Origin of the sequence: Methylophilus sp. QUAN (assembly GCF_015354445.1) — a bacterium.
Taxonomy (GTDB): domain Bacteria; phylum Pseudomonadota; class Gammaproteobacteria; order Burkholderiales; family Methylophilaceae; genus Methylophilus.
Genome location: NZ_JADKYT010000001.1, coordinates 403,700 through 630,171 on the forward strand (window position 1 = coordinate 403,700; position 226,472 = coordinate 630,171).

Here is a 226,472-nt window from a genome sequence, read left to right on the forward strand (position 1 = left end):
GATGTTGGTGGCCGATATTGATAAAGGTGGCGTGTTTGCGCACCTGGTTGGAACGCTGGCCTTGTTATCTGAAAGCGAACAAGCGAGGGTAGTCGGTTTTGTGATTAATAAATTCCGTGGTGATATTGCCTTGCTGCAGCCAGGCTTGGATTGGCTGGAAGCGCGCACCGGCAAACCCGTGATCGGGGTGTTGCCCTATCTGCATGACTTGCACCTGGAGGCAGAAGATGCCGTGGCCAGGACGAGGAGCAAAAAGACCGGTGCACAGTTAACGGTCGTCGTGCCCGTGTTGCCGCATATTGCCAACCATACCGACTTTGACGCACTACGCCTGCATCCGCAAGTAGACTTGCAGTTTGTGCGCTTGAGTGAGCCTGTGCCCGCGGCTGATTTAATTATTTTGCCCGGTAGCAAGAATGTGCGTGGCGATTTGGCGGCTTTGCGCGAGTATGGCTGGAAGCCTGCGATTGCGCGGCATTTGCGTTACGGCGGCAAAGTGCTGGGGATTTGTGGCGGCTTCCAGATGCTCGGCCAGCAGTTGCATGACCCGTTGGCGCTAGAGGGCGAGGCGGGCAGTAGTGCTGGCTTTGGCTGGCTGGAGATGGAGACGACGCTAGAAGCACACAAACAGCTCAAACAAGTCTCAGGCAAGCTGGCTTTTGCCGATGCAGAGTTGCAGGGTTATGAAATTCATATGGGCGTGAGTACCGGCGCTGCGTTGGCGCGCCCGGTGCATGTGATCGCGGGGCAGGCAGAGGGTGCATTGTCCGCCGATGGTCAGGTCGCAGGCAGCTATATTCATGGTTTGTTTGACCACCCGCAAGCCTGTGCCGCCTGGTTGCAATGGGCGGGGTTGTCTACCCAGGTGGATTACGACTACACGCAATTGCGCGAACAGAGCCTGGAACAATTGGCCGACAGTGTGAGCCAGCATCTGAACTGGTCCGTACTCGCTCCTTATCTGCCAGCAGGGTTTAAGCCAGTTTAGCCTGCCACCACTTTAATTGTCTGCTCAAAGGCTTGCACCACTTGCCCGGCGCGGATTTTGGCGGTTTTTCTGCGCTCAATGGCGCCATCGACCTTAATCAGTCCTTCGGCCACCATAGACTTGCCCTGGCCGCCACTGTCGGCCACGCCTTCCAGTTTGAGCAGGTCACACAGCGCGATAAATTCGCCTCTCAGTTCAAAAGTCGTCGTTGCCATGGTTAGTCCTGTGCTTATCTGAAAACGTCATTTTAAGGCTTGTTTGCGGTTTCTGGCGGTAAATTCACCTCCAGTGTCAGTGAGGCATTCTGGCTTTCCCACAAATTTTCATTCAACTGGTGATGCACGGTGACAAATAGAAAATTCAACCCGGCTTTTTGCGGATGAAAGCTAAACTCGCCTTGCTGGTTGGCATGAAGGTTGGAAGTTCTGACATTGTCGAGGTCGTATAAATCTTCAACTCTATGTTTAATAAAATGCTCGTTATCCGTCACCACAATAATGCGTGCATCCGGTACCGGCTTGCCATTTTCCAGCACGCGGAAACTGAGTTCACCGCCCAGCAGCAGGCCATTGGGTGACGCCAGTGGAATAATCTCCAGGCCTTGGTTAAAGGGCTTGGCTGTGTATTTTTGCTGGCCTTTAAAAATATAGGTGTCAGCATAGCTGTAGTAATTCATGGTGGTCGGCTTGCCGGTCACGCGTTTCATATCAGCGGCAAAATACAGTTTTTTATCAGCCGTCTCTACCGCTTTATATACCGGGCCCACGCGTAGTCCGGTGCTGATGCGATAAGTGCCTTCTTCTTTTAATTCTGGCTCGAGATACACCGCTGCTTTGGTCTTGGCGATAGGTTTGATCGCCGAGGTCGTGCCGTTAGGCGCCGTGATCGTAAAGTTGGGGGAATCCATGGCAAAGTCGGCCTGGAATGGAAACTCGGTAAACGCCGATTCAATGGTCAGGCGGTGATGCGTGACATTGAACTGGTTGGGCTTTAAAAACGGCACATGCGCCTCGGCAGCCAGGGAGGCAACGAAGGCGATGATGGCTAAGGAAAGTTTTTTCATGGTATTTCTTTCTTGTTATTTAAGCTTTAACGGCAAGCCTGCTGCAATAAAACTGACTGCATTGGCAATTGCGGCCACATGCTGGTTCAAGCGACCTTGTTCATCCTGAAATTGGCGATTTATTTCGCCCAGCGGCACGATGCCCATGCCGACTTCATTGCTGACCAAAAACACTGTGGCTTGCAATTGTGGCAACGCGTCCAGCAAGGCCTGCTTTTCGGCCTGCCAATCCAGCCGCTCTGGTTTGTCGCAGTCGGGGCAGATGCATTGTGCTAACCACAAGGTGAGGCAATCAACGATTAAACAACTGTCGGGCGCATCGTTATCCAGCAATGTTTGCCCGAGGTTAAACGGCGCTTCTACCAGCGCCCAATGGGGTGGGCGACGTTCTTTGTGGTGCGACACCCGCTTGGCAAACTCATCGTCATACACTTGCGCGGTGGCGATATAAGTCACTGGACACTCAAGTGCAGAAGCCAGCCGCTCTGCATAAGCACTTTTGCCGCTACGCGCACCGCCTAAAATCAGGTGACTAGTCATAAAACACTCCCGTGCTGCTGTTGCCAGCGTTGAATAATGAGTTGCAATTGCGGTAGGCCTTCCGTAAACAATGCGGGGCCGGGCTGCAAAATATCGACGGATTTGATTTCGTAAATGTGCCCATCACGAATCGCTGGCATCGCTTGCCAACCTGCACGTGCAGCCACTTTTGTTGGCTGAAATTTTTTACCGCACCAGGAGCCGATGATGATGTCAGGCTGCGCGGCTAATACCTGCTCGGCGGTGACTTGGCGGTCACGTGCGCTGTGAAACTGGCTTAAGTGCGGGAAGCAATCGACGCCACCTGCGGCTTCAATGAGCTCGGCTGCCCAGCGGATGCTGCACATCATGGGCTCGTCCCATTCTTCAAAATAGACCTTGGGTTTGCGTGACCAAGCTGCGGCTTGCTGGCGCGCGGCAGTCAGTTGTGCCTGGTAAGTTCCTACCAGTTTCTCAGCTTTGTCGCTGGCCCCGACCAAGTCGCCAACGGTGAGTATCATTTGCAAGGTTTCGTCCAGGCTGCGCTGGTTAAACACATGCACCTGGCAACCGGCTTTAATCAGTGACGCGGCAATGTCGGCCTGCAAGTTAGAAAAACACAGCACCAGGTCTGGTTGCAGGGCCAGAATTTTTTCGATATTGGCGCTGGTAAATGCACTGATTTTAGGTTTTTCTTTGCGTGCAATCACCGGGCGCGTGGTGAAGCCAGAAATGCCGACAAGGCGGTCTTGCTCACCCAGGAGGTACAACACTTCCACCGTTTCCGTGGTCAGGCAGACGATGCGTTGCGGCCAGCGCTTCATGGCTGCGCCTCGTGATTGTGCCAGCCGTTTTCCATCAACATGTCTGAGAGTGGTTTTTCGGTAGCCCAGCCTTGTTCAACCAGCATGGGTGATTTGTAAAAAGTATTCACGTAACCCAGGCATAAAATCGCCACCGGTTTGGCATCCTCTGGCATGCCTAATAATTGCGCCAGGGCTTGCGGGTCAAACAGGCTGACCCAGCCCATGCCTATGCCTTCTGCGCGCGCAGCTAGCCACAGGTTTTGAATCGCACAACTGACTGAAGCCAAGTCCATTTCGGGCAGTGTGCGACGGCCAAATACATATTTCTCGCGCTGGTCACACAAGGTGGCGACCAGTAATTCGCCACAGTCCAAAATGCCTTCAACCTTGAGTCGCATAAATTCGGCCATGCGCGCGGTATTTTCAACTTCGCCTATCGCCTGTGCCGTGCGTTTACGTTCTTCATCCACCAGCGCATGTATATGTTTGCGTAAGCTAGCGTCGCTGATACGGATAAAGCGCCATGGCTGCATCAGGCCAACGCTGGGGGCATGGTGTGCGGCTTGCAATAGTGTTTGCAATAATTCAGGCGCAATCGGCGTCGGCAAAAAATGCCGCATGTCGCGCCGCTCGGCAATGACTTTGTAGATCGCCGCTTTGTCAGTCTCTGAATAGGCAAAACTCATGGCAGGAAAAAATGTGCGGCCAGCGCCGGGTTCGACGGGAAGTAAAAATGCAGAAAACTAGCGGTGATATTCTGGTGGCGATAGACCGCTTCACCCGCGCCATATTTGCCTTTGCCTTGGGCAATCACCGGCATATCAGTGTCAAAGCGGCCATAGTGAAAGGTGTGTGCACCTATGCTGGCCGCGTCGTCGTCCGTCGTTGCAAACGTGGCGTGTTGCGTGCCCAGGCCTTGTAGCTTGGGTTGAATCTCACTGTTGCCTGGCAGCAGCCCGAACACAGGCTGGCCATTCAGTGTGTCACCCAGCGCCAGCATGCCGCCGCATTCGGCCAGGATAGGTTTGCCCGCTTGGGCGGCGGCGTGTAGCCCGTCGCGCATGCTGTGGTTATGTTGCAATTGGTCCAAATGCAGTTCGGGATAGCCGCCAGGTAGCCAATAAGCATCTGCGGCAGGTAACTGCGCATCGTGCACAGGTGAGAAAAACGCAATATTGGCACCCAGTGTTTGCAGTAAATCCAAATTCGCTTGATAAGTAAAACAGAACGCAGCATCTTTCGCCACGGCAATGGTTTTGTCTTGCAGCAATGGCGTCGTAGCAAGTGACTCCGGTGCTTGAAAGCTAACGGTGGGCGGCAAAGGAATCTCTGGCCCAAGTAATTGCGCAGCGGTTTCTATGCGCTGCTCAATATCGTCAATCTCTTGTGCCAGGTGCAGACCGAGGTGGCGCTCTGGCAAACTCAGTTGTGGGTCATGCTTCATGGCGCCCAGCCAGGGGATATCGGCTGGCAAGGCGGCTTGGATCATCTTGGCGTGGCCATCGCTGCCCACCTGATTGGCAAATACGCCTGCCCGTTTCAAGCTTGGCCTAAACGCGTACAAGCCAAAGGCAATCGCGGTAAAAGTTTGTGCCATGGCTTTGGCGTTAATCACCAAGCCGACGGCAATGCCAAAACGCTCGGCAATGTCGGCACAAGAAGGCGTGCCATCATACAGACCCATCACGCCTTCGAGCAGAATAACGTCATTTTGCTGGGCGGCTTGATAGAGCAAGCGCTGCGCATCGGCTTCACCACACATGCCGAGGTCGAGGTTATAGACTGGCTTGCCAGTGGCGACTTGCAGAATCATGCCGTCAATAAAGTCCGGGCCGCATTTAAAGGCTTGCACACGCAGGCCGCGCTTGCGGTAAGCGCGAGCCAACGCGGCTGTGGTCATGGTTTTGCCTTGGCCGGAAGCAGGCGCAGCCATGAGCATGGCGTGACAGCTGGCTGCTTGCATTAGAGGTCTATCCCAGCCTGGGCTTTGATGCCTGCGCGCCAAGCGTGTTTGACGTCCATCAGTTCAGACACAGTATCGGCCGCATTTCTCAATGCCTCAGAAGCACCGCGGCCAGTAATCACCACGTGCTGCATGGGCGGGCGCTTGGCGATGGCGTCCAGCACCATTTGCTCATCCAGGTAACCGTATTTGAAGGTGTAAGTGAGCTCGTCCAGCACCACGAGATTGATCGCAGGGTCTTGCAGCATCTGCACCACAATTTGCCAGCCACGCATGGCCGTTTCGGTGTCACGCTGGCGATCTTGTGTGTTCCAGGTAAAGCCTTCGCCCAGCACATGCCAGGTCACTGACGGATGCTGGCGGAAAAAGGCTTCTTCGCCGGTATCTGAACGGCCTTTGATAAATTGGGCAACGCCGACACGCATGCCGTGGCCGAGGGAGCGGGCCACCATGCCAAAGGCGGAAGAGCTTTTGCCTTTGCCGTTGCCGGTGAGAATGAGGAGCAGGCCTTTTTCCTGATTGGCCTGCTCGATTTTTTCGTCAATGACCGCTTTTTTGCGGATCATGCGCGCCTTATGGCGGCTGTCACGGTCATTGGTTTCCATGATGCAGTTATAGCTTAAGCGTTTTCGCGCACGGAACGCTTGGCCAGGCCAAACACCACATGTGCAATCAGTGCTACCACCACCCAGAATGCAATCGCTTCGAGCTGTTTTGGGAAGTATTTCACTAAACGTGGCACGAATTCGGCAAAGGTCGGGTCAGGATAACGGCCACCAAAGAAGTAGAAGCCACCACTGGAGAACAACTCAGCAATCGCAGAAGCGGCAACCACTACGCCCGTCAATTTAAACAGGCTGCTGAATGCCCAGGTGGTGTTGTCTGCCAGCCAGCGGCCAGCCAACCACATGGTGCCATAGGCTGGTAACAAAAAGCCATAGGCAGGCGTCACGCAAAAGTTGCTCACGCCACCCCAGGTCACTGCTGCCATATCCAGGCCAGCGCACAAAGCCAGCAGGGCAACAAACATGATTGTCGAGCGCAGGTAGTAACCGGCAATCAAAAACGCAGCGTAAGAAGCGCTAGGCAAAAAATCGATAGAAGCGAAATGATGACCGCGTGTGACGATGACCATCAGCGCAATAACAAGCGCAACTGCCAGAGATTGAGTTGAAATTTTACTTGGCATGCCAACGACTCCAAAAAATAAGATTAATCACAAGGGGTGAATTTTAGCCCAATTCCTTTAGGCTTGGGCAAAATCCACCCTGGCAGGGTTACTTCATGTCGTAATTCAGGCTCACGAACACATTTGTGCCCATAGTGTTGTAGTCCACCGTAGAGGATGCAGCGGCTAACACGTAGTTTTTATCTAGAATGTTATTTGCGCGTGCTTGTAACTTCCATTGCGGATTGATTCGGTAAGCCAGCGTGCTATTTAATAATGCATAACCACTCAGGTTGAGTCTGATGCTTTTATCATAATCGTCACGTTGTGATGATGCGGTTAATTCTGTTGACCAGTCCCAAGGGCCATCTGAATATTGCAGAATCAGGTTGCCGTAACGTTGCGCGCGACGGGCTAATAGTCTGTCTGTTGCATCTACGCGAGGTGACTGTATTGTTAAGTTTCCACTTAATTGCCAGTAATCATTAATCGAGAGTTTGCTCTCCAGTGTGGCTCCTTGAATTTCCACTTTGCCAGCGTTTGCTGCACAGGTAGCGGTTCCGTTTGGGCAACCTGCTCTGAAGGTTTGGATAAAGTTACGAATATGGTTATCAAATACCGTCAATTTGGCCTGGAATGTTTGACTTTGGTAACGGGCACTTGCCTCAATATTGTCAGCTTTTTCTGAAGGTAAGTCGGCATTACCAAAGCTAGCAGCATAAAGCTGATTAAATGTTGGTGCCCTGAATGATGAGCCGTATTGTGCTGTCAATCGCCATGCTGAAGAGAGGTCATAACCGTAACCGATCCCTCCCGTTGTGAAATTGCCAAACTGGCTATTATGGTCCTCACGTAATGAAAGCTGAGCACTATGTGCCTCATAATTGGCTGTATACCCTAATACGAACGCATCATTATTGCGGCTTCTATCTAAGGTCTGCTTGCCATTAGATTTTGTTACGACATCTTGCTCCAGCCTGTCATACGCAAAGGTCAGTGTGCCATGGGATAAACTGTAATCATGCTGCCAAGAGAGTTGACGTTGTTCCGTATCAATATTGCTATTAGAGGTTGGGTTGCTAACGTTAAATAAACTGTCACGGCCAACGCTGTACTCCAATTTACTGTTCCAATGTTCAGTGAGCGCATTTCTGAGTGCAATCCCATATCCTTGTTGATGGCGCTCAGACTTACTGAATGCACTGCCGCCGTCATATTGGTTTTGACCACTGCTTTCTAAATAGTGTATGCCCAATGAATGGCCTGGTGAAAACTCAAGGTCTGCATAAGACGAGCTACTAAAGTTGTTATAGCCATCCCTATCTTGGTCGGCCAATTTTGGCGGGTGTTTGAGTGCAGAAATACCACGCGTGTCATAGTTGCTGATTTGTGCGCCAAATTTTAGAGCTTGATAGCTCGTGTCAAAGCCAGCATTACCACTGTATGAATCATAGCTGCCTGCACCGGCACTACCGTAAATATGGGTTTTATTGCCTTTGCCTCGCTTGGTGAAAATTTGAATAACGCCACCGATAGCATCTGAGCCATAGAGACTAGACGCAGGACTGCGTAAAATCTCGATGCGCTCAATGAGTGCAAGCGGAATGTTTTCAAAAGCAGTGGTACCTGTGGTGGCGGAATTAATACGCACGCCATCCACTAAGACAATCAGCTGATTGTCATTGGTGCCGCGCAGGGCGATGTTACTACTCGTGCCCATGCCACCATTGGTGTAGCTTTGCACACCAGGTTGAAGCCTCAATAAGTCTGCAAGAGAGCCACCCTGCAGCCTCTTGATTTCTTCGCTATCGATCACGGTGATATCGCCAGTGACTGTTTTGGTGGATTGTGCAGTTCTACTCGAAGTGACGACTACTTCGTCCAATGCTGGGGTGATGTTGTCTGTTGCGTAGGTGTTAATAGGCAGTGCCGTGACTAACCCTAATAATGCTATTTTTTTCATTAAATTCTTTCGAGCAAGTACGGGCGCTTCAGCTGTAGCTGTGGCGCGCTAATTTAGTTTTTTCTGGCCAACTTATTTGCCTGGAGTGTAGCGTATGCTCACAAACAGGTTGCTCCCCGGTGTGTTGTATGGCACGGAGTAGCTTGTTGTGCCAAAGTTTCCATCAATAGCTGTTGAGCCGTAAGCAAGTGCATAATCTTTGTTTAGAACGTTGTTGATGCGCGCTTGAAGATTCCACTCACGGTTGACTTTGTAGTCAGCTGTTAGGTTGAGTAAACCATAGCCTGCGAGCCGAACTTGGTTATCAGGGTCGTTGTAACGTGCGGACGAGGCAATCAACTCTGCTGCAAGATGCCAATTTTCCCAATCTCGGCTTAGATTGATACTGGCATGCCTGTTGGCCCGGCGAACCAGCAGGTTGTCATTGCCAGTGTTTCTGGGAGATTGAATATCTGCGCTTCCTTTTAACACCCATTCATCCAGCCTGCGGCTGGCCCCGATAGAAATCCCTTCAATTTCAGCATTGACGTTAATTGGAAGAAAAGATGAGTCCAATGTGATGAAGTTATGGATATTGTTGTGATATAGCGTGAGGTTGGCTGTTTGCAATGTGTCTTGATATCTCAAGCTTGCCTCAATGTTTTCAGACTTTTCGGCTTGCAGGTTGGGATTGTTGGATGGGTAAACCACTCCACCGTATACATAAGCAAAGTATAAGTCGTTAAATGTTGGTGCACGGAATGCTTTGCCGTAGCTACCAGTTACACGCCAGTTAGGGGTGATTTTGTAGCCATAGCCTATTCCACCGGTATTGTTTGTGCCAAATTGACTGCTATGGTCGGTCCTAAGTGTTGTTTGCACGCTGTGTGGCCCAACATCAGCCAAGTATCCAACCAAGAATCCGTCGGTATTGCGTGTTGTTTTCTCAAATGGCGTGTCGGAAATGATTTTTTGCTCTAATCTGTCATACATTAATGTCATGCTTCCAACTGGCAGGCTGATATCGTTTTGCCAGGAAAATTGGGTTTGCTTGGTTTTGTATTTGACGCTTGAGTTGGCATCTAATTTGTTGTACTGGTCATCAATTCCTTCTCCAATACGTGCAGTAGACTTCCAGTACTTAGTAAACTGGTTTTTGCTAAACAGGCCATAACTTAATTGTGATAAATTGACATAATTCTTATATGTATTGATGCCACTATCATAGTTACTGTGACCTTCACTGTTAAAAATCTGTAAGCCGACTTCATGTCCTTCAGTCAGTTGCTGGGAAATAGAACCACTTACCGACAGGTTGCGATAACTATCTCGGTCTTTATCAATGTTGTAATGCGTTTTCAGTGCTGAAAAGCCATCGCTATCAGAGCTCGATGCAGTCAGTGAGAATTTCGTGTCTTGATAGGCCCCATTTACGCCAGCATCTGCTGTCAGGGTGTGGTAGCTGCCATAGCCAAGCCCTGCATAAAATTGAGGTTTTCCCTCACCCTTTTTTGTGAAAATCTGAATAACACCGCCAATAGCATCTTGTCCATATAAGCTGGTGGCTGGACCGCGTAAAATTTCGATGCGATCAATTTGCGCTAAAGGAATGTTTTCAAAAGTAGTGGTGCCAGCAGTTGCTGAACTGACACGCAAGCCATCAATCAGAACGACGACTTGGCCAGGGTTTGTGCCACGCAAAAAAACACTACTGGTTTTACCTGCACCACCATTAGAGCTGATTTCGATACCTTGTTGCGCTTGTAATAACTCTATGAATGTAGATTGGCCAGCTCGCAAGATTTCTTCCCGATTAATCACGGTGATATCGGCAATCACAGACTCCAGCTGTTGAGGTGTACGTGTTGCGGTTACGACGACTTCGTCTAGCGTTAGATTGTCTGCAGCGTAAGCAAGCTCGCTGAAAGAAAGGCCAATAAGGCCTTTAAGAATGACTTTTTTCATTATCTTGTCCCTGTATCACATGCGTCCCCGCATGTGGTTTGTCTATCAATACTTGGGGGTAGGGATAATGAATGAAGGCTTTGCGTGTTGAACAGCAAAGCCTATACATCATCAGACACCGTCACCCCGCGGTATTGCAATGGTTGGTTGCGAGGCCGGTCTCCGGGCTTGCAAGTTTTGATCTATCGCCTTCCCGAGCTTGCGCTCAGTGGCATTTGGATAGACCCGCACTTGCTTACCGTTGCGGGGGCAGCACAGGAGTTGCGAATATTGTTCGCGCACCTGTTTCCCAGTTTCACCTTGCCTGTAGAAATACAGCGAAGGCACCTGACAACTGGTCGCTATTTTAGTCTAAAGCCTGCTTTTTTGCCAGCAAGCCTACTTTCGACAGCAATGCTCAAATTATCAATTTACTTTGAAAAAACGCGCTTAGCTATTGACCACACTCATTTTTTTAAAAGATAATGGGCTGATGGATGCCGATTTGAAAAGTCTTGAAGAGCGTGTGACGAAGCTGATTGCTTTGTGCGGCCAGCTGCGTGACGAAAATGTGGAGTTGCGTCAGGAGGTCACACGGCTGCATCAGGAGTCTCAATCGTTGAAGCTGAATATGACGCAAGCCAGTGTTCAGTTAGAACGGTTATTGTCGGCATTGCCTGAGGAAGGTCATTAATCATGGCAAGTAATCCGATTGATATCGAAATCATGGGCCGCGCGCTCAGCGTGACCTGTACCGATGAAGAGCGCGACAGTTTATTGCAGGCAGTTGGTTATTTGGATGGTAAAATGCGCGAAATTCGTGACGCTGGTAAAATGGTCAGCGTTGAGCGGATTGCGATTATGGCGGCGCTTAACATTACGCACGAATTGCTGAACACGCGCAGCGGCGGTGTGGATGTGGGCGATGTGAAAAAACGCATTTCAACCATGCAGCAGCAGATTGATGATGTATTATCCGGCCAGCATAAACTGTTGTAATCCGCTTCAATTCACAAAATTTTCATCGTCATTTTTACTAATTGGCGTATCATAAAAACGGTGTGCTAAGGCGTTGCCTGAGTCTAAAATTCCTTGAACTAGTCTTTGTTATAGGTTTCGGCTCATCAGGTGCTGTGCGATCGCACTAAGTTGGGTGGTCTTTTAAGGCTCCCTTGGCGTGTGAACCTAATGTACCTTAGGCTGTTACCACCTGAACTTTTTGGTTCAGGATCTCGGCTCAGGTAACCCCTTAGCACACCTTCTTCGCTTTTATTGCACACATCTCCCACATCCAAGTGATTTTCTTGTAGAGCGTTGCTGCGTTCATATTTCTATTGCAATCTTCGTTTGATTGGTCAAAAATCTAGTTGCTTGATGTAAATTAACAATTAAATTCAGGGAGGAAGTCATGCGCAAGCTATTGTTCTGGTTTTTTGCATTGGTGTTGTTTTCCCCGCAGGTGTTTGCCTATAGCGGCATTACTGCGATTGGCGATAGTCTTTTTGATGGCGGCAATGAAGATACGGCGGTGGTCAGTTATTACAAGCTGTTTGGTGCTGGGCTGACGGATGCGCCTTATAGCAATTACCGTTTTACCAATGGCCCGACAGCGGTTGAATATCTGGCTACCGGGCTTGGGCTGAATTCACCGGCCAGTTTCCAGAATTTTGCGGTTGGTGGCGCCACCACTGCGGATATGCTGACGTTTATGACGAGTTACCTGAATACCGTGCCGTCGATTGATGCTGGACATTTATATGTGCTGGATGGCGGCGGAAACGGTATTGAGACATTCTCAGCACAAGACTCTGCACAAAATATGATTGATATGGTGGCGTTATTGCATAGCAAGGGCGCCACTGACTTTTTGGTGTTAGGTTTACCGGCGCTGGTTGATGCGCCACGTTTTAGTGCTGCTGCGCCAGGCGTGGTCCAGTTTTTAGAGGATTACACGCGAGACTATAACGACTACCTGGTTGCGGGGTTAGCAGGGTTGGGGCTGCCAACGACTGCGAACCTGACTTACTTTGATACCAAAACCGAATTGGAAAACGGCATAGCCTTGGCCGTGAGCAATGGATTCACCAATTTAACAGATGCTTGTTATGACGGTGCAACGGTTTGCGCTAATCCTGATCAATATCTTTTTTGGGATGATTTGCATATGACGACCAAGGTGCATGAATATCTTGGCCAGCGTCTGTTTGCTGCGATTTCACCTGTACCAGAGCCTACACAGGCAGGGTTGCTCTTCGCTGGCCTGCTGTTGGTCTTTGCGCGACGCAGTCTGCGTCCGGCCATATAACTGGTTCGCTGCAACAGCGAGTTTGGCTGATCTGCTTATCGTAATGCGTGATACATCAGATCGGCCAGGCTGACCACTTCCAGGCAACTTTCATCACAAGACTCTAGAATCACCGGCGGCGCATAGCCAGCTTCACTGGCATCTAGCCAACGCCTTGCACATAAGCACCAGCGATCGCCTGCTTTGAGACCAGGAAATCCATATTCAGGCATGGGTGTGGATAAATCATTGCCTTGTGCCTGTGAGAATGCCAGGAATTCATCTGTCATTTCTGCACACACGGTATGCCTGCCGAGGTCTTCGGGGTGAAATCCGCAACAACCATCACGCACAAAGCCGGTGATCGGGCGCATGCTGCAGGGGATGAGTAGGGTGCCAAGAACGTTTTTTGCCATGATTGTCAGCTGTACTGTAACTTGGTTTATGATACTGGCATTTGTTGGACATAAGAAGGTTTTCAGGCATGGCGCGTTACTGGTTGATGAAATCCGAGCCCTCGGACGTTTCGATTGATGATTTGGCAGGGTTCCCGAACCAGACGGTCGATTGGTATGGTGTACGTAATTATCAGGCGCGTAACTTTATGCGTGACCAGATGAAATTGGGCGATGGCGTGCTGTTTTACCACTCCAACTGTGATACGCCTGGCATTGTCGGCATTTGTGAGGTCAGCCAACTGGCTTACCCGGACAGGTTCCAGTTTGTCGAAGGCCATAAATATTTTGATCCAAAATCCACACCGGAAAATCCGCGCTGGGTGAATGTGGATGTCAAGCTGGTGCGCAAAACCCGCTTGCTGAGCTTGAAGGAAATGCGGGAAGCGCCAGAGCTGGCTAATATGCGTACGCTGCAAAAAGGGAACCGCTTGTCGATTACACCTGTCGACCCCAAAGAGTGGGCATATATTTCGGCATTGCTGGCTAAGTGATGGTTAACCTGATCAGGACAATACCCTAAATTCCAGACGCATTATTCACATAGAGCCGCTTATGAACAGACAGCGAAAAAATGCCGTTTTGTATATTCTGGTCGCCGGGTTCCTGATTGCGTTTGTCGGCGTATTGCTGTTTGTGTGGATTTATTTCTCCAGCATGCGTGAGATGCACCAAACCACACGCAAGCTCTATGAGCAGCCTTTTGCCGTGGCCAATGCGGCACTCGCATTAGAGGCAGACCTCTACCAGATTCGCGGTAGTTTGCTGTATGCCACCCTGATTGAGGCTGATCGCACGCAACTGGCCGCAACGGTGGATTTTATTGCAGCACACGAGCAACTGGCACAGCAGAAAATCGCCATCATTGCCCGCAGTTATTCTGGCGACCAGCAGCAAGTGACGCAGCTCAAGCAAAAGCTGGCGTTGTTGCACCAGGTGCGCGACCAGATTCTGCACGCACTGGAAACAGCACATTATGCCGATGCCAACCGCTTGATAGAGGCGCAGTGGACTGAGCGTTTTAGCGAGGTCGCCAGCCTCAACGAGGCGCTGCTTAAGCATGCCAACCAACGTGCTACCCAATATGTGAATGAAAGCCAGCAGCGCCTGGAAAAACACACGCGACATGGTTTGACTTACGCCGCCTTATTGCTCAGCCTGTTTTTGGTCGTGGGTGTTTTTGTGGCCTGGCGTATCTATCAGTTGCATATCGAAGCTGACAAATTCGCATTTACCGACTTTTTAACCGGCATTGCCAATCGTCGGCATTTTATTCACGAGCTGGAGTCTGAAATCAGGCGTAGTCAGCGTTATGGATCTGCATTTGCGTTTGCCATGGTCGATATTGACCACTTCAAGAAAATCAACGATCAGTACGGACATCACGCCGGTGACCTCATTCTGCAGAACTTCTGTTTGCGCTGTGTCAGTGCCCTGCGCACCAGTGATATGGTGGGCCGTCTGGGTGGTGAAGAGTTCGGTATTTTGATGCCGATGACGGATCTGCATGAAGCCGCGCGCGTGATTGAGCGTTTGCGCTCTGAAATAGATCACAGTGTCATGAGTGATCATGGCGAGCAAATTCACTACACGGCGTCATTCGGGCTGGTGTCTACCTCGCAACTGAGTGAACAGCAGGGCTTGGCGCATTTGATGAAAATGGCCGATGCCGCCTTGTATGCGGCAAAGCAGCAAGGGCGCAACCGGGTCTTTATCGCCAATCATTAATCCTACGCCATGCTTTAGATTGAATTATCTTGGTGCATGAATACATGAGGTTTCTGCTTCATGCTTATTGATTGTGCATCCACTTTATTAACGCACCTTAATGGTGCGTTTTGTCTTTTTTGCTTCTTTAGAAATAAGGATGTTTCCTCTTTTTGTTTGTTGTTTTACCTTGTTCTGCAAGAACATCGGTAATCTTATCTGTTTTAGGTGTTTTTCATATAACTGTTTGATTGTTAATGAATTAATTTAAATTATCCAGGAGGTTTCTCGTCAGGTTGTGCCTATTTTTTTGTGCATGTGGGCGGTGTTTTCAGGGTTGGAATGCATCTTGCTGAAATGACAGTGCAGGCTTTCCAACGACACACTGCAGATTGCGGAAAACGGCCGATACGCTGTAATAGATTGGAGCACAACATGACAAAGTTATTGATTGGGTTACTGATAGGGTGCTTGAGTGCACCATTAATGGCAGAACCAGCCGATGCACTGGTTCAGGATTTAAACAGTCGTGTGTTGCGTGTCCAGGTCGGTTTGAAAAATGGTCAATACGGCCTGGGTTCCGGAGTGGTGGTGGCTGAAAACCAAGTCGTGACTAACTGCCATGTGGTCGCTAACGCCAGCAGCATCAGTGTGATGAGTGGCGGCGCGGCTTACCATGCGGTCGGCGTGAAGCCGGACTGGGAACATGATGTGTGTATGCTGCAAATGGAAGATTTGCCACTGTCCCCCGTGACCATGAAATCCAGTCGCGAGCTCAAATACGAACAACCCGTCTTCACCATCGGCTACCCCAGCTTTGTGGCTGCGCCTGTCAGCACCAGTGGTGTGGTCAAAGGCTTGTTTACCATGGATGACTCAGTTATTGTGCGGGCAACCAGCACCTTTAGGCAGGGCGCCAGTGGTGGTGGCCTGTTTGATGACAGCGGTGCACTGGTTGGCTTGATTACCCTAAAGAGCCCTGGCAAAGATGCTTATTATTACTACATGTCAGTGGATTGGGTGAAAGCCTTGATCAGTAAACCAGCAGGTCCGATTGTGGTAAAAAGTGAATTGCCTTTCTGGGGTAAACCAGCCGCTGAATGGCCATATTTCATGAAGGTGGTGTTTCCCTACCTGCATAAAGACTGGAATGGCCTGAAAGTGATTGCCGAGCAATGGACGACAAAGGAGCCAAGCAATACTGAAGCCTGGTTTTACCTGGCAGCGGCAGAGTATGAAACACATGATTTCACGATTGCCGAACAGCATCTGCACCGTGTAGTGAGCATGAACGATCAACATAGCCAAGCGTTTTATTACCTGGGCATGATTGCTGAAGCCAGTGGCAAACATGGTGAAGCGATGGCTAGCGTGGATGCGTTAAAACAACTGGATGCAGAGACTGCTGAAGCGCTGACAGTCGCAATGAAGAGCTTGCCTTAGCAAGTAAGCAGCAAAAGAATAGTAGGTTAAATAGAAAAAAGCGCCCAACCGGGCGCTTTTTCTATTTAAATCGAGTGTGCAATCGCTTATGCCACTGCCATGTCCAGTTCTTCCACATGGTAGTAATGTTCATCATCCCACAGGGTGAAATCTTGTGCGGTGTAAATCGCTTCCTGAAAATGATGAAAGGTTGCGATGCAATGATTCTCTTCGTCCATCACTTGATACATTGTCATACGAGCCACCTTTCCTGATGTTGGTTGTCTGTGTATTGCCGTGATGACATCATGGCACAGGTGTATGACACTGATTTTGCAGAGCAGCAGGGTGTAATCGTTTCAGTTTGAGGGATGGTGTTTTGCAGTCTGTAGACGGTGTATTTACGTGGGATTTAGGTCGCTGTTTCACGCTTGGCCGCCGCTGCTTTTTTGTAAAATGCCCGGGTTGGCGTATAATCCGCAACTTCTGAGGAACGCTGCGAGAGTCATCCGACTCCCAGGCTCAGAGCATTTGCTGCAAAGCATCTCAACGGCGTTCACTTTTCACTGTGCGAGCACGGAAAAAAGGTGAACAAACGTTTCCACCGGTTCTTAGAACTTTTCCTGCTCAGTTTTCATCTTTTTAAGGATTTGAAACATGAATACTGTAGCTGATATCAAAGATTACATCGTGGCCGACATGGGCCTGGCCGATTGGGGTCGCAAGGAGATTGCGATTGCCGAAACTGAAATGCCAGGCTTGATGGCGATTCGCGAAGAGTATGCGGCGCAACAACCACTGAAGGGCGCACGTATTACCGGCTCTTTGCATATGACTATCCAGACCGCAGTGTTGATTGAAACACTGAAAGACCTGGGTGCTGATGTGCGCTGGGCGTCCTGTAATATTTTCTCTACACAAGACCACGCTGCGGCGGCGATTGCGGCGACTGGCACTGCCGTGTTTGCTGTCAAGGGCGAAACACTGGAAGAGTACTGGGATTACACCCACCGCATTTTTGAGTGGGCTGACGGTGGTTATTCCAACATGATTCTGGACGATGGTGGCGATGCCACTTTGTTGCTGCATTTGGGTAGCCGTGCCGAGAAAGATTTGTCCGTGGTGGCGAATCCAACCTCAGAAGAAGAGATTTGCCTGTTTAATGCGATTAAAGCCAAGCTGAAAACAGACCCAAACTGGTATTCAGTGCGTTTGGCGGCGATCAAGGGCGTAACCGAAGAAACCACCACCGGTGTGCATAGGCTGTACCAGATGCATAAAGAAGGCAAACTGGCGTTCCCGGCGATTAACGTCAACGATTCTGTGACCAAGTCCAAGTTTGACAACCTGTATGGTTGCCGTGAGTCTTTGGTTGACGGTATCAAGCGCGCAACTGACGTGATGATTGCCGGTAAAATTGCTGTAGTAGCCGGTTACGGTGACGTGGGTAAAGGGTCGGCACAAGCCATGCGTGCCTTGTCTGCACAGGTATGGGTGACTGAAATTGACCCGATTTGCGCGCTGCAAGCCGCGATGGAAGGCTACCGGGTAGTGACCATGGATTACGCCGCAGAACATGCGGATATTTTCGTTACCGCGACCGGTAACTACCATGTGATTACGCATGACCATATGGCCAAAATGAAAGACCAGGCCATCGTCTGTAACATTGGCCACTTCGACAACGAAATCGACGTTGCCGGTATTGAAAAATACCAGTGGGAAGAGATCAAGCCACAAGTGGATCACGTGATTTTCCCGGATGGCAAACGTATCATCCTGCTGGCTAAAGGCCGCCTGGTCAACCTGGGCTGCGGCACTGGCCATCCGAGCTATGTGATGAGCTCCAGCTTTGCTAACCAGACCATTGCGCAAATTGAGTTGTTTACGCAAACCGACAAATATCCAGTGGGCGTCTACACCTTGCCCAAGCACCTGGATGAAAAAGTGGCCATTTTGCAGTTGAAAAAACTCAACGCCCAATTAACCACGCTGACAGACGCGCAAGCGGCCTACATCGGCGTGAGCAAAAACGGCCCATACAAGCCCGACCATTATCGTTACTAAGCTGTTTGCATAAGCCCCAAATCTGCGTCAGATGTGCTGGCGCGGGTTTGGGTGTACACTCTGCCCATGTGAGTCATGGGGAATCAGCATGTTTAAACTGTTGGTCGTGTGGGTGTTAAATGCCTTGGCACTGATGGCTGTGGCTTATCTGGTGCCAGGCATTCATGTGGCAAATTTTACGGCGGCCTTGCTGGCGGCAGTGGTGATTGGGTTTGCCAATGTGCTGGTGAAACCGATATTGGTAATTTTAACGTTGCCGATCACCTTGCTGACACTGGGGTTGTTTTTACTGGTGATTAATGGCTTGCTATTCTGGTTTGTCGGCCACCTGTTGCAAGGTTTCTCGGTTAATAGTGTGCTGACCGGTGTGATTGGTGCGCTGGTGTATAGCGTGATTGCATGGATATTGAGCGCGATTGTGCTAAATGAAAAAGACTAAGCCCAGATTGCGAACATTGGTCGCGCAACATAAATAAAAGATGAAACAAGTGAATCCTAAAACCTCTTACAGTTTTGAATTCTTCCCGCCTAAAACCGCGGAAGGCATGGCAAATCTGCGTAACGTGCGTGATGAGTTGGCCGCGTTTTCACCAGAGTTTTTCTCGGTGACGTTTGGTGCAGGTGGCTCTACGCGTGACCGCACCATGGAAAGTGTGCTTGAAATCCAGGCCGCAGGCCATGGCGCCGCGCCGCATATTTCCTGTATTTCTTCGAGTAAAGAAGAAATCCGTGAGTTGTTGCAAACGTATCAAAGCAAAGGCATCAAGCGTTTGGTGACCTTACGTGGCGACATCCCTTCGGGTGAGGTGAGCGCAGGTGATTTTAAATACGCCAATGAGCTGGTGAGCTTTATCCGCGCCGAAACGGGTGACTGGTTTCACCTCGAAGTGGCTGCTTATCCTGAGTTTCATCCCGAAGCAGGTTCTGCGCAAAAAGACCTAGACAACTTCAAACGTAAAATCGATGCGGGGGCGGATTCTGCCATCACGCAGTATTTTTACAATGTGGATGCGTATTTCCGCTTTGTTGAGGCCGCGCAAAAGCTGGGTGTGACCGCGCCGATTATTCCCGGCATCATGCCTATCTATAATTACACGCAGTTGGCACGATTCTCTAATGTGTGCGGTGCCGAGATTCCGCGCTGGCTGCGCTTGCGTTTAGAGGCTTATGGCGATGATCTCCCGTCCTTGCGTGCGTTTGGTGCCGAGGTGGTGACAGATATTTGTGCCAGGCTGATTGCTGCGGGCGTGGATAAAATGCATTTTTATACGCTAAACCAGGCCGGCATTATTGGCCAGATTATTCGGCAGCTATAACGCGATCAAACAAAAAAGCGCGACCTGTATAGGCCGCGCTTTTTTTACGCTGAAAACTTACTGCAGTGAAAGTCCTTGTGGGTTAAACAAGGCGTCTTCGACAAACAGGTAGTCCTGCTTGCGCGTTTCATCCCACAGTACCATCATGGTGATCCAGCGGATATCCTCCATGCTCAGTGTTTCCTGCGGTAGCACCATGGCGCGATCCACAATCAAGTCACGCTCATAGGCGGTGATGATGTCGCTGCGTTGCAACAGGGTGAGAAAGTTCAAGCTCTCGTCATTGATTTTGCTACGCTCCATCTCGCAAAAAATGCGGATGGCTGCCGGGTCGTGCAGATATTGCGGTTGTTGTACCGAGCGGCGCAGGTCTTTGACCCAGTCTACCGCATGTAAAATGTCCTGATGATTAAATCCTGCCTGGGATAACTCGTAAGCCATGATGGTTTCGTCGGTTTCTTTCAACTCGAGCGCATCATGTTTATCCCAGTAATTTTGATAAATAAATATCAATACTTCCAACATGTATATAGTCTCCTCAAACACGCTGTTGCATAGACAGCGCTGTTGGGGTGGGTCTGAGTCTCTCTTCAGGCGAGTCGTTGGAACTGACCGCTGGCGAGATGGCTGACCACACCTTCTAATTCAAGTAGTGTTAGCATGGTGGAAACTTGTTCGGGCGTCAAGCCTGAGCGGGCTGAGATCTGTTCTGCAAACAGGGGGTCGAATCCCATGCAAACCAAGACAGGGATTGCTTCGGCGGGTAAATTAGTCCAATCGGGTGATGGCCCGTTCGGGCTAATCGCCAACGCCTGGTTTGACAGGCGGATGTGCCGTAATTCACTCAAAATGTCGTCGGTCGATTCGACCAGTTTTGCGCCTTGCTTGATCAGGGCGTGGCAACCTTTGGCCACTGGCGAGTGAATCGAGCCTGGAATGGCAAACACTTCGCGTCCTTGCTCGATAGCTTGTTTGGCGGTGATCAACGAGCCGCTGTCAATATTGGCCTCTACCACCAGGCAACCTTCAGATAATCCGCTGATAATGCGGTTACGCCGTGGGAAGTTATGCGTGAGCGATGGCGTACCCAGCGGGTATTCAGAGAGAATCAGTCCGTATTGCGCAATCTGGTGCGCCAATGCCTTGTGCCTGGCCGGGTACACAATATCCAGCCCGGTGCCGACCACGGCAATGGTAGCACCATCTGCTTTTAATGCGCCTCGGTGCGCGGCGCCATCAATGCCGAGCGCCAGGCCACTCACCACCGCAAACCCGGCGCGGCATAGGCTTTCGGCAAAATTTTCGGCCGTCGCTTCACCTTGCGGTGTGGCATGACGGCTACCAACAATGGCGAGGCCTGGTCTTTTAAGGGTTTGCAGGTTGCCTTTGGCGTACAACACTGGCGGCGGCTGGTCTGTGTCCAGCAGTCGTTGCGGATAGTAAGGGTCGCCTAGAGTGATCAAGTGGTTATCGGTTTGATCCAGCCAGGCCAGCGTGTGTGCAATGTGCGGGTCATCCATGGCGCGCTGGATACCGTCAGCGACCTCTTTGCTGACCAGGTCGCGCAAGGCTGAGTAAGGTGCAGCCAGAATGGCTTCAGGCGTTTTGAAACTAAGCAGTAACTGGCAGTAAGTGACACTGCCCAGCCCGTCGACCAGGCTGAGCGCAATCCATGGGGCGTTTTGTTCAGTGGTGACGTTGACCATTTAGTGTGTGGGTTATGGTGTGCGCACCACATCTTCTGTGTGTATCGGTTGCGATGCTTGCATCACCAACGCGTAAGAGAGCTTGGCAAAGGTCTTGAATACCATGACCAGGCCAACCGGTTCGTCTGGAAGCTCGATGGTGACCGGGTGTTTAGGATCGGATTCAGGGTCAATCATGCTTGCCCCTTTGCGCAGTACGGATAATACGTGACCACGCTCCAGGCCTTGTTCTTCGCCACGGTTGAGTACTACCACGCGGCCATAGCCGGTTTCGTTAATGCCCTCACTCACGCGCGCAATCTGGCCCTGGATTTGTGCCTCTGGTGCATGTGGAATATATGACGGGCTGAGCTCATCTTCCAGCGCAATCAGCTTGTCTTTCACCGCAATTTCTTCTTTGGCTTGCGTCACCGTCAAGGTGGCTGGTTGGCCCGGGCGCAACAACCTGGCTTCTCCCAGATAATGTGCTTCATTGCCCAGGATTTCGCCATTCTCAGGATTTTTAACTGGCTCGCCTTCGCGGTAAATCGCCCAGGCACTTCTGGTCGATTCCGGCAGGTTCTGTACATAAATATGTGTGCCCGGGCTGAGTATTTCGCGTTCTTCCTGAGCTGCAATAATTCTAGGGGCTGCTTTCAGGTCTTCCGGCGAGATCAGCATGGGTTTGGTCAGGAACGGCAGAATCGTGTTCGGTTGTATCGCTGGAATCGCATCGCCTTTAATCGGCGTCACAATCACGCCGGGTTCTAGCGTCACCGATTCACGCACCAGTTTCAATACCGGTTTGCCACTGCTGGTGTCGAGTACAATCACATCGCCGGGGTAAATCCAGTGTGGGTTTTTAATGCGCTCGCGGTTGAGTTGCCAGATTTGTGGCCATTGCCAGGGGTTCTTGAGAAATTTGGCCGAAATGTCCCACAAGGTGTCGCCTTTGACCACCACATGGCGGTCAGGATGTTGCGGGCGCAAAGGAATTTCTTCGGCATGTACCAACAAGCTGCTACAAGCCAGTGCAAGCGAGGTTATAATTTGAACAATTTTGGTCATGTGGCGTCTCTGTAATATGCAGTGCAAAAGAGGGGCAGCATCAATGGTGCGCACCATCTGCGCAATATCGACCAATCTAGCATGGGTTTAAAGTTCTTATCAAGGTGAAAAAGCGGGCGTTTTGCCCTGTTTTTCCCACAAACTATTTGAATGGAAAGATTTGTAGAGCATGGCACTACTTCCAATTTTGCAATATCCTGACCCGCGCTTGCATACGGTGGCCAAGCCGGTGCAAGTGTTTGACGACGCATTGCAGCAGCTGGTGAGTGATATGGCCGAGACCATGTACGATGCGCCTGGCATTGGGTTGGCCGCGACGCAAATAGATCGCCACATTCAGTTGATTGTGATAGACCTGAGCAAAGAAAAAGATGATTTGCTGGTGCTTATTAACCCGAAAATCATTGCGCAGTCTGGTAGCCAGGACTACGAAGAAGGGTGTTTATCTGTGCCCGGCATTTATGAAAATGTCACCCGTGCCGAATTTATCACCGTTGAAGCGCAGGATGCGACCGGTAAAACATTCAGGCTGGATGCGGATGGTTTACTCAGTGTTTGTATCCAGCATGAGATGGATCACCTCAAGGGCAAGGTGTTTGTTGAATACCTGTCAACGCTCAAACGCAACCGCATTCGCAGCAAGATGGTCAAACACGCGCGCGAAATCGAACGCAATAGTTACTAAGCACGGGGAATCAGCATGCGAATTATTTATGCCGGAACCCCGGAGTTTGCCGTGCCTGCTTTGCAGGGTTTGATCGATGCCGGTCATGAGATTGTGATGGTATTAACACAACCAGACCGGCCCGCTGGCCGTGGCATGCAGTTGAAAGCCAGCCCGGTGAAACAGCTGGCCTTGCAACATGGTTTGCGTGTGTTTCAACCCGAGAGCCTGAAACCTGCCGAAGTGCAGGCCGAGGTCGCGGCGGTGAATGCCGATGTCATGATCGTCGCTGCCTATGGCCTGATTATTCCAACCGCTGTGTTGAATATCCCCACGCGTGGCTGTTACAACATCCATGGCTCATTGTTGCCGCGCTGGCGCGGTGCGGCACCGATTCATAGAGCGATTCTGGCAGGGGATGCCGAGACGGGTGTCACCATTATGGAAGTGGTGCCCAAGCTGGATGCCGGTAATATGATCAGCAAATGGGCCGTCGCTATTACCGAGGCGGACACGACCCAAAGCCTGCATGATGCCATCAGCCGCGAAGGTGCCCGCTTGATGGTGGAGGCCATGCACATACTGCAAAGCACCGGTGAGCTAACGTCTGAAGTGCAGGATGAATCGCTGGTGACGTATGCGCACAAGCTGGAGAAATCCGAATCCGCCATAGACTGGACAGTCTCTGCGCAACAATTATCACGCCAGGTACGTGCATTTAATCCTTTTCCGGTGGCAACTGCCAAGTTTAAAGATCAGGTGTGCAAAGTATGGTTTGCGCAGTCTGCGACTGGCAAAGGACAGCCCGGTGCTGTGGTGGAAACACAGCCTTTGCGCGTGGCTTGCGGTGACGGTGTGCTGGAAATCCACGAGCTGCAAATGCCGGGTGGCAAGCGCCAGACTGCGCAGCAGTTTGTGCAGGGGCAGCATGTGCAGGTGGGTGACCAGTTTGCTTAGTGTGCGCATCTATTCAACGGGCAGCAACTATTGAAAAATCGCTGTCATCACCGCATATTAGGATGGCAGTGTTGAATGTATTCAAGGAGTAAGTATGTTAGGTAACTGGACCAAAACCTTTGTGCTGATGGCGGCGATTACGGCCCTGTTTGTGGCAGTCGGCGGGGCATTGGGTGGCCAGGGTGGTATGTTGATGGCCTTGTTGCTGGCAGGCGGCATGAACTTTTATGCCTATTGGTTCAGTGACCAGGCCGTGCTGAAGATGTATGGTGCGGTTGAGATTAATGCCGACAATAATTTTGGCAACGGCCAGTTCCGCAACTATTACAACATGGTCAAAGAGTTGGCTGAGCGCGCCGAGTTGCCGATGCCGCGCGTGTTTGTGATGAACGAAAGCCAGCCGAATGCGTTTGCCACCGGCCGTAACCCAGAACATGCTGCGGTAGCCGCGACGACCGGCATCATGCAGATTTTGAGTGAGCGCGAGTTGCGTGGTGTGATGGCGCATGAACTGGCGCACGTAAAAAACCGCGATACCCTGATTTCGACTATTTCAGCCACCGTGGCTGGTGCGATTTCATCGATTGCACAATTTGGCCTGATGTTTGGTGGTGGCCATCGTGATGGTGAAGACAGACCTAACCCCATGATTGGTATCCTGATCATGGTGCTGGCGCCTTTGGCGGCTTCGCTGATCCAGATGGCGATTTCACGTTCACGTGAATATGAGGCCGATCGTATGGGCGCTGACATTAGTCGCGATCCAAAAGCCCTGGCTGCGGCTTTGGAGAAAATCCATAATTACGCGCACCAGATTCCTAACATGACAGCTGAGCAGCATCCTGAAACCGGGCAGATGATGATTATCAACCCATTATCTGGCGCAGACCTCAAGGGCTTATTTAGCACTCACCCGCAAACGGAAGAACGTATTCGCCGCTTGCTGGCGTTAGCCAATCAATATTAACCAGTGTGATGATTAAAAAAGGCTTTCTGAGGAAAGCCTTTTTTATTGTGCGCGTTTTTCACTGCCTAATTGAGACGCATCAAGTAGAATAGCTTTTTTTGCCCAGAGATTATCGTTGCAAGTTGCCCAGCTCATTGCCGCACATGCGGTGGCCGAAGTATTGGCCGGACATAACCTGACTGTTTCCATGCCCAAGGCCTTGCGCAAGGTCAAAGCAGCCACGCCGCAACAACAGGCCGCTGCGCAGGATTACAGCTACCTGACGTTACGTTTTTATGCGGAAGCCGCGGCTTACCTGCAAGCGTTGACGCCCAAGCCGGTCACGGATGAACGTGTGCATGCTTTATTGCTGGTGGCATTGTCACAGCTGTTGCATAGCACAGATGATGACTTCACTGTGGTCAACCAGGCGGTAGAAGCGGCCGGTAAAACCGGGCAACGTTGGGCCAAAGGCCTGGTCAACGCCGTGCTGCGCAACTTTTTGCGTCAGCGCACGGATTTGCAATCTCAGGTCGCCCAGCGCGAAGAAGTGCAATTTAACTATCCACAATGGTGGATAGATACCCTTAAGCAGCAATACCCGCAGGATTGGCAGGCGATTCTTCAAGTAGGTAATAGCCATCCGCCCATGACCTTGCGTGTAAATGTGCGCAAGACAGATGCGGCGACTTATCTGCAGTTGTTGCAGTCTGTGGGCATCGCCGCTAGCCATTTGGGCGGTACGGCCATTCAGTTACAGCAGCCCTTGCCAGTGAGCAAGCTGCCTTATTTTGAAGAGGGCTGGGTCAGTGTGCAGGATGCCGGTGCGCAATGGGCCGCGCCTTTACTGGATTTGCAGCCTGGCATGCGTGTGCTGGATGCCTGCAGTGCACCAGGTGGCAAGACTTGCCACGTGCTGGAAACCAGTGATGTGGAATTACTGTCGCTGGATGTAGAGGCCGAACGTTTGCGGCGTGTACACGAAAACCTGCAGAGATTGGGGCTGCAAGCCAAGGTGATCACAGGGGATGCTGCCCAGTCAGACTGGTTTGATGACCAGCTATTTGACCGTATCCTGGCAGATGTGCCTTGTAGTGCCTCGGGCATTGTGCGCCGCCATGTGGATATGAAGTGGTTGCGTAGACCTCAGGATCTGGCAACATTTGCCCGTACACAGCAGGAAATTTTATCGAATTTGTGGCAAATGCTGGCAAAAGGCGGTAAATTGCTCTACGTGACATGCTCGATATTCCAACAAGAAAACGAAATGCAAATTCAGCAATTTTTAACCACGCACGCGGATGCGACAAGGTTGCCGGTCGCTTTTGATGTGTCGATATTACCTTGTCAGCATCAGATAGGCGGGCAGTTGCTGCCTGCGGCTGAGCATGACGGATTGTTTTATGCACTTTTGCAAAAACATTAATCGCTGGTTATGGATAGGGCTGCTGTTGAGCCTGACTAGCTGGATGGTATTTGCTGGCGGCAATCACGCGCATATCCGCAGTGCGGAGTTGGTGCTGCGGGATGAAATATGGACACTGGATGCTGACATTGATATCCAGTTCGGCCGCGCGTTGGAAGAGGCACTGAGTAAGGGGGTCGCGCTGACTTTTTTATATGAATTTCAAATTATTAAACCGCTCAAATACTGGTTTGATGATGAGGTGGTGACTGAGCGCCGCGCCGTGACCCTCAATTACCATGCACTCACCAAGCAATACCTGCTCAATTATCCGCAACAACAAAAAGTGTTCGATAGCCTGGGTGAAGCCAGGCGCGAATTGGGCTCTATTCACGATTGGCGGCTGGTGCCGCATGCCACGCTTGAAAAAAACCAGCCTTACCAGGCCGCGCTCAAAATGCACCTGGATACCAGCAAACTGCCCAAAGCCCTGCAACTAGATGCTCTCGGGGAAAGTGACTGGGAACTGGTCACGCCTACCTTTAGCTGGTGGGTGAAGGAAACCCAGCGCTAGCCTTATGCGTTATGTCCTGATTTTGTCTATTGCGCTGGCAGCAGCCCTGCTTTACCTGCTGTCGCTCGCCAGCGCCAATACTGCCATCAGTGGTGATTACTATCTGGTATTGCTCTATATCAATGCTGGCCTGGCCTTGCTCTTGTTGGGTGTGATTGCTTACCAGTTGCGCCATCTCTACCGCACCACCAAAGCCAAACAGGTTGGCAGTAAACTCAATTTCAGGTTACTGGTCACGTTTGCGCTGATGGCGCTCATCCCCGGCATGATTGTTTACCTGGTATCGGTGAATTTCCTCTCGCGCTCGATTGAGTCCTGGTTTAACGTCAAGGTGGAGTCTGCGCTGGATGGCGGCTTGAATTTGGGCCAGCGGGCACTGGATATTATGCTGGGGGATGTGAAGGAGAAGGCGCAAAGCATGGCGGTGTCGCTGTCTCTGCAGCCTGCGCGTTCTCATTACAGCCAGATCAACGATTTACGCGAAAAAGCAGGCATTCAGGATGCGGCCTTGCTCAGTGCGCAAGGTGCTATTTTAGCCGTGAGTAGTTCTGACCCCAGCAGCTTTTTGCCTGAATTGCCGTCGGTGCCGCAGTTGCGCCAGGCCAGGAGTGGTGTTTACGGAAAGATCGAGCCGATTCCAGGCAAGGGCCTATATATGCGTGTGCTCACCCCTGTGGAGCCTCTGGGCATTACGGGTGAACTACGTATTTTGCAATTGATGCAGCCGGTGCCCAAAGCGCTGTCGAATACGGCTGAGTCGGTACAGGACGTCTATCGCGAGTATCAAACGCTGTCTTATAGCCGTCAGTCATTGAAAGACATTTTCATGCTGACGCTGACCATGATTCTGTTGTTGTCGATGTTAGGCGCATTGACCATTGCGTTTGCGCTGAGCCGCCGCATGGCACAACCCCTCACCGTGCTGGCAGAAGGCACGCGCCTGATTGCCAGTGGTGATTATTCGCAGCAACTACCTTCGTTTGGTAAAGATGAACTCAGTGTGCTGGTGAAGTCATTTAACAGTATGACGCGCCAGTTGCAGGAGGCGAAAAATGCCTCTGAGCAAAGCCGTCAGCATGTGGAGTCTGCGCGTGCTTACCTGGAAGCGATTCTGTCGCATTTAAGCTCGGGCGTGATGACCATTAATGAGCGTGCAGAGTTGCGTGTATATAACCTGGCGGCCACCAATATTCTGGGGATTTCGCTAGTCGGCTTTAAAAACAAGATTTTTACCGAGGTGGCTGCTGAAAACAGGTATCTCAGCCCGTTCACCGAGCTGGTGATGCAGCACTACGAAGATACCTTGCAGTTTGACCATCATGAGCGGCACCTGACCAGCCAAATTGAAATTGAGGGCGTGCATGGTACGCAGATACTGATGTTACGGGTGACGCGCTTGCCGGAAGGTGCAGGGCACGGCCTGGTGGTGGTGTTTGATGATGTGACCGCCATGGCGCAAGCGCAGCGTGATGCAGCCTGGGCGGAAGTGGCCAGGCGTTTGGCGCACGAGATTAAAAACCCGTTGACGCCGATACAGCTTTCGGCCGAACGCTTGCAACTTAAGTTGCAGGACAAACTGGATAGCAAAGATGCCGAGATGTTATTCAAGTCGACGGATACCATTGTGAACCAGGTGCAGGCCATGAAGAACATGGTCAACGAGTTTAGTGAATACGCCAGAACCCCGGCCGTGCAGTTGGTAAAGCTGGATTTAAATGCTTTAATTCGTGATGTCAGCCGCCTGTATAACGCCTCGGCAGTCAAGCTGGTATTAACGCTGCATGAGCAATTGCCAGAGATACATGCCGATGCAACCATGATGCGGCAAATTTTGCATAACTTGCTGCAAAATGCCCAGGATGCCCTGACACAAGTGAGTGAGCCGCACATTGTTATCTTGACCGATTATGATGGCGAGCGTATAAAATTAACCGTGACCGATAACGGCAGTGGTTTTCCGACCGATGTGATGGCCAGGGTGTTCGAGCCCTATGTCACCACCAAGTCTCACGGGACAGGGTTAGGATTAGCCATTGTGAAAAAAATGATAGAAGAGCAGCGTGGACAGATTCGCATAGACAATCTGCCACAAGGGGGCGCCAGCGTCACCATCAGCTTGCCGGTAGATAAACAACAACAGCGTCGGCGCGTTGAGCGCATCGTGTAAGGAAGTACCATGGCTTCACGTAATATTTTGGTGGTCGATGACGAAATAGGCATCAGGGAGTTGTTGAGCGACATCTTGCGGGATGAAGGGCATGTCGTGCGCTTGGCGGAGAACGCACAGGTTGCGAGGGACGAACGTCTCAAGCTACGCCCGGATCTGGTCTTGCTGGACATCTGGATGCCGGATTGCGACGGGATCAGCCTGCTTAAGGAGTGGGCCAATGCCGGATTGCTGACCATGCCGGTCATTATGATGTCCGGCCATGGCACGATTGATACGGCTGTAGAGGCGACACGCCTCGGCGCATTCGATTTTCTCGAGAAGCCCATCGCGTTGCAAAAGTTGCTCAAAACCGTGGGTGCGGCGATTAAACACACTGAGCACCTCGCGCATACTGAAATCAACCTCTCCAGCTTTGGCAAAAGCGCGGTGATCCAGGAGCTCAAACAGCGTCTGGAGCAATTGGCACGCCATAAAAATACCTTGTTCCTGATTGGCAAAAAAGGCGGCAGCGTGCCTTTATGCGCCAAATTCCTACGTCCGCACAATACGCCCTGGGTGGCACTCACCGAGTATGAAAAGTTAGTCACAGCGCCTATGGAAATCCTGGAGCAGGCACGTGAGGGCGTGGTGTTTGTGGATGAAGTCACCAAGCTGGGCAAGACAGAGCAAAAAGGCCTGAGCCTCTTGATTAATAAATCGGAGAAATATGGCGTGCGCGTGATTTGTGCCAGTGAGCATGGGTTGCCCCAACTGATTGAAAAAGCCATGCTGGAGCAGTCTTTATTGCAAACGCTGGCTGGTGCTGCGGTGAAAGTGCCGTGCCTGGATGAGCACAAGGAAGATATTCCTGATCTGGTGAGTGCCATGGCGACCTTGATGGTGGAGGCCAGCAAGATCGACTATAAGTCGTTTGATGTGGCGGCGCTGAATGCCTTGCGCAATGCCGACTGGCCGGGGGATCTGGATGAGCTCGAGTCTGTGGTGCAAAACCTGCTGATGACCAGTCTGGCCGATGTGATTACGCAAGCGGATGTGCAGCGCGTGTTGGCCAACTTTCAGGGCCAGGCCACCGAGTCAGCTGAGCAGCATATGCCGCTCAACCTCGACCAGCCCTTGCGTGAAGCGCGCGATGAGTTTGAGCGTTTTTACTTTCAGTACCACATGCGTCTGGTGAAAAATAATATGAGCCGTTTGTCTGAGATTTCTGGCCTGGAGCGCACGCACTTGTACCGTAAGCTCAAGCAACTGGGTATCAAGATCAAAGGTTAACTTGAGATTGCTGTCAATAAAAAAGCCGGGATTGTCCCGGCTTTTTTATTGGTGATGATTGCTTATTTTTTGCGGTTATCTAGGCTGCAAGCCGTGTCAGGGTAAATGCTCAGTAGCCACATGCCACCGGCGATGCCCATGTAAGCGAAGAACGCGTCCAGTGAAGCCTGGGCCAGGATCACGGCCATAAAGGCTGCCAGTACGCCCAGTACACGGGCTGACAAGCGGGTTTTAAAGCCGATGATCAATAGCAGGCCAAACACAAATTGAACCAGGATCAGCAACGGGGCAAACACCGCTGGCAGCCCAAACTGGCCCAGGGTCATCTGATATTGCAGGTAACCATCAGGCGTATTCAAAATCGCCATCAGTTTTAAAATTACGACCCCAAAAAACACCAGCCCCAGCAAAATCCTGGCCGCTGCGGTTTGAAAACGACACATAGCTTTTCCTCAAATCCTGTTTTTAATAAAGGACGTATGATGCCTGCGGCTAACTACAATTGCAATACAGGTACAATGGCGATATTTGATCCGGAGGGGCGATGGCCGTGCAACGTATTCAGCTCAGTATCCATCACCTGGATAGGCATCATCCCTTATGGGCGGAGTGCCGCATGATCCGGCAGCGTGTATTCATAGAAGAGCAACACGTGCCGGTGGATCTGGAATGGGATGCGGCAGATGAAACAGCCATTCATCTGCTGGCATGCCGGGATGATCAATCCCTGGCATGCGCCAGAGTGTTGCCTGACGGGCATATTGGCCGCATGGCGGTGCTCGCAGAGTGGCGCGGGCGCGGGGTTGGAGAGGCATTGTTGTTGCAGGCCATACAAGTTTGCCAGCAGTTGGATGTCAGTCATGCGCGGCTGTCGGCGCAAATGCATGCAGTTGGTTTTTATCAGCAAGTGGGCTTTGAGGTATGCAGTGAGCCTTACAGTGATGCCGATATATTACATATAGATATGCAACTTGAACTGGTATAATTGCGGTTTCCGTTTTTCTCCAACTTGCAGACATAAAAGGAATTCTCATGTCAAAAATCGTATTTAAAGCCGGTGAAGCAACCGTGTTTTCTGAAGGTAAAGATGTTACCGCCGCGATGCCGGAAATCTTGATCGGTTCTGTAGATGGCCCAGTGGGCGCTGCATTTGCCAACATGATGGCGCAGACCAAAGGCCACACAGCTATGTTTGCCGTACGTGATATCAACCAGATGGTACGCCCAGCGACCATGATGGTGCCAAAAGTGACATTGAAAGATTCACTGAACATTGAATTGTTCGGTGGCGTGGTGCAAGCAGGTGTGGCTGATGGCATTACCGATGCCGTGATCGAGGGTATCATTCCTAAAGAGCTGGTGAACGATCTGTGTATCGTGGCATTGCTGTGGGTTGACCCGGGCTGTGCTAAAGAAGCGAACCTGGACAAGGCTGACCTGTACAAAAACAACTACGAAGCGATCAAGCTGGCATTGAAACGTGCCTTGAACGACGAGCCTAGCATTGATGAACTGATTGCTAACCGTCACAAAATCAGACACTGTATGTGGGAAGATAGCTGGGATCAGAAGTAATCCTGCTGTTTCTGCCTAACCCCGCAATTGCGGGGTTTTTGTTATGTGGACTTAAAACATGAAGCATTTAATTAAACGCTATCTGGCGGTTGTGTATGAAGCGCTATTGCTGCTGGCGTTGGCGCTGGCACTGACTGCTGCGTACATCATGATCATCGGCGATGCCAGTCATGGCTGGAAAAGACTGGGTTTACAGGCCTTGTTGTGGCTGGTGATAGGGGCTTATTTTGTGCGTTGCTGGGTGGTGACCGGGCAAACCCTGGCCAGTCAGACCTGGCAGTTAAAGGTGGTTGGCCAGCATGGGCAGTTGCTCGACCGGCAGCAAGCGATGATGCGTTATGTGTTGGCCAGCATGCTGCTATTGCCTGCCGGGTTGACCTTGTGGTGGGCATTGCTGGATCGCGAGCAACAGTTCTTGCATGACCGCCTGTTAGGCTCGCGCATCATTGCCTTGCCGCCGGTGTAGGCGTTTAGATTAGCGTCGCTCGACGTAGTAAAGCATGCCAAGTCCAGCCGCTAAAAAGAGTAGCGTCGGACTGATGGCGCTGACCAGTGGAGACCAGTCGTTGAGTACGCCCAGATGCACAAACACGCGGTTCATGATCTGGTAGACCACGCCCAGGAAAATCCCGGCAAAGATTTTGGCACTGATGCCCCCTGCACGTTGTTGTAAAAAGCCAAACGGCAGTGCCAGCATCACCATCACCAGGCAGGCCAATGGATAGACCAGTTTGGACCACAGCGCGACCTGGTAACGGGTGCTTCTCTGGCCATTCTGGTGCAGATACTGGATAAAGCTGTACAGATTCCAGGCGGACATTTTTTCCGGCAACACCAGCAGTACATTGAGTAGCTCTGGCCGGATTAGCGACTCCCATTTGGTCTGCTTGAAGAATTGCGAGGTGACGGAGTTGTTCTGCGCTGATTTGCTGGTGTGCATTTTGGTTTGTGTCACATTGGACAATATCCAGTGGTCATCTTCAAAATAACCTTTGTCGGCATGGCTGATATTGCGCAAGCGGAATTGTGCGTCAAAATCATAAATACGAATATCCACCAGGCTGCTATCCGGCATGACGGTAGCGACATTGACAAAACTACTGCCATCCTTGATCCACAAGCCTGACTGGAAGTCCTGTGCGACCACTGAGTCTGTGGCCTGGATGCGGATGCGTTGCGCCATTTTTTCACTGATAGGCGCAATGATTTCACCGATCAAAAACGTCACCAGTGCGAATACCAAACCAATACTTAACAGCATTTTTGCGATGGTTTGCAGTGAAATGCCGCTGGTGCGCATCACAATCAACTCAGAGCTTGAGGCCATGGCGCCCAAGGTGTAAACAATACCTAAGAGTACAGCCACGGGCGCAACTTCATAAATGTGTCCGGGAATACTCAGGCCAACATAAATCAGCATGCTGTTGATGCCGTAGTGTCCGCGTCCCAGGCTGTCCAGCTCTTGCAGCAGGTCAAAGAAAGAAAACATGGCGAGCAAGCCCAGCAACACCAGCATGATGTTGAAGCTGATTTCTTTCCAGAAATAGCGGTTGAGGATAGTCAGCGTCATGTTTTTACACGCTTTGCCCGGCGTTTAAACCAGTCAGGAATGAGTGGTTTGAGATGCTTGCGGCGGTAGTATAGATACCAGCCAAGCAATGCGAAGCTAAAGTGCACAGGCCACAATCCGATCAGGACGGAGATTTTCCCCTGGGTGATCCAAGCTTGGAAGATGCTCAACATATTGTTGTAGATGATGAATATCAGGATGGCAAACATGATATTCAGTGAGCGTCCGGCGCGTGGGTCGACAAAACTCAGTGGAATGGCAAGCAATACCATAATGATGGTCGAAATGGGCATCGCCAGCCGCCAGTGCAGTTCTGCATGGTCAGCCGCGGTTGCGCCGCTAATCAGCGATTGGGTGGACCTGGTTTGCGCTGTGCTGGATGACGGTGCGGTTTCCTTGGTTTCTACACGGATGTCGTAGCGCTCGAATTCGGTGGTCATTACCTCTAGCGTATTGGGCGTGATTTCATAACGTCTGCCGTGCTCCATACGCAAAAAATTATCCCCATTGGGGGCTTTATAGCGACTGCCACTATTGGCCGTGATAATGCCGGTCTTGCCATTTTGCTTGGATTGCACAAAGATGTTTTTGACCTCATAGCCCAGTTTATCGAAGCTCTCGATAAAATAGATGCGCTCGCCATTGTTGGACTCTTTGAAGCTGCCTGGACTGATCGAAGATAACTCGTCCCGCTTTTTGAGCTGTGCACGATAACTGTCTGCTTTATCGTTGGCCCAGGGGACAATCCCCAAGCTGAACACGCTGATGATCAGTACCAGAGGGGCAATAAAACGCAAAATTGGTAGTACCCATTGGCGCAAACTCAGCCCTGCGTTCATCCAGATGACCATTTCAGAGTCACGGTGCCAGCGGGTCAGGGTCAGCAGTGCGGCCAGGAAAATGGCAAGGGACAGCATCATGGGCATGAACTGGACCAGACTGAAGGTCAGGATAGTGCCGATGGCGTCGTTAGGGAGAATCCCTCTGGAAACTTGGCGCACGATGTTACCGGCGCGTTGCGCCACGACAATACCCAGGATAATCAGGAAAATGGCAGACGCTGAGGACATCAGCTCTGCAGACAATGCACGTTTGAATATTTTCAATTTAAATGCACCGCTTTGAAATCAGCATAAAACACTAGATAATACAACCATCACTCAGGCAAATTGCATGGAATCACAAAGGATAAAGATGGAATTTAGCATAAAAAACGCTGCCCCGGAAAAATTGCGTACGGATTGTTTACTGGTCGGCATTTATGAAGGCCGGAAACTGACGGATTTAGCTAAATCGCTGGATACGGTGAGCGAAAAAGCCATTTCGGCCGCGCTGAAATCTGGCGATATGGAAGGTAAAACTGGAAGCACCCTGGTATTGCGCCAACTGGCTGGTGTGGTGACGCCGAGAGTGATGCTGGTCGGCTTGGGTAAGGCGGACGATGCAAGCCTGAAAAGCTTGCGTAACAGCTTCCGCGCTGCGGTGAAAGCACTGCCGGCTGGCGTGGAGAATGTGGCGACAGATTTTGCTAGCCTGAGTATCAAAAAAACAACGGTGCAGCAAAAAGCGGCTGCCTTGGCTGAAGTGGCGCTGGACGCTACTTATAAAGTGAATGCGGTGAAAGAGAAATCTGTTGAACCGCATCCGCTCAAGCAAGTGATAGTGCTGGCGGAAAAAACCGATCAGGCGGCTGCGACTGAGGGCGTTAGCCAGGGTAGCAGTGTAGGGCAGGGCGTGGCCTTGGCCAAAGACTTGGGCAATTTGCCGCCGAACATTTGCACACCTAGCTATCTGGGCAAGCAAGCTGAGAAATTGGCCAAAGAATACGGCTTCAAGGTCGAGGTGCTGGAGCAGGCCGCGATTGAGAAGCTCAATATGGGCTCTTTTTTAGGCGTGACGCGTGGCAGCGAAGAGCCTCCACGCTTTATTGTATTGCAGCATCTGCATGGCAAAAAATCCCAAAAACCTGTGGTGTTGGTGGGCAAGGGCATTACGTTTGATACCGGTGGCATTTCGCTCAAACCGGGCGCCGACATGGATGAAATGAAATATGACATGTGCGGTGCTGCCTCAGTATTAGGCGTATTCAAGGCATTGGGTGAGCTGAAGTTGCCGCTGAATGTGGTGGGCTTGATCCCAACCTGTGAAAACATGCCGAGTGGCCGCGCGACTAAACCAGGTGATGTGTTGACCAGTATGTCTGGCCAAACCATTGAAGTGTTGAATACTGATGCAGAAGGCCGTTTGATTTTGTGTGATGCGCTGACTTACGCAGAGCGTTTTGAGCCAGCGGCAGTGATTGATATTGCCACGTTGACCGGTGCTTGCGTCATTGCGTTAGGGCATCATGTCAGTGGCCTGTTTGCCAATAATGATACTTTGGCCAAGGCCTTGCTGGCGGCTGGCGAGCAAGCCAATGACCGTGCCTGGCAAATGCCGTTGTGGGACGATTATCAGGGCCAACTGGACAGCAACTTTGCCGATATTGCCAACATTGGTGGCCGTGCCGCAGGCAGTATTACCGCGGCTTGTTTCTTATCACGCTTTGCCAAAAAGTATGACTGGGCGCATCTGGATATCGCGGGCACGGCCTGGAAATCTGGCAAGGAAAAAGGCGGCACGGGCCGTCCGGTACCATTGCTGGTGACGTATTTGCTGGACCAGGCAGCCAAATAACGCGTCATGACTAAAATCCGTTTTTACACTGATGTCACTGATCCACCTGCGTTGATACAACATCTGGTGAGCCAGGCGTTATCACGGCAGCGCAGTGTGACCATTTATGTGCCTGACCGAGAGCAGGCACAAAGGCTGGGTGATCAGTTATGGCAGCAAACGGCCGACAGTTTCTGGCCAAATGCATTGGCTGATGCCGAGTACGCCGCATTGACGCCGGTGCAACTGGCCTGGCAGCCCGAGCAGATTCGCCAGGATGATTTGCTGTTTAACTGCCAGGCGGCCCTGCCTAAGTTTTTCAGCCGTTTTCGCCATGTGTTTGAGTTGATAGGCACCGAAGAGGCTGACAAAATGGCCGGGCGGCAGCGGTGGGCATTTTATCGTGACCGTGGTTACGAGATTCAGCACATGAATAAGCAAACGCAATAACAAGCCTTGCAAAGGGGATGGTGTGGATATTTCAGAAATTCCGGTATTAACCAAAGTTGTTCAGAAGTCAGCGGCGCCTGCGATTGAGATGGATGAGTTGGTGGCGCAGCTTAAACAGGCTTTGTTACCGGAAATCATGCAATTGGTGGCTGCACAACTGGCCGAGCATAGTCCAGGCACCCTTGCGGCCGGACAGCAGTCTCTTGCCGACTACGCCAATACATTGCAACAAGAAGTGCTGGCGAAGGCACAGTCGCAGGTCGGTGATAGCATTCAGGCGATAGAACAAGCCTTCCGCGAGGCCATGGGCAATGTCAGCAAGCAGCAATTGCAAGTGTTTGAAGAACAGATCGGCCGCTTGAACGAAACGCAGCAATCGCAATTGCAGGCCAATGAGCAATCATTTCAGGCCGCATTGGAAAACAATATCCAGCAACAATTACAGGCGGTTGAAGAGAAGTTGTCGCAGTTGGGTGACACCCAGCAGCAATTGCTGGCAGCCACCGAGCAAACCGTGCGCGACACGGTGGATAAAACCGGCCATCAATGGTTGGGTGAGACCTTGTCACCGCTGATAGATGCGCAACAGGCGCAAATGGAAAGCCGTTTGCAATCTTTGCGTGAGCAGCTTGAGCAGGGCCTGGTCGATCATTTGCAACAATTGCAAGAAACCAATAAACGAACCTTGTCTGATAGCCAGGCATCAGCGGCTACCACGCTGGTGGCAGACTACAAGCAATCACTGCAAGAGGCATTTGCCGAGTTAAACGCTGCACAAATGGCGGAGTTTAAGCAGAGCATGCAAGCTGAGCTTGCGGCATCAGCGCCTGCCTTGGAGGAAAAAGTGGCAGCAGTGGTCGCCGTGCAATTGCAGGAAATGGAGGCCGAAATGAACAAGCGCCTCAAGTCACGCATTCTGGAAGTGTTGCAGGGCATCAAGTTTGTGATGCCTACGGTTTAATTTACGCGTTTGCCAGTGTCAGCATAACTGGCGTGTGGTCGCTGGGGCGCTCCAGTTTGCGTGGTGCCTTGTCTATCACGCAGCTATCGCACAGCGGCTTTAAGGCATCACTGACCAGAATGTGGTCTATGCGCATGCCCATGTTGCGGCGGAACGCGGCCATGCGGTAATCCCACCAGCTAAACTGCCCGGCCTCGTCGTTAAACAGGCGAAAGCTATCGTGTAAACCCAGTGCCAATAATCGCTCAAAGGCTTCCCGTTCGGGCTGGCTTACCAGCACTTGCCCTTCCCAGGCAGCCGGGTCATGGCAATCTCTATCATCCGGCGCAATATTGTAATCCCCTAACAGTGCGAGTTTTTCGTGTTGTTTCAACTCGTCCGTCACCCAGTTCTGCAGGGCCGCCAGCCAATTGAGTTTGTATTGATATTTATCTGAATCCAGCGCCTGGCCATTGACCACATAGGCGCAAATTACACGTACGCCCTGTATCGTAGCTGCAATAATACGCTTTTGTTCATCGGCAAAATTTGGCAGGTCAACATGGACATCTTTCAGTGGATGCGGGCTGATAATCGCCACGCCATTATAGGTTTTCTGGCCATTATGCACCGCATTAAACCCGGCTTCTTGCAAGGCAGCATAGGGAAACTTGCTGTCCTCCTGCTTGGTTTCCTGTAGGCATAACACATCCGGCTGGTTGGAAGCCAGCCAGTCCAGCACATGTGGCAAGCGCACAGTCAGGGAGTTGACGTTCCAGGTAGCCAGTTTCAACAAAGTTCTCCACAAAAGAATCAGCAAAATGCGCTTGCAATGCGCCAGGGATGCACGCGCATTTTACACGACTCTTTTATCGCTGCCTGCCACGTAGGTGTCGACACGCGCTGCCATATCAGACAAATGGCGTATTTTTCAATCGCACGCTCCCCGTTACAGTGAGGTTTGCATGGTTTGATATCAGGAGCAAAAGATGAAAAATAGTCAGGGAACCCTTGCGGGTTTCTCTACAACGGAGTGGTGGTTAGTGTTGGCGATTGTGCTGGTAGCAATAGGTCTGCGGCCGGGGATTGTTTCCATGGGGCCTGCGTTGCCTGCCATCATCGACACCTTTCAATTGAGTCACGCCATGGCCTCGATGATGACGGCGATTCCTGATGTATTAATGGGGGCATTGGCGTTGCCTACGCCGTGGCTGGTACGCCGATTTGGCGTCAATAACGTGCTGATGTTTGCGTTGAGTGTGCTGAGTCTTTCGATGTTAGTACGCGCTTACTCTGCCGGAAGTGGTTTGCTCATGACCAGCACTGTCGGCGTAGGGGCTGGTATTGCTGTTGCCGGCGCCATGTTTGCAGGCATCGTTAAAGCCAGTTTTGCCAATCGAGCGGCATTCATCATGGGCATTTATGCTACCGCCTTGTCATTGGGCAGCACTTTGTCGGCCGGGCTGACGGGCTGGATATTGCAAGCTGCGGGCTGGCGGGTCGCGACCGGCTTGTGGGGAGTGCTGGGTGTGATTGCCATGGTGGCCTGGTGGCAAGTCATACGCAAATCAGTCACTACTCGCGCAGTCAATGTGACTTCGACACAGGCAGCTCCCTCGCGCCTGCCTTTACGCACCCCCGTGGCCTGGATGATTGCCTTGTTCTTTGCCTGCGTTAACTTCCTGTTTTATGCCATTCTCACCTGGACGGCGGCGATGTATCAGGAAAGTGGCATGCCTGCTGCCGAGGCCGGCGCCGTCCTGGCCAGTTTTACGTTTTGCTTTATGTTGGCCAGCCCGGTGGTTGGCATGTATAGCCGACACCCTGATCGACGTGGTTGGCTCGCGGGATGTGCCTTGGTTTCTACTATTGGCCTGGCAGGCATGGCGACACCTGGTGCCTGGCCGTGGCTTTGGGTGCCGCTGACGGCGTTTGGTCTCGGCGGGGCATTTACGTTGGCCATGACCTTGCCGCTGGACAATACGCATACGCCGGATGCGGCCAATCGCTGGAATGCATTCGTATTAACGGTTGGCTATCTGATTGCTGCGTGTGGCCCTTTTATTGTTGGTCGTATGCGCGATGTGAGTGGTCACTTTGAAAGTGGTTTTCAGTTGTTATGCCTGGTGTCTTGCCTGATGTTTTTGCTTGCATTTACCCTGAAGCCTGGCCAGGCTTCAGGGTAGTGATGAATCACTGATGATGCTTTCAGCACGCGTGATGGATGGGGGCTAAAGAGCATAGTCGTCAATTCGATTGATACAGCTATAAATTGTTGTCTGTTTGCTTAATGTGATGAGTCTGCTGTGCGGTATAAACACAGTTGGATGAGATTGGCCGTGATCAGCCAATCCAATGTTTTTTCACGTTGTTCGGATACTCATGAAGCGCGGATTGATTCTTACATTATGCAAATGGCTGTTGGCATGCGTGTGCCTGGCGATTGCGACTGTGGCCGCTGCGTCCGAGCATATCAAGTTACAACTCAAGTGGCATCACCAGTTTCAGTTCGCCGGTTATTATGCGGCCCAGCAACAGGGCTATTACCGTGATGAAGGGCTGGACGTCGAGATCATCGAAGGCAGCAAGGATAGGCCGCCTTTACAGCAGGTGTTGTCAGGCCAGGCAGACTACTCGATTGGGGATTCAGAGATCCTGGTCTCCCGCGTTGCTGGTAAACCTGTGGTCGCGCTGGCCGCCGTTTTTCAGCACTCTCCTTATGTCATGCTCAGTTTGAATGAAAGTGGCATATACCAGCCTGAAGATCTGATCGGCAAACGCATCATGATGTCTGGCGATCAAGGCGGCCTGCAGTTTAAAGCCATGTTGCTCAAACGCAATATAGATATCAGGCAGATGACCATTTTGCCGCATAGCTGGCGTTTGCAGGACTTGATTGATGGCAAGGTGGATGCGATCTCGGCCTACGCCATGGATGAACCTGTGCAATTACAGCAAATGGGATACTCGCCTGCCATCATTAGTAACCAGGGCTATGGCGTGGATTTTTATGGTGATATTTTATTCACGACCGAGCGAGAATTGGCCATGCACCCGGAGCGCGTGGAAGCTTTTCTGCGAGCGACTAAAAAAGGGTGGGCATACGCATTCAATCATAAAGAGACGCTGGTCGAGCAGATTGCCGCTATGCCTGGGGTATCCAAACGTGGGATCACCAAGCAAACGCTGATGCAGGAAGCCCGTTTGATGGTGCCCTATGTGTTGTCAGAAGTGGTCCCCTGGGGGCATATGAATGAAGACCGTTGGGATAGTATTGCCAGCACGTTTGCTGAGCTCGGGCTGATTCCGGCGCAATACAGCCTGAAAGGGTTTGTGTATCAGGGCGATGTGCTGGTGAAACGGCCCTATATGCTGTGGTTCACGCGAGGTGTGGCTATTCTGTTGCTGGTATTAGGGGTGACTTTTCTGTGGAACTTGCAGATCAGGCGGCAAGTGGTCCATCGCACCCAGGCATTACAAAACGAAATTGACCGTCGTACACAAGCGGAGTACTTGCTCAAGGTGGCAGGCAGCGTGGCGAAAATCGGCGGTTGGGTGATAGATCTTAAAACCAACCTTATACATTGGTCAGACGAAGTGGCCATTTTGCATGATATGCCGCCGGGTTACTCGCCGACGGTAGAAGAAGGCTTAAGTATGTTTGTGCCTGAGTATCAGGCATTGATGTGTAGCGCGATTCGACAATGTATTGATGAAGGCATGCCTTATGACCTGGAGATGGAAAAGATCACGGCCAATGGTCGCCGTTTCTGGGTGCGCGCCATGGGGCGGCCAGTGCGCGATAGCGAAGGCAATATCGTTAAACTGCAAGGATCATTGCAGGATATTACCGCACACAAACAGCTCGCGGCGATCAAACAGGGGCAAGATAGAATTCAGGCCATGATGTTGGCCGATGTAGCGTTGCCAGACATTTTGCACGCTGCCGTGTTACTTATCGAACAGCATTTCCCGGATGTCAGTTGTGCCATGTTGCTGCTGGATAAAGAAGGTCAGCATTTGCGCCGTGCCGCTTCTGCCAAGTTACCTGCGGCCTATGCAAAAGCCATTGATGGCCTCGAGTTGGGCACTTGTGGCATTGCCGCGCTGACAGAAGGCCGCGTGATTGCTGAAGATATCAGTACGCATCCCTTATGGCAGACATGCAGTGAGCTGGCCATCACCCATGGATTGCGCGCCTGCTGGACCATGCCGATTTTATCGCGCAGCCGTCGTGTACTGGGGGTGCTGGCCATGTATCGCCAGCAACGGCATAGCCCGCACGTGGCAGAACTGGATTTTATCGACAGCTACGCCCAGATCCTCGGGCTGGCGATTGAGCGTGAACAGTCAGATGAGCAACTGCATTTGTTGCGAAATGGGGTGTCCAGGCTCAATGATATTGTGATGATTACCGAATCGCCGCTGCACGCGCCCATGCAGCAAAAGATCGTGTTTCTGAACGACGCATTTACCCGTATTACTGGCCGATCAGTCGACTTACTAGGGGGTATTTCCCCATTTGAGTTATTTCAGGAGGCGACACCAGGGCGTGAACTGGAGCGCATCAAAGAAGCCTTCCAGCACATGCGCCCAGTCAAAACCGAGGTGGTGACTGTGAATGAGGACGGCGTAGGCATTTCACTTGAAATGGATGCACTGCCGTTGCTGGATAAAGGGGGCTTGGTCACCCATTGGGTGGCGGTGCTCAGGGATATTACCGAACGCAAACAGGCTGATGCGCAAATTCGCCAACTGGCTTATTACGACACCATGACCGGCTTGCCTAACCGCATGTTGTTGCAGGAAAAGCTGGCATCCCATGTGCGCAAAGCCATGCGCAAGGAAACGGGCGGCGCCTTGCTGTTTATTGATATCGATAACTTTAAAACACTCAATGATACGCATGGTCACGATGTGGGAGATGCCTTGCTGGTTGAAGTGGCCAAGCGCATCAAACAGTCAGTGCGACGCTTTGATACTGTCAGCCGCCTGGGCGGCGATGAGTTTGTCGTCGTGCTCGACAGCTTGCATCATGATGCCGCACAGGCCGAAAAGCAGGCCAGACGCGTGTGCGAAAAGATTCTGGCTGCGTTTAAAAAGCCATTTAACCTCAAGCATTACCAACACTACACCACGCCCAGTATCGGCGTTGTGCTGTTTGATCCGGAACACATGAGCCAGGCAGACGAGCTGCTGCGCCGTGCCGACATGGCGATGTATAAAGCCAAAGAAGCCGGACGCAATGGTTATCAGTTCTTTGATACGCAAATGGAAACCGAGCTGCGCCAACGCGCGGCGCTGGAAGCTGATTTGCACATTGCGCTTGAAAAACAGGAGTTCATCCTGCATTTTCAGCCGCAATACGACCAGCAACACCATATCGTGGGTGCTGAAGCACTTGTGCGCTGGCAGCATCCTGACCATGGCGTGATTATGCCGGGGCAATTTATCAGCCTGGCAGAAAATACCGGCCAGATTGTGGCGTTGGGCCGCTGGGTATTGCAAGAAGCATGCGGCATGTTGCAGCGTTGGGCGGATCACCCGGCGCTACGTCACCTGGTGCTGTCGGTCAACGTTAGTCCCAAGCAATACTTGCAGCCAGAGTTTGTGGCAGAAGTGCAGCAAATGCTTGCCGAAACAGGTGTAGACCCAGGCAATCTCAAGCTGGAGCTGACAGAAAGCATGCTGGTCGATAATGTGGAGGACATCATTGCCAAGATGGCTGCCCTCAAGCAAACCGGTGTCTGCTTCTCGCTGGACGATTTTGGCACTGGGTATTCTTCGTTGTCTTACCTGAAACGCTTGCCGTTTGACCAGTTGAAAATCGACCAGTCTTTTGTGCGCGATATGCTCAACGGCCACGACCATGAAAGCATCGTTAATGCGATCATTTCGCTAGCGCAAAGCCTCAAATTGGAGATACTGGCCGAAGGCGTCGAAACTGAAGCGCAGCTCAATGTTCTGCAGGACCTAGGTTGCGAAATTTTCCAAGGCTATTACTTTACGAGGCCTTTGCCCTTAGAGATGTTTGAAGCCTGGGTTGCACAGTCGCAACAGCCTGCCAGGAGCAACGCTGCCTTACAGGCCATATAAGAGCCATGTCTGTGCAGCGTGGAGGTGATTCAGCTCGGTTGGTATAACACAAACACACCTTGAAAAGTGGACGTTACTCTGGCTTCGCACAGAATGTGCGCATTCACGACCAGCTTGGCCCGCCCACGCTGGCGGTAACTGTCCAGGAATAATGGCCAGTCCTCCACCGATTGCAAGGTCGCCACACACTCAAAATCGCTATGCACTGGTAGCAAGAACTTGATTTCCTGCTGCTTGATCACCAGGCTGCCCTTCAGTCCGGCTTGCTGTATTTTGTGTTGCAGCAATGACCAGGCGGTCGTAATCGAAATGGCGGCAATGCTGCCACCAAATACAATATCCAGATGATTTTTATTAAGTGCATAAGAGCCACGCACGTGCAGTTCGGTGTCTGCAATCTGCGTGATCTGGATACCCAGATTCCTGGTTTGCGGGATCAGTTCAAACAGCTTTTGTTCAAAGGTGGTTTCAAGAGTGGTCATTGCTTGTCCTTATGGCGGCGGCTTAAAAGTAAAAAGCCTCAAGCAAGGCTTGAGGCTTTTAGAGGCTAGCCATTGTTGATTGCTCAACAATCGTCGACATTAAGCCGCGAAATTCTTCGCCGCGAATTCCCAGTTCACCAGGTGATTCAGGAATGTTTCGACAAATTTTGGACGCGCATTGCGGTGGTCGATGTAGTAAGCGTGTTCCCATACGTCGATAGTCAGCAAGGCAGTGTCGCCAGTCGTCAGCGGGGTGCCTGCGGCGCCCATGTTGACGATATCAACAGAGCCGTCCGCTTTTTTCACCAGCCATGTCCAGCCTGAACCGAAGTTACCCACGGCTGAAGCCTGAAAAGCCTTTTTGAACTCTTCGTATGAACCCCATTTGGCGTTAATGGCTGCTGCCAATGCACCGCTTGGCTCGCCGCCACCGTTTGGAGACAGGCAGTTCCAGAAGAACGTGTGGTTCCAAACCTGGGCTGAGTTATTGTAGATGCCAGCAGAAGATTTTTTGATGATGTCTTCCAGCGCCGCATTTTCAAACTCGGTCCCTTTGATCAGGTTGTTGAGGTTGGTCACATACGCTTGGTGATGCTTGCTGTAGTGGTAGTCAAATGTTTCTTCTGACATGTGTGGGGCCAATGCATTTTTTGCAAATGGCAAAGCTGGTAAGGCGTGTTCCATGGAGTTTCCTTTTTTGGTTTGTTGAAATGGTTGCCTGCTTTTGTAAGCTAAGACGTTGCGACATTAGAGTCACGAGACTGGCAAAGGTTTACCAATTTAGTAGGGTTATTTTGCCATATTTTGCGGTCTAGCAAAACCTTGACTGCGCCATCATTGTGCAGAAGGGGGTTATTTCTTGCGTGCACGCGGATGGGCAGCGTCGTAAATTTTACTCAAATGTTGAAAGTCTAGATGGGTGTAAACCTGGGTGGTGCTGATATTGGCATGTCCCAGCATTTCTTGCACGGCACGTAAATCACCGCTACTTTGCAAGACATGACTGGCAAAGCTGTGGCGCAACATGTGCGGGTGCACATGATTATGCAGCCCTTGTTTTGTGACCCAATGGTTGATACGGGTTTGCACGGTGCGGGCATGGATGCGGCGGCCTTGCTGGCTAACAAAGACGGCCACTTCTGCTGGACGTTTAGTGAGCCACAGCGGCCTTATGGCCAGCCAGTCTTTGAGCGCAGAGATGGCTTTGCTGCCCAAGGGCACCATGCGGGTTTTGTTGCCTTTACCAATCACTGTGATCAGGCCTTCTTGCAGGTCCAGTCTGTCCAGATTCAGGCCAACCAGCTCGCTCAGGCGCAGGCCTGAGGAGTAAAACAGCTCCAGCATGGCACGGTCGCGTTGCGTAATCGCTGCATCCCCTTCAATCTCGACCAGTTTGATCGTTTGTTCAATCGACAGTGCGTGTGGCAAAGATTTTGGTGCTTTAGGTGCGCGCAAACCAATCACGGGATTGGCCGGAAAATTTTTATGTAACACCAGGTAGCGGTAAAAACCACGCCAACTGGACAAAATACGTGCGATGCTGCGGCCATGCATGCCCTGGCTGTTGAGACTGGCTATTTGGCGACGAATGTCTTGCGGGGTGAGTGACTGCAGTTTGTCTGCATGTTGTTGTAACAAGCGCTCAATATCGCGCTGGTAGTTATTGCGCGTGTGCTCGCTGAGCCCGCGTTCAAAGTGCAGGAAGTCGAGGTAGTCATCCAGCAGTTCATGCATGATGACCGCCTCTAAGAATAGGCCCTACGCTGACAATTGCCGCAAGAATATCCCTCTTGGCGGAAACCTCAGCGGGGGCTTTCATATGATGTATCTGGCCAGAGACGCGCTGACCAACTCTCCGATACGGTTGAGGAACAGGGTGCCCATGCCCGCGTAGAAGCGGCTACGTTGTTCACTGGGGATCGCCATCAGGCCAAAAGTGACCTCCTGGTAGCGCATAGGGATCACTGCCAGTGACGCAGGGGTATCCGTAAACCAGCCGGCGATATCCATGGTGGGCAAGGTGCCGCAATAAGGCTGGCTCAGGTCCTTGGCCCAGTTTTTGAGTGAGTCTTCTGCGTCTATGAACAGGTGGTCAGCGGCATGACTGTCGTTGACCCAGAGCTTGAGTTGCGCATTAGGCAGCTGGAAGTGTGTCGCCAGAAACTCCACCAGGTGGGTATGAAGTGCGGCGACATCCTTGGCAAATAACAGCCCAAGTGTCAGCTCGTGCACCTTGTTTGCCGTGGCTTCGTTTTCTTCGGCGGTTAAAATCAGCTCGGTAAAGCGTGATTCGAGTACGCGTATTTTGTCGCGCTGGGCAATCTGCTGGCGTTCTGCCAGTGAGATGGTGCCTTTGCCATGTGGGCTGGGTAAGAAGAGCTCTGCCAGCAAGTGTGCATGACTTTCGAAGAAGTCCGGATGCGCCTTGAGGTAGTGCTTGATATCGCTTTCGTTAATGCTGTCTTCCATGATACTGCTGTTCTTGTCTCTCTAAATCTCTATTTCGCCGTCAAAGACAATCTCTGCCGGTCCTGTCATCATGACCGGTGCGTGATCGCCCGCCCATTGAATGGTTAAAATGCCGCCACGGGTGTGCACTTTGACCGGGCTTTGCAATGCGCCCAGTTGTATGCCACTGACTGCCGCGGCACATGCCCCTGTGCCACAGGCCAAGGTTTCACCACTGCCACGTTCATACACGCGCAGGTTGATTTCATGCTCGTTAAGTACCTGCATAAAACCCGCATTCACCCGTTGCGGGAAGCGTGGGTGAGATTCGATTTGTGGCCCCAGGCTAGCGACTTCGGCCGTGTGTACGTTGTCTACCAGCATGACGGCATGCGGGTTACCCATGGATACCGCACTCACGGTCACGGTTTCGTGGTTGAGCGGGAGTTCGTAAGAGGTGGCTTGTGCCTCGGCCTCAAATGGAATCTGCTTGGGGACAAAGCGCGGTGCGCCCATGTTGACCGTCACTTGCCCATCATCCTGCAGCATTAGCGTAATGACGCCGCTGGCAGTTTCAACTTTAATCTCATGTTTCTGTGTCAGGCCTTTTTCAACCACAAAGCGCACAAAGCAACGCGCGCCGTTGCCGCATTGCTCGACCTCACCACCGTCGGCATTAAAAATGCGGTAGCGAAAATCCACGCCAGCGGTTTCCGTTGATTCGACCATCAGCAACTGGTCGCAACCGACGCCGAAAAAACGGTTGGCAATGTGCTGAATTTGGCTATGAGAAAGCTGTACAGGCGTTTTGGTGGCATCAATCACGACAAAGTCATTGCCCGCGCCCTGCATTTTGGTAAATCGTAATTTCATAGCTCAAGATGATACTCCATCGTGCCGTTGAAGGCATCCATAGAACGAAGATTTATTCCTTGGTATAAATAATCTCAGGTAGAATCTTTGTTCCCAATTTTGGGTGCTGGCTTCAGCCTTTAGTCAGTACCATTTATTAACTTTATTACTTTTCAAGGCGTCAAACATGAGTGAATATCTTTTTACTTCGGAATCCGTGTCCGAAGGCCATCCCGACAAATTAGCTGACCAGGTATCTGATAGCATTCTGGATGCGATTTTAGCCCAAGACCCAACTGCGCGTGTCGCCGCAGAAACCCTGGCCAATACCGGCCTGGTTGTACTGGCCGGTGAAATTACGACCACTGCCAATGTCGACTACATCAAGGTCGCACGTGATGCGATCAAACGCATCGGCTATGACAATACCGAATACGGCATTGACTACAAGGGTTGTGCCGTCTTGGTCGCTTACGATAAACAATCGCCAGACATTGCCCAGGGTGTGGATAACGCCAACGATGATCCGCTGGATCAGGGCGCGGGTGACCAGGGTATCATGTTTGGTTATGCAGTGAATGAAACCCCACAACTGATGCCATTGCCGATCTGGCTCAGCCACCGTGTGATGGAGCGCCAGTCCCAGTTGCGTAAAGATGGCCGTCTGCCATGGTTGCGCCCGGATGCTAAATCACAAGTGACCATTCAGTATGTGGACGGCAAACCATTCAAGATTGATACCGTACTGGTGTCCACACAGCATGCGCCAGACATGAGCCTGGACGCGATTCGTGAAGCAGTGATCGAAGAAATCATCAAGCCAACCTTGCCTGCCGAGTTGATTAAGGGCGAGATTAAATATCTGGTGAACCCGACCGGCCGCTTTGTCATCGGTGGTCCGCAAGGCGATTGTGGTCTGACTGGCCGCAAGATTATTGTGGATACCTATGGTGGCGCCGCGCCACACGGTGGTGGTGCATTCTCGGGTAAAGATCCTTCCAAAGTTGACCGTTCCGCTGCCTATGCAGGCCGTTATGTGGCGAAAAATATTGTTGCGGCCGGTTTGGCTGACAAGTGTCTGGTGCAGGTCAGCTACGCGATTGGTGTGGCACAGCCAACGTCTATCATGGTTGAAACCTATGGCACAGGCAAGATTTCGGATGAGCGCCTGACGCAACTGGTACGCGAGCATTTTGATCTGCGCCCAAAAGGCATCGTGAAGATGCTGGACCTGTTGCGTCCTATCTATAGCAAAACAGCGGCTTATGGCCACTTTGGCCGTGATGAGCCAGAGTTTAGCTGGGAGGCGACAGATAAAGCAGCCGCGTTGCGCGCCGCCGCAGGCTTGTAAAGCTGGCTGACATGCATGCTAAAACATGCATGTAAATGTAATTTTAAAGAGGGCTTTTAGCCCTCTTTTTTTTTAATTTTTTTCCGATATTCAGTTATAAGATGTAAGCATTATGTGGGGCTGTCAGGGCGATATGTTAAAAACTATAACAGTCAAAGAGGTGCGGATGGGGATGTACATTCATGAGCTGAAAGGCCCGTGGATGGACCATCCATTTTGGCGTACCAAATTTGTGCTGAATGATCCTGTTGATCTGCAAAAGTTAAGAGCAAGCCATTTGCAGCAGGTGGTGATTGATATCAGTCAGGGATTGGATGTGCTGCCCGAGCCGGATGTTGTTGATCGCCAGCTCACGGATAAAGAAATGGCGATGCTGGAACTGGATGGGCCCGTTGTGGAAGAGAGTGCCAGCGCCGAAAAGTTGAAATCGACCACACTGGAAGCTGAACGTGAGCAGGCCGCCAAGATTATTGCTTCTTCGCGCCGCGCGATTGAGTCCATGTTTAAAGATTTACGCATGGGCAAGGCGATTGAAGCTGAGGCAGTGATGCCGCTCGTGGAAGAAATATCGGCTTCGGTTACGCGCAATGTGCATGCGCTGATTAGTCTGGTGCGTTTGAAAACAGTCGATGATTACACCTATATGCACTCGGTGGCTGTCTGTGCCCTGATGACTGCGCTTGCTAAAGAGCTTAAATTATCTGAAACGGAAGTAAAACAGGCCGGGTTGGCAGGTTTGATGCATGATATGGGCAAGGCGGGGATCCCGTTACAGATACTGAATAAACCTGGTTCACTGACCGATAACGAGTTTGATGTGATCCGCCAGCACCCTCAGTTGGGCCATGACATGCTGATCAAGGCCAATATATCTGACTCAGTGACCTTGGACGTGTGTTTGCATCACCATGAAAAAGTGGATGGGTCTGGTTATCCTGAACATTTAAGTGGCGAGCAAATGACCGTTTTTGCCAAGATGGGGGCGATCTGTGATGTTTATGACGCTGTGACTTCGACCCGCGCGTATAAACCGGCCTGGGAGCCTGGCATGGCTCTTAAACGCATGGCAAGCTGGAGTGGTCACTTTGACACTGAAGTGTTTAAGGCTTTTGTCAAAAGCCTGGGGATTTATCCGATCGGGACGGTAGTGATGCTCAAATCTGGTCGCCTGGCAGTGGTGGTCAAGCAAACGCCTGATAGTTTGCTCAAGCCAGTGGTCAAAGCATTCTTCTCAACAAAGTCGAAAATACATATCCCGGTGGAAGAGCTGGACTTATCAAAAGGCATGGATGAAATTATTGGTAATGATTCTGCCGCTACCTGGGGCGTGGGTAATATTGATCATCTGTGGTCCAATCATTGAGAGCCAGTCCATGATTTAGGGCGTAAAAAAAAGGAGCTGGTGGCTCCTTTTTTAGTCTGTGTCATTTACTCTTCTGCTGACTTTTTAGTCCGCTTGCTCGTTGCCGCCTTAGTCGTGCTTGCTTTCTTGGTGGTGGCCTTTTTCACGGTTGTTTTTGTGGTCGCCGCTTTAGGTGCGGCAGCTTTCTTCGCCGCGGTTTTTTTAGCTGCTGGCTTCTTGCTGCTGGTTTTGCCACCGTCTTTGGCTGCTTTTTCTGCCAGTAATTCCAGGGCTTGTTCTACGTTGAGTTCTTCTGGTGCCACGCTCTTAGGCAAGGTAGCACGGATGCCGTTATGTTGCACATAAGGGCCAAAGCGGCCAGAAAATACTTCAATACGACCTTCGCCCGATGGATGTTCGCCCAAGTCGGCCAACGGGGTCGGCCCATTGGCAGCAGCCAGTAGTTTCACGGCACCTTCAAGGTCTATGCTAAATACACTCTCGGTTTTGGGGATGGACTTGAACTTGCCATCATGATTCACATAAGGACCAAAGCGACCAATGTTGGCGACAATTTTCTTGCCGGTTTCCGGGTGTTGGCCCAAGTCACGTGGCAAACTCAGCAGCATGTGCGCCGTGTCGATATTAATCTGGCTCAGCGGAATTTCTTTAGGGATGCTGACGCGTTTGGGTTTTTTCTTGTCGCCTTCGACTGGCTGCCCCACCTGTAAATAAGGACCATACGGGCCATTCATCAGGTAAATGTCTTTTTGTGTGTCGACGTCCTGCCCAATCACCACTGGCTCGCTGGCCATATTGGCTTCGCCATCCAGGTTGCGTTTGTAATCACATTTTGGCGTGGCGTTATAGCCAGTACAGCCAATAAAGCTGCCGTAGCGACTGAGTTGTTTTTGCAACTGGCGGCCGCATTTCGGGCACATTTCATCAATGAGCTCGTTGCCTGGGCGTTCTACGTCGGCCTTCACCTGAATCTGCTGGTTAAAGCCCTGCCAGAACTTGTCCATGACCGGCACCCAGTCCAGATTGCCTTCGGCAATCTCGTCCAGCTCGTTTTCCAGCTTGGCAGTAAAGTCATAATCTACGTACTGCGTGAAGTGCTCGGTGAGGAATTTATTGACCACGCGGCCGACATCAGTGGGCGTAAAGCGCTTTTTATCCAGCACTACATATTCGCGGTCTTGCAGCGTTGAGATAATGCTGGCGTAAGTCGAAGGGCGGCCAATGCCGTATTCTTCGAGTGCTTTGACCAGGCTGGCTTCTGAATAACGCGGTGGCGGCTCGGTAAAATGTTGTTCGCCGAAAATTCTCTCAACCGTCAACACCTCGCCGGTTTCCAGATGCGGCAACTTGGCTTCGGCGTCTTCGTCCTCTTTGTCGTCGTCCTTGCCTTCCATGTAGACGGCAATAAAACCAGGGAATACCAGGGTTTGACCGGTGGCACGGAAGAGGTTGGCATCTGTGCCGACCGCTAAATCCACACTGACAGCATCATATTTGGCCTGTGTCATTTGGCAGGCCAGGGTGCGCTTCCAGATCATTTCATACAGTTTGAACTGCTCGTCGTTCAGGTACTGGCGCACGCTGGCAGGGGTACGTGTAATATCGGTCGGGCGAATCGCCTCGTGCGCCTCTTGCGCATTTTTGGCTTTGGTTTTGTACATGATGGGCGACTTGGGCAGGTAGTCTGCATCAAAGTGCTTTTTCACGTAATCGCGGATCTGCATCACGGCCTCAGCCGCCAGGCTGAACGAGTCGGTACGCATATAGGTAATCAAACCGACCGTGCCGCTGCCGACGTCCATGCCTTCGTATAATTGCTGCGCTACGCGCATGGCGCGGCTGGTGGTAAAGCCTAGTTTTCGCACGGCTTCCTGTTGTAGCGTAGAGGTAGTGAATGGCGCTGCCGGGCTGCGGCTACGTTGTTTTTTCTCAACGCGGGTCACCGTCGTTTTGCCTGCGGAGGCAAGCAATAACTTGCCGACAATGTCGGCTTGCTGGTCATGGTTGGTGACCGTGAACTGTTCTACTTTCTGGCCGTTGAGCTGCACCAGTCTGGCATCAAAACCATGGGCATGCTTGAGCGCACCCATGTGGATGCTCCAGTATTCCTGGCTGGTAAAGGCTTCAATTTCCAGCTCGCGCTCTACAATCAGGCGCAGCGCCGGGCTTTGTACGCGGCCTGCTGACAAGCCGCGACGGATTTTTTTCCACAACAGGGGTGACAGATTAAAGCCGACCAGGTAGTCGAGTGCACGGCGGGCTTGCTGTGCATTGACCAGGTCCATGGAAATATCACGTGGGTGGTCAATCGCGTGTTTTACCGCGGTTTGTGTAATCTCGTTGAACTCTACGCGTTTAATCAGCTTGTTTTTGACCAGTTTTTTTTCTGCCAGGATCTCGGCAATATGCCACGAGATAGCCTCGCCTTCGCGGTCCGGGTCGGTTGCCAGGTAAATGCTGTCAGCACTCTTCACGGCTTTGGCAATGGCATCTACATGCTTGCTGTTGCGGTCTATGATGTCGTACTTCATGGCGAACTGCTGCGTCGGGTCGACGGCGCCATTTTTAGGGATCAGGTCGCGCACATGCCCGTAAGAAGCCAGGACCTCAAAATCACCACCCAAATATTTTTTGAGGGTTTTGGCCTTGGAGGGTGATTCAACGATCAGCAGTTTTGACATTGAGCGGTCTGTGTAAGAGTTGGCTAGATAATAGCAAGCGTTTTAACAACTAGACAATATATCGGTGCGGAAAGTCATGAATTAAAGCCTTTCCGCCCCAAAACGTTGTGTTATTCCTCAGTGCTGACTGCAACCGGGAACGGTTTGCGCGCAAATTCAATGCGTTTGTCATCTTGAGAGGCAATCGATAATGCCATGTCGTTGCCAGCAGAAAACTTTTCGTGGTCAAACATCGGGTCTTCGTCTTCTTCCTTGGCCTGGCTCAGGTGCTTGAAGTCATACAGGTCAAAGTCAGCCAGGTGTGAAGGTTCTACATTGCCAATGGCACGGAAAATATTATTGATACGCCCCGGTTGCTCGCGCTCCCAGTTGTTGAGCATATCCTTGATTTTCTGGCGTTGCAGGTTTTCCTGGCTACCGCACAAATCACACGGAATAATTGGGAACTGCATGCCGCGCGCATAGGCCGCAATGTCTTTTTCAGCACAATAGGCCAGTGGGCGAATGACCATGAATTCACCACGGTTGGTGGCCAGTTTTGGCGGCATGGCCTTCATCTTGGCGCCGTAAAACATATTGAGGAACAAGGTTTGCACGATGTCGTCGCGGTGGTGACCCAAGGCAATCTTATTAGCGCCAAGTTGCTGCGCAGTGGTGTAGATGATGCCACGGCGCAGGCGTGAGCACAGGCTGCAGGTGGTTTTACCTTCGGGGATTTTTTCTTTAACGATGGAGTACGTGTCCGCTTCTACAATACGGTATTCCACGCCCAGTTTTTCCAGGTAGGCAGGCAAAATATCTGCCGGAAAACCTGGTTGTTTCTGGTCCAGGTTCATCGCAATCAATTTGAAGTTGATAGGCGCGCGTTCTTGCAAGGCCAGCAAAATCATCAACATGGCGTGGCTATCCTTGCCACCGCTCATGCACACGAGCACGGTGTCGCCGTCCTCAATCATGTTGTAATCGCCAATGGCTTTTCCAGTCGCGCTAATCAGTTGATTGCGCAGTTTGAGGAAGTTTTGGCTGACGTCGTCTGGATAATGTTTGGTCTTCATGGCGCGCATTATAGCGGAAAGCGATGTAAAGTCACGCTAAGTCTTTGATTATTCGAATTGATTTATTCGGCCAGTGCAACATCAGCATCACAGGCCGTATCCGCTGCAATCCAGCGTTTGAAGATGCGGCTGGCAATGTCGTTCATGCCCGCTGGCAACCACCTGAGAAAACGGGCAGGTTCACTGACCATGCCACATAAATAACGTTGGGCTGGATCACTCCAGATCAGCGCCCGGCATGGCGTCTGGTGTGGCCAGAGTAATGCCAGGCTAACCGGGCAAGGCTCGGCGGCACAACACACGCCACAACCGTTACATGTTTCACCCAATGCGGGCTTTGCTGGCGCTTGTGCGTGGATGGTGATGACTTGGGTATTTGTCCCCATGACGCTATAAACTTAAATTGCGTCCGCCATCTACCGCCAGTACATGGCCGGTAATAAACGGCGCATCATCAATCAGGAATTTGACCGCCTTGGCAATGTCGGATGGTTCGCCGGTGCGTTTGAGCAAGGTTTGATTGACCACTTGCTGGCGGTAATCTTCATCAAACTCCTGGTTGTCATCCGGCCATAGCACCGGGCCTGGGGCGACTGCATTCACCCTCACATCGGGCGCCAGTTCCTGTGCCAGCGATTTGGTCAGGCTGACCAGTCCCGCCTTGGCGGCACTGTACACAATGTAGTGTTTCTTGGGACGCTCAATATGCATATCAGTAATATTGACAATGCAGCCCTGGCTGGCGCGCAAGGCATCCGCAGCCGCCTGGCTTAGAAATAAGGGCGCTTTCAGGTTGCTGCCCATGAGCTCTTCCCATTGCGCTGCATCAATCTGGCCGAGCTGGGTAGGGTAATAGCTGGAAGCATTATTGACCAGTGCATCCAGCCGGCCGAAGTGCTGCAGTGCCGTGTCTACCAGTGGCGGTAATGCAGCCAGATCGAGCAGGTTAGCCTGCGCCACCACCACGCTGCCAGGGCGCACCTGGTTGAGTTCAGCTTGCAGCGCAAGCGCTTCTTTGGCGCTGGTGTGGTAATGCAGCAAGATATTCGCACCCTGGCGATGCAGCTCGCGGGTGATGGCGGCGCCAACACGTTTGGCACCACCGGTAATCAGCACAACTTTGGTAACGGAATGGAAATTCACGGTGGTCTCTTTATTCTGGACTGGTCACATTATAATGGCTGAATGACTGCTCAACCGAATTCTTCTCGCTTACCGGCATTGGATGCCGCGGCGCAACAGCACAGCGACACATTACTCGCACATATTCAACAGCAGGTGCAGCAACAGGGTGGCTGGATCTCGTTTGCCGACTACATGCAAATGGCGTTGTACACGCCCCACCTTGGCTATTACAGCGGCGAGGCCAATAAGTTCGGTCGTGGTGGCGATTTTGTCACTGCGCCCGAGATTTCACCTTTATTTTCACAAGCCTTGGCCAACCAAGTGGCGCAGGTGCTACAGACGACTGCGGGTCATGTGCTAGAGCTAGGGGCCGGTACGGGTAAATTAGCAGCAGGCTTATTGCTGCGGCTGGCAGAACTAGAGCAGATACCGCAGCACTATTATATTCTTGAGGTAAGTGCTAACTTGCGTCATCGGCAGCAAGAGTACTTGCAAGGTATATTGCCAGTAGCCTTATATTCTCGCCTACAGTGGCTGGATACGTTGCCAGAAACCTTGACGGGTGTTGTGGTCGGTAATGAAGTGCTGGATGCCATTCCGGTGCATGTCGTTGAATGGCGAGCAGGGCAGTGGCTGGAGCGTGGTATTGGGTTTGATCAGCAATTAGTGTGGCAAACACAACTACTGCAAGACCTGTCACTGGTGGCGGCAATTGATACACTTCCACTGCCAGATGGTTACGTCACTGAGGTGTGTCCTGCTGCACAAGGCCTAATCGCTAGTCTTGCCACGATGTTAACGCGCGGCTTGATATTGATGCCTGACTATGGTTTTGCTGCAAGTGAGTACTACCATCCGCAGCGCGCGCAGGGGACATTGATGTGTCATTACCAGCATTACGCACATGATGATCCATTAATCTATCCCGGCCTGCAGGATATCACTGCCCATGTTGATTTCACTGCGATGGCCGAAACCGCATTGGCTAATGGACTGGACTGTGCGGGGTATACCAACCAGGCGCAATTCTTAATCAATTGCGGTATTTTGCAATTGTTGCAACAGGTGCCGCCAGAAGAGAGTGCGCGCTATTTGCCTATGGTGGCGGCAGTGCAAAAATTGCTATCTCCGGCGGAGATGGGGGAGTTGTTTAAAGTCTTGGCACTGAGTAAGGGCCTGGCATTGCCGTTGATGGGGTTTTTGCAGGGGGATAAGCGGCATCAGTTGTAAGTGGTTACGTTTTTGGGTTTTGTTGGGAAGGTTATTCTTTGGTTTTTTGTTTTGGTGGCGGGATTGGGTAGGTTTCTTTTCGCCTTTTTGGCGAGTTACTTTTCTTTGCTTGCCCAAAGAACAAGTAACCAAAAGAAAGTGCACCCCAGCTTCCGCTTGTTTCCTGTGCTACTCGGTTTGCCGGGCGTCCATCGAAACTCGCCCTGGCAAGCCACACAAAACGTGGCTTGTTGCGGAGCTCAAACAGCCGATGGCCGAAATCTCCCGCCAACCCTGCGTTGCTCGGCGCGGCAGATGGGGACCCCGAACACCTGCGAGCGCCATCGTTTAGAAGGTTTAATAAAAGAATCTGGTTTTTGAACCGTCCGCATTTCTGCGATGTGAGTTTGGCGAGATAAATCCCATTCCATCACGCTGAGTAGCGGAGACAAAACAAGGGAGAAGGGAGCGACTGTTTGAGCACCGCGGCAGCTTGCGTAGTGTGCACGCTGCTAGGGCGAGTTTCGTGACCGCTTGTTTTGTCGAGCAACGCAAGGGAGCCGCAGGCCGTGATGGCTGGGTGTCTTCCTCTTTGGTTACTTTCTGGGGGACAAGCACCAGAAAGTGACTCGCCGAGAGGCGAAAAGGGTATTTCAAATTAATACGCTATGTACGGTAAATAAAAGCACTTAAAGTATAATGCGCCCCATGACAGAAATAGACCAAACCCCAGACTCTTCCGAAGCGCCTTACCAGCGCCGCATCCGCAGTTTTGTCTTACGCCAGGGGCGTTTGACTAAAGGCCAGGAGCGAGCCTTGCAAACAGCCTGGCCGACATTCGGCATTGAATATACCGATCAAGCACTGGATGTGAGTCAGGCGTTTGGCCGCACTGATAGCAAAAAAATTCTCGAAATCGGTTTTGGCATGGGCGATGCTACGGCAAAGATTGCACAAACCTTGCCCGACTGTGATTTCCTGGCAGTCGAGGTACATACGCCGGGCGTTGGTAGTTTGCTTAAATTGATGCAGGAAGGTGATATTCAGAATATCCGTATCATTCAGCATGACGCCGTCGAAGTGTTGCAGAATATGCTGGCGGACGCGTCACTCGATGGTGTGCATATTTTCTTCCCGGACCCTTGGCATAAGAAGCGTCACCACAAGCGTCGCCTGATTCAGGCTGAGTTTGTCCAGCTGCTTTGCGCTAAATTGAAGGCGGGCGCTTACATTCATGTAGCCACTGACTGGCAGGAGTATGCCGAGTGGGTGCTGGAAGTGTTGCAAGGTGAGTCACAATTGCAAAATACCGCGTCGGATTATGCTGAGAAACCGTCTTACCGGCCGTTAACCAAGTTTGAGAATCGTGGCTTGAAGCTTGGGCACGGGGTTTGGGATCTGGTGTTTAAACGCGTGTAATGCCTTGCATGCAAAATAAAAAAAAGCAGACTGATGTCTGCTTTTTTTATTCGCTGGTGGCTGGTTCGCCCTGTGTGTCGGGGTCGTTGCCGAAGAACCATTCTCCGAGGACTTTTTCTGCTTCGTCTACGCCTAGTTTTTTCAGGCTGGAGAACAATTGCACGGTAATTTTCTCGCCCCAGCCTGTGTGTAGTTCTTTGCGCACTTTGCCGAGCAGGATGGTGGATTCGCTGCGCGACAGTTTGTCGCTCTTGGTCAGTAATACGTGCACCGGTTTGCCTGACGGGCAAAACCAGTCCAGCATTTGTCTGTCCAGCGGGGTGAGCGGGTGGCGGCTATCCATCACCAGTACCAGTCCGGCCAGGCTTTGGCGCTCGCTAAGGTAGCGCGACAATACATTTTGCCAATGCATGCGCATGGCTTCAGGGACTTTGGCGTAGCCATAACCAGGTAAGTCGACCAGGTGTTTGTCGTCCCCCAGCGTGAAAAAGTTAATGAGCTGCGTACGGCCTGGCTGCTTGCTGACAAAGGCCAATCGGTTATGGTTGGCCAAAGTGTTTAAAGCACTGGATTTGCCCGCGTTGGAACGCCCGGCAAAAGCGACCTCGATGCCACTGGCGGGCGGAAGGTCACGGAGATGGTGTGCCGACAGGTGGAAGCGGGCATTTTGAAAAACTGGCATGATCGAATTGAGTTGCCTCAAGGTTTTATGGACTATTCAACTGCGCATGCTATCACGAACAGGGTTTGTTTGATAAAATGACGCCCAATAAAAATGTTGGGGCATTATTATCATGTTGAATAGTTTGAAAGCAGGCTTGTTTGTATTGCTGGCCATGGGCGTACAGCCTGTATTTGCTGAAGAAGCCGCCTCTGCCGAAGCAGCGCCAGCAGTGAATGGGCCAGAAAAGATTGTCCAGAACGTGTGTGCAGCCTGTCATGGTGCAGACGGTAACAGTGTGATTACGACCAACCCGAAACTGGCTGGTCAGCATCCTGAGTATTTGCTCAAGCAGTTGAGCAACTTTAAAGATGGCACACGTGCTAACCCAGTGATGGCTGGGATGGCTGGCGCGTTAAGCCAGGAAGACATGGAAGGCGTGGCAAAATACTTCTCCAGCCAGAGCATCAAGCTGGCCAAGGCTAAAAGCAATGGCAAGGGTTCTTTAGGTGAGAAGATTTATCGTGGCGGTATTGCAGCGACCCAAGTGCCAGCCTGTGCGGCTTGTCATGGTGCGACAGGTGCCGGTTTGCCTAAACAGTTCCCACGTTTGGCTGGTCAGCACACAGATTACACTGTGCAACAGTTGAGAACGTTCCGTACTGGTGAGCGCGCCAATGCACCGATGATGATGACCATCGCGGCAAAAATGAGCGATGCCGAGATGCAAGCGGTGGCAGATTACATTCAAGGTCTGCGCTAGTGTTTGCTGATTGAAAAAAGGTGGCTGCGGCCACCTTTTTTACTGTAGGGCTATTTTTACTGTAGGGCTATGCAACCTTTTACGGTGGATGTCGTCCACAACTGCGCGTCTTGCGTTGTATGGCAATCATCTCGTGCGCAACCTTAACTAGTCAATTTTAAAGAGATTGTTTTGAAAGCTCCCATTTCCTTATCGCAGCGTGTGTATGAGCTATTGAGCTCCATGCGCTTTGCTGTGAGCCTGTTGACACTGTTGGGTGTGGCTTCGATTATTGGTACTGTGCTCAAACAAAATGAGCCTTATACCAATTACATCGTCAAGTTTGGCCAGTTCTGGTTTGAGCTGTTTGAAATGCTGGGCTTGCTGGATGTTTACCACGCGGCCTGGTTTTTACTCATCCTGCTGTTTCTGGTGGTGTCGACAACCTTGTGCGTGATTCGTAATGCGCCGCTCATGGTTAAAGAGTGGCAGGTATATAAAGAGCACGCCACTGAAAAATCGCTGCGTTTGTTTGGTCATCAGGTCAGTTTGGCGACAACTCAGCCAGCTGCGGCATTACAAACGCAATTAAGCGACTTTTTAAGCACGGAACGTTATACCTTTAAAACCCGCCAGCAAGACAATGGCGATGTGTTAATCGCCGCCAAGCTGGGCACGCACCAGCGCCTGGGCTATATCTTTACCCATGTGGCAATTGTCGTGATCTGTTTTGGCGGTTTGCTGGACGGTAACCTGCCATTCAAAGTGCAGGAGTTGCTCGGTTGGAAAAAAATCGAGACGCGTGATATTTCTTCACGCAAGGTGCCCGCAGAAAGCCGCCTGGGTGTCGATAACCTGTCGTTCCGTGCCAATATGACCTTGCCTGAAGGCGAGCGCGATAATGTGGCGTTTGTGCGTGTGCGTGATGGTTATCTGGTGCAGGATTTGCCATTTACAGTGGCGCTCAAGGATTTTCGCATTGAGCATTACGCGACCGGCATGCCAAAGTCGTTTGAGAGCGATATCGTCATCACCGATCCTGAGTTGGCTAAGCCGATCGAAGCGACGATACGCGTCAACCATCCTTATACCTATAAAGGCATTGCCATTTACCAGTCCGACTTTCAGGATGGTGGCTCAGAACTCAAATTCAAATTATGGGACTTGGCCGCCAGCAACCAGGATGGCTTTGATGTCGATGGCGTCGTCTCGCAGAAAGGCTCACTGGGCGACGGTGCACAAAAGATGACAGTGGAATTTAACGAGTTCCGCCAGTTTAATATTTTGAATTTGTCTGCCGACGGCAAAGGCAAACCGCATAATGTAGGCCCCAACACCACTTTGAAGCTGCGTAACGCCAGCGGTCAGGCACGCGAGTACATGAGCTATATGCAGCCACTGCAACTGGATGGTCGTTCTTACTTTGTCTCTGGTATGCGCGAAACCGTGCAGGATGAGTTCAAATATTTGCGGATTCCGGCGGATGATGCGCTGGAAATCAACGGCTTTATGCATTTGCGCCAAACCTTGCGTAATGAGCAGGCGATCCGTGATATTGCCAGCCAGGTGGCCAAGCAAATGCCGGGCGATAATGCGCCTTTAAAAGCACAGTTTGAGCAAAGCCTGCAACATTTGCTGGTGACATTCAAACAGGGCGGGTACAGTGAGTTATCGCGTATTATTGAAAGTGCTGTTCCGAAAGACCAGCGTGAGCAGGCTGCGCAAACGTATTTGAAGCTGTTGAACCGCGCCGCGCTGCAAGGCTACCAGATGAGCCGTGCCCAGCGCCAGTTGCCACCGGCACCTGAAACCCAGGAAACGGCAATGTTTATTCAGGATAGCCTGAATGCTATGAATGACTTGTTCTTTTATGGCACGCCGTATTATTTCCAGCTCAAGAATTACACGTTGAAACAGGCCAGTGGCTTCCAGTTGACACGTTCACCTGGCCAGAACTGGGTATATTTTGGCTCAGTGATGTTGGTGCTGGGTATTTTTGCCATGTTCTATATCAAGGAACGTCGCCTGTGGTTATTGATCAAACCTGCACAGCAAGAAGTATTGCTGGCAATGTCGTCTAACCGTAAAAATATGGATCTGGATCAGGACTTTGCGCGTGTGCAGCAGCAATTGACAGCGTTGCTGCAAGCGACGGCCTGACGGAATGAAGAGGGGAATGCGATGAGTACATTATCAGTGAAGCCAACATCGTTTTGGCAATCATTAAGCAAGTTTGACTGGATTTACGCCGTGCTGTTGCTGGCGGGCGGGATTTTCTCTTACCAGCGTTATGCAGGCTTTATGGATATCTATGAAGTCAGCTTTCTGTTTGGTGCGGTCGCCTTGTTCAGTTACCTGGGCTGGCGCTGGTCAGCGATTGCACGGCTGGTGCTCGGTGTGGCCGTATTGAGTTTAATCGGCGTCTATAGCTACCACGGTGACCTGGCGAATGGTGGTCAGCGCTTTCTACTGAAATTTTTACTGGCTAGCCAATCCGCGGTCATGTGGATGAATGTGCTGTTTGTGCTGGCCATGCTGACCTATTGGCTGGCGCTGTTCCAGAAATCGGCGTTTACGGCAAAAGTGGCGTCTGCACTGACATGGGCTGCGACTCTGTTCGGTTTTGTTGGTCTCATGGTGCGCTGGTATGAGTCTTACCTGATTGCGCCGGACGTCGGTCATATCCCGATCAGCAACCTGTATGAAGTCTTTATCCTGTTTTGCCTGATCACGTCTTTGCTGTATTTACATTACGAAAAACTGTTCAATACACGCCAGTTAGGCGGCTTTGTGCTGGTGGTGATTAATGCCGCGGTGGGTTTTATCCTCTGGTATACCTTTGACCGTCATGCCAATGAGATTCAACCGTTGGTGCCTGCTTTGCAAAGCTACTGGATGAAGATACACGTGCCAGCTAACTTTATTGGTTACGGCGCATTCTCACTGGCGGCCATGGTGGCCGGTGCTTACCTGCTGGCAAAGCATGGTGTGCTGGCTAGCCGCCTGCCTGCACCGCACGTGCTAGATGATTTGATGTACAAGGCGATTGCGGTTGGTTTTGCATTCTTTACTATTGCCACCATTCTGGGCGCGATGTGGGCAGCCGAAGCCTGGGGTGGTTACTGGTCATGGGATCCTAAAGAAACCTGGGCGCTGATTGTGTGGTTGAACTACGCCGCCTGGTTGCATTTGCGCTTAATGAAGGGCCTGCGAGGCACTGTGTTGGCCTGGTGGGCGCTGGTTGGTTTGTTGGTCACGACCTTTGCCTTCCTTGGTGTGAATATGTTTCTCAGTGGCCTGCACTCCTACGGCACGCTCTAACCTTTGATTGACGCTTAATGACGGGCGGATGCAGATGCATCTGCCCGTTTTATTTTGTTTTTCCTGAATTCTTCTATCGAACAATATTAACAATTATTAATTAATGTTAATATTGTCTGGGTCGGCATCGTATGAATGCTGATGCCGGCAAGGTAATACTTCTTACAATGATTCGGTAACAGGAGGATTCAAAATGAAAAAGCAATTAGGATTTAGCTTGATTGAATTGGCCATCGTGCTGGTGATTGCAGGGTTGTTACTCGCGGGCGTCATGCGAGGGCAGGAATTGATTGCCAATGCCAAGGTGAAAAGTCTGGCCAGTGATTTCAGAAACATACCCACTTATTTTTATGGCTATCAGGATCGGTTTCGCGTGTTACCTGGTGACGACCATGCAGCAGCTACACATGTCGCAGGCACCAATGCCAGCACCAATGGTCAAGTGCAGAATGGCTTGATACAAGGTGGCTGGAACTCGACGACCGATACGGACGAGTCATTTTTGTTGTGGCAGCACTTGCGGCTGGCGGGATTGGCAACTGGTACGACTGATATTACTAACCCGATGCAATATGTGCCGCACAATAGCGAGGGCGGTCAGCTGGGTGTAACTAGTGTTGCGGCGCTGGCGGCCGTCACTGCGGGCACCTTTAATACCGCACATGCCATGTGTTCAGATGCTATTCTGGGGCGCTACGCGCTGCAACTTGATACCATGCTGGATGATGGCGCAGGCAATACCGGCGTCATGCGCATACTGGTGAATGGGACGCCGGGTAGTGGGGAGGCGGCTCCTGCGGCGGCGACTCCTTACTTAGTCTGCATGAGTTTTTAGTGTAGAATACAACATAAATTTGTAACAAAAGGCCTGGATTTTCAGGCTTTTTGTTTTATGTCGGATACATTCAACGTTTGAGACACATTCTGTTTTAGAATGGTAGCCGTTTTAGATCACCCACTTCCTATGGCAAACGCAATTGTAGAAATTCAAGACCTGTCTTTCGGGTATAAAGGCCGCTTGTTGCATAAAGGCATCAATATGACCTTTCCTAAAGGCAAGGTAGTGGCCATTATGGGCGGCAGCGGCAGTGGCAAGACCACCTTGCTGCGCCTGATTGGCGGCCAGCTCAAGCCCACCAAAGGCCAGGTCCAGGTGGGTGGCGAAGTGGTGCATCAGCAGGACCGTGAAGGCATTTACCGCTTGCGCCGCAAAATGGGCATGTTGTTTCAACACGGTGCCTTGTTCACGGATTTGTCCGTGTTTGAAAATGTGGCTTTCCCGATGCGAGAGCATACCAATTTACCTGAAAGCATGATTCGCGACCTGGTGTTGCTCAAGTTGAACGCCGTTGGTTTGCGTGGCGCACACGCCTTGATGCCGACCGAGCTTTCTGGTGGTATGGCGAGACGTGTCGCCCTGGCACGCGCGATTGCGCTGGATCCCAGCATTATCATGTATGACGAGCCGTTCGCCGGTTTAGACCCGATTTCAATGGCGGTGATTTGTGATTTGATCCGCAGCCTGAATGACGCGTTGGGTGCTACTTCAATTATCGTGACGCACGATGTGGAAGAGACCTTCCAGTTTGCTGATTATGTTTATTTCGTTGCAGATGGTGTCGTGGCTGCTGAGGGCACGCCAGACGATTTGCGCAATTCCGAATTACCGTTTGTGCACCAGTTTGTGCATGGTGAAAAAGATGGCCCGGTGCCATTCCATTATGCGGCGCCTGAATATCACGCCAGTTTGTTAAGAGGTGCGCGTTAATGGTATTGCATAAATTGAAGCGCCTGTTCAGTAAGCTGGGCGCAGGCTGTATCAATAAAGTCTGGCGACTGGGTGCCGGTGGTCGTTTGTTCTGGCTGACCCTGATTTCATCTGGTGAAAGCTTCCGTCGCTTTAGATTAACCATCCGTGAAGTGTATTTCACTGGCGTACTGTCGCTGATTATTATTCTGGTTTCTGCTTTCTTCGTCGGCATGGTGCTGGCGTTGCAGGGCTATCATACTTTGCAGAAATACGGATCGTCGGAAGCCATTGGTGTGCTGGTGGCGCTGGCACTAGTCCGCGAGCTTGGCCCAGTCGTGACCGCACTGCTGTTCGCAGGACGCGCCGGGACGGCGATTACCGCAGAAATCGGCTTGATGAAGGCGACCGAGCAGTTGTCTGCCATGGAGATGATGGCTGTGAGCCCGATTGCGCGCGTGATTGCGCCACGCTTTTGGGCGGGTGTGATTGCTATGCCTGTGCTGGCGACCTTATTTTCCATGGTGGGTATTCTGGGTGGTTACCTGGTGGCTGTGCCTTTAATCGGGGTCGATGCTGGCGCGTTCTGGTCGCAAATGCAGGCCAACGTTGATTGGGAATTTGATATTTTGAATGGTGTATTCAAAAGTGTAGTGTTTGGCGTGGCCTGTACCATGATTGCCTTGTTTGAAGGCTATGACGCGCCGCCAACAGCGGAAGGCGTGAGCCGTGCCACGACCAGGACAGTCGTGACTTCATCACTGGCCGTATTGGGGCTGGATTTTATATTAACGTCGTTCATGATCGCGGTTTAGCATCAGGGCGTACGGGTTACTCGCGGGGAATAAACAATGGAAAGAACAACAATTGATTTGTGGGTGGGCATTTTTGTTGCGCTCGGATTTGCAGCCTTACTTGGCCTGGCTATGAAAGTGGGTAATCTGACCACCAGCAGTATCGGCCAAACGTATCTGGTGACTGCGAACTTTGAGAATATTGGTGGCCTGAAACCACGTGCGCCAGTGAAAAGTGCTGGCGTGGTCGTGGGTCGCGTGAGTGAAATTGTGTTTGATCCGAAAACTTATGAGGCCGTCGTGAGTCTGAACATCGACACGCGCTACAACTTCCCTAAAGATACGTTTGCCAATATCTACACGGCTGGTCTGTTAGGTGAGCAATATATCGGCCTGGAAGCAGGTGGTGACGAGGTTAACCTCAAAAACGGCGACAAGATTTCACAAACTCAGGATGCGGTGGTGCTGGAAAAACTGATTAGCCAGTTCCTGTATAGCAAGGCGACTGAAAGTGATGATAAACCTGGTAAAACAGCAGCTACATCAACCGAATCTGGGGTTGATGCGTTAGATGCCAGTCCATTGGACAAAATTGGTAAGTAATTCAATCAATTGATAAAGGGAACACAATGAAAAAGTGGTGGATGGCAGTTGCCATGTGGCTGTTAAGCGGTGTGGCAATGGCTGGCATGACGCCGGATCAACTGGTGAAAAAAACTGCGGATGATGTGATTGAAGTCATTAAGAATGACAAAGACATCCAGGCCGGTAACCAGCAAAAGATTTTTGCCCTGGCAGAAGAAAAAATCCTGCCTAACTTTGACTTTGAAAAAGTGTCGCGTTTAGTGTTGGGTAAAAACTGGACCAATGCGACACCAGAGCAGAAAACCGCTTTCCAGGCTGAGTTCAAGACCTTGTTGTTGCGTACATACGCCACCGCATTGTCCAAATATAAAAATCAGACCATCGAGTACAAGCCTTTCCGTATGGAAGCGGGTGCTGAGTCTGCAACGGTGAAAACGGCCATCCAGCAACCTGGCGGCGATCCGATCAGTGTGGATTACAGCTTGGGCAAAAAAGCAGATGACTGGAAAGTGTTTGATATCGTGATTGAGGGTGTGAGTCTGGTCACCAATTACCGTAGCCAGTTTGCGCAGGAAATCCGCCAGAATGGTCTGGATAGCCTGACCAAGAAACTGGCCGATAAAAACAAGGCGGCTACCGGTAAGTAATTACCCGGACGGCACTCAGGCATTTTTGGAGAATTTTGTGGCGCAAATTACGCAACAGGAAAACACTTTGCAGTTCAGTGGTAACTTGCTGATTACCAATATCAGCGAAACCGTGAACCAGTTGCAAACCTTGCGTCTTGAATCTCCGTTAACCCTGGATTTTTCCAAGGTGAATGAGGTAGATACTGTTGCTGTGAGTTTGATTCTCGAAATCCAGCGGCAGTTGCATCATCAGCATACCGAAGCCAGTGCAGTATCGGTGATTGGGGTGCCGGATAATCTGCGAAGTCTGATGCAACTTTACGGTGTCGACGGATTCTTGTTGAATTAGTTGAAAATCAAGTCTAACAGCCCCAGCTCTGACGAGGTGGGGTTTCGTTTTTTGTGGGATAGCGAAAGGTCATACGTGGCTGCAGCCATTGAAATTTCAGGCATTACCAAACGCTTTGGCGAGTTCGAAGCGTTGCGAGGGGTCGATTTGCGTATTGAGCAAGGCGAATTTTTTGCCTTGCTGGGCCCGAATGGCGCGGGCAAGTCGACCTTGATTAACCTGCTGGCGGGTTTGTTGCAACCCACCAGCGGCAACATACGTATCATGGGTCATGATGTGCAGACTGACTATCAGCGTGCGCGTAGCGCCTTGGGTGTGGTGCCGCAAGAACTGGTGTTTGACCCGTTTTTTAATGTACGTGAGATGTTGCGTTTCCAGGCCGGCTATTTTGGCCGTGGTCCTGAAAATGACGCCTGGGTCGATGAAGTGATTGAAGGACTGGGCCTGACGGATAAAGCGCATACCAATATGCGTAAACTGTCTGGTGGCATGAAGCGCCGGGCGTTGATAGCTCAAGCTTTGGCGCATAAGCCGCCGGTGATTGTGCTCGATGAGCCGACGGCCGGCGTGGATGTTGAGTTACGACAAATGCTGTGGGCATTTATCCAGAAGCTCAATCAGCAAGGGCACACCATTATTTTGACCACGCATTATCTGGAAGAGGCTGAAACTCTCTGTGAGCGTGTAGCCATGATGAAGCAGGGCCGGATCGTCGCGCTGGATACCACGCGTGCTTTGCTCAAGAGCCATGCCGCCAAGCAGCTTTCCTTGCGTCTGGCGGGTGCGTTGCCAACGCAGTTGCAATCTTTGCTCAAGCAGCAGAATGGAGACGAAGTCGTGTTGGCATTATCCGAGTTGTCGCAGGTGGAAATGGTCTTAAGCGTCTTGCGTGAAGCCAATGTGGCCATCCAGGATATGCAATTGCAGGAGGCGGATTTGGAAGATGTCTTTTTGAATCTGGTCGGCAACCAGAAAGGGGCGCAAGCGTGAAATGGCTGAATCCTTTCTTCTGGCTGGATGATAAAGTCAGTCCGCGCTGGCGCGGGGTCTATACGCTGTTCAAGAAAGAGCTGCTGCGCTTTTGGCGTGTGGCGTTTCAGACCATTGCGTCACCTATCCTGACCGCCTTGTTATACCTGCTGATTTTTTCGCACGTGCTGGAGTCGCACGTCAAAGTCTACGATCAGGTCAGTTATACCGCTTTTCTGGTGCCTGGCCTGATGATGATGTCTTTGCTGCAAAATGCCTTTGCCAATAGCTCATCCAGCCTGATCCAGTCCAAGGTGATGGGTAATATTGTCTTTTTACTGCTGACGCCGATTAATACGCTGGAGTTCTTTGCTGCGTTTCTGGCCGCATCCATGATTCGTGGTTTGCTGGTTGGTTTGAGCATTTACCTGGTGGCCTTGTGTTTTGTCAGTGTGCCCACCGTGTATCCCGGCTGGATTATCGCGTTTGCCTTACTGGGCAGCGCGTTGCTGGGGACGTTTGGCATCATTGCTGGTATCTGGGCGGATAAGTTTGACCAGATGGCGGCTTTCCAGAACTTTGTCATCATGCCGCTGACCTTTTTGTCCGGCGTGTTTTACTCGATTCACTCCTTGCCGCCGTTCTGGCAAGCTGTGTCGCAATTGAATCCGTTTTTCTACATGATAGACGGCTTCCGTTACGGCTTCTTTGGCCATGGTGATGTCTCGCCCTGGCTCAGCCTCGCAGTTGTTGGCAGCTTCTTGCTGGCATTGGCGTGGCTATGCCTAAAGATGTTAAAATCCGGTTATAAATTACGCAGTTAGCGGATAAGTGCAGGAAACAGCTTCCTGCCTCGTCCCTCTGTATTTTGTTGAATAAGTGAGGTTTTGTGTTAACAGCAGCGCAACTTGAAGCATACATCCGCAGCGGACTGGAATGCGATTACCTGAAAGTGAATGGCGATGATGGCACCCATTTTGATGCGGTGATTGTCAGCCCGGCCTTTGAAGGTAAACGCATGGTCCAGCAGCATCAATTGGTCTACGCAGCATTGGGTGACCGCATGCGTGCCGAGATTCACGCGTTGTCTATGCAAACCTATACCCCAACGCAATGGCAGCAACAGCAAGCCTAGCGTTTTAATGAATATTTTTGGAGTCAGTCAACATGGATGCACAAGCACAAATTAAAGACACGGTTAGCAATAACAAAGTGGTGTTGTATATGAAAGGTAGCCCGAAATTCCCACAATGTGGTTTTTCCAGCGTGGCTGCGCAAATTCTGAGCGCCTGTGGCGCCGAGTATGTGGCGATTGACGTGTTGCAAGACATGGATATCCGCGAAGGTATCAAGCAGTACGCTAACTGGCCAACGATTCCGCAACTGTATGTGGGTGGCGAGTTTATCGGTGGGGCTGACATTATGCGCAGCATGTATCAAAGCGGTGAATTGCAAGAACTGTTGGCGAAAGCATAATTTTGGACAAACTGATTATTGAAGGTGGCGTGCCACTGCATGGCGAAGTCGTCGTGTCTGGCGCAAAAAATGCCGCGTTGCCGATTTTATGTGCCGGGTTGCTGGCCGAAACGCCCTTTACCTTAACCGGTGTGCCTGAGTTGCGTGACGTCGCGTCTACGCTCAAGCTGCTGGATACTATGGGGGTGAAGGTGAGCAAAGACGGCGACCAGGTCACGCTGGATGCTAGCGACGTCGCTTCATTTGAAGCAACCTATGAAATGGTGAAAACCATGCGCGCCTCCATTCTGGTGTTGGGCCCGTTGCTCGCCCGTTTTGGCACGGCGCGTGTTTCTCTGCCGGGCGGCTGTGCCATCGGCTCGCGCCCGGTGGATTTGCACATTAAGGGTCTGCAAGCCATGGGCGCTGCCATGCATATCACGCATGGCTATATTCAGGCCAGTACTTTGCACCTGCCAAACCGCCGTTTGCAAGGTGCTAAATACTACATGGATATGGTCACTGTCACCGGTACTGAGAACCTGATGATGGCGGCTGCGCTGGCGCAGGGCACCACGGTGTTGGAGAATGCGGCCAAGGAGCCAGAAGTCGTTGACCTGGCAGAGTGTCTGAATAAAATGGGCGCCAAAATCACTGGTGCGGGTACTGATACCATTACCATTGAGGGCGTGGAGCGCCTGACTGGCGCACAACATCATATAGTGTGTGATCGGATTGAAGCGGGCACCTATATGGTGGCGGCGGCCATGACCGGTGGCGAAGTTACCTTGAAAAATGCCCGTGCTGACTTGCTGGAAGCAGTGATTGAAAAGCTGCGCGAGGCCGGAGCGACCATCAGCCATGATAGCAATAGTATTACCGTCAAAAGCACAGGCAAGTTGAAAGCCGTTAATGTGCGTACCGCACCGCATCCGGCTTTTCCTACCGATATGCAGGCGCAGTTTATGGCCATGAATACGGTGGCTGAAGGCGTGTGTACGGTAATCGAAACCATTTTTGAAAACCGCTTTATGCATGTGCAAGAGTTGCAGCGCATGGGCGCCAATATTGATGTACAGGGCAATACTGCCATGGTGCAAGGCGTGTCTGCGCTGGAAGGTGCCAATGTCATGGCGACCGACTTACGTGCCTCGGCTGGCTTGGTATTGGCTGGCTTGGTGGCAGATGGCGAAACGGTGATTGACCGTATTTATCATCTGGACCGTGGTTACGAAAAGCTGGAAGAAAAACTGAATCAACTGGGCGCCAAAGTGCGCAGATCGAACTAATCATGATTACTATTGCACTCAGCAAAGGGCGCATTTTTGAGGAAACGACGCCGTTGTTGGCGGCGGCTGGCATACATGCGTTGGAGGATCCAGAATCTTCCCGCAAGCTGATTTTGCCAACCAATCGCGCAGATGTGCGTCTGATTATTGTACGTGCAACCGATGTACCCACTTATGTGCAATATGGCGCGGCAGATTTGGGCATTGCGGGTAAGGATGTGCTGGATGAGCATGGCGGTGAAGGCTTGTACCAGCCGCTGGACCTCAATATTGCCAAGTGCAAAATGATGGTGGCTGTGCGTGAAGACTTTGACTATGAGGCTAGCATCCGCCAGGGCGCACGCCTGAAAGTGGTCACCAAGTATGTGAAAACCGCGCGCGAACATTTTGCCGCCAAAGGCATGCATGTGGACTTGATCAAGCTGTATGGTTCGATGGAGCTGGGGCCGCTAGTTGGTTTGGCAGATGCCATTGTCGACTTGGTCAGCACGGGTGGCACCTTGCGTGCCAACAAACTCAAAGCGGTTGAAGATGTAGGCGCGATTAGCTCGCGCCTGGTGGTCAATCAGGCTTCTTACAAAGTAAATCGCCCGCTGTTGCAACCGATTATTGACAGTTTTGCTAGTGCTATTCAAAAAGATTAGCCGCTATTCGAAAAGACTCATTGATAGAAAATATGCAGATTAAACGTTTAAATACACGTGATGCCGGTTTTGATGCTGAATTGAAAGCGCTGTTAGCTTTTGAAACCGCGCAGGATGACAATATCGACCAGGTGGTTGCCAATATCCTCAAGGATGTGAAGGCCCGTGGCGATGCGGCGGTACTCGAATACACCAATCGTTTTGATAAAACCAACGCCACCAGTCTGGCGGTGTTAGAAATCCCGCAAGCGGAATTGCATGCGGCCTTAAATGGCTTGCCAGCCGCGCAGCGTGAGGCCTTGCAGGCTGCGGCTGACCGTGTGCGTAGTTATCACGAGAAGCAAGTGATGCAATCCTGGCAATACACAGAAGCCGACGGTACCTTACTGGGCCAGCAAGTAACGGCCTTGGACCGTGTCGGTCTGTATGTGCCAGGTGGCAAAGCCGCCTACCCATCCTCGGTGCTGATGAATGCGATCCCGGCCAAAGTGGCTGGCGTGCAGGAATTGGTGATGGTGGTGCCGACGCCTAATGGTGAGAAGAACCCATTGGTATTGGCCGCTGCTGCTGTGTGTGGTGTGGACCGCGTATTTTGCATTGGTGGCGCGCAAGCAGTGGGCGCCTTGGCTTACGGCACCGAAACCGTGCCGCAGGTAGATAAAATTGTCGGCCCAGGCAATGCGTATGTAGCCGCAGCCAAGCGCCGGGTGTTTGGCGTGGTTGGCATTGATATGGTGGCTGGCCCGTCAGAAATTCTGGTCATCAGTGATGGCCAGAGCAATCCAGACTGGACAGCAATGGACTTGTTCAGCCAGGCCGAGCACGATGAGCTGGCGCAAGCGATCTTATTGTCACCGAGTGCTGAGTTTCTTGACCAGGTGCAGGCGAGTATTGAACGCCAGGTTGGCGAAATGCCACGTCAGGACATTATCCGTACTTCATTGCAAAACCGTGGCGCCTTGATTCAGGTAAAGGATTTGGCTGAAGCGGCTGAGATTTGTAACTTCATCGCTCCTGAGCACCTGGAGTTATCGATGGATGATGCCTTGGCATTCAGCAAACACATCAAACACGCCGGGGCGATTTTTATGGGTCGAGATACCTGTGAGGCGCTGGGTGATTATTGTGCCGGGCCTAACCACGTATTACCGACCTCGCGTACTGCGCGTTTCAGTTCGCCGCTGGGTGTGTATGACTTCCAGAAGCGTTCCAGCCTGATTATGGTGTCATCTGCCGGGGCGCAAACGCTGGGCAAGATCGCCGCCACCCTGGCGTATGGCGAAGGCCTGCAGGCACACGCCCGCAGCGCTGAATACCGTTTGAAATAACTGGCTGAATTTAAGAGTGATGTCATGAGTCAATATTGGAGTAAGCTGGTACACAGCCTGACCCCTTATGTGCCGGGTGAGCAGCCGAAGCTGCAAAACCTGGTCAAGCTGAATACCAATGAGAACCCTTATGGGCCTAGCCCGAAAGTGATTGCCGCGTTGCAGGCAGAAGCAGCTGACAGCTTGCGTTTGTACCCGGATCCGGACTCCAGCCGCCTGAAAGCAGCAATTGCCGAATATCATGGTTTGCAAACCAATCAAGTGTTTGTCGGTAATGGCTCGGACGAAGTGCTGGCACATGTTTTTCAGGCCTTGCTCAAGCACGATCAGCCACTGCTTTACCCAGATATTACTTATAGTTTTTACCCGGTTTATTGCGGTCTTTACGGCATTGCGTTTGAAACGGTGCCATTGAACGCGCAATTTGAGATTGCGATTGATGATTATTTGCGTCCCAATGGCGGTATTATTTTCCCGAATCCTAATGCGCCGACAGGCATTCCGGTGGCGTTGAGTGAAATAGAGCGTTTATTAAAAGCCAACACGCAATCCGTCGTGGTGATTGATGAAGCCTATGTTGACTTCGGTACGGAGTCGGCAGTGTCGTTGGTCAATCAATATCCCAATGTGCTGGTCACGCATACTTATTCAAAATCGCGTTCGTTGGCCGGTTTGCGCGTGGGCTATGCTGTCGGTGATGCAGCGTTGATTGAAGCCCTGATTCGTGTGAAAGACAGTTTTAACTCTTACCCGATTGACCGCTTTGCAGAAGCAGGCGCCATAGCCGCCCTACAAGACGAAGCCTATTTTCAGCAAACCCGTCAGCAAGTGATTGCATCGCGTGATCAGTTGGTACTGGATTTGCAAGGTCTGGGCTTTGAAGTGCTGCCCTCTGGCGCCAACTTTATTTTTGCGCGCCATCCGAAATATGCGGGCGAGCAATTGGCCGCCAGTTTACGTGCACAGGCGGTGATTGTGCGTCACTTCAAAAAACCGGCGCGTATTGCCGACTTTTTGCGCATTACGATAGGCAATCCTGCTCAAAATCAGGCCTTGATGCAGGCATTGCGTACCTTTCTGTCGGCTTGATGTCGCTAAAATCAAAGTATTTGCCGTAATTTGCCCGCTAATGTGCTGCAAATGATTACATTGTGGCGTAAAAAAAATCGTCGCAATATTGTCATTTTTTTGAAAATGCGGTTATGATGCACGCTATTGTACATAATGTGCAGTGAGGGTTGCGTTTGCATAATTGCTGCGCATTGATTCATTGGATTTAAAATAGAGCAAACTCGGAGGAAGAAAAATGGCACAAACCCAGATGGCATTGGACTCATTAGATTTCGACGCAACGATCGCCTTGGCAGCTAAAGTAGCGCCATACGTTGATATTTTGGAAATCGGTACACCTTGCATCAAGCATAACGGTATCGAATTGTTGAAAGCATTGCGTTCAAAATTCCCTAACAACAAGATTCTGGTTGACCTGAAAACCATGGATGCTGGCTTCTACGAAGCTGAGCCATTCTACAAAGCAGGTGCTGATATTTGTACCGTTTTGGGTACTGCAGATATCGGTACGATCAAAGGCGTGATCGACGCTGCCAACAAGTATGGCAAAGAAGCGCAAATCGACCTGATCAACGTTAAAGACAAAAAAGCCCGTACGCTGGAAGTGGTTAAACTGGGTGCACACATTATTGGTGTACACACTGGTTTGGACCAACAAGCGGCTGGTCAAACTCCATTTGCTGACCTGGGTCTGGTATCCGGTCTGAAAACAGGCGCTAAAGTGTCTGTGGCTGGTGGCGTTAAAGCTGCAACAACTAAACAAGTAGTGGACGCTGGTGCTGATATCGTTGTAGCTGGTGCTGCAATCTACGGTGCTGCTGATCCTGCTGCTGCTGCAACTGAAATCACTAAAATTGCTCACGGTGCTGGCACTGCGACTAAAGGTGGTAACAAATTGCTGCCATGGATCATTGCTGCTGTTGCTGCAGTATTGGTATTCTCCCTGTTGGGCAAAAAATCTGAAGAAGCTGCGCCTGCCGCTGAAGCACCAGCTGCTGAAGAAGTTGCTCCAGCCGACGCAGCACCTGCTGCTGAAGCGCCAGCTGCCGAAGAGGCTGCTCCAGCTGAAGCTGCACCTGCAGAAGCTGCACCAGCAACTGAAGAAGCTAAATAATCGACTGCTATCCTTACAGATCGCTTTCTGATTTAAAAAAAGCAGCCCATGCGGGCTGCTTTTTTGTTTTTGATAACAGCTTTTTGCCAGTGTGGCAGGACTTGCTGTAAAATGAACGCAATATTTGCAAACTCTCTGTGATCACCTTTCCTCTCTTATATGTCACGTCAAGCTGAAGTCACGCGTAATACGCTAGAAACACAAATTACTGTCTCGATTAACCTCGATGGCACCGGTCAATCCGAGTTGCACAGTGGTTTGGGCTTTTTGGACCATATGCTGGATCAAGTTGCCCGTCATGGTATGGTTGATTTGAAAGTGCACGCCAAAGGTGATTTGCATATTGATGGCCACCACACGGTAGAAGATATCGGCATTACGCTGGGCCAGGCCTTTGCCAAAGCGCTGGGCGATAAAAAAGGCTTGACCCGCTATGGCCACAGCTATGTGCCACTGGATGAGGCTTTGAGCCGTGTCGCACTAGACTTGTCTGGCCGTCCAGGGCTGGCGTTTGATTGCACCTTTACGCGTGCCATGATCGGTGAGTTTGATGTCGATCTGTTCCATGAATTTTTCCAGGGCTTTGTCAATCATGCCCTGGTGACGCTGCATATCGATAACCTCAAAGGTCATAATGCCCATCACCAGGCTGAGACCATATTCAAAGCTTTTGGTCGTGCGCTGCGTATGGCCGCGACCCCTGATCCACGTATGGCTGGATTAATGCCATCAACCAAGGGTGCGTTATAACGCCTGATTGCTTATCATGAGTCGCTTGCAAGTTGCCATTGTTGATTATGGCATGGGTAATTTAAGATCGGTGGCCAACGCTTTTAAAGCGGTGGCCCCTTCCATTTCTGTCGCCGTCACCAGCGATCCTGAGCAGATTGCACAGGCTGAGCGCGTGGTGTTTCCTGGTCAGGGCGCGATGCCAGATTGTATCCGTGAGCTCGATGCGCGTCACTTACGTCAGGCCGTCGTTGATGCCACACAGCAAAAGCCATTTCTGGGTATTTGCATCGGTTTGCAAATGCTGTTTGAGCATTCTGAAGAAGGGGATGTACCTGGCCTGGGTGTCTACCAAGGTGAGGTAAAGCGCTTTCCTGCAGACAAAATGCATGATGAGCAGGGCGCCAAGCTGAAAGTGCCGCATATGGGCTGGAGCCAGGTGCATCAAACGCAGGCACACGCACTGTGGTCAGAGATTCCGGATCTGGCACGTTTCTATTATGTGCACAGTTATTATGTCGCGCCAGAAGAAGCTGCGTTAACTGCTGCGACAACGGCTTATCCGTTTGATTATACGGGAGCGATTGCCCGCGATAACGTATTTGCTGTGCAGTTTCACCCGGAAAAGAGCGCTAATGCAGGCTTGCAACTTTTGCGTAATTTTGTAAACTGGAAACCCTAAACGGATTTTCAGTCGTTTTAGTCACTACTCGTTATTTATCTATTGAAAACAACATGTTAATTATTCCAGCAATTGATTTAAAAGATGGCCACTGCGTCCGTTTGAAGCAGGGCCTGATGGAAGAGTCCACAGTATTTTCCGAAGACCCGGGCGCCATGGCCAGACATTGGGTAGATAAAGGCGGTAAACGTTTGCACCTGGTGGATTTGAACGGCGCGTTTGCCGGAAAACCTGTCAACGAAGATGCCATCAAGTCGATTGTCGCGGCAGTAGGTGGCGATATTCCTATCCAGTTGGGTGGTGGTATTCGTGACCTCGACACCATTGAGCGTTACTTGGATGATGGCATCAGCTACGTCATTATCGGCACAGCCGCGGTGAAGAACCCAGGTTTCTTGCACGAAGCCTGCTACGCTTTCCCTGGCCAGATCATGGTCGGGCTGGATGCCAAAGATGGCAAAGTGGCCGTCGATGGCTGGTCGAAACTGACAGGGCATGACGTGATTGACCTGGCGAAGAAGTTTGAAGACTACGGTGTCGAAAGCATTGTTTATACGGATATTGGCCGTGATGGCATGTTGACTGGTGTCAACATTGAAGCCACTGTTGCCTTGGCGCAGGCATTGACCATTCCTGTGATTGCCAGCGGCGGCGTGACTAACCTGGATGATGTGCGCAAACTATGTGCGGTGCAGGATGAAGGCATTATCGGCAGCATTACCGGCCGCGCCATTTATGAAGGCACGCTGGATTTTGCGGCGGCACAACAGCTGGCTGATGAGCTGAGCGGTCGATAATGGGCTGTGCCAAACGCATTATTCCTTGCCTGGATGTTACCGATGGCCGCGTGGTCAAAGGGGTGAACTTCCTTGAATTGCGCGATGCCGGGGATCCGGTTGAAATCGCGCAGCGCTACAATGATCAAGGGGCAGATGAGCTGACTTTCCTTGATATTACCGCCAGTTCTGATAACCGCGACCTGATCTTGCATATTATCGAGCGTGTTGCCGAGCAGATATTTATCCCGCTGACGGTTGGTGGTGGCGTGCGTAAGGTGGAAGATGTTCGCAGGTTGTTGAATGCGGGTGCGGATAAAGTCAGCATCAATACCACGGCAGTGCTTAATCCGCAGGTGGTTGAAGATGCGGCCAGTCGCTTTGGTTCGCAATGTATTGTGGTGGCGATTGATGCCAAAAAAGTCGATAACCAGCCGTTTGAGTGGGAAGTGTTTACCCACGGTGGCCGTAACCCCACTGGCCTCGATGCCGTGAAATGGGCGCAGAAGATGGTGAGTTTGGGCGCTGGCGAGTTGCTGGTGACCAGCATGGATCGTGATGGTACCAAAATTGGTTTCAATAACCCGCTGAATAAAGCCATTAGCGAAGCAGTGGATGTGCCGCTGATTGCCTCGGGCGGCGTCGGTAATTTGCAGCACCTGGTAGATGGCGTGACCTTGGGTGGCGCTGATGCCGTGTTGGCAGCGAGTATTTTTCACTATGGTGAATTCACGGTGCAACAGGCCAAAGACTATATGCGTGAACACGGGCTGGAAGTAAGATGAGCTGGCTAGATCAAGTCGCCTGGACTGCGGATGGCCTGGTGCCTGTGATTGCGCAGGAAAAAGACACCGGCAAAATTTTGATGTTTGCCTGGATGAACCGTGAGGCGTTACAACTGACGCGCGATACCGGGCATGCCGTGTATTTCTCACGTTCCCGCAACAAGTTATGGCACAAGGGCGAAGAGTCTGGCCATACACAAATCGTGCATGATATCCGCCTCGATTGCGACGACGACGTTGTTTTAATTACCGTCGAACAACTAGGTGGCATTGCCTGTCATACCGGTCGACACAATTGCTTTTTTCAGCAGTTGCAAGACGATGCCTGGGTCACGGTAGAGCCGGTCATCAAAGATCCGAAAGCGATTTACCATGAGTGATGTATTAAATCGACTGTCCGAGTTGATGGAGCAGCGTAAAGCGGCCGATCCGTCTTCTTCTTATGTGGCCAAACTCTATGCCAAAGGCATGGACAGCATCCTGAAAAAAATTGGTGAAGAAGCCACTGAAACCGTGATTGCAGCTAAAGGCGGCAAAGCGGATGAGATTATTTATGAAACGGCCGATTTGTGGTTTCATACCTTGGTGATGTTGAGTCACGCCGGGCTGAGTGCGCAGGATGTGCTGGACGAACTGGCGAGGCGTGAAGGCTTGTCAGGCATTGCCGAGAAAGCGAGTAGAACAGAATGAGTGCGGATTGTATTTTTTGCAAAATCGCTGCTGGCACTATTCCGTCTAAAATGCTGTACGAGGACGAAGATGTCATCGTGTTTCATGATATTCGTCCTTTGGCAAAAACACATTTTCTGATTGTGCCTAAAGCACACATCGAAACACTCAAAGACTGTACCGTAGCGCATCAGTCGCTGTTGGGGAAGATGATGTTGTTAGCGGCCAAGTTGGCTGCTGAACAAGGTCTGGTTGGCTATAAAACCATGATGAATGTGGGTCGCGAAGGCGGGCAGGAAGTGTTTCATATTCATCTACACGTGTTTGGCGGCGGTGCGGTTGCTTAGTATCGCCAGACAAGATAAAGGAGATTATCATGGGTTCATTTAGTTTGTGGCATTGGCTGATTGTGTTGCTGATTGTGGTGCTGGTATTTGGTACCAAGAAATTGCGCAATATTGGCGGCGATGTTGGCGGTGCAGTGAATGAATTTAAAAAAGCGGTCAATGAAGGCAAGGCCGAGTCCAAGCCTGAAGAGTTGTCTGACAAAAACAAATAAGTGCTGACGCATTGTGTTTGATATTTCATTCTCAGAATTGCTAGTCATTGCTCTGGTTGCCCTGGTGGTGATCGGGCCGGAAAAATTACCAAAAGTCGCCCGCACTGCGGGCGCTTTTTTTGGTCGCTTGCAACGTTTTGTCACGCAGGTGAAAGACGAAGTGAATCGCGAAACGCGTTTTGCCGAACTGCAAACGCTGCAACAGGAAGTGCAGTCCGGCTTGCGGCAGGGCTATGGTGAAATTGAGCAAAGTATTTTGCCTGGCCCAGTGCCGGAGGCTATGCCTGCGATCATCGAAGCTGAAGTTGTTGCGGTAAAAAAGCCACGTAAACCACGTGTGCGCAAGGCAGCCCTGCCCGTGACGGAGAGCACTGCGCAAACCGATGAGTCCCCTTTGGTGAGTACTGATCCGCAAGCGCAATTGTTTGCGGTGCCTGTCGATGAGAACAAGAAAGTACGCCGTGCGCGCAAGACTGTTAAAAAAGACGATGACGTCGTGCGTGCGGCGGAACAAAAGCCGCTTGCTTAAGCCTTTCCGGATTGCATGATCATGACCCCCACCGAGAGCTTCATTTCACACCTGATCGAATTGCGTAACCGCTTGCTGCGTGCCATTGTGGGGTGGTTGCTGGTGTTTGTGGCCTTGTTTCCGTTTGCCGATAAACTGTATAGCTTGCTGGCGGCGCCGTTGCTAAGCAAGCTGCCGCAAGGGGCGCAAATGATTGCGACGGCGGTGACCACGCCGTTTTTCGTGCCGATGAAAGTCACCATGTTAACGGCATTCCTGATTGCGCTACCCTGGATGATTTATCAATGCTGGGCATTCGTCTCCCCGGGCTTGTATACGCATGAAAAACGCCTGATTAGGCCCTTGCTGGCCGCTGCCATCGTGCTGTTTTTTGTCGGCATGGCATTTGCCTATTTTGTAGTGTTCCCTGTGGTGTTCAGCTTCCTTGTCGGGAGTGCTCCGCAAGGCGTGACCGTGATGACGGATATTGCCGAGTACCTCGATTTCGTCATCGGCCTGTTCGTGGCATTTGGCTTTGCGTTTGAAGTGCCGGTCGCTGTGGTGTTGATGGCGCTCATGGGATGGGTCACACTGGCGCAGCTCAAAGAATCACGTTCTTATGTGATTGTGGGCGCTTTTGTACTGGGGGCAATTTTTACGCCACCGGATATTGTTTCCCAGTGTATGCTCGCCATTCCGCTATGGCTGCTCTATGAAATTGGCTTGCTGGTGGTGCGCTGGCTACCGACAGCGCCAGCCAGCGATTCTGCTACAAGCTAATTATTGCGGGATTTTGTTGGGTAGTGGGCGCTTACCTACTACGAGTGCGATATTCACTTTTTTACCGGCGCGTATGATAGACAAAGTGGCTTTTTCACGTGGCTTGAGCATGGCAATGATGTTCAGCATGGATTGACTGTCTGCCACCGGCTTGTCATCAATGCCTACCAAAATATCCCCAGGGCGCAAACCGGCATGATCAGCCGGGCTATCCAGCAATACACCGGCAATCAACGACCCGTTGGCTGATTTCAGGTTAAATGACTCTGCCAGTTCTGGCGTGATGTCTTGTGCTTCAATGCCAATCCAGCCGCGGGTGACGGTGCCGCTGGAGCTGATTTGTTCCATCACCTGTTTGGCAATACTGACTGGAATGGCAAAGCCTATGCCCATGCTGCCGCCGTTGCGAGAGTAAATCGCACTGTTAATGCCGATCAGGTTGCCGTTGACGTCAATGAGCGCACCACCAGAGTTGCCAGGGTTGATTGAGGCATCGGTCTGGATAAAGTTTTCAAAGGTATTGATGCCCAAATGGTTACGGCCCAGGGCGCTGATAATCCCCTGGGTCACAGTCTGGCCAACGCCGAACGGGTTGCCAATGGCTAGCACCACGTCGCCGACTTTCATCTGGTCGCTATTGCTAAACGTAATCGCTGGCAGGTCTTTACGGTCAATCTTAAGCACCGCCAGGTCGGTGTCCGGGTCTGTGCCTACGACAGTCGCAGAAGACTTGCTGCCATCGCTGAGCGCCACTTCAATCTGGTCGGCAGAGCTGATTACATGGTTGTTGGTTAAAATCAGGCCGTCAGCACTGACAATCACGCCGCTCCCCAGGCTGTTTTCTGGTTGCTCATCTTCTTCCTCCATTTCATCGCCAAAAAAATGACGGAACAGCGGGTCATTTTTGAGGGCATGGTGCGGGTCCTGGCTAATGCGTGCAGTGGTGAATATATTGACCACTGAAGGCATGGCTTTGCTGACCGCCGTGCGGTAGCCGTTTTTTGCAATGGCGGCCGTGGTGTTGGTCGCGGCTTGTTTGCTGGCTGGCTGACTGGCGGGTTGTGTTAGCACGCCAGGGTAGAATAGTTTCAACACAAACAAAATGCCCAGGCAAACGGTGACGGCTTGTGAGAAGATAGACCAGAGATGTCGCATAATTGCAAAAGTAAGTGAATGTCTTAACAATGCCTAGTATATATGAGAGTCAGAGATGGAATTAAATCTTCTTGTCACAGAGCTGGCCAATTTTTTACAAGTTGGCAAATTTCAAGATTATTGCCCAAATGGGTTGCAGGTAGAAGGGCGGCCACAGGTGCGGCGTATTGTCAGTGGCGTCACGGCTAGCCAGGCGTTGATTGAGGCAGCAATCGCCGCAGATGCCGATGCGATTCTGGTGCACCATGGCTACTTCTGGCGTGGAGAGGCGGCCGAAGTGACCGGGCTCAAGCGCAATCGCCTCAAGCGTTTGCTGACGCATGATCTGAGCCTGCTGGCTTATCACTTGCCGCTGGATGCGCATGCTGAAGTCGGCAATAACGTGCAGCTGGGGCACGTGTTCGAGTGGCCGATCACGCGTTATCTCGATGATAAAAATATGCTGCCCATGGCTGAGTTTTCGCAAGCAATGACGCTCGCGCAACTTGGCGAGCGTGTGAGTGCCAGCCTGGGTCGGCAGGCGCAGTTGCTGGGTGATCCGCAAAAACAGGTGCGAACGGTGGCCTGGTGCACCGGCGCTGCGCAATCCTATATTCAGCAGGCTGTGAATGCCGGGGTGGATGTGTTTATCAGTGGCGAGGTTTCAGAGCAGACCTGGCATACCGTGTGTGAAACCGAGACCGCTTATATCAGCGCTGGCCATCACGCGACTGAGCGCTACGGTGTACAGGCATTGGGTCAGTGGATCGCCGAAAAATATGGCATAGAACACATTTACGTTGAGCTGGATAACCCGGTTTAATTGATTAATATCAATGACTTATTGAATTAAATTTGGCTTGTTTCTGCGAAAAATGTATAATCGCGACTCAAGTTTTGATCACACTGTTACCTCAAAAGGGTAGATTAAGGAAGCCAATGTCAGAAAACAAAATTGACAACAACTGTTTGTCGTTTTGCCAGCCATCTGAGGTGGATTTGCAAAAACGCGATTTCTTGGTAAAAGCCACTGCTGCTACAGGCGCTGTGGGTGTTGCCGCGGTCGCGGTGCCGTTTGTCGGCAGCATGCTGCCGAGTGAGCGCGCCAAAGCGGCCGGTGCACCCGTCGAAGTGGATATCAGCAAGCTGAAACCGGGTGAAAAAATGACGGCCGAATGGCGCGGTCAGCCGGTATGGATTGTGCGTCGTACCCCAGAGATGCTGGCCAAGCTGGTCAAGCATGACGATCAGTTGTCTGATCCTAATCTGGAAGTGCCGCAACAGCCTGAATACTGCAAAAACAAAGATCGTTCGATTAAACCTGAGTTCGCTGTGATGTTGGGTACATGCACGCATTTGGGTTGCTCACCAAACGACAACTTTGTTGCAACAGCAGAGTGGGATGGCGGTTTTGTCTGTCCATGCCACGGCTCTAAATTCGATTTGTCTGGTCGTGTGTTCAAGGGTTCCCCTGCACCAAAAAATCTGCTGATCCCACCACACCAATACCTGACAGACACAACGCTGCTGATTGGCGAAGATAAAAAGGCGGAGGCGTAAATATCATGGCAACTAATAAAAAAACAATTGCCGCTGGTGTGTTGGACTGGGTTGATGCCAGATTTCCACTGACCAGTACTATCAAGGGACACCTGACCGAATATTACGCGCCAAAAAACTTCAATTTCTGGTATTTCTTTGGTTCATTGGCTTTATTGGTGCTGGTGCTGCAAATCGTCACCGGTATCTTTTTAACCATGAACTACAAGCCAGATGCTGAATTGGCATTTGCTTCTGTTGAATACATCATGCGCGATGTGTTTGGCGGCAATATTATTCGTTACATGCACTCTACCGGCGCCTCCATGTTCTTTGTGGTGGTTTACCTGCACATGTTCCGTGGCATCATTTACGGCTCCTACAGAACGCCACGTGAACTGATCTGGCTGTTTGGCGTGGGTATTTTCCTGGTGTTGATGGGTGAGGCCTTTTTCGGCTACCTGCTGCCATGGGGCCAAATGTCCTACTGGGGTGCGCAAGTGATTGTGAACCTGTTCTCTACCGTGCCATTTATCGGTCCTGACTTGTCCGAGTGGTTGCGTGGTGATTACCTGGTTTCCGATGCAACATTGAACCGTTTCTTTGCTTTCCATGTGATTGCGTTGCCGCTGGTCTTGTTGGGCCTGGTGGCCGTGCACATCGTGGCCTTGCATGAAGTGGGTTCCAATAACCCTGACGGCGTTGAAATTAAAGCGACGAAGGATAAAGCCACCGGTATTCCATTGGACGGCATTCCTTTCCATCCTTATTACTCAGTGAAAGACCTGGTGGGTGTGGTGGCGTTCCTGATGGTGTTCTTTGCCATTGTGTTCTTTATGCCTGAAATGGGTGGTTACTTCCTGGAAGCCAACAACTTTGTGCCGGCTGATCCGCTGAAAACACCTGCGCACATTGCACCGGTCTGGTATTTCACGCCTTACTACTCCATTTTGCGTGCTGTACCGCCTATCGGTATTTCACAATTCCCTGGTGTGGTGGCGATGGGCTTGTCTGTGGTTGCCTTTGCATTCCTGCCTTGGCTGGACAAGAGCCCGGTGAAATCTATCCGTTATCGTGGCAAGCTATATAAGCGCTGGTTAGCTGCGTTTGTCGTGAGCTTCGTGATCCTGGGTTATCTGGGCACGGTTCCAGGTGATATTTGGGGTCAATTCGGACCATGGTTGGGTCGTGCAGACCGTGCAACAGTGCTTGCCCGTATTTGTAGCGTGGTGTACTTCGCATTCTTTGCCTTGATGCCTTGGTACACTAAAAAAGATCAAACCAAGCCTGTGCCAGAAAGGGTGACATACTAATGATGAAGAAAATGTTTTTGCAGGCTTTTACTAGCCTGACACTGCTGGTTTCTGGCGTGGCATTGGCCAATGAAGTGCACATTGACGTGAAAGCGCCAATCAGCATGAGTGATAAGGCCTCTTTGCAACGTGGTGCCAAAAACTTTGTGAACTATTGCTTAAACTGCCATAGCGCGAACTACATGCGTTATAACCGTTTGCAGGACATCGGTCTGACCGACAAACAGATTAAAGAGAATTTGCTGTTTGCCGGTGAAAAGGTTGGTGAAACCATGCGCGTCAGCATGAATCCTAAAGATGCCAAGAAATGGTTTGGTGCTGCACCGCCTGACTTGAGCGTTGAAGTGCGTGCGCGTGGTGCCGACTGGGTGTATGCCTACCTGCGTAGTTTCTACAAGGATGACACACGTCCAACCGGCTGGAATAACCAGGTGTTTGACAAAGTGGCGATGCCACATGTGTTGTATGAGTTGCAAGGTGTACAGGTGCTGGATCATGAAACACACACGCTGAAGCTGGAAAGGGCGGGTAAATTGAGTCCTCAAGAGTATGACCAGTTTGCGGGTGATCTGACCAACTTCCTGGCCTTTATGGCTGAGCCAGCCAAACAATCCCGCTACTGGATTGGCGTCGTGGTGTTGCTGTTCCTGTCTGTACTGTTCGTCTTGGTGAAGAAAATCAAAACCGAATACTGGAAAGATATTCGCTAACTGCAAACCAAGTCCGACACCAAGGCGTGAGGCCTTGGTGTCTTTTTTTATAGGGAAAATAAATTATGATGAGATTGTATTCGGGTACTGTCGATCCTTACAGTCACCGTTGCCGTATCGTATTGTTCGAAAAGGGCATGGACTTTGAAGTCATTGATGTTGATCTGACCAATAAGACCGAAGATTTGGCCATTTTGAATCCATATGGTGAAGTACCGGTGTTGGTTGAGCGCGACCTCGTGTTGTCGGAAGCCAATATCATCAATGAGTATATTGATGAGCGTTTTCCACATCCGCAGTTAATGCCAGCGGATCCTGTGATGCGTGCGCGTGCGCGACTGTTCCTCTACAACTTTGAAAAAGACTTGTTCAGTCATATCAAGGATATTGAGTCCAGCGATGAAGAAACGGCAGACAAGGCGCGTAAAGTGGTGCGCGATAATCTGACGCAACTGGTGCCAATTTTCGGTAAGCAAAGCTACCTGATGGGTGATGAGTATTCCATGCTTGACGTAGCCATCACGCCATTGCTGTGGCGCTTGGGTCACTATGGCATTGAATTGCCTAACCAGGCATCACCATTGCTGAAATACGCAGAGCGTCTGTTCTCGCGTCCAATGTACGCTGAAGCCATGACGCCTTCTGAAAAGGCCATGCGTAAATAACATCAGTCAGTCCCCAGGCAGCGCGAATACCCTTCGCGCTGTTTTTTTAAGGAAAGTCGTATGAGCACTTTGATCCCTACCAACGCTTACCTGATACGCGCCATTCATGAGTGGTGTGTTGATAACGGATTGACGCCACATTTACTGGTGAAGGTTGATGCGCATACGCGGGTGCCTATGGCTTATGTGAAAAATGGCGAAATCGTACTGAACATGAATTACACCGCAGTCAAAGACTTGCATATTGATAATGATGCGGTGGTGTTTTCTGCCCGTTTCAGTGGCGTCGCGCAGCATATTTATGTGCCGATTAACCGTGTCGGCGGTGTGTTCGCCCGCGAGAATGGCCAGGGTATGTTCTTTGAGGTGGTCGATGGCCAGGCGCCTGAGCCGGGAACCCGCACGGTCGCTGATGCGGACCCCGTGCCGGAGGCTCCCGTTGCTAAAAAGTCCCACCTTAAAGTAGTGAAGTAATAACGGGTGGCTTGTCATGCTTTGTGGCGTGATTGGCCTGTGGGGATTGGCTTAATGGCCTTTTTTCAGCAAAAAATAAAAAATTCTTAAAAAGCACTAGATTACTTCTCAAAAAAAGTGATATAGTTGCGCCTTCCTGAAATGCCGGGTTAGCTCAGTTGGTAGAGCAGCGCACTTGTAATGCGAAGGTCATCAGTTCGATTCCGATACCCGGCACCAAATTTATGTTTGCTGACATTGACGTCGGCGGCATTAACCGCGATAATCGCGGTCGATTTTTTGGAGAGGTGGCCGAGTGGTTAAAGGCGACGGACTGTAAATCCGTTCTCTCTGAGTACGCTGGTTCGAATCCAGCCCTCTCCACCAAAAAATGATTGCCTGTAGGTATTGCTGTAAAGCGGGTCGGTGAGAACCCTCCTTGGGTGTTCTGCATAGTGCGGGTGTAGCTCAGTTGGTAGAGCACTTGCCTTCCAAGCAAGATGTCGCGAGTTCGAACCTCGTCGCCCGCTCCAACAATAACAATAGGCAAAACGCCCATGTGGCTCAGTGGTAGAGCACTCCCTTGGTAAGGGAGAGGTCGCGGGTCCGATTCCCGCCATGGGCACCAGATTTGCTCTGTAAATCTACGGGGCTTGGTAAGTAGTCGCGTGCAAGGGTGCTGTCATCCGCGTCGCATAATTTGTGAAAACAATTATTGGCTTTATTTAGTACTAATAAAGGAAAAACATCATGGCAAAAGGCAAATTTGAACGTACCAAGCCACACGTGAACGTTGGTACGATTGGTCACGTTGACCACGGTAAGACGACATTGACAGCGGCGATCACCACTGTATTGACGAAGAAATTTGGCGGCGAAGCAAAAGCTTACGACCAAATTGACGCGGCACCAGAAGAAAAAGCACGTGGTATTACCATTAACACAGCACACGTTGAGTACGAGACTGCAACACGTCACTACGCACACGTTGACTGTCCAGGTCACGCTGACTACGTTAAGAACATGATTACCGGTGCTGCCCAGATGGACGGCGCGATCCTGGTATGTTCAGCTGCTGACGGCCCGATGCCACAAACACGTGAGCACATCCTGTTGGCCCGCCAGGTTGGTGTTCCATACATCGTGGTGTTCCTGAACAAAGCAGACATGGTTGACGATGCTGAGTTGTTGGAACTGGTTGAGATGGAAGTGCGTGACTTGCTGAGCAAGTATGACTTCCCAGGTGATGACACCCCAATCGTTAAAGGTTCAGCAAAATTGGCACTGGAAGGTGACCAATCAGAAATCGGCGAACCAGCGATTTTCGCCTTGGCTGACGCATTGGACAGCTACATCCCAACACCAGAGCGCGCAATCGACGGCGCATTCCTGATGCCAGTGGAAGACGTATTCTCTATCTCTGGTCGTGGTACTGTAGTAACAGGCCGTATCGAGCGTGGTATCGTTAAAGTCGGCGACGAAATCGAAATCGTAGGTATCAAGCCAACATTGAAAACCACCTGTACTGGTGTTGAAATGTTCCGTAAACTGCTGGACCAGGGTCAAGCAGGCGACAACGTAGGCGTATTGCTGCGTGGTACTAAGCGTGAAGAAGTTGAGCGTGGTCAAGTATTGTCCAAATCAGGTTCTATCAAGCCACACACCAAGTTCACAGCAGAGATCTACGTGTTGGGTAAAGATGAAGGTGGTCGTCATACACCATTCTTCAACGGCTACCGTCCACAGTTCTACTTCCGTACAACTGACGTGACTGGTGCAGTTGAATTGCCAGCAGGTACCGAAATGGTTATGCCAGGTGACAACGTATCTATCTCAGTTGCACTGATTGCTCCGATCGCGATGGAAGAAGGCTTGCGCTTCGCTATCCGTGAAGGTGGTCGTACCGTTGGTGCTGGCGTCGTTGCCAAAATCATCGAGTAATAGTTGATGTATGTGAAAGCTGCGCTACAACCCGTGCAGCTTTCGCTTTAAAGAGTACAGGCCAATAGCTCAATTGGTAGAGTATCGGTCTCCAAAACCGAGGGTTGGGGGTTCGAGACCCTCTTGGCCTGCCAAACACCCAGAATAATCTGAGGTGTTAATCATAAAGTTAAGTATATGATCGATAAAATCAAACTGGCTTTATCCCTGTTGTTACTAGCTTTAGGGATCGCCGGTTTTTATCTTTTTGAAGATAAAGCAATGGTTATTAGGATACTTGCCGTATTGGCAGGTATTGTCGCGTCTGTAGCAGTGGCGTGGACTGCGCCACAAGGCAAGCAGGCGCTAGGCTTTTTTAATGAGTCTGTTGCTGAAGCCAAGCGTGTTGTCTGGCCAACGCGTCAGGAAACGTTGCAAACCACATTGGCGGTTGTTGTGCTGGTTGTGATCATGGCAGCATTCCTGGCATTGGTCGATATCAGCTTCGCCTACATGGTGCAATGGATTATGGGTAAAGGAGCTTAATGTCTATGCGTTGGTATGCAGTTCAAGCTTTCTCCGGCATGGAAAAATCCGTGAAAGCCGGTTTGGAAGAGCGCATCATCAGATCTAACTTGCAAGATCAGTTCGGTGACATTCTGGTGCCCGTTGAAGAAGTGGTTGAGTTGAAGAATGGTCAAAAGACTATTTCTGAGCGTCGCCTGTATCCTGGCTATGTGCTGGTACAGATGGAAATGACTGACGAGAGCTGGCACCTGGTAAGAAGCACGCCAAGAGTGACTTCGTTTATCGGTGGCACAGCGCAACGTCCAACCCCGATCAAAGACAAAGAAGTAGAAATCATTTTGCGTCGCATGGATGACAGCAAGTCAAATCCAACGCAGAAGATGACGTTTGAAAAGGGCGAGAGCGTACGCGTGATCGATGGCCCATTCAAAGATTTCTCTGGTAGCGTTGAAGAAGTGAACTACGACAAAAACAAACTGCGTGTTTCCGTGGTGATTTTTGGTCGCGCGACACCAGTTGAACTGGATTTTGCACAGGTAGAAAAAGAAGTCTAGTTGTGCATTGTTCGACTGCCGTGAACGGTGGTCGATATTTTTAACGGGGAGCCTGCCTCAGGCGTTATTACCCATTTTAGGAGTCAAACATGGCAAAGAAAGTCATTGGCTACATCAAGCTGCAGATCCCTGCAGGTAAAGCCAACCCAAGCCCACCAGTCGGTCCAGCACTGGGTCAACGTGGTCTGAACATCATGGAATTCTGTAAAGCGTTTAACGCTGCAACCCAAGGCGTAGAGCCAGGCTTGCCAATTCCAGTGGTGATCACTGCATTTGCAGACAAGAGCTTCACGTTTGTGATGAAAACCCCTCCAGCGACCGTGCTGATCAAAAAAGCGGCCAAGCTGGAAAAAGGGTCTGCACGTCCTCATACAGACAAAGTTGGCAAGATCACTCGTGCGCAAGCTGAAGAGATCGCCAAAACAAAACAGCCTGACCTGACGGCTGCTGACCTGGATGCCGCTGTACGTACCATCGCTGGTAGCGCACGCAGCATGGGTATCGAAGTGGAGGGTGTATAACATGGCTAAAAGAATTGATGCATTGCGTGCGAAAATCGACCGCAACAAATTATATCCAGTGGCTGAAGCCCTGAACCTGGTTAAAGAAGGCGCGACTGCCAAATTTAACGAATCTGTTGATGCTGTGATTAACCTGGGTATCGACCCACGTAAATCTGACCAGCTGGTGCGTGGCGCGATCGTATTGCCTAACGGTACTGGTAAAACAACGCGCGTGGCTGTGTTTGCACAAGGCGCGCAAGCTGAAGCGGCTAAAGCAGCTGGTGCTGATATCGTTGGTTTCGAAGACCTGGCTGAGCAAGTTAAAGGCGGCATGCTGGACTTTGACGTTGCGATTGCAACGCCTGATGCGATGCGTATCGTTGGTGCATTGGGTCAAGTATTGGGTCCACGTGGTTTGATGCCAAACCCAAAAGTGGGCACCGTGACCCCAGATGCAGCGACTGCTGTTAAAAACGCTAAAGCCGGTCAAGTACAATACCGTACTGACAAAGGTGGTATCGTGCATTGCACGATCGGCCGTGCTTCTTTCACAACTGAGCAATTGCAAGGTAACTTGTCTGCATTGGTTGATGCATTGAACAAAGCCAAGCCAACCAGCTCTAAAGGTGTCTACCTGAAGAAATTGTCCGTTTCCAGCACCATGGGTCCTGGCGTACGTGTCGATCAAGCATCAGTAGTAGCGTAATTTAAAGTCCCGGACGTCGCCGTCCGGGCAAAGAACTTTGGGCTTGAGTGCCAGCGATGAGCAAGCACTCAAGAGCATCAAAGACCGTTGGTGGTTAACTTAATAAATCGTTGAATGTAAATGGGTGAGCAATCCTCTGTTTGCAGCAATGTGAAACCAACGCAGATGGCGATCCCCAACACAGGATATTTCCATGCCCTGCACAAGGACGCCGTGAGTGGCCAGGTTATTTGACCTGGCTTTCATTAACGGAAGGAGAACAGACCTTGAGTCTTAATCTTACAGAGAAAAAAGAAGTCGTTGCCGAGGTGGCCGCTCAAGTGGCTAATGCACAAGCAATCGTACTTGCTGAGTATCGTGGTATTGGCGTAGCCAATATGACGAAACTGCGTGCCGATGCACGTAATGCAGGTGTGTATCTGCGTGTGTTGAAAAACACCCTGGTTCGTCGTGCAGTAGAAGGTACGCCTTTTGCAGCATTGGCTGACGACATGGTTGGGCCATTGGTATACGGCATTTCTGCCGATCCAGTTGCAGCTGCCAAAGTATTGAACAACTTCGCGAAAGAAAACGAACTGTTCGTACTGAAAGCAGGCGCAATGCCTAATGAGCGTCTTGATGTTGCTGGCGTACAAGCGTTGGCATCTACATTGAGCCGTGATGAGTTGCTGTCCAAACTGGCTGGCATGCTCAACGAAATCCCAACCAAGTTTGCTCGTGCCGTTGCAGCAGTACGCGACGAACAAGAAAAGCAAGCGGCTTAATTTTTAATCAAACTATTTTAGGAAATTTATATCATGGCAATTTCTAATGCTGACATCTTAGATGCAATCGGTGGCATGACCGTATTGGAACTGACTGCATTCATCAAAGAAATCGAAGAGAAGTTCGGTGTTTCTGCTGCTGCTGTTGCAGTCGCTGCTGGCGGCGCTGCTGCTGGTGCTGCTCCAGCTGCTGCTGAGCAAACTGAGTTCAACGTTGTGTTGAACGGCGCTGGCGACAACAAAGTAAGCGTGATTAAAGCTGTTCGTGAACTGACTGGCCTGGGCTTGAAAGAAGCTAAAGACCTGGTTGACGGCGCACCAAAAGCAGTTAAAGAAGGCGTAAGCAAAGCTGACGCTGAAGCAGCTGTGAAGAAATTGATCGAAGCGGGCGCTACTGCTGAGATGAAATAACTCACAATTGTGAATCTGGCTGGGCTGACGGGAGACCGTCGGCCTTCGCCATTTCTGGCGCATGCAGATTTTTAACGCGCTGACTGGCCAGAAAAAATGTTGTAAATCCGGTGTTATGGCCACATATAGTGAAAACTAAGTGGTTGATTTTTAATCGAAGTTAGATGTCAAAACATTGCAGTGGATGAAAAGTGTTTTGTCTTCTACCCTCAAAAATTTCAGGAGACGCTATGAGCTATTCCTTTACCGAAAAGAAACGCATCCGCAAAAGCTTTGCTAAGCGCGACAGTGTTCAAGAGGTACCTTACCTGCTAGCCATGCAGTTGGAATCCTACAAATCATTCCTGCAGGAAAACGTTCCACTCGACCAACGTAAAAACGAAGGTCTGGAATCGACTTTCCGTTCTATTTTCCCGATTGTTAGCCATTCTGAGAATGCACGTCTGGATTATGTGAGCTATCAATTGGGCGCAGAGCCATTTGATGTCAAAGAGTGTCAACAACGTGGTCTGACTTATGCCGTGCCTTTGCGCGTCAAAGTACGTTTGACCATCATGGACCGCGAAGCGTCCAAACCTACCGTGAAAGAAGTGAAAGAACAAGAAGTGTACATGGGCGAATTGCCGCTCATGACTGAAAACGGCTCTTTCGTGATTAACGGTACCGAGCGTGTGATTGTGTCGCAATTGCACCGCAGCCCAGGCGTGTTCTTTGAGCATGACCGTGGTAAAACCCACAGCTCCGGCAAGTTGCTGTTCTCAGCACGTATTATTCCTTACCGTGGTTCCTGGCTGGATTTTGAATTCGATCCAAAAGATTACCTGTACTTCCGTGTTGACCGTCGTCGTAAGATGCCAGTCACGATCTTGCTGAAGGCATTGGGTTATAACCCAGAACAAATTCTGGAAACTTTCCACGATACAGACACTTTCCATATTGGCCCTAAAGGCGTGGAATTTACACTGGTCGCTGACCGTCTGCGTGGCGAAGTGGCCAAGTTTGATATCACTGACAAAGAAGGTAATGTGCTGGTCGCCAAAGACAAGCGTATTACTGTGAAACACATCCGCGATATCGAAAAAGCGGGCGTGACCACCATGGCTGTGCCGACCGACTTCATGATGGGTCGTGCAGTTGCGAAAAATATCATTGATACCGATACCGGTGAATTGATTGCCAATGCCAACGATGAAATTACACCTTCATTGCTGGAAAAACTGGTTGCTGCCAAGATTGCTGAAATCGACACGATTTACACCAACGATCTGGATCACGGTAACTTCATTTCGCAAACATTGCGCAGTGATGAAATTCCTGACCAATACAGTGCACGTGTGGCGATTTACCGCATGATGCGCCCAGGCGAGCCACCAACCGAAGAAGCGGTAGAGGCTTTGTTTAAGGGCTTGTTCTTCACAGAAGATCGTTACGACCTGTCTGTGGTTGGCCGCATGAAGTTCAACCGTCGTGCTTACCCAAGCAAGCTGGAAGATCGTACCGCCGCCTGGATGCGCCGTTTCTATGAAAACGTCGGCCCACAAGGCGATACCGGCAGCAATGTGCTGTCTAACGAAGACATCCTGGCCGTGATTGGCGTGTTGATCGAGTTGCGCAATGGCCGTGGCGAAATCGACGATATCGATCACCTGGGTAACCGTCGTATCCGTTCTGTCGGTGAATTGGCAGAGAACCAGTTCCGTGCCGGTTTGGTGCGTGTTGAGCGTGCTGTGAAAGAACGTTTGTCTCAGGCTGAATCTGAGAACCTGATGCCGCACGACTTGATCAACGCAAAACCAGTGTCCAGCGCGATCCGTGAATTTTTTGGCTCCAGCCAGTTGTCACAGTTTATGGACCAAACCAACCCATTGTCAGAGATTACGCACAAGCGTCGTATCTCCGCTCTGGGCCCAGGCGGTCTGACCCGTGAACGTGCCGGCTTTGAGGTGCGTGACGTACATACGACCCACTACGGTCGTGTCTGTCCAATTGAAACACCGGAAGGTCCAAACATTGGTTTGATCAACTCATTGGCGCTGTATGCACGCACCAATGAATACGGTTTCCTGGAAACTCCTTACCGTTTGGTTGAAGAGAACAAGGTATCCGGCAAGATTGATTACCTGTCTGCGATTGAAGAGAGCCAGTATGTGATTGCACAGGCCAACACCGAAGTGTCTAAAGAAGGTGGCTTCAAAGAAGACCTGGTGTCAGCGCGTTTCCACAACGAATTCACCATGACGCAACCTGGTCGCGTACAGTACATGGACGTGGCCCCAGGCCAGATCGTGTCTGTGGCGGCTTCGCTGATTCCATTCCTGGAACACGATGACGCGAACCGTGCATTGATGGGTGCCAACATGCAACGTCAAGCGGTGCCTTGTCTGCGTGCTGAAAAAGCCGTGGTCGGTACAGGTATTGAGCGTACGGTAGCGGTTGACTCCGGTACTGTCGTTACTGCCCGCCGTGGTGGTGTGGTTGACTATGTGGACTCTGGCCGTATCGTGGTCCGTGTGCATGATGCTGAAGCATTGGCAGGCGAAGTGGGTGTGGACATCTACAACCTGACCAAATACACACGTTCTAACCAGAACACCAACATCAACCAGCGTCCGCTGGTCAAAGTTGGAGACATTATTTCCCGCGGCGACGTGGTGGCTGATGGCGCGTCAACTGACATGGGTGAGTTGGCGCTGGGCCAGAACATGCTGGTGGGCTTTATGCCATGGAACGGTTATAACTACGAAGACTCGATCTTGATCTCCGAGCGCGTGGTGGCAGATGACCGTTACACGTCTATCCATATTGAAGAACTGTCAGTGGTTGCCCGTGACACCAAGCTGGGGCCTGAAGAGATTACCCGTGATATTTCCAACCTGTCCGAGCGTATGCTGGGCCGTTTGGATGATTCCGGTATTATCTACATCGGTGCTGAAGTAGAAGCTGGCGACGTGTTGGTCGGTAAAGTGACACCAAAAGGTGAAACCACTTTAACGCCAGAAGAAAAATTGCTGCGTGCAATTTTCGGTGAAAAAGCGTCTGACGTAAAAGACACTTCACTGCGCGTACCATCAGGCATGACCGGTACAGTCATCGACGTACAAGTCTTCACCCGTGAAGGCATTGACCGCGATGCGCGTGCACAGCAGATTATTGACGACCAATTGTCTCACTACAAAAAAGATCTGGGCGACCAGATGCGTATTGTAGAAGACGATACCTTTGGCCGTATCAGCCGTTTGCTGGCTGGTAAAGTGGCGACCGGTGGTCCGAACAAACTGAAAAAAGGTGACACGCTGAACCAGGAATACCTGGAAAGCGTTGGCCGTTATGACTGGTTTGACATTCGTTTGAGCGATGAAGAAGCGGCACGCCAACTGGAGCAACTGAAGGACAGCTTGAGCCAGGCACGTGTTGAGTTTGACAACAAGTTCGAAGAGAAGAAACGCAAACTGACGCAAGGTGACGAATTGCCACCAGGCGTGCAGAAGATGGTGAAAGTATATCTGGCGGTGAAACGCCGTATTCAACCTGGTGACAAGATGGCAGGTCGTCACGGTAACAAGGGTGTGATCTCCAAGATTTGCCCGGTTGAAGATATGCCGCACATGGCTGACGGTACACCGTTAGACATCGTGTTGAACCCACTGGGCGTGCCTTCACGTATGAACATCGGTCAGATTCTGGAAACGCACTTGGGTTGGGCAGCTAAAGGCTTGGGCAAACGCCTGGGCGACATGTTGCAAGCCGAAGCCAAAGTGGCCGAGATCCGTGGCTTCCTGGACAAGATCTACAACAGCAGCACTGGCAAGAAAGAAGACATTGCCGGCCTGACTGACGTCGAAGTGATTGACCTGGCAACCAACCTGAAACACGGTGTGCCATTTGCAACGCCAGTGTTTGACGGTGCTGCCGAGTCTGACATTCGCGCTATGCTGGATCTGGCGTTCCCGGATGAAGACGAGCACACCAAGAAATTGCAGTTCCACGCAGGTAAAACACAGGTCAAACTGTTTGACGGCCGTACCGGTGATGCCTTTGAGCGTCCGGTTACCGTTGGTTACATGCACGTACTGAAACTGCACCACTTGGTCGACGACAAGATGCACGCACGTTCTACCGGTCCTTACAGCCTGGTGACACAACAACCGTTGGGTGGTAAAGCCCAGTTCGGTGGTCAGCGCTTCGGTGAGATGGAAGTTTGGGCACTGGAAGCGTATGGTGCGTCATACACCTTGCAAGAGATGTTGACAGTGAAATCAGATGACGTGAATGGCCGTACCAAAGTGTACGAAAACATCGTCAAAGGTGAGCACAAAATTGATGCGGGTATGCCTGAATCATTCAACGTGTTAGTGAAAGAAATCCGTTCACTGGCCATTGATATTGATTTGGACCGTAACTAAGCCCGCCATTAAGGAGAGTCTCTATGAAAGCGTTATTAGATTTATTTAAGCAGGTTACGCAAGAAGAAGAGTTTGACGCGATTAAGATCGCGTTGGCTTCACCTGAAAAAATCCGTTCATGGTCCTATGGCGAAGTGAAAAAGCCAGAAACCATCAACTACCGTACCTTCAAGCCTGAGCGGGACGGTTTGTTCTGCTCCAAAATCTTTGGCCCGATCAAGGATTATGAGTGCTTGTGCGGTAAATACAAGCGTTTGAAACACCGCGGTGTCATTTGTGAGAAGTGTGGCGTTGAAGTCACCTTGAGCAAAGTGCGTCGTGAGCGCATGGGCCACATCGAGCTGGCTTCACCAGTGGCACACATCTGGTTCCTGAAATCCTTGCCTAGCCGCTTGGGTATGGTGCTGGATATCGCCCTGCGTGACATTGAGCGCGTGTTGTACTTTGAAGCATTTATCGTTATCGATCCAGGCATGACGCCACTGACCCGTGGTCAGTTGCTGACTGAAGATGACTACCTGGCCAAGGTAGAAGAGTACGGTGATGAGTTCAATGCTGTCATGGGTGCCGAAGCCGTGCGCGAACTGCTGCGTACGATGGACATTGAGCGCGAGATCGAAAGATTGCGTAGCGAATTGTCTGCAACCAGCTCAGAAGCCAAGATCAAGAAGATCGCCAAGCGTCTGAAAGTATTGGAAGCATTCCAGAAATCTGGCATCAAGCCTGAGTGGATGATCCTGGAAATCCTGCCAGTATTGCCACCAGAGTTGCGTCCATTGGTACCGCTGGATGGTGGCCGTTTTGCGACGTCTGACCTGAACGATCTGTATCGCCGCGTGATCAACCGTAACAACCGTTTGAAGCGTTTGTTAGAGTTGAAAGCCCCGGAAATCATCGTACGTAACGAAAAACGTATGTTGCAAGAAGCGGTAGACTCACTGCTGGACAACGGTCGTCGCGGTAAAGTGATGACTGGCGCTAACAAGCGTCCGCTGAAGTCGCTGGCTGACATGATTAAAGGTAAGGGCGGTCGTTTCCGTCAGAACTTGCTGGGTAAGCGCGTGGACTACTCCGGTCGTTCCGTGATTGTGGTTGGTCCAACATTGAAACTGCATCAGTGCGGTCTGCCGAAGAAAATGGCGCTGGAACTGTTCAAGCCATTCATTTTCCACAAGCTGGAAGTGTTAGGCCTGGCGACAACCATCAAAGCCGCCAAGAAGAAAGTGGAAGAAGAAGGACCAGAAGTCTGGGATATCCTGGAAGACGTGATCCGCGAGCATCCGGTGTTGTTGAACCGTGCGCCTACGCTGCACCGTTTGGGTATCCAGGCATTTGAGCCAGTATTGATCGAAGGTAAAGCGATCCAGTTGCACCCATTGGTGTGTTCAGCCTTTAACGCCGACTTTGACGGTGACCAAATGGCGGTACACGTTCCATTGAGCCTGGAAGCACAAATGGAAGCACGCACCTTGATGCTGGCTTCTAACAACGTGCTGTCCCCAGCCAACGGCGAACCAATCATTGTGCCGTCACAGGATATCGTGTTGGGTCTGTACTACATGACCCGCGAGAAAGTGGCTGCACGCGGTGAAGGCATGATCTTCAGTGACATTAAAGAAGTACAACGTGTATACGATCAAGGCTTGATCGACTTGCACGCCAAAGTCACTGTACGTATCCGTGAGTTTGAGCTGGATGTTGCTGGTCAAAAAGTGGAAAAAATCAACCGTTATAACACCACGGTTGGCCGTGCCTTGCTGTCTGAAATCCTGCCACCGGGCTTGCCATACAGCTACATCGACAAAGCGCTGAAGAAAAAAGAAATTTCACGCCTGATCAACGCCAGCTTCCGTAAAGTGGGCATCCGTGAAACAGTGATTTTCGCTGACAAACTGATGTACACCGGTTACTCCTACGCGACCAAAGCCGGTATCTCTATCAGCATTAACGATATGTTGGTGCCACCAGAGAAAGAGCAATTGATCGCTGCGGCAGATGCCGAAGTGAAAGAGATTGAAGACCAATACGTCTCCGGTCTGGTGACTCAGGGTGAGCGTTACAACAAGGTAGTCGATATCTGGGGCCGTGCCGGTGACAAAGTGGCTGACGCCATGATGAAGCAGTTGCGCGAAGAAGATGTTAAAGACGCTGACGGTAAGGTTGTCACCAAAGACGGTAAAGCTGTACGCCAGGAATCGTTTAACGCGATTTACATGATGGCCGACTCCGGCGCCCGTGGTTCTGCGGCGCAGGTACGTCAGCTGGCTGGTATGCGTGGCCTGATGGCGAAACCGGATGGTTCCATTATTGAAACGCCAATTAAGGCGAACTTCCGTGATGGCCTGAACGTGTTGCAGTACTTTATTTCTACGCACGGTGCGCGTAAGGGTCTGGCCGATACGGCGCTGAAAACAGCGAACTCCGGTTACCTGACACGTAGGCTGGTAGACGTGACGCAAGACTTGGTTGTGACTGAGCATGATTGCGGTACGGTTGAAGGCTTGGTCACCAAGGCATTGGTCAAGGGCGGTGAAGTGGTAGAGCCGTTGCATGACCGTATCCTGGGCCGTACTTCTGCGCTGGATGTGATCCATCCTGAAACGCAAGAAGTGGTTTTCCCGGCAGGTACCCTGCTTGGTGAAGACGAAGTTGAGAAAATTGATGCCCTGGGCATTGATGAAGTGAAAGTGCGTACTGCGCTGACTTGTGATACCCGTTACGGTATTTGTGCCAAGTGTTACGGTCGTGACTTGGGTCGCGGCAAACTCATCAGCATGGGTGAAGCCGTGGGCGTGATTGCGGCGCAATCCATTGGTGAACCGGGTACACAGTTGACCATGCGTACGTTCCACATCGGTGGTGCGGTATCGCGTGCGGCGTCTGTTTCTCAGGTTGAGAGCAAGTCTAACGGTATTGCCAGCTTCACTTCTACCATGCGTTACGTGACAAACTCACGTGGCGAGCAAATTGTGATCTCCCGTAATGGTGAAGTCATTATTGCTGATGATAATGGTCGTGAGCGTGAGCGTCATAAAGTGCCTTATGGTGCGACATTGACAGTGACCGACGGTAAAACAGTGAAAGCCGGTCAAGCCTTGGCTACCTGGGATCCACATACCCGTCCTATCATTACCGAGTACGCTGGTCGTGTGAAATTCGAGAACGTCGAAGAAGGCGTGACCGTGGCCAAGCAGGTGGATGAAGTGACCGGCTTGTCTTCACTGGTGGTGATTGATCCTAAGCAGCGTGCGGGTTCAACCAAAGGCTTGCGCCCACAAGTGAAGCTGCTGGACGCGAATGGCGTGGAAGTGAAGATTGCTGGTACCGAAACACCAGTCAACGTGACCTTCCAACTGGGTTGTATCATTACCGTGAAAGATGGTCAGGAAGTTGGCGTGGGTGAAGTGCTGGCACGTATCCCGCAAGAATCTTCCAAAACCCGTGATATTACCGGGGGTCTGCCACGCGTGGCCGAGTTGTTCGAAGCCCGTTCACCAAAAGACGCCGGTATGCTGGCTGAAGTGACTGGTACGGTTTCGTTCGGTAAGGACACCAAAGGTAAACAACGTCTGGTCATCACTGACTTGGACGGTATTACCAGCGAGTTCCTGATTGCCAAGGACAAGCACGTGACTGCGCATGACGGTCAAGTGGTGACCAAAGGTGAAACCATTGTCGACGGTCCGGCAGATCCGCAAGATATCTTGCGCCTGCAAGGCCGTGAAGCACTGGCCCGTTACATCATCGACGAAGTGCAAGACGTGTATCGTTTGCAAGGCGTGAAGATTAACGATAAGCACATTGAAGTGATTGTGCGCCAGATGTTGCGTCGCGTAAAAGTACAAGACGCGGGTGACACCGGCTTTATTCCTGGTGAGCAAGTAGAGCGTGCTGATCTGTTGACAGAAAACGAACGCGTGATTGCCGAAGACAAACGTCCGGCAACTTTCGAGTACGTGTTGCTGGGTATTACCAAAGCATCGCTGTCTACCGATTCGTTCATCTCTGCGGCATCGTTCCAGGAAACGACGCGCGTGTTGACCGAGGCGGCTATTTTGGGCAAACGCGACGATTTGCGTGGTCTGAAAGAAAACGTCATTGTGGGTCGCCTGATTCCAGCCGGTACCGGTCTGGCTTATCACGAGTCCCGCAAGCGTGCAGCCGTGGCTTCACTGACACCAAATGCAGCAGAGCCATCTGAAGCATTGTTGGCAGCAGAAGCGATGTTTGCAACAGAAGAAGTTGTTGAGGAAACCGCAGCAGACGATCAACCGAACGAATAATTCGATCACTGTTGTCTCTGTGTGCAAGGGGTGTCAAGTATGAATAATGCTTGACACCCCTTGACTCATTTATTAAAATGCCGGGTTTCTCAGAATAGCCTTATTGTCTCAATAGGGCGTTATTGTTGATATGCCGCCAAACTTGGGTCTTCCTGCTCAAATGGTGGTTTTTTAAAGGTGAAGAGGTTAAGGCAATGCCAACCATTAATCAGTTAATACGTAAGCCACGCGTTAAAGTGGTTACCAAGAGCAAGGTTCCAGCCCTGGAAGCTTGTCCTCAAAAGCGTGGTGTATGTACTCGCGTATATACCACAACGCCAAAAAAACCGAACTCCGCGTTGCGTAAGGTTGCTAAAGTGCGCCTGACCAACGGTTACGAAGTGATTAGCTACATCGGCGGTGAAGGCCATAACCTGCAGGAGCACTCAGTTGTGCTGTTGCGCGGCGGTCGTGTAAAAGACTTGCCAGGTGTGCGTTACCACATGGTGCGCGGTAGCTTGGATACGGCTGGTGTGAAAGACCGTAAACAGTCCCGTTCCAAATACGGTGCTAAGCGTCCTAAAGAAGCTAAAGCTTAATTTATTAGGTGCAAGCGGACAGTTTGTCCATTTTTATAGCGGCTGAAATGCCTTGCGAGTGTCATTGCTAGCAAAAATTTAATTGAAAAGAGAATCATATGCCTAGACGTAGAGAAGTCCCCAAACGTATTATCTTGCCGGATCCAAAATTTGGTAGCCAGGAAGTGTCCAAGTTTGTAAATGTGCTGATGACAGGTGGTAAAAAATCTGTTGCCGAGCGTATCATTTACGGTGCCTTTGATCAGGTGGCCAGCAAGAGCGGTAAGGACCCGCTGGAATTATTCACCACAGCGTTGAATAATCTGCGTCCTGTGGTTGAAGTGAAGAGCCGTCGTGTGGGTGGTGCAAACTACCAGGTGCCTGTAGAAGTGCGTCCTAGCCGTCGTAGTGCGTTGGCAATGCGTTGGTTGCGTGATGCAGCGCGTAAGCGTGGCGAAAAATCCATGGGTCTGCGTTTGGCTGCCGAGTTGATCGAAGCCTCTGAAGGCCGTGGTTCTGCAATGAAAAAACGTGAAGAAGTTCACCGTATGGCAGAGGCAAACAAAGCCTTCTCACACTTCCGTTTTTAATTAAACGACCTCGTTCTTTAATAATTAGTTGAATTGATAGCAAAGGTAAAGCATCGTGGCACGTAAAACCCCTATTGAACGCTACCGTAATATTGGTATTTCTGCGCATATTGACGCAGGTAAAACAACCACGACAGAACGTATTCTGTTCTACACTGGTGTAAACCATAAGATTGGTGAAGTGCACGACGGTGCAGCGACCATGGACTGGATGGAGCAAGAGCAGGAGCGTGGTATTACCATTACTTCTGCCGCGACCACCTGTTTCTGGAAAGGCATGGACTTGTCTTTGCCTGAGCATCGATTCAACATTATTGATACCCCAGGGCACGTGGACTTTACCATTGAGGTAGAGCGCTCCATGCGTGTGCTGGATGGTGCCTGCATGGTGTACTGTGCAGTAGGTGGCGTACAGCCACAATCAGAAACTGTTTGGCGTCAAGCCAACAAGTACAAAGTGCCACGTCTGGCATTTGTAAACAAAATGGACCGTTCAGGTGCTGACTTCTTCAAAGTCGTTGAGCAAATGAAAACGCGTCTGCGCGCAAACCCAGTACCAGTGGTGATCCCTATCGGCCGTGAAGATACTTTCACCGGCGTGGTTGACTTGATGAAGATGAAAGCCATCATCTGGGATGAAGCTTCTCAAGGCATGAAGTTCACTTATGGTGATATTCCAGCTGATCTGGTTGAGACGGCAGGCAAATGGCGCGAGCAGATGGTTGAGTCTGCTGCAGAAGCCAGTGAAGAGCTGATGAACAAGTACCTGGAAAATGGTGATCTGGAAGAAAAAGACATCAAATTAGGTCTGCGTACGCGTACGATTGCTGGTGAAATCCAGCCGATGCTGTGCGGTTCTGCATTTAAAAACAAAGGCGTTCAACGTATGTTGGATGCAGTTGTTGACTTCTTGCCATCCCCAATCGACATTGATGATGTGACTGGTGAAGATGATGATGGTAAGCCAGCTAGCCGTAAAGCCGACGACAAAGAAGGCTTCTCTGCTTTGGCATTTAAATTGATGACAGACCCGTTTGTTGGTCAGCTGACATTTATCCGCGTTTACTCTGGCGTGTTGAACAAGGGTGATACCGTGCTCAACTCTGTGAAGGGTAAAAAAGAGCGTATCGGCCGTATCGTACAAATGCACGCTAACAACCGTGAAGAGGTTGAAGAGGTTTTGGCTGGTGACATCGCCGCCTGTATCGGCTTGAAAGACGTGACGACTGGTGAGTCTTTGTGTTCTCCAGACAAGCCTATCATTCTGGAGCGTATGGTGTTCCCTGAGCCAGTGATTCACGTGGCTGTTGAACCAAAAACGAAGAGTGACCAGGAAAAAATGGGCTTGGCATTGGGTCGTTTGGCACAAGAAGATCCTTCTTTCCGTGTCCGTTCCGATGAAGAGTCTGGCCAGACTATTATTTCCGGTATGGGTGAGTTGCACCTGGAAATTCTGGTAGACCGTATGCGTCGTGAATTCAACGTTGAAGCGAACGTGGGTGCGCCACAAGTGGCATACCGTGAAGCGATCCGCAAATCTGTTGAAGTGGAAGGCAAGTTCGTTAAGCAATCCGGTGGTAAGGGTCAATACGGTCACGTATGGCTCAAAATGGAACCTAACGAAGCTGGTAAAGGCTTTGAGTTTGTTGACCAGATTAAAGGTGGTACCGTACCGCGTGAATTTATTCCAGCGGTTGAAAAAGGTCTGCGTGAAACCATTCCTGCCGGTATCCTGGCTGGTTTCCCGGTCGTTGACGTAAAAGTAACGTTGTTTGATGGTTCATACCATGACGTTGACTCCAACGAAAACGCCTTCAAGATGGCTGCTTCTATCGGCTTTAAAGATGGTATGCGTAAAGCAGATCCAGTCTTGTTGGAGCCTATGATGGCCGTTGAAGTTGAAACGCCTGAAGAGTACATGGGTGATGTGATGGGTGACTTGTCATCTCGTCGCGGTATCATCCAGGGCATGGATGACATGCCTGGCGGTGGTAAAGCCATTAAGGCTGAAGTGCCACTGTCTGAAATGTTTGGTTACTCCACTGTGGTTCGCTCCCTGTCACAAGGTCGCGCGACTTACAGCATGGAATTCAAGCATTACGCTGATGCGCCGAAAAACGTTGCTGATGCAATCATCAACAAAAAATAATTGATCTATTACAGTATTGAATTAAAGGAAAACAATCATGGCAAAAGGCAAATTTGAACGTACCAAGCCACACGTGAACGTTGGTACGATTGGTCACGTTGACCACGGTAAGACGACATTGACAGCGGCGATCACCACTGTATTGACGAAGAAATTTGGCGGCGAAGCAAAAGCTTACGACCAAATTGACGCGGCACCAGAAGAAAAAGCACGTGGTATTACCATTAACACAGCACACGTTGAGTACGAGACTGCAACACGTCACTACGCACACGTTGACTGTCCAGGTCACGCTGACTACGTTAAGAACATGATTACCGGTGCTGCCCAGATGGACGGCGCGATCCTGGTATGTTCAGCTGCTGACGGCCCGATGCCACAAACACGTGAGCACATCCTGTTGGCCCGCCAGGTTGGTGTTCCATACATCGTGGTGTTCCTGAACAAAGCAGACATGGTTGACGATGCTGAGTTGTTGGAACTGGTTGAGATGGAAGTGCGTGACTTGCTGAGCAAGTATGACTTCCCAGGTGATGACACCCCAATCGTTAAAGGTTCAGCAAAATTGGCACTGGAAGGTGACCAATCAGAAATCGGCGAACCAGCGATTTTCGCCTTGGCTGACGCATTGGACAGCTACATCCCAACACCAGAGCGCGCAATCGACGGCGCATTCCTGATGCCAGTGGAAGACGTATTCTCTATCTCTGGTCGTGGTACTGTAGTAACAGGCCGTATCGAGCGTGGTATCGTTAAAGTCGGCGACGAAATCGAAATCGTAGGTATCAAGCCAACATTGAAAACCACCTGTACTGGTGTTGAAATGTTCCGTAAACTGCTGGACCAGGGTCAAGCAGGCGACAACGTAGGCGTATTGCTGCGTGGTACTAAGCGTGAAGAAGTTGAGCGTGGTCAAGTATTGTCCAAATCAGGTTCTATCAAGCCACACACCAAGTTCACAGCAGAGATCTACGTGTTGGGTAAAGATGAAGGTGGTCGTCATACACCATTCTTCAACGGCTACCGTCCACAGTTCTACTTCCGTACAACTGACGTGACTGGTGCAGTTGAATTGCCAGCAGGTACCGAAATGGTTATGCCAGGTGACAACGTATCTATCTCAGTTGCACTGATTGCTCCGATCGCGATGGAAGAAGGCTTGCGCTTCGCTATCCGTGAAGGTGGTCGTACCGTTGGTGCTGGCGTCGTTGCCAAAATCATCGAGTAATTATCTTTATGAGCGGCAGGGTTATCCTGCCGCTTTTTGCTCTTTTTAAGGAAAAAACATGGCAGCTCAAAAAATTCGTATCCGTCTGAAAGCATTTGACTATCGTTTGATCGACCAATCTGCTTTGGAAATCGTAGATACTGCGAAACGTACTGGTGCAGTTGTTAAAGGTCCAGTGCCATTGCCAACACGTATCGAGCGCTTTGACATTCTGCGTTCACCACACGTGAACAAAACTTCCCGTGACCAGTTTGAAATCCGTACCCATCAGCGTTTGATGGACATCGTGGATCCAACAGACAAGACTGTTGATGCATTGATGAAGCTGGATCTGCCAGCTGGCGTGGATGTAGAAATCAAGCTTTAATTTTAAAGCTGACATTGCAATAAACCTTTTCGAAAGAAAAGGTTATTGTCAAATCTAGAATAGTTCGGTATAATCCGCGCTCTTCGGTGGACGGTCAATTGTAATCGTCCACTTTAACTATTATAAGGAACTGATCATGAGCTTAGGGCTTATTGGTCGCAAAGTGGGCATGACCCGCATTTTTACAGATGAAGGCGCAAGCATTCCTGTAACAGTGCTGGAAGTGATTCCTAACCGCGTGACACAAGTTAAGACAGTCGCAACGGATGGCTATACGGGCCTGCAGGTTGCTTACGGTGAGCGTCGTGCCAGCCGTATCAACAAAGCGTTGACTGGTCACTTTGCCAAAGCTGGCGTAACTGCTGGTGCTGGTATCAAAGAATTCAATGTGGCTGAAGATGTATTGGCTAACTTCCAAGTAGGTGGAAATGTCACTGTTGATATTTTCTCTGTTGGTCAGTTGGTTGATGTGACGGGTACTTCCATCGGTAAAGGTTTTGCCGGTGCGATCAAGCGTCATAACTTCTCCTCTAACCGTGCTTCTCACGGTAACTCACGTTCGCACAACGTACCAGGCTCTATCGGTATGGCGCAGGATCCAGGTCGAGTATTCCCTGGTAAGCGCATGCCTGGCCATTTGGGTGATGCTAAAGTCACTACCCAGAACCTGGAAATCGTTCGTGTAGACGCAGAGCGTAACCTGTTGTTGATTAAAGGTTCCGTACCTGGCTCCAAAGGTGGCAATGTCGTTGTACGTCCAGCCATCAAAGCGAAAGGGGCTAAATAATGGAATTGAAATTAATCGATCAAAACGGCAAAGTAGCTAAAAAAGGCGTTGATGCGTCTGACGTTACTTTTGGTCGTGAGTTTAACGAGTCATTGGTGCATGAAGTGGTTGTTGCCTACATGGCAAATGCCCGTACTGCGACTCGCGCACAAAAAACACGTGCTACTGTTGCTCACACGACACATAAGCCATATGCACAAAAAGGTACTGGTAACGCCCGTGCCGGTATGGCATCCAGCCCGATCTGGCGCGGAGGCGGTCGTGCATTCCCAAACAGCCCTAACGAAAACTACAGCCACAAAGTAAACCGTAAGGCTTACCGTGCTGGCATGCAGACTATTTTGTCTGAGTTGGTTCGTCAGGACCGTTTGAAGGTAGTAGACAACTTCACAGTTGATACACCTAAAACAAAACAATTCGTACAAAAAATCAATGCTCTGGGCATCGATGGCGGTGTATTGCTGTTGACTGACGGTTTTGATGAGAACTTGTACTTGTCTTCCCGTAACCTGCCAAACGTATTGGTGGTTGAAGCGCAGTATGCTGATCCAGTAAGTCTGGTGCGTTTCCCTAACGTTTTGGTCACAGCCAATGCTGTGAAAAAACTTGAGGAGATCTTGGCATGATTACCGCAGCAACTAAAACACAAGATCGTTTATTGCAAGTGATTTTGGCGCCTCAGATTACTGAAAAAGCAACTTTCATTGCTGACAAACATCAGCAAATTGCTTTCAAGGTACGCACTGATGCGACTAAGCCAGAAATTAAAGCGGCTGTTGAACTGGTGTTCAAAGTCGAAGTGGCTTCTGTATCTGTGATCAACGTCGCAGGTAAAGTGAAGCGTGCTGGCCGTCGTATTGGTAAGCGTAACGACTGGAAAAAAGCTTATGTGAGCTTGAAGCCAGGTCAAGAAATTAACTTTGCAGCTGGCGAATAAGGAGAGAAGACATGGCATTAGTTAAAGTCAAACCAACTTCCCCCGGTCGTCGCGGTGTATTGAAAGTCGTTACACCAGATTTGCACAAAGGCAAACCTTACGCGCCACTGTTGGAAAGTCAAAGTAAAAACGCAGGTCGTAACAACAACGGCCGCATTACAACCCGTCACCAAGGTGGTGGTCATAAGCAGCATTACCGTATTGTTGACTTCCGTCGCAATAAAGATGGTATTCCTGCGACTGTTGAGCGTATTGAGTACGATCCAAACCGTACGGCGAACATTGCACTGTTGTGCTACGCCGATGGTGAGCGTCGTTACATCATTGCACCACGCGGCATTGCTGCCGGTGCACAGTTGATCAGCGGTTCTGAAGCGCCTATCCGTGCTGGTAATGCATTGCCTTTGCGCAACATTCCAGTGGGTAGCACGATTCACTGCATCGAAATTCAACCAGGCAAAGGTGCACAAATCGCCCGTTCAGCAGGTACTTCCGTACAGTTGCTGGCGCGTGAAGGTTCCTACGCTCAGTTACGTTTGCGTTCAGGTGAGGTGCGCCGTGTGCACGTTGACTGCAAAGCCACATTGGGCGAAGTGGGTAACGAAGAGCACTCACTGCGTTCTATCGGTAAAGCTGGTGCAATGCGCTGGCGCGGTGTTCGTCCTACCGTTCGCGGTGTGGTGATGAACCCGGTTGATCACCCGCACGGTGGTGGTGAAGGCCGTACAGCTGCTGGTATGAACCCTGTGTCACCATGGGGTCAGAAAACTAAGGGTTATCGTACTCGTAAGAATAAGCGTACTGATAACATGCGTGTAAGTCGTCGTCCGAGAAATGTAAGGTAATCGCTATGGCACGTTCTATTAAAAAAGGTCCATTTGTGGACGCTCACTTGGCTAAGAAAGTCGAAACTGCCACTGCGAACCGCGACAGAAAACCAATTAAAACTTGGTCACGTCGTTCGACTGTATTGCCAAACTTTATTGGTTTAACCATCGCAGTGCACAACGGTAGACAGCATGTGCCTGTGTTGATTTCTGAAAACATGGTTGGTCACAAACTCGGTGAATTTGCGTTGACACGTACATTCAAGGGTCACGCGGCTGATAAAAAAGCGAAGAAGTAAGGGGCTGATTATGCAAGTTACTGCAGTTTTAAAAGGCGTACACCTTTCTCCGCAAAAAGCGCGTCTGGTGGCTGACCTGGTCCGTGGCAAAAAAGTAGATCAAGCACTGAACATCCTGGCATTCACACCAAAGCGTGGTGCCGAGATCATCAAAAAAGTGGTTTTGTCTGCAATTGCTAACGCCGAACATAACAATGGTGCTGATATCGACACATTGAAGGTGACTTCAATCTATGTGGATAAAGGCTTGGTGATGAAGCGTATCCGTGCACGTGCAAAAGGTCGCGCTGGTCGTATTACGAAACCAACCTGTCATATTCATGTGACAGTCGGTGACTCAAAGGAATAATATGGGACAGAAAATTCATCCAATTGGGTTCCGTTTGAGCGTTCAGAAAAACTGGGCCTCACGTTGGTACTCTAATAGCCAGAACTTCCCTGCGATGTTGCAAGGCGACATCAAAGTGCGCGAGTTCTTGAACAAGAAATTGGCGAGTGCTGCTGTGAGCCGCATCGTGATCGAGCGTCCTGCTAAGAACGCAAAAATCACGATTCACAGTGCACGTCCTGGTGTTGTGATTGGTAAGAAAGGCGAAGATATCGAATCTTTGCGTTCTAGCCTGCAAGGCCTGATGGGCGTTCCAGTGCACCTGAACATTGAAGAAGTGCGTAAACCAGAATTGGACGCTACTTTGATCGCACAATCTATTGCCCAGCAATTGGAAAAGCGCGTAATGTTCCGTCGTGCCATGAAGCGTGCCATGCAAAACGCAATGCGTTTGGGCGCACAAGGTATCAAGATCATGAGTTCCGGTCGTTTGAACGGTATCGAAATTGCACGTACCGAGTGGTACCGTGAAGGCCGTGTGCCTTTGCATACACTGCGTGCTGATATCGACTACGGTGTGGCAGAAGCTTCTACCACCTACGGTATTATCGGGATTAAAGTTTGGGTATTCAAAGGCGAGATCTTCGGTGACAACGCTGCTAACGCTGCCGTTGCTGATGCTGAGCCAGAGAAAAAAGTAAGAAAGCCGAGGGCTAAAGATGCTGCAACCAGCTAGACAGAAATACCGTAAGATGCAAAAGGGTCGCAATAAAGGTATTGCGACTACTGGTAACAAGGTGAGCTTTGGTGAATTTGGTTTGAAAGCGATCGGTCGCGGTCGTTTGACGGCACGCCAGATTGAAGCTGCACGTCGTGTGATGACTCGTCACATTAAACGTGGTGGCCGCGTTTGGATTCGTGTGTTCCCGGATCAACCGATCTCTAAGAAACCTGCTGAAGTACGTATGGGTAACGGTAAAGGTAGCGTGGACTACTACATCGCCCAGATTCAGCCAGGCAAAATGCTGTACGAAATGGATGGCGTGAGCGAAGAGCTGGCACGTGAGGCTTTCAGATTGGCTGCTGCCAAGCTGCCAGTCGAAACTACATTCATGACCCGTCAAATTGGCAGTTAAGGAGTAGTAACGATGAAAGCTTCTGAATTGAGAGCAAAGTCAGCAGATGAGCTCAATAACGAGTTGGTTGAGTTGCGCCGTGCGCAGTTTTCTCTGCGCATGCAGGTAGCCACCCAACAATTGAACAAAGTAGATCAGCTGGGTAAAGTGCGCAAAGATATCGCTCGCGTGAACTCTGTATTGGCTGAGAAAGCGAAACAGGCATGATGACTGAAAAAGCGAAAGTAGTACGCAGTTTCACTGGCCGCGTGGTGAGCAACAAGATGGATAAAACCGTGACTGTGCTTGTCGAGCGTAAAGTGAAGCATCCTCTGATTGGTAAAGTGGTTGTTAAATCGAACAAGTTCCATGCACACGATGAAGCAAATGCATGCAACGAAGGCGATGTAGTGACTATCACAGAGACACGCCCATACTCCAAGACTAAAACTTGGGTTGTAAGCAAAATCGAAGCTAAATAAGGCTTCAAAATATAAAACCGGAAAAACGCTTGTCACAAGCGTTTTTTTGGTTGTATAATGTTGGACTTTTCGGTGCCCGCCTTAGTTGGCATGTAGCTGGCACCCCAATACTGACCGTGGTCTATTGGCCGAAATTGTGAAAGCAAGCGGCTGGTAGTGGTTATAACGGATTAAGTTGGAGATTATTTCTCATGATTCAAATGCAATCTCGGCTGGAAGTAGCCGACAACACTGGTGCGCGTTCCGTTCAGTGTATCAAAGTCTTGGGTGGTTCCAAGCGTCGTTATGCCAGCATTGGCGACATCATTAAGGTCAGCATTAAAGATGCTGCACCACGTGGTCGCGTCAAAAAAGGTGAAATTTACAACGCTGTGGTTGTGCGCACTGCTAAAGGTGTTCGCCGTCCAGATGGTTCGTTAGTTAAATTTGATGCCAATGCAGCAGTCTTGTTGAATAACAAGCTGGAGCCTATTGGTACGCGTATTTTTGGCCCTGTGACACGTGAATTGCGTAGTGAGCGCTTCATGAAGATTGTTTCACTGGCGCCTGAAGTGTTGTAATTGGCTTGGAGACAATCAAATGAGCAAAATTCGCAAAGGTGACCAGGTCATTCTGAATACAGGTAAAGATGCAGGTAAAACAGGTGCTGTTTTAAGCGTCTTGCCAACAGGCCATGTAGTGGTTGAAGGTTTGAATGTGGTTAAGAAACACACTCGCCCAAACCCGATGCGTGGTATCACTGGTGGCATCATCAGCAAGGAAATGCCGGTAGACGGCTCCAATGTGGCAATCTTCAATGCTGCAACACAAAAAGCTGATCGTGTTGGTTTCAAGGTACTGGAAGATGGTCGCAAGATTCGTGTATTCAAATCTAGCGGCGAGTCTATCGACGCATAGGATAATATATGGCACGTTTAAAACAGTATTATAACGATAGCGTGGTTGCCAAATTGACAGAACAATTTGGTTACACCTCAGCAATGCAGGTTCCACGTATCGAAAAAATTACCCTGAACATGGGTGTGGGCGAGGCTGTGGCTGACAAGAAGGTCATGGAAAACGCTGTTGCTGATATGCAAAAAATTGCAGGTCAGAAACCAATCGTTACCAAGGCTAAGAAGTCTGTCGCTGCATTTAAGATTCGTGACGACTATCCTGTTGGTTGCAAAGTAACACTGCGTCGCGAGCGTATGTACGAATTCCTGGATCGTCTGATCACTGTGGCTATTCCACGTATTCGTGACTTCCGTGGTATCTCAGGCAAGTCTTTTGACGGCCGTGGTAACTACAACATGGGCGTGAAAGAGCAGATCATTTTCCCAGAAATCGAATACGATAAAATCGATGCGCTGCGCGGGATGAACATCACGATTACTACAACTGCGAAAACAGACGAAGAAGCGAAAGCTCTTTTGGCTGCGTTCAGTTTCCCTTTCAGAGGTTAGTCATGGCAAAAGTATGTATGACAGAGCGCGAACAAAAGCGTCGCGAAACCGTTAAAAAATATGCAGCTAAACGTGCTGAATTGGTTGCTGCTAGCAACGATCAGTCTGCCAGCGTCGAAGATCGCATGGCTGCACGTTTGAAGTTGCAAAGTCTGCCGCGCAACTCCAGTCCTGTTCGCACACGTAACCGTTGTGCTTTGACTGGTCGTCCACGTGGTGTGTTTAGTAAATTTGGTATCGCACGTAACGAGTTGCGTAAGTTGATGATGGCTGGTCACGTACCAGGTGTCACCAAGGCCAGCTGGTAACGGAGGAATAGAACATGAGTATGAGTGATCCGATTGCCGATATGTTGACCCGTATTCGTAACGCGCAACGTACGAATAAAACAACCGTTTCAATGCCTGCTTCTAAAGTAAAAGGCGCGATTGCAAACGTGTTGAAAGATGAAGGTTACATCGATGATTTCAACGTTCAAAACAATGACGGTAAGCCAGTTTTGAACATTAGCCTGAAATACTATGCCGGTCGTCCAGTAATTGAGAAGATCGAGCGTGTATCCAAGCCAGGTTTGCGTATTTATAAAGGTAGTCAGAATCTGCCTAAAGTGATGAACGGTTTAGGTGTGACTATCGTTTCCACTTCTAGAGGCGTGATGACTGATCGTAAAGCACAAGCTGCCGGTATCGGTGGTGAAGTTTTGTGCATCGTGGCCTAAGGAGAATCAATATGTCACGTGTTGCTAAAAACCCGATTGCGATTCCTGCGAAAGTGGAAGTTGTAATTTCTCCTTCAGAGATCTCCGTTAGCGGTCCTCTGGGTAAGTTAAGCCAAGCGCTGGTTTCAGAAATTTCTGTTTCCCGTGAAGGTGAAGAGTTGTTGGTTAAAGCGACCAGCGAAACACAACATGCAAGAGCGATGTCAGGTACGACACGCGCTTTGCTGGCCAATATGGTGCAAGGTGTTTCTACTGGCTTTACCCGTAAATTGTCACTGATTGGCGTTGGCTACAAAGCAAATGCTCAAGGTTCTACCCTGAACCTGGAGTTAGGCTACTCTCACCCGATTAACCACAAAATGCCTGAAGGCGTTACTGTGCAAACACCTACTCCTACAGAGGTGATTTTGACTGGCGCTAACAAGCAAGTGGTTGGTCAAGTGGCTGCGCAGATTCGTGCTTACCGTGCACCTGAGCCATATAAAGGCAAAGGCGTTCGTTATGCAGATGAAGTGGTCACTATTAAAGAGACCAAGAAAAAATAACTAAGGCACTTGCAGCGTAATGCTGCAAGGTTAGACACTGGCCTTAACAGTGAATCAACATTAAAGGTAAATTCAATGAAGAACGTAAATAACCGCTTGCGCAGAGCACGTAAAACCCGTGCCAAAATCGCCGAGTTGAAAGTGACACGTTTGAGTGTACATCGCACCAATACCAATATCTACGCACAGATCATTGCTGAAACTGGCGATCGCGTATTGGCGAGTGCATCCACCGTTGAGGCTGAAGTGCGTCAACAACTGAAAAATGGCGGCAACATCGAAGCTGCAACCCTGATTGGTAAGCGTATTGCTGAAAAAGCAGCGCAGGCTGGTATTACCACTGTTGCATTTGATCGTTCAGGCTACAAGTATCACGGTCGTATCAAGGCTTTGGCCGAAGCTGCCCGTGAAACCGGTCTCAAATTCTAAGGGTGAGATAAAGAATGGCTAAAGATATTGAACAGCAGCAAACCGACGGTTTGCGCGAAAAGATGATTACCGTTAACCGTGTCAGTAAAACGGTTAAGGGCGGTCGTATCATGAGCTTCGCTGCGTTGACCGTAGTTGGTGATGGTGATGGTGCCGTTGGTATGGGTAAAGGTAAAGCACGTGAAGTGCCAGTGGCTGTACAAAAAGCCATGGACGAAGCCCGTCGCAACATGGTTAAAGTAAACCTGAATAACGGTACATTGCATCACGCAGTGACTGGCGTTCACGGTGCAGCCAAAGTGCTGATTCAGCCAGCTTCTGAAGGTACCGGTATTATTGCTGGTGGTGCAATGCGCGCGATCTTCGAAGTAATGGGTGTGACTAACGTGGTTGCAAAAAGTATTGGTTCTACCAATCCTTACAACCTGGTTCGCGCAACTTTGAACGGTTTGGCATCCATGAATACGCCGGCTGAAATAGCCGCTAAACGTGGTAAGACCGTAGAAGAAATCAGAGGTTAATCATGGCTAAAGCAAAAAAAGAAAGCGCTACTTTAAAAGTAACGTTGGTTAGAAGTTTGATTGGTCGTATCGAAGCGCACAAAGCCACTGTACGTGGTCTGGGTCTGCGTCGTATGCACCATACTGTAGAAGTGCAGGACACTCCTGAAATTCGCGGCATGATCAATGCAGTGAGTTATCTTTTGAAGGTTGAATAATCATGCAATTAAACACGATTAAGCCTGCTGCAGGCGCAAAAAAAGCACCTCGTCGTTTAGGTCGTGGCATTGGCTCTGGTTTGGGTAAAACTGGTGGCCGTGGTCATAAAGGTCAAAAATCCCGTGCTGGTGGCTTTCATAAGGTCGGTTTCGAAGGCGGTCAAATGCCTTTGCAACGTCGTTTGCCAAAACGTGGTTTTAACTCACTGACACAAGCTGACACCGCACGTATCCGTACGAGTGAGTTGGCTTTGGTGGATGCTGAAGTGATCGACATCTTGTCTTTGAAAGCTGCCAAATTGGTGCCAGTATCTGCAAAAGCAGTAAAGGTTTACCTGTCTGGTGAAGTGGCTGCCAAAGTACAGGTGCAAGGGTTGTTGTTGACTAAAGGTGCTCAAGCTGCCATCGAATCTGCTGGCGGCAAAGTACTGGAAGTCTAATCTGTTGTAAGAAAAGAGTATCAGCTTGGCACAGGATAATATCTTAAGTTCCGTAAGCAAACTTGGCGAATTAAAAAGCCGTTTGTGGTTCTTGTTGGGCGCATTGGTGGTTTACCGCTTGGGTGCGCATATTCCAGTGCCAGGCATTGATCCAACTGTGTTAAAGCAGTTGTTTGATACGCAGAAAGATGGCATTTTGGGCATGTTTAACATGTTCTCCGGTGGCGCGTTATCACGTTTCACCGTGTTTGCCCTCGGCATCATGCCTTATATTTCTGCCTCAATTATTATGCAGTTGCTGACTGTGGTTTCACCGCAGCTGGAGCAACTGAAAAAAGAGGGCGAAGCTGGTCGTCGTCAAATTACCAAATACACCCGTTACGGTACGGTGTTGTTGGCAACTTTCCAGGCGTTAGGCATTGCCATTGCATTGGAAGGCCAGGCTGGTCTGGTATTGGACCCGGGCTTTGCATTCCGTATTACTGCTGTGACCACACTGGTGGCTGGCACAATGTTTTTGATGTGGTTGGGCGAGCAGATTACCGAGCGTGGTATAGGTAACGGCATCTCAATCATTATTTTCGCGGGTATTGTGGCAGGCTTGCCGCATGCGATTGGTAGTACGCTGGATCTGGCAAAAACCGGAGCATTCTCTATTCCATTGGTGATGTTCCTGTTTGTGGCAGTGATTCTGGTGACTGCATTGGTTGTGTTCGTTGAACGTGGCCAACGCAAGATTACCGTGAACTACGCCAAACGCCAGGTCGGTAACCGTATTTATGGTGGTCAGTCTACGCACTTGCCACTGAAGCTGAATATGTCAGGTGTGATTCCACCGATTTTCGCTTCAAGTATTATCTTGTTCCCAGCTACATTGGCTGGCTGGTTTGGTAGCAGTGAACATATGTACTGGTTGAAGGATGTGAGTGCAAAACTCTCCCCAGGCCAGCCTTTGTACATCTTGTTATTTGCTGCCGCGATTTTGTTTTTTGCCTTCTTCTACACGGCATTGGTATTCAATCCGAAAGAAACGGCAGATAACCTGAAGAAGAGTGGTGCGTTTGTGCCGGGGATCCGTCCTGGTGATCAAACCGCTAAATACATTGATCGCATCATGGGACGATTGACGCTGATTGGTGCGCTGTACATTACGCTGGTTTGTTTGTTGCCAGAGTTTTTAGTGTTGAAGTTTAATACCCCGTTCTATTTTGGTGGTACTTCATTGTTGATTATCGTTGTCGTGACGATGGACTTTATGACGCAGGTGCAATCACATCTGATGTCACAACAGTATGAGGGATTGCTGAAAAAAGCCAATTTTAAAGGAACGGGCAAGTAGCAATGGCAAGAGAGGATCGCATTGAGATGCAAGGCGAGATTCTGGAAAACTTGCCGAATGCAACTTTTAAAGTGAAACTTGAAAACGGTCATACTGTACTTGGTTATATTTCAGGCAAGATGCGCATGCACTACATACGCATCTTGCCTGGTGACAAAGTCACGGTAGAAATGACCCCATATGATTTAACCCGTGCGCGAATTACATTCCGCGCAAAGTAAGTGAATTAAATAAAGGAAAGTAAGATGAGAGTTCGCGCATCAGTTAAAACATTATGCCGTAACTGTAAAGTAGTAAGACGTCGCGGCGTTGTTCGTATTATTTGTACTGACCCACGTCATAAACAACGTCAAGGTTAATGGTAAAACATTTGCTTGTGAGAGTATTGATTGGCTGATATAATATGCGGCTTTTCTTTTCTACGCACAAGTTTGATCGTTAAAAACGATTGATTATTGGAGTTTAAGTATGGCTCGTATTGCCGGGGTAAATATCCCAAACCACAAACATGCAGAAATTGCTTTGACCTCTATTTACGGTATTGGTCGCGATACTGCGCAGAAAATCTGTGCTGCGGCTGGTGTACTGACAACAGCAAAGGTAAAAGACCTGAGCGACTCAGAAGTTGAAAAGCTGCGTGACGAAGTGGCTAAATACACTGTAGAAGGTGATTTGCGTCGTGAAGTAACCATGAACATCAAGCGTTTGATGGACCTGGGTTGCTATCGCGGTATTCGCCATCGTCGTGGCTTGCCAGTGCGCGGTCAGCGTACCAAAACCAATGCGCGTACACGCAAAGGTCCGGTTAAAGCCATCAAGCAAGCTAAATAATCTTTTATTGAACATCAGTAGATATTAAGGACAGTACAACATGGCAAAAGCTAATGTACGCGTTAGAAAAAAAGTTAAAAAGAATATTGCCGAGGGTATCGCTCACGTGCACGCTTCTTTTAACAACACGATTATTACGATTACCGATCGTCAAGGCAATGCATTGTCATGGGCTACTTCCGGTGGTCAAGGTTTTAAAGGTTCACGTAAAAGTACTCCATTTGCTGCACAGGTAGCTTCTGAAGTGGCTGGTAAAGCTGCTCAGGAATCTGGCGTTAAGAATCTGGAAGTGCGTATCAAGGGTCCAGGTCCAGGTCGTGAATCCGCTGTGCGTGCGTTGAATGCTGCCGGTTTTAAAATCACCAGCATTACTGATGTGACACCGGTGCCGCATAACGGCTGCCGCCCACCGAAAAAACGCAGAATTTAATTCATTTCGCTTCGATAAATTAGCGAATCGATTACTGGAGAACTATTTTGGCTAGAAATTTAGACCCTAAATGCCGTCAATGCCGTCGTGAAGGTGAAAAACTGTTTCTGAAAGCAGAAAAATGCTTTACAGACAAATGCGCAATTGAAAAGCGCAACTTCGCACCAGGTCAGCATGGTCAGCGCCGCAACTCACGTCTGTCTGACTACGGCGTGCAATTGCGCGAGAAGCAAAAAGTACGTCGTATTTACGGCGTTTTGGAAGGTCAGTTCCGTACTTATTACGCTGAGGCTGATCGTCAAAAAGGCATTACTGGTGAGAACCTGTTGCAATTGCTGGAGTCCCGTCTGGACAACGTAGCATACCGCATGGGTCTGGCTGGTTCACGTTCTGAAGCACGTCAAGTTGTGCGTCATAACAGCATTTTGGTAAACGGTAAGCGCGTAAATATCCCTTCATACCAAGTGAAGGCTGGTGACGTGGTAACTGTTGCTGATAAATCTAAAACACAATTGCGTATTAAAGCTGCAGTTGAAGCGGCTGAACAACGTGGTTTCCCTGAGTGGTTGGAAGTCGACGTCAAAGCATTGTCTGGTAAGTTCAAGGCTAAACCTCAGCGTGATGAGTTGCCTGCTACCATCAATGAATCATTGATCGTTGAATTGTATTCTAAGTAATCGCTTAGCTTAGGCTAAGGATTACTTGTTACTACCCAATTACTTCAAGGAGTTGTATGCAAAATAACCCTACAGATTATTTGAAGCCACGTGTTGTGGACGTTGAAGTGATTACTCCACTGCGTGCACGTGTGACTTTAGAGCCAATGGAACGTGGCTTTGGCTATACCTTGGGTAATGCGTTGAGAAGAGTGTTGCTTTCTTCCATCCCGGGTTTTGCCATTACTGAAGTAAAAATTGATGGTGTTGTACATGAGTACTCCACCATTGAAGGCGTACAGGAAGACGTTGTTGACATCTTGCTGAACCTGAAAGGTGTTGCCTTAAAGCTGCACAACAAAACCGAAACCATTTTGGTGTTGAACAAATCTGGTGAAGGCATTGTGACTGCTGGCGATTTTGAAGTTGGTCATGATGCTGAGATCGTTAACCCGAACCACATTATTGCGAACATCACCAAAGGTGGCAAGTTGAACCTGGAAGTGAAAGTTGAAATGGGTCGTGGTTATCAGCCTGTTCCAGCACGTCAAAAAGCTAACGATGAAGATCGCGTATTAGGCTTTATGATGGTAGATGCTTCTTTCAGCCCGATCAACAAAGTGAGCTACCATGTTGAGAGCGCACGTGTTGAACAGCGTACTGACCTCGACAAGCTGATTATGGATGTTGAGACTAACGGCATTATTGAGCCTGAGCAGGCGATCCGTGATGCTGCGCGTATCCTGATTGGTCAGTTGTCCGTGTTTGCAAATCTGGAAGGTGCTTCTGCTGATGTTGAAGTGAAAGCTGCACCTCAGGTAGATCCTATCCTGTTGCGTCCGGTTGATGACCTGGAATTGACAGTACGTTCTGCCAACTGCCTCAAAGCAGAAAACATTTTCTACATTGGTGATCTGATTCAGCGTACAGAAAACGAATTGCTGAAAGCGCCTAACCTGGGTAGAAAATCATTGAACGAAATTAAAGACGTGTTGGCCTCTAAAGGCCTGACACTGGGAATGAAGCTGGAAAACTGGCCACCTGTTGGTCTGGAAAAAGCTTAATTCCTGATCAGATAAATACTTAAGGAAATTACTATGCGTCACGGTAATAGCAATCGTAAATTGAACAGAACCAGCAGCCACCGCGCAGCCATGTTCCGCAACATGGTGACCTCTTTGCTGCGTCACGAAGTGATTAAAACAACTTTGCCTAAGGCAAAAGAGCTGCGTAAATATGCAGAGCCATTGATCACTTTGGGTAAAACACCTACATTGGCAAACCGTCGTCTGGCTTTCAGCCGTCTGCGTGACCGTGATATCGTAGGTAAATTGTTCGGTGAACTGGGTCCACGTTACAATGCACGTAATGGCGGTTACCTGCGCATTTTGAAGTGTGGTTTCCGTCAAGGTGACAATGCTCCAATGGCGTTCGTAGAGTTGGTTGATCGCCCAGAAGTAGCAGAAGCACCAGCAGCAGAATAAGACATGACGCATGTATAAAAAAGCCAGCGAAAGCTGGCTTTTTTATTTTCTAAAGCGGCTATTAGTTGCCCTTAAGCCAATGGTTAATCGTATCCGCGGTGAATGGCCAATACAGCTCTTTTGGGTTGCTGGCTGAATTCTGCATGAGCACCGGAATACTGATTTCATAGCGCTGCAGCAATTTTTCGTCATCAATGATGTCTAGGTATTGATAAGGCAGATCCAGCGCCTGTAACAGGTGCTCAGCATCCTCACAGAGATGGCAACCTTGGGTGCCGAATAATATCAATTGGTTTTGCATAAAACTCTAGGTAGTGTCATCAACGCTTTGTACAATGATACCTGCAAAAATAACGCCTGCTCAACATTGGATAATGCATGACAGAAATTCACGAACAAGATGAGAAAGTCACCGAAGGCAAGGAAAGCCTGAGCGAGACTTTGCAACAGGTGATCCACTTGCTGGATAAGCACAAGCTGGTTGAGCATGTCGTGCATAGGCAGGATATGCCTAAGCATGACCTGGTCGAGAGCCTGGTTCACAAACAAAACTTGAGTATTCTGCAGCACAAGCTGGATCAGTTACACCCGGCGGACGTGGCCTACATCCTGGAATCCTTGCCATTAGACGATCGTTTAATGGTATGGGATCTGGTGAAGGCCGATCGTGATGGCGAGATTCTGCTGGAAGCGTCGGATGCGGTTCGTCAAACCCTGATTGCGGACATGGATAGTGACGAATTGCTGGCCGCTGCCGAGCAATTGGACACTGACGAGCTGGCTGACCTGGCGCCAGATTTGCCGAAAGATGTATTGCAGGACTTGTTATACAGCCTGGATACGCAGCATCGTGAGCGCTTGCAATCGGCATTGTCTTATCCGGACGATACCGTAGGTTCGATTATGGACTTTGATATTGTGACCATTCGTGACGATATCACACTGGAAGTGGTGTTGCGTTACTTGCGTCGTTTGCCTAAATTCCCCGACCATACTGACAAGTTGTTCGTCATTAACCGTGATGACATTTTGCAAGGTGTGTTGCCACTCAAGCGTATTATCCTCAACGATCCTGAGACTAAAGTCGGCGATATTATGTCGACAGATGCGGTTGTGTTTCATCCGGAAGATATGGCTGACCAGGCGGCGATGGCGTTTGAGCGTTATGACCTGGTGACGGCACCGGTGGTCGATAATAACCGCAAGCTGGTGGGGCGGATTACGGTCGATACCGTCATGGATATTATCCGTGAAGAGGCCGAGGCTGACATGTTGTCTCTGGCCGGTTTGCGCGAAGAGGAGGACTTCTTTGCCTCGATCTGGAAGTCTGTGCAAAACCGCTGGGCCTGGCTGGCAATTAACCTGGTCACCGCGCTGGTTGCGTCCCGTGTGATTGGTTTATTCGAGGGCAGTATCGAGAAGATTGTGGCGCTGGCAGCCTTGATGCCGATTGTGGCCGGTATTGGCGGCAACTCCGGTAATCAGACCACGACTATGATTGTTCGCGGTTTGGCATTGGGTCAAATCTCTGGCTATCACATGAAGTCTCTGTTGCAGAAAGAAATGGGCGTGGCATTGCTCAATGGCTTGCTGTGGGGCAGTGTGCTGGGGTTGATTGCCTTCTGGTTATACCATAGTGCTGCATTGGGGCTGGTGATGATGGCCGCGATGACGCTGAATCTGCTATTGGCGGCGATTATTGGTGTGACCATCCCATTGGTGATGAATAAGTTAGACCGCGATCCGGCGGTAGGCTCCAGTGTGTTGATTACGGCCATGACCGATAGTGGTGGCTTCTTAATTTTCCTTGGACTGGCCACAATCTTTTTGTTGTAAATAATCAATGATGGATAACGATATTAATATTCTCTGGAAAGAAATTGTTCAGGACCTGAGCACCGTCTCTGCTTTGTGGCAGCTGTTTGTATTTGCTTTGATTTTGGGTGTCAGTGGTTTGCTGAACCTGCATCTGCGCAAGCAAATTGCAGCAGGCAAAGTGAACACTGTTTACAAAATGCTGCTGGGAGGCATTGAGCGCCTGTTTTTTCCCTTTGTCGCTTTTCTGTTGCTGGTGGTTGCACGCTATTCGCTTGAAAGCTTTATGCATGTCGGTTTGTTGCGACTCGCCGCGCGCATGTTGCTGGCCATGGTGATTATCCGTAGCCTGGTCTATGTGTTGCGTTACGTATTCTCGCCCAGTGCCTGGTTGCACTCGTTTGAGCGCGTCATCGCATGGTGCGTATGGGTCGTGGTGGCGTTGCATATCAGCGGCTTCCTCGATCCGGCCCTGCAGATTCTGGAAGATGTGCAATTCAGCGTTGGCAAGCAAAAGTTGAATCTGTTATTACTGATTCAGGGCGGGCTCACCATTGTGATCACCATGTTGGTCGCTTTGTGGTTAAGTCGCATGATAGAGCTGCGGCTGATGGCCTCGGAAAATATTAATAGTAACTGGCGTGTCATTATGGTCAAGCTGGTGCGCATGGTGGCCATTGTCATCGCATTGCTGATGTCGATGGCCGCTGTCGGCATTGATGTCACCATGCTGTCGGTATTTGGTGGTGCGCTTGGTGTAGGGCTTGGCTTTGGTTTGCAGAAGATCGCCAGCAACTATGTGAGTGGTTTTATTATCCTTATGGATAAGTCGCTGCATATGGGCGATATTGTGACGATTCGCGGTTACTATGGCATCGTCAAAGAGTTGCGTTCGCGTTATATCGTTTTACGCAAGCTGGATGGAACTGAATTCATCATTCCTAACGAAACGATGATCACGGATGTGGTGATTAATCATACTTCTGCAGCCCATAAAGCGAAGGTGCCTGTTTTAGTCCAAATCTCTTATGAAAGTGATCTGGATTTGGCCATCAAGCTATTGCAAGAGATTGGTCGGTCACATGAGCGTACACTCAGGGATGAAGCTGCTGTGGAGGTGATTATTAAATCATTCGGCCAGAATGGCATTGATTTACAGTTGGCGGTAGGGGTGCTTAATCCAGAGGAGGCGACCGCCAAGCTGCAGAGTGAGGTCTATTACGAGATTTGGCAGCGCTTTAAAGCGAATAATATTCAGATCCCATACCCACAGCAGGATGTGCGTATTATTTCCGGTCAGGCAGCTTTAAATCTGGCTTCAGAATAATGGGAAGGTTGGTATAGCGACCAAAATAAAAAAGCCTGCAATCGCAGGCTTTTTTATTAATGCTGGAAACTGAAATTATTTCAATTTAGTTTCTTTGTACATCACATGCTTACGAGCAACTGGGTCAAATTTCTTGATCTCCATTTTCTCAGGCATAGTACGTTTGTTTTTTGTGGTGGTATAGAAATGACCTGTACCAGCACTGGATTCCAATTTGATTTTTTCACGCATGATATTGTCCTTTTATCGACTAATGTCGCGAGTTAGATTTTTTCGCCAGCAGAGCGCAAATCAGCTAACACAGCGTCGATACCATTTTTGTCGATCGTACGCAAAGCGGCGTTAGTAATGCGCAGGCTTACCCAGCGGTTTTCGCTCTCAACCCAAAACTTACGGTTTTGCAAGTTAGGCAAGAAACGACGTCTTGTTTTGTTTTGTGCGTGAGAAACATTGTTGCCCACCATTGGTTTTTTACCGGTTACCTGACATACACGTGCCATGGTTATCTCCAAATACTTTTATCTTTTCAGAAAGAGCGAGATTATAGATTGAATCGGATACACAAATCAAGCGATTATTGTAATTTTTCAAATAATTAGTGCTTGCCCGTGCTGCCAAAGCCACCTTCGCCCCGTTCGCTGCTGGTGAATTCGTCCACAATATGAAAATCTGCCTGTACTACAGGCACAATCACCATCTGCGCTACTCGTTCCATCGGGTTCAGAATAAACGGCTCTTTGCTGCGGTTCCAGCAAGAAACCAGTAATTGTCCCTGATAGTCCGAATCAATCAGCCCCACCAGGTTGCCAAGCACGATGCCGTGCTTATGACCCAAGCCGGAGCGCGGCAGAATCATGGCGGCATAATAAGCATTGTCGATATGAATCGCCATGCCGGTTGGAATCATGATGGTCTCGCCCGGCTGTATGGTTTGTGTATGCTCAATACAGGCACGTAAATCCAGGCCAGCAGAACCTGGTGTCGCATAGTTGGGCATCATGTGATGCAGGCGGGGGTCAAGAATCTTGAGGTCTACGGTAATCGACATGCTGCATACTCCAGAAAAATATTGCGCTATTAAACACGAAATATGGCCGAAAATCACTACGCGCGATAAGCAGCCATAATAAAAAAGCCAGCGGAGGCTGGCTTTTTTATTAATGCAAAGATTAGAACTTGTATTGCGCGCTCAGGCCAAGCAAATAGTTGCGGCCAGCGGCAGGTTCGAAGAAGCGCAAATTGGCGTCATTGACGCGGATTGCGCCGATGTATTCACGATCGAACATATTTTCTATGCGGATATACTCTCTGAATGACCAGTGTGAGAGTGTTTGCTCAAAGCCTGCACGCATGTTGAATATCGTATATGACGATGCGCTATCAGAGTTGAGGTCGTCAACATACACTTTGCTGTTATAGCGGCCTTCCAAAGCGCTATAGAAACCAAGTGGCGCATATTTCCAGGCAACTTCACCATAAAGTTGGTTGCGATAGGTGCCTGGAATTTTATTGCCGGACTCCACGGTTCTGGTTGCGCCGGAGGAGGTGATGTAACTAAAGTCAGAGTCAAACTCTGCATCCAGGACGCTGTAAGACAGGTAGGTTGAAATATTGTTATCAAACTGGCTGTTCAGTGATAGCTCCACACCCTTGCGTTTAGTTTGTTTGGCGTTACCGTAGATGCTTCTGTTGGCAGCGCTAGTTTCGCGCAATACGATTTCATCATCAGTATCAATTTTAAACACACTGATTGTTGCCAGAGTGTCATCATTTAAATACGCCTTGGCACCCACCTCATAGTTCTGGCTTTTGCTGGACTTTAAATTAAGATTAGGCGCGCCATTCGTGGTTGCGTCGTAGGCGGCTTCAATAAATGTGGGTGTCTCAAAACCTTTACCGTAGTTCGCATATAAGTTAAAGGTAGGGGTAACTTTCCATACAATGCCCGCAACAGGGTTGGTTTTTTCGTAGGAAACATTGCCGCTATTGTTACCATTGTTACCAGTCCCAGTCAGAAAACGGTCTTTAACCTCTAGATTAACTTTTGTTCGTCTCAAGCCCGCGTGGATATCAATGGATTCTGTAGCTGAAAGCATGCCTTGAACATAGCGATCATAGTTCGTTGAGATGTTGTCTTCATCTCTATTTAAGGCATTGTTCGCGTTGTTTGCAACCGAAGTACTTCTTTTGACGCCGCCATCTGTATTGATATCCAAGCGGGTGTCGGTTGACTTTCCGTAATTCGCACCGATGTAGAAGTTATATTTCTTGCCAAACACTTCACCATGATTGTTCCAGCGCAAGTCTGTGCCCCAGAATTCGCGTGAAATTTGGCTAGCACGGCCTACACTAGTCGTTGCGCTGGTCGAGAGGTACTGCAGATTCTCTCTGGTGCCTACGTAGTTTACAAAGTTAATTGAGTTGTTTTCATTAAAGGCATGCTCCAAGTTAAAGCCAACTTGGGTATGGCTGCGGCTCACTCTGGTGTCTGCGCGTAATGCACTGTTGGGCACAGCCTTGGGATTGTTGAATGCGGATGGATCATTAGCGGTTGCGACACGAGGTAATCCAAGTGGATCTTGAGCGTCTTGCTGGAACCAGTTAACCAGCGTAGTCAGTTTGGTGTCTTCTGTAATATTAAATTTGAATTTTGCCGTCGCCATTTGCTTGTCGCTAGTGCTATGGTTGCGGTATCCATCCGAGCTGAAGTTCGAAATATTGAGCATGTATTCCATACCTTCATATTGACCAGCAGCTTCCATGATTTCACGTTTAGTATCGTAACTGCCAAACATGGTGGTTGCCCCTAATGTCGGTGTTGCAGGCGCATTTCTTGTAAACATTTGAATCACACCGCCGGACGAGTTGCCGTACAGGGACGAGAACGGGCCACGCATCACTTCTATGCTTTTAATCGATGACAAGTCGACAACGCCCGGTTGGCCTTGGCCATCGGGCATGGTGAGAGGAATGCCGTCGACATAGACGCGTACACCGCGTACCCCAAAAGATGAGCGTGAGCCGAAGCCGCGGCTGGAAATTTGCGGGTCCTGTGCTTGTTGGGTACGGTTTTGTGCCGTGATGCCAGGTACGCGAATCAGGCTTTCGGACAAGTTCATTTGCAGTTGGCCGTCTTTGATATTTTTTTGCTCAACCACATCAATGGCGACAGGCAAGTCGAAGCTGTTTTGTGCCTGGCGGGTCGCGGTGACAACTACCGGCGAAAGGGTGAGTGTTTGTTCTTCATCCGCCATGGCTTGCGGCAGGTTGGCAAAGGCAGCAGAAATGGCGATGTATAGGGGCGTAAAACGAGGTGCGCGCATTGTAATTCTCAGTGCTAAAAATAGACTGCGCGATTGTAAGCTGAGTGTAAGCTTGGGCGGCTCAGTATTTTCATGAAAATACTGAGAATGACCGATTTAATTGGCGTTAATCAAATTGGCTTTTAAGGTGCGTTAAGAGTTTGAATGCAATGTTAATTTTATCGTCGCTGTCGAATGCATGTTCACCAGATGCATCTATGATGGTGACTGCATTTTGATCACTGCCCATGGCACTATTGGCGTGATTGGCCACGATCATGGGTATGCGTTTTGCCAGTCTTTTTTGCTTGGCATAATCAAGCACTTGTTCTGTTTCTGCCGCGAAGCCGACGCAATAGGGTGGGTTGGGTAAAGAGGCGACATCCGCCAGAATGTCTTTGTTCTTTATGAGTTTCACCGTAAGTGTTTCCTCACTTTTTTTGATTTTTTGCTCAGCAGAAACATCCGGTCTGTAGTCAGCAACGGCAGCGACACCTATAAATATGTCCTGGCTGGCAATATGTTGCATCACTGTTTGGTACATGTCCTGCGCGCTGCTGGCAAAGTAGGCGTGGCTGGTTGCCGGGCGCGTGGCACTGGCGTGGCCGTGCACCAGGGTGACTTCTGCGCCCATGCGCATAGCGACCTGCGCCAGGGAATAGCCCATTTTTCCGCTGCTCAGGTTGGTGAGGCCGCGTACCGGGTCCAGTTTTTCCAGTGTGGCACCCGCCGTGATCATGATTTTCTTGCCTGCTAACAGCTTAGGCGTAAAAAAACTGTTTAACGCTTCCAGCAGGTCTTCTGGTTCCAGCATCCGGCCTTGGCCCACCTCACCGCAAGCCTGCTCGCCGCTATCGGGGCCTAATGTGGTGATGCCGTCCTGCTGCAATTGCACGATGTTACGCTGTGTCGCCGGGTTCTCCCACATTTGCCGGTTCATTGCTGGTGCGACCAGAAGTGGGCACTCACGTGCAAGGCATAAGGTGGAGAGTAAATCGTTGGCAAAACCATGTGCCAGTTTGGCGATAAAGTCTGCACTGGCAGGCGCCACTAAAATCGCATCCGCTTTGCGGCTGAGCTCTATGTGTGGCATGCCGTTGGGAATACGCTGATCCCAGCTATCGACAAACACCGGGTTGCCGGACAGCGCCTGTAATGTTGTGGGGGTGATGAAGTGGGTCGCTGCTTCTGTCATCACCACTTGTACGCTATGGCCTTGTTTGACCAGTAAGCGAACCAGTTCTGCCGTCTTGTAGGCGGCAATGCCGCCAGTCACGCCTAGCAGTAGATGACGAGAATGTGAGTGCGTTGGAATCATGGCTGCATTTTAACTGTAAAGCGTCTGCAATTGCCATTTCTCGGCTATGTGGCCTTTTCTTTAAAAATGTTAACATTGAGTCATCAATGAGGTGGGGCGCATGATAAAGTTAGTCAGGATTCTTTTCTGGGTGGTTGTGGTGCTGACTGCATTGATGCAGCTGTGGCAAGAGTATCAAACCCTGCAATGGCGCAAGCCTTTGAATGTGGCGGTGTACCCGATCAATGCCGATGGTACGCCTGTGGTGGATGCCTATATTGCCAGTTTGCGTGAGCAGGATTTCGACATGATTGCGCAGTTTTTCTCGCGCGAAGCCTTGAAATACCAATTGCCTTTGCGTCGCCCGGTGACGATTTACTTGGGCCCTGAAGTTCACGATATCCCGCCTGCGCCGCCAGCGGTCAATGGCCAGTTACTGGATATTATCCTGTGGAGCCTCAAGTTCAGGTGGTTTAGCTGGGGCCATCAGCCTGAGGTCGGTGTGCCTGTTGATATCAAGCTGTATCTGTTGTATCACGACCCATCCCAACATCGCCGTTTATTACATTCCACCGCTTTGCACAAAGGCCGGATTGGCCGTGTGAATCTGTTTGCTGAAAACAGTCAGCATGCCACCAATGCCGTCATTATCAGCCATGAGTTGCTGCATACCTTGAGTGCCTCGGATAAATATGATTTGAATACCAGCCTGCCTGTGTTCCCGCAAGGGTATGCCGAGCCTTATGCGCAACCGCTTTATCCTCAGGCTATGGCCGAAGTGATGGCAGGCAAGGTGCCGCAAACCGCACAAAAAGCGAGCATGGCCAAAGGCCTGGACGCCGTAGTGATCGGTAGGCCAACCGCGCGTGAAATTGGCTGGTCAAAGTAAACGGGAGGCGCGATGGCAATCACCGATTGGCCAGAACAGGAACGACCACGCGAGAAACTATTGCGTGCAGGTGCGACAGCCTTGTCTGACGCAGAGTTGCTGGCTATTTTTCTGCGTGTCGGTATGGCAGGCAAAACCGCTGTGGACCTGGCGCGTGACCTGTTACAGCATTTTCAAAGCCTGAATGGTGTGTTTTCGGCAGATGTTCAACAGATGACAGCGGTCCCTGGCATGGGGGTGAGCAAATACTGCCAGTTGCAGGCGGTGCTTGAGATGAGCAAGCGTGCGCTGGGTGAAACTTTGCAGCAAAAAGATAGTTTTCGCTCGCCCACTCAGGTCAAAGACTATTTGCAGTTGCAATTGTCGCACCTGCAACGTGAGGTGTTCGGCATTATGTTTCTGGATGCGCAGAATCGCCTGATTGCTTATGAAACTTTGTTTGAAGGCAGTTTGATGCAAACCAGTGTCTATCCGCGAGAAGTCGTGAAGCGCGCGCTGGCCTTAAACGCGGCGGCCCTGATCTTGAGTCACAACCATCCTGGCGGCGCGGCGGTGCCCAGTCGTGCCGATGAGCAATTGACCATCAGTTTGAAAGACGCTTTAAACCTAGTGGATATCAAGGTGCTGGATCACATTATTGTGGCCAAGCAGGAAACGTTTTCGTTTAGTGAGCGGGGATTGATTTGAGATGTGCAGGCAGGGAGGTGGTGGGTGCTAACGGGGTCGAACCGCTGACATTCGCCTTGTAAGGGCGACGCTCTACCAACTGAGCTAAGCACCCGTGCCTTGCAACGAAGGCCGCATTATACCGAAACTCTTTTTTCCTGCAAGAGCTCGCAAAGAAATTATTGGAGGTTTGTGAGAAGGGCGGTGAGCGGGCAGCTTTAAACCGTCAATCGTTTGGTGATATTGATTAATTGCAGTGAAATGTCGGCCATGCCTGTTTTACGCTTGTCTGCCATCTCTGAGAGTAAAGAATACGCTTGTTCTTCACTCAGGTCGCGCTGATGCATCAAAATCTCTTTGGCGGAGTCGACCAGTTTCTGGTCTTCTGTGCTCAGGATGATGTGCGGTCTGGGGAAAGCTGAAGCTGACATGTTGGGGGCTGCGGGTCTCATTGCTTAATCATGGAAAAAGGTCCTATTACGGTTTAGCAATCTGCATGCCAATTGGTGAGTTTTTGTTAATATGATGATTTTAAACAATAATTCTCCTGATTTGGATGGTGGTGTACGCGTGAGCTTGGTGATGTTTGTGCACCACGGCAGTGCCGTTGCACCACAGCAACAGATGTTAGCAGGCAATGCTGTTTTTGCGCACGGAGAGCCTTTTTGTTACAGTGCAAATCATTAAAAAAACAGGAAAGAATTCCATCATTATGAAAGCTTTTTGGAGTCGTGCAGGCTGGGCCAGTTTGGCCTTGTTGGGGGCAGCTGCGTTGGCGCATGTGGCCATGGCGCGCGGGGAGACATTAAATGCACTGTGGCTGATTACGGCCGCAGTGTGTGTGTATTTGATTGCTTATCGCTTTTACTCGGCCTGGATTGCGGCCAATGTGCTCGCTATTGATACTACGCGGGCGACACCGGCGGAGCGCTTAAACAATGGGCGCGATTATGTGCCGACCAATCGCTGGGTGGTGTTTGGTCACCATTTTGCCGCGATTGCCGGGCCTGGGCCATTGGTCGGGCCAACCCTGGCGGCGCAATTTGGTTATTTGCCGGGCACTTTGTGGATATTGATCGGTGCGGTACTGGGCGGCGCTGTGCAAGATATGGTCACGCTGTTTTTGTCTACACGCCGCAATGGCCGCAGCCTGGGGCAGATGGCGCGTGACGAAATTGGCGCCATTGGTGGCACGGCGGCCATGATAGGCACTTTCCTGATCATGATTATCCTGATCGCTGTGCTTGGCCTGGTCGTGGTGAATGCCATGAAGCATAGTCCGTGGGGGACTTCCACCGTGGCGGCTACGATTCCGATTGCCATGCTGGTCGGCGTGTATATGCGCTACCTGCGTCCTGGTCGCGTGCTTGAGGCCTCATTGCTGGGTGTGATTTTATTGCTGGCATCAGTGGTCTTTGGTGGTTGGATAGATCACCACCCTGTGCTTGGTGCACTGTTTGATCATGAGGGTTTGCCGCTGGCGTTTGGTGTGATCGTCTATGGTTTTGCCGCGGCGGTCTTGCCAGTCTGGTTGTTGCTGGCCCCGCGTGATTATTTGTCCACATTCATGAAACTGGGTACGGTATTGATGCTGGCGATTGCGATTTTATGGTTGCGGCCGGAAATCCATATGCCTGCCATCACGCCTTTTATTGATGGCACTGGCCCGATTTTTGGCGGCAAACTCTTCCCGTTCGTGTTTATCACCATTGCCTGTGGCGCCATTTCTGGTTTTCATGCCTTGATCGCCAGCGGCACGACGCCAAAATTGATTACCAGTGAAGGTGATATCCGTATGATCGGCTATGGCGCCATGTTGCTGGAAAGCTTTGTCGCGATCATGGCTATGATCGCCGCCACTGTGCTGGAGCCTGGCGTCTATTTCGCCATTAACAGTCCGGCCGGGGTAGTAGGTAAAGAAGCGCTGGATGCCGTGAATACCATCAGTAGCTGGGGTTATCAGGTGACCGTGGAACAGATGCAACACTTAGCCAGTGCCATGGGCGAAAGCACCTTGTTTGCCCGCACGGGTGGCGCACCCAGCCTTGCCGTCGGCATGGCCAGTATTCTGGGGACGGTGTTTGGCGAGCATTTGCTGGCATTGTGGTATCACTTTGCGATTATGTTCGAAGCCATTTTTATTCTCACCACATTGGATGCTGGTACGCGTGTGGGTCGCTTTATGCTGCAGGATATGTTGGGTAACCTGCATCCCAAGCTGGGTGAGACCTCTTACACGCCTTCGGTGATTCTTACCAGTGCACTGGTGGTAGCTGGCTGGGGCTATTTCCTTTATATCGGCGTCATTGATCCCAATGGTGGCGTCAATATCCTGTGGCCCCTATTTGGCATTGCCAACCAGATGCTGGCGGCGATTGCACTCTCCGTTGCGACCGGCATCCTGATTAAATCAGGTAAGGTGACCAAGGCATGGATCACTGGTTTGCCATTGATCTGGCTACTGGCAATCACCACGACGGCGGCCTATGAAAAAGTCTTCAGTAGTGACATCCGCGTAGGCTTTTTTGCCGCCGCCAATGATTTGTCGCAAAAATTGGCGAGTGGCGTATTGCCACCAGAAAAAGCGGCCGTGGCGCCACAATTAATTTTTAACCAGCAACTGGATGCCTGGTTAACGTTATTTTTCGTGTCCATGCTGTGGGTCGTGGTGCTGGATATGGCCAGAATGAGCCGCCGTTATTTTGCCGGGCAGCCAGTCAGGCCGTCGAGCGAGGCCGCTTATGTTGCCTCGCGCTTGGTGTAAGGAGAGGCAAATGCGCGCTTATTGGTTAAAACAAGCCTGGCAGCGGGTGCGCCAGCTATCCGGCGATGATGCCTATGAGCGTTATCTGGCGCATTATGCAGACGTGCACGCCGGGCAGCCAGGGGCGCATGCGCCGCTTTCACGCGCCGAATTCTTTAAACAGTGGCAAGACCAAAAGTGGACGGGTGTGAAGCGCTGCTGTTAGATAATCGCTCCTTAAAGGTTGCCTGAATGTAACAAACCTGTTTCAGGCGCGCATGCGGCTGCGGATTCAGTTAAAATAATATTTTAACGACAATCCTAGTATTTCTCATGCCTAAATACCGTTCTCACACGACCACGCAAGGTCGTAACATGGCTGGTGCTCGCGCGTTGTGGCGTGCCACCGGTATGAAAGATGAAGACTTCTCCAAACCGATTATTGCGGTGGCTAACTCCTTTACGCAATTTGTGCCGGGTCATGTCCATTTGAAGGATATGGGCCAACTGGTCGCCCGTGAAATTGAGAAGGCGGGCGGGGTTGCTAAAGAGTTTAATACCATTGCCGTGGATGACGGTATTGCCATGGGCCATAGCGGCATGCTGTATAGCTTGCCGAGCCGTGACCTGATTGCAGACAGCGTGGAATACATGGTCAATGCCCACTGTGCCGATGCGCTGGTGTGTATCTCTAACTGTGACAAAATTACCCCTGGTATGCTGATGGCCGCCTTGCGCCTGAATATCCCTGTGGTGTTCGTGTCTGGCGGCCCGATGGAAGCCGGTAAAGTGAACTGGCAAGGCAATGTGCGTAAGCTGGACCTGGTGGATGCCATGGTAGAAGCGGCTGATAGTCATGTCAGCGATGCTGAAGTGGCTGAGATCGAGCGTTCTGCCTGTCCTACCTGTGGCTCTTGTTCAGGTATGTTTACCGCTAACTCCATGAACTGCTTGACCGAGGCGCTGGGCTTAAGCTTGCCAGGTAACGGTTCTACGCTGGCGACGCATGCAGCACGCAAGCAATTATTTTTGCAGGCAGGTCGCCTGATTGTGGAGCTGGCCAAGCGCCATTATGAGCAAGATGATTACAGCGTATTGCCGCGTAGCATTGCGACCATGCAGGCATTTGAAAATGCCATGAGTCTGGATGTGGCCATGGGCGGTTCAACCAATACCGTGCTGCATTTGCTGGCAGCTGCGCATGAAGCGGGTGTGGATTTCACCATGAAAGACATAGACCGTATTTCACGCCAGGTGCCTTGCGTGTCTAAAGTTGCCCCGGCAACCAGCAAATATCATATGGAAGATGTGCATCGTGCCGGTGGTGTGATGGGCATTTTGGCGGAACTCAATCGTGCCGGTGTCATCCATACTGATGTGCCAACCGTTCATAGTCCTAGTATGGGCGCCGCACTGGCAAAATGGGACATCGTCACCACGCAAGATGAAGAAGTGAAAAAGTTTTTCCGTGCCGCGCCTGGTGGCGTTGCGACCACGATTGCCTTTAGTCAGAGTATGTTATGGCCTGAGCTGGATGATGACCGCGAAAATGGTTGTATCCGTAACAAAGCGCATGCTTACTCACAGGATGGTGGTTTGGCCGTGCTCTACGGCAATATTGCACTGGATGGCTGTATTGTCAAAACGGCAGGCGTGGATGACAGCATCCTTAAATTTAACGGTCGTGCCCGTGTGTTCGAGAGTCAGGATGCCGCAGTAGAAAGCATTTTGAATGATGAAATCGTCGCCGGTGATGTGGTGGTAATTCGTTATGAAGGTCCACGCGGCGGTCCTGGCATGCAAGAGATGCTGTACCCCACTTCGTACCTGAAGTCTAAAGGCTTGGGCAAAGCGTGTGCCTTGCTCACGGATGGCCGTTTTTCGGGCGGTACCTCGGGTTTGAGTATTGGCCATGCGTCGCCGGAAGCGGCTGAGGGTGGTGCGATTGGCCTGGTGCAAGAAGGCGATGCGATTGAGATTGATATCCCGAACCGGACGATACACCTGGTCATTAGTGACGAGGAAATGGCACATCGCCGTGGTCAGATGGATGCCAAAGGCAGGGATGCCTGGAAGCCATTGAACCGCGAACGTGTGGTTTCGCCAGCTTTGCGCGCCTATGCCGCCATGAGTACCAGCGCTGCCAAAGGTGCGGTGCGTGATGTAGCGCAGATTGAGAGAGGGAAGTAATGAGCGACGAATGTAGTCTCCTGGCCAAAAGCATGGAAATGACCAAGCGCATGACATTGCACGCGCATGTCACCCAATGGCAGGACGAAAATGGTTTGCAGTACCTGGAAATTGATAACCCATTGGCGACTGGCAAGATTGCCTTGCAAGGCGCGCATGTCATGCAATGGCAACCCAAGTTTCTGGCCAATCCGGTATTGTGGCTCTCCAGCAATGCGCGTTATGTCAAAGGTCGTTCCATCCGTGGCGGTACGCCTATCTGCTGGCCATGGTTCGGTGCACATCCTACTGACAGCACGTTGTGCCCACATGGCTTTGCACGTGTCATTCCCTGGCGCGTGATGGATATTGACGCGACGCCTACCGGCGCCACGCGCATTATTCTCGAAATGCAGCAAACGCCAGAAGCGCAGCGCCAACTATCTTATCCCTATGAGCTGACACTGACCATTACCATTGGTCGCCGTTTGCGCATCGATTTGGCCACCACCAACCTGGCTGAGCATCCGTTTGTGATCAGTGAAGCCTTCCACACCTACTTTAATGTTAGCGATTTATCGAACGTTAAAATCACTGGCATGCAAGACCTGGTCTATCTGGACAAGCTACTCAAGTACGAGCGCAATGTGGAGCACAACGCGCTGACATTTGACGGTAAAGAATATGACCGTGTCTATGTGCATCACAGCTCTGATTGTGCCATTCATGACAGCGGCTTCAACCGCATTATCCATGTCTCCAAGTCTGGCAGTGATACCACCGTCGTGTGGAACCCGGGTGCTGAAAAAGCCGGTGCCATGGGCGATATGGGCGTGGGCGATGAATGGCGCAAAACTATTTGTGTGGAAACCACCAATGCCATGGACAACATGGTGGTGATTAACCCGGGACGTAAGCATGTCCTCAGTGCGGAATACTCGATCGAGACCTTGTAACGTTATTGTGACGCGTGTCAACCGTAGCGTTGCACGTGCGTTTTTAGCTTGTTGGCAAAACGCCAAACCGGTTGAAATTATGTGAATCACCGTTGGTTTTAACGGTTTTTCTATTGTAGATTTTGACTGGTCAGGTAATATGCCACATGCATGAGAATTGCATTACGGGGTTCTATTTGTTTAGAGGATATTCAAGGAGATCGCATGAAAGTTTTATTATCCGCAATCGCAGCAGCGACTTTGTTGATGGCTGGTTCAGCACAAGCTGCAGACGCAGCAGCGGCTAAAGCATTGGCTCAAAAAAGTGGTTGTTTGGCATGTCACAGTGTTGATGCAAAAGTATTGGGCCCAGCATACAAAGATGTTGCTGCCAAATACAAAGGCGACAAAACTGCTGAAGCTAAATTGATTGAAAAAGTGAAAAAAGGTGGCGCTGGTGTTTGGGGTAATATCCCTATGCCTGCAAACAGCCCACAAGTGAAAGACGAAGACATCAAAACCATCGTTGAGTGGGTATTGTCTCTGTAATTTCAGCTTCGCTGTGATTCGAAAAAGCCGACTTGTTAGTCGGCTTTTTTATTGTCACTTATGCGCGTAATTTGCTGTGTCGCAATGAGTAGGCAAAGTAAAAGATGACGCCTACGATTGCCCAGGTGATAAAACGGTGCCAGGTTTCTGCGGGCAAAAACGAAATCAGTGCCGCGCATGAAACGATGCCGCCAACCGGGATCAGTGGGTTAAACGGATTCTTGAATGGCCGCGCGAGCTCAGGGTGGGTTTTGCGTAAGCGCATAACGCCAAAGCACACCATGATAAAGCTGGCCAGCGTGCCAATATTGACGGTTTCGGCCAGCTCCCCCAGGGGGATAAAGCCTGCTACGATAGACACGACGATGCCGCACATCAGGATAATTTTACTTGGGGTTTGGCGCTCAGGATTGACTGCTGAAAAAATGGGCGAAATCAAACCGTCGCGGCTCATGGCAAATAAAATACGCGTCAGGCCATAGAGCAGTACCAGTAACACCGTAATCAGCCCGGCCAATACGCCAGTCGCGACCAGTGTGGATGACCAGGTGTAACCCAGCTTGGTCAGGGCATAGGCCACCGGGGACGACGTGTTGAGCTCCGTATAAGGAATCACGCCAGTCAGTGTGCCAGACACAATGATATAAATGATGGTGCAAAAGGTCAGCGATGCAATCAAGCCGATGGGCAGGTCGCGTTGCGGTTGCTGGCATTCTTCCGCCGCAGTAGAGACGGCATCAAAGCCAAAATAAGCAAAAAATACCAGTGAAGCACCTGCCAGTACGCCAATATTCTTACCATTATCCAGCGTTTCAAACCAGCCGAATGGCATAAATGGTTGCCAGTTGGTCGTACTGATATGGCCGACAGACAAGGCCAGGAAGATGGCAATGGTGGAGAGTTTGATGATCACCATGATGTTGTTGGCGCGCGCACTTTCCTTGACGCCGACCATCAGTAGCAAGGTCAATATCCAGATAATGGCAAAGGCAGGCAGGTTAATCGACCCACCAAGCACGGGTGCTTTGGTTAGATGCTCTGGCATTTGCCAGCCGAGGTTACTCAAGGTGTTTACAAAATAGCCGGACCAGCCATTGGCCACGGCGGCGGCGCCTACGCCGTATTCCAGCAATAGCATCCAGCCCATCATCCAGGCGGCAAACTCACCAAACGCCACGTAGCTGTAACCGTATGCGCTGCCGGAGCCGCCAATGGACGACGAGAGTTCTGCATAAGACAGCGCGGCAAATCCCGCAGCGACGGCAGCAATAATGAATGAAAGTACGACAGCAGGGCCAGATTGCGTGGCGGCGGCGATGCCTGTGAGTACAAAGATACCAGTACCGATGGCGCCGCCTATGCCTAATAAGGCCAGGTCAAAGGCGGTTAAACATTTTTTGAGGCCGGTGTGCGCATGTGGTTGAATTGGTTTTTTGCGCAATAATTGTTCTAACATTGATTGATTCTCCCCTTATCCGCCTAGGGTAAAGCAATCGTTGTACCAGCGTCAATGCTGGAGAGAAATTAGCTGGCGTAATGTTGCTGCAATGTGGCAATCATGTAGCTGTGGTCTAGCACGCCTGCGCTTTCGCGGATGCTGTGCATGGCCCACATCGGGTTACCGACATCCGCCGTGGCAATGCCCAGTTGCGCCGCCATGATGGGACCTATGGTGCTGCCGCAACCCAAGTCAGTGCGGTGTGCATATTGCTGGTGCGGCACCTGTGCTTGCTCACATAGCTGGATAAAGCGCGCGGCAGTGACGGCATTGGTGCTGTAGCGCTGGTTGGCGTTGGTTTTAATGACCGGCCCGTGATTGATTTGCACGTGGTGGCAGGGCTCATAACTGCCCGCATGGTTAGGGTGAAAAGCATGCGCCATATCTGCGCTGATGAAAAAGCTGTTGGCAAAACTGCGCAGCTTGTCTTCTGGCGACAGCCCGCTTGCGTGGCAAAGGCGCTCAATCACATCCAGCAAAAAGCTGCCGCCAGCGCCGGTGGCACTTTCAGAGCCCACCTCTTCGTGATCAAACAATGCACAAATAGCCGTCGCCTGCGGTGTTTCGGTGCTTAATAAGGCCTCTAATGCCGCATGGCAAGAGGCCAGGTTGTCCAGTTGGCTATTGGCGATAAACTCCTGCTCTATGCCCCAGAAGCTACCGGTTTGCGTGTCATATAACGCCAGGTCCCAACTGATAATGGCTTGGGCGGGCACGGCCAGTTTGCCAGCCAGGGTCTCTGTCAATAATTGTCTGGCAGAATCCGTGTTCGCCGCGTGACCAAAAATCAGTGGTAGTCCGGTTTGCTTGTTGAGGGCCAGCCCCTTTTCATTGACCTCGCGGTTCATGTGGATGGCCAGGTTAGGCAGGCGTGCAACAGGCTGGTCCAGTCTGACCAGTCGCGCTTCCATGCCTTGCGCGGTGCGGATGATTACCCGTCCGGCCAGGCTTAAGTCACGGTCAGTAAACGTGGCCAAAATCGGGCCGCCGTAGACCTCTACACCCAGCTGTGCCAGGCCTTCTGTGCTGTAAGCCGCTTTGGGTTTAAGGCGTAAGCCGGGGGAGTCGGTATGCGCACCGACGATGCGGAAACCGCTGTCTGCCATGGCTTGCTGGCCAGCGACAAAAGCAATGATGGAGCCGCCATCGCGTACAACAAAGTACTTTCCGCCAGCCTGGCATTGCCACGCTTCGTTTTCATGCAGGTGTATAAAACCATGCGCTTTGAGTTGCGCGGAAACCGTTTCCACGGCATGCCAGGGGCTGGGGCTGCGATCAATAAACTCCAGCAGTGCTTGCGCTTGTTGTCTGGCTTCTATTGAAACTTGCATGTTTATACCCAGTCTTTCTCAATCAAAAAGTCGCTATAGAGTTTGGCTTCTGCACTGTTGGTTTCCGGCTTCCAGTCGTAGCGCCATTTCACAATCGGCGGCATGGAGAGTAATATCGATTCGGTACGGCCATTTGATTGCAGGCCAAAAATGGTACCGCGGTCAAAAATCAGGTTGAATTCGACATAACGGCCACGGCGGTAGGCCTGGAAATCACGCTCGCGTTCGCCGTAAACGGTGTCTTTGCGACGCTGTACAATCGGCAAATAAGCATTGATAAAGGCATCGCCGACGGCACGCTGCAAGGCAAAACTTTTCTCAAAGCCTAATTCGCTAAAGTCGTCAAAAAACACGCCACCAATGCCGCGTGGCTCTTTACGGTGCTTGAGAAAGAAGTATTCGTCGCAGTGCTTTTTAAAATTGCGGTAGTAGTCGGCGCCAAACGGTGCCAATACCTCTTTGTTCACGCGATGAAAGTGGATGCAGTCATCCTCAAACCCATAATAAGGCGTGAGGTCCATGCCGCCGCCAAACCACCAGATATCCTGTTCGCCTGGTTGCTGCGCTTTGGCAACAAAAAAGCGCACATTCATATGCACCGTGGGTACATAAGGGTTGTGCGGGTGAAACACCAGCGAGACACCCATGGCTTCCCACGGCCTGCCAGCCGCTTCAGGGTGGGCGACACTGGCTGCCGGCGGCAATTTGTTGCCGAGTACGTGCGAAAAACCAACGCCAGCGCGCTCAAACACATTACCGCCTTCCAGCAGGCAAGAGTTGCCACCACCGCCCTCAGGCCGTTGCCAGCTGTCTTGCAAGAAGGTTTTACCATCGACCAGTTCTATGGCTTCGACGATGCGTGCTTGCAAGCCTTGCAGGTAGTCGTAAACGGCAGCGGGCTGGATTTGGTCTGTCGTCATGATTTAGTTCTTGATGGCGCGATAGCCAATGTCTTTACGGTATTGCGCGCCGTCGAACTTGATCTGCTCGAGCACTTTGTAGGCTTGTTGTTGCGCAGATTTAACGGTTTCGCCTAGCGCAGTCACACATAATACGCGGCCACCGCTAGTCACCACTTTGCCATCTTTGAGTGTGGTGCCTGCATGAAACACATGACCGTCTTGTACGTCTTTTGGCAGCCCGGTAATTTCATCGCCCAGTTTAGGCGTTTCCGGGTAGTTAGCACTCGCCATGACCACGCCCAGCGCAAAACGCCAGTCCCATTCGGCCTTGGCCTGGTCCAATGTGCCATCCACAGCGTGCTCTGCCAGCTCAACCAGGTCTGATTTCAGGCGCATCATGATAGGTTGTGTTTCCGGGTCGCCCATGCGGCAATTGAATTCCAGAGTTTTGACTTCGCCACTTGGGCTAATCATCAAACCGGCATACAAAAAGCCGGTATAAGGAATGCCGTCTTTGGCCATGCCTTCCACCGTAGGCACGATGATTTCGCGCATGGCTTTGGCGTGGATGTCTGGCGTCACCACTGGTGCAGGTGAGTAAGCACCCATGCCACCGGTGTTCGGGCCCTGGTCGGCATCCAGCAGGCGTTTGTGGTCCTGGCTGGTGGCCAGCGGCAAGATGTTTTTACCATCGACCATCACCATAAAGCTGGCTTCTTCGCCGGTTAAAAACTCTTCAATCACCACGCGCGCGCCTGCATCGCCAAGCTTGTTGTCGGACAACATGGCGTCGACGGCGGTATGTGCTTCTTCCAGTGTCATGGCAACCACCACGCCTTTACCCGCAGCCAGGCCATCTGCCTTGATCACAATCGGCGCGCCGTTGGCATCAATATAGGCGTGGGCTTCTGTGGCATCGCTAAAGGTCTGGTATTTAGCCGTTGGGATGTTATGACGCACCATAAACGCCTTGGCGAAGTCTTTGGAGCTTTCCAACTGTGCCGCCGCCTTGGTAGGGCCAAAGATTTTTAAATCGGCCGCGCGGAAAGCATCGACCACGCCTTGTGACAGTGGTGCTTCCGGGCCAACGATGGTCAAGGCGATTTGCTCGTCTTCAGCAAATTTCACCAGTTCATCAATTTTGGTGATAGGCACGTTGACCATGTCAGGGTTGGTGGCTGTGCCAGCGTTACCAGGCGCGACATAGACGCGGCTGACTTCTTTGTTTTGTGTCACTTTCCATGCCAGTGCGTGCTCACGACCGCCAGAACCAATCACTAAAATTTTCATTTTGTATTACCTAATTGAGTTTGAGCCACAGAGGGCACCGAGGCTACAGAGGAAAACATAATTAAAGATATTCTCTGTGGTCTCGGTGCCCTCTGTGGCAAATAGAATTAATGTCTAAAGTGACGAATGCCTGTCACCACCATGGCCAAGCCACGTTCGTCGGCTGCCGCAATCACCTCTTCGTCGCGCATGCTGCCACCCGGATGGATAACACAGCTGGCACCGGCGTCTGCTAATACATCCACGCCGTCGCGGAACGGGAAGAATGCATCAGAAGCGACCACAGAGCCTTGCAGGCTCAGGCCAGCATTTTGTGCCTTGATGGCGGCGATTTTGGTGCTGTCGACACGGCTCATCTGGCCAGCGCCCACGCCCAGGGTCATGCCATTGCCACAGAAGACGATGGCATTGGATTTCACGTATTTAGCCACGTTCCAGGCAAACAGCAGGTCTTGCATTTGTGCTGGTGTTGGATGCAGTTTGGTCACGACCTTGAGGTCGGCCAGTTGCATTTCATGGTTGTCGGCCGATTGCAGCAAAATGCCGGAACCTACACGCTTGGAATCTACCGCGTTGCGGCCTTGCTCCCAGGCGGTGTTGCCGCCCTGTGGCAAGGCAATCTTCAATACGCGCACATTGGCTTTTGCACTGAAAATGGCCAGCGCTTCTGGCGTAAAGTCAGGTGCAATCAACACTTCTACAAACTGTTTGGAAACGGCTTCGGCAGCGGCACCATCCAGGGTGGTATTAAAAGCGATGATGCCGCCAAAGGCAGAAGTCGGGTCGGTTTTAAAGGCCTTGCTGTATGACTCGAGTGCATTGATGCCAACCGCTACGCCGCATGGGTTGGCGTGTTTGACGATCACACAGGCCGGGCCAGTGAAGGATTTCACTGCTTCCCAAGCCGCATCGGCGTCAGCAATGTTGTTATAGCTGAGTTCTTTGCCTTGCAGTTGTTGCGCGGTAGCCAGGCTGCCGGGGGCAGGGTAGAGGTCGCGGTAAAAAGCGGCTTGCTGGTGGCTGTTTTCACCGTAGCGCAGGTCTTGTACTTTGACAAAGTTGCTGTTCATTTGGCCTGGGAACTGGCTCAGCACTGGCTTGCCAGCAGATTCAGTTTCGGCGAAGTCAATCGCAGACAGGTAGTTGCTGATGGCTGCATCATACTGTGCAATGCGGTTAAACGCTGCCACTGACAGTTTGAAACGGGTCGCCTTGGATACGCTGCCGTTGTTGGCTTGCAGCTCACTCACCACGTCGGCGTATTGTGCCGCGTCGGTCAACACCGCGACATCATTCCAGTTTTTAGCCGCAGAGCGCACCATGGCCGGGCCGCCAATATCGATATTCTCAATCGCGTCTTCCAAGGTGCAATTGGCTTTGGCAACGGTCGCCTCAAACGGATACAGGTTCACCGCCAGCAGGTCGATGTTTTCAATGCCATATTGCTGCATGGCAGCAACGTGCTCAGGCAAATCACGGCGGCCCAGTAGGCCGCCATGCACTTTAGGGTGCAGGGTTTTGACGCGGCCGTCCAGCATTTCCGGGAAGCCGGTAAAGTCACTGACTTCCTTGACTGGAATTTGGTTGTCGCGGAACAATTTGGCGGTCCCGCCAGTAGAAAGGATTTCTACACCAAGCTGGTGCAGGGATTGTGCCAGTTCGAGCACACCGGTTTTATCGGAAACACTGATAAGCGCGCGTTTAATCGTCATAATGAATTGAGTGGAGTTGCGTGATAAAGAAAATGAAAAAGGCCTGATGATGAAGTGCCATCAGGCCCGGTGTAATTTATTCCAGGCCGTAGGCGGCCATCTTTTTTCTCAGGGTATTGCGGTTAATGCCCATCATGTCTGCGGCTTTGCTTTGATTGCCGCCGACTTTGTTGAGGACGTACTCCAGCATGGGCTTTTCGACGCAGCTGAGTACCATATCGTAAATGGCATGGGGCGGTTGCCCGTCCAGGTGCGTGAAATAGTCGTCCAGTGACTCGCGCACGGCGAGGCTTAATTTACTATCGTTTTGCATTATGCTGCCAACTCCTCGCCGCCATTGTTTTCGTTATCTGAGTCAGCATCATCCGCATACACCAGGCGATCATTTTTGGCACGGAGTTCGGCAAAAAAGTCATTGATGGCCTGTAATTGCAATTCTATGGTTTGCAGCGTATTCATGTTGTGGCGGAACGCGGCCGAGCCTGACAGGCCTTTGGTGTACCAGGAGATATGCTTGCGTGCCACACGCATGCCTGTGAGGTCGCCGTAGAAATCGTATAAATCATGCAAGTGCTCCAGCATGACCTGGTGAATTTCATCCACGGTGGGAGGCAGCATATGCTCGCCAGTGTTGAGGAAATGCTCGGTTTCACGGAAAATCCATGGGCGGCCTTGTGCGGCGCGGCCAATCATCACCGCATCGGCTTTGGTGTAGTCGAGCACGAACTTGGCTTTTTCCGGGGTGGTAATGTCGCCGTTGGCGATCAATGGGATGTTGATTGCCTGTTTTACCGCGGCAATGGTGTCGTACTCCGCGTCACCATGGTAAAGGTCGTTACGTGTACGGCCATGAATAGTCAGCGCTTGTACGCCAATATCTTCTGCCATTTTGGCAATCTGGATAGCGTTTTTGTTTTGCCTGTCCCAGCCAGTACGGATTTTAAGCGTGACAGGCACATCCACCGCATTCACCACCGCCTTGAGAATCTGTGACACCAATGGTTCGTCGCGCAGCAGGGCAGAGCCCGCCATTACATTACAGATCTTCTTAGCCGGACAGCCCATGTTGATATCAATGATTTGCGCACCATTGTCCACATTGTGTCTGGCGGCTTCAGCCATCATGGCAGGTTCTGCGCCGGCAATCTGTACCGAAATCGGGCTGACTTCACCTTCGTGGTTGGCGCGGCGTTTGGTTTTTTCGCTACCGTACAACAATGAGTTGGAGGTCACCATTTCTGACACGGCCAGCCCGGCCCCCATCTTCTTGCACAGCATACGGAAAGGCCTGTCGGTCACACCTGCCATAGGGGCGACAACCAGGTTGTTTTTTAATTGATGGGATCCGATTTGCATGGGCTTGCGATGGATTAAGTCAGTGAAAAGACTGACTATTTTAACTGCAAATCGTCGATCAGGGAATGCGTAAACTGCTTTTTTGCTTATTTTTTACGCAACTTGATGTGTGCATCGATGAGTTGCATGGCGCGGTCGCGGAACAAAGAGCCTTCGGTATCTTTGACCCACATATGAAGCAGGCCGGAGAAAAACAGGTGGGTATCCAGGGCTAACTCGGCGGCGGTGAGCTGGGTGCCAACCTGGCCAATTTCCTGTGCTTTTGCATAGGCCTGTTCCATTTTGTGCACGAGTCCGCTACAGTTACTTAAAATTGATTTCAATACATCGGCAAACTCATCGACATATTCGCATTTAGTCATCATGACTTCGTAAGTGGCGCGCGTGGTCTGGTCGTCATCCAGGATTTGGATGGTGCTTTCCAGATGTTTGCGAATGCGGCCAAGCGGGTCGGGGGCGGGCTCGTCAGCATTGCCGAGCAGGGTGTCATCCATGCGGTCAATCAGGGGTAGGTAGACCTCTTCGCGCATGGCATGAAACAGTTCAGCCTTGTTTTGAAAGTGCCAATAGACGGCGCCACGCGTGACGCTGGCGTGGGTGGCAATTTGCTCCAGGCTGGTGCGGCTGACGCCTTTTTGCAGGAACATTTCTCGCGCGGCATCAATAATGCGCTGGCGGGTAATTGCGGCATCTTCTTTGGTTTTACGTACCATCGTCTCTATCGCTCTTTAAGGTTTCATTAAAGTTTCTTGAATGTCGGGTATTTTACCAGTTGTGCTTGGCTGCCACTGGTAAGTCGTTCGGCAAATTTTTTGCAAAACCCATTTACATACATTCGTGTTTGTATATAATATACATCCAAGAATGTATGTAATCAAGTCTATTTATAAAATTTTTTGAGGATAACATGTTGATTTCACAGACTATCCAACCTCGTCGTACACTGGTTTTACTTGCTTTAGCTTCAGTGTTAGCCGCTTGCGGAAAATCTCCTGAAGGGCAAAACCCGGGCGCGGGCGGCATGCCAGCCATGCCGGTGACCGTACAGGCAGTGGCAGCGGAGACGGTTCCGATTCAAACAGAAGTGGTTGCACAAACAGAAGGTGCCAAACAGATTGAAGTCCGTCCACGCGTGGGTGGAATTGTGCTCAAACGCCTCTATCAGGAAGGCGAGACAGTGAAGGCCGGTCAGGATATGTTCCTGATTGACCCGGTGCCTTTCCAACTGCAAGTCGAGCAATCGAGAGCGCTGATTGCACAGCAAAAAGCCCGCATCGAGCAAACTGCACGTGAAGCGCAACGTTTGAAAGGCTTGCTGGAAACCAAATCCATCAGCCAGCGTGAATATGACAATGCCGCTTCTGATAACTCAGTTGCCGCCGCTACCTTGCTGCAATACCAGGCGCAGTTGCGTGAGGCTGAACTGAATTTGTCTTATACCCACGTCAAGGCGCCTGAAGGTGGTATTGGCGGCCGTTTTGTCTTATCTGAAGGTGCGCTGGCTACTGCCAATAGCACACTGTTGAGCACCATTGTGCAGGTGTCGCCTATCTGGGTACGTTTCAGCTTGTCCGAGTCTGAGTTGCAGGCATTGGGCGGGCATTTACGTCCGGGCAAAGTGCAAGATGTGCGTTTGGTGCTGGCCGATGGTAGTGAGTATCCACTGTCAGGCAAAATCAACTTCTCTGCCAGCCAGATTGACCCGGCATTGGGCACACAGCAGTTGCGTGCCGAGTTTCAGAACCCGGACAGCGCTTTGTTGCCAGGCCAGTTCGTACGTGTACGCCTGACCACAGGCAAGCGTGATGGCGTGTTCCTGATTCCGCAAACGGCGGTATTAACTGGCCAGCAAGGCAAGTTTGTGTTTGTGGCGGATAAGGACAAAGAAGGCAAAACCGTGGCTGCCGTCAGACCGATCACTGTGGGTGGCTGGTTCGGTGAGCGCTGGAGCGTATTGGAGGGCTTGAAAGCCGGTGACCAGGTGATTACTGACAACCTGATCAAGGTACGTCCAGGTGCCCCGGTTGCGCCCCATGCGCCAGATGCTGCCCCGGCAGCGCCACAAGGCCAGGCACCAGAAAAAGCCAAGTCTTAACGCGCAATCTTAACGTTTACATTATGTGATTCACGGCCTGAACGTCGTTTCAGGCCGATTTCAGGAAAAACGATATGACCCGATTTTTTATCACACGCCCGATTTTTGCCAGCGTGCTGTCTATCATCATCGTGTTGTCCGGTTTGGCGGCAGCATTCAAGCTGCCGATTGCGCAATATCCGCAAATTGCCCCGCCAACCGTGATCATCACCGCCAGCTACCCTGGCGCCAGTGCTGAGACCCTGTCCAAAACCGTGGCTGCCCCGATTGAGGAGCAGTTAAGCGGCGTGGAAAACCTGCTGTACTTTAACTCCAGTTCTGACAGTAGTGGTACGTTGACGATTACGGCGACGTTTGACATTGGTACCAATGTTGACCAGGCTACTTTTAACGTCAGCAACCGCGTGAATATTGCCTTGCCACGTTTGCCGGAAGATGTACGCCGGACAGGCGTCGTGGTGCAAAAACGTTCCAACGACATCCTGCTGGTGGTGATGCTGATCTCCAGCAAAAAAGAACATGACCGTCTGTTCCTGAGTAACTACGCCACCTTGAATGTGCTGGATGAGTTTAAGCGCATTAAAGGCGTGGGTGATGTCACCATTTTTGGTGGTCAGGATTACTCCATGCGTATCTGGTTGCGTCCTGACCGTATGGCGCAACTGGGCGTGTCTACCAGCGATATTTCTGCGGCCATCAGTGCACAAAACGCGCAATACGCCGCCGGTAAGATTGGTGCAGAACCCGCGCCAGCCAGCCAGCAACTGTCATTTACCGTGACAGCAAAAGGCCGTCTGATTGATCCGGAAGAGTTCGGCAACATTATTGTGCGTGCGCAAGGCCCTAACGGTGTGCTGCGCTTGAAAGATGTGGCGCGTATTGAGTTGGGCGCACAGAGCTACAACGTGGCGTCTGCGCTGAATGGACAACCAGGTGTAGCGCTGCCTATCTTCTTGCAGAGTGGCGCCAATGCGCTGGAAACTGCCGAAGCCATCAAGGCCAAAGTCAACGAGTTGAAACTCAAGTTCCCAGAGGGCATGGACTACAACATTCCTTACGATACCAGTGACTTCGTGAAAGCGACCATCAAAGAAGTGTTCCATACCTTTGGTGAGGCGCTGGTGCTGGTGGTGCTGGTGGTGTTCCTGTTCCTGCAAAGCTGGCGCGCGACCCTGATCCCGATGATTGCGGTGCCAATTTCGATTATCGGTACCTTTGCCGGCTTGTATCTGTTTGGCTTCTCCATCAACCTGCTGACGCTGTTTGCCATGATTCTGGCGATTGGTATCGTGGTGGATGATGCGATTGTGGTGCTCGAAAACACCGAGCGCCTGATGAAGGAGGAAAACCTCAATCCATTGCATGCGGCGATTAAGTCTATCGCCCAGGTGCAGGCGGCCGTGGTGGCGATTGTGCTGGTACTGTGTGCGGTGTTCGTGCCCGTGGCTTTCCAGGGCGGTATTGCCGGTGAGTTGTACCGTCAGTTTGCGGTGACCGTGGCGATTTCTGTGGTGATTTCAGGGGTGGTGGCGCTGACGCTGACACCTGCACTGTGCGCGATGATTTTGAAAAATGGCCATCATGAGAATGCCTTTTTCAGAAAATTCAACCAGGGCTTTGACCGTTTAACCAAGCTGTATACCGGCACGGTGAACCTGACGCTGCATCATAAAATCATTGGTGCTGTGGTATTTGGTGGCATGTTGATCGTGATGATCTTCCTGTTCCGTACTGTACCGGGTGGCTTTGTGCCGCCAGAAGACCAGGGCTATGTGATCAGTATCGTGGTGATGCCAGATGGCGCTACCTTGAAGCGTACCTCACAGACGACGGAAAACATCCGTGCAGCGATTGCCAAAGATCCGGCCACTGCGCATGAGTTTGCGGTGAACGGCTTTGAGTTGCTGACCGGCGCCAACAAAACCAATGCAGCGACCATGTTTGTGCGTATGACAGACTGGGACAAACGGACCACTAATGCTGACCAGATGGTGGGCAAGTTGATTGGCATCGGCATGAGCCAGCCAGACGGCTTGAGCTTTGCAGTGAACCCGCCAGCGATTCGTGGCCTGGGCTCTGCCGGTGGTTTTGAGGTGTATGTACAAAGCCAGGGCGATACCGATCCGATCAAGTTAGCGCAGGTCATGAATAACTTCATGGATGCCATGCGTGCAAACCAGCAGCTGACCGGGATTAACAGCTTCTTCCGTCCCACTGTGCCTCAGTTGTTTATCGAGGTGGATGAAGCCAAGGCGCTGTCACAGAATGTCAAGATTTCAGACATTTATGCCACGCTGCAAAGCACCATGGGCTCACTGTATGTAAATGACTTTAACCGTAGCGGCCGTACCTATCGTGTGCAGTTGCAGGCTGAGGCCGAGTACCGCATGAAACCTGAAGACCTGGGTAAAGTGTATGTGCGCAGCCAGCCAACAGCCGACAATCCGGATGGCAATATGATCCCGATGTCTGCGCTGGCTAAAGTCAGCAATATCGTTGGTGCCGAGCAACTGGAGCGTTATAACGGCCTGTTGTCTGCCAAGGTATTTGGTAGTGGTGCGCCAGGCGTGAGCTCCGGTGACGCGATTAAACTGGTGGAAAAAATTGCCAAGGAAAACATGCCTGATGGTTACCAGATTGCCTGGACTGGCCAGGCTTACCAGGAAAAGCGTACCGGTTCCGCTGCATTGGTGGCATTTGGCTTCGCCACCATTATGGTGTTCCTGATTCTGGCGGCACAGTTTGAAACCTGGGCGTTGCCACTGGCAGTGATTATGGCGATTCCGTTTGCCATGACCGGTGCCTTGATTGCGGTACTGACACGCGGCATGAACAATGACATTTACTTCCAGATCGGCTTGATTACGCTGATTGGCCTGGCGGCGAAGAACGCGATTTTGATCGTGGAATTTGCTTCACAGAAAATGGAAGAAGGCATGCCGTTGGCTGAAGCCGCACTGGAAGCAGCGCGCTTGCGCTTCAGACCGATTGTGATGACGTCAATGGCGTTTGTACTGGGGATCATCCCACTGGTATTCGCTACCGGGGCCGGTGCGGCAGCGCGCCAGTCCATGGGTACCGGCGTGTTCGGCGGTATGTTGCTGGCAACGTTTATTGCCACCATCTTTATCCCGTTGTTCTTTACCTGGCTGACCAATGAGAAAAAAGTGCGTCACCATGGGCATATTGTAGAAGAGGAATCGGTATGAAACCGACAATGAAGTTTGCATTAAAACCATTACAGCAGTCACTGCTGCTGGGCTTGCTGACCTTGTCCATGACGGGTTGCCAGATGCTGGGTGATTTGTATTCACGTCCTGCCCCACAGTTGCCAGCCGAATATGGCGCTGCGGGTGCCAACGCGCTCAGCGCAGAGCAGCAATTAGCCTTGCAGCAATGGTGGACATTGTTTAATGACACGCAGCTAAACCAGCTGGTAGAGTCCGCACTGGCCAAAAACAATAATGTGCAACTGGCTGTGGCACGGATTGAAGAGGCTGATGCGCAAATGCGTGAAATCGGTGCCAACCTGTTGCCGACCGTGACCGCAACCGGTTCCGGTTTACGTAACCGCGTCACCGAGTCCGGTGTGTTCCCGGTGTTTGGTAACAACCCGCGTAAAACCTATAAAGTGGGTTTGAACGGTAGTTATGAGCTGGATCTGTGGGGCAAACTGCGCCGTGCCAATGAAGCGGCGCGTGCGCAGCTGCTGGCAACGCGTTATGCCAAAGAGGCCGTGACCTGGTCATTGTCCAGCCTGGTGGCCAATCATTACCTGATGATACGCAGCCTGGATGCGCAATTGCTGGTCAATACGCAAAACCTGAAAACTGCACAGGATAGCCTGGACCTGGCCAAACGCCGGGTGGAAGGTGGCGTGTCTACCATTCTGGACGCACACCAGGCAGAGCTGGTGGTGACTACCCTGCAAACGCAGACGCTGGAATTGAAGCGCTTGCGCGCTTTGAGTGAGCATCAGATCGGTTTGCTGACCAATGACCTGGGCTTGAAAATCGCTGCCGGTGACCTGATGGCCATGCCAACCCCACCAGTCGCGCCAACTGGCTTGCCATCTGCCCTGATGGAAGCCCGGCCGGATGTGCGCCAGGCAGAGCAGGATATGGTGTCAGCCAATGCCAATATTGCGGTAGCACGCGCGGCGTTTTACCCAAGTATCTCGCTTTCTACCACTTATGGTGGCGAGAGTATTGCGCTGAATAACCTGCTGAAATCGCCTGCACGCGTCTGGTCACTTGGTTTGGATATCAGCATGCCGATTTTCAACGGCGGCCGCCTGAATGCACGTCTGGATCAGGCGACAGCGCAGCAAAAACAAGTGCTGGCAACTTACCAGAATACCTTGCAAACCGCGTTTACCGAAGTCAGCGATGCGCTGGTGAATGCGCAACAATACCGTGAGCAAGAAGCCCTGGCCGTGTCCAAGGAGAAAACCACTGGCAATATTCTGCGCGTGGCGAAAAACCGCTACGAGGCAGGCTATACCAGCTACCTGGAAGTGCTGGATGCGCAGCGTAACCATAATGAAGCCACACAAGCCGTGGTTCAGAGCCGCCAGAATACATTGACCGCATCGGTTGATTTGTTCAAGGCACTCGGCGGTGGCTGGAAGCCGGAAAGCGTTGCGGCTGAGGCACAAGCTAAAAAGTAATTCTTTGCATGTGAGTGTGAGCTAGCCGGGGTAACGAGGAGTCGTTGCCCCGGTTTTTTTATTGGCGTAACAACCGTAGGTAGCACTTTTAAACGGTGTGCATGTAAGATGCGGGCATGACCACACCCTCCCTGAAACATATCGCCTTTGCCAGCTTCATTGGCACCGCCATCGAGTTCTACGATTTTTACATTTACGCCATGGCCGCTGCGCTGGTGATCGGGCAGGTATTTTTCCCGGCCAGTGATCCGGCCATGCAATCCCTGAATGCGTTGCTCACCTTTGGCCTGGCGTTTATTGCGCGGCCCTTGGGCGCATTGCTGTTTGGCCATTTTGGCGACCGCATTGGCCGCAAGTCGACGCTGGCGGCCTCATTGTTGGTGATGGGCGCGTCTACCTTCCTGATTGGGTTGTTACCTGGCTATGCTAGTTGGGGCAGCTGGGCGCCGCTATTGTTGTGCCTGTTACGGTTTGGCCAAGGCATCGGCCTGGGGGGCGAGTGGGCCGGTGCGGCCTTGCTGGCGACCGAATATGCGCCTGCCAACAAGCGTGGCTGGTACGGCATGTTTCCACAACTCGGGCCATCCATCGGATTTTTACTGGCGACACTGACATTCCTGGGCTTGAGCCTGGGCCTGAGCGAGGCACAGTTTGCGTTGTGGGGTTGGCGGGTGCCGTTTGTTATCAGTGCGGCCCTGGTCATGGTCGGCTTGTACGTCAGGTTCAAGCTGGCAGAAACACCGGCTTTTTCGCAAGCGCGCTCGCAACAGCATTTGCATCGCTGGCCGCTGAAAGCGGTCCTGTGTCAGCATGGCCGCGCGATTTTACTGGGCGCCCTCGCCATGGGCGTGTGCTATCACCTGTTTTATACTGCCACAGTGTTTTGCCTGAGCTATGGCACGCAAACCCTGCACATCGCACGACCACAGTTCCTGGCCATGTTGTGTATTGCGGTTATCGGCATGGCGTTGGCGACACCGTTCGCGGCAGCGCTGGCAGATCGTTACGGTAGCCGGCCAGTGTTAATGACCGGTCAAATCCTGGCCTTGTTACTGGGATTCATGCTGGCACCACTCATCGGTAGTGGTCAATTATGGCTGATCGCACTCTTTTTATTTCTTGCGCTGTTTTTGATGGGCATCACATTTGCCCCTATGGGGGCGTTTTTACCGGCACAGTTTCCGGTGGCTGTGCGTTATACCGGCGCAGGGCTGAGTTACCAGTTTGGCGGCATTTTAGGCGCGTCGTTTGCGCCTGCGGTTGCGCAGTTTCTAGTACGGCAGGGCGGACTGGCCTGGGTGGGTGGCTATATGTCACTGATGGCGTTGGTGAGTGTACTGGCTGTCTGGAAAATGCCAGCCAGTGCGGCGCAGTATGACTGACGCATCTCGCGCAGCAGGTATAATGCAGTTTTCTTCACGGTGATTAGGCATGTTTACCCATCCGGGATTTAACCCCATCGCATTGCAAATCGGCAGTTTCGGCATCCATTGGTATGGCCTGATGTACCTGGTCGGCTTTTTTGGCGGCTTGTGGCTGGGGCAATACCAGGTCAAGCGCTTGCGCAAACTGGATCCGGCCTCCCCCTGGCAGGAACGCGACCCGGACGATATGCTGTTTTATATTGCGCTGGGCGTGGTGTTTGGTGGTCGTTTGGGCTATGTGCTGTTTTACCAACCGGCTTATTTTCTGCAACATCCGCTGGAAATTTTTGCCTTGTGGCAGGGCGGCATGTCGTTCCACGGCGGCTTTATTGGTGTGATGGTGGCCATGGCGCTGTTTGCGCGCAAACGTGGCGTGATTTGGTTGCAACTGATGGATTTTGTGGCGCCCCTAGTGCCGATTGGCTTGGGTGCAGGCCGCCTGGGTAATTTTATCAATGCCGAGTTGTGGGGCCGCCCGACCAACGCCGATTGGGGCATGATTTTCCCGGCAGTCGATCAGGTGGCGCGTCATCCGTCGCAATTGTATGAATTTGCACTGGAAGGCATTGTGTTGTTCCTGGTGTTATGGACATTCGCGGGTAAAAAGCGCCCGATAGGCGCCATCTCGGCGATGTTCCTGCTGTGTTATGGCAGTTTCCGTTTTATTGTCGAGTTTACCCGTGAGCCGGATAGCTTTTTAGGCCTGTTGTCGCTGGGTTTGAGTATGGGGCAGTGGTTGTGTGTGCCTATGATCCTGGTCGGGCTGGGCATGATGCGCTGGGCCTACCGTAAGCCCTAATGGCCAGGCGTATCTGGCTGGGTCGCTAATTCTAGTGCATTCAGCCAGTGTATGGCATATTCACGCGGTTGTTGCGCATCGCCGCACATCTCCAGGCTAGGCTGCAAGCCGCCACAAAAGTCCGGCCGCTCGGGTTTGCCAAACAGTTTGCACCTGAGTAACTCGTCTAATTGAATACAAGCAACCCCGGCGGGCTTACCCTCCGGCATGCCCGGAATGGCGCTGGTAATCGAAGGTGCAATACAACAAGCACCACATTGCGGACGGCAATCCATCGCGTTTATACATCTGCCCAAGGGTAACCGAGGGCCGATACCCCGGCTTTTAAATCCTGCATGGCCTGTTTGACCAGCGCACTCTGGCCTTTCATGCCCACTTCGGTCGTCCTGCGTTGATTGGTGCGTGGCAAGCTGAACAGTTTCAGCATGGGGTAGTGGCTCAGCATATGATTCATTAAATCAATAAGGTCACTTTCACCAGCTTCGGTGACCACAATGGCCTGTTCCAGATAGTCTGCGGTATGAAACAGGTGGCTGTAGTAGGTATCCAGTACCCACTCAATCATGGGGTGTGCCATTTCTGGAAAGCCGGGCACAAAATAATGCTCATGCATGCTAAACCCGGCAACCTGGTTGACCGGGTTGGGAATCAGGTCACAGCCCTGGGGAAAGTCAGCCATCAATACGCGCTTGGGATAAGCACTTTCGCCATAGCGCGCTTCAATATTCGCGACCGCTCCGGCATGACGTTCAATTGGCACTCCCGCTGCTGCCGCGGCACATTGCCGTGTGTGGTCATCTGGCGTGGCGCCTATGCCGCCAAAACTAAACACGACATCGCCGCGATCCATACTGGCTTTGAGGTGGCCGGTAATCTGCTCGGGAATATCACCAATAAAATGCGCCCAACTCAGTTGCAAACCGCGGGCTGACAGCAGCGAAATCACTTTGCTCAGGTGGGCATCCTGACGTTTGCCAGACAGGATTTCGTCGCCAATGATATAAATGCCAAACTGGTTCATGGTTAATTTGCGTAAATGTGTTTTGAAAGTGTTTTTCAAGGTCATCATAATACCAGTGAGCGCTTTTAAATTTGTTTTGCTGTGATGCATGCACAACAAAATTCACTCAGCGCCAGTTGTGAGTAGTGCAACGCACGCCACACCCTGAACGTCACCATGCGTGATTGGATACCAGCAATTGACAAACTTTTTGTTTGATCTTGTGAGTCCAGCAGGTTCCATCCTCGTCTCCCGTTACGAGGGCGGGATGGTTGTATTGTCGTATTTGATTGCCGCAATGGCCTCTATCCTGGCCATGTACCTGGCTGACCTGGCCCAACAATTTCAGTTAAGAAGAGATCAGAAGTTTGCGCTACTGAGTGGCGCCATTGCATTAGGCGCGGCCGTCTGGAGCATGCACTTCCTGGGCATGCTGGCATTTGAGCTGTGCGTGACTGTGAAGTATGACCCGCTCATCACGTTGCTCTCGATCTGGCCGGCTTTTGTCGCATCCTGGGCCGCCATGCGCTGGATCTCGCACGCGGACCAGGGGGCGAGTCATTTATGGTTGAGCGGCATGATTATTGGCCTTGGCATTGGGGTCATGCATTACAGCGGCATGCTGGCCATACGCACTACTGCGGTTATGACCTTCAAACCGTGGTGGGTCCTGATTTCTGTGGTGGCGGCTGTACTGCTTGCGGTGCTTGCATTATGGTTTGGCCAGCAATGTGAGCGCATGCAGCGACTGCGTGCCTGGCGCCATGTGGTCAGCGGGCTGGTGATGGGCGCTGCCATTACGATCATGCATTATATCGGCATGGCAGCCGCAGTGTTCGTGGGGATCGCCGAGTTTGCCCATCCGGTGCCGACGGTGGATCGCTGGTATTTGTCGACGCTGGTGACATTGGGCACCTTGATCCTGATCGGCGCCGCCATTGCGCAAAATATACTTGCCAAGCAGCGCCAGCTTGCCCGTGATTTGCAGTTCAAGGAACACCAGATGCGCGTCATCTTTCAAAATGCGATCGATGCCATTGTGATTACCGATGCCAAAGGCTTGATCAAAATGGTCAATCGCGCCTTTGAAGGCATGTTCGGCTACCAGGCACAGTTGATTGTCGGCACGCAAGTCTCGAAAATGATTCCTGACTGGAAACAGCTCAATGCCTATGCCAGAAAACGCAGGCAGCAGGATACATCTGAAAAGATTGTGGCGGAGCGTAGCGGCTTTCATGCTGACGGTCATGAAATCCCGCTCAGGATTGCACTCACGCGCGTGGTTGAAAGTGAGTCCAACTTTTGCATCAGCTTTTTGATGGATATGACGGCGTTTCACACGCAGCAAAATGCACTGGAAAAACTGCTCACCGAAGACCCGCTGACCGGGCTGTTTAATCGGCGCGGTTTGTTAAGCCTGATGCGCGGTATCGCCAGCAGTGCCCATACGCACAGCGCCAACCGTGGCATGATTTTACTGTTTCTGGATTTGGATGGCTTCAAAGCCGTGAATGACACGCTGGGACATCACGCCGGGGATGAGGTGCTGATCACCGTTTCGCAACGCATCCCTAAAGTGCTGCGTGAGGACGATATGGTGTGCCGGTTTGGTGGCGATGAGTTTGTAATCTTGCTCACGTTTATCGATCACCCAAGGATGCTTGCGAGCAAGATTGCACACAAGTTGATTGAAACGATCCAGAAACCAATCCGCTTGCAATCAGGGCAAGAAATGACCGTCGGTTGCAGCATAGGCGTGGCATTTGCCTGGCCGAAAAAGAAAGAAGAGATTGAAGCCTTGCTGGAAAAAGCAGATGCTGCCATGTATCAGGCCAAAAAAGGCGATGCTGGAAAAGTCGTCTTTTCCAGCATTTAGTGATTACACCTTAGTAATGTGCTTTGGGTAATGTGTTTAGGCTTTTCTGAGTAAGCGCGAAATAAAAATCAGGAACACCGCACCAATCGTGGCGACGATAATGCTGCCGACCAAACCGCCGCTGGCACTCAGGCCCAGCAGGCCAAACAGCCAGCCGCCGACAACCGCCCCGGCAATGCCCAGAATCAGGTCCCAGATCAGGCCAAAGCCATCACCCTTCATAATCAAACCGGCCAACCAACCTGCAATAATGCCCACTACAATCGTCCAAAGCATGTGAATCTCCCTTGTTGTTGTGATGAAACCGTATGCTAACCAGAACGGGGAAGGCTATCTGTCAGTGTTTGTAGGAAAAGCCTGTCAGAAATGACTGGCAAGACCAAGCTGGAGGAAACTATTTTTTCAGGCCGACCAATACCATGGCGACACCAGCGGCCAGCACAATGATGCTCAGTGCCTGTGGAACCTCGACATCTTTGGTGATTTCTGCACTGGCTTCCAGCGAGCCGATTTTAGCCACGGTCTCTTTGCTCTTGTAACTAAAACCTTTAAACACCAGCCCGGCTGCGCCGAGTGCTATCAAAATAATACCGATGATGAGTGACGACTTCATTGCACATGCTCCTGTGGGTTAATCACTGATGTATTACCTTAACATACCCAGACGTTAATGCGCGCTTTCCCAGTTGTTGCCACTGCCCACTTCTGCCAGCAACGGTACATCCAGCGTCGCGACACTTTGCATGAGCCTGGGCAGGTGTTCCTGGATCAGCGCTAACTCTGCATCCGGCACTTCCAGTACCAGTTCATCGTGTACCTGCATGATGAGTTTGGTTTGCAGTTTTTCTGTCGTCAGCCATTGGTCGACCGCAATCATGGCCAATTTGATCAAGTCGGCGGCGGTGCCTTGCATGGGGGCGTTAATGGCGGCACGTTCGGCGCCGTTGCGGCGTTGCACATTGGCGCTGTTGATCTCCGGCACCCACAGGCGGCGGCCAAAAATGGTTTCAACATAGCCTTGCTGTTTGGCCAGCTCGCGCGTGTCGTTCATATATTGACGTACGCCAGGGTAACGGGCGAAATAGCGCTCGATGTAATTGGCAGCGGCGCTACGTTCGATATTGAGATTTTGTGCCAGGCCAAACGCGCTCATGCCGTAAATCAGGCCAAAGTTAATCACCTTGGCGTAGCGGCGCTGCTCGCTGTCGACCGCGGCGCGTTCAACACCAAAAATCTCTGCAGCAGTGGCGCGGTGAATGTCCTCATTGTTGGCAAACGCGCTCAGCATGCCAGCATCTTGTGACAGGTGCGCCATGATACGTAATTCAATTTGCGAGTAGTCAGCAGAGACAATGTGCGCACCAGGCGGCGCGATAAAGGCTTCGCGGATGCGGCGGCCTTCGGCCGTGCGTACGGGGATGTTTTGCAGGTTGGGGTCAGAGCTCGCCAGGCGGCCGGTGATGGCCACGGCCTGGTTGTAATTGGTGTGCACGCGCCCGGTTTGCGTATTAATCATTTTTGGCAGTTTGTCAGTGTAGGTCGACTTCAGTTTGGCCAGGCTTCTGTGCTCAAGAATCACTTTTGGCAAGGGGTAATCCAGCGCGAGCTCCTGCAATACATCTTCGTCGGTCGATGGCGCACCGGAAGGCGTTTTTTTCAATGGCTTGATACCGAGTTTGCCAAACAGAATCTCTTGCAGTTGCTTAGGGCTGCCGAGGTTGAACGGTTGCCCGGCCAGCTCGAATGCCTGTTTTTCAATCTCCATCAGGCGCAGGCCGATTTCATTGCTCTGGCGGTTAAGCATATGGCTGTCAATGAGCACACCATTACGCTCCATGCGTTGCAGCACCAGCATGCTGGGTAATTCGATCTTTTCATAAATGAAATTGAGTTTGTCAGAGGCTTTGACTTGTGGATATAAAGCCTGGTGTAGTTGCAGTGTAATGTCCGCATCCTCGGCGGCATATTCTGCTGCTTGCTCCACTGTCACCTGGCTAAAGCCGACTTGTTTGGCACCTTTGCCAGCCACCGTTTCATAGCTGATAGGCGTGATGCCTAAATGGCGCTCGCTGAGTTCATCCATGCCATGGCCTTTGTGGCTCTCGAACACATAAGACTCCAGCAAAGTGTCATGCGCCACGCCTTGCAAATGAATGCCATGATTGGCCAACACATGCATGTCGTATTTCAGGTTCTGGCCGACTTTTTTAATCGCAGGATTTTCCAGGATGGGCTGCAATTTGTGTAACGTGGCTTGCAAAGGCAGTTGCTCGGGCGCATCAAAATAATCGTGCGTGAGTGGCACGTAAGCGGCTTCGCCCGGCGTCACACTAAACGACACGCCGACAATTTTTGCTTGCATGGCATCGAGAGAGGTGGTTTCGGTGTCAAAACAGATCAGTTCGGCGTGTTGCAGTTTGGCGATCCAGCTATCCAGGTCAGCGTCATTGAGAATCGTCTGGTACTGGCGGCGCGTGTCTGCGGTATACGTCGTTGAGGGTGTCGCACTGAGTGACTCGACGCTAGGCGCGGCCGGATTTTCAACCACAGGCGCCGTTGCACCATCTGGTAGTTTGTCCAGTTCACGCTTCCAACTACGAAACTCAAAGTGGTCGAACAGAGCCAGTAGTTTTTCTTTATCAGGTGTTTGTGCCGTCAGTTGGTCAAAACTTTCACACAGGCCAATATCACAGCGAATGGTAATCAGTTCGCGTGCCGTTGGCAGCCAGGGCAGGGCCTTGCGCAGGTTTTCGCCAACCACGCCTTTGATATTGTCAGCATTGGCAATAATGTTATCCAGCGTGCCATATTCGGTCAGCCATTTGACCGCAGTTTTCGGCCCCACTTTTTCTACGCCGGGGACGTTGTCTGCGGTGTCGCCGACCAGGATCAGGTAATCAATAATTTTGCTGGGCGGAATGCCAAACTTGTTTTCTACGCCAGTGATATCCAGCACATCATCGGTTTTGCGGAAGGCATCGCGCATGGTATTCACCACGGTGATATGCTCGTTCACCAACTGTGTGATGTCTTTGTCGCCGGTGGAGATAATAGTTCTGATGCCTTCTTTTTCGGCTTGCTTGGCCAATGCGCCAATGACATCATCGGCTTCTACGCCTTCTTCAATAATCAGTGGCCAGCCCATGGCGCGTATGGTTTCATACAGCGGCTCGATTTGCGCACGCAGGTCGTCCGGCATGCTGGCGCGGTTGGCCTTGTATTCAGGGTACAAATCGTCACGGAAGGTTTTGCCCTTGGCATCAAACACACAGGCGCTGTAGTCGGACGGGTAGTCTTTGTGCAGACGGCGCAGCATGTTGAGCACGCCCTGAATCGCGCCGACCGGCTCATTGGCCGAATTGCGCAAATCCGGCATGGCGTGAAAGGCGCGATAAAGGTAACTGGAACCGTCGACCAGAAGCAAGGTTTTCATTGTGCGTTCTCGTGAATCAAATCAATGGCGTATTTTACGCATTTCAAAGCGACTTCATGTACACTAATTTGCTGTGTCATTTGAAAGATAGATGTATGAATAGCAGAAAGCTACCAAGCATGGTAGAGCCTGAATTGTTGGATGGCGATGATGTCACTCATGAATCCTGGCGAGCGTTTGAGATCATGGCCGAGTTTGTCGGCGCCACCGAAAACCTCAAAGCCATTATGCCGGCGGTGTCTATTTTTGGCAGTGCGCGTACCAAGCCCGACCATCCTTATTACCTGCTCACCGAAGAAATTGCGCGCTTATTGTCTGATTCCGGGTTCAGCGTCATTTCCGGTGGCGGTCCCGGCATTATGGAGGCGGCCAACAAAGGCGCATTCCCTGGCCGTGGTGCCAGCGTCGGCCTCAATATCAAACTGCCGTTTGAGCAGCATGGCAATCCTTACCAGGACATCGGCATCAGCTTTAAATACTTTTTTATGCGCAAGGTCATGTTTGTTAAATATGCCAGCGCGTTCGTGGTGATGCCGGGTGGCTTTGGCACGCTGGATGAGGTGATGGAAGCGATTACGCTGGTGCAAACAGGCAAGAGCCGCAAGATCCCGATTATCCTGGTTGGTAGCCAGTTCTGGGCCGGATTGCTCGACTGGTTACGCAATACACTGGTGGCAGAAGGCATGGCTTCGCCTGAGGATATGGACCTGATCCAGATTATTGATGAGCCGCAACAGATTGTGGATGCGATCTTCAAGCATTATGAAACTACCGGCTTTGAGCTTACCCCGGCCGAGCGCAAGATGCAGCTCTATCTGTAATTGTGTGGTTTGGCGTGCCCGGCGCAGTGTGTCGGGCGCGATTTTAGAAGTTTATTATGTGTGCAGTGACCGCCAGCGCGTGGGTTTTTGCTAGAATAGTCGCTAATGACTAAGGAGTCTTCCATGCGTGATTTTTCCCGTTTATTGCTGGCAGGTATCTGCATCGCTACGATTGCGATGCCGGTGTGGGCTGCGGCCCCTAAAGATGCCGAGTTGCTAGAAGAGGTGCCACCGCCCCCCAAGGTGATTGAAGGCCAGCCGATTGACCAGCCTAGCGTGAACAAGCGCAAAGATGGCGAAAATGACATCGAGGAATACAGCCTGAATGGAGAGGTCTATATGGTCAAGGTGACGCCACCGAGTGGCAAATCCTACTATCTGCACCGTGAAGACCGTAATGGTGACTGGGTGCATGATGGCCCGACCCGTCCACTGTCTGTTCCTAAATGGATCCTGTTCCGATTCTAATCCTGATCGCCTGTCTTGACTGGCAGGCTAGCCAATAATTATGTCTGTTTTTACCACCCTGAGTTTGGATGAAGTGCGCCAGTGGCTGGCGCCTTTTAATGTTGGCGAATTGCACACCCTGCGCGGCATTGCTGCCGGCATCACCAATACCAATTATTTTGTTGAAACCAGTCAGTCGCGTTTTGTGCTCACTGTGTTTGAGAAAAACGACTTTGATGAGTTGCCGTATTTCGTGCATTTGATGACGCATTTGTCGCGGCACGATATTCCTTGTCCCAAGCCCATCACTGACCAGAATAACATTGCCTTGCACCGCATTCACGGCAAGCCCGCCTTAATGGTCAGTTGCCTGAAAGGCAGCGATGTCAGTCAACCTAATATCAAACAGATTGAGGCCGTGGCGAGAACGTTGGCGCGCATGCATGTGGCTGGGTTGGATTTTCATGAACAGTCACACAATCAGCGCGGGCAGGGCTGGCGCGTGATGACGGCACAACAAGTGATGCCTAAATTGGCGCCGGTACAGCAACATCTGCTGCAAGAAGAATTAGAGTTCCAGCATGGCCTGGATTTGTCACGGTTGCCACATGGCGTCATTCATGGCGACCTGTTCCGTGACAACGTATTGTTTGATGGCGATACACTCGGTGGCTTTATTGATTTTTACTACGCCTGCCACGATGTGCTTGCCTATGATGTCGCGATTGCTGCCAATGAGTGGTGCGTAGATGCCACCGGAAATTTTGTCGATGACAAGCTGGCAGCATTTATGAATGCTTACCAGTCCGAGCGCCCGTTTACCGTGGCGGAAAAAACTCACTGGCCTGCCTTGCTGCGCCGTGCGGCCTTGCGTTTCTGGTTATCGCGCCTGTATGATTTTTATTATCCGGTGACCGGCGAACTGACGCATGCCAAAGATCCTGCGCATTTCGAGCGGGTATTGCTGAATCGTAAAGTGTTGACTTAAATAAGTAGTAGAAACATAAAAAAGGGATACTCATGACAGAAACAGGGAGCCAGCGCGGTGTACGCTGGGTGAAAGAAAGTCTGGCCTTGTTCCGCACACAGCCACATGTCTGGATGCTGTGCTCGCTGGCCTATATCGTGATTTTCATGGTGCTGCCTTCATTGCCCATGCTCGGGTTTCTGGGCCTAGTGTCGGTAGTGATCTGGCCGGTGTGCATGGCCTTGATTGTGATGTTATATCGACAAGTGGATTTGCAGGGCAGCATGTCACCGCCAGCCGTCTGGCAGCAATTACAACAGAATTTCAAGCCCTTGGTGCTGCTCGGAGCAAGCTGTCTGGTGTATGCCGTGCTGGCGACCTATTTACTCAGTAGCGAGTTGGCATCCCTGATTTCGCATGCGCCGACCAAAGCGGGCATGACGGAGTCGCAAATGACACTGTTCCTGGAGAACACACTGTCTTTTATCGTCAAGGTATTGCTACTGTTACTGCCGTTGTTTATTGCGACCTGGTTTTCCCCCATGCTGATTGCCTTGAATGGCTACCCTTTGCTTAAGGCGATTAAATCCAGTATTGCCGGCATGCTGCAATATACGGTGCCAATGAGCGTTTCCTGGCTGGTGATGACTGTGGGGATGCTGGTGGTGATGCTGGGGCTGGGGCTGGTGATCGGTATCCTGGGCGCGTTAATCCCCATGCTGGCACAATTGCTGATGCCACTGCTGGTATTTGCCGCCTTGCTGGTGATTAATGCCCTGATGTTTGCTTTCCAGTACATCAGCTACAAGGATGTATTCAGGGCTGCGCCACAAGTCTAAGTGCGCCACAACTAGGCCTGATTCACACGTTAAGCGCTTGCCGATTGCTTGTTGCGACGCTCGGTAAACAGGCTGTTGCCTATGGTCTTTTTGGCCTGTTTCTTGGCGTTGCTCATGGCGCCAGCCACTTCGTGATGGCTGGCAAAAGTGTCCGAGCAAGCCCGCACGGCGCCGATGGACAAGCTGCCAAACGGGTAAAAATGCTCGTTACCCAAACGGTCTTCTATACGTATGCCGCCGAGTTGTACGTCTTTCAAGTCATAAAAGTCTGGCATCACTTTGGCAATGGTCTCCAGAATGTCATGGCAAATGGTTTCCCAGTCATCACTTTGAAAAATCAGCACAAAGTCGTCACCGCCAATGTGGCCGACAAAATCATGTTCGTTGTTGACCATACTGCTCAATAAGCGACCGACAAACTGAATGACTTCGTCACCACGGCGATAGCCATAGGCGTCGTTAAATGGTTTGAAGTGGTCCAAGTCACAATAGCACGCCACAAACGGGATGCGGCGTTCCAGTAATTTATCAATATGGGCATTAATGGGCACATTGCCCGGCAGCAAGGTGAGCGGGTTAGCGTAGCGCGCGGCGTGAATTTGCATATTGGTGACTTCGCGTAGCAAGGCATGTCCGCTGCCCATGCCAACATAGCGTTCACCATCCACAATCATGAACCCATTGAGCAGGTACTTAGGGTCTGCCGCCAGAATCAGCTCGCTCAGCGCCAGAATCGTCATGTCTTTTTGCACCATCAGGCAGTGGGTATCCATAAAGGTAGTGCAAGATTTTTTGCCATGCAGCTCTTTTTGGTAACGGCGCGCAAACCGGTCTATGGTGTCGTAGCGGCTGATCAGCCCTAAGGGGATGCCTTGCTGATTGATCACCGGAATCGAGTTGAGCGAGGTGTCACTGTTAAACCAGTTGTAGACCTCTTCATTGCTCATTTCCGGGAAGGCGGCCGGTTGGTAGCTGGTTAAACCAACCACTGTGGCCTGCTTGGACGCATGACTTTGCTGGTCAGCAAACAGGCGGACGATGTTTTTATTTAGCAGGTTATGGACTTCCTCGGTGAGGGCGTATTGGAACTTGGGGAACGGCCGTCCAAACAGATAGCCTTGGGCAAAGTCTATTTTCAAGTCTTTGATGACTGCCAGTTCTTCTTTGGTTTCAATGCCTTCAGCAATGGTCAGCGTATTCGATTCAACCGCGATTTTCTGGATGCCGCGCACAAACTCCAGCTTCATGGGGTCGTTGTGTATGTTGGCGATAAAATGCTTGTCGATTTTGACATATTCCGGCGACAGCTCAGACCACAACCGCAAGCTGGACGTCCCTTCACCCAGGTCATCCAGTGCGATTTTGAACCCCAGTGCTTTAAAGCGCAGAATCGCATCGCGGAGTTCGGCATAATCGCGGATGGTCGAGCTTTCGGTGATTTCAATCACGATATCACTGGCTCGCAGTCCGCATTTTTCAAGCTGCGTTAAGCCAAACGACAAGTGCCCCTCGTTTAATAGCAGGCAGTCCGGGCTGAAATTCACAAACAGTGGGTGTGAACGGTCTGTGCGGCTATATTCGGTAAAAATAACTTCACGTGCCGCGTACTCCATCTCGATATTCAGACCACACAGGCTGGCGGCATTAAACAGCGCAATTGGCGAATGTAACCTGGATTCCACCGGGCCACGGATCAGCGCCTCATGCGAGAACACGCGCGCCTGTTTGATATCGACGATAGGTTGAAACAGCGGCAACAAATTGCGCTGCGCCAAAATGGCTTCAACCTCTAGCTGTGGAGGGGCATATATCATGCCAGCAGTATCGACTGTTTTAACTGCTTCTTGATTAAGTTGTGCAAATGGTGGATGAAATATTTGTGACAGTCCCAATTCAATGATATAGCATCTATATGCCATAGTCTTGTTATGACGTAGGATGTCCTTGCTCTATTTCGGCTAGCAGTGCGTTAAGCAGTTGTGCATGTTTGAGAGGTAATTGCTGAATATAATATTGCAACTTAGTCCCTGATATCTGTTGCATTCTTCTCAAGTGTTGCAGGGCTTCGGCATGTTGCTGATTCAATTCCAGCAGAATAATGAAGTTGAGGCAGGCTCTGCGTAACGGCATGAACTTGACAGCACTTTCAACCAGCTTCAGTTGATCTGCTGCTTGATTGATGTTTGGTAACAAGAGGGTCGCAATCACTAGCTCTGCAGTAGGCGCTAATAATGTGTGTTGATTGACCCATAACATATCGTCAACCAATCTTTGCTTTTGTATGTCTGTGATCGTCTTTTGGCTAGCGATCGTTATTTGATTTTCCAGTTTGCTATAGCCTACTTGCATGAAAATTAATTGCTGTAATCCATAAGCGACTACAAGGAATAGTATCCATGACAACCATTTTTTCACAGGCTGCGCCAAGGCCTTGAGCTCAATAGTTTTGGCATCTCCAGCCCCCATCAGAAATGCAAATATTCCTAGAAAGAAGCTATACCATAATGGATATTCAAGCATACTATGAATGCCGAGTATGCTTAATATGGCTATCATCCACCATTGTTCAAGCTGGAATGCATGTTCCCGGAAGAAGTTTCTGGTCCAAAGTAATAAACCACCTAAGGCGATGATGAAGGCAAATATACCCATTTCTGCCAGCAAGTTAAAAAATAAATTATGGGCATGCTCAAAGAAAATATGGGCAGGATTGGCGGTGGAGTTGGTGACAAGTAAATATGACTCCCATCGCATATGCCCTACTCCTGTCCCTAAAAATGGGGCTTGTTGGAAGAGGTAGAGGCTGGTTTGCCAAAATTGCCATCGTAATGAATGAGGGTGCTCATTCATGATCTCTATGGCGCGCATCATCGGGGTGTGTACCAGGGCTTGGGGAAGGTATTTTGCCAATAATAGTTGGATAACAACGAATGTCGGCAATAACATTAAACTGAGTTTGAGCAGTCTGCCAGAATGGGTGCTGGTTTCCTGTTGTCTTTTGTGTAATAACCAACTCAACAGGGGAATTGACATTAAGTAGAGTGCTGAGCTTCTGGAACCGGAGAGAGACAGTAGTAACAGTCCGAGAAAAAGCCCGATCACCGAAAGATGCGGGCGAAAGTGTTTTTTCTCGCCAAGAAATAATAGCGATATCATGGCTAGCGCAATCAAATCAGCAAAGTTATTGTTTTGAGCCAGCATGCCGTAACTTTGTAGTGTTGGAATCGCGTTGTAGATACCGATTTTTTGCAGAACCTGCAAAACAACAAAAATAACGTTTAAGGCACCGGCGATGACCAGGGACCAAGCGAGGGTGGGTACTAATTTCTCCCACCCTAGGCTGGACCTAAGATAATGCCCCAGGATCGACAGTAAAAATGCCCAGATCAAATAAGACTGGATGAGTGGTAGATTTGATACCGTATCTTGTGGATGGATTAGTGATTGCAGATTAGTGATTAATAGCAAGCCAAAGAATATCAGGCTCGATCTAGGAAGCTGGAGAGTGTGCCAAAAGCTTGGTTTAAAGAGTGCTAATAATCCTAATAAGCCACATATTGCAGCAGTCCACTCATTATAAAAGCTTGGAATAGGGCTGTAATGATAGGGAATGATAAATGGTAAGCAAAACATTCCCCCAATCATAAAAAGACTGGTGTGTGGCGAGGTCAGGCGATTCAATAAAGACTGATACATGAGGTAGACGGTCTCAGATCTTTTCCAGCTTGGCGTATTCCAGCATCAATGTTTTTAGCCCTGCACTGCCAAAATTTACTTTAATCGTCAGGTCGCTGTTGTTGCCTTCGTAGCTCACGACTACGCCCTCACCAAATTTACCATGGCGCACACTCTGGCCAATCTTGAACGGGTAATTGGATTGCGCGCTGCTGGCTTCTGCCGCTGGTGCGTGGTATTGGCCGCCTGCGGCATAAGGTTTGGCCACAGGTTTACTATTTAGGCGCTTGGTCAGCTCGGTCGGGATTTCATCAATAAAACGCGAAGCAATGCCGTAACGCACTTGACCATGCAGCATGCGGCTCTGGGCATAGGTGAGGTAGAGGCGCTGCCGTGCACGTGTGACGGCGACGTACATCAGGCGGCGCTCTTCTTCCAGGCCTCCATTTTCATAAGCGGCCTGCTCATGCGGAAACAAGCCTTCTTCTACGCCACCGATAAACACACTATGAAACTCCAGGCCTTTGGCCGCGTGCACCGTCATCAGTTGCAAAGCCTCGTGGCCGACATCTGCCTGGTGATCGCCTGCTTCCAGGCTGGCGTGGTTTAAAAACTGTGTCAGCAGGTCGGCATCTTCCTCCATATTGTGATGGTTGCCCAGATCCCGGTTGCTAAACGCTACCGCAGCGGTGACCAGTTCCTGCAAGTTCTCAATGCGGTCTTCGCCTTCTTTGTCATTCTGGTAGTGCGCCATCAGGCCACTCAAGTTGATGACCATTTCTGCCATTTCACCCAAGGTGATACCGTAGCCCTGATCTACCATCTGGCGAATCAGTGCGACAAAGCCATCCAGCCCTTTGCTGCCCAGCTTGCCTTCGCCAACTTTATTGGTGGCGGCTTGCCATAAGCTGCATTCGTTCTGGTGGGCGGCTTCTTGCAATTGTTCCAGCCCACGCGCACCAATGCCGCGTGGCGGAAAATTCACAATACGCAACAAGGCCGTGTCGTCGTTCGCATTGGCAATCAGGCGCAAATAAGCCAGTGCATGCTTGATCTCGGCGCGCTCAAAAAAGCGCAGGCCGCCATAGACGCGATAGGGAATATTGGCTGAAAATAACGTGTGCTCAAGAATACGTGACTGCGCATTGCTGCGGTAGAGCAGCGCCATGTCGCCTAGCGGCACGCCTTCTTTTTGCAGCATGTTCACTTCATCGACAATAAACTGCGCCTCGTCGGTATCGTTGTAGGCTTCATAAATGCGAATCGGCTCGCCTTTGCCTGCCGAGGTCCACAGGTTTTTACCCATGCGGTTACGGTTATTGGTGATGATGGCGTTGGCCGCATCCAGGATATTGCTGTGCGAACGGTAGTTCTCTTCCAGCTTGACGATGTTTTGTACATTAAAGTCGCGTTGAAAGTCGTTCATATTACCGACGCGCGCGCCACGGAAAGCATAAATACTCTGGTCGTCGTCGCCCACGGCAAAAATGCTGTTATGCGCGCCACCTAGCAGCTTTAACCATAAGTATTGCAGGCGGTTGGTATCCTGAAACTCGTCCACCAAAATATATTGAAAACGCTGCTGATAATGCGCGCGGATATGTGGCTCGCGCTCCAGCAACTCGTAGCAGCGCAGCAATAGCTCAGCAAAGTCGGCCACGCCCTCGCGGTTGCATTGTTGGTCATAGGCCGCATAAATCTCACGCAATTTCTGGCTGTGGCCGTCATAAGCGTCTACCGCTTCGGCGCGTAAGCCTTCCTCTTTGCAGCTGTTGATATAACCCATCACCTGCTTGGGTGGATATTTCTCATCATCCACGTTCATCGCCTTCATCACGCGCTTGATCGCAGACAACTGGTCTGACGTATCCAGAATCTGAAAAGTACTTGGTAATCTTGCTTCACGGTAATGCGCGCGCAACATGCGGTTACACAAACCGTGAAAAGTGCCTGCCCACATACCGCGCGTGTTAATCGGCAACATGCTGGTCAAACGCGTCAGCATCTCTTTGGCGGCTTTGTTGGTAAACGTCACTGCCATCAGGCCCATGGGCGAGGTTTGGCCAGTTTGAATCAGCCAGGCGATACGGGTTGTCAGCACCCGGGTTTTGCCGCTGCCAGCGCCTGCCAGAATCAGTGCCGAGACATGCGGCAGGGTGACCGCTTGCAATTGTTTATCGTTGAGGCCCTGGAGGAGATTGGTTTCAGATTGCATGTGATTATTATCGCATGATGTGCAGGGGAATTTGATGGATTGTTTGGTCGGTGGCTCTGTCGCTACGGCGTTGGCTGGCGTTCAGTCTTTGCGCGATTGGGAATAAAAAGTCATTCTTTTGCTTTTTATCGTTGCATTTTGATGTGACGATTTCTTTTGCCTTTTCGGCGAGTTACTTTTCTTTGCTTGCACAAAGAACAAGTAACCAAAAGAAATGCACCCCAGCTTCCGCTTGTATCCTGTGCTACTCGGCTTGCCGGGCGGCAATCAAAAACTCGCTCCTTTGGAGCTCAAACAGTTGCTTGCCGACTGCCCCCGCCAACCCTGCGTTGCTCGGCGCGGCAGATGGGGACCCCGAAAACCAAGTGAGTGCAACGGTTGATAATTTAAATAAACGAATCTGGTTTTCAAACCGTCTGGACTTCAACTATATGAGTTTGGCGAGATGAATCCCATTCCATCACGCTGAGTAGCGGAGACAAAATAAGAGTAGAGGGAGCGACTGTCCGAATCCCGCGGTGGGCTGCGTAGTGTGCAGCCCGCTAGGATGAGTTTCGTGACCGGCTTATTTTGTTGAGCAACGCAAGGGAGCCGCAGGCCGTGATGGCTGGGTGCCCTCTTTTTGGTTACTTTTTTGGGGCAAGCAAAAAAAGTAACTCGCCATCCAGGCGAAAAAATCAGCGTTTATGAGCAAGTGCTGGATGACTAAAGAATGATTTTTTAGCTTACTCGGAGTGCAGATAACTATGCCGATCTGCACTCAATTAAATTTATGGTAATAAATTATCGGAACTTTTCAAAACGCATATGACTCATATCAGCACGATGATGATGAATCATCTTTCCGCTTCTTTCCTCCCTGAGCGGAAGCCTTTACGATGAGGCCTGTTGCCCCGATTTACCCCTTAATCGGGGCTTTTTTTGCCTATCGTTTTTGATTACACGCCGCCGGGGAACCCTGTTTGGCGCCAGGCTTCATAGAGCAGAATGGCGGCGGAGTTTGATAAGTTGAGGCTACGGCTGTGTGGCAGCATGGGTAGCCTGACGCGGTGTTCTGGCGCAAAGTGGGCACGAATGTCTTCTGGCAGGCCGCGGGACTCTGGGCCAAATACAAACACATCTTCATCTTTAAATTGTAAGTCGGTATGCCGTGTACTGCCTTTGGTAGTGAGCGCAAACATGCGTTTTTTATGAAGTGCTTGTTGGCATTGGGCCCAGTTTTCATACACGGTGAGTTCGGCGTATTCGTGGTAATCCAGCCCGGCACGTTTGAGGTGTTTGTCGGATAGCTCGAAGCCTAAGGGTTTGACTAAATGTAGTTTTGCCCCTGCATTGGCGCATAACCGTATGATATTTCCCGTATTCGGTGGAATTTCGGGTTCGAAAAGCACGATATGAAACATTTTTTGCAGCTTGTTTACAAACGTAAGGTTAGAATGTTGGTGATATGATAGACGAGAAAAGTCTATATAGATAAATAATTACAACGCCATGGCTCGTCCCGAGAAAATTAGATTAGGTGAAATTCTGGTCAGACAGAATTTCATGACCCAAGCTCAGCTTGATCAGGCGCTGGAAGAACAGCGCAAGACAGGTCGACGCCTGGGCCGCGTGATTGCTGAAAAAGGCTACGCCAATGAGCGGCAGATTGCCGAGGCGGTGGCTTCTCAGTTGAATATCCCATTTTTGGACCTGGGCCAGTATGAGCTGGACGTCAAACAGGTTCAAAAACTCCCTGAAGTTCAATCGCGCCGTTTCCGCGCTATCTTGCTCGAAGAGCGTCCAAACAGCTTTTTGATCGCGATGGTAGATCCATCGGATGTATATGCGTATGACGAGCTGGTCAGGTTGCTGAAGCGCGAGATTGATATTGTCGTCGTGCAGGAAAGTCTGCTCATGCAGACGATTGACCGCTCTTACCGTCAGACTGAGCAAATCTCATCATTAGCCTTAGAGTTGCAAGAGGATCTGGCCGCGAGCAATGCCGATCTTGCTAGCCTGATGGGTGTTGACTTGGGCATTGACGATGCGCCCGTGGTCAAGTTGCTGCAGACGATTTTTGAAGATGCGGTACAAGTGCGTGCCTCGGACGTACATATTGAACCACAAGACAATAAGCTGCTGATCCGATTCAGGATTGATGGTGTGATGCACTTTCAGACCCAGGCGGATATCAAGATTGCCACTGCGCTGGTGATGCGTCTCAAGATCATGGCGGGTCTGGATATTTCTGAAAAACGTTTGCCGCAGGATGGCCGCTTTGGTTTTACGGTCAAGGGCCGCGCGGTGGATATGCGTATTTCTACCATGCCTACCCAATACGGCGAGACGGTGGTGATGCGTTTGCTGATCCAGAACACCGGACATTTCCAGCTCGATAAATTAGGCATGCCGCCAGACTTGCTGGCGCGTTTCCGCAAAATGATTGGCCGTCCAAGTGGCATGGTGCTGGTGACTGGTCCGACCGGTAGTGGTAAAACCACCACCTTGTATTCGGCCTTGAGTGAGTTGAATACGCCGGAAACCAAAGTGATCACCGTGGAAGACCCGGTGGAGTATCGTTTGCCGGGCATTATCCAAACGCAGGTCAATGAAAAAATCGAGCTGGACTTCCCTAAACTGTTGCGTGCCATTTTGCGTCAAGACCCGGACATTGTGCTGGTGGGCGAAATGCGTGATGAGGAAACCGCCCAAACCGGGTTGCGTGCCTCCATGACTGGTCACTTGGTGCTATCAACATTGCATACCAACGATGCTTCCACCGCGCCTGTGCGTTTGATCGATATGGGTGTGCCGCGCTTTATGGTGGCCATGTCGCTGCTGGGGGTGCTGGCGCAGCGTTTGGTGCGACTCATTTGTCCACATTGTGCCGTCGAGCACACCCCGACCGAATCTGAGTCTGTCTGGTTAAACCAGGTGATACAGCAACCTGATGTGGTGACGAATTTCCGTCATGGCAAAGGCTGCCAGCACTGTAACCGCACCGGTTATTTGGGGCGCGTTGGTTTATACGAATTTTTGGAAATGACCGATGAACTGGCGATGGCCGCGAATATGCCGGATACCAATGTCTTCATCAAAAAAGCGCGCGAGCGACTCAAGGGAAAAACCCTGCGCGACCAGTCATTGCAACTGGCGATAGATGGTAAGACCACGCTCGATGAAATCATGCGTGTCGACAATCAGTTTGAAGAGTAAACCTTTAAAAAGCCACGCCTATGCCAATGTTTGAATATAAAGGACGTACCGACGATGGCATGATGGTCAGCGGCGTACAAGAAGCGGCCGACCTTGACGCATTAGGCGCGGCACTTATACTCTCCAGAATTACCCCGATTGAAATCAAGCAAAAAGCGGCTGGTGCCGTTGCCTTTAATTTATTTGAAGAAAAAGTCACTAGCCTCGATGTCATGCTATTCAGCAAGCAGATGTATACCTTACTTAAGGCTGGCATCCCGATTATGCGCGCCTTAGCAGGTATTCAAAGTTCAGTTGGAAATGCCAAGCTTGCGCAGGTTGTCGGTCAACTCAGAGTGAGCTTGGACTCTGGCCGCGAATTGTCAGTCGCCATGACAGAACACCCTAAAGTGTTTGATGGTTTTTATATCAGCATGATCCGTGTCGGCGAAGGTACGGGTAACCTGGATAATATCTTTCTGCGGCTAGCGCAGCACATCGAGTTTGAGCGCTTTATGCGCGGCCAAATTAAATCTGCCTTGCAATACCCCATATTTGTGCTTAGTGCAATGGCGATTGCCATAGTTGTCATTAATGTGATGGTGATTCCACAGTTTGAAAAAGTATTTGCTAGTATGCATACTGATTTGCCATTCATTACCCAAGTACTGATTGCCTTCTCTAGTTTTATGCGTAATTACTGGTTTGTGCTAATTGCCATAATTGTGGGGGCGGTCTGGATGTTCAAATCTTACACGAGTACAAGTGCTGGACGTTCTCAATGGGATCGCTACAAAATGCGTATTCCTATTGCTGGGAAAATTATCTTTAAAGGTACTATGGCTAGGTTCGCACGTAGCTTTGCTTTATCGACACGTAGTGGTTTGCCGATTCTTTCGGCTTTACGCTTGGTTTCACAAACCGTTGAAAATGACTATCTCGCTGCCAAGATTCTAAGTATGTCTGCAGGCATTGAGCGGGGGGAAACCATTCTTAGAACTGCCACCCAAACCGGTGTGTTTAATCCATTGGTTTTACAGATGATTGCGGTGGGTGAAGAGTCTGGTTCGCTGGATGATTTAATGCAAGAAATTGCTGACATGTATCAAGCTGACGTGGAATATGACGTTAAAACACTCGGGGCTCAAATTGAACCTATTCTGATTATCTTTTTGGGAATATTAGTGTTGATATTGGCGCTGGGCGTGTTCCTGCCAATATGGGATATGAGTTCAGTGATGCTGAAGGGCAGCTAATGATTTAATGAGATGGCTGCAGCCAATGCATGCCATCTAAATTAGTAGGGGCTAAGTAGCGACTATTGCCAATAATGTAGATGATGGTTCAGTATTTAGCAGATATAAATATGGACCAAAATTGTCTGGCACAATTTTTGCTTTTGGTTGGTTAACACAGTTTTAACCTGTGCATTAATTACAGGGAATTTTGATTAGGAGTTTAAAGATGAAAAAACAGGCTGGCTTTACACTGGTTGAATTGGTTGTAGTCATTGCGGTATTAGGTATTTTGGCAGCAACAGCCTTGCCAAGGTTTGTAAATGTTCAAAGTAAGGCGCTGGTTGCGACGGGTGCAGGTTTGCAGGCATCGATTAGGTCAGCTGCAAATATGGCTAGAGCTTCATGGATTGCTAGTGGTAGTTCAGGGGCTAACGTTAACATGGATGGTGCCAGTGTAACGGTGAGCACTTCTACAGGTTGGCCAGTGAAAGCTAGCATTAAATCGGCATTACAAGATACTGGTGATTTTACTGAGACATCTGCAGGCAGTGGTTCTTTCTCTAAAGGTTCTGGCACATGTACAGTCACTGTCAACTATGATGAGTTAACTGGCAACGCAGGCGTTTCACAAACGGCCGGATGCAATTCATAATTGGGTTGCAGCATGTAAGCTGATTAGAATGAGAGGCTTTACACTTGTTGAACTTGTTGTAGTTATTGCTGTACTTTCGGTCATGGCTGCGATGGCTGCCCCAAAGTTTGCAAGTGGCGACATTTTCGAAACCCGCGGTGACGCGGGTTTACTTTCATCTACGCTCAGATATGCGCAAAAAACGGCAATCGCCCAGCGCAAGCAGGTGTTTGTGATGCATACCAACGCTATCCCCGATGTGGTTAAGCTGTGTTTTGACGCGGCATGTACTCAACCTGTTGTAAACCCCGAAACGGCGGGTGCCTATGTATTCACAAGCTCTAAAAATGTGGACATTGGTTCATCCAATGCGGGTTTGGGGTTTGATGGGCTTGGGCGTGCCGTGCCAGATGAGGCTGCAAGTTATAGTGTCATTAATAGAAAAAATACTAACCAGACGGTGACCATTAATATCGAGAAAAATACAGGCTACATTCGCTAAATAAACCATCTGGTAAGTGGCCGGGTGATGCATATGACTAAAACAGGTAACCACAAAAATAATAAACACATGCTGCCCAGCATCAGAAACCATTATGGTTTTTCGCTGGTTGAGATGGTTGTGTTTATTGTGATTGTGACAACTGCCATTGCTGGTGTGATTGGTGCCCTGGCTTTCATGAGTGGACACTCCGCCGACCCGCTTGCACGTAAGCAGGCGATCGCGATCGCTGAATCACTCATGCAAGAAATCCAGCAAATGCCTTTTACCTTTTGCGATCCAGATGATCCCAATGCATCTACGGCGAATGGCACGGCTGATTGCACCACTTCGCAAGCCAATTTAAATGGCCCGAGCCCGGCGACCGAGAGTCGCTACGGTGCAGCAAACCCTTTTGATAATGTCGCTGATTATGGCGGCTTTACCATGCCGGGTGGTGGCTGCACGGGTATTTGCCGTATTGGGGATGCAACCGCAATTGCAGGCTTAAATGCTTATTCAGCGGCTGTTGCCATTACACAGGCGGGTGGGGCGGGTGCTTTTGCAGGCCTTCCTGCCGATGCGGTATTAAAAATTGTAGTGACGGTGAATGGCCCTGCCAGCACAACAATCCGCCTCACTGGCTTTAAGGTTCGCTATGCGCCGCGCATGTAAGCAGCCGGGTTTTTCTATGTCTGGTTTCACCTTGGTGGAGCTTGTCATTGTCATTGTCGTCATGGCCATTCTGGGCGGTATCTCAGTCAGTTTTATTAAAAACTCTGTCCTGGCATATGTGAATTCTGAAGCTTATTACGAGCTGGCCGACCGTGCCGATATTTCCTTGCGCCGTATGTCGCGCGATATTCGTAATGCGTTGCCTAACAGCGTGTGGGTGCCGGGTGGCTCCGGTAGTTATGTGCAGTTTGTGCCGATTAAAGCCGGTGGCCGTTATCAGCAGGAGGACTTCGATGCGGGCAGTCTCACACTGGATGTATTAGGGCCGATGGTGAATGTGGATGCCAATGACCAACTGGTGATTTATAACATGGGCATAGCGGGGGCCGATGTGTATGACGGCACCAATATTCGGCCAGTGAGTGCTAACGCAAGTTCGGTCACATATACAGGCGCACTTTTCCCATTTGCGTCACCGGGCGGCCGATTTTACGTGGTAAATGGCGCCGTTATCTATGCCTGCGATCTTCCTAATCGCCGTTTGGTGATGTATTCAAATATCCCTATCGCCGCCGGGCGTGTGGCTAACTTTAATGGACTGACGGCCAATGTTGTTGCTGAGGATGTGACTGAGTGTAGTTTTACCTATACGGAAGGCGTGATGCAGCATTCCAGCGTGCTCACTGCGCAATTGACGCTCGCCAAAAACGGCGGCGTGGCCAGATTGGTTAATTTGATTAATGTGGTGAATTCGCCATGAAAAGTATTGCTTATCGCGCAAAGGGTTTTATGTTGCCTGTGGCAATATTTTTACTGGTGACTCTTGCAGCACTGGTTGGGTATTCCATGCGGTTGTCGTTGCTGGCGCAAATGGGCACCATTCAGGACGTGCAAGGTGCCAATGCTTATTTGGCCGCCAGGGCAGGGGTGGAGTGGGCGGCTTATCAGGTGTTGGGGCCGGGTACAAATGCCATGAAATCCTGTATTGCTTCTCCAACAACTTTGACAATTAATAATTTTACTGTGTTGTTAACATGCAGCCGAACCGTACCAAAAGACAAAGGCAATACACAGGATATTGGCATGTATGCCATCACCTCCACTGCCTCGATAGGGGCGGTAGGAGCACAAGATCGTATAGAGCGACAAATCGCTGTCACACTTAGTCGATGCTTATACCTAGATCCTGGCGCTCCTCCAGGCACGGTGGCAGAAGAGTGTAATTAACAGGAATTGATTATGAACAGATTGATTAAATATGTATTAATCAATTTATTGTATGTTATGGTATTTGCCTTTACCGGGAGCGTGCACGCAACTGTGAGAGTGCTTAACAATGGTGGAGGTACTAACGCCAGTAATGCGTTAGAGGTCACTATTGCGGATTCAACGCAAATGCAAATTAAACGGCTTGGTTCTGGGCAATTGTATCAACCAGGTACTTATCCAAGTGGATCCTATCCCTACAATTCATTATTAGATAATGGCGTGTATATTCGATATAACAATCGAATATATGGCGCTAACCATTTTGCCTATAGTGCCGCAACAATGTACAACAGTTTTAGCATCTCATCAGTGCAGCCAGGGAGCACTTCGCAAGGCGTGACACAATCGACGACCTCCAGTCTGTCGCTCACCTCTTCAATCTTAAGTAGTCCAACGGTGAGTATTGTCTGGAAGTATACGTATCCCCTTGACTACATCACTGCAGAAGTGACCGTCACCATCCCAGCAACAGCAACAGTCAGTACCGGTAATCCAATCCGCTATTATCATGCGGTGGATACCTATTTAGGGGGTAACGATAATGGGTGTGGCGTTCGGTATACCGATACTAATGGCAAGCTAGTAGTGGGTACCTACCCTTTAACTAATGGTACATGCCCTTCCAGTACTTCACTTCCTGCCAATTTGGATGTGGTTGAATCATTCCGTGAACGTAACGGTAAGTTTGACCATCATTGTGTTGGCTACTGGAGTGATTTCTGGAGTACTGCAACGTCAAACCCGCCCGCGTGTTCAATTAGTAAAAGCGGTAGCCTTGGTGACTCCATCACCACGACTTATCAAGATACCGGTGCTGCGATTGAGTTTGATTTTACTGCGCCTGGAATCTACACGTTTAGTTACGACTTTGTCGTTGGCTCCACTTTTGTGCCTAATTACGACCATTTCGAGATTCGTCATGCGGGGACTGCGACACTCTGCCCAACCGAAGTAAAAGTGCTGGCATGCCTATCCTCCACTGTGCCTTGTCCGGACGATCAACTGGTGAGTTCGGGTGAATTAAAAGGTAGTCTGACAGTGTCACCAACGACACCAACAGTGACTGATACGCCTGATCCGTTCACATTGGGGTCGAATCAGTCTATTGGAACTGTCACGATGCAAGGCAGTGCCGCAGCTACCTATACCTTGGGTGTGAGTGGGCTGACTAAAACGCCACTGAGTGGCGTGAAGTGCTGGAACACGACCACCAGTTCACAGAGCTGCAGTTTTACCTTTACCAACACGCCTTGCGTAAACACGTTTGAGTGTATGGAGAACTCGCTGACATATAACAATCGCACGACCAATAGCTCCTTGCGCAATCCGCTTTATACTAAGGTAATCGGAGCTGATTTTGATATTGATGTGGTCGCGTTGCTGGCAAACGGCAATCAATCAGCATATAACTCAACCACAGGTTTAACTGTGCAGTTGGTGAGTGATAATGCGGGTGCATGTGGTGCTACCGTCGTTGCAACCAAGGCTCTGACTTTCGCAGCTTCTGATGGCGGTCGTAAAAAGGTTACTTTCAGTGCCAGTGATATATTAAGGCCGCATCCTAACTTACGATGCAAGGTTACTGATGCAGGGTTGGCTAAAACGGGATGTTCGTCTGATAACTTTGCGATACGTCCAACATCTTTATCCGTGACTAGTGTGAGTCCGCAACAACTGTCACCGAGTCATACATCTGCCCCTGTTCGTAGAGCTGGAACTGATACTTTTAGTGTGACGGTTTCAACCAATGAGTTAACTTATACGGGGACGCCAAAAGTGGATAGCGGAAAGTTGGAGACCCATGTGGCAGGTGTGACCTCTGTCGGGCAAGTGAATGGTACCTTTGGTGCCGCGAATTTGGGCATTAGTTCAGGCTCAGCCTTTACTTATTCAGAGGTTGGTCATTTCAGGTTCAAAGTAGAGGGTATTTACGATGATACTTATGCGGCCGTTGATAGTGCAAATGGCGATTGCGAGAACTCTTTTGCAGATACCGATGATACTAGAACACCCAAGAAATTGGGTTGTAAGTTCGGCAATAAGACTGTAAGTAATTATATCGGCCGTTTTATTCCAGATCATTTTAAAGTAACTGCTGGCACTAGTTATACAGATGGCTGCGGAACTTTTACTTACTATGATCAAGATCCTGGCTTGGTCACGCCATTCGTTCTGGAGGCTAAAAATGCGGCTGACGTTACTACTCAATATTACACTGGCAACTATGCCGTATTTGGCCTGAACAACTGGAATAATTATTCGTTTCAGATGAAAACTGATGCGGGTACACCGATAACGAGTGGCGCGACGATCGCTGCCAGTAGTGTGAGCCCATCGGGCACCTGGGGGGCTGGCATTGCAAATGTGCAAGCAGGACATAAAGTCACTCGCCCTGCGAGTGCTGTACCGCCAGAGATGATTAGGATTTCTGCGCAGCCAAGCGGTGTTGATGGTGGGGTCACGATAAGTAGTGCAACCAGAGTAGATGTATTCACTCTCTCAGCTTCTAATCCTACTTACCCAGCATTTAGGTTTGGTCGCTTGGCTGTGACCTCTGCGCATGGATCAGAGTTGCTGCCGTTGTCAGTTCCTATTGAGGCGCAATACTGGAATGGAACTGGGTTTAAACGAAATATCAATGACAGTTGTACAACGATCCCGCTCTCAAGTATTGTCATGACCAATTACAGAGGTAATTTGAATGCCTGTGAGACTCAACTCACTGGTGCGTCTTCTATAAACCAAGGTGTGCTCTATATGCGTTTAAGCGCGCCTGGAGTTACTGGAACGACTCCCAATACTGGGAGTGTGGACTTAGAGGTAAATCTGAGGGCGGCTGGTGGCGGCGAGATGACATGTAATAGCGCGTCTCAATCAGCCGCGACCAGTGGTTCAATTCCGTGGTTCGGTGCCACGGATCCTATTGGCCGAGCCACTTTCGGCATCTACAAGGCGCCCATTATCTACATGCGAGAAAACTTCTAGCGATAACAAAACCACCTAATCAGGTGGTTTTGTTCTTTTTATCATGGCTTTAAACCATGGGCTCAGGCACTAAAGTTGCTCTTGTTAAAATGAAATATCAAGCGTTAACAAAGTGGTATTCAGGCAACGCGTGAAATATCAGTGATTTGGCGTAGTGGCTGATGGCTTCACCTGTGAGATTTTTTGTGTATACTAAGCTCCGATAAAGCTTGAAGTTGTGGTTGTTATACTTTGATTTTAAATAAAAAATTATTGAGAAAGTCAGACTTGCCTCTATGGAATGGTTTAAACGACAAAAGAACAAGCAGCAAGTGGGTATCAGTTATACCGATATGCATGTCAGCACTGTCGCCTTGACGCCGCCATCCGAAGGGGCCAAGCCGGTGGTGTCATTTGCCGCGGTTGAGCAGGTGCCGCTGCATGCAACGTCCACATTGCGTCACTTTGTGACCAAAAATGACCTTAAAGCTTTGCCATGCAACCTGGTGCTCAATGTTGACCAATACAATATTGTGCAGATTGATAAACCGAATATGCCGGACAACGAGGTAAAACCTGCGCTGCGCTGGAAGTTGAAAGGTTTGCTGGACTATTCGGTCGAGCAAGCGGTCGTCGATGGCATTGATGTGCCGGTAGACCCTTCTTACGCTAACCGCCAGCCATTGATGTTGGCGATTTGCGCTAAAAAAGCCATTGTTTCTGCGGTGGGTAATCAATTGTCCGAAGCGGGTTTTAATGTGAGGTCAGTGGATGTCCATGCGCTGGTGCAGCGCAATATTGCCCATTTGCTGGAGCATGAAGACCGTGCGCTGGTGATGCTTAGCATTTTGCCGCGCGGCTGCTTGCTGACGTTCACTGCCAAAGGTGAGTTGTATCATGCGCGTTTGATCGAGCTGGATAGAGACTTTTTGAATGATCGCGGCGAGCTGTTTAAAAGTAACTTTGACAAACTGGTGCTTGAGTTACAGCGTTCGCTGGACAGTTTCGACCGTCAGTTTCCTTACCTGAGCCTCAATCGCCTGGTGGTGGCACCGGTGGCTAATCGCGATTACCTGGTCAGCGGTTTGAGTTCCAGCCTCTATGTCCCGGTGAATGTGTTTAACCTGGAAGATATTGTCGAGCTGCCTGCGGATCAGGATTACTCCAGCCTCGAGAAACAAGCCATGTTGTTGCCAGCCTTGGGCGCGGCCTTGCGCCAGGAGATGGCGGCATGAGTCAGCAGATTAACCTGTTTGAAGGCGGGCTGGTTAAGTCCAAAGACTGGTTCACGCTGCCTGTGGTCGCCTTGGTCTATGCGTTGGCTGCTGGTGTGATGTTTTACCTGTTTACCGGCCTTGAAGCAGAGAGCGCCGCATTGCAAACGCAACGCAATCAGGCTGTAGCGCAATATGAAACCATGCAGAAAAAAGTGGATGCGTTTGCCCAGCAAGTGACGCCGGTGGATAACAGCAAACTGGAGGCCGAGTTGAAGAGTCTTAACGGCCGCTTTGATATGCAGTCACAGATACTGGTAATTTTCCAGCAATCTATTTCTGACAAAGCGAGCCATCTGGTGGATTACATGCGAGCGCTCACAGCGCAACAGCAACCAGGATTATGGTTAACCGGTTTTCGCATTGAGCCTGCTGCGCAACATGTAACATTGAACGGACAGGCGTTGCATTCTGAAGATATCCCTTTATATCTGGACTTGTTATCTGCGCAGCGTGTTTTTGAAGGCACACAGTTCGCAGGCATTCAGTTCAAGCAAACCGATTTGCACCGAACACAAGTGGCTGCAACACCAGCGACAGCCCCACAGGCGGCTACGCCAAGACCGGGGGGGGCGACAGAAACCCCAGCCATAGCAGGCAAAGAGGCTGCCCAAGCGGCTGCGAATACCAATGCAGCACCGGTCACGACTACGGCACCAGTGGCAGCTGCAGACGTGACTTTGCAAGTGTATGCTTTTGAAGTAAAGGGCCAGGATCTGCAAAACAAGGCTAGGCGCGAAACTACGGTTAGTTGGGATGAGTTTGTCCGCCAAACAACGCAATCACCAGCCAAGCAGCCTTAGAAAGAATGACGCATGCGATTTGAACAATTACAAACAGTCAGTCATAAATGGATAGCGCTTTCCCAGCGCGAGCGCTGGATGATTTTTGGTGCTGGTTTGTTTGCCGTGGTTGGCTTGATGGATACTTTTTTGCTGGAACCGCAGCGTGCGCAATTGGTGAGCACCCAGCAAGAGATCGTTAAAATCCAGAACGATACCGCCACGTTAACCGAGCAAATGACTACCATTGCCAAACAGGCTGCACCGCAGCCAGCGAGCAATGCTTTTCAGCATCAGATTGACGAGGCTAAGCAGAAGATTGCCAGTCAGGCGGCTGATTTGGTCAAAGTGTCTTCTTATATGGTGCCGCCGCAGGAGATGGTGGCCTTGTTGAAGAAGTTGCTGCAAAAACACACTGATGTGCAGGTCGCTGAAATGCAGACACTGCCTGTGATCGACTTTATCGAAAAGCAGAGAAAGCAATTGCAGGCACAAGCCGATCCTACGTCAGGAAGTGCTACGCCGACCAACGCTGAAGAGGTGTGGAAGAACGTGCCGCATGTGTATCAGCATGCGGTGAAGATGCGCTTGAAAGGCAAGTATTTTGACCTGATGGCCTATGCCCAATCGTTAAAAGCAATTGGCCAGACTTTGGCATGGGAAAACGCAGAGTTGAAGGCCGAATATCCGGAAAGTGAATTAACGGTTCAGGTGTATACCCTGAGTGGTGAAAATGCATGGTTGGGGATTTAGCATGCGCTGGTTAATAACAATATTGATGATGGTCATGGCGCAGATAGCGGTGGCGGATGACGTAATGGGTGGCATGGTTGATCCAACCAAACCGCCTGCGTCAGTGATGGATTATTTTCCCAATGCCCAGGCTCAAACCGAGGGGCTTTGGGAGCTGACTGCGATACAGGAAAACGGTAAGGCTGGTTTTGCGGTTGTAAATGGCCAAATGGTACAAGTAGGTGGTAATTATGAAGGCTTTAAACTGACTTCTGTGAAAAACCGGCAAGCGGTGTTTATCAGCAAGGCGGGTGAGAAAAAAGTGGTGGGTATGGGTTTGTCTAGCTTTATGGAACATACAACACCCCAAGCCAGTGTGAAAAAAGACAAACAGGCCAAAAGGGTTAAAAAACCAGGCCAGAAGATTGCTAAATAAAGTGACAAACACTTGCTGGTCCCGCCTGATAGGACCAGCAGGGGAACATCAATAGAGAGACTGCTATGAAAACATTTGTGAATACCTTGGGTTTGATGGTGATAGGTGCCGGGTTGGCTGGATGTACCAGCAATCCGTTTGCGCCAACCAATCCATCAATTAATCCTAAAATTCAGAGCGAATTGGCGACATCAGCAGCCAAGGCCCAAGCACAAGTGGCGCCACCGCCGAAAGAGGTCACAGATGAGTTGTTTGAACCGCTCAAAATTGAACCGCCCAAGGCACTGGCTAAGCGTGTAGAGCCACGGTTTGACCTGGTGGTCAATAAAGCCCCGGCCGCTCAGGTGCTCATGGGTATTGTGTCTGGAAGCCCTTACAGCATTGCCTTGAGCCCCGAGCTAAAAGGTGAGATTTCAATCAACTTGCGCGATGTGACCTTGTTTGAAGCGCTCAATGCCTTGCGTGATTTGTATGGCTATGAGTACAAAATGAATGGCAAGCAGATTTTTGTTGAACCGCAAACCTTGCAGACTCGCGTGTTCCAGGTCAACTACATTACCGGTGCGCGTAGAGGCACGTCAGCGACGCGCGTGACTTCTGGCACCGCCAGTGGCTCAGGCGCCGGTGGTGCGGCCGGGGTGGCTGGTCAGGCTGCCGCTATGACAGGCACGGGAACTGGCACAGGGACTGGAACCGGAGCGGCAGGAGCTTCCGGTGCCTCTAACCTTCAAGTGTATGCTTCCGATGTGAGTATGCGCACCAATAATGACTTCTGGGATGAGATTGCCGGTTCGCTGAGCAGTCTGGTTGGCGAAGAAAATGGCCGTAAAGTCGTCATTAACGCGCAGTCTGGCTTGATTATGGTGAAAGCCATGCCTAAGGAAATCCGCCAGGTTGAGAAGTTTTTGAGCCTGATGCAGGTGACCGTAGACCGTCAGGTGATTCTGGAAGCCAAAATTATCAAGGTGCAATTAAACAGAAATTCGCAACAAGGGATTAACTGGGCAGCCGCACGATTCACGCGTGGTAGAGATGTCACGTTTGGAAATATTAATGGTAACAGTACCATAGCCCAGGATGGTGCTATTACTAATGGTACGGTGACAGCCTCACCAAGCTTGGTCCCTGCTGCTTTGGCTAACAGTTCACCTGTTTCGCTTGGTGGTTCAGTATTTGCACTTGCAGTCCAAGGCAAAGGTTTTTCTGCATTACTGACGTTTTTGGAAACGCAGGGCAATGTGGAAGTGCTTTCCAGCCCGCGTATTGCGACGATTAACAACCAGAAGGCTGTGCTCAAAGTGGGTAACGATGCCTTCTATGTGACCAATGTGAAGACCAACGTGACTACCACTACTGGCGGTGCAATTGTGACGCCGGATATCCAGTTGCAACCTTATTTTTCTGGCATCTCGCTTGATGTCACGCCGCAAATTGATAAAGACGATAATATCATTCTGCACGTACATCCATTTGTGAGTGATGTGACGCAAGTCAACCGTACGGTGACGCTATCAAGCGCCAACGGCGGTACCTATACTATTCCAACGGCCTCCTCCAACATTAACGAAACGGATAGTATTGTGCGTACCAAAGATGGCAGTGTGATTGCCATTGGTGGCCTGATGTCGGAAACCGTCGACAATACACGCACTAAAGTGCCAGGGTTGGGGGACGTGAAATTCCTGGGTAATTTGTTCCGCCAGAAAGAGTTGGCCAGCATCAAAACTGAACTGGTGATTTTACTGAAATCTACCGTGGTGCGCAGCGGCGATAACTGGGCGCAAGATATGCTTGAAAGTCAGGAACGCGTTGATAAACTGCAGAGTGATACCAGTTTTTAGGAGCGGGCATGTACCTGCAGCATTTTGGCTTGAAGGAGTATCCGTTTACCATCACCCCGGATACCAGCTTTTACTACGCTACACGTAGCCTGCAAGAGGCGCTGAATACGCTATTGATTGCGATTCAGTCTGGTGAAGGCTTCGTGAAAATCACTGGCGAAGTCGGCACCGGCAAAACGCTGCTGTGCAGGCGCCTGCTCAAGGCGCTTGAGTCTAGTTGCATGGTGGCTTTTATTCCCAACCCTTACCTGGATCCGCACGCCTTGTTAATGACGCTGGCCACCGAGTTTGGGGTGGCCTTCAAGCCTGATTTTACCCACCACGATATGATAGACGCGCTGAACCGCAAATTACTCACTTTTGCGGACGAAGGGCGACATGTGGTGGTGTGCCTGGATGAAGTGCAGGCCATGCCATTGGAAACGCTGGAAGCCTTGCGTTTGTTGAGTAACCTCGAAACTGAAAAGCGCAAGTTGATCCAGGTGGTGATTTTTGGCCAGCCCGAACTCGAAGAGCGTATCAATCATCCTTCTATCCGTCAGTTACGCCAGCGCATAGGCTTTGAATATCACCTCAAGGGCTTGCAATGGTCCGAGTTGGGTTTTTACCTGAATCACCGCATGCATATTGCCGGTTATCAGGGCGGCATGATTTTTACGCCTGCCAGCATGCGTTTGCTCTACCGCTATGCCAATGGCATTCCACGCTTACTGAATATCCTGGCGCATAAGTCCTTGTTGTCAGCGTTTGGTCGTGGCCAGCAAGGGGTGTCTGCAGAGGATGTGCGGGCGGCCATTATGGATACGCAAGCCAGTGTCAAGGCACAGCACCGTTGGCTGGGGCATGGTTTTAAATGGTGGCTGACGCTGCATACGGCTCTGGCAGGTCTGGGTCGTTAGTCTGAATATTGGGGAAGCCCTTGAGCTTAATTAATCAGGTATTACAAAACGTTGAGGCCCGTCAGGGCGGCGCAGCCACGGATGGCTGGGCCGGGCAGGTCAAGCCTGTGTTGTCGCATCAGGCGACTTCTGGTGGCTGGGTGAAGCGCTTAGTGTGGGGCCTGGTATTGCTGGCGTTGGCTGGCTGGTTGTTGACAATGAATTGGCCTATGCTGGCCGCCCGACTTCATACTGGCCAACAGACAGTTTCGTCCCAGCAACCGACGGTTGTTGCTGCTGCTGTCACACCTGCAGTGCCTGTGCGGGATGCTGCTACGCCGGATGTGCATCCTGCCTGGACGCCACCGCAACTCACCAAGTCATTATTTAGTGCATGGCAATCTGAAACTGACAGCCCTGTGGCTACGCGTGTCAAACCAGTCACGCCTGCCCAGCCAGTGCCTGCTAAAACCGGCGTCGCGCCGCAAATAGAAGGCGAGTTTACGATCAAGCCTGCCGCCCAGGCAGGTGCCAATCCTGTGGTGTCTGCCATTGAGCCGCCTTTGGACGTGGCCAATGCGCTCAAGCCCGCTAGAGCCGAGGACGAGTCTGGCCCGAAAGGCATCGTCAACAAGCAGATACGCCCGGAACAGGAAGTGAATGTACAGATTCAGCGCGCGGTAGACCAGGAGCAGAAAGGGCGCCTGAACGAGGCGCTGGGGATATTGCGCCAGGTATTGAGTACTTCGCCACAATCCGAGGATGCGCGGCAACTCTTGGCGGCCTATTTGTTCGAGTCTAAGCAAGAACAGGAAGCGGTGGCGGTCTTGCAAAGCGGGATTAAACAATTCCCCGGGCAAATCGGTTTGTCCAAGTCGCTGGCCAAGTGGCAGATGGCACGCGGTCAGTCAGAGGCGGTATTGCAAACACTGAAACCTGCCGCCAACCTGTTCATACAAGATGCCGAAGTGCAATGGATGCTGGCCATGGCCTATCAGCAAACTGGCCAGCACGCGGCCGCCTTGCCTCACTTTGAGCGTGCGATCACGCTACGGCCTGGGCATGCACCGTGGATTGTGGCGTATGCTATTTCCCTGCAAGCGGCAGGCCAGCCTGCGCAAGCCTTACAACAACTGCAACAGGCGTATAACCTGCCTTTAAGCGATCGGCTGTCAGAGTTTGTCGGGCAACGTATCCGCCAACTGGGCGGCACGGCCGTCGTGCGTAGCGAATAAGGTTATTCATGCTTTAGGGTGCGCGCCAGCACCACGGCGGTCACCCGCGTCGCTCCCGCCTGTTTTAATACCTTGGCCACCGCGTGCATGCTGGCGCCCGTCGTCATCACATCATCCACAATCACCACATGTTGACCTTGCCATGATTGCCGCGTGGCAAATGCGTCACGCAGGCTGCGGGTTCTGGTTTTCATGTCCATGCCGGCCTGGGTCGGGGTATCCAGTATGCGCATGCATCCTTCATTATCCAGCGGGATTTTCCATGGTTGCTGCACTTGCTTTGCCAGTTCCAGCGCATGGTTAAACCCACGTTCTTTCACGCGGTTGAGATGCATGGGCATGGCGATCACGACTTGTGGTGCTGGTATTGGTAAGCGCGGTAATTGCGCCAGCAGGGCATTAGCTAGCAAGTGCCCCAGGGGAAGTTGTTGATGGTATTTGAATTGATGTAATAGCCGGTCTAAGGGATAAGCATAGCGGAACGGCGCGAAGGTATGGTCGAACGCTGGCGCATGTTGCAGGCAAACACCACACAATGCCCCCGATATATTAGGCAGTGCGCATTGCGGGCAATGTGGCGAGTGGTACCAGGGTAATAAATCAAAGCAATGGCTGCAAAGCGGGAGCGAGGTGGGGCTGTGCGCATTGGCTGGCGCATCACACAGCACACAGGGCAGGGCGGATCCTAGCCAGCGCTGACACTGTCGATAGAAGTGGGTTTGATTAAATTTTAATCTATTGTAAAAATTTTTCACGTCATATTTTAAACAACATATAATTCGCCCGGATTATTCATACAATTTTATTGCGTGGTACTTATGGAACAACACACTTCTGCTGCCGGTTGTAGCAGCGAAATACAAACCTCTGTTATTAACCTCGATGGCTTGAAACCGTCGTCTGCCTGCTACCCTACGGTGGAGCGTTGGCAGGTAGCAGACATCATGGCACTGTTTGAGTTGCCATTCAATGACTTGCTAGATCGGGCACACACCGTGCACAGAGAACACTTCGACCCGAATGCGGTGCAAGTGAGTACCTTGCTGTCGATTAAAACCGGCGGCTGTTCAGAGGATTGTGGCTATTGCCCACAGGCTGCGCGCTACCACACCGAGGTGGAAAATGAGCCGTTGATGAAACTGGACGACGTGTTGGCCGCGGCCAAAGCGGCTAAAGACAGTGGCGCCAGCCGTTTCTGCATGGGTGCCGCCTGGCGTGGTCCCAAGCAGCGCGATCTTGAACCTGTGCTAAAGATGATTTCTGAAGTGAAGGCGATGGGGCTGCAAACCTGTGCCACGCTGGGTATGCTCAAAGATGGCCAGGCCGAGCAATTGAAAGAGGCAGGGCTGGATTATTACAACCATAACCTGGACACCGCACCAGAGTTTTACGGTGACGTGATTACTACCCGTACTTACCAGGATCGCCTGGATACCCTGGACCGTGTGCGCAGCATGAATATCAATGTGTGTAGCGGCGGCATTATCGGCATGGGTGAAACCCGTGCCCAACGCGCGGGCCTGGTTGCGCAACTGGCCAATATGGAGCATCCGCCAGAGAGCGTACCGATTAACTTGCTGACCCAAGTGGAAGGCACGCCATTGCATGGTACGGACCCACTGGATCCGCTGGAGTTTGTGCGTACCATCGCGATTGCACGTATCACTATGCCAACCAGCTTTGTGCGTTTGTCTGCAGGCCGTCAGAGCATGGGTGAGGCCGTGCAGGCGCTATGCTTCCATGCCGGCGCTAACAGTATTTTCTACGGTGAGAAATTACTCACGACCGGCAATCCTGAAGTCGAGTCAGATAATGCCCTGTTTGCCAAACTGGGCCTGAAGAAAATCTAATGAGCGATTTGCTGGAGTCCTTACGCGCCGACCTCGACAAGCGGCAAACACTGGGCCTGATGCGCCAGCGTCGTTTGCTGGATTCGCCGCAGGCCGAGCATATTACGGCCAACGGTCAGCCATTTTTGTCGTTTTGCAGCAATGATTACCTGGGCCTGGCCAACGATGCCGCGCTTGTCACTGCGCTGCAAGCCGCGGCGGCAGAGGCGGGCGTGGGCAGTGGTGCCTCCAATTTAATCACTGGCCACCACCGTTACCATGACCAGTTAGAGCAGGCATTGGCAACGTTTGTCGGCCAACCGGCTGCCTTGCTGTTTTCGACGGGGTATATGGCCAATATCGGCGTCGTCAGTGCCTTGATGGGCCGTGATGATGCCGTATTTTCCGATAAGCTCAACCATGCCTGCCTTAATGACGGTGCCTTTTTGTCACGTGCCACACATCACCGCTTTGCGCACAACGATGTGGCTGCGCTGGAAAAGCTGTTGCAAGCCAGCACGGCGCGCCACAAACTGGTGACGGCTGATGCCGTGTTTAGTATGGACGGCGATATTGCACCGCTGACTGCTTACCTTGAACTGTGTGAACGCTACGATGCCTATCTGTATGTGGATGATGCGCACGGTTTTGGTGTGCTAGGCCCGCAAGGCCGCGGTTCGCTCAAACACCTGGGCTTGCAGTCGCCACGTTTAATCATGATGGGGACGCTAGGCAAGGCCGCGGGCGTGGCTGGGGCATTTGTCGCCGGTGAAAAGATTGTCATCGACTACCTGATTCAATACGCCAATAGCTATATCTACACCACCCCGGCGCCGCCACCGTTGTCAGCCGCCTTGCTGGCTTCGGTCAAGGAAATCGAACACGGCGACGCGCGTAGAAAACAATTGTTTGACATGATTGCCTTGCTCAAAAGTGAGCTGTCACTCTCACGCTGGCACCTGCTGCCTTCTGAAACGGCGATTCAGCCCTTGGTCGTGGGCGATACCCATGAGGCGCTGGCATTGAGCCAATACCTGCAGGCACGTGGCATTCTGGTGCCTGCCATTCGTCCGCCCACCGTGCCAGCAAATACCTCACGTTTGCGTATTTCACTCTCGACTGCGCACAGTGAGGACAATGTACGGGCACTGATTGCCGCTTTGCATGCCGCCGAGCGCGACATTCCGCCCGGGGCACAGGCATGAGTTGTTTTATCGAAATCATGGGCCAAGGTAAACCATTGGTGTTGCTGCATGGCTGGGCCATGAATAGCGCCGTCTGGGAACGCGTAGTCAAGCGCCTGTCAGCCAGCTACCGCTTGTTTCTGGTCGATTTGCCCGGCATGGGCCAAAGCCGGGCCGTCTACCCCTATCATTTACACAGCCTGGCCGAAGCCGTAGCCGAGGAGATTCCTGGCGTCTCTACGATTCTGGGCTGGTCACTGGGTGGCCTGGTAGCGCAACAAATTGCGCTTAACCAGCCGGACCGTGTCGAGAAGTTAATTCTGGTCGGGACTAACCCTTGTTTTGTCAGCAAGCCAGAGTGGCCGCAAGGCATTGCAGCGCGCCACTTTGAGCAGTTTAACCAGCGGTTTGAGCAAGACTTTAATGCCACCTTGCTGAACTTTTTGACCCTGCAATGCATGCACGCCAAAGATGCCCGCGCGACCGTGCGTCAGTTACGCACGGCGTTCGCAGCTAAGCCAACACCAACGCAGGACAACTTGAACCAGGCGCTGGATATTTTGTTGCAAACTGATTTGCGTGAAGAGGTGGGCCGGATATTCCAGCCGACCTTGCTGATACACGGTGACCGCGACACGCTGGCGCCGGTGGCCGCTGCACATTGGCTGGCCATGCATTTGCAGCGCGCGCAGTTGCGCGTGATTGCCGGGGCGGCGCATGCGCCATTCTTGTCACATGCAGATGCGTTCTGCGAATCCGTCGAAGCATTTATGGCCGATGACCCGTCCGAACAGCAAGTGAGTCACTAATGCAGGATGTTTACCAGATCGACAAGTCGCGTATGCGGCAGTCGTTTCACCGTGCCGCCAAACAGTATGATGCGGCCGCCATTTTACAGCGCCAGGTGCGCGAGGAAATGCTGAGTCGCCTGGATGTGGTGAAACTCCAGCCTGAAGTCATCCTGGATGCCGGGTGTGGCACCGGCCATGGTTTGTATGCCTTGCTCGGGCAGTTTAAAAAAGCACAAGGCATTGCGCTGGATATTGCCGAAGGCATGCTGGCACGCAGCCGTGCCTTATTTCCCTGGTATCAGTTCTGGCGGGCGAAACCACGCTTTGTCTGTGCTGATATTGAGTCACTGCCCTTGGCGACCGCCAGTGTCGATATGGTATGGTCTAACCTGGCGGTGCAGTGGTGTAATGATCTGGATGCTGCCTTGCAGGAATGGCGCCGCGTATTGCGACCGAATGGCCTGCTGATGTTTGCCACGCTAGGGCCGGATACGCTCAAAGAATTGCGCGCTGCGTCTGGTGCCGACCATACCCATGTTAGCCGGTTTATTGATATGCATGATATTGGTGATGCCCTCACCCGCGCTGGTTTCAGTGCGCCAGTGCTGGACGTGATGCATTACACCTTAACGTATGACACAGTGGAATCCCTGATGCGTGACCTCAAGGCCATCGGCGCACATAACGCCACCGCTGGCCGTGCCAAGGGCCTGAGCGGAAAAGGATTTTTACAGCAGCTGCGACAAGGCTATGAAGCGTTCCGCCACGAAGGCAAGCTGCCAGCCACTTATGAGGTCGTGTTTGTACATGCCTGGACCGGCAGCCAGCCTTATACTGCGCCCGGCGCCAGCCCGGTCCAGTTTATGCCACGCAAAGGCAGCTAAAGGGAACGTATGCACGCGCTGCCACGCCATTTTTTTGTCACCGGCACCGATACCAGTGTAGGTAAAACAACGGTCACCGTGCGCTTGATGCAGCAGCTGGTGGCGCAAGGCTTGACCGTCATTGGCATGAAGCCGGTGGCGTCTGGTTGTGAGTGGGTGGATGGACGTTGGCAAAACGACGACGTATTGCAGTTGACTGCAGCTTCTAATGTCAGTGCGCCCGCTGAGTTGATCAATCCCTATTGTTTTGAGCCCGCCATTGCACCGCATATCGCCGCCGCCCAGGCTGGCGTGGAGATCGACTTTAACGTGATTCGCGCGGCCTATGAGCAACTCACAACCATGGCCGATGTGGTGATTGTGGAGGGGGCTGGCGGTTTGCTGGTGCCACTCAACGCTACCCAAACCATTGCTGATTTAATTCAGGCACTCAGTCTGCCTGCGCTGGTGGTGGTGGGCATGCGGCTGGGCTGTATTAATCATGCGTTGCTCACGGCGCAGGTGCTCAAGCAACGGAATATCGATTTTTGTGGCTGGGTGGCGAACAATATAGACCCGCAGATGTCCGTGCCACAAGAAAACTTGCAGAGCCTGATCACCGGCTTGCAACAGCCCCCTATGCTGCAAGTTCCGTTTCAGGAGTCACTTCACTGATGGACCAGTCACTGCTCACCCGTATTGAGTTGCGCGCGCCGGTACCGCCGATGACGCGCTTGCTGATCACATTAAACGTGCTGGTGTTCGTGGTGATGCTGTTTGGTGGGGCAGGTTTTTGGCATTCACCGAATACCGTACAACTGACCTGGGGCGCCAATTTTGCCCCGGCCACTGCCGATGGCCAGTGGTGGCGACTGGCAAGTGCGATGTTTCTGCACTTTGGCGCCTTGCATCTGGGCATGAATATGCTGGCCCTGTGGGATGGCGGCAAGCTGGTCGAGCGCATGTTTGGTGCTGTCCGTTTTGTGGTGATTTACCTGGTCAGTGGCGTTGGTGGCAACCTGCTGTCGCTGGTCATTCAAGGCAATGATGCTGTATCGGGTGGCGCTTCTGGGGCTATTTTCGGGATTTATGGCGCGCTGCTGGTGTATGTCTGGTTTGGCAGAAAGCAAATGCAGGCACAGGAATTCCGCTGGTTGTTCTGGGGTGCGTTGCTGTTTTCTGCCCTGACCATTGCCATGGGCTACATCATTCCAGGTATTGATAATTCGGCGCATATTGGTGGCTTTGTCACTGGCATGGTGATGGCAACGCTTTTGCTACCGGTCACCATCGTTCCCAGTAAACAATTAACACTGACGCAATGGTTAGCGGTCGTATCATGGGTGGTAGCGCTGTTTGTCTTGGTGACCCATTTGCCTACGCCCAAATATCGCTGGCAACAAGAGGTCGCGATACAAAAGCAGGTGCAAAAGCTCAATCAGGTGGACCAGAAAGCGCAGCAGAAATGGCGGCAGATCATACTGGAAGGCCGTGAGGGCAGTGTCAGCTTTGATGACATGGCGGCGCAGATTGACGCACAGGTCGCCACGCCTTATGAAGAAAGCTTTGAAAAGCTATCAGCGTTACCGGAAGATCCTAATTTGCCGTCTGCGGCGTTGTTAGAGCAGGCTAAAGCCTATGCCTTGCAACGCAGTGAAGCCAGCAAAGCGGCCGCAGACAAGTTACGCAATGTGCCGTTTATGCCGGGTAAGCCTGCGACGCCCTAAGCGCGTGAGCCGCCAGGCGGTGTGGCTGCAATCACCCTGGCTTCAGGGTAGCTGACTTGTGTGGCCGCCATTTGCTGCACGAAGGCTTTGGCATTGGCTGCCCAGGGCTGTGTCGTCAGGTTTTCCAGCATCTCTTGCAGGGCGTGGTTCATGCTGTCTTGGCTGAATGGTGAAGCTAATACCTTGCCCGCCTGTGCTGCCGTGATATAGCTGGCATAACCACAGACTTCGGTCACCAGTAATGGCAGACCTGCCGTCATCGCTTCAATCAACACGATCCCGGCCAGTTCCGAACGTGCTGCATGCACCAGCAGGTCGCAACCCAGCATCAGTGCGGGGATATCCGGACGGCCACCGGCTTCTATGCAACGGTCAGCCACACCACGTTGTTCGGCATAGGCCCGCATATTGCTGCTGGACTCAAACTCACCCACTGCGAGTAACCAGCAGCGCTGTTTCAGGGGCTCAGGCAGGCTACTCAATGCGTCTATGGCACGGTCTACGCCTTTACGCACAAAGGCTGAGCCAACCGTGAGTAACACCATGGCGTCTGCTGGCAGGTTAAACGTCGTGCGTACATAGGCGCGATAATCCTGTGCTGGCAAGCTGGCAAACCGCTGTAACGGAATGTTGGGTGGCATCAGGTGGAAGCGGGCGTGATCGGTACCATACCAGTGGTGAAAGACGGTTTGATCATGCTGGTTAAGCAGCAGGATATGTGTGGCAGACGCTGTGCCAAACACCGCTTGTTCCATCGCAGAAAAGAAGCGATAGCGACCGGACAGTTTTTTATACCAGGGCTCATGGTGCATGCGTTTGGCGTAGCAGGGGTCTGCCGCAAAATACACATCCAGCCCCGGCATGCGGTTAAAACCGACCACGCGGTCAAAATTCCCTTGCGCCACGGCTTGCTGCATTTGCCGGATCAATGACTGATGGCGGTGATGATTCAGCCAGCCACGGGCTTTTAACAAGTGGACATCAATGCCTGGTGGCAAGTCGCCACGCCATTCACCGGTAAAAATCGTGACCTCATGACCGAGGGCGACGCAGTCTCTGGCAATGCGCAGCATATCGCGCTGCACACCGCCGTAAGGAAAGTATTTGAATATGAGAAACGCAAACTTCATGCGATGGCATTGTATGCGAAAATAGCGGCCATGAAACGCATCCTGATTGTCAAAACCACCTCCATGGGCGACGTGATCCATGCCCTGCCTGTTGTTGAGGATATCCTGCAGCATTTTCCTGATGCGCACATCGACTGGCTGGTAGAAGAAAGTTTTGCCGATATTCCGCGCCTGCATCCGCGTGTGCAGCAGGTGTTTACCGTGGCCGTGCGCCGCTGGCGCAAACAATGGTGGCGCCGCCAGACCTGGCGCGAAATTGCTGCGGTCAAACAGGCGGTTGCTGCCCAGTCTTATGATCTAGTGCTGGATTTACAAGGCTTGCTGAAAAGCGCTGTCATGGCGACGTGGGCGCGTGGACCACGTCATGGTTACGACAAGCACTCCATTCGCGAGCCATTGGCCAGCCGTTTTTACCAGCATCAGTATGCCATCCCTTATCGCCAGCACGCGGTGGTGCGTATGCGCACACTGGCGGCAATGGCACTCGGTTATGCCGTGCCGCAAAACAAGCCTGCTTATGGGCTGGTGAGTGTGGGGAAACACGCGCAGGCTGCGGCTTTTCTGGCGCTGCATGCGACCAGCCGCGATAGCAAATTATGGCCTGAAGAATACTGGGTCGCTTTAGGACAACACTATGCCAGGCAAGGCTTGCATATGTGGTTGCCTTGGGCCAGCGATAGCGAAAAAGCGCGTGCTGAACGCATTGCGGCACACGTGCCGCAAGTCCTGGTGCTGCCCAAGTTGGGCCTGCAGCAGTTAGCCAGCCAGATGCCGCAAGTGCGTTTTGCCGTGGGGGTGGATACCGGGTTGTCACACCTGGCTGCCGCACTGGATATTCCAATTGTTGCTCTGTATACCGATACCGAGCCTGCGTTGACGGGTGTGGCGGGCGGGCGCGTGGCGCCTGCAGTTAATTTGGGCGGCAAGGCGCAGGTGCCTGAGGTGGCCACGGTCATCGCGCAGTTATCAGCGATGCGCGTGGCTGTCAGCATTTAAAAAATCATACACAAATTCACGCTTTACCCTTGAAATCAGTAGGGACATCCCCAACATTGGAAAAATATTGAAATGGTTTCGGTGAAACTGTCTCAGGATGAATAGGATTGAATAAGAAGGGGAGCTTCATGCAAGAACCAAATACACCTTCCGAGGTGAACACCAACGAACCGGCCGTAAACGATGCGGCGCAGGCTATTCCAGCAGATACCAACGAAGCGCGCATTGCTGAACTGGAAGCTGCGCTGGAAGATGCCAAGGCGCAAGTGCTCTATGTGAAAGCCGAAGGTGAAAATATCCGCCGCCGTGCTTCTGATGATATTGATAAGGCACGTAAGTTTGCGCTGGAAAAATTCAGTGGCGAGTTGCTGGCGGTGAAGGATAGCCTGGATGCCGCTTTGGCTGTAGAGAGCGAAGAAGTCGCCAGTTATAAAAACGGCGTAGAACTGACCGCTAAACAATTATTGAGCGTATTTGAGAAATTCAATATTGCCGAGATTAATCCGGTGGGTGAAAAGTTTGACCCGAACAAGCACCAAGCCATCAGCATGGTGCCAGCCGAAGGCGAGCCGAACACGGTATTGAGCGTGTTGCAAAAAGGCTACAGCCTGAATGAGCGTGTGCTGCGCCCGGCATTGGTGACCGTGATACAGGCAAAATAAACCATAGCAAGAATAGGGACTTGAAATCTGATCAGGTATCCCAATTATTAGAACATCGGTATTGAGATCAACGAATTGTAAGGATTAAACAATATGGCAAAAATTATTGGTATTGACTTGGGGACAACCAACTCCTGCGTCGCTGTGATGGAAGGCGGCAAACCACGCGTGATTGAAAATGCAGAAGGTGCACGTACCACCCCTTCTATTATCGCTTATCAGGAAGATGGCGAGATTTTGGTCGGTGCACCGGCAAAACGCCAGGCCGTGACCAACCCTAAAAACACTTTGTTTGCGGTGAAGCGTTTGATTGGCCGCCGTTTTGACGAAAAAGAAGTACAAAAAGACATCGACCTGATGCCTTATACCATCGCTAAAGCTGACAACGGTGACGCATGGGTAGAAGTACGTGGCAACAAACAGGCGCCACCGCAAATTTCTGCTGAAGTATTGCGCAAAATGAAGAAAACTGCCGAAGATTACCTGGGCGAAGAGGTGACCGAGGCCGTGATTACTGTGCCTGCTTACTTTAACGACAGCCAACGTCAGGCGACTAAAGATGCAGGCCGTATCGCTGGCCTGGACGTGAAACGTATCATCAACGAGCCTACCGCTGCTGCTTTGGCATTTGGTATGGACAAACAAGAAGGCGACCGCAAGATTGCGGTTTACGACCTGGGTGGCGGTACGTTTGATATTTCGATTATCGAAATTACTGAAATCGATGGCGAACACCAGTTTGAAGTGTTGTCTACCAACGGTGACACTTTCCTCGGTGGTGAAGACTTCGATAACCGCATCATTGACTTTTTGGCTGATGAGTTCAAAAAAGAAAACGGTTTGGACCTGCGTAACGACTTGCTGGCTAAACAGCGTTTGAAAGAAGCCGCTGAAAAAGCCAAGATCGAATTGTCTGGCGCACAGCAAACTGAAGTGAACTTGCCATACATCACGGCAGATGCGACGGGTCCTAAGCACCTGGTGGTGAAAATCACCCGTGCCAAACTGGAATCCCTGGTTGAAGAGTTGATCGAGCGCACGATTGCGCCTTGTAAAACCGCCTTAAAAGATGCTGGCGTGTCTCCGTCTGAGATTTCTGACGTGATTTTGGTTGGTGGTCAAAGCCGTATGCCAAAAGTGCAAGAAAAAGTGAAAGAGATCTTTGGCAAAGAGCCACGTAAAGACGTGAACCCGGACGAAGCCGTGGCTGTTGGTGCTGCGATTCAGGGTGGCGTATTGAAAGGCGACGTCAAAGACGTGTTGCTGTTGGACGTAACACCATTGTCACTGGGTATCGAGACCTTGGGCAGCGTGATGACCAAGCTGATCAAGAAAAACACCACGATTCCGACCAAGGCATCACAAGTGTTTTCAACAGCAGAAGACAACCAGAACGCTGTGACCATTCATGTGTTGCAAGGTGAGCGTGAGATGGCTGCTGGCAACAAGAGTCTGGGTCAGTTTAACCTGAGCGACATTCCACCGTCCCCACGTGGCATGCCGCAAATTGAAGTGACGTTTGACATTGATGCCAACGGTATTTTGCACGTGTCTGCTAAAGACAAGGCCACTGGCAAAGAGAACAAAATCACGATCAAGGCTAACTCTGGTTTGTCTGAAGAAGAAATTCAGCGCATGGAAGAAGATGCGGCTAAATATGCGGACGAAGACAAGAAATTGCGTGAACTGGTCGATGCCCGTAACCAGGCTGACAGCGTACTGCACAGCGTGAAAAAATCACTGGCTGAGCATGGTGACAAGATTGAGGCCGACGAAAAAGCCAAGATCGAAGACGCGATTAAAGACCTGGAAGCGGTGGCCAAGGATGGCGACGACAAAGAAGTGATCGAAGCCAAAACCAATGCCTTGATGGAAGCTTCGCAAAAACTGGGTGAAAAAGTCTACGCTGAACAACAGGCGCAGGCCAACACCGAGAGCGCGCCGCAAGCTGAAGGCGAAAAAACGGTTGAAGGCGATGTAGTGGATGCCGAGTTTGAAGAAGTGAAGAAAGACTAAGCGTGAAAGCGGCGGGTATTAACATGCTCGCCCTTTTTTCAATGATGCCGGCAAACACACTACGCTGATCGCGGGTGTGTTTGTCTTTATGGCGCAAGCGCATTAAACGGAAAAACTATGGCAGCCGCAAAAAAAGATTATTACGAAGTGTTAGGTGTAAACCGTGACGCCAGTGAAGAGGAAATTAAAAAAGCCTTTAAGAAGCTGGCCATGAAGTTTCACCCTGACCGTAACCCGGATAACCCTAAAGCTGAAGAAAGCTTTAAAGAAGCCAAAGAGGCTTATGAAATTCTGAGCGACGACCAGAAACGGGCAGCCTATGATCAATACGGTCATGCTGGCGTTGACCCTAGCATGGGTGGTGGTGGCTTTGGCGGCTTTAACTCCGGCAATTTCAGTGATGCATTCGGCGATATTTTTGGTGATATTTTCGGCGGTGCCCGTAATCAGCGTTCTAACGTATATCGTGGCGCTGACTTGCGTTACAACCTGGAAATTTCCCTCGAAGATGCCGCCAAGGGCACAGAGACCAAGATTCGCATCCCGGTGCAAACCAGTTGCGAAACTTGTCATGGTTCGGGTGCGCGTCCAGGCACCTCGCCTGTTACTTGTACCACGTGTAATGGCCATGGCCAGGTGCGCATGCAACAGGGCTTTTTCTCTGTGCAGCAAACCTGCCCTAAATGTCATGGCACCGGCAAGATGGTGAAAGAGCCTTGCCCAACCTGTCACGGTGGCGGTCGCGTTAAGCAAAACAAAACGCTCAATGTGAAGATTCCAGCAGGCGTCGACGAAGGCGATCGTATCCGCCTCAGTGGCGAAGGCGAAGCCGGCGTCAATGGTGGACCAACCGGTGACTTGTACGTTGTCGTGCATCTCAAGGAGCACCCGATTTTCCAGCGTGAAGGCGCAAACCTGCATTGCGAAATGCCGATCAGTTTTAGCACGGCGGCCTTAGGTGGGGAAATTGAAGTGCCAACGCTGGATGGTGCAGCCAAGATGAAGATCCCGGCTGAAACGCAAACCGGTAGTGTGTTCCGCTTGCGCGGTAAAGGCATCAAACCGTTGCGCTCCAGCGAGCATGGTGACCTGATGGTACATGTCGTGGTCGAAACCCCGGTGCGACTGACAGAAAAACAGAAAGAGCTGTTGCGTGAGTTTGAAAGCAGCACCCAGGCTGATGCGGGCAAACACAGCCCCAAGAATAAAAGCTGGGTAGATAAAGCGCGCGATTTCTTCAGTTAATCGTTTGTCACACGGTGGCTGATAGTCTGGCGGGTCAAACCCTGCTAAACTATCAGCCACTTATTTTTTTACCGTTTTGCGTTAAACGGTGTCTGCAAGTTGTTGTTTTTATTAAAGTTACAATTTAATAACAATTGAATTTTGTCTTTTACAATTCAGTTACAGCTTGGTCAAATTACTGCAATAACTCCTCCCTATACTGGACTCATCTTTAAACGAAACACAAAATGTTTTGTTTGATGGCTGGTTTAGTTGATTTTCAACGACTAGCATTGATTTCCTCCTGATCCAAACCCCCTTTTAACCCGCATTAGCGGGTTTCTTTTTTTCTAGCGCTACCTTTTGCACCAGTCATGATTTTGGCCGGGGTGGTCTATGCTGGCAACATCGTTTATGATGGCATGCATCGCTTGCAACATTTGATGCTTGAAAACCATGTCTGAGCAAATTCGATCATGTTGAAAATCGCCATTTTTAATCAGAAAGCGGGAGTTGGGGCGACTACCACTGCCCTCAACCTTGCCGCTGCCAGTCAACGTAAAAAACGCCAGGTCGCCTTGCTGGATATGGATCCGCAAGCGAGGCTCACCGAAATGTACAAGCATACTGGCCTCGATCTGCAACAGCACTTGTTCAAGTTTTACCAGGACGCGACGCCGCTGGATGCTTTGTGCCAGCCGTTGCGGAATGGCTTGCAATTGATTCCGGCGAGCTCTGAGTTAATGAAGGTCGATTCACAGTTTGGCCGCGGCCCGGCCACATTAAGTAGGCTTGGGCAAGGGTTGCAGGTGCTTGAAGCGGCGCAACCCGCACTGGAAGTGTTCATGGATTGCTGCCCATGTGTCGGGGTGATTTCACTGAGCGCGGTGTTTGCCAGTGACCTGGTGCTGGTGCCGGTATCCACCGATTATCTGTCTATCAATTCTGCCGTCAAAATGGATAAGGCGCTGAATGCCTTACAACCGGTATTAAAACGCAAAATACAGCGCCGCTATTTACTGACGCGTGCCGATAAACGCAAGGCGATGACCACTGAGGTGGAGCAGGAAATGCGCCGCTTGTTTGGCAGCGAGGTGCTGATCAGCAAGGTCTATGAGCACGCGACTTTGGCTGAAAGTGCGCGCATGGGGCAGCACGTGTTTGAATATGATGCCGACAGTGCAGCCGCGCAAGATTACATGGCCTTGTATTACGAGTTGCAGGATGTGATCAAGCAACTGCCGCGTCCTGAGCTGCTGGCCGCTTAAGCTACTAAGAATCCCGGCGGCTGCTCAGCCATTGCCGCCGCCAGAATACCAGTAGCATGCCCAGGGCGATCAGCAGCATCATGCCTATGGCCCACCAAAAGCCGTCGGGGTCTTTTAGCCACGGCATCTGGTCAAAGTTCATGCCAAAAATCCCGGCAATCAGCGTCGCAGGCATAAACAGCATGGCGACAACGGTCAGCGCACGTACCTCCAGATTCACCCGCTGGCTCAGGCTGGTCATGTATATATCCATCAGGCCACTTAAGGTGTCGCGAATCGCTTCCAGTGATTCTGTGAAATGCACGGTATGGTCATACAGGTCACGCAAATAAGGTACCGTTTGCGGACTGAAGAATCCGTGTTCATTACGAATCAGGCTATTCAGTACTTCACGCAGCGGCCACACCGCGCGTCGCAGTTGTATGGTCACATGTTTGAGACGGTGGATATTCTGCAAGTCTTCAGGACTAGGGCGATCCAGTAGTTGGTTTTCAAGTTGTTCGGCATCTTCATTAATGGCTTCCAGCACCTGGAAATAACGCTCCATCAGGCTATCTAGCAGGGCGTAGCATAAATAGTCAGGGCCGCTCTGGCGCAGTAAGGCCTGGCCCTGGCGTAAGCGTTCGCGTACCGGCTCAAAGCTGCCAGAAGGCCTTTCCTGGAAAGTAAGCAGCCACTCACGTCCCAAAGCCATGCTGATTTGTTCTGAGCTGACACTGAGGTTTTCTGCATCGTAGTAAAACAGGCGTGTTTCGAGAAATAGGTAGTCCGGGTAAGTGTCCAGCTTTGGCCGCTGTTCGGTATTTAAAATATCATCCAGTACCAGCGGGTGCAATTTGAAACGACGGGCAACGGCTTGCAATAAGGGAATATCAAGCACGCCATGCACATTAATCCATGCGACATGCCCGGCGGGTGCTTGCCAATTCACGATCTCTTGCATGTTCAACTGCGCTGAGAGGATGTCTTGTGCGTTGTAACAAATTTTATGGATACAGGCAGCAGGCAAGGGCGGACCTGCAGGGTTCTCGATGAGTGCCGGATTGTCGGCGCCCAGCAGTCTGTGCTTACGGTGCGTATGTTTACGTTTTGCCATTGTCGTCCCAGTTAGAAATGCCGTTCCAGCATAAGCGTTCACTGGCTGGAAATCAACCCGGGAGCAGGTGGCTGGCCAGTCTATGCTAAAATAAAGAAAATTATTCAGTGGGAAAATCGCATGTCTGGCAATACCATCGGTACCTTGTTTACCTTGACCTCGTTTGGCGAGTCACACGGCCCTGGCATTGGCGGCATTGTCGATGGTTGCCCACCGGGCCTAGAGTTAAGTGCGGCTGATTTGCAAATCGACCTCGACCGCCGCAAACCTGGTACGTCACGCCATGTTACCCAGCGCGCAGAAGCTGACGAAGTGGAAATTTTGTCTGGTGTATTTGAAGGTAAAACGACCGGCACGCCGATTGGCTTGTTGATTCGCAACACTGACCAGCGTTCGCAAGATTACAGCAAAATCATGGATACGTTCCGCCCCGGCCATGCAGATTATACCTATACGCAAAAGTACGGCATTCGTGATTATCGTGGTGGTGGCCGCTCTAGTGCGCGTGAAACCGCTGTGCGCGTGGCGGCTGGTGCGATTGCCAAAAAATGGCTCAAGCAGCAATATGGCGTGCAGATTCGCGGTTATTTAAGCCAGATTGGCGAAATCAAGATTCCTTTTGTGAGCTGGGATGCACTGACGCAAGAAGGTAATGCCTTCTTCTCGCCCAATGTCGACATCTTGCCTCAACTCGAAGCTTATATGGACCAGATCCGCAGCGAGCGTGACTCGGTAGGTGCACAGATTACTGTCGTGGCCGAGAAAGTACCGGTCGGCTTGGGTGAGCCTGTATTTGACCGCCTGGATGCGGATATTGCGCATGCCATGATGGGTATTAACGCCGTCAAAGGTGTAGAAATCGGTGCTGGTTTTGCTTCAATTGCCCAGCGTGGTAGCGTGCACAGCGATGAGCTGACACCTCAAGGCTTTGCTACCAATCATGCCGGGGGCATTCTGGGTGGCATCTCCAGTGGCCAGGACATTGTCGTCAATGTCGCGTTCAAGCCAACGTCCAGCATCCCGCAACAGCGTCATTCTATCAACCAGGCAGGTGAGGCGGTGATGATGCAAACCACTGGTCGCCACGACCCATGTGTAGGCATCCGTGCAACGCCAATCGTGGAAGCCATGCTGGCGCTGGTGCTGATGGATCATGCCTTGCGCAACCGTGGCCAGAATGCAGACGTGCATTCCAAGGTGCCGACGCTGTAATGTCTTTCAACGCCCAGGCACAGGCTTGGGCGATATTTACCAACGCGCGAGTATGTTATGAGTCACGCTTTACACTTTAATCTCTCGCGCTTCTATTTTATCTATTACTTCTTTGTCGGCGCGTTTGTCCCTTACTGGGGTTTGTACCTGACATCAGAATCCTTTTCCCCGGCAGACATCGGCATCCTCATGTCGCTGTTCCAACTCAGTCGCATCATTGCGCCTAACCTGTGGGGCTGGCTGGCCGACCATACCCGGCAGCGTGTACGCTGGATCCGTGTGACAGCGTTTCTGGGCCTGCTGGGATTTATTGCCATTTTCTGGGCACATGACTTCACCACCATGTTTGTGGTGATGATTGCTCTCAGCCTATTTACCAGCTCGACCTTGCCGCTCTCCGAGTCTTTGGTCCTCGCACATCTGGCCAGCACTAATGGCCATTACAGCAAGATCCGTTTATGGGGCTCATGGGGATTTATCGTCGCTTCGGTGTTGCTAGGCTATCTGACTGACTGGTTTGGCATTGGCAGCCTGCTCTGGTTTATCCTGCTGGTGCAATGTACCTTGTTTGGGCTGACGTGGAAGCTGCCTGAAGCCCATGTGCCACCGCATGCACATGATGATTTTTCGGTCTGGCAAATCTTAAAGCAACCTGCAGTGCTATCGCTGCTGATAGGCTGCGCCATGATGGTGACGGCACATGGCCTGATGTATAACTTCTACTCTATCTACCTGGCTGAGCATGGCTACAGCAAGGGCATGATAGGCTGGTTGTGGGGGCTGGGCGTGATTTGTGAGATCGGCATTTTTATGAAAATGCCGTGGATCATGGCACGCTTTAAGCTCAAAACTATTTTACTTACAAGTTTACTCATAGGCGTGGTGCGTTTCACCATGATGGGGCAGGTGCCGGATCAGCTCTGGCTGTTATTGCTGGCGCAAACCATGCATGCGTTTACCTTTGGCAGTTTCCATGCGGCTTCGGTCGAGGTGGTCACGCAATACTTTAATGGCCGCCACCAGGCTAAAGGGCAGGCCATTTATAACAGTGTGGCGTATGGCGTTGGCGGCGCATTGGGCGGCTTGCTGGGGGGGTTTGCGTTGGAATATTTAGGCGGGCAGTTAACGTTTACGCTGGCAGCGTTGTTTCCGTTATTGGGCGCCATGGTCGTGGCGGCAGGATTACGCCTATCGCAACCATATGCGCGTCAGGGGATGTTTAGTCATTAATGCAGCATCAATAAAAATAGCCCGCATGCGGGCTATTTTTATTGGATTACATCGCTGAATTAATTGACGCGTTTATCACGCTCAATCAATGCATAGGCGCTGTGGTTATGGATAGATTCAAAGTTTTCTGACTCGACCACATATTTCACAATGCGTTTTTCATCGTTGAGTTGTGCCGCCACATCGCGCACCATGTCTTCCACAAATTTTGGATTGTCATAGGCACGCTCGGTGACAAACTTCTCGTCCGGGCGCTTGAGCAAGCCATACAACTGACAAGAGGCCTGGTCTTCAATCAGGGTGATCAGGTCTTCCAGCCACATGAATTCATTGAGCAGGGCTGTCACAGTGACATGTGAGCGCTGGTTGTGCGCGCCGTAGTCTGAAATCTTCTTGCTGCATGGGCACAGGCTGGTCACCGGCACCATCACCTGCACAGTGATTTCAAACTTGCCGTTTTTGATTTCGCCAATAAAGGTTACTTCGTAATCCAGCAGGCTTTTGACGCCGGAAACAGGCGCTGCCTTGTTGATAAAGTAAGGGAAGCGCATTTCCACATAGCCGGACTCTGCTTCCAGGCGCTCGACCATCTGGCGCAAAATGGTTTCGAATGAGTCGATAGAAATCGCGTGCTCGTTCATGTTTAAAATCTCGACAAAACGAGACATGTGCGTGCCTTTGAAGTTGTGCGGCAAATGCACATACATATCAAACATGGCAACGGTATGCTGTTCGCCACCCGTTTTGTCTTTGACAATCACTGGGTGACGTATGGATTTGATACCGACTTTGTTGATATCCAGTCTACGCACGTCCGGCGTATTCTGTACATCTTCAATCGTTGTTGGGATCACGGGTTGATTCATCAGGGTTCCATCGCGGGGTTTCCCGCCTGTTAATTAATAGTTGAGTTTACTACTCGGAAATTAATTTCTCAATAGCAGAGATGATTCCGTTTTTGTCTAGACCACATTCGGCCAGCATAGTTTCGTGGCTGCCGTGCTCAATAAACTGGTCAGGCAAACCCAAGCAGCGCACGGGTTTCACCAGATGATGTGCCTGTAAGCACTCCATCACCGCCGCACCAGCGCCACCCATGACAGCATTTTCTTCCACGGTCAGCAGGTAATCGTGCGTACGCACCATGTCCAGCACCATGGCTTCATCCAGCGGTTTGATAAAACGCATATTGATCACGGTGGCATCACAGGTTTCTGCGGCTTGCAACGCTGGCTGCAACATGCTGCCAAAGGCTAGGATGGCGATTTTCTTACCCTGGCGCATCAACTGGGCTTTGCCGATAGGCAGTGATTCTAATGTTGGCGAAATACTGGCGCCAATGCCGCTGCCGCGCGGATAACGTACTGCAGCCGTGCCAGGATAATGGTAGCCGGTGGTCAGCATCTGGCGGCATTCGTTTTCATCACTAGGCGCCATAATCACCACGTTAGGGATACAGCGCAAAAAGCTTAAATCAAAGCTGCCTGCGTGTGTTGGGCCATCGGCACCGACCAGGCCTGCACGGTCTATTGCCAGCAATACGTCCAAGTCTTGCAATGCAATATCATGCACCAACTGGTCATAAGCGCGTTGCAAAAAGGTGGAGTAAATCGCCACTACCGGCTTCAGGCCATCACAGGCCATGCCTGCCGCAAAGGTGAGTGCATGCTGCTCGGCAATGCCGACGTCAAAATAGCGTTGCGGATAAGCTTCAGCAAAGCGGTTAAGGCCGGAGCCATCGCACATGGCGGGCGTGATGCCGACCAGTTTGTCGTCTGTGGCGGCCATATCGACCAGCCAGTCGCCAAAAATCTGTGTGTACGTCGGCCGCTCACTATGGCTCAGGCTATGGCCATTTTGTGGGTCAAACTTGCTGACGCCATGATATTTATTTGGGTTGTCTTCGGCCGGGCTGTAACCTTTGCCTTTTTGCGTCACAACGTGCAAAAACTGTGGGCCTTGCAACTGGCGGATATTGCCCAGCGTATCGACCAAGGTGTCGATATCGTGACCGTCAATCGGGCCAATATAGTTGAAGCCGAACTCTTCAAATAGCGTCCCTGGTGTCACCATGCCTTTGGCATGTTCTTCGGCACGCCGTGCGAATTCTTTGACCGGCGGCATGATGTCCAGCACTTTTTTGCCGCTGCGGCGCACGCTGTCATACAGTTTGCCGGACATTAAACGGGCAAGGTAGTTGTTGAGCGCGCCCACATTGTTGGAGATGCTCATATCGTTATCATTGAGGATCACCAGGATATTGGTGTCCATGTCACCCGCATTGTTCAGGGCTTCAAATGCCATGCCCGCCGTCATGGCGCCATCGCCAATAATGGCTACGCTACGGCGATCAGAACCTTGTGCTTTGGCGGCAACCGCCATGCCTAACGCGGCTGAAATCGAGGTGCTGGAGTGGCCAGTACCAAATGTGTCGTATTCGCTCTCATCACGTTTGGGAAAGCCGGCAATACCACCGGCTTTGCGCAGGCCAGACATGGCTTCGCGGCGGCCAGTCAGGATTTTGTGCGGGTAGGTTTGGTGGCCGACATCCCATACCAAACGGTCGTCCGGCGTGTTGTAAATGTAATGCAGCGCGATGGTGAGCTCTACTACCCCCAGGTTAGACGACAGATGGCCGCCCGTTTGCGATACGCTTTGAATCAGGAATGCGCGTAGTTCTGCGGCCAGCACTTTGAGCTGCGAGCGCTCCAGGGTGCGGAGGTCGGTAGGGGAGTCAATGCGGGACAGCAGCGAAGTCATGATTAAAATGGGCGCTCACAAATAAATTTGGCAATGCCGCGTAGTGGGTCTGCCTGCGGGCCAAAGTCCGCCAATAACTGCAATGTTTGCGCATGCAAGCTGTTTACTAACGCTTTCGCCTCTTCCAAACCAAGCAGGCTGACGTAGGTCGATTTCTCCTGCAAGGCATCTTTGCCCGCGGTTTTGCCCAGGGTTTGTGTATCTGCGGTGGCGTCCAGAATATCGTCGACCACCTGGAATGCCAGCCCCATATGCTGGCTATATTGTTCTAAGGTGGTAATGAGTGGCTGCTTCGTGTGATCCGCAGCATACGCGCCCAGTAAGGCTGCCGCTTCAATCAGGGCACCTGTTTTGTACTGGTGCATGGTTTCGAGGGCATCTCGGGACAACAGTTTGCCAGTGCTTTGCAAGTCTATGCTCTGGCCGCCGCACATGCCGCGTGAGCCAGTCGCTTTTGCTAATACTCGCACTTGTGTTAACGCTTGCGGTGCGCTGGTGTTAGCCAGGCATTCAAAGGCTTGACTTTGCAGTGCGTCGCCCACCAGCAAGGCAGTTGCATCGTCATATTGTTTGTGGCAACTAGGCTTGCCTCGGCGCAGGTCGTCGTCGTCCATGCACGGCATATCATCATGCACCAGTGAAAAAGCGTGGATCAGTTCCACTGCCGCTGCTGACGCATCCGCCGCGATAGGGCTTGCACCCGCCAGCTCTGCTGCGGCATAACTTAACAAGGCGCGCACACGCTTGCCGCCACCCAGCACTGCATAACGCATAGCTTCATGTAGGCGGCCAGGCAACGTGCCCTCACTTGGCAGCGTGCGTGACAATACCTCTTCAACGCGTTGCTGATGTGCGCTGGCCCAATGATCAAAAACAAATGGAGGCTGAGTCATGACGAAAGACAAAAGAAAGCAGGCGCGTTAATTGGCCTCAAAAGGAGTCAGCTGTTGCTGCTGGTTCAAGATCATCACGGTTTGTTCGGCTTGTTGCAGTGATTCCTGACAAACCTGCAACAGTTGCATGCCTTCGGTGTAAGCCGTTAATGCGGCTTCCAGTGGCAGTTCACCTGACTCCATGTTTTTAACGATGGACTCCAGCGCTGCCAGTCGCTCAGCAAAGGTTTGTTGGTCATTCACCGTAGACGGTGACTTTTTGGAAGCACTCATGAAAATTAGCCTGTGAAAACGCCAGCTATTTTAACAAAACTCCCCAAGCTTGCGGGATTATTCTCATGTGTGCGAAGGATGGCTCAGGCAGGTAAAACGCGCAGCAGGAATTGGCGAATATCGTCAATTTCGGCTTCACATACGCTGTGCGGCATATCGTACTCGTGCCACTCCACCGCATAGCCCGCAGCTTCCAGTGTTTGCCGCGATGATTGCGCGGTGGCTAGGGTAATGACACTGTCTTGACGTCCATGTGCCATCCAGATCGGTAATTGCTGGTTGGCAGGATGCTGTTTTTCTGTGAGCTGATTCTTTAAGGGCAAGTAAGTGGAGAGCGCCAATACGCCAGCCAAGGGCTGATCAAAACGCGTTGCCGTGTGCAAAGCCATTGCGCCACCCTGTGAAAAGCCCGCCAACAAAATACGTTGCGACGGAATGCCCCGTGCAATCTCTGCTTCAATCATGGCGTTGATTGTGAGTTGCATATTGTTGATGCCAGCTTCATCTTGAGTGCTTTCTGACTGCAACCCGAAAATGTCATACCAGGCACGCATCTCGTAACCGTTATTTAGCGTCACAGGTCGATACGGGGCGTGTGGCAGGATAAATTTGATATGCGGCAGATTGAGCATCTGCACGACAGGCTCAAAGTCGTGGCCGTCGGCGCCTAGGCCGTGCATCCAGAAAATACAACTCTTTGCTTGAGAGTGTTTTGTGAGGCTGTCTAGCAAACGATTCATCCTTTTGATAATCACTGAAAGTTTATCAAAAAATGAAATATTGTTTGAGTGAATTATATTTTGGCGCAAAGACCATTATTGGTTAAATTACAGCTTATTGTTTTGCCTGTGCGTACACTTATGCTTCAGTCAAGCGAGCGTTGTCAGTGGCTTCCTCTAGCTTGGTATGGCGATGGAGGCTAGGATGCTGATGACTGCACTCACAACCATGAGCTTGGTAAGGGTGTAGCCTAATGATGTGAAGTGTCACTTTTGGGTTTGAATTGTGGATAAATGGCAATCGATCAAACTAAGCGGTTTAGTTGAGTCGATTGCCGGTTTCAATCATTTAGCCTTGAAGAGCCTCAGGTGTTAAGGTTTCACGATTGTGCAAGCTCCTGCGTTGGACATCACGCAGGAAACCTTAGAACCAGTTCCGTCTTTGGGCGTGAACTCAAGCGCAGTAGCGTTGATTGCAGTTGGGCTGGCCGGCTTGCCGCTGCAGTTGGTACCAGCGTAGTCGGTAACAGAGTTGCCCAATGTTAGTTGTGTGTAAGCACGTTTGGACCATGCGGTTGCTTCTGACATACATGCGCCATCGTGTGCTTCTTGAACGTAGTCGGTGTAAGCCGGAATCGCTACAGAAGCCAAAATACCAATAATGGCAACAACGATCATCAATTCAATCAGGGTAAAACCTTGTTGTACGTGTTTTTTCATCATGTTTTCCTTTTGAGTCAAGTTTAAAGTGAACATCTACTGTTTCATTCACTGCTTTTCCAACAGTGTTCGCTAAACCCTAAAGCAACAGGTGTGCCAGCTCTCTCTTGCTGGCTATAACTTATTGAAAAATATGAATTAAAGGGTTTTTGTGCTTTATTTCTTCGAATTGAATTCGAGAGCTTTTGGCTAGGTTGGCAAAATGAAAGATGACGTAAAGTGACAGCGATAGTCAATCTTTGGCAATACAAGTGATGTTTTTGGTCAGGGGGAGTGCATGCTTCAGATGCAAAAAAGGGATTGTGTGGTACACAATCCCTTTATTTGGTGTCAGTGTTTAGCTTTTGACCAAGCACTGCATTTGCAAAAAACTGTTGTTTACAACGTAAGACTTACCAGAACTTCCACCAGGGTTTACTGTTGCCTTGCGTGCGCTTACCAGAACCCTGGCTAATTACTTTCCCGATTCGGCAACCTTTTTCAGGCTTTCCAGGCCAGCGTCAAAATAGTCGTTGACTGCTTTGGTGGCAGCGTCGTCATTTTGTTCAGGTTTTGGGATGTTTGAGGAGTCAGCACGGGTGTAGCTGCCTTTAACCGTTACCACTGCTTCGTTGCCGCTGCCGGTCACAGTGATGCTTGGGTAAAAGTTAGACACTTGCAAGGTGCTTTTTTCAATCACGTATTCATATTTCAAGCGCATGCCTGCGTCATCGGCAGAACGCAGTTTTTCATACATCACGCCGCCGTTTTTCAGTTTAACGGTACGGTAAGTTGCGTCATCACCGTTTTCATCTTTTTTCTGCTCTACCGTGGTCGACTCAACGCCTGCGTGCCAAGCTTGTACATTGCCAAAGTCTTTGAGCAATGCCCAGACTTTTGCCGGTGCTGCCTTGATGGTGACGGTTTTTTCAAAACGTAACGCAGCCGCACCGTGTGCGCCAGCAGTCAGAGGGATCAACGGCAATAAAGAAACAGCAATAATGCCTAGAATTTTTTTCATTACATTTCTCCTGATATTTACAGACTTTCAAAACTAAAAGATAAGCGGTACTTGATAAAAGTAGGCGGTCTTGGAGTTTTAAAAACAACCCGAGACTTTACCTAAAAAAAGGCTTCTTTGCGACTAATTCATGGGTCATCCTGTGAAAAAAACAAATTTTATTTAGCCTGGAGTATAAATTGCCCAAATGACCGGCACAGTTTGGGGCTGGCAATGGTGTGCGTGACGGTGTTGGTGTGTGCATCAATCAGCGAAACGGTGTCCGAGCCCCAGTTGGCGACGACGACTTGATTGGTTGTTTTGTCGTATTCAATGCCTTCTGGAAACTCGCCTACAGCGATCGTTTTCACGGTTTTGCCATTGCCTAAGTCAATCACTGAAACGCTTTCTGCATGATTGTTGCTGACGTAAGCCCAACGGCTATCGGGGCTGATGGCCAAACCATAAGGATGTTGCCCGGTTTTGACTGTGCTGGACTGATAAGTGTCTACGTTTAACACAGTGAGCGTGTTGCTGACAACATTCACGACGAATAAGGTGCGCGCGTCCGGGCTGAGTGTCAGTGCAAAGGGGTGTAGCCCAACTGGAATTTGCGCGATGGTTTTGAGTGTCTTGGTGTCTACCACGGTGACATCATTGCTATCGCGATTGGCAATAAACAGTTTTTTGTCATCTGCACTCACCAGCAGCCCCGAGGGCGTTTTGCCTGCCTTGAAGGCTTTTTGTTTGTCAGGGTGTGCGGTGTCGACCGCAATCACCTGTTCACCGCCCCAGTCTGCAACGTAGAGGGTGTTTTCGTCGCGACTGAGGGCGATGCCGACGGCTTGCACGTGTACGGGGATGTCATACACTTTTTGCTGGGTTGCGCTGTCGATGACTGAAACCGTCTGGCTATTGGCATTGCTGATATAGACGCGCTGTTGTTTGGTGGCAATGGCGACACCTACGGGTGCTTTGCCGACCTCAATCGTGTGTGTGACCTGTTTTTTTTGCGTATCCAGAACGGAGACCGTGTCATTGCCCTGGTTGGTGATGTAAGCCAGGCTGCCAGCATATGATTGGGGGATCCATAGCAATAATGCTAGCCAAAGAAACGATGCCGAAGCTTGTTTGCGTAATTTGATGGCAGAGGTGAAAAGCAGGCGCATGCCCGACAAACGATTGTGAGTGTGTAAGGTTGACAGCATTGTTAATTATATAACCATAAATTTATTATGGGGGTTTCGCGGTTTGTTTGTAAATGTATGAAAAGAAACGGGATATTTCCCTGTGGCCCTAATGGACTATTTTATACGGGTAGCCGTTTGACTTAAAATCTGCATGAAAATTTAACTTTATTAAACTTTAATTGAAACCAAGGGAGTCACAATGAAAAAAATATTTGATGCTGGCCTTAAGTTGCTGCTGTCGTTTTCGATGCTGGCAACGGCGCAGTCTGCCTTTGCCTTGACCACAGGTACCGTGGTTGGTAGCAATTTTGTGAATGGCCAAACCAGCTATTCCACTAGCTTTGCTGATGGTACGACCGCTACTTTTGTTGGTAGTAACACTTTTCAGAAAAAAACCCAGGCTGGGATCACAGGTGTGGGTATCGCCGGTGGCAGAACAAATGACGAAATTGATATTGGTGAAACATTGACCGGTACTTTTTCTAAAGAAGTGATTGTTTCTTCTATTAACCTGGCATTGTTGTTTGACGGCCCAGAATATAAAGATGTTAAAGAAGTAGCAAAAATGCTGGTGAGCTTTGCTGACGGTGGTACAGGTGTTTACTACCTGACAGCCACTGGCGTGCACACAGCGGCCTGGACTGGCGAAGGCTCAGTCGTGTCCATTGGTAGTGGTGCTGTTGATGGCGGTACAGGTGCGTGGCAGTTGAATAATCCGTTTGGTTTCCGCTCTGTAGACAGCATTGTGTTCACTGCAGTCAAAGGCTATCCTGATTCACATTGCAAAAAATGTGATAACCAGTCTGATTACACTTTTGTCAACATGACCGTGATTCCAGTGCCAGAAGCAGATAAGTCTGCCATGATGTTTGCTGGCCTGTTGGTCGTGGGTGGCTTGGCTGCACGTCGCATGAAATCCTGATCTTTTCAGGACATCAGTAAAAAAGCTCACGCATAGTGAGCTTTTTTTTTTGAGCAAAACACGCATACTTTTATGGCAGGCGCATGATGGTTGTCCTTTCATTAAAGGGCAAAGTGTGAAAAAATTGCAGCAAATATTGAAGGCAGTTTTTTATGTTAGATCGTGATGGATACCGTCCGAACGTTGGGATTGTGCTTTGCAATGCACATAACCAGGTGTTTTGGGGCAAGCGTATCAGAGAGCATGCGTGGCAGTTTCCGCAAGGCGGCATCAAATATGGTGAAACGCCGGAGCAAGCTATGTATCGTGAGCTGATGGAAGAGGTGGGCCTCAAGCCTGAGCACGTCAAGATTCTGGGCCGTACGCGCGACTGGTTGCGCTATGAAGTGCCTACCAGTTGGATTAAACGTGAATGGCGCGGTAGTTACAAGGGCCAAAAGCAAATCTGGTTTTTGTTGCGCCTGACCGGCCGCGATTCTGATGTGTCGCTGCGTGCGACTGAGCATCCTGAGTTTGATGCATGGCGCTGGAGTGAATACTGGGTGCCACTCGAAGATGTGATTGAGTTCAAGCGCGAGGTTTACCAATTGGCGCTCAACGAGCTGGCAACATTTCTACATCATTCTGGTCGACGGACTGGCGGCAAGCCGCGCAAGCCTGCGCCTGCAAGCAAACTGCCGCCCGCCGTCACTCCTGAATAATCTATAGCCACATGGCCGCTGCGCGGTCTTGTGGCAAAATCCAGTCCAGTCGCAAGCCATGGCAGGTATAGCCGGTGGGATATTTCACTAAATAATCCTGGTGCTCAGGCTCGGCCAGCCAAAAATCGCTGGCAGGTGTGACTTCTGTGACGACCTTCCCGGGCCAGATCTGCGTGGCATTCATGTCGGCGATCAGTTGTTCCGCCTCGGTTTTTTGTGCCGCATTGGCATAATAAATGGCCGAGCGGTAAGATGGCCCCAAATCATTGCCCTGGCGGTTCAAGGTGGTCGGGTCGTGAATCTGGAAAAAGAACACCAGCAATTGCCTGAGGCTGATCTGTGATGCATCAAACTCCACCTCTATCGCCTCTGCATGGTTGCCATGATTGCGGTAGGTGGCATGGGCAACTTCGCCGCCGGTATAGCCGACGCGTGTGGAAATGACGCCGGGCAGGCGTCGGAACAGGTCTTGCATGCCCCAAAAACAGCCGCCAGCGAGAATAATGGTGTCTTGCATCAGGTCCTCTTTCTATCAGTTGGATGCTTCATGTAGGTATGAAGCCGTGTTTGAATGATTTTTATGCTTTGTCGTGTATCAAATCAAATACTTACAATCTGTCCAGTATAGGTGGTTTAGGTTAAAATACTGAGTTTTAGTTCTAAGCAATGTTGGGGAGCATATGGCAGTCAAGGTAGGCATTAACGGGTTTGGGCGAATTGGCCGTATGGCGTTGCGTGCGGCGATTGAGCAACCAGAGTTCAGCAATATCGAAGTCGTGGCAATTAATAGTTCATATGATGTTGAATACATGATGTATTTGCTCAAGTATGACTCTGTGCATGGCCGTTTTAATGCCAAGGTTGAGGCCGACAATGGCGCGCTGGTGGTCAATGGCAAGCGCATTCACCTGACTGCTGAACGTGATCCTAACAATATCGACTGGCGTAAAGGTGGCGCTGAGGTGGTGATTGAATCTACCGGCGCTTTTTTGACCCAGGAAACCTGCCAGTCACACGTGAACGGCGGAGCTGTTAAAGTGGTGCAATCTGCACCGGGTAAAGATGATACGCCGATGTTTGTGTACGGTGTAAATCATACTGAATATGCAGGCCAGGCGATTATTTCTGCTGCCTCCTGTACCACCAATGGCCTGGCGCCGCTGGCAAAAGTATTGCATGACACCTTTGGTATCAAACGTGGCTTGATGACCACTATTCATGCGGCAACAGCCTCACAGCTGACCGTAGATGGCACTTCCAAGAAAGACTGGCGCGGTGGCCGCAGTGTGTTTGAAAACATTATTCCTTCCAGCACCGGTGCTGCCAAGGCGGTAGGTAAAGTGATTCCATCCCTCAACAAGAAGCTGACAGGTATGGCCATGCGTGTGCCATCGGCCGATGTGTCTGTGGTGGATCTGACCGTAGAACTGAATAGCGAAACTACGTATGAAGCGATTTGCGCCGCCATGCAAAAAGCGGCCGACGGTGAATTAAAAGGTGTGCTGGAGTTTACCAATGAAAAAGTGGTTTCCAGCGATTTCCGCAGCAGTGCAGCCGCCAGCGTGTTTGATGCCGATGCAGGCATTATGCTGGACCCGACCTTTGTTAAAGTCGTCGGCTGGTACGACAACGAATACGGCTACACCTGTAACCTGCTGCGCCTGGTTCAACACATTGCTTAATCATGCACGGGGCTTTATGCCCCGTTTGCTTTTGTCACTGAGATTTTTATCCTTACCAGTTTATATTCAAGCGGCGGCGACCGCTCAAGGGAGACCTTCATGAAATTCATCAAAATGACCGACCTCGACTTGCGTGGCAAGCGTGTGTTTATCCGTGCCGACCTCAATGTGCCGGTGAAAGACGGCGTGGTGACCAGTGATGCCAGAATTGTGGCCAGCATGCCGACGATTGAATATGCATTAAAAGCAGGCGCCAAAGTGATGGTGACTTCACATTTAGGCCGCCCGGAAGAGGGCGTGTACAGTGAAGAGAACTCGTTGCAGCCAGTGGCTGACGTGATGAGTAAGTTGCTGGGGCAGCCGGTGCGCCTAGTCAAGAACTGGCTGGCGCCTAATGCGCCAGAAGACAGTTTGACCACGCAAGACGGTCAGCTGATTTTGCTGGAAAACTGCCGCTTTAATGTTGGTGAAAAGAAAAACAACGATGAACTGGCGAAGAAATATGCCGCCTTGTGCGATGTATTTGTGATGGACGCCTTTGGCACTGCACACCGCGCTGAAGCTTCCACGCATGGGATTGCCAAGTTTGCGCCAGTCGCCTGTGCAGGTATTCTGCTGACACAAGAGCTGGATGCATTAAGCAAGGCCTTGCTGGCACCTGCGCGTCCGCTGGTGGCGATTGTGGGTGGTTCCAAAGTGTCAACCAAGTTGACCGTCTTGGAAAGCTTGTCTGATAAGGTCGACCAGTTGGTGGTTGGCGGTGGTATCGCCAACACCTTCCTCAAAGCTTCTGGCCAGGAAGTTGGCAAGTCTTTGTGTGAGGATGACTTGATTGGCACCGCGAAATGCCTGATGGACAAAATGTCTGCGCGTGGCGCCTGTGTGCCGATTGCCAAAGATGTGGTGGTGGGCAAGCAATTTGACGCCAATGAACCTGCGGTGAAGAAACCAGCAACTGACGTCGCTGCTGACGAAATGATTTTTGATATTGGCGCACAATCTGCGGCTGAACTGGTCGACATCATCATGAAAGCAGGCACCGTGGTCTGGAACGGCCCGGTTGGCGTGTTTGAATTTGACCAGTTTGGTGATGGCACCAAAACCATTGCCAAGGCCATTGCCGAAACCAAAGCCTTTACGCTGGCGGGTGGTGGCGACACGATTGCGGCGATCCAGAAATATGATATTTACGACAAGGTGTCTTATATTTCTACCGCAGGCGGCGCATTTTTAGAGTTTTTAGAGGGTAAAACCTTACCCGCGGTGGCCATTCTGGAAGAGCGAGCAGCTTAAAATACACGCGGGCTGAGGGTTGTCGCTACACGGAAAGCGGCACCGTCAGCCTGTGATGTTTGTCGTAGACTTCGACGCGATTTCTGCCTTGTTTCTTGGCTACATACAAGGCCTTGTCCGCCTGTTCAATCAGCAAGTTGCCGTCTTCACTGAAGTTTAACCATTGGTTGCGGGCGTGCTGCTCTTTGTGTGACTGCGATTGTTGTAGGCCTAGTGAGGCAACGCCGATGCTGACGGTCATCAGTCGGTGACCAGCAAAACGGATATCCAGCGCCATCACTTTCTGGCGGATGCGTTCGGCGATTTTAGCGGCTTCCTGTTGTGTGGTTTGCCCCAGCACCAATACAAACTCTTCACCGCCGTAACGCGCCGCCAGGTCGCCGGGGCGGTTGCTGTAACGTTTCAATATGCCTGCCAATTGGCGCAGGCAATCATCCCCCGCGCCATGTCCCATACTGTCATTGAGTTGTTTGAAGTGGTCGGCATCGACCATCATCACGCTCAGGCTGGACTGATGGCGGATGGCACGTGACCATTCATCGCGCATGAATTGTTCCAAGCGACGGCGATTGGCCAGCCCGGTGAGCGGGTCGGTCAGAGTGAGCGCCGAGATGCGATCTTCAGTCTGTTTGTGGTGGGTGATATTGGTCAGTGACAGTAAAAATAACTTGCCATCTGCCAGGGTGGTTTGCATGGGCTGCAAGTTGAGTGTCAGCCAGGTGGGTTCCTGTGTTGGCGTGTGACACAAATAGTCAGTTGTGAAGTGCGGCATTGAGCCACTCAGGACACGTTCTATACCATCTAGCAACACTGGCTGGTTGGTGTCTTCATTGGCGCGGCAAAGATCCAGGTAGGCGATGCCAAACCAGTCTGTTTCCAGCGCCAGGCCGTAAAGTAGCCCGAATTTCCGCCAGGCCTGGTTCACGTAAATAATGCTGCTGGTCTCATCAATCACTGCGATTTGCAGCGGTAATGTGTCCAGGATACCACTCAGTAATTGTTCTGCGATGTTCACAAAATATCCGATGGCCAGTTGCTTGCAACATTCAAAAGATTCAACTCTATTCTATTCGCGGCTTTCGCGCCTGTCTAATGCTAATTGTTGAAAATTAGCATCAAAATTGCTTGTTTTTACCGTATCCAATGACTAAGGAGTCAAAAATGGGTATTCGGGTAGGGATTAATGGTTTTGGCCGTATTGGCCGCATGGTGCTGCGCGCCGCATTAAATCAGGCTGAGTTCAAGGATATGGAGGTGGTGGCCATCAACGGCATCGAGGAACCTGACCATATGTTGTATATGCTCAAATATGACTCCGTGCACGGCAGGCTGGCACAGGATGCACATTTAGAGGGCGACTTCCTGGTCATCAATGGCAAAAAAATCCGTTTGACGGCGCATGCCAAACCGGCAGATATCGACTGGAATGCGGAAGCGGTGGACGTGGTGATCGAATGTACCGGCGTGTTCCTGACCCAGGAAACCTGTGCCGCACATATTGCCGGTGGCGCGCGCATTGTGGTGCAGTCTGCCCCCGGCAAAGACGATACACCTATGTATGTCTATGGCGTCAATCACTACCATTATCACGGTGAAGATATTGTCTCGGCAGCCTCTTGCACCACCAATGGCCTGGCGCCGATCGTCAAGGTGTTGCATGACCATTTTGGTGTCAAGCGCGGCTTGATGACAACCATCCATGCGGCGACCGCTACCCAAAAAACGGTTGATGGCACCTCTAACAAAGACTGGCGCGGTGGGCGCGGCGTGTTTGAAAACATCATTCCTTCCAGTACCGGGGCCGCGAAGGCCGTGGGGAAGGTGATCCCGGCGCTCAATAAAAAACTCACGGGCATGTCCATGCGTATTCCTTCAGCGGATGTGTCTGTGGTCGATTTAACCGTAGAGTTGCAGCAAAAAACCACTTACGAAGATATTTGTGCCGTGATGAAATATGCCGCAGAACGCGACCTGAAAGGCGTGCTCGGCTATACCGAAGACGCTGTGGTTTCCAGCGATTTCCGTGGGTTTCCGGCGGCCAGTGTGTTCGATGCCGGTGCCGGCATTATGCTGGACCCGACCTTTGTCAAACTGATAGGTTGGTATGACAACGAATATGGCTATACCTGTAACTTGTTACGCTTAACGCGCTATGTTGCATATGCCAAATTGTCGATGACAGATTTGCCTGAGGTTGAAGAGGACGTTGCCGTAGCCGCTTGAGTGCTTGGGTATCAATTTATTCGCCAGCAATCGCGTCCGCATTTATAATGCTGCTTTTACTTGTGTGATAGACATTATGCGTGCGCCTTTGCTCGAAACTTCCATCAAAAGCCTGAAAAAACTGCACCAGGGCAAGGTGCGTGATATTTACGATATCGATGCCCACACCATGCTGCTGGTGAGTACGGATCGTTTAAGTGCTTTTGATGTGATTTTGCCCACCGGCATTCAGCACAAGGGTGCAATGCTGACGCAAATGGCCAACTTCTGGTTTGAGCAGTTGCAGGACGTGGTGCCTAATCATTTGACCGGTATTGCGCCTGAGTCTGTGGTTGCGCCGGATGAGGTCGAACAGGTCAAAGGCCGTGCCGTGGTGGTGAAAAAGCTCAAAGCCCTGCCGCTGGAAGCGATTGTGCGCGGTTACCTGGTCGGCAGTGGCTGGAAAGAATACCAAGCCAAAGGCACGGTCTGCGACATTCCTTTGCCAGCCGGTCTGCAACTGGCGCAACAGTTACCTAAACCGTTATTCACGCCTTCAAGCAAGGCCGCAGTTGGCGAGCACGATGAAAACATCAGCGTCGCCCAAGTAGAGGCGCTGATCGGTAAAGACCTGACCGCGCAAGTTGAAAAAGCGGCGATTGCCTTGTACACACGTGCGGCAGAATATGCGCGCACCAAGGGTATTATCATTGCTGATACCAAATTTGAATTCGGCGTCGACGAGCATGGTGTGTTGCATGTGATGGATGAAGCTTTGACGCCGGACTCTTCCCGTTTCTGGCCGGCAGACCTGTACCAAATTGGTAGCAACCCGCCCAGTTATGACAAGCAATATGTGCGTGACTGGCTGGAAAGCTGTGGCTGGAACAAAGTTGCGCCAGGGCCTGAATTACCAGTCGATGTGGCGCAACGTACCTCGGATAAATATATGGAGGCGTTTGCCAAGCTGACCGGGCGTACTTTACAGGTGGATTAATCTTTCATGGGTTTGCGTGCGCAACTGGCAACACTGGCCAGCCGCTTTAAGCAAGAGGTGGCCTTTTACCGTGCCTTGCATGCGCACCCGCAAACGCCTTGGCTGGCCAAGGCCTTGTTATGGTTGGCGCTAGGATATTTAGTCTTGCCGTTTGATCTGATTCCGGATTTTATTCCGGTCATCGGCCAGTTGGATGAGTTGGTCATTATTCCATTATTGCTTTACTTGGCACTCAAGTTGACGCCAGTCGCGGTGCGGCAGGCGTGTCGCGATTCTGTGCCGCTTGTGCCGGATCAAAAATAGTGCTGTTTGACAGCAAATGTTCATATTATTCGCCTATAATGGCGCTTTTTTGTTGAAATGGGTTTGAGAAGATGTCTTTGAATTTGGTGCCAAGCGGCAAAGATTTGCCTCACGACTTTAACGTTATTATCGAAATTCCGGCCAACGGCGACCCGGTGAAATACGAAGTAGATAAAGAGAGTGGCGCGCTGTTTGTGGATCGCTTCATGGGTACATCCATGCAATATCCATGTAACTACGGTTATATTCCACACACTCTGGGCGACGATGGAGACCCGGTGGACGTGCTGGTGATCACACCAGTGCCATTATTGCCAGGTGTCGTGGTACGTTGCCGCGCATTGGGTATGCTGAAAATGACCGACGAAGCCGGTGGTGATGCCAAAGTGTTGGCCGTGCCTATCGAAAAAGTCTGTGGCCTGTATGCTTACCAGAAAACATTGAGCGATGTGTCACCTTGGCGTTTGGACATGATTGCCCACTTCTTTGAGCACTACAAAGACCTGGATAAAGGAAAATGGGTGAAAATCGAAGGTTGGGAAGGCATTGAATCTGCGCATAAGGAAATCACTGATGGCGTTGTGCGTTACAACGAAGCAGAAGTGAAGCCAGCGTTTTAATCAGACGTTTTACACTGAAATATGATGCATAAAAAGCCGGGTAATTTACCCGGCTTTTTGTTTGTGAATGGCTTGTTAATGTAATAGCGGGACGATCAGCAGCGCCACAATGTTGATGATCTTGATTAAGGGGTTTACTGCCGGGCCAGCTGTATCCTTGTAAGGATCGCCGACGGTGTCGCCTGTGACTGCGGCTTTGTGTGCATCTGAGCCCTTGCCGCCGTGATGGCCGTCTTCAATGTATTTCTTGGCGTTATCCCAGGCGCCGCCGCCCGTACACATGGAGATCGCCACAAACAGGCCGGTAACAATCGTCCCCATGAGCAAGCCGCCCAATGCGACCGGGCCCAAGAATAATCCGACCAGGATTGGCACGGCAACCGGCAATAATGATGGCAACATCATTTCCTTGATGGCTGCGCTGGTGAGCATGTCCACTGCTTTGCCATATTCCGGTTTGGCAGTACCTTCCATAATGCCTTTGATTTCGCGGAACTGGCGGCGCACTTCTTCCACTACGCTGCCCGCGGCGCGGCCAACAGCTTCCATCGCCATGGCGGCAAACAGGAATGGAATCAGGCCGCCAATAAACAGGCCGATAATCACTTTCGGGTCACTTAAATCAAAGCTGGCGGTGATGCCCGCGCCTTCCAGTTTGTGCGTGTAGTCTGCAAACAGCACCAGTGATGCCAGCCCTGCTGAGCCAATGGCGTAGCCTTTGGTGACCGCTTTGGTTGTGTTGCCCACGGCATCCAGCGGGTCGGTGACGTCGCGCACGCTACTGGGTAACTCGGCCATCTCAGCGATACCGCCTGCGTTGTCGGTAATCGGGCCATAGGCATCTAGTGCCACCACAATGCCTGCCATGCTCAACATGGCCATGGCGGCAATCGCCACGCCATAGAGGCCGGCCAGGTGAAAGGCGACGTAGATGGCGATACAGACCGAAATCACCGGCAGCGCGGTCGACTTCATGGACACGCCTATACCGGCAATAATGTTGGTCGCATGGCCGGTGGTCGAGGCTTGCGCTACGTGTTTGACGGGAGCGTAGTCGGTACCCGTATAGTATTCGGTGATCCACACGAGCGCTGCGGTTAATGCCAGGCCCACTGCACAAGCACCGAATAATGCCTGGCTGGTGACGGTGACTTCACCATGCGTGTAGCCTTGCGGAAACACATACTGCGTGACAAAGTAAAATGCGATCAGGGAGAGTGTGCCTGCGACGGCCAGGCCCTTGTACAGTGCTGGCATGACGTTTTTCATGCCAGGCGAGGCCTTGACGAAGAAACAGCCAATAATGGATGCGACGATTGAAACTGCGCCCAGCAATAAGGGGTAAATCACACCGTTGGCGCCTGCTTCTGCTGCCATCAGGCCGCCGAGCACCATAGTGGCGATCAATGTCACGGCATAGGTTTCAAACAGGTCAGCTGCCATGCCTGCGCAGTCGCCCACATTGTCGCCAACGTTGTCGGCAATCACGGCAGGATTGCGCGGGTCATCTTCCGGGATGCCTGCTTCGACTTTGCCGACCAGGTCAGCACCAACATCGGCGCCTTTGGTGAAAATGCCGCCACCCAGCCGGGCGAAGATGGAAATCAATGAAGAGCCGAATGCCAGGCCAATCAATGGATTCAGGTCTGTCGCCTGCTCGGCGCCGAGATAGGCATAAAAGCCAGCCACGCCTAATAGGCCCAGGCCCACCACCAGCATGCCGGTAATCGCCCCACCTTTAAAGGCCACATCCAGCGCTGCGCCTATGCCATTGGTCGCAGCCTGTGCCGTACGCACATTGGCCTTGACCGAGACATTCATGCCAATAAAGCCACAGGCACCGGATAATAGGGCGCCGATAACAAAGCCGATGGCGGTTTGCGCGCCTAAAAATACGCCAATTAAAATGGCCAGTATCACACCTACCAGTGCGATGGTTTTGTATTGCCTGGATAGATAGGCGGCTGCGCCTTGCTGAATGGCCCCGGCAATTTCCTGCATGCGGGCATTGCCTGCGGGTAAGCCTGAAATCCACTTGCTCATTACTACGCCATAGAGCACCGCCAACACTGCAGCACTGAGGGCTAACATTAATGCGACTGACATGACTTCTCCTGTTCCTGATGAAACTGCGTTAAACGTAATGACTGCTTAAAACCCTGTTACTTAATTTGTAAATAAAATGTAACAGGTTGAGCCATTATTGCACTATTAAAGTGCGCCTACAAGCGCGTTTTCAGGGCTATTTTGAGGGTGGAAAAAGCGTCACTCAGTCGTCACGTTGCTGGTCAATAAAGTGGCGTAAAGCAGCTTCTAACGCCGGATTATTGGCCTCGTTAGCATAGGCTTCGAGTGTGTTTAAAGCGCGATTTGAAGGGGCTTTGATGCGTTTATGCTTGCTTTGCGGGCGAGATTTTACTTGCACTTTGACCTTAATTGCGTTAAGGTTTAAGCCTTTGATTTTCCTGGAATTTTGACAAAAATCCCGGATTTTTTGTAGGAGTTGGGTTTCCATTAACTTGATTCTGCTGGCCGCTGCGCCTGATTGTACGGCAATCGTCAGTGCACCATCATGTAGCGCCAGTACATGCGAAAACCTGGAGAATTCCGGGGCCACTGCTGACCAGCATTGCTGTAATTGCTGCCTATCATCCGCTTCTTGTAATAGCGGCTTGAGATCGTGATGATGCTTGAAAATCTGATTGATTTTGAACATGGCGGATTGTCCACAGAATGCGTGAATATTGTACACCACCAGGCCAGAAAGCGTTGAGTAACCCGTTGGGGCATCATCGCTAGCCGGTGAATAGCGAGAGTTCTTAGCATGATTAATATCATTATTGTTTCAGAAAAAATGGCCAAGCCAAAAACACTGGGTGTGTTTGAGAGTTTGGGTATGGTGTTGGCGCTGATCCTGGTGCCTGTCGTATTGACCTTATTGTTTATCACGCCGCAACAAGTGATCAAGTCGCAAGGCGTTAAAGCCATGTTGCCGCCACACTTGCGTGGCGCCATGTTGTCTACCCAAAGTCACCTCGATGCTTATGCCAAGCAAATCGGTGAATTGCAGGCGCGTATTTTGCGCCTGGATGCGCAAAACCAACGTTTGTCCAAATTGGCCGGAGTTAAATCGACTGCGGAGCCGATTAATGAAAGAACACCGGTGAATGAAGTCCCCGCAAGCGAATCCCCGGTCAGCGAGTCATTAGGTCAGGGTGGCCCGTTGGTGAAGGACTCGCCGTTAAGCGAAGAGGACTTGAAAGCCACGATTGAGCAGATGTCGGCGGACCTGGATTTCCGGGATGAGTATCAGGGTAAGATTGAAGCGAAATTGTTACAGAAGAGTGTGCTGCGCGAAATGTTGCCTAACAGCAGCCCGGTCGCAGCGGCTTACAGTTCATCCAGCTATGGCTGGCGGATTGACCCTTTGAATGGTCACCGCGCCTTTCATGAAGGTCTGGATTTTCCAGCTTCGGTTGGTATGCCGGTCTATGCGGCGGCGGACGGCATTGTGACCACGGCCGTGCAAACACCCGATTACGGCAACTTGCTCAAGATTGATCACGGATCAGGCCTGGAAACACGTTATGCACATAACTCCAGATTGTTGGTGAAATCGGGTGATCGCGTGATGAAAGGGCAGAAGATTGCCTTGATTGGCAGCACAGGCCGCTCTACTGGTCCGCATTTGCATTACGAAATTCGTCTCAACGGCAACCCGCTGGATCCGCGTGAATACCTCAGGGGTCACTCTTAATCAGTGCATTGGATCCGGTAAATGCATCAGGGAATGATTGCTGACGTGCAATAATTGAGACAACCCCCCTCTATATCTTATACAATCTCTGTTTATTTCAATTTAACGCCGCGTATGCGGAAATCGGTGTGACTCATGTTAGCCTCGTTGTTTAAAAAAGTTTTTGGCAGTCGTAATGATCGACTGGTCAAACAGTATCAGCAAACCGTCAAACAAATCAATGCGTTAGAGCCCGCGACTCAGGCCTTGAGTGACGAGCAGCTACGGGCAAAAACCGAAGAGTTTAAACAGCGTTACAGCAATGGCGAGTCCCTGGAAAAATTGTTGCCAGAGGCATTTGCCGTGGTGCGTGAAGGTAGCAAGCGCGCGTTGGGCATGCGCCACTTTGACGTTCAGCTGATCGGCGGCATGGTACTGAATGCAGGCAAAATTGCCGAAATGCGTACCGGTGAAGGTAAAACGCTGGTTGCAACCTTGCCGACTTACCTGAATGCGTTAACGGGTAAAGGTGTGCACGTGGTCACCGTCAACGACTACCTTGCCAAGCGAGATGCCGAGTGGATGGGGCAGCTCTACAACTTTTTGGGCTTGAGCGTCGGCATCAACCTGTCGCAAATGCCGCACGATGCCAAGCAACAGGCGTATGCCTCTGACATCACCTACGGTACCAATAACGAATTCGGCTTTGACTACCTGCGTGACAACATGGTGTTTAGCAAAGAGGAGCGCGTACAGCGTCCTTTGCACTATGCGCTGGTGGATGAAGTCGACTCCATCCTGATTGATGAAGCACGTACGCCACTGATTATTTCTGGCCAGGCTGAGCACAGCGTTGATTTATACGGCGCGATTAATGAAGTTGCCAAACAGTTGGTCCGTCAGCAAGTGGAAGACGGCGAAGGCGATTTCTGGGTCGATGAAAAAGCGCAAAGCGTGACCATGAGTGAAGCGGGTCATGAGCACGCGGAACAATTGCTGGAGCAAACAGGTTTGCTGACCGCAGGTTCCAGCTTGTATGAGCCAGCCAATATTACCCTGGTACATCATTTGTATGCGTCCCTGCGTGCGCAAAATCTTTACCACCGCGACCAGCACTACGTGGTGCGCAATAATGAAATCGTGATTGTGGATGAGTTTTCTGGCCGTATGATGCCTGGCCGCCGCTGGTCCGATGGCTTGCATCAGGCGGTGGAAGCCAAAGAAGGCGTGGCGATCCAGAAAGAGAACCAGACACTGGCGTCGATTACATTCCAGAACTACTTCCGTATGTACCAGAAACTGAGCGGCATGACCGGTACGGCGGATACTGAAGCGTATGAATTTAACCAGATCTACGCACTGGAAACTGTGGTGATTCCTACGCACAGACCCGTGCAGCGACAAGATGCCATGGACAAGGTCTATCGCACCGGCATGGAAAAATACAAAGCGGTGATTGAAGACATCAAACAATGCCAGGCAAAAGGCCAACCGGTATTGGTCGGTACGACTTCTATTGAAAACTCTGAGTTGATTTCGCAATTGCTCACGCAAGCAAAGCTGGAACACCAGGTGTTAAACGCCAAACAGCATGAGCGTGAAGCGACGATTGTTGCCGAAGCAGGCCGTCCTGGCATGATCACGATTGCGACCAATATGGCCGGTCGCGGTACCGACATTGTCTTGGGCGGTAACTCAGAGGGTGAGATTCATGCGATTCGCAATGACGCCAATTTGAGCGATGCTGACAAAGAAAGCAAAATCGCCCAACTGAAAGCCGAGTGGCAACAGCGCCATGATGCCGTGCTGGCTGCGGGCGGTTTGCATATTATCGGTACTGAGCGCCACGAATCTCGTCGCGTCGATAACCAGTTACGTGGACGTTCCGGTCGTCAAGGTGACCCAGGTTCTAGCCGCTTTTACCTGTCACTGGAAGACCAGTTGCTGCGTATTTTCTCTGGCGAGCGTGTGGCGGCGATTATGACCCGCCTCAATATGCCAGAAGGTGAAGCCATTGAGCATGCCATGGTGACGCGCGCGATTGAAAACGCGCAGCGCAAGGTGGAAGGCCGTAACTTCGATATCCGTAAACAGTTGCTTGAATACGATGATGTGTCTAACGACCAGCGCAAGGTGATTTACGAGCAACGTAATGAGTTGCTGGAGTCTGTCGATGTTGGCCAAACCATCCGTGCCATGCGTGAGGATGTGATTAACAGCCTGTTTAATACCTATGTGCCACCAGGCAGCGTGGAAGAGCAGTGGGAAGTGCCTGCGCTGGAGCAAGCATTACAGGACGAATTAAGCATGAGCTTGCCAGTCGGTGAGTGGCTGGAAAACAATCCAGACTTGCATGAAGAAACCTTGCGTGAGCGTATTTTGGATGCGGCGAACGAAAGTTATGGTTCGAAAGAAGCATTGGCTGGCAACGACAATATGCGCAATTTCGAGCGCGCAGTCATGCTGCAAAGCCTGGATAATCACTGGCGTGAACACTTGGCTGCGCTGGATCATCTGCGTCAAGGTATCCACTTGCGCTCTTATGCGCAAAAGAACCCCAAGCAGGAATACAAACGTGAAGCGTTTGAGTTGTTTGAGTCTTTGCTGAATACCGTTAAGAGCGAAGTCACCAAAATCACCATGCAGGTGCAAGTACGCTCCCGCGAAGAGCTGGAAGAGGAAGAGCGCCGTGCCGAGGAAGCCATGCGTGCAGCGGATGTGGGTAATTTGCAATATCAGCACACCGATTATGACTCTGCACTAACCAATAGCGGTGATGCGTCACAGCCGCCGCAGGGTTTGCCAGAAGGCGTACGCGTCGGTCGCAATGATCCTTGTCCATGCGGTTCAGGCAAGCGTTTTAAAAACTGTCACGGCGCATTGAGCTAAGGTGTATTGAGCAAGATAGCGAGAGGGATTCAACATGTCAGACCAGGAAATTCCATCCCCATGTGTCGGGGTGTGTAGCATTGATGACAGTAATGGTTTTTGCCAGGGCTGTTTTAGAACCATAGAAGAAATCCGCCAGTGGTGGGATCTTGATCGTGCCGGTAAAGCCGAAGTAATCAAATTGGCGAATGCGCGCGAAGCTGCGGTGTTTGGCGATTAGTTGCCAGCCTGATAGTCACCAACCAACCTTCAGTCACAAAGTAAAAAGCCGGCGATTGCCGGCTTTTTTATATTCTGGGTGGAGCAGGTGGTTACAAGTCAGCCAGCGGCTGGTTGGCTAAGGTATTCGATTGTGCATCCAGTTTACCGATGACCAGCTTGAGCGAGAGGTTCAGGCTTTGTAGGGCCTCTGTATCCAGCGTGGCCAGCACTTGCGGCAAAATGCCATCGACAGGTTGTGGTGCTTTTGCTAAAACGGTATGGCCTGCTTCGGTCACAATCAGACCTACTTTACGTTGATCCTCGCTGAGGCGCTGTTTTTCAACCAGGTGTTTTTTAACCAGTTTTTCGACCAGCAGGCTACAGGTGGATTGATGAATAGCGAGGTTTTCTGCCAAGCGTGAGACACCTAATTCTGGATGGCTAGCGATTTCATGTAAGAGCCACAACTGGGAACCTGAGATGCCGCACGAAGCTTCAATTTCTCTAAAATGTTGTCTGACAGTACCGAAAATAATTCGAAATTGTTTTAAAGCGTCTTTGGCGAGTGAGTTTTGCATGATTAATTTAATGTAAATATTTTATATGCTCATTTTACCAGCTTCCAATAGATAACATGGATTCCCGATGTTTATCGCGATAAAAATTCCCGCTTCTGCCAGTGGTTTTAGACAAAAAAGTCGCTTTTAGTCACAAAGCTGCGCTTGGTTTGGCAGACCGGTCTGTCTTATTTAAACCGTTATTTTGATAGTAAACCGTCGGCAGTCACGGCTTGTTGCTGGTAAAAAGAGAATAACGTTTCTAAGCCAAATGCGATGACAGCCTCAGTGGGAAAATGCGGAATTTTTTGCGCTAATTGCAGCAGATGTTGATGTGAGGTGGCGGCTTGTGTTTGCAGCTGTTGCAAGAGTTGGTAAGTCATGGCATTCAGCTGGATAAAGCGTACCTTGAACTCAGGCGTACGATACACCAGTAAAAAGGTCGGTATGGTCTCAACCAAACTGTGCTTTTTGGAAAGTTGGTGTACTGCATAATCATAATGCAGCAATTGGTGCGCCTCACATAACCGCACCACGCGATGTAGCAGCGTAGGTTCTGTCGTAGCCGCCTCTGCAAACGCAGGTGGTGCGGTGACCTGCTGGCTAAGTACCAGCTCTATCCATTCATAGTGTGCGAGTTGTGCGGTGTAGGCTGGATAGTCTGCTGGGGTCTGCGTGCGCAAAAAAGACACAAAACAGCCTGGAATATCTTTAAACAATGGACTGTTAAATGGCTGTGACGCAAAACACTGCCGCACCAGTTTGCTAAAACGGCGTGGCCCAAGAATGTCACGTAGCACAGGAAAACAGGCGCTGACGCTGGCCTCAAAGTTGTTGAACACGATTTCACGGTAAACACGCATGCGCTTGGCGTCCACCCCTGTCGGTTTGGCATGCAGGGAAGGCTGCCGCAAGTGGGCGGTGAATGCTGCCTGATAGGCTTGAAATGCAAGCATCAGGCGACCTTGCCTAAGCTTGGTGTGTGGATAGCTTGTGCTTGTTGCTGCAGGGTGGCGATACGGTCAACCTCTTGCATGAGCAGGGGTAACGGCGGAATATGGCTGTCACGTTCGAGCAAGGTTGGGAATACGCCCAGCTTGGCATAGGCGTATGTTAACAGCCGCCACACTGGGTCGATAATCGCTTCCCCATGCGTATCCACCAGTAAATTAGCTTCTACCTGCAAATGCCCGGCCATATGGCCATAGACAATACGCTGTGCAGGAATCTGGTCCAGGAAAGCGTAGGGGTCAAAGCCAAAATTGACGCTATTGACGTAGACATTATTGATGTCCAGATGTAAGTCGCAGTCGGCTTCGGCCAATACGGCGTTGATAAAACTGATTTCGTCCATTTCGGAGAGTGGCGCTGCGACGTAAAACGAAGCGTTTTCTACAGCGATGCGGCGTTGCAGAATATCCTGCGTTTGCCGGATGCGTTGCGCCACATATTTCACCGCCTCCTCAGTAAAGGGAATGGGCAGTAAATCGTAAATATAGCCATTGGCAGTATCGCTGCAATAGCTTA

The 226,472-nt window shown here is 50.9% G+C and carries 236 protein-coding genes, 6 tRNA genes and 2 riboswitches (2 of these 244 running past the window's edge); of the genes, 169 read left to right on the top strand and 73 right to left on the bottom strand.

Features of this window, described 5'->3' with window-relative positions:
* Window positions 1-988: the 3' portion of a cobyric acid synthase gene (locus INP79_RS01825; protein ID WP_194753814.1), read on the top strand. It extends 464 nt beyond the left edge of the window; the window shows 988 of its 1,452 coding nt (coding positions 465-1,452); its start codon lies beyond the left edge, outside the window; it ends in the stop codon at window positions 986-988.
* On the opposite strand, the gene INP79_RS01830 is transcribed toward INP79_RS01825, so the two are convergent.
* From INP79_RS01830 to INP79_RS01875, 10 genes are all read right to left on the bottom strand, one after another.
* Window positions 985-1,203 (bottom strand): RNA-binding S4 domain-containing protein, encoded by a 219-nt coding sequence (locus INP79_RS01830; protein ID WP_194740271.1) that lies wholly within the window; start codon window positions 1,201-1,203, stop codon window positions 985-987. The genes INP79_RS01825 and INP79_RS01830 overlap by 4 nt on opposite strands.
* Before the next feature lie 32 nt (window positions 1,204-1,235).
* The gene (locus INP79_RS01835) at window positions 1,236-2,051 is read right to left on the bottom strand and encodes a DUF4198 domain-containing protein (protein WP_194752710.1); all 816 of its coding nucleotides are present in this window, start codon (window positions 2,049-2,051) and stop codon (window positions 1,236-1,238) included.
* Window positions 2,052-2,066: 15 nt separating this feature from the next.
* Window positions 2,067-2,591 carry a bifunctional adenosylcobinamide kinase/adenosylcobinamide-phosphate guanylyltransferase gene (gene cobU / locus INP79_RS01840; RefSeq protein WP_194752711.1) on the bottom strand — a complete coding sequence of 175 codons (525 nt, stop codon included), beginning with the start codon at window positions 2,589-2,591 and terminating at the stop codon, window positions 2,067-2,069.
* A complete protein-coding gene (locus tag INP79_RS01845; protein WP_194752712.1) occupies window positions 2,588-3,394 on the bottom strand; it encodes a cobalamin-binding protein in 807 nt (268 codons plus the stop codon). The genes cobU and INP79_RS01845 overlap by 4 nt, the downstream gene beginning before the upstream one ends.
* Window positions 3,391-4,062, bottom strand: a complete 672-nt coding sequence (gene bluB / locus INP79_RS01850) for a 5,6-dimethylbenzimidazole synthase (protein WP_194752713.1) — start codon at window positions 4,060-4,062, stop codon at window positions 3,391-3,393. The genes INP79_RS01845 and bluB overlap by 4 nt, the downstream gene beginning before the upstream one ends.
* A complete protein-coding gene (locus tag INP79_RS01855; protein ID WP_194752714.1) occupies window positions 4,059-5,339 on the bottom strand; it encodes a cobyrinate a,c-diamide synthase in 1,281 nt (426 codons plus the stop codon). Before INP79_RS01855 ends, bluB begins: the two co-directional genes overlap by 4 nt.
* Window positions 5,339-5,944 (bottom strand): cob(I)yrinic acid a,c-diamide adenosyltransferase, encoded by a 606-nt coding sequence (gene cobO, locus INP79_RS01860; protein WP_194752715.1) that lies wholly within the window; start codon window positions 5,942-5,944, stop codon window positions 5,339-5,341. The genes INP79_RS01855 and cobO overlap by 1 nt, the downstream gene beginning before the upstream one ends.
* Before the next feature lie 14 nt (window positions 5,945-5,958).
* Window positions 5,959-6,528: a hypothetical protein gene (locus INP79_RS01865; protein ID WP_194752716.1), complete on the bottom strand. Its 570-nt coding sequence runs from the start codon at window positions 6,526-6,528 to the stop codon at window positions 5,959-5,961.
* Window positions 6,529-6,616: 88 nt separating this feature from the next.
* Window positions 6,617-8,470, bottom strand: coding sequence for a TonB-dependent receptor domain-containing protein (locus INP79_RS01870; RefSeq protein WP_194752717.1), 1,854 nt, complete (start codon window positions 8,468-8,470; stop codon window positions 6,617-6,619).
* A gap of 72 nt (window positions 8,471-8,542) precedes the next feature.
* Window positions 8,543-10,414 (bottom strand): TonB-dependent receptor domain-containing protein, encoded by a 1,872-nt coding sequence (locus INP79_RS01875; protein ID WP_194752718.1) that lies wholly within the window; start codon window positions 10,412-10,414, stop codon window positions 8,543-8,545.
* Window positions 10,415-10,549: 135 nt separating this feature from the next.
* Window positions 10,550-10,760, bottom strand: a riboswitch (cobalamin riboswitch).
* Window positions 10,761-10,850: 90 nt separating this feature from the next.
* Between INP79_RS01875 and INP79_RS01880 the strand changes: the two genes are divergently transcribed.
* The 3 genes from INP79_RS01880 to INP79_RS01890 all read left to right on the top strand — a co-directional run bounded on the left by INP79_RS01880 (window position 10,851) and on the right by INP79_RS01890 (window position 12,698).
* Window positions 10,851-11,087: a hypothetical protein gene (locus tag INP79_RS01880; RefSeq protein ID WP_029147898.1), complete on the top strand. Its 237-nt coding sequence runs from the start codon at window positions 10,851-10,853 to the stop codon at window positions 11,085-11,087.
* 2 nt (window positions 11,088-11,089) lie between these two features.
* Window positions 11,090-11,392, top strand: coding sequence for a cell division protein ZapA (locus INP79_RS01885; RefSeq protein ID WP_194740282.1), 303 nt, complete (start codon window positions 11,090-11,092; stop codon window positions 11,390-11,392).
* A 409-nt stretch (window positions 11,393-11,801) separates the two neighbouring features.
* Entirely contained in the window at window positions 11,802-12,698 is an 897-nt protein-coding gene (locus INP79_RS01890; protein ID WP_194752719.1) for an SGNH/GDSL hydrolase family protein, read from the top strand.
* Window positions 12,699-12,733: 35 nt separating this feature from the next.
* On the opposite strand, the gene INP79_RS01895 is transcribed toward INP79_RS01890, so the two are convergent.
* Window positions 12,734-13,093: a DUF2237 family protein gene (locus INP79_RS01895; protein WP_024930418.1), complete on the bottom strand. Its 360-nt coding sequence runs from the start codon at window positions 13,091-13,093 to the stop codon at window positions 12,734-12,736.
* 68 nt (window positions 13,094-13,161) lie between these two features.
* Here INP79_RS01895 and INP79_RS01900 point away from each other — a divergent pair, with 68 nt between their 5' ends.
* The 3 genes from INP79_RS01900 (at window position 13,162) to INP79_RS01910 (ending at window position 16,282) form a co-directional block, all read left to right on the top strand.
* Entirely contained in the window at window positions 13,162-13,626 is a 465-nt protein-coding gene (locus tag INP79_RS01900; RefSeq protein WP_194752720.1) for an EVE domain-containing protein, read from the top strand.
* A 61-nt stretch (window positions 13,627-13,687) separates the two neighbouring features.
* The gene (locus INP79_RS01905; protein ID WP_194752721.1) at window positions 13,688-14,860 is read left to right on the top strand and encodes a diguanylate cyclase; all 1,173 of its coding nucleotides are present in this window, start codon (window positions 13,688-13,690) and stop codon (window positions 14,858-14,860) included.
* A gap of 414 nt (window positions 14,861-15,274) precedes the next feature.
* A complete protein-coding gene (locus tag INP79_RS01910; RefSeq protein ID WP_228519683.1) occupies window positions 15,275-16,282 on the top strand; it encodes a serine protease in 1,008 nt (335 codons plus the stop codon).
* An 86-nt stretch (window positions 16,283-16,368) separates the two neighbouring features.
* Here the strand turns inward: INP79_RS01910 and INP79_RS01915 are convergent, their stop codons facing one another.
* A complete protein-coding gene (locus INP79_RS01915; protein WP_154650038.1) occupies window positions 16,369-16,518 on the bottom strand; it encodes a hypothetical protein in 150 nt (49 codons plus the stop codon).
* A 225-nt stretch (window positions 16,519-16,743) separates the two neighbouring features.
* Window positions 16,744-16,826: riboswitch (S-adenosyl-L-homocysteine riboswitch) on the top strand.
* 92 nt (window positions 16,827-16,918) lie between these two features.
* On the opposite strand from INP79_RS01915, the gene ahcY reads away from it, so the two are divergent.
* From ahcY to metF, 3 genes are all read left to right on the top strand, one after another.
* Window positions 16,919-18,328, top strand: a complete 1,410-nt coding sequence (gene ahcY, locus INP79_RS01920) for an adenosylhomocysteinase (protein WP_194752722.1) — start codon at window positions 16,919-16,921, stop codon at window positions 18,326-18,328.
* 88 nt (window positions 18,329-18,416) lie between these two features.
* A complete protein-coding gene (locus tag INP79_RS01925) occupies window positions 18,417-18,767 on the top strand; it encodes a phage holin family protein (RefSeq protein WP_194752723.1) in 351 nt (116 codons plus the stop codon).
* A gap of 40 nt (window positions 18,768-18,807) precedes the next feature.
* Complete coding sequence (gene metF / locus INP79_RS01930; protein WP_194752724.1) at window positions 18,808-19,644, top strand: methylenetetrahydrofolate reductase [NAD(P)H]; 837 nt, start codon at window positions 18,808-18,810, stop codon at window positions 19,642-19,644.
* 57 nt (window positions 19,645-19,701) lie between these two features.
* On the opposite strand, the gene INP79_RS01935 is transcribed toward metF, so the two are convergent.
* The 3 genes from INP79_RS01935 to INP79_RS01945 form a co-directional block, all read right to left on the bottom strand.
* On the bottom strand, window positions 19,702-20,169 hold the full coding sequence (locus tag INP79_RS01935) for a DUF494 family protein (protein ID WP_194740291.1): 468 nt from the start codon (window positions 20,167-20,169) through the stop codon (window positions 19,702-19,704).
* A gap of 65 nt (window positions 20,170-20,234) precedes the next feature.
* Window positions 20,235-21,350: a DNA-processing protein DprA gene (dprA, locus tag INP79_RS01940; protein WP_194752725.1), complete on the bottom strand. Its 1,116-nt coding sequence runs from the start codon at window positions 21,348-21,350 to the stop codon at window positions 20,235-20,237.
* A 12-nt stretch (window positions 21,351-21,362) separates the two neighbouring features.
* A complete protein-coding gene (locus tag INP79_RS01945; protein WP_194752726.1) occupies window positions 21,363-22,397 on the bottom strand; it encodes a LysM peptidoglycan-binding domain-containing protein in 1,035 nt (344 codons plus the stop codon).
* A 169-nt stretch (window positions 22,398-22,566) separates the two neighbouring features.
* On the opposite strand from INP79_RS01945, the gene def reads away from it, so the two are divergent.
* The 7 genes from def (at window position 22,567) to INP79_RS01980 (ending at window position 30,382) form a co-directional block, all read left to right on the top strand.
* The gene (gene def, locus INP79_RS01950; protein ID WP_194740294.1) at window positions 22,567-23,082 is read left to right on the top strand and encodes a peptide deformylase; all 516 of its coding nucleotides are present in this window, start codon (window positions 22,567-22,569) and stop codon (window positions 23,080-23,082) included.
* 15 nt (window positions 23,083-23,097) lie between these two features.
* The gene (fmt, locus tag INP79_RS01955) at window positions 23,098-24,018 is read left to right on the top strand and encodes a methionyl-tRNA formyltransferase (RefSeq protein ID WP_194752727.1); all 921 of its coding nucleotides are present in this window, start codon (window positions 23,098-23,100) and stop codon (window positions 24,016-24,018) included.
* A gap of 94 nt (window positions 24,019-24,112) precedes the next feature.
* Entirely contained in the window at window positions 24,113-24,985 is an 873-nt protein-coding gene (gene htpX, locus INP79_RS01960) for a zinc metalloprotease HtpX (RefSeq protein WP_194752728.1), read from the top strand.
* Window positions 24,986-25,100: 115 nt separating this feature from the next.
* Window positions 25,101-26,390 (top strand): 16S rRNA (cytosine(967)-C(5))-methyltransferase RsmB, encoded by a 1,290-nt coding sequence (rsmB, locus tag INP79_RS01965; protein WP_194752729.1) that lies wholly within the window; start codon window positions 25,101-25,103, stop codon window positions 26,388-26,390.
* The gene (locus INP79_RS01970) at window positions 26,368-26,943 is read left to right on the top strand and encodes a DUF4390 domain-containing protein (protein WP_194752730.1); all 576 of its coding nucleotides are present in this window, start codon (window positions 26,368-26,370) and stop codon (window positions 26,941-26,943) included. Before rsmB ends, INP79_RS01970 begins: the two co-directional genes overlap by 23 nt.
* Before the next feature lie 4 nt (window positions 26,944-26,947).
* A complete protein-coding gene (locus INP79_RS01975; protein WP_194752731.1) occupies window positions 26,948-29,110 on the top strand; it encodes an ATP-binding protein in 2,163 nt (720 codons plus the stop codon).
* A gap of 9 nt (window positions 29,111-29,119) precedes the next feature.
* A complete protein-coding gene (locus tag INP79_RS01980; RefSeq protein WP_194752732.1) occupies window positions 29,120-30,382 on the top strand; it encodes a sigma-54 dependent transcriptional regulator in 1,263 nt (420 codons plus the stop codon).
* 62 nt (window positions 30,383-30,444) lie between these two features.
* Here the strand turns inward: INP79_RS01980 and INP79_RS01985 are convergent, their stop codons facing one another.
* On the bottom strand, window positions 30,445-30,825 hold the full coding sequence (locus INP79_RS01985) for a DoxX family protein (protein ID WP_194752733.1): 381 nt from the start codon (window positions 30,823-30,825) through the stop codon (window positions 30,445-30,447).
* 101 nt (window positions 30,826-30,926) lie between these two features.
* Between INP79_RS01985 and INP79_RS01990 the strand changes: the two genes are divergently transcribed.
* Genes INP79_RS01990 through INP79_RS02000 form a run of 3 tightly spaced genes read left to right on the top strand, consistent with a single transcriptional unit; the run spans window position 30,927 to window position 32,423 of the window.
* On the top strand, window positions 30,927-31,367 hold the full coding sequence (locus INP79_RS01990; protein ID WP_194752734.1) for a GNAT family N-acetyltransferase: 441 nt from the start codon (window positions 30,927-30,929) through the stop codon (window positions 31,365-31,367).
* A 47-nt stretch (window positions 31,368-31,414) separates the two neighbouring features.
* On the top strand, window positions 31,415-31,957 hold the full coding sequence (gene fae / locus INP79_RS01995; RefSeq protein ID WP_194740303.1) for a formaldehyde-activating enzyme: 543 nt from the start codon (window positions 31,415-31,417) through the stop codon (window positions 31,955-31,957).
* Window positions 31,958-32,015: 58 nt separating this feature from the next.
* A complete protein-coding gene (locus INP79_RS02000) occupies window positions 32,016-32,423 on the top strand; it encodes an RDD family protein (RefSeq protein WP_194752735.1) in 408 nt (135 codons plus the stop codon).
* 9 nt (window positions 32,424-32,432) lie between these two features.
* On the opposite strand, the gene lptG is transcribed toward INP79_RS02000, so the two are convergent.
* Complete coding sequence (lptG, locus tag INP79_RS02005) at window positions 32,433-33,527, bottom strand: LPS export ABC transporter permease LptG (RefSeq protein ID WP_194752736.1); 1,095 nt, start codon at window positions 33,525-33,527, stop codon at window positions 32,433-32,435.
* Window positions 33,524-34,633, bottom strand: coding sequence for an LPS export ABC transporter permease LptF (lptF, locus tag INP79_RS02010; protein WP_194752737.1), 1,110 nt, complete (start codon window positions 34,631-34,633; stop codon window positions 33,524-33,526). Before lptF ends, lptG begins: the two co-directional genes overlap by 4 nt.
* 88 nt (window positions 34,634-34,721) lie before the next feature.
* On the opposite strand from lptF, the gene INP79_RS02015 reads away from it, so the two are divergent.
* From INP79_RS02015 to INP79_RS02025, 3 genes are read left to right on the top strand one after another with little or no spacing between them, the layout of a single operon-like run.
* Window positions 34,722-36,203: a leucyl aminopeptidase gene (locus INP79_RS02015; RefSeq protein ID WP_194752738.1), complete on the top strand. Its 1,482-nt coding sequence runs from the start codon at window positions 34,722-34,724 to the stop codon at window positions 36,201-36,203.
* Window positions 36,204-36,209: 6 nt separating this feature from the next.
* A complete protein-coding gene (locus INP79_RS02020; RefSeq protein ID WP_194752739.1) occupies window positions 36,210-36,632 on the top strand; it encodes a DNA polymerase III subunit chi in 423 nt (140 codons plus the stop codon).
* A 22-nt stretch (window positions 36,633-36,654) separates the two neighbouring features.
* A complete protein-coding gene (locus INP79_RS02025) occupies window positions 36,655-37,593 on the top strand; it encodes a hypothetical protein (RefSeq protein ID WP_194752740.1) in 939 nt (312 codons plus the stop codon).
* A gap of 1 nt (window position 37,594) precedes the next feature.
* Here the strand turns inward: INP79_RS02025 and xth are convergent, their stop codons facing one another.
* A complete protein-coding gene (gene xth, locus INP79_RS02030) occupies window positions 37,595-38,365 on the bottom strand; it encodes an exodeoxyribonuclease III (protein ID WP_194752741.1) in 771 nt (256 codons plus the stop codon).
* A 196-nt stretch (window positions 38,366-38,561) separates the two neighbouring features.
* On the opposite strand from xth, the gene INP79_RS02035 reads away from it, so the two are divergent.
* Both INP79_RS02035 and INP79_RS02040 read left to right on the top strand, forming a co-directional pair.
* Window positions 38,562-39,758 (top strand): CynX/NimT family MFS transporter, encoded by a 1,197-nt coding sequence (locus tag INP79_RS02035; protein ID WP_228519684.1) that lies wholly within the window; start codon window positions 38,562-38,564, stop codon window positions 39,756-39,758.
* A 196-nt stretch (window positions 39,759-39,954) separates the two neighbouring features.
* Complete coding sequence (locus tag INP79_RS02040; RefSeq protein WP_194752742.1) at window positions 39,955-43,668, top strand: EAL domain-containing protein; 3,714 nt, start codon at window positions 39,955-39,957, stop codon at window positions 43,666-43,668.
* A 29-nt stretch (window positions 43,669-43,697) separates the two neighbouring features.
* Here the strand turns inward: INP79_RS02040 and INP79_RS02045 are convergent, their stop codons facing one another.
* The 5 genes from INP79_RS02045 to dapF all read right to left on the bottom strand — a co-directional run bounded on the left by INP79_RS02045 (window position 43,698) and on the right by dapF (window position 47,471).
* Entirely contained in the window at window positions 43,698-44,150 is a 453-nt protein-coding gene (locus INP79_RS02045; RefSeq protein WP_194752743.1) for a YiiD C-terminal domain-containing protein, read from the bottom strand.
* A gap of 99 nt (window positions 44,151-44,249) precedes the next feature.
* Complete coding sequence (locus INP79_RS02050; protein WP_194752744.1) at window positions 44,250-44,834, bottom strand: superoxide dismutase; 585 nt, start codon at window positions 44,832-44,834, stop codon at window positions 44,250-44,252.
* Between the two features lie 168 nt (window positions 44,835-45,002).
* A complete protein-coding gene (gene xerC / locus INP79_RS02055) occupies window positions 45,003-45,884 on the bottom strand; it encodes a tyrosine recombinase XerC (RefSeq protein WP_194752745.1) in 882 nt (293 codons plus the stop codon).
* An 81-nt stretch (window positions 45,885-45,965) separates the two neighbouring features.
* Window positions 45,966-46,619 carry a DUF484 family protein gene (locus INP79_RS02060; RefSeq protein WP_194752746.1) on the bottom strand — a complete coding sequence of 218 codons (654 nt, stop codon included), beginning with the start codon at window positions 46,617-46,619 and terminating at the stop codon, window positions 45,966-45,968.
* Window positions 46,620-46,640: 21 nt separating this feature from the next.
* Window positions 46,641-47,471: a diaminopimelate epimerase gene (gene dapF / locus INP79_RS02065; protein ID WP_194752747.1), complete on the bottom strand. Its 831-nt coding sequence runs from the start codon at window positions 47,469-47,471 to the stop codon at window positions 46,641-46,643.
* Between the two features lie 166 nt (window positions 47,472-47,637).
* Between dapF and metK the strand changes: the two genes are divergently transcribed.
* Complete coding sequence (gene metK / locus INP79_RS02070) at window positions 47,638-48,801, top strand: methionine adenosyltransferase (RefSeq protein ID WP_194752748.1); 1,164 nt, start codon at window positions 47,638-47,640, stop codon at window positions 48,799-48,801.
* A gap of 133 nt (window positions 48,802-48,934) precedes the next feature.
* Window positions 48,935-50,164 (top strand): HD-GYP domain-containing protein, encoded by a 1,230-nt coding sequence (locus tag INP79_RS02075; protein ID WP_194752749.1) that lies wholly within the window; start codon window positions 48,935-48,937, stop codon window positions 50,162-50,164.
* A 65-nt stretch (window positions 50,165-50,229) separates the two neighbouring features.
* Here the strand turns inward: INP79_RS02075 and topA are convergent, their stop codons facing one another.
* The 4 genes from topA to INP79_RS02095 all read right to left on the bottom strand — a co-directional run bounded on the left by topA (window position 50,230) and on the right by INP79_RS02095 (window position 55,043).
* Entirely contained in the window at window positions 50,230-52,845 is a 2,616-nt protein-coding gene (gene topA / locus INP79_RS02080) for a type I DNA topoisomerase (RefSeq protein ID WP_194752750.1), read from the bottom strand.
* A 110-nt stretch (window positions 52,846-52,955) separates the two neighbouring features.
* Complete coding sequence (gene ttcA, locus INP79_RS02085; RefSeq protein WP_194752751.1) at window positions 52,956-53,900, bottom strand: tRNA 2-thiocytidine(32) synthetase TtcA; 945 nt, start codon at window positions 53,898-53,900, stop codon at window positions 52,956-52,958.
* Window positions 53,901-53,962: 62 nt separating this feature from the next.
* Window positions 53,963-54,286: a hypothetical protein gene (locus INP79_RS02090; protein ID WP_194752752.1), complete on the bottom strand. Its 324-nt coding sequence runs from the start codon at window positions 54,284-54,286 to the stop codon at window positions 53,963-53,965.
* Between the two features lie 4 nt (window positions 54,287-54,290).
* Window positions 54,291-55,043, bottom strand: coding sequence for a pteridine reductase (locus INP79_RS02095; RefSeq protein ID WP_370583209.1), 753 nt, complete (start codon window positions 55,041-55,043; stop codon window positions 54,291-54,293).
* Window positions 55,044-55,085: 42 nt separating this feature from the next.
* Here INP79_RS02095 and INP79_RS02100 point away from each other — a divergent pair, with 42 nt between their 5' ends.
* Both INP79_RS02100 and trmB read left to right on the top strand, forming a co-directional pair.
* Window positions 55,086-56,255: a class I SAM-dependent methyltransferase gene (locus INP79_RS02100; RefSeq protein ID WP_194752753.1), complete on the top strand. Its 1,170-nt coding sequence runs from the start codon at window positions 55,086-55,088 to the stop codon at window positions 56,253-56,255.
* 687 nt (window positions 56,256-56,942) lie between these two features.
* Window positions 56,943-57,653: a tRNA (guanosine(46)-N7)-methyltransferase TrmB gene (gene trmB / locus INP79_RS02105; protein ID WP_194752754.1), complete on the top strand. Its 711-nt coding sequence runs from the start codon at window positions 56,943-56,945 to the stop codon at window positions 57,651-57,653.
* Window positions 57,654-57,699: 46 nt separating this feature from the next.
* Here the strand turns inward: trmB and yihA are convergent, their stop codons facing one another.
* Window positions 57,700-58,335, bottom strand: coding sequence for a ribosome biogenesis GTP-binding protein YihA/YsxC (gene yihA / locus INP79_RS02110; RefSeq protein ID WP_194752755.1), 636 nt, complete (start codon window positions 58,333-58,335; stop codon window positions 57,700-57,702).
* Between the two features lie 112 nt (window positions 58,336-58,447).
* Here yihA and INP79_RS02115 point away from each other — a divergent pair, with 112 nt between their 5' ends.
* The 28 genes from INP79_RS02115 (at window position 58,448) to tatC (ending at window position 79,839) form a co-directional block, all read left to right on the top strand.
* Window positions 58,448-59,077 (top strand): cytochrome c, encoded by a 630-nt coding sequence (locus tag INP79_RS02115; RefSeq protein ID WP_194752756.1) that lies wholly within the window; start codon window positions 58,448-58,450, stop codon window positions 59,075-59,077.
* Window positions 59,078-59,299: 222 nt separating this feature from the next.
* Window positions 59,300-61,216, top strand: a complete 1,917-nt coding sequence (locus INP79_RS02120; protein ID WP_194753818.1) for a cytochrome c biogenesis protein ResB — start codon at window positions 59,300-59,302, stop codon at window positions 61,214-61,216.
* 21 nt (window positions 61,217-61,237) lie between these two features.
* Entirely contained in the window at window positions 61,238-62,377 is a 1,140-nt protein-coding gene (ccsB, locus tag INP79_RS02125) for a c-type cytochrome biogenesis protein CcsB (RefSeq protein WP_194752757.1), read from the top strand.
* Window positions 62,378-62,570: 193 nt separating this feature from the next.
* Window positions 62,571-63,212 carry a type II secretion system protein gene (locus tag INP79_RS02130; protein ID WP_194752758.1) on the top strand — a complete coding sequence of 214 codons (642 nt, stop codon included), beginning with the start codon at window positions 62,571-62,573 and terminating at the stop codon, window positions 63,210-63,212.
* A 129-nt stretch (window positions 63,213-63,341) separates the two neighbouring features.
* Window positions 63,342-64,145, top strand: a complete 804-nt coding sequence (locus tag INP79_RS02135) for an ABC transporter ATP-binding protein (RefSeq protein WP_194740326.1) — start codon at window positions 63,342-63,344, stop codon at window positions 64,143-64,145.
* Complete coding sequence (gene mlaE / locus INP79_RS02140; RefSeq protein WP_194752759.1) at window positions 64,145-64,939, top strand: lipid asymmetry maintenance ABC transporter permease subunit MlaE; 795 nt, start codon at window positions 64,145-64,147, stop codon at window positions 64,937-64,939. The genes INP79_RS02135 and mlaE overlap by 1 nt, the downstream gene beginning before the upstream one ends.
* Window positions 64,940-64,975: 36 nt before the next feature.
* Complete coding sequence (mlaD, locus tag INP79_RS02145; protein ID WP_194740328.1) at window positions 64,976-65,521, top strand: outer membrane lipid asymmetry maintenance protein MlaD; 546 nt, start codon at window positions 64,976-64,978, stop codon at window positions 65,519-65,521.
* A 26-nt stretch (window positions 65,522-65,547) separates the two neighbouring features.
* The gene (locus INP79_RS02150) at window positions 65,548-66,150 is read left to right on the top strand and encodes a phospholipid-binding protein MlaC (RefSeq protein ID WP_194752760.1); all 603 of its coding nucleotides are present in this window, start codon (window positions 65,548-65,550) and stop codon (window positions 66,148-66,150) included.
* Window positions 66,151-66,187: 37 nt separating this feature from the next.
* Window positions 66,188-66,481: a lipid asymmetry maintenance protein MlaB gene (locus INP79_RS02155; RefSeq protein WP_370583210.1), complete on the top strand. Its 294-nt coding sequence runs from the start codon at window positions 66,188-66,190 to the stop codon at window positions 66,479-66,481.
* Window positions 66,482-66,556: 75 nt separating this feature from the next.
* Window positions 66,557-67,471: an ABC transporter ATP-binding protein gene (locus tag INP79_RS02160; protein WP_194752762.1), complete on the top strand. Its 915-nt coding sequence runs from the start codon at window positions 66,557-66,559 to the stop codon at window positions 67,469-67,471.
* A complete protein-coding gene (locus INP79_RS02165; RefSeq protein ID WP_194752763.1) occupies window positions 67,468-68,274 on the top strand; it encodes an ABC transporter permease in 807 nt (268 codons plus the stop codon). The genes INP79_RS02160 and INP79_RS02165 overlap by 4 nt, the downstream gene beginning before the upstream one ends.
* A gap of 65 nt (window positions 68,275-68,339) precedes the next feature.
* Complete coding sequence (locus INP79_RS02170) at window positions 68,340-68,585, top strand: BolA family protein (protein WP_024930457.1); 246 nt, start codon at window positions 68,340-68,342, stop codon at window positions 68,583-68,585.
* A gap of 32 nt (window positions 68,586-68,617) precedes the next feature.
* Window positions 68,618-68,926, top strand: coding sequence for a Grx4 family monothiol glutaredoxin (grxD, locus tag INP79_RS02175; protein ID WP_194752764.1), 309 nt, complete (start codon window positions 68,618-68,620; stop codon window positions 68,924-68,926).
* A 2-nt stretch (window positions 68,927-68,928) separates the two neighbouring features.
* A complete protein-coding gene (gene murA / locus INP79_RS02180) occupies window positions 68,929-70,194 on the top strand; it encodes a UDP-N-acetylglucosamine 1-carboxyvinyltransferase (RefSeq protein WP_194752765.1) in 1,266 nt (421 codons plus the stop codon).
* A gap of 2 nt (window positions 70,195-70,196) precedes the next feature.
* A complete protein-coding gene (gene hisG / locus INP79_RS02185) occupies window positions 70,197-70,838 on the top strand; it encodes an ATP phosphoribosyltransferase (protein ID WP_194752766.1) in 642 nt (213 codons plus the stop codon).
* 32 nt (window positions 70,839-70,870) lie between these two features.
* Complete coding sequence (gene hisD, locus INP79_RS02190) at window positions 70,871-72,166, top strand: histidinol dehydrogenase (protein ID WP_194752767.1); 1,296 nt, start codon at window positions 70,871-70,873, stop codon at window positions 72,164-72,166.
* 24 nt (window positions 72,167-72,190) lie between these two features.
* Window positions 72,191-73,255: a histidinol-phosphate transaminase gene (hisC, locus tag INP79_RS02195; RefSeq protein ID WP_194752768.1), complete on the top strand. Its 1,065-nt coding sequence runs from the start codon at window positions 72,191-72,193 to the stop codon at window positions 73,253-73,255.
* Between the two features lie 217 nt (window positions 73,256-73,472).
* The gene (hxlA, locus tag INP79_RS02200; RefSeq protein WP_194740338.1) at window positions 73,473-74,351 is read left to right on the top strand and encodes a 3-hexulose-6-phosphate synthase; all 879 of its coding nucleotides are present in this window, start codon (window positions 73,473-73,475) and stop codon (window positions 74,349-74,351) included.
* Between the two features lie 159 nt (window positions 74,352-74,510).
* Window positions 74,511-75,101 (top strand): imidazoleglycerol-phosphate dehydratase HisB, encoded by a 591-nt coding sequence (hisB, locus tag INP79_RS02205; RefSeq protein ID WP_194740339.1) that lies wholly within the window; start codon window positions 74,511-74,513, stop codon window positions 75,099-75,101.
* A gap of 16 nt (window positions 75,102-75,117) precedes the next feature.
* Entirely contained in the window at window positions 75,118-75,762 is a 645-nt protein-coding gene (hisH, locus tag INP79_RS02210; RefSeq protein ID WP_194752769.1) for an imidazole glycerol phosphate synthase subunit HisH, read from the top strand.
* Window positions 75,763-75,815: 53 nt separating this feature from the next.
* A complete protein-coding gene (gene hisA, locus INP79_RS02215) occupies window positions 75,816-76,559 on the top strand; it encodes a 1-(5-phosphoribosyl)-5-[(5-phosphoribosylamino)methylideneamino]imidazole-4-carboxamide isomerase (RefSeq protein ID WP_194752770.1) in 744 nt (247 codons plus the stop codon).
* Window positions 76,559-77,323 (top strand): imidazole glycerol phosphate synthase subunit HisF, encoded by a 765-nt coding sequence (gene hisF, locus INP79_RS02220; protein WP_194752771.1) that lies wholly within the window; start codon window positions 76,559-76,561, stop codon window positions 77,321-77,323. Before hisA ends, hisF begins: the two co-directional genes overlap by 1 nt.
* Window positions 77,320-77,703, top strand: coding sequence for a phosphoribosyl-AMP cyclohydrolase (gene hisI / locus INP79_RS02225; protein WP_019881191.1), 384 nt, complete (start codon window positions 77,320-77,322; stop codon window positions 77,701-77,703). Before hisF ends, hisI begins: the two co-directional genes overlap by 4 nt.
* Complete coding sequence (locus INP79_RS02230) at window positions 77,696-78,013, top strand: phosphoribosyl-ATP diphosphatase (protein WP_194740344.1); 318 nt, start codon at window positions 77,696-77,698, stop codon at window positions 78,011-78,013. The genes hisI and INP79_RS02230 overlap by 8 nt, the downstream gene beginning before the upstream one ends.
* Complete coding sequence (locus tag INP79_RS02235) at window positions 78,010-78,339, top strand: histidine triad nucleotide-binding protein (RefSeq protein ID WP_194752772.1); 330 nt, start codon at window positions 78,010-78,012, stop codon at window positions 78,337-78,339. The genes INP79_RS02230 and INP79_RS02235 overlap by 4 nt, the downstream gene beginning before the upstream one ends.
* A gap of 29 nt (window positions 78,340-78,368) precedes the next feature.
* On the top strand, window positions 78,369-78,551 hold the full coding sequence (gene tatA / locus INP79_RS02240) for a Sec-independent protein translocase subunit TatA (RefSeq protein WP_019881194.1): 183 nt from the start codon (window positions 78,369-78,371) through the stop codon (window positions 78,549-78,551).
* A 13-nt stretch (window positions 78,552-78,564) separates the two neighbouring features.
* Window positions 78,565-79,080 carry a Sec-independent protein translocase protein TatB gene (tatB, locus tag INP79_RS15620; RefSeq protein ID WP_194752773.1) on the top strand — a complete coding sequence of 172 codons (516 nt, stop codon included), beginning with the start codon at window positions 78,565-78,567 and terminating at the stop codon, window positions 79,078-79,080.
* A gap of 21 nt (window positions 79,081-79,101) precedes the next feature.
* The gene (gene tatC / locus INP79_RS02250) at window positions 79,102-79,839 is read left to right on the top strand and encodes a twin-arginine translocase subunit TatC (RefSeq protein ID WP_194752774.1); all 738 of its coding nucleotides are present in this window, start codon (window positions 79,102-79,104) and stop codon (window positions 79,837-79,839) included.
* Here tatC and INP79_RS02255 read toward each other — a convergent pair whose 3' ends face one another.
* Window positions 79,840-80,994 (bottom strand): S1C family serine protease, encoded by a 1,155-nt coding sequence (locus INP79_RS02255; protein ID WP_194752775.1) that lies wholly within the window; start codon window positions 80,992-80,994, stop codon window positions 79,840-79,842. It lies immediately after the preceding gene.
* A 55-nt stretch (window positions 80,995-81,049) separates the two neighbouring features.
* Between INP79_RS02255 and INP79_RS02260 the strand changes: the two genes are divergently transcribed.
* The 53 genes from INP79_RS02260 to rplQ all read left to right on the top strand — a co-directional run bounded on the left by INP79_RS02260 (window position 81,050) and on the right by rplQ (window position 118,426).
* Window positions 81,050-81,796: a Nif3-like dinuclear metal center hexameric protein gene (locus tag INP79_RS02260; RefSeq protein ID WP_194752776.1), complete on the top strand. Its 747-nt coding sequence runs from the start codon at window positions 81,050-81,052 to the stop codon at window positions 81,794-81,796.
* Between the two features lie 116 nt (window positions 81,797-81,912).
* Complete coding sequence (gene petA / locus INP79_RS02265) at window positions 81,913-82,533, top strand: ubiquinol-cytochrome c reductase iron-sulfur subunit (RefSeq protein ID WP_194740349.1); 621 nt, start codon at window positions 81,913-81,915, stop codon at window positions 82,531-82,533.
* A gap of 5 nt (window positions 82,534-82,538) precedes the next feature.
* Entirely contained in the window at window positions 82,539-83,825 is a 1,287-nt protein-coding gene (locus INP79_RS02270; RefSeq protein ID WP_194752777.1) for a cytochrome bc complex cytochrome b subunit, read from the top strand.
* A complete protein-coding gene (locus tag INP79_RS02275; protein ID WP_228519686.1) occupies window positions 83,825-84,535 on the top strand; it encodes a cytochrome c1 in 711 nt (236 codons plus the stop codon). Before INP79_RS02270 ends, INP79_RS02275 begins: the two co-directional genes overlap by 1 nt.
* A gap of 65 nt (window positions 84,536-84,600) precedes the next feature.
* Complete coding sequence (locus tag INP79_RS02280; protein WP_194752778.1) at window positions 84,601-85,200, top strand: glutathione S-transferase N-terminal domain-containing protein; 600 nt, start codon at window positions 84,601-84,603, stop codon at window positions 85,198-85,200.
* Window positions 85,201-85,260: 60 nt separating this feature from the next.
* Window positions 85,261-85,674 (top strand): ClpXP protease specificity-enhancing factor, encoded by a 414-nt coding sequence (locus tag INP79_RS02285; RefSeq protein ID WP_194752779.1) that lies wholly within the window; start codon window positions 85,261-85,263, stop codon window positions 85,672-85,674.
* Window positions 85,675-85,817: 143 nt separating this feature from the next.
* Window positions 85,818-85,893 (top strand) — tRNA-Thr (locus INP79_RS02290).
* Between the two features lie 62 nt (window positions 85,894-85,955).
* Window positions 85,956-86,040, top strand: a tRNA-Tyr gene (locus INP79_RS02295).
* 70 nt (window positions 86,041-86,110) lie between these two features.
* Window positions 86,111-86,186 (top strand) — tRNA-Gly (locus tag INP79_RS02300).
* Between the two features lie 20 nt (window positions 86,187-86,206).
* Window positions 86,207-86,281: transfer RNA gene (locus tag INP79_RS02305), tRNA-Thr, on the top strand.
* A gap of 122 nt (window positions 86,282-86,403) precedes the next feature.
* On the top strand, window positions 86,404-87,594 hold the full coding sequence (gene tuf, locus INP79_RS02310) for an elongation factor Tu (protein ID WP_194740353.1): 1,191 nt from the start codon (window positions 86,404-86,406) through the stop codon (window positions 87,592-87,594).
* 58 nt (window positions 87,595-87,652) lie between these two features.
* Window positions 87,653-87,728: transfer RNA gene (locus INP79_RS02315), tRNA-Trp, on the top strand.
* A gap of 43 nt (window positions 87,729-87,771) precedes the next feature.
* Window positions 87,772-88,119 (top strand): preprotein translocase subunit SecE, encoded by a 348-nt coding sequence (secE, locus tag INP79_RS02320; protein ID WP_019881208.1) that lies wholly within the window; start codon window positions 87,772-87,774, stop codon window positions 88,117-88,119.
* A complete protein-coding gene (gene nusG / locus INP79_RS02325; RefSeq protein WP_029147985.1) occupies window positions 88,119-88,655 on the top strand; it encodes a transcription termination/antitermination protein NusG in 537 nt (178 codons plus the stop codon). The genes secE and nusG overlap by 1 nt, the downstream gene beginning before the upstream one ends.
* A gap of 89 nt (window positions 88,656-88,744) precedes the next feature.
* Window positions 88,745-89,176, top strand: a complete 432-nt coding sequence (gene rplK / locus INP79_RS02330; RefSeq protein ID WP_018987686.1) for a 50S ribosomal protein L11 — start codon at window positions 88,745-88,747, stop codon at window positions 89,174-89,176.
* A 1-nt stretch (window position 89,177) separates the two neighbouring features.
* On the top strand, window positions 89,178-89,864 hold the full coding sequence (gene rplA / locus INP79_RS02335; RefSeq protein ID WP_194752780.1) for a 50S ribosomal protein L1: 687 nt from the start codon (window positions 89,178-89,180) through the stop codon (window positions 89,862-89,864).
* 266 nt (window positions 89,865-90,130) lie between these two features.
* Window positions 90,131-90,628, top strand: coding sequence for a 50S ribosomal protein L10 (gene rplJ, locus INP79_RS02340; RefSeq protein WP_194740356.1), 498 nt, complete (start codon window positions 90,131-90,133; stop codon window positions 90,626-90,628).
* A 33-nt stretch (window positions 90,629-90,661) separates the two neighbouring features.
* The gene (rplL, locus tag INP79_RS02345) at window positions 90,662-91,039 is read left to right on the top strand and encodes a 50S ribosomal protein L7/L12 (RefSeq protein ID WP_194740357.1); all 378 of its coding nucleotides are present in this window, start codon (window positions 90,662-90,664) and stop codon (window positions 91,037-91,039) included.
* Between the two features lie 230 nt (window positions 91,040-91,269).
* Window positions 91,270-95,442 carry a DNA-directed RNA polymerase subunit beta gene (gene rpoB / locus INP79_RS02350; protein WP_194752781.1) on the top strand — a complete coding sequence of 1,391 codons (4,173 nt, stop codon included), beginning with the start codon at window positions 91,270-91,272 and terminating at the stop codon, window positions 95,440-95,442.
* Window positions 95,443-95,465: 23 nt separating this feature from the next.
* A complete protein-coding gene (gene rpoC / locus INP79_RS02355; RefSeq protein WP_194752782.1) occupies window positions 95,466-99,725 on the top strand; it encodes a DNA-directed RNA polymerase subunit beta' in 4,260 nt (1,419 codons plus the stop codon).
* Window positions 99,726-99,919: 194 nt separating this feature from the next.
* On the top strand, window positions 99,920-100,303 hold the full coding sequence (gene rpsL, locus INP79_RS02360; protein WP_019881215.1) for a 30S ribosomal protein S12: 384 nt from the start codon (window positions 99,920-99,922) through the stop codon (window positions 100,301-100,303).
* A gap of 98 nt (window positions 100,304-100,401) precedes the next feature.
* On the top strand, window positions 100,402-100,872 hold the full coding sequence (rpsG, locus tag INP79_RS02365) for a 30S ribosomal protein S7 (protein ID WP_019881216.1): 471 nt from the start codon (window positions 100,402-100,404) through the stop codon (window positions 100,870-100,872).
* 55 nt (window positions 100,873-100,927) lie between these two features.
* Entirely contained in the window at window positions 100,928-103,021 is a 2,094-nt protein-coding gene (gene fusA / locus INP79_RS02370; protein ID WP_194752783.1) for an elongation factor G, read from the top strand.
* 37 nt (window positions 103,022-103,058) lie between these two features.
* Window positions 103,059-104,249, top strand: a complete 1,191-nt coding sequence (tuf, locus tag INP79_RS02375) for an elongation factor Tu (RefSeq protein WP_194740353.1) — start codon at window positions 103,059-103,061, stop codon at window positions 104,247-104,249.
* A 58-nt stretch (window positions 104,250-104,307) separates the two neighbouring features.
* A complete protein-coding gene (gene rpsJ, locus INP79_RS02380; RefSeq protein ID WP_018986280.1) occupies window positions 104,308-104,616 on the top strand; it encodes a 30S ribosomal protein S10 in 309 nt (102 codons plus the stop codon).
* Between the two features lie 136 nt (window positions 104,617-104,752).
* Window positions 104,753-105,403, top strand: a complete 651-nt coding sequence (gene rplC, locus INP79_RS02385; RefSeq protein ID WP_019881219.1) for a 50S ribosomal protein L3 — start codon at window positions 104,753-104,755, stop codon at window positions 105,401-105,403.
* A complete protein-coding gene (gene rplD, locus INP79_RS02390; RefSeq protein WP_194740361.1) occupies window positions 105,403-106,029 on the top strand; it encodes a 50S ribosomal protein L4 in 627 nt (208 codons plus the stop codon). Before rplC ends, rplD begins: the two co-directional genes overlap by 1 nt.
* A complete protein-coding gene (gene rplW / locus INP79_RS02395; RefSeq protein WP_019881221.1) occupies window positions 106,026-106,340 on the top strand; it encodes a 50S ribosomal protein L23 in 315 nt (104 codons plus the stop codon). Before rplD ends, rplW begins: the two co-directional genes overlap by 4 nt.
* 11 nt (window positions 106,341-106,351) lie before the next feature.
* Window positions 106,352-107,185, top strand: a complete 834-nt coding sequence (gene rplB / locus INP79_RS02400; protein ID WP_019881222.1) for a 50S ribosomal protein L2 — start codon at window positions 106,352-106,354, stop codon at window positions 107,183-107,185.
* A 5-nt stretch (window positions 107,186-107,190) separates the two neighbouring features.
* Complete coding sequence (gene rpsS, locus INP79_RS02405; protein WP_019881223.1) at window positions 107,191-107,466, top strand: 30S ribosomal protein S19; 276 nt, start codon at window positions 107,191-107,193, stop codon at window positions 107,464-107,466.
* A gap of 10 nt (window positions 107,467-107,476) precedes the next feature.
* Window positions 107,477-107,815: a 50S ribosomal protein L22 gene (gene rplV / locus INP79_RS02410; RefSeq protein ID WP_018986274.1), complete on the top strand. Its 339-nt coding sequence runs from the start codon at window positions 107,477-107,479 to the stop codon at window positions 107,813-107,815.
* A gap of 1 nt (window position 107,816) precedes the next feature.
* Window positions 107,817-108,530: a 30S ribosomal protein S3 gene (gene rpsC, locus INP79_RS02415; protein WP_019881224.1), complete on the top strand. Its 714-nt coding sequence runs from the start codon at window positions 107,817-107,819 to the stop codon at window positions 108,528-108,530.
* Window positions 108,514-108,930 (top strand): 50S ribosomal protein L16, encoded by a 417-nt coding sequence (gene rplP, locus INP79_RS02420; RefSeq protein WP_018986272.1) that lies wholly within the window; start codon window positions 108,514-108,516, stop codon window positions 108,928-108,930. The genes rpsC and rplP overlap by 17 nt, the downstream gene beginning before the upstream one ends.
* 12 nt (window positions 108,931-108,942) lie before the next feature.
* A complete protein-coding gene (rpmC, locus tag INP79_RS02425) occupies window positions 108,943-109,137 on the top strand; it encodes a 50S ribosomal protein L29 (RefSeq protein ID WP_019881226.1) in 195 nt (64 codons plus the stop codon).
* Window positions 109,134-109,391 (top strand): 30S ribosomal protein S17, encoded by a 258-nt coding sequence (gene rpsQ / locus INP79_RS02430; RefSeq protein WP_305076193.1) that lies wholly within the window; start codon window positions 109,134-109,136, stop codon window positions 109,389-109,391. The genes rpmC and rpsQ overlap by 4 nt, the downstream gene beginning before the upstream one ends.
* Before the next feature lie 191 nt (window positions 109,392-109,582).
* Complete coding sequence (gene rplN, locus INP79_RS02435; RefSeq protein ID WP_019881229.1) at window positions 109,583-109,951, top strand: 50S ribosomal protein L14; 369 nt, start codon at window positions 109,583-109,585, stop codon at window positions 109,949-109,951.
* Window positions 109,952-109,970: 19 nt separating this feature from the next.
* Window positions 109,971-110,288, top strand: coding sequence for a 50S ribosomal protein L24 (gene rplX / locus INP79_RS02440; protein WP_019881230.1), 318 nt, complete (start codon window positions 109,971-109,973; stop codon window positions 110,286-110,288).
* Window positions 110,289-110,296: 8 nt separating this feature from the next.
* Entirely contained in the window at window positions 110,297-110,836 is a 540-nt protein-coding gene (rplE, locus tag INP79_RS02445) for a 50S ribosomal protein L5 (protein ID WP_019881231.1), read from the top strand.
* 2 nt (window positions 110,837-110,838) lie between these two features.
* Window positions 110,839-111,144, top strand: coding sequence for a 30S ribosomal protein S14 (gene rpsN, locus INP79_RS02450; protein ID WP_024929371.1), 306 nt, complete (start codon window positions 110,839-110,841; stop codon window positions 111,142-111,144).
* 14 nt (window positions 111,145-111,158) lie between these two features.
* Window positions 111,159-111,554, top strand: a complete 396-nt coding sequence (gene rpsH / locus INP79_RS02455; protein ID WP_019881233.1) for a 30S ribosomal protein S8 — start codon at window positions 111,159-111,161, stop codon at window positions 111,552-111,554.
* Window positions 111,555-111,565: 11 nt separating this feature from the next.
* Complete coding sequence (rplF, locus tag INP79_RS02460; RefSeq protein WP_019881234.1) at window positions 111,566-112,099, top strand: 50S ribosomal protein L6; 534 nt, start codon at window positions 111,566-111,568, stop codon at window positions 112,097-112,099.
* A gap of 75 nt (window positions 112,100-112,174) precedes the next feature.
* Window positions 112,175-112,528, top strand: coding sequence for a 50S ribosomal protein L18 (rplR, locus tag INP79_RS02465; protein ID WP_019881235.1), 354 nt, complete (start codon window positions 112,175-112,177; stop codon window positions 112,526-112,528).
* A 14-nt stretch (window positions 112,529-112,542) separates the two neighbouring features.
* A complete protein-coding gene (gene rpsE / locus INP79_RS02470; protein ID WP_019881236.1) occupies window positions 112,543-113,049 on the top strand; it encodes a 30S ribosomal protein S5 in 507 nt (168 codons plus the stop codon).
* A gap of 2 nt (window positions 113,050-113,051) precedes the next feature.
* Window positions 113,052-113,246, top strand: coding sequence for a 50S ribosomal protein L30 (rpmD, locus tag INP79_RS02475; protein WP_019881237.1), 195 nt, complete (start codon window positions 113,052-113,054; stop codon window positions 113,244-113,246).
* A gap of 2 nt (window positions 113,247-113,248) precedes the next feature.
* Entirely contained in the window at window positions 113,249-113,686 is a 438-nt protein-coding gene (gene rplO, locus INP79_RS02480) for a 50S ribosomal protein L15 (RefSeq protein ID WP_024929372.1), read from the top strand.
* A gap of 25 nt (window positions 113,687-113,711) precedes the next feature.
* Entirely contained in the window at window positions 113,712-115,025 is a 1,314-nt protein-coding gene (secY, locus tag INP79_RS02485; protein ID WP_194740363.1) for a preprotein translocase subunit SecY, read from the top strand.
* Between the two features lie 2 nt (window positions 115,026-115,027).
* Window positions 115,028-115,246 carry a translation initiation factor IF-1 gene (infA, locus tag INP79_RS02490; protein ID WP_019881241.1) on the top strand — a complete coding sequence of 73 codons (219 nt, stop codon included), beginning with the start codon at window positions 115,028-115,030 and terminating at the stop codon, window positions 115,244-115,246.
* A 24-nt stretch (window positions 115,247-115,270) separates the two neighbouring features.
* Window positions 115,271-115,384 carry a 50S ribosomal protein L36 gene (gene rpmJ, locus INP79_RS02495; protein WP_081620790.1) on the top strand — a complete coding sequence of 38 codons (114 nt, stop codon included), beginning with the start codon at window positions 115,271-115,273 and terminating at the stop codon, window positions 115,382-115,384.
* 109 nt (window positions 115,385-115,493) lie between these two features.
* Window positions 115,494-115,856 (top strand): 30S ribosomal protein S13, encoded by a 363-nt coding sequence (gene rpsM, locus INP79_RS02500; RefSeq protein WP_194740364.1) that lies wholly within the window; start codon window positions 115,494-115,496, stop codon window positions 115,854-115,856.
* Window positions 115,857-115,896: 40 nt separating this feature from the next.
* Window positions 115,897-116,286, top strand: a complete 390-nt coding sequence (gene rpsK / locus INP79_RS02505; protein ID WP_018986256.1) for a 30S ribosomal protein S11 — start codon at window positions 115,897-115,899, stop codon at window positions 116,284-116,286.
* Window positions 116,287-116,333: 47 nt separating this feature from the next.
* Window positions 116,334-116,963 (top strand): 30S ribosomal protein S4, encoded by a 630-nt coding sequence (gene rpsD, locus INP79_RS02510; RefSeq protein WP_019881243.1) that lies wholly within the window; start codon window positions 116,334-116,336, stop codon window positions 116,961-116,963.
* Window positions 116,964-117,019: 56 nt separating this feature from the next.
* Window positions 117,020-118,006, top strand: a complete 987-nt coding sequence (gene rpoA, locus INP79_RS02515) for a DNA-directed RNA polymerase subunit alpha (RefSeq protein WP_018986254.1) — start codon at window positions 117,020-117,022, stop codon at window positions 118,004-118,006.
* Between the two features lie 33 nt (window positions 118,007-118,039).
* Complete coding sequence (gene rplQ, locus INP79_RS02520) at window positions 118,040-118,426, top strand: 50S ribosomal protein L17 (protein WP_019881247.1); 387 nt, start codon at window positions 118,040-118,042, stop codon at window positions 118,424-118,426.
* Between the two features lie 61 nt (window positions 118,427-118,487).
* On the opposite strand, the gene INP79_RS02525 is transcribed toward rplQ, so the two are convergent.
* On the bottom strand, window positions 118,488-118,727 hold the full coding sequence (locus INP79_RS02525) for a glutaredoxin family protein (RefSeq protein ID WP_194752784.1): 240 nt from the start codon (window positions 118,725-118,727) through the stop codon (window positions 118,488-118,490).
* A 77-nt stretch (window positions 118,728-118,804) separates the two neighbouring features.
* Here INP79_RS02525 and mgtE point away from each other — a divergent pair, with 77 nt between their 5' ends.
* Window positions 118,805-120,262, top strand: coding sequence for a magnesium transporter (gene mgtE / locus INP79_RS02530; protein WP_194752785.1), 1,458 nt, complete (start codon window positions 118,805-118,807; stop codon window positions 120,260-120,262).
* Window positions 120,263-120,269: 7 nt separating this feature from the next.
* Window positions 120,270-121,568: a mechanosensitive ion channel family protein gene (locus tag INP79_RS02535; RefSeq protein WP_194752786.1), complete on the top strand. Its 1,299-nt coding sequence runs from the start codon at window positions 120,270-120,272 to the stop codon at window positions 121,566-121,568.
* 75 nt (window positions 121,569-121,643) lie between these two features.
* On the opposite strand, the gene rpmG is transcribed toward INP79_RS02535, so the two are convergent.
* The 5 genes from rpmG to coaBC all read right to left on the bottom strand — a co-directional run bounded on the left by rpmG (window position 121,644) and on the right by coaBC (window position 126,188).
* The gene (rpmG, locus tag INP79_RS02540; RefSeq protein ID WP_013441158.1) at window positions 121,644-121,799 is read right to left on the bottom strand and encodes a 50S ribosomal protein L33; all 156 of its coding nucleotides are present in this window, start codon (window positions 121,797-121,799) and stop codon (window positions 121,644-121,646) included.
* Window positions 121,800-121,831: 32 nt separating this feature from the next.
* Window positions 121,832-122,068, bottom strand: coding sequence for a 50S ribosomal protein L28 (rpmB, locus tag INP79_RS02545; protein ID WP_194752787.1), 237 nt, complete (start codon window positions 122,066-122,068; stop codon window positions 121,832-121,834).
* 95 nt (window positions 122,069-122,163) lie between these two features.
* Window positions 122,164-122,616 (bottom strand): dUTP diphosphatase, encoded by a 453-nt coding sequence (gene dut, locus INP79_RS02550; protein WP_019881252.1) that lies wholly within the window; start codon window positions 122,614-122,616, stop codon window positions 122,164-122,166.
* Window positions 122,617-122,737: 121 nt separating this feature from the next.
* Window positions 122,738-124,891, bottom strand: coding sequence for a TonB-dependent receptor (locus INP79_RS02555; protein WP_194752788.1), 2,154 nt, complete (start codon window positions 124,889-124,891; stop codon window positions 122,738-122,740).
* A 106-nt stretch (window positions 124,892-124,997) separates the two neighbouring features.
* Window positions 124,998-126,188 (bottom strand): bifunctional phosphopantothenoylcysteine decarboxylase/phosphopantothenate--cysteine ligase CoaBC, encoded by a 1,191-nt coding sequence (gene coaBC, locus INP79_RS02560; RefSeq protein WP_194752789.1) that lies wholly within the window; start codon window positions 126,186-126,188, stop codon window positions 124,998-125,000.
* Between the two features lie 100 nt (window positions 126,189-126,288).
* Here coaBC and INP79_RS02565 point away from each other — a divergent pair, with 100 nt between their 5' ends.
* Both INP79_RS02565 and radC read left to right on the top strand, forming a co-directional pair.
* The gene (locus tag INP79_RS02565) at window positions 126,289-127,056 is read left to right on the top strand and encodes a hypothetical protein (protein WP_194752790.1); all 768 of its coding nucleotides are present in this window, start codon (window positions 126,289-126,291) and stop codon (window positions 127,054-127,056) included.
* Window positions 127,057-127,068: 12 nt separating this feature from the next.
* On the top strand, window positions 127,069-127,743 hold the full coding sequence (gene radC, locus INP79_RS02570) for a DNA repair protein RadC (RefSeq protein ID WP_194752791.1): 675 nt from the start codon (window positions 127,069-127,071) through the stop codon (window positions 127,741-127,743).
* An 18-nt stretch (window positions 127,744-127,761) separates the two neighbouring features.
* Here radC and INP79_RS02575 read toward each other — a convergent pair.
* Window positions 127,762-127,837: transfer RNA gene (locus INP79_RS02575), tRNA-Val, on the bottom strand.
* Window positions 127,838-127,940: 103 nt separating this feature from the next.
* The gene (locus INP79_RS02580) at window positions 127,941-128,153 is read right to left on the bottom strand and encodes an ANTAR domain-containing protein (RefSeq protein WP_194752792.1); all 213 of its coding nucleotides are present in this window, start codon (window positions 128,151-128,153) and stop codon (window positions 127,941-127,943) included.
* Between the two features lie 91 nt (window positions 128,154-128,244).
* On the opposite strand from INP79_RS02580, the gene INP79_RS02585 reads away from it, so the two are divergent.
* The 6 genes from INP79_RS02585 (at window position 128,245) to INP79_RS02610 (ending at window position 134,118) form a co-directional block, all read left to right on the top strand.
* On the top strand, window positions 128,245-128,409 hold the full coding sequence (locus INP79_RS02585; RefSeq protein WP_194752793.1) for a hypothetical protein: 165 nt from the start codon (window positions 128,245-128,247) through the stop codon (window positions 128,407-128,409).
* A 25-nt stretch (window positions 128,410-128,434) separates the two neighbouring features.
* Window positions 128,435-130,486: a carbon starvation CstA family protein gene (locus tag INP79_RS02590; RefSeq protein WP_194752794.1), complete on the top strand. Its 2,052-nt coding sequence runs from the start codon at window positions 128,435-128,437 to the stop codon at window positions 130,484-130,486.
* Window positions 130,487-130,496: 10 nt separating this feature from the next.
* Window positions 130,497-130,691, top strand: a complete 195-nt coding sequence (locus tag INP79_RS02595; RefSeq protein ID WP_194752795.1) for a YbdD/YjiX family protein — start codon at window positions 130,497-130,499, stop codon at window positions 130,689-130,691.
* A gap of 107 nt (window positions 130,692-130,798) precedes the next feature.
* Window positions 130,799-132,655 (top strand): dihydroxy-acid dehydratase, encoded by a 1,857-nt coding sequence (gene ilvD / locus INP79_RS02600; RefSeq protein WP_194752796.1) that lies wholly within the window; start codon window positions 130,799-130,801, stop codon window positions 132,653-132,655.
* Window positions 132,655-133,590 (top strand): D-hexose-6-phosphate mutarotase, encoded by a 936-nt coding sequence (locus INP79_RS02605; protein WP_194752797.1) that lies wholly within the window; start codon window positions 132,655-132,657, stop codon window positions 133,588-133,590. Before ilvD ends, INP79_RS02605 begins: the two co-directional genes overlap by 1 nt.
* 204 nt (window positions 133,591-133,794) lie before the next feature.
* Window positions 133,795-134,118 carry a c-type cytochrome gene (locus INP79_RS02610; RefSeq protein WP_194741069.1) on the top strand — a complete coding sequence of 108 codons (324 nt, stop codon included), beginning with the start codon at window positions 133,795-133,797 and terminating at the stop codon, window positions 134,116-134,118.
* A 58-nt stretch (window positions 134,119-134,176) separates the two neighbouring features.
* On the opposite strand, the gene INP79_RS02615 is transcribed toward INP79_RS02610, so the two are convergent.
* From INP79_RS02615 to INP79_RS02650, 8 genes are all read right to left on the bottom strand, one after another.
* Window positions 134,177-135,574: an amino acid permease gene (locus tag INP79_RS02615; protein WP_194752798.1), complete on the bottom strand. Its 1,398-nt coding sequence runs from the start codon at window positions 135,572-135,574 to the stop codon at window positions 134,177-134,179.
* Window positions 135,575-135,642: 68 nt separating this feature from the next.
* Window positions 135,643-136,947: a M18 family aminopeptidase gene (locus tag INP79_RS02620; RefSeq protein WP_194752799.1), complete on the bottom strand. Its 1,305-nt coding sequence runs from the start codon at window positions 136,945-136,947 to the stop codon at window positions 135,643-135,645.
* Between the two features lie 2 nt (window positions 136,948-136,949).
* Window positions 136,950-137,867, bottom strand: coding sequence for an oxygen-dependent coproporphyrinogen oxidase (gene hemF / locus INP79_RS02625; protein WP_194752800.1), 918 nt, complete (start codon window positions 137,865-137,867; stop codon window positions 136,950-136,952).
* Window positions 137,868-137,870: 3 nt separating this feature from the next.
* Window positions 137,871-139,139: a phosphoribosylamine--glycine ligase gene (purD, locus tag INP79_RS02630; RefSeq protein ID WP_194752801.1), complete on the bottom strand. Its 1,269-nt coding sequence runs from the start codon at window positions 139,137-139,139 to the stop codon at window positions 137,871-137,873.
* Between the two features lie 107 nt (window positions 139,140-139,246).
* The gene (gene purH / locus INP79_RS02635; RefSeq protein ID WP_194752802.1) at window positions 139,247-140,851 is read right to left on the bottom strand and encodes a bifunctional phosphoribosylaminoimidazolecarboxamide formyltransferase/IMP cyclohydrolase; all 1,605 of its coding nucleotides are present in this window, start codon (window positions 140,849-140,851) and stop codon (window positions 139,247-139,249) included.
* A 76-nt stretch (window positions 140,852-140,927) separates the two neighbouring features.
* Window positions 140,928-141,164 (bottom strand): helix-turn-helix domain-containing protein, encoded by a 237-nt coding sequence (locus INP79_RS02640; RefSeq protein WP_194740384.1) that lies wholly within the window; start codon window positions 141,162-141,164, stop codon window positions 140,928-140,930.
* Complete coding sequence (gene dusB / locus INP79_RS02645; RefSeq protein ID WP_194752803.1) at window positions 141,164-142,207, bottom strand: tRNA dihydrouridine synthase DusB; 1,044 nt, start codon at window positions 142,205-142,207, stop codon at window positions 141,164-141,166. The genes INP79_RS02640 and dusB overlap by 1 nt, the downstream gene beginning before the upstream one ends.
* A gap of 86 nt (window positions 142,208-142,293) precedes the next feature.
* Complete coding sequence (locus tag INP79_RS02650) at window positions 142,294-142,920, bottom strand: TetR family transcriptional regulator (protein ID WP_194752804.1); 627 nt, start codon at window positions 142,918-142,920, stop codon at window positions 142,294-142,296.
* 194 nt (window positions 142,921-143,114) lie between these two features.
* Between INP79_RS02650 and INP79_RS02655 the strand changes: the two genes are divergently transcribed.
* The 5 genes from INP79_RS02655 to lgt all read left to right on the top strand — a co-directional run bounded on the left by INP79_RS02655 (window position 143,115) and on the right by lgt (window position 151,194).
* Entirely contained in the window at window positions 143,115-144,302 is a 1,188-nt protein-coding gene (locus INP79_RS02655) for an efflux RND transporter periplasmic adaptor subunit (RefSeq protein ID WP_194752805.1), read from the top strand.
* A gap of 74 nt (window positions 144,303-144,376) precedes the next feature.
* On the top strand, window positions 144,377-147,511 hold the full coding sequence (locus INP79_RS02660) for an efflux RND transporter permease subunit (RefSeq protein WP_194752806.1): 3,135 nt from the start codon (window positions 144,377-144,379) through the stop codon (window positions 147,509-147,511).
* Complete coding sequence (locus INP79_RS02665) at window positions 147,508-148,971, top strand: efflux transporter outer membrane subunit (RefSeq protein ID WP_370583212.1); 1,464 nt, start codon at window positions 147,508-147,510, stop codon at window positions 148,969-148,971. Before INP79_RS02660 ends, INP79_RS02665 begins: the two co-directional genes overlap by 4 nt.
* A gap of 116 nt (window positions 148,972-149,087) precedes the next feature.
* Window positions 149,088-150,353, top strand: coding sequence for an MFS transporter (locus tag INP79_RS02670; RefSeq protein ID WP_194752807.1), 1,266 nt, complete (start codon window positions 149,088-149,090; stop codon window positions 150,351-150,353).
* Between the two features lie 49 nt (window positions 150,354-150,402).
* Entirely contained in the window at window positions 150,403-151,194 is a 792-nt protein-coding gene (gene lgt, locus INP79_RS02675; RefSeq protein ID WP_194752808.1) for a prolipoprotein diacylglyceryl transferase, read from the top strand.
* Here lgt and INP79_RS02680 read toward each other — a convergent pair.
* Both INP79_RS02680 and INP79_RS02685 read right to left on the bottom strand, forming a co-directional pair.
* Window positions 151,191-151,469, bottom strand: coding sequence for a YkgJ family cysteine cluster protein (locus tag INP79_RS02680; protein ID WP_194752809.1), 279 nt, complete (start codon window positions 151,467-151,469; stop codon window positions 151,191-151,193). The two genes, lgt and INP79_RS02680, sit on opposite strands and share 4 nt — an antisense overlap.
* A gap of 5 nt (window positions 151,470-151,474) precedes the next feature.
* Window positions 151,475-152,215: a molybdopterin-binding protein gene (locus INP79_RS02685; protein WP_194753822.1), complete on the bottom strand. Its 741-nt coding sequence runs from the start codon at window positions 152,213-152,215 to the stop codon at window positions 151,475-151,477.
* 247 nt (window positions 152,216-152,462) lie between these two features.
* On the opposite strand from INP79_RS02685, the gene INP79_RS02690 reads away from it, so the two are divergent.
* Window positions 152,463-154,070 carry a diguanylate cyclase domain-containing protein gene (locus INP79_RS02690; protein ID WP_228519687.1) on the top strand — a complete coding sequence of 536 codons (1,608 nt, stop codon included), beginning with the start codon at window positions 152,463-152,465 and terminating at the stop codon, window positions 154,068-154,070.
* A 36-nt stretch (window positions 154,071-154,106) separates the two neighbouring features.
* Here INP79_RS02690 and INP79_RS02695 read toward each other — a convergent pair whose 3' ends face one another.
* The 3 genes from INP79_RS02695 to polA form a co-directional block, all read right to left on the bottom strand.
* Window positions 154,107-154,346 carry a GlsB/YeaQ/YmgE family stress response membrane protein gene (locus INP79_RS02695; protein ID WP_194752810.1) on the bottom strand — a complete coding sequence of 80 codons (240 nt, stop codon included), beginning with the start codon at window positions 154,344-154,346 and terminating at the stop codon, window positions 154,107-154,109.
* A gap of 118 nt (window positions 154,347-154,464) precedes the next feature.
* Window positions 154,465-154,683, bottom strand: coding sequence for a hypothetical protein (locus tag INP79_RS02700; RefSeq protein ID WP_228519688.1), 219 nt, complete (start codon window positions 154,681-154,683; stop codon window positions 154,465-154,467).
* Window positions 154,684-154,737: 54 nt separating this feature from the next.
* A complete protein-coding gene (polA, locus tag INP79_RS02705) occupies window positions 154,738-157,503 on the bottom strand; it encodes a DNA polymerase I (protein ID WP_194752811.1) in 2,766 nt (921 codons plus the stop codon).
* A gap of 95 nt (window positions 157,504-157,598) precedes the next feature.
* Here polA and INP79_RS02710 point away from each other — a divergent pair, with 95 nt between their 5' ends.
* From INP79_RS02710 to INP79_RS02725, 4 genes are all read left to right on the top strand, one after another.
* Entirely contained in the window at window positions 157,599-158,324 is a 726-nt protein-coding gene (locus tag INP79_RS02710) for a TIGR00730 family Rossman fold protein (RefSeq protein WP_194752812.1), read from the top strand.
* Between the two features lie 123 nt (window positions 158,325-158,447).
* Window positions 158,448-158,792, top strand: coding sequence for a DUF2782 domain-containing protein (locus INP79_RS02715; protein ID WP_194752813.1), 345 nt, complete (start codon window positions 158,448-158,450; stop codon window positions 158,790-158,792).
* A gap of 40 nt (window positions 158,793-158,832) precedes the next feature.
* Window positions 158,833-159,759 carry a homoserine kinase gene (locus INP79_RS02720; RefSeq protein WP_194752814.1) on the top strand — a complete coding sequence of 309 codons (927 nt, stop codon included), beginning with the start codon at window positions 158,833-158,835 and terminating at the stop codon, window positions 159,757-159,759.
* A 32-nt stretch (window positions 159,760-159,791) separates the two neighbouring features.
* Window positions 159,792-160,577: a BPSS1780 family membrane protein gene (locus INP79_RS02725; protein ID WP_194740400.1), complete on the top strand. Its 786-nt coding sequence runs from the start codon at window positions 159,792-159,794 to the stop codon at window positions 160,575-160,577.
* A 29-nt stretch (window positions 160,578-160,606) separates the two neighbouring features.
* Here INP79_RS02725 and INP79_RS02730 read toward each other — a convergent pair whose 3' ends face one another.
* The 4 genes from INP79_RS02730 to trmL all read right to left on the bottom strand — a co-directional run bounded on the left by INP79_RS02730 (window position 160,607) and on the right by trmL (window position 167,870).
* Window positions 160,607-162,391, bottom strand: coding sequence for a GGDEF domain-containing protein (locus INP79_RS02730; protein ID WP_194752815.1), 1,785 nt, complete (start codon window positions 162,389-162,391; stop codon window positions 160,607-160,609).
* A gap of 112 nt (window positions 162,392-162,503) precedes the next feature.
* The gene (locus INP79_RS02735; RefSeq protein ID WP_194752816.1) at window positions 162,504-164,258 is read right to left on the bottom strand and encodes a PglL family O-oligosaccharyltransferase; all 1,755 of its coding nucleotides are present in this window, start codon (window positions 164,256-164,258) and stop codon (window positions 162,504-162,506) included.
* 28 nt (window positions 164,259-164,286) lie between these two features.
* Window positions 164,287-166,467 (bottom strand): UvrD-helicase domain-containing protein, encoded by a 2,181-nt coding sequence (locus INP79_RS02740; RefSeq protein ID WP_194752817.1) that lies wholly within the window; start codon window positions 166,465-166,467, stop codon window positions 164,287-164,289.
* 938 nt (window positions 166,468-167,405) lie between these two features.
* Entirely contained in the window at window positions 167,406-167,870 is a 465-nt protein-coding gene (trmL, locus tag INP79_RS02745) for a tRNA (uridine(34)/cytosine(34)/5-carboxymethylaminomethyluridine(34)-2'-O)-methyltransferase TrmL (RefSeq protein ID WP_194752818.1), read from the bottom strand.
* A gap of 142 nt (window positions 167,871-168,012) precedes the next feature.
* Here trmL and INP79_RS02750 point away from each other — a divergent pair, with 142 nt between their 5' ends.
* The 15 genes from INP79_RS02750 to INP79_RS02820 all read left to right on the top strand — a co-directional run bounded on the left by INP79_RS02750 (window position 168,013) and on the right by INP79_RS02820 (window position 184,080).
* Window positions 168,013-169,665, top strand: coding sequence for a GspE/PulE family protein (locus INP79_RS02750; RefSeq protein ID WP_370583214.1), 1,653 nt, complete (start codon window positions 168,013-168,015; stop codon window positions 169,663-169,665).
* A 20-nt stretch (window positions 169,666-169,685) separates the two neighbouring features.
* A complete protein-coding gene (locus INP79_RS02755; protein ID WP_194752820.1) occupies window positions 169,686-170,900 on the top strand; it encodes a type II secretion system F family protein in 1,215 nt (404 codons plus the stop codon).
* Window positions 170,901-171,108: 208 nt separating this feature from the next.
* Window positions 171,109-171,534 (top strand): type II secretion system protein, encoded by a 426-nt coding sequence (locus INP79_RS15565; protein ID WP_194752821.1) that lies wholly within the window; start codon window positions 171,109-171,111, stop codon window positions 171,532-171,534.
* A gap of 28 nt (window positions 171,535-171,562) precedes the next feature.
* Window positions 171,563-172,015, top strand: a complete 453-nt coding sequence (locus tag INP79_RS02765; RefSeq protein WP_194752822.1) for a Tfp pilus assembly protein FimT/FimU — start codon at window positions 171,563-171,565, stop codon at window positions 172,013-172,015.
* A 33-nt stretch (window positions 172,016-172,048) separates the two neighbouring features.
* A complete protein-coding gene (locus tag INP79_RS02770; protein WP_194752823.1) occupies window positions 172,049-172,669 on the top strand; it encodes a type II secretion system protein in 621 nt (206 codons plus the stop codon).
* A 16-nt stretch (window positions 172,670-172,685) separates the two neighbouring features.
* Window positions 172,686-173,429 (top strand): prepilin-type N-terminal cleavage/methylation domain-containing protein, encoded by a 744-nt coding sequence (locus tag INP79_RS02775; RefSeq protein WP_194752824.1) that lies wholly within the window; start codon window positions 172,686-172,688, stop codon window positions 173,427-173,429.
* On the top strand, window positions 173,426-173,896 hold the full coding sequence (locus tag INP79_RS02780; protein WP_194752825.1) for a hypothetical protein: 471 nt from the start codon (window positions 173,426-173,428) through the stop codon (window positions 173,894-173,896). The genes INP79_RS02775 and INP79_RS02780 overlap by 4 nt, the downstream gene beginning before the upstream one ends.
* A gap of 12 nt (window positions 173,897-173,908) precedes the next feature.
* Window positions 173,909-176,923, top strand: coding sequence for a DUF6701 domain-containing protein (locus INP79_RS15440; protein WP_228519689.1), 3,015 nt, complete (start codon window positions 173,909-173,911; stop codon window positions 176,921-176,923).
* 275 nt (window positions 176,924-177,198) lie between these two features.
* On the top strand, window positions 177,199-178,137 hold the full coding sequence (locus tag INP79_RS02790; RefSeq protein ID WP_194752826.1) for a hypothetical protein: 939 nt from the start codon (window positions 177,199-177,201) through the stop codon (window positions 178,135-178,137).
* Complete coding sequence (locus tag INP79_RS02795) at window positions 178,134-178,979, top strand: PilN domain-containing protein (protein ID WP_194752827.1); 846 nt, start codon at window positions 178,134-178,136, stop codon at window positions 178,977-178,979. Before INP79_RS02790 ends, INP79_RS02795 begins: the two co-directional genes overlap by 4 nt.
* Before the next feature lie 12 nt (window positions 178,980-178,991).
* Window positions 178,992-179,711 carry a type II secretion system protein GspM gene (gene gspM / locus INP79_RS02800; RefSeq protein WP_194752828.1) on the top strand — a complete coding sequence of 240 codons (720 nt, stop codon included), beginning with the start codon at window positions 178,992-178,994 and terminating at the stop codon, window positions 179,709-179,711.
* 1 nt (window position 179,712) lies between these two features.
* Window positions 179,713-180,126 carry a hypothetical protein gene (locus INP79_RS02805; RefSeq protein WP_194752829.1) on the top strand — a complete coding sequence of 138 codons (414 nt, stop codon included), beginning with the start codon at window positions 179,713-179,715 and terminating at the stop codon, window positions 180,124-180,126.
* Window positions 180,127-180,191: 65 nt separating this feature from the next.
* Entirely contained in the window at window positions 180,192-181,967 is a 1,776-nt protein-coding gene (gene mshL / locus INP79_RS02810) for a pilus (MSHA type) biogenesis protein MshL (RefSeq protein ID WP_194752830.1), read from the top strand.
* 8 nt (window positions 181,968-181,975) lie between these two features.
* The gene (locus INP79_RS02815) at window positions 181,976-182,866 is read left to right on the top strand and encodes an ExeA family protein (protein WP_194752831.1); all 891 of its coding nucleotides are present in this window, start codon (window positions 181,976-181,978) and stop codon (window positions 182,864-182,866) included.
* Between the two features lie 20 nt (window positions 182,867-182,886).
* Complete coding sequence (locus INP79_RS02820) at window positions 182,887-184,080, top strand: M48 family metallopeptidase (RefSeq protein WP_194752832.1); 1,194 nt, start codon at window positions 182,887-182,889, stop codon at window positions 184,078-184,080.
* Between the two features lie 2 nt (window positions 184,081-184,082).
* Here the strand turns inward: INP79_RS02820 and INP79_RS02825 are convergent, their stop codons facing one another.
* Window positions 184,083-184,835 carry a ComF family protein gene (locus INP79_RS02825; protein ID WP_194752833.1) on the bottom strand — a complete coding sequence of 251 codons (753 nt, stop codon included), beginning with the start codon at window positions 184,833-184,835 and terminating at the stop codon, window positions 184,083-184,085.
* Between the two features lie 63 nt (window positions 184,836-184,898).
* Here INP79_RS02825 and bioB point away from each other — a divergent pair, with 63 nt between their 5' ends.
* From bioB to INP79_RS02855, 6 genes are read left to right on the top strand one after another with little or no spacing between them, the layout of a single operon-like run.
* A complete protein-coding gene (bioB, locus tag INP79_RS02830) occupies window positions 184,899-185,930 on the top strand; it encodes a biotin synthase BioB (RefSeq protein ID WP_194752834.1) in 1,032 nt (343 codons plus the stop codon).
* The gene (gene bioF / locus INP79_RS02835) at window positions 185,930-187,114 is read left to right on the top strand and encodes an 8-amino-7-oxononanoate synthase (protein WP_194752835.1); all 1,185 of its coding nucleotides are present in this window, start codon (window positions 185,930-185,932) and stop codon (window positions 187,112-187,114) included. The genes bioB and bioF overlap by 1 nt, the downstream gene beginning before the upstream one ends.
* Window positions 187,111-187,902 carry a pimeloyl-ACP methyl ester esterase BioH gene (bioH, locus tag INP79_RS02840; RefSeq protein WP_194752836.1) on the top strand — a complete coding sequence of 264 codons (792 nt, stop codon included), beginning with the start codon at window positions 187,111-187,113 and terminating at the stop codon, window positions 187,900-187,902. Before bioF ends, bioH begins: the two co-directional genes overlap by 4 nt.
* Window positions 187,902-188,768: a malonyl-ACP O-methyltransferase BioC gene (gene bioC, locus INP79_RS02845; RefSeq protein WP_194752837.1), complete on the top strand. Its 867-nt coding sequence runs from the start codon at window positions 187,902-187,904 to the stop codon at window positions 188,766-188,768. The genes bioH and bioC overlap by 1 nt, the downstream gene beginning before the upstream one ends.
* Window positions 188,769-188,777: 9 nt before the next feature.
* Window positions 188,778-189,422 carry a dethiobiotin synthase gene (gene bioD / locus INP79_RS02850; protein ID WP_194752838.1) on the top strand — a complete coding sequence of 215 codons (645 nt, stop codon included), beginning with the start codon at window positions 188,778-188,780 and terminating at the stop codon, window positions 189,420-189,422.
* Window positions 189,422-190,474 carry a rhomboid family intramembrane serine protease gene (locus INP79_RS02855; protein ID WP_194752839.1) on the top strand — a complete coding sequence of 351 codons (1,053 nt, stop codon included), beginning with the start codon at window positions 189,422-189,424 and terminating at the stop codon, window positions 190,472-190,474. Before bioD ends, INP79_RS02855 begins: the two co-directional genes overlap by 1 nt.
* On the opposite strand, the gene INP79_RS02860 is transcribed toward INP79_RS02855, so the two are convergent.
* On the bottom strand, window positions 190,471-191,604 hold the full coding sequence (locus INP79_RS02860) for a glycosyltransferase family 4 protein (RefSeq protein ID WP_194752840.1): 1,134 nt from the start codon (window positions 191,602-191,604) through the stop codon (window positions 190,471-190,473). The genes INP79_RS02855 and INP79_RS02860 overlap by 4 nt on opposite strands.
* 3 nt (window positions 191,605-191,607) lie before the next feature.
* Here INP79_RS02860 and waaC point away from each other — a divergent pair, with 3 nt between their 5' ends.
* The 5 genes from waaC to INP79_RS02885 all read left to right on the top strand — a co-directional run bounded on the left by waaC (window position 191,608) and on the right by INP79_RS02885 (window position 197,770).
* Window positions 191,608-192,600 (top strand): lipopolysaccharide heptosyltransferase I, encoded by a 993-nt coding sequence (waaC, locus tag INP79_RS02865; RefSeq protein WP_194752841.1) that lies wholly within the window; start codon window positions 191,608-191,610, stop codon window positions 192,598-192,600.
* Window positions 192,601-192,728: 128 nt separating this feature from the next.
* A complete protein-coding gene (gene grpE / locus INP79_RS02870) occupies window positions 192,729-193,262 on the top strand; it encodes a nucleotide exchange factor GrpE (RefSeq protein ID WP_194752842.1) in 534 nt (177 codons plus the stop codon).
* Window positions 193,263-193,355: 93 nt separating this feature from the next.
* Window positions 193,356-195,278, top strand: coding sequence for a molecular chaperone DnaK (dnaK, locus tag INP79_RS02875; RefSeq protein WP_194752843.1), 1,923 nt, complete (start codon window positions 193,356-193,358; stop codon window positions 195,276-195,278).
* Window positions 195,279-195,395: 117 nt separating this feature from the next.
* Complete coding sequence (gene dnaJ / locus INP79_RS02880; protein WP_194752844.1) at window positions 195,396-196,523, top strand: molecular chaperone DnaJ; 1,128 nt, start codon at window positions 195,396-195,398, stop codon at window positions 196,521-196,523.
* A 455-nt stretch (window positions 196,524-196,978) separates the two neighbouring features.
* Complete coding sequence (locus INP79_RS02885; RefSeq protein WP_194752845.1) at window positions 196,979-197,770, top strand: ParA family protein; 792 nt, start codon at window positions 196,979-196,981, stop codon at window positions 197,768-197,770.
* Window positions 197,771-197,774: 4 nt separating this feature from the next.
* Here INP79_RS02885 and corA read toward each other — a convergent pair whose 3' ends face one another.
* Window positions 197,775-198,866, bottom strand: coding sequence for a magnesium/cobalt transporter CorA (gene corA, locus INP79_RS02890; protein WP_194752846.1), 1,092 nt, complete (start codon window positions 198,864-198,866; stop codon window positions 197,775-197,777).
* 120 nt (window positions 198,867-198,986) lie between these two features.
* Here corA and aroC point away from each other — a divergent pair, with 120 nt between their 5' ends.
* Entirely contained in the window at window positions 198,987-200,078 is a 1,092-nt protein-coding gene (aroC, locus tag INP79_RS02895; RefSeq protein WP_194752847.1) for a chorismate synthase, read from the top strand.
* Window positions 200,079-200,135: 57 nt separating this feature from the next.
* Window positions 200,136-201,308 (top strand): MFS transporter, encoded by a 1,173-nt coding sequence (locus tag INP79_RS02900; RefSeq protein ID WP_194752848.1) that lies wholly within the window; start codon window positions 200,136-200,138, stop codon window positions 201,306-201,308.
* A 59-nt stretch (window positions 201,309-201,367) separates the two neighbouring features.
* Here the strand turns inward: INP79_RS02900 and folE2 are convergent, their stop codons facing one another.
* The 8 genes from folE2 to INP79_RS02940 form a co-directional block, all read right to left on the bottom strand.
* Window positions 201,368-202,174 (bottom strand): GTP cyclohydrolase FolE2, encoded by an 807-nt coding sequence (folE2, locus tag INP79_RS02905; RefSeq protein ID WP_194752849.1) that lies wholly within the window; start codon window positions 202,172-202,174, stop codon window positions 201,368-201,370.
* Between the two features lie 49 nt (window positions 202,175-202,223).
* Window positions 202,224-204,068: a 1-deoxy-D-xylulose-5-phosphate synthase gene (dxs, locus tag INP79_RS02910; protein WP_194752850.1), complete on the bottom strand. Its 1,845-nt coding sequence runs from the start codon at window positions 204,066-204,068 to the stop codon at window positions 202,224-202,226.
* Window positions 204,069-204,070: 2 nt separating this feature from the next.
* Entirely contained in the window at window positions 204,071-204,961 is an 891-nt protein-coding gene (locus INP79_RS02915; protein WP_194752851.1) for a polyprenyl synthetase family protein, read from the bottom strand.
* A gap of 27 nt (window positions 204,962-204,988) precedes the next feature.
* Window positions 204,989-205,234, bottom strand: a complete 246-nt coding sequence (gene xseB, locus INP79_RS02920; RefSeq protein WP_194752852.1) for an exodeoxyribonuclease VII small subunit — start codon at window positions 205,232-205,234, stop codon at window positions 204,989-204,991.
* An 83-nt stretch (window positions 205,235-205,317) separates the two neighbouring features.
* On the bottom strand, window positions 205,318-205,974 hold the full coding sequence (locus INP79_RS02925) for an alpha/beta hydrolase (RefSeq protein WP_228519690.1): 657 nt from the start codon (window positions 205,972-205,974) through the stop codon (window positions 205,318-205,320).
* A gap of 351 nt (window positions 205,975-206,325) precedes the next feature.
* Complete coding sequence (locus INP79_RS15570) at window positions 206,326-206,676, bottom strand: prepilin-type N-terminal cleavage/methylation domain-containing protein (RefSeq protein WP_370583215.1); 351 nt, start codon at window positions 206,674-206,676, stop codon at window positions 206,326-206,328.
* Window positions 206,677-207,127: 451 nt separating this feature from the next.
* Complete coding sequence (locus tag INP79_RS02935; protein WP_024929436.1) at window positions 207,128-207,673, bottom strand: SRPBCC family protein; 546 nt, start codon at window positions 207,671-207,673, stop codon at window positions 207,128-207,130.
* Window positions 207,674-207,831: 158 nt separating this feature from the next.
* The gene (locus INP79_RS02940) at window positions 207,832-208,821 is read right to left on the bottom strand and encodes a beta-propeller fold lactonase family protein (protein WP_194752854.1); all 990 of its coding nucleotides are present in this window, start codon (window positions 208,819-208,821) and stop codon (window positions 207,832-207,834) included.
* Window positions 208,822-209,041: 220 nt separating this feature from the next.
* On the opposite strand from INP79_RS02940, the gene INP79_RS02945 reads away from it, so the two are divergent.
* Together INP79_RS02945 and INP79_RS02950 are read left to right on the top strand one after the other, a co-directional pair.
* A complete protein-coding gene (locus INP79_RS02945) occupies window positions 209,042-209,764 on the top strand; it encodes a hypothetical protein (protein WP_194752855.1) in 723 nt (240 codons plus the stop codon).
* Between the two features lie 152 nt (window positions 209,765-209,916).
* Window positions 209,917-210,465, top strand: a complete 549-nt coding sequence (locus tag INP79_RS02950) for an RNA pyrophosphohydrolase (RefSeq protein ID WP_194740441.1) — start codon at window positions 209,917-209,919, stop codon at window positions 210,463-210,465.
* A 1-nt stretch (window position 210,466) separates the two neighbouring features.
* Here INP79_RS02950 and msrA read toward each other — a convergent pair whose 3' ends face one another.
* Window positions 210,467-210,982, bottom strand: coding sequence for a peptide-methionine (S)-S-oxide reductase MsrA (gene msrA, locus INP79_RS02955; RefSeq protein WP_194752856.1), 516 nt, complete (start codon window positions 210,980-210,982; stop codon window positions 210,467-210,469).
* Window positions 210,983-211,145: 163 nt separating this feature from the next.
* Here msrA and gap (INP79_RS02960) point away from each other — a divergent pair, with 163 nt between their 5' ends.
* Window positions 211,146-212,147, top strand: coding sequence for a type I glyceraldehyde-3-phosphate dehydrogenase (gene gap / locus INP79_RS02960; protein WP_194752857.1), 1,002 nt, complete (start codon window positions 211,146-211,148; stop codon window positions 212,145-212,147).
* Window positions 212,148-212,246: 99 nt separating this feature from the next.
* Window positions 212,247-213,440, top strand: coding sequence for a phosphoglycerate kinase (locus tag INP79_RS02965; RefSeq protein ID WP_194752858.1), 1,194 nt, complete (start codon window positions 212,247-212,249; stop codon window positions 213,438-213,440).
* Window positions 213,441-213,465: 25 nt separating this feature from the next.
* Here INP79_RS02965 and INP79_RS02970 read toward each other — a convergent pair whose 3' ends face one another.
* Complete coding sequence (locus INP79_RS02970) at window positions 213,466-214,455, bottom strand: sensor domain-containing diguanylate cyclase (RefSeq protein ID WP_194752859.1); 990 nt, start codon at window positions 214,453-214,455, stop codon at window positions 213,466-213,468.
* Between the two features lie 146 nt (window positions 214,456-214,601).
* Between INP79_RS02970 and gap (INP79_RS02975) the strand changes: the two genes are divergently transcribed.
* From gap (INP79_RS02975) to ppa, 4 genes are all read left to right on the top strand, one after another.
* On the top strand, window positions 214,602-215,663 hold the full coding sequence (gene gap / locus INP79_RS02975; protein WP_194752860.1) for a type I glyceraldehyde-3-phosphate dehydrogenase: 1,062 nt from the start codon (window positions 214,602-214,604) through the stop codon (window positions 215,661-215,663).
* Between the two features lie 76 nt (window positions 215,664-215,739).
* Window positions 215,740-216,639, top strand: coding sequence for a phosphoribosylaminoimidazolesuccinocarboxamide synthase (locus tag INP79_RS02980; RefSeq protein WP_194752861.1), 900 nt, complete (start codon window positions 215,740-215,742; stop codon window positions 216,637-216,639).
* A gap of 6 nt (window positions 216,640-216,645) precedes the next feature.
* Window positions 216,646-216,942 carry a YkvA family protein gene (locus INP79_RS02985; RefSeq protein WP_194752862.1) on the top strand — a complete coding sequence of 99 codons (297 nt, stop codon included), beginning with the start codon at window positions 216,646-216,648 and terminating at the stop codon, window positions 216,940-216,942.
* Window positions 216,943-217,013: 71 nt separating this feature from the next.
* On the top strand, window positions 217,014-217,562 hold the full coding sequence (gene ppa / locus INP79_RS02990; RefSeq protein ID WP_194740449.1) for an inorganic diphosphatase: 549 nt from the start codon (window positions 217,014-217,016) through the stop codon (window positions 217,560-217,562).
* Window positions 217,563-217,637: 75 nt separating this feature from the next.
* On the opposite strand, the gene INP79_RS02995 is transcribed toward ppa, so the two are convergent.
* Together INP79_RS02995 and INP79_RS03000 are read right to left on the bottom strand one after the other, a co-directional pair.
* Window positions 217,638-219,668 (bottom strand): sodium-translocating pyrophosphatase, encoded by a 2,031-nt coding sequence (locus tag INP79_RS02995; protein ID WP_194752863.1) that lies wholly within the window; start codon window positions 219,666-219,668, stop codon window positions 217,638-217,640.
* A gap of 163 nt (window positions 219,669-219,831) precedes the next feature.
* Window positions 219,832-220,278 carry a DUF721 domain-containing protein gene (locus INP79_RS03000; RefSeq protein WP_024929446.1) on the bottom strand — a complete coding sequence of 149 codons (447 nt, stop codon included), beginning with the start codon at window positions 220,276-220,278 and terminating at the stop codon, window positions 219,832-219,834.
* Between the two features lie 108 nt (window positions 220,279-220,386).
* Here INP79_RS03000 and INP79_RS03005 point away from each other — a divergent pair, with 108 nt between their 5' ends.
* From INP79_RS03005 to INP79_RS03015, 3 genes are all read left to right on the top strand, one after another.
* The gene (locus INP79_RS03005) at window positions 220,387-221,319 is read left to right on the top strand and encodes a M23 family metallopeptidase (RefSeq protein WP_194752864.1); all 933 of its coding nucleotides are present in this window, start codon (window positions 220,387-220,389) and stop codon (window positions 221,317-221,319) included.
* 135 nt (window positions 221,320-221,454) lie between these two features.
* Complete coding sequence (gene secA / locus INP79_RS03010; protein ID WP_194752865.1) at window positions 221,455-224,187, top strand: preprotein translocase subunit SecA; 2,733 nt, start codon at window positions 221,455-221,457, stop codon at window positions 224,185-224,187.
* Between the two features lie 34 nt (window positions 224,188-224,221).
* Window positions 224,222-224,407 carry a DUF1289 domain-containing protein gene (locus INP79_RS03015; protein ID WP_194752866.1) on the top strand — a complete coding sequence of 62 codons (186 nt, stop codon included), beginning with the start codon at window positions 224,222-224,224 and terminating at the stop codon, window positions 224,405-224,407.
* Between the two features lie 91 nt (window positions 224,408-224,498).
* Here INP79_RS03015 and INP79_RS03020 read toward each other — a convergent pair whose 3' ends face one another.
* From INP79_RS03020 to INP79_RS03030, 3 genes are all read right to left on the bottom strand, one after another.
* The gene (locus INP79_RS03020) at window positions 224,499-224,966 is read right to left on the bottom strand and encodes a MarR family winged helix-turn-helix transcriptional regulator (protein ID WP_194752867.1); all 468 of its coding nucleotides are present in this window, start codon (window positions 224,964-224,966) and stop codon (window positions 224,499-224,501) included.
* Between the two features lie 179 nt (window positions 224,967-225,145).
* Window positions 225,146-225,901 (bottom strand): DUF2063 domain-containing protein, encoded by a 756-nt coding sequence (locus tag INP79_RS03025; protein ID WP_194752868.1) that lies wholly within the window; start codon window positions 225,899-225,901, stop codon window positions 225,146-225,148.
* On the bottom strand, window positions 225,901-226,472 hold the 3' portion of the coding sequence (locus INP79_RS03030) for a DUF692 domain-containing protein (protein WP_194752869.1). Its footprint extends 307 nt past the window's final position; the window shows 572 of its 879 coding nt (coding positions 308-879); its start codon lies beyond the right edge, outside the window; the stop codon is at window positions 225,901-225,903. The genes INP79_RS03025 and INP79_RS03030 overlap by 1 nt, the downstream gene beginning before the upstream one ends.

Bases quoted from the DNA above. Each gene is read 5' to 3' on its own strand.
- INP79_RS01890 (WP_194752719.1), top strand. From the start codon at position 11,802: ATGCGCAAGCTATTGTTCTGGTTTTTTGCATTGGTGTTGTTTTCCCCG.
- rpsC (WP_019881224.1), top strand. From the start codon at position 107,817: ATGGGACAGAAAATTCATCCAATTGGGTTCCGTTTGAGCGTTCAGAAA.
- radC (WP_194752791.1), top strand. From the start codon at position 127,069: ATGGCAATCACCGATTGGCCAGAACAGGAACGACCACGCGAGAAACTA.
- hisG (WP_194752766.1), top strand. From the start codon at position 70,197: ATGATTACTATTGCACTCAGCAAAGGGCGCATTTTTGAGGAAACGACG.
- grpE (WP_194752842.1), top strand. From the start codon at position 192,729: ATGCAAGAACCAAATACACCTTCCGAGGTGAACACCAACGAACCGGCC.
- INP79_RS02765 (WP_194752822.1), top strand. From the start codon at position 171,563: ATGAGAGGCTTTACACTTGTTGAACTTGTTGTAGTTATTGCTGTACTT.
- INP79_RS02665 (WP_370583212.1), top strand. From the start codon at position 147,508: ATGAAACCGACAATGAAGTTTGCATTAAAACCATTACAGCAGTCACTG.
- rpmC (WP_019881226.1), top strand. From the start codon at position 108,943: ATGAAAGCTTCTGAATTGAGAGCAAAGTCAGCAGATGAGCTCAATAAC.
- INP79_RS02945 (WP_194752855.1), top strand. From the start codon at position 209,042: ATGAAAAAAATATTTGATGCTGGCCTTAAGTTGCTGCTGTCGTTTTCG.
- corA (WP_194752846.1), bottom strand. From the start codon at position 198,866: ATGGCAAAACGTAAACATACGCACCGTAAGCACAGACTGCTGGGCGCC.
- INP79_RS02150 (WP_194752760.1), top strand. From the start codon at position 65,548: ATGAAAAAGTGGTGGATGGCAGTTGCCATGTGGCTGTTAAGCGGTGTG.
- INP79_RS01855 (WP_194752714.1), bottom strand. From the start codon at position 5,339: ATGCAAGCAGCCAGCTGTCACGCCATGCTCATGGCTGCGCCTGCTTCC.
- INP79_RS01970 (WP_194752730.1), top strand. From the start codon at position 26,368: ATGCACTTTTGCAAAAACATTAATCGCTGGTTATGGATAGGGCTGCTG.
- INP79_RS02595 (WP_194752795.1), top strand. From the start codon at position 130,497: ATGCGCGCTTATTGGTTAAAACAAGCCTGGCAGCGGGTGCGCCAGCTA.
- infA (WP_019881241.1), top strand. From the start codon at position 115,028: ATGGCAAGAGAGGATCGCATTGAGATGCAAGGCGAGATTCTGGAAAAC.
- INP79_RS02260 (WP_194752776.1), top strand. From the start codon at position 81,050: ATGGAATTAAATCTTCTTGTCACAGAGCTGGCCAATTTTTTACAAGTT.
- rpsN (WP_024929371.1), top strand. From the start codon at position 110,839: ATGGCAAAAGTATGTATGACAGAGCGCGAACAAAAGCGTCGCGAAACC.
- INP79_RS02650 (WP_194752804.1), bottom strand. From the start codon at position 142,920: ATGGTACGTAAAACCAAAGAAGATGCCGCAATTACCCGCCAGCGCATT.
- INP79_RS02660 (WP_194752806.1), top strand. From the start codon at position 144,377: ATGACCCGATTTTTTATCACACGCCCGATTTTTGCCAGCGTGCTGTCT.
- INP79_RS02655 (WP_194752805.1), top strand. From the start codon at position 143,115: ATGTTGATTTCACAGACTATCCAACCTCGTCGTACACTGGTTTTACTT.
- bioF (WP_194752835.1), top strand. From the start codon at position 185,930: ATGAGCGATTTGCTGGAGTCCTTACGCGCCGACCTCGACAAGCGGCAA.
- INP79_RS02915 (WP_194752851.1), bottom strand. From the start codon at position 204,961: ATGACTCAGCCTCCATTTGTTTTTGATCATTGGGCCAGCGCACATCAG.
- INP79_RS02075 (WP_194752749.1), top strand. From the start codon at position 48,935: ATGTTAAAAACTATAACAGTCAAAGAGGTGCGGATGGGGATGTACATT.
- bioB (WP_194752834.1), top strand. From the start codon at position 184,899: ATGGAACAACACACTTCTGCTGCCGGTTGTAGCAGCGAAATACAAACC.
- ppa (WP_194740449.1), top strand. From the start codon at position 217,014: ATGTCTTTGAATTTGGTGCCAAGCGGCAAAGATTTGCCTCACGACTTT.
- rplK (WP_018987686.1), top strand. From the start codon at position 88,745: ATGGCAAAGAAAGTCATTGGCTACATCAAGCTGCAGATCCCTGCAGGT.
- rplB (WP_019881222.1), top strand. From the start codon at position 106,352: ATGGCATTAGTTAAAGTCAAACCAACTTCCCCCGGTCGTCGCGGTGTA.
- lgt (WP_194752808.1), top strand. From the start codon at position 150,403: ATGTTTACCCATCCGGGATTTAACCCCATCGCATTGCAAATCGGCAGT.
- tuf (WP_194740353.1), top strand. From the start codon at position 86,404: ATGGCAAAAGGCAAATTTGAACGTACCAAGCCACACGTGAACGTTGGT.
- INP79_RS02885 (WP_194752845.1), top strand. From the start codon at position 196,979: ATGTTGAAAATCGCCATTTTTAATCAGAAAGCGGGAGTTGGGGCGACT.
- waaC (WP_194752841.1), top strand. From the start codon at position 191,608: ATGGCATTGTATGCGAAAATAGCGGCCATGAAACGCATCCTGATTGTC.
- INP79_RS01845 (WP_194752712.1), bottom strand. From the start codon at position 3,394: ATGAAGCGCTGGCCGCAACGCATCGTCTGCCTGACCACGGAAACGGTG.
- INP79_RS02605 (WP_194752797.1), top strand. From the start codon at position 132,655: ATGAGCGACGAATGTAGTCTCCTGGCCAAAAGCATGGAAATGACCAAG.
- INP79_RS02685 (WP_194753822.1), bottom strand. From the start codon at position 152,215: ATGAACCAGTTTGGCATTTATATCATTGGCGACGAAATCCTGTCTGGC.
- lptG (WP_194752736.1), bottom strand. From the start codon at position 33,527: ATGACGCTGACTATCCTCAACCGCTATTTCTGGAAAGAAATCAGCTTC.
- bioC (WP_194752837.1), top strand. From the start codon at position 187,902: ATGCAGGATGTTTACCAGATCGACAAGTCGCGTATGCGGCAGTCGTTT.
- INP79_RS02590 (WP_194752794.1), top strand. From the start codon at position 128,435: ATGAAAGCTTTTTGGAGTCGTGCAGGCTGGGCCAGTTTGGCCTTGTTG.
- INP79_RS02860 (WP_194752840.1), bottom strand. From the start codon at position 191,604: ATGAAGTTTGCGTTTCTCATATTCAAATACTTTCCTTACGGCGGTGTG.
- INP79_RS01985 (WP_194752733.1), bottom strand. From the start codon at position 30,825: ATGTGTCGTTTTCAAACCGCAGCGGCCAGGATTTTGCTGGGGCTGGTG.
- mlaD (WP_194740328.1), top strand. From the start codon at position 64,976: ATGGAAAGAACAACAATTGATTTGTGGGTGGGCATTTTTGTTGCGCTC.
- dnaK (WP_194752843.1), top strand. From the start codon at position 193,356: ATGGCAAAAATTATTGGTATTGACTTGGGGACAACCAACTCCTGCGTC.
- INP79_RS01915 (WP_154650038.1), bottom strand. From the start codon at position 16,518: ATGACAATGTATCAAGTGATGGACGAAGAGAATCATTGCATCGCAACC.
- INP79_RS01945 (WP_194752726.1), bottom strand. From the start codon at position 22,397: ATGACCAAAATTGTTCAAATTATAACCTCGCTTGCACTGGCTTGTAGC.
- INP79_RS02020 (WP_194752739.1), top strand. From the start codon at position 36,210: ATGACTAAAATCCGTTTTTACACTGATGTCACTGATCCACCTGCGTTG.
- cobO (WP_194752715.1), bottom strand. From the start codon at position 5,944: ATGGAAACCAATGACCGTGACAGCCGCCATAAGGCGCGCATGATCCGC.
- rplO (WP_024929372.1), top strand. From the start codon at position 113,249: ATGCAATTAAACACGATTAAGCCTGCTGCAGGCGCAAAAAAAGCACCT.
- petA (WP_194740349.1), top strand. From the start codon at position 81,913: ATGTCAGAAAACAAAATTGACAACAACTGTTTGTCGTTTTGCCAGCCA.
- INP79_RS02040 (WP_194752742.1), top strand. From the start codon at position 39,955: ATGAAGCGCGGATTGATTCTTACATTATGCAAATGGCTGTTGGCATGC.
- rplA (WP_194752780.1), top strand. From the start codon at position 89,178: ATGGCTAAAAGAATTGATGCATTGCGTGCGAAAATCGACCGCAACAAA.
- INP79_RS01865 (WP_194752716.1), bottom strand. From the start codon at position 6,528: ATGCCAAGTAAAATTTCAACTCAATCTCTGGCAGTTGCGCTTGTTATT.
- rplV (WP_018986274.1), top strand. From the start codon at position 107,477: ATGCAAGTTACTGCAGTTTTAAAAGGCGTACACCTTTCTCCGCAAAAA.
- INP79_RS01885 (WP_194740282.1), top strand. From the start codon at position 11,090: ATGGCAAGTAATCCGATTGATATCGAAATCATGGGCCGCGCGCTCAGC.
- hisH (WP_194752769.1), top strand. From the start codon at position 75,118: ATGAGTCGCTTGCAAGTTGCCATTGTTGATTATGGCATGGGTAATTTA.
- rplX (WP_019881230.1), top strand. From the start codon at position 109,971: ATGAGCAAAATTCGCAAAGGTGACCAGGTCATTCTGAATACAGGTAAA.
- INP79_RS02230 (WP_194740344.1), top strand. From the start codon at position 77,696: ATGAGTGATGTATTAAATCGACTGTCCGAGTTGATGGAGCAGCGTAAA.
- INP79_RS02555 (WP_194752788.1), bottom strand. From the start codon at position 124,891: ATGCGCGCACCTCGTTTTACGCCCCTATACATCGCCATTTCTGCTGCC.
- INP79_RS03005 (WP_194752864.1), top strand. From the start codon at position 220,387: ATGATTAATATCATTATTGTTTCAGAAAAAATGGCCAAGCCAAAAACA.
- hxlA (WP_194740338.1), top strand. From the start codon at position 73,473: ATGGCACAAACCCAGATGGCATTGGACTCATTAGATTTCGACGCAACG.
- bioH (WP_194752836.1), top strand. From the start codon at position 187,111: ATGAGTTGTTTTATCGAAATCATGGGCCAAGGTAAACCATTGGTGTTG.
- INP79_RS02695 (WP_194752810.1), bottom strand. From the start codon at position 154,346: ATGCTTTGGACGATTGTAGTGGGCATTATTGCAGGTTGGTTGGCCGGT.
- INP79_RS02100 (WP_194752753.1), top strand. From the start codon at position 55,086: ATGACTGCTCAACCGAATTCTTCTCGCTTACCGGCATTGGATGCCGCG.
- INP79_RS03020 (WP_194752867.1), bottom strand. From the start codon at position 224,966: ATGCAAAACTCACTCGCCAAAGACGCTTTAAAACAATTTCGAATTATT.
- INP79_RS01980 (WP_194752732.1), top strand. From the start codon at position 29,120: ATGGCTTCACGTAATATTTTGGTGGTCGATGACGAAATAGGCATCAGG.
- INP79_RS02770 (WP_194752823.1), top strand. From the start codon at position 172,049: ATGACTAAAACAGGTAACCACAAAAATAATAAACACATGCTGCCCAGC.
- msrA (WP_194752856.1), bottom strand. From the start codon at position 210,982: ATGCAAGACACCATTATTCTCGCTGGCGGCTGTTTTTGGGGCATGCAA.
- dut (WP_019881252.1), bottom strand. From the start codon at position 122,616: ATGTCGATTACCGTAGACCTCAAGATTCTTGACCCCCGCCTGCATCAC.
- rpoC (WP_194752782.1), top strand. From the start codon at position 95,466: ATGAAAGCGTTATTAGATTTATTTAAGCAGGTTACGCAAGAAGAAGAG.
- xseB (WP_194752852.1), bottom strand. From the start codon at position 205,234: ATGAGTGCTTCCAAAAAGTCACCGTCTACGGTGAATGACCAACAAACC.
- INP79_RS02115 (WP_194752756.1), top strand. From the start codon at position 58,448: ATGTTGAATAGTTTGAAAGCAGGCTTGTTTGTATTGCTGGCCATGGGC.
- hisB (WP_194740339.1), top strand. From the start codon at position 74,511: ATGTCACGTCAAGCTGAAGTCACGCGTAATACGCTAGAAACACAAATT.
- rpsE (WP_019881236.1), top strand. From the start codon at position 112,543: ATGGCTAAAGATATTGAACAGCAGCAAACCGACGGTTTGCGCGAAAAG.
- INP79_RS02950 (WP_194740441.1), top strand. From the start codon at position 209,917: ATGTTAGATCGTGATGGATACCGTCCGAACGTTGGGATTGTGCTTTGC.
- INP79_RS01990 (WP_194752734.1), top strand. From the start codon at position 30,927: ATGGCCGTGCAACGTATTCAGCTCAGTATCCATCACCTGGATAGGCAT.
- secA (WP_194752865.1), top strand. From the start codon at position 221,455: ATGTTAGCCTCGTTGTTTAAAAAAGTTTTTGGCAGTCGTAATGATCGA.
- INP79_RS03025 (WP_194752868.1), bottom strand. From the start codon at position 225,901: ATGCTTGCATTTCAAGCCTATCAGGCAGCATTCACCGCCCACTTGCGG.
- rpsL (WP_019881215.1), top strand. From the start codon at position 99,920: ATGCCAACCATTAATCAGTTAATACGTAAGCCACGCGTTAAAGTGGTT.
- secE (WP_019881208.1), top strand. From the start codon at position 87,772: ATGATCGATAAAATCAAACTGGCTTTATCCCTGTTGTTACTAGCTTTA.
- INP79_RS02270 (WP_194752777.1), top strand. From the start codon at position 82,539: ATGGCAACTAATAAAAAAACAATTGCCGCTGGTGTGTTGGACTGGGTT.
- INP79_RS02580 (WP_194752792.1), bottom strand. From the start codon at position 128,153: ATGTCAGCTTCAGCTTTCCCCAGACCGCACATCATCCTGAGCACAGAA.
- INP79_RS02615 (WP_194752798.1), bottom strand. From the start codon at position 135,574: ATGTTAGAACAATTATTGCGCAAAAAACCAATTCAACCACATGCGCAC.
- INP79_RS02995 (WP_194752863.1), bottom strand. From the start codon at position 219,668: ATGTCAGTCGCATTAATGTTAGCCCTCAGTGCTGCAGTGTTGGCGGTG.
- rpmD (WP_019881237.1), top strand. From the start codon at position 113,052: ATGGCTAAAGCAAAAAAAGAAAGCGCTACTTTAAAAGTAACGTTGGTT.
- INP79_RS02535 (WP_194752786.1), top strand. From the start codon at position 120,270: ATGATGGATAACGATATTAATATTCTCTGGAAAGAAATTGTTCAGGAC.
- rplD (WP_194740361.1), top strand. From the start codon at position 105,403: ATGGAATTGAAATTAATCGATCAAAACGGCAAAGTAGCTAAAAAAGGC.
- INP79_RS02015 (WP_194752738.1), top strand. From the start codon at position 34,722: ATGGAATTTAGCATAAAAAACGCTGCCCCGGAAAAATTGCGTACGGAT.
- fae (WP_194740303.1), top strand. From the start codon at position 31,415: ATGTCAAAAATCGTATTTAAAGCCGGTGAAGCAACCGTGTTTTCTGAA.
- htpX (WP_194752728.1), top strand. From the start codon at position 24,113: ATGTTAGGTAACTGGACCAAAACCTTTGTGCTGATGGCGGCGATTACG.
- INP79_RS02790 (WP_194752826.1), top strand. From the start codon at position 177,199: ATGGAATGGTTTAAACGACAAAAGAACAAGCAGCAAGTGGGTATCAGT.
- INP79_RS02610 (WP_194741069.1), top strand. From the start codon at position 133,795: ATGAAAGTTTTATTATCCGCAATCGCAGCAGCGACTTTGTTGATGGCT.
- rpsJ (WP_018986280.1), top strand. From the start codon at position 104,308: ATGGCAGCTCAAAAAATTCGTATCCGTCTGAAAGCATTTGACTATCGT.
- rplR (WP_019881235.1), top strand. From the start codon at position 112,175: ATGAAGAACGTAAATAACCGCTTGCGCAGAGCACGTAAAACCCGTGCC.
- INP79_RS02980 (WP_194752861.1), top strand. From the start codon at position 215,740: ATGCGTGCGCCTTTGCTCGAAACTTCCATCAAAAGCCTGAAAAAACTG.
- INP79_RS02755 (WP_194752820.1), top strand. From the start codon at position 169,686: ATGCCAATGTTTGAATATAAAGGACGTACCGACGATGGCATGATGGTC.
- rpmJ (WP_081620790.1), top strand. From the start codon at position 115,271: ATGAGAGTTCGCGCATCAGTTAAAACATTATGCCGTAACTGTAAAGTA.
- purH (WP_194752802.1), bottom strand. From the start codon at position 140,851: ATGACGATTAAACGCGCGCTTATCAGTGTTTCCGATAAAACCGGTGTG.
- dxs (WP_194752850.1), bottom strand. From the start codon at position 204,068: ATGACTTCGCTGCTGTCCCGCATTGACTCCCCTACCGACCTCCGCACC.
- INP79_RS01900 (WP_194752720.1), top strand. From the start codon at position 13,162: ATGGCGCGTTACTGGTTGATGAAATCCGAGCCCTCGGACGTTTCGATT.
- rpsQ (WP_305076193.1), top strand. From the start codon at position 109,134: ATGATGACTGAAAAAGCGAAAGTAGTACGCAGTTTCACTGGCCGCGTG.
- hisD (WP_194752767.1), top strand. From the start codon at position 70,871: ATGCAGATTAAACGTTTAAATACACGTGATGCCGGTTTTGATGCTGAA.
- tatC (WP_194752774.1), top strand. From the start codon at position 79,102: ATGACCCCCACCGAGAGCTTCATTTCACACCTGATCGAATTGCGTAAC.
- INP79_RS01910 (WP_228519683.1), top strand. From the start codon at position 15,275: ATGACAAAGTTATTGATTGGGTTACTGATAGGGTGCTTGAGTGCACCA.
- INP79_RS02965 (WP_194752858.1), top strand. From the start codon at position 212,247: ATGAAATTCATCAAAATGACCGACCTCGACTTGCGTGGCAAGCGTGTG.
- dnaJ (WP_194752844.1), top strand. From the start codon at position 195,396: ATGGCAGCCGCAAAAAAAGATTATTACGAAGTGTTAGGTGTAAACCGT.
- INP79_RS02565 (WP_194752790.1), top strand. From the start codon at position 126,289: ATGATAAAGTTAGTCAGGATTCTTTTCTGGGTGGTTGTGGTGCTGACT.
- INP79_RS02280 (WP_194752778.1), top strand. From the start codon at position 84,601: ATGATGAGATTGTATTCGGGTACTGTCGATCCTTACAGTCACCGTTGC.
- mshL (WP_194752830.1), top strand. From the start codon at position 180,192: ATGAAAACATTTGTGAATACCTTGGGTTTGATGGTGATAGGTGCCGGG.
- rpmG (WP_013441158.1), bottom strand. From the start codon at position 121,799: ATGCGTGAAAAAATCAAATTGGAATCCAGTGCTGGTACAGGTCATTTC.
- nusG (WP_029147985.1), top strand. From the start codon at position 88,119: ATGTCTATGCGTTGGTATGCAGTTCAAGCTTTCTCCGGCATGGAAAAA.
- hisI (WP_019881191.1), top strand. From the start codon at position 77,320: ATGAGCTGGCTAGATCAAGTCGCCTGGACTGCGGATGGCCTGGTGCCT.
- INP79_RS02235 (WP_194752772.1), top strand. From the start codon at position 78,010: ATGAGTGCGGATTGTATTTTTTGCAAAATCGCTGCTGGCACTATTCCG.
- ilvD (WP_194752796.1), top strand. From the start codon at position 130,799: ATGCCTAAATACCGTTCTCACACGACCACGCAAGGTCGTAACATGGCT.
- INP79_RS02690 (WP_228519687.1), top strand. From the start codon at position 152,463: ATGGTTGTATTGTCGTATTTGATTGCCGCAATGGCCTCTATCCTGGCC.
- INP79_RS02795 (WP_194752827.1), top strand. From the start codon at position 178,134: ATGAGTCAGCAGATTAACCTGTTTGAAGGCGGGCTGGTTAAGTCCAAA.
- INP79_RS15570 (WP_370583215.1), bottom strand. From the start codon at position 206,676: ATGATGAAAAAACACGTACAACAAGGTTTTACCCTGATTGAATTGATG.
- INP79_RS02045 (WP_194752743.1), bottom strand. From the start codon at position 44,150: ATGACCACTCTTGAAACCACCTTTGAACAAAAGCTGTTTGAACTGATC.
- mlaE (WP_194752759.1), top strand. From the start codon at position 64,145: ATGGTATTGCATAAATTGAAGCGCCTGTTCAGTAAGCTGGGCGCAGGC.
- metK (WP_194752748.1), top strand. From the start codon at position 47,638: ATGAGTGAATATCTTTTTACTTCGGAATCCGTGTCCGAAGGCCATCCC.
- yihA (WP_194752755.1), bottom strand. From the start codon at position 58,335: ATGCCAGTTTTTCAAAATGCCCGCTTCCACCTGTCGGCACACCATCTC.
- INP79_RS01875 (WP_194752718.1), bottom strand. From the start codon at position 10,414: ATGAAAAAAGTCATTCTTAAAGGCCTTATTGGCCTTTCTTTCAGCGAG.
- rplF (WP_019881234.1), top strand. From the start codon at position 111,566: ATGTCACGTGTTGCTAAAAACCCGATTGCGATTCCTGCGAAAGTGGAA.
- def (WP_194740294.1), top strand. From the start codon at position 22,567: ATGGCACTACTTCCAATTTTGCAATATCCTGACCCGCGCTTGCATACG.
- aroC (WP_194752847.1), top strand. From the start codon at position 198,987: ATGTCTGGCAATACCATCGGTACCTTGTTTACCTTGACCTCGTTTGGC.
- INP79_RS02525 (WP_194752784.1), bottom strand. From the start codon at position 118,727: ATGCAAAACCAATTGATATTATTCGGCACCCAAGGTTGCCATCTCTGT.
- INP79_RS02780 (WP_194752825.1), top strand. From the start codon at position 173,426: ATGAAAAGTATTGCTTATCGCGCAAAGGGTTTTATGTTGCCTGTGGCA.
- rplN (WP_019881229.1), top strand. From the start codon at position 109,583: ATGATTCAAATGCAATCTCGGCTGGAAGTAGCCGACAACACTGGTGCG.
- INP79_RS02805 (WP_194752829.1), top strand. From the start codon at position 179,713: ATGCGCTGGTTAATAACAATATTGATGATGGTCATGGCGCAGATAGCG.
- INP79_RS01935 (WP_194740291.1), bottom strand. From the start codon at position 20,169: ATGTTGGAAGTATTGATATTTATTTATCAAAATTACTGGGATAAACAT.
- INP79_RS01925 (WP_194752723.1), top strand. From the start codon at position 18,417: ATGTTTAAACTGTTGGTCGTGTGGGTGTTAAATGCCTTGGCACTGATG.
- rpsM (WP_194740364.1), top strand. From the start codon at position 115,494: ATGGCTCGTATTGCCGGGGTAAATATCCCAAACCACAAACATGCAGAA.
- INP79_RS01895 (WP_024930418.1), bottom strand. From the start codon at position 13,093: ATGGCAAAAAACGTTCTTGGCACCCTACTCATCCCCTGCAGCATGCGC.
- gap (WP_194752857.1), top strand. From the start codon at position 211,146: ATGGCAGTCAAGGTAGGCATTAACGGGTTTGGGCGAATTGGCCGTATG.
- INP79_RS02255 (WP_194752775.1), bottom strand. From the start codon at position 80,994: ATGCGACATCTCTGGTCTATCTTCTCACAAGCCGTCACCGTTTGCCTG.
- INP79_RS15440 (WP_228519689.1), top strand. From the start codon at position 173,909: ATGAACAGATTGATTAAATATGTATTAATCAATTTATTGTATGTTATG.
- coaBC (WP_194752789.1), bottom strand. From the start codon at position 126,188: ATGATTCCAACGCACTCACATTCTCGTCATCTACTGCTAGGCGTGACT.
- INP79_RS01870 (WP_194752717.1), bottom strand. From the start codon at position 8,470: ATGAAAAAAATAGCATTATTAGGGTTAGTCACGGCACTGCCTATTAAC.
- grxD (WP_194752764.1), top strand. From the start codon at position 68,618: ATGGATGCACAAGCACAAATTAAAGACACGGTTAGCAATAACAAAGTG.
- INP79_RS02730 (WP_194752815.1), bottom strand. From the start codon at position 162,391: ATGATATATGCCCCTCCACAGCTAGAGGTTGAAGCCATTTTGGCGCAG.
- INP79_RS02275 (WP_228519686.1), top strand. From the start codon at position 83,825: ATGATGAAGAAAATGTTTTTGCAGGCTTTTACTAGCCTGACACTGCTG.
- tuf (WP_194740353.1), top strand. From the start codon at position 103,059: ATGGCAAAAGGCAAATTTGAACGTACCAAGCCACACGTGAACGTTGGT.
- INP79_RS01835 (WP_194752710.1), bottom strand. From the start codon at position 2,051: ATGAAAAAACTTTCCTTAGCCATCATCGCCTTCGTTGCCTCCCTGGCT.
- bioD (WP_194752838.1), top strand. From the start codon at position 188,778: ATGCACGCGCTGCCACGCCATTTTTTTGTCACCGGCACCGATACCAGT.
- INP79_RS03015 (WP_194752866.1), top strand. From the start codon at position 224,222: ATGTCAGACCAGGAAATTCCATCCCCATGTGTCGGGGTGTGTAGCATT.
- INP79_RS01905 (WP_194752721.1), top strand. From the start codon at position 13,688: ATGAACAGACAGCGAAAAAATGCCGTTTTGTATATTCTGGTCGCCGGG.
- INP79_RS02585 (WP_194752793.1), top strand. From the start codon at position 128,245: ATGATGATTTTAAACAATAATTCTCCTGATTTGGATGGTGGTGTACGC.
- fmt (WP_194752727.1), top strand. From the start codon at position 23,098: ATGCGAATTATTTATGCCGGAACCCCGGAGTTTGCCGTGCCTGCTTTG.
- INP79_RS02670 (WP_194752807.1), top strand. From the start codon at position 149,088: ATGACCACACCCTCCCTGAAACATATCGCCTTTGCCAGCTTCATTGGC.
- INP79_RS02775 (WP_194752824.1), top strand. From the start codon at position 172,686: ATGTCTGGTTTCACCTTGGTGGAGCTTGTCATTGTCATTGTCGTCATG.
- INP79_RS02740 (WP_194752817.1), bottom strand. From the start codon at position 166,467: ATGCAATCTGAAACCAATCTCCTCCAGGGCCTCAACGATAAACAATTG.
- INP79_RS02050 (WP_194752744.1), bottom strand. From the start codon at position 44,834: ATGGAACACGCCTTACCAGCTTTGCCATTTGCAAAAAATGCATTGGCC.
- xerC (WP_194752745.1), bottom strand. From the start codon at position 45,884: ATGCATGAACTGCTGGATGACTACCTCGACTTCCTGCACTTTGAACGC.
- INP79_RS02710 (WP_194752812.1), top strand. From the start codon at position 157,599: ATGAATAGCAGAAAGCTACCAAGCATGGTAGAGCCTGAATTGTTGGAT.
- polA (WP_194752811.1), bottom strand. From the start codon at position 157,503: ATGAAAACCTTGCTTCTGGTCGACGGTTCCAGTTACCTTTATCGCGCC.
- INP79_RS01830 (WP_194740271.1), bottom strand. From the start codon at position 1,203: ATGGCAACGACGACTTTTGAACTGAGAGGCGAATTTATCGCGCTGTGT.
- bluB (WP_194752713.1), bottom strand. From the start codon at position 4,062: ATGAGTTTTGCCTATTCAGAGACTGACAAAGCGGCGATCTACAAAGTC.
- INP79_RS02940 (WP_194752854.1), bottom strand. From the start codon at position 208,821: ATGCGCCTGCTTTTCACCTCTGCCATCAAATTACGCAAACAAGCTTCG.
- rpsS (WP_019881223.1), top strand. From the start codon at position 107,191: ATGGCACGTTCTATTAAAAAAGGTCCATTTGTGGACGCTCACTTGGCT.
- INP79_RS15565 (WP_194752821.1), top strand. From the start codon at position 171,109: ATGAAAAAACAGGCTGGCTTTACACTGGTTGAATTGGTTGTAGTCATT.
- INP79_RS02815 (WP_194752831.1), top strand. From the start codon at position 181,976: ATGTACCTGCAGCATTTTGGCTTGAAGGAGTATCCGTTTACCATCACC.
- INP79_RS02120 (WP_194753818.1), top strand. From the start codon at position 59,300: ATGCGCTTTGCTGTGAGCCTGTTGACACTGTTGGGTGTGGCTTCGATT.
- INP79_RS02620 (WP_194752799.1), bottom strand. From the start codon at position 136,947: ATGCAAGTTTCAATAGAAGCCAGACAACAAGCGCAAGCACTGCTGGAG.
- rpsG (WP_019881216.1), top strand. From the start codon at position 100,402: ATGCCTAGACGTAGAGAAGTCCCCAAACGTATTATCTTGCCGGATCCA.
- dusB (WP_194752803.1), bottom strand. From the start codon at position 142,207: ATGCAAATCGGATCCCATCAATTAAAAAACAACCTGGTTGTCGCCCCT.
- INP79_RS02060 (WP_194752746.1), bottom strand. From the start codon at position 46,619: ATGGAAGACAGCATTAACGAAAGCGATATCAAGCACTACCTCAAGGCG.
- INP79_RS02750 (WP_370583214.1), top strand. From the start codon at position 168,013: ATGACCCAAGCTCAGCTTGATCAGGCGCTGGAAGAACAGCGCAAGACA.
- INP79_RS01975 (WP_194752731.1), top strand. From the start codon at position 26,948: ATGCGTTATGTCCTGATTTTGTCTATTGCGCTGGCAGCAGCCCTGCTT.
- INP79_RS02000 (WP_194752735.1), top strand. From the start codon at position 32,016: ATGAAGCATTTAATTAAACGCTATCTGGCGGTTGTGTATGAAGCGCTA.
- ttcA (WP_194752751.1), bottom strand. From the start codon at position 53,900: ATGAAGACCAAACATTATCCAGACGACGTCAGCCAAAACTTCCTCAAA.
- rpsH (WP_019881233.1), top strand. From the start codon at position 111,159: ATGAGTATGAGTGATCCGATTGCCGATATGTTGACCCGTATTCGTAAC.
- INP79_RS02640 (WP_194740384.1), bottom strand. From the start codon at position 141,164: ATGCAAAACGATAGTAAATTAAGCCTCGCCGTGCGCGAGTCACTGGAC.
- rpoA (WP_018986254.1), top strand. From the start codon at position 117,020: ATGCAAAATAACCCTACAGATTATTTGAAGCCACGTGTTGTGGACGTT.
- hisF (WP_194752771.1), top strand. From the start codon at position 76,559: ATGGGCTGTGCCAAACGCATTATTCCTTGCCTGGATGTTACCGATGGC.
- tatA (WP_019881194.1), top strand. From the start codon at position 78,369: ATGGGTTCATTTAGTTTGTGGCATTGGCTGATTGTGTTGCTGATTGTG.
- trmB (WP_194752754.1), top strand. From the start codon at position 56,943: ATGACAGAAATAGACCAAACCCCAGACTCTTCCGAAGCGCCTTACCAG.
- rpsK (WP_018986256.1), top strand. From the start codon at position 115,897: ATGGCAAAAGCTAATGTACGCGTTAGAAAAAAAGTTAAAAAGAATATT.
- rplW (WP_019881221.1), top strand. From the start codon at position 106,026: ATGATTACCGCAGCAACTAAAACACAAGATCGTTTATTGCAAGTGATT.
- INP79_RS03000 (WP_024929446.1), bottom strand. From the start codon at position 220,278: ATGTTCAAAATCAATCAGATTTTCAAGCATCATCACGATCTCAAGCCG.
- INP79_RS02090 (WP_194752752.1), bottom strand. From the start codon at position 54,286: ATGGGGACAAATACCCAAGTCATCACCATCCACGCACAAGCGCCAGCA.
- rplL (WP_194740357.1), top strand. From the start codon at position 90,662: ATGGCAATTTCTAATGCTGACATCTTAGATGCAATCGGTGGCATGACC.
- rplC (WP_019881219.1), top strand. From the start codon at position 104,753: ATGAGCTTAGGGCTTATTGGTCGCAAAGTGGGCATGACCCGCATTTTT.
- dapF (WP_194752747.1), bottom strand. From the start codon at position 47,471: ATGAAATTACGATTTACCAAAATGCAGGGCGCGGGCAATGACTTTGTC.
- rpoB (WP_194752781.1), top strand. From the start codon at position 91,270: ATGAGCTATTCCTTTACCGAAAAGAAACGCATCCGCAAAAGCTTTGCT.
- INP79_RS02135 (WP_194740326.1), top strand. From the start codon at position 63,342: ATGGCAAACGCAATTGTAGAAATTCAAGACCTGTCTTTCGGGTATAAA.
- INP79_RS02700 (WP_228519688.1), bottom strand. From the start codon at position 154,683: ATGAAGTCGTCACTCATCATCGGTATTATTTTGATAGCACTCGGCGCA.
- mgtE (WP_194752785.1), top strand. From the start codon at position 118,805: ATGACAGAAATTCACGAACAAGATGAGAAAGTCACCGAAGGCAAGGAA.
- INP79_RS02130 (WP_194752758.1), top strand. From the start codon at position 62,571: ATGAAAAAGCAATTAGGATTTAGCTTGATTGAATTGGCCATCGTGCTG.
- INP79_RS02900 (WP_194752848.1), top strand. From the start codon at position 200,136: ATGAGTCACGCTTTACACTTTAATCTCTCGCGCTTCTATTTTATCTAT.
- INP79_RS02935 (WP_024929436.1), bottom strand. From the start codon at position 207,673: ATGAAAAAAATTCTAGGCATTATTGCTGTTTCTTTATTGCCGTTGATC.
- dprA (WP_194752725.1), bottom strand. From the start codon at position 21,350: ATGGTCAACGTCACCACTGAACAAAACGCCCCATGGATTGCGCTCAGC.
- rplP (WP_018986272.1), top strand. From the start codon at position 108,514: ATGCTGCAACCAGCTAGACAGAAATACCGTAAGATGCAAAAGGGTCGC.
- rplQ (WP_019881247.1), top strand. From the start codon at position 118,040: ATGCGTCACGGTAATAGCAATCGTAAATTGAACAGAACCAGCAGCCAC.
- rplE (WP_019881231.1), top strand. From the start codon at position 110,297: ATGGCACGTTTAAAACAGTATTATAACGATAGCGTGGTTGCCAAATTG.
- ahcY (WP_194752722.1), top strand. From the start codon at position 16,919: ATGAATACTGTAGCTGATATCAAAGATTACATCGTGGCCGACATGGGC.
- INP79_RS02985 (WP_194752862.1), top strand. From the start codon at position 216,646: ATGGGTTTGCGTGCGCAACTGGCAACACTGGCCAGCCGCTTTAAGCAA.
- INP79_RS02855 (WP_194752839.1), top strand. From the start codon at position 189,422: ATGGACCAGTCACTGCTCACCCGTATTGAGTTGCGCGCGCCGGTACCG.
- INP79_RS02035 (WP_228519684.1), top strand. From the start codon at position 38,562: ATGAAAAATAGTCAGGGAACCCTTGCGGGTTTCTCTACAACGGAGTGG.
- INP79_RS02925 (WP_228519690.1), bottom strand. From the start codon at position 205,974: ATGAATCGTTTGCTAGACAGCCTCACAAAACACTCTCAAGCAAAGAGT.
- ccsB (WP_194752757.1), top strand. From the start codon at position 61,238: ATGAGTACATTATCAGTGAAGCCAACATCGTTTTGGCAATCATTAAGC.
- trmL (WP_194752818.1), bottom strand. From the start codon at position 167,870: ATGTTTCATATCGTGCTTTTCGAACCCGAAATTCCACCGAATACGGGA.
- hemF (WP_194752800.1), bottom strand. From the start codon at position 137,867: ATGACGACAGACCAAATCCAGCCCGCTGCCGTTTACGACTACCTGCAA.
- purD (WP_194752801.1), bottom strand. From the start codon at position 139,139: ATGAAAATTTTAGTGATTGGTTCTGGCGGTCGTGAGCACGCACTGGCA.
- cobU (WP_194752711.1), bottom strand. From the start codon at position 2,591: ATGACTAGTCACCTGATTTTAGGCGGTGCGCGTAGCGGCAAAAGTGCT.
- gap (WP_194752860.1), top strand. From the start codon at position 214,602: ATGGGTATTCGGGTAGGGATTAATGGTTTTGGCCGTATTGGCCGCATG.
- topA (WP_194752750.1), bottom strand. From the start codon at position 52,845: ATGTCAAAACTGCTGATCGTTGAATCACCCTCCAAGGCCAAAACCCTC.
- gspM (WP_194752828.1), top strand. From the start codon at position 178,992: ATGCGATTTGAACAATTACAAACAGTCAGTCATAAATGGATAGCGCTT.
- INP79_RS02715 (WP_194752813.1), top strand. From the start codon at position 158,448: ATGCGTGATTTTTCCCGTTTATTGCTGGCAGGTATCTGCATCGCTACG.
- metF (WP_194752724.1), top strand. From the start codon at position 18,808: ATGAAACAAGTGAATCCTAAAACCTCTTACAGTTTTGAATTCTTCCCG.
- INP79_RS02285 (WP_194752779.1), top strand. From the start codon at position 85,261: ATGAGCACTTTGATCCCTACCAACGCTTACCTGATACGCGCCATTCAT.
- INP79_RS02720 (WP_194752814.1), top strand. From the start codon at position 158,833: ATGTCTGTTTTTACCACCCTGAGTTTGGATGAAGTGCGCCAGTGGCTG.
- INP79_RS02725 (WP_194740400.1), top strand. From the start codon at position 159,792: ATGACAGAAACAGGGAGCCAGCGCGGTGTACGCTGGGTGAAAGAAAGT.
- INP79_RS02680 (WP_194752809.1), bottom strand. From the start codon at position 151,469: ATGGATTGCCGTCCGCAATGTGGTGCTTGTTGTATTGCACCTTCGATT.
- rpmB (WP_194752787.1), bottom strand. From the start codon at position 122,068: ATGGCACGTGTATGTCAGGTAACCGGTAAAAAACCAATGGTGGGCAAC.
- hisC (WP_194752768.1), top strand. From the start codon at position 72,191: ATGAGTCAATATTGGAGTAAGCTGGTACACAGCCTGACCCCTTATGTG.
- folE2 (WP_194752849.1), bottom strand. From the start codon at position 202,174: ATGAATCAACCCGTGATCCCAACAACGATTGAAGATGTACAGAATACG.
- hisA (WP_194752770.1), top strand. From the start codon at position 75,816: ATGTTAATTATTCCAGCAATTGATTTAAAAGATGGCCACTGCGTCCGT.